The sequence below is a fragment of the Marinobacter shunpengi genome, assembly GCF_045449715.1.
Taxonomy (GTDB): domain Bacteria; phylum Pseudomonadota; class Gammaproteobacteria; order Pseudomonadales; family Oleiphilaceae; genus Marinobacter.
This window is the reverse complement of the sequence record NZ_JBJJLA010000015.1, coordinates 228289-458974: the sequence shown is the minus strand read 5'-3', so window position 1 is coordinate 458974 and position 230686 is coordinate 228289. Positions and strand designations below refer to the sequence as shown.

At 61.8% G+C, this 230686-nt stretch carries 203 protein-coding genes and 7 tRNA genes (2 of these 210 running past the window's edge); 149 read left to right on the top strand and 61 right to left on the bottom strand.

Annotated features, from left to right (window positions below; all coding sequences use genetic code 11):
• The 7 genes from ACJO3T_RS10120 to ACJO3T_RS10090 form a co-directional block, all read left to right on the top strand.
• On the top strand, positions 1-1800 hold the 3' portion of the coding sequence (locus ACJO3T_RS10120) for a polysaccharide biosynthesis protein (RefSeq protein ID WP_406978414.1). It extends 132 nt beyond the left edge of the window; only the last 1800 of its 1932 coding nucleotides appear in the window; its start codon lies off the left edge, out of view; the stop codon is at positions 1798-1800.
• Between the two features lie 113 nt (positions 1801-1913).
• On the top strand, positions 1914-2528 hold the full coding sequence (gene cysC / locus ACJO3T_RS10115) for an adenylyl-sulfate kinase (protein ID WP_406978413.1): 615 nt from the start codon (positions 1914-1916) through the stop codon (positions 2526-2528).
• A 177-nt stretch (positions 2529-2705) separates the two neighbouring features.
• Entirely contained in the window at positions 2706-4472 is a 1767-nt protein-coding gene (locus tag ACJO3T_RS10110) for an SLC13 family permease (protein ID WP_406978412.1), read from the top strand.
• A 225-nt stretch (positions 4473-4697) separates the two neighbouring features.
• On the top strand, positions 4698-5060 hold the full coding sequence (locus tag ACJO3T_RS10105) for a histone-like nucleoid-structuring protein, MvaT/MvaU family (protein WP_406978411.1): 363 nt from the start codon (positions 4698-4700) through the stop codon (positions 5058-5060).
• Between the two features lie 220 nt (positions 5061-5280).
• The gene (locus tag ACJO3T_RS10100) at positions 5281-6687 is read left to right on the top strand and encodes a mannose-1-phosphate guanylyltransferase/mannose-6-phosphate isomerase (protein ID WP_406978410.1); all 1407 of its coding nucleotides are present in this window, start codon (positions 5281-5283) and stop codon (positions 6685-6687) included.
• A gap of 273 nt (positions 6688-6960) precedes the next feature.
• Positions 6961-7950, top strand: coding sequence for a hypothetical protein (locus ACJO3T_RS10095; RefSeq protein WP_406964263.1), 990 nt, complete (start codon positions 6961-6963; stop codon positions 7948-7950).
• Positions 7922-8305 carry a hypothetical protein gene (locus ACJO3T_RS10090; protein ID WP_406964264.1) on the top strand — a complete coding sequence of 128 codons (384 nt, stop codon included), beginning with the start codon at positions 7922-7924 and terminating at the stop codon, positions 8303-8305. Before ACJO3T_RS10095 ends, ACJO3T_RS10090 begins: the two co-directional genes overlap by 29 nt.
• Before the next feature lie 15 nt (positions 8306-8320).
• Here ACJO3T_RS10090 and ACJO3T_RS10085 read toward each other — a convergent pair whose 3' ends face one another.
• Complete coding sequence (locus tag ACJO3T_RS10085) at positions 8321-8557, bottom strand: SlyX family protein (protein WP_406978409.1); 237 nt, start codon at positions 8555-8557, stop codon at positions 8321-8323.
• A 147-nt stretch (positions 8558-8704) separates the two neighbouring features.
• On the opposite strand from ACJO3T_RS10085, the gene ACJO3T_RS10080 reads away from it, so the two are divergent.
• Positions 8705-9256 (top strand): cold-shock protein, encoded by a 552-nt coding sequence (locus ACJO3T_RS10080; protein WP_406964268.1) that lies wholly within the window; start codon positions 8705-8707, stop codon positions 9254-9256.
• A gap of 69 nt (positions 9257-9325) precedes the next feature.
• Here ACJO3T_RS10080 and dapE read toward each other — a convergent pair whose 3' ends face one another.
• From dapE to map, 6 genes are read right to left on the bottom strand one after another with little or no spacing between them, the layout of a single operon-like run.
• Entirely contained in the window at positions 9326-10456 is a 1131-nt protein-coding gene (gene dapE, locus ACJO3T_RS10075; RefSeq protein ID WP_406978408.1) for a succinyl-diaminopimelate desuccinylase, read from the bottom strand.
• A gap of 1 nt (position 10457) precedes the next feature.
• A complete protein-coding gene (gene dapD, locus ACJO3T_RS10070; protein WP_406964272.1) occupies positions 10458-11486 on the bottom strand; it encodes a 2,3,4,5-tetrahydropyridine-2,6-dicarboxylate N-succinyltransferase in 1029 nt (342 codons plus the stop codon).
• Between the two features lie 17 nt (positions 11487-11503).
• Positions 11504-11848, bottom strand: coding sequence for an ArsC family reductase (locus tag ACJO3T_RS10065; protein WP_406964273.1), 345 nt, complete (start codon positions 11846-11848; stop codon positions 11504-11506).
• Between the two features lie 3 nt (positions 11849-11851).
• A complete protein-coding gene (gene dapC / locus ACJO3T_RS10060; RefSeq protein WP_406964274.1) occupies positions 11852-13051 on the bottom strand; it encodes a succinyldiaminopimelate transaminase in 1200 nt (399 codons plus the stop codon).
• Positions 13048-15696 (bottom strand): [protein-PII] uridylyltransferase, encoded by a 2649-nt coding sequence (locus ACJO3T_RS10055; RefSeq protein ID WP_406964276.1) that lies wholly within the window; start codon positions 15694-15696, stop codon positions 13048-13050. Before ACJO3T_RS10055 ends, dapC begins: the two co-directional genes overlap by 4 nt.
• On the bottom strand, positions 15697-16467 hold the full coding sequence (gene map, locus ACJO3T_RS10050) for a type I methionyl aminopeptidase (RefSeq protein ID WP_406964277.1): 771 nt from the start codon (positions 16465-16467) through the stop codon (positions 15697-15699). It abuts the gene before it with no gap.
• A 341-nt stretch (positions 16468-16808) separates the two neighbouring features.
• Here map and rpsB point away from each other — a divergent pair, with 341 nt between their 5' ends.
• The 18 genes from rpsB to ACJO3T_RS09960 all read left to right on the top strand — a co-directional run bounded on the left by rpsB (position 16809) and on the right by ACJO3T_RS09960 (position 33652).
• Positions 16809-17558, top strand: coding sequence for a 30S ribosomal protein S2 (gene rpsB, locus ACJO3T_RS10045; RefSeq protein WP_406964278.1), 750 nt, complete (start codon positions 16809-16811; stop codon positions 17556-17558).
• A gap of 133 nt (positions 17559-17691) precedes the next feature.
• Complete coding sequence (gene tsf, locus ACJO3T_RS10040; protein WP_406964279.1) at positions 17692-18561, top strand: translation elongation factor Ts; 870 nt, start codon at positions 17692-17694, stop codon at positions 18559-18561.
• Positions 18562-18852: 291 nt separating this feature from the next.
• On the top strand, positions 18853-19581 hold the full coding sequence (gene pyrH / locus ACJO3T_RS10035) for a UMP kinase (protein ID WP_328187735.1): 729 nt from the start codon (positions 18853-18855) through the stop codon (positions 19579-19581).
• 76 nt (positions 19582-19657) lie between these two features.
• A complete protein-coding gene (frr, locus tag ACJO3T_RS10030; protein ID WP_406964770.1) occupies positions 19658-20215 on the top strand; it encodes a ribosome recycling factor in 558 nt (185 codons plus the stop codon).
• Between the two features lie 38 nt (positions 20216-20253).
• Positions 20254-21027 carry a polyprenyl diphosphate synthase gene (gene uppS / locus ACJO3T_RS10025; protein ID WP_406964280.1) on the top strand — a complete coding sequence of 258 codons (774 nt, stop codon included), beginning with the start codon at positions 20254-20256 and terminating at the stop codon, positions 21025-21027.
• Between the two features lie 48 nt (positions 21028-21075).
• The gene (locus ACJO3T_RS10020) at positions 21076-21918 is read left to right on the top strand and encodes a phosphatidate cytidylyltransferase (RefSeq protein ID WP_406964281.1); all 843 of its coding nucleotides are present in this window, start codon (positions 21076-21078) and stop codon (positions 21916-21918) included.
• 5 nt (positions 21919-21923) lie between these two features.
• Entirely contained in the window at positions 21924-23126 is a 1203-nt protein-coding gene (ispC, locus tag ACJO3T_RS10015; protein WP_406964772.1) for a 1-deoxy-D-xylulose-5-phosphate reductoisomerase, read from the top strand.
• 43 nt (positions 23127-23169) lie between these two features.
• A complete protein-coding gene (gene rseP, locus ACJO3T_RS10010) occupies positions 23170-24519 on the top strand; it encodes an RIP metalloprotease RseP (RefSeq protein WP_406964282.1) in 1350 nt (449 codons plus the stop codon).
• Positions 24520-24563: 44 nt separating this feature from the next.
• Positions 24564-26885 carry an outer membrane protein assembly factor BamA gene (gene bamA, locus ACJO3T_RS10005; protein WP_406964284.1) on the top strand — a complete coding sequence of 774 codons (2322 nt, stop codon included), beginning with the start codon at positions 24564-24566 and terminating at the stop codon, positions 26883-26885.
• Positions 26886-26980: 95 nt separating this feature from the next.
• On the top strand, positions 26981-27508 hold the full coding sequence (locus ACJO3T_RS10000; RefSeq protein WP_406964286.1) for an OmpH/Skp family outer membrane protein: 528 nt from the start codon (positions 26981-26983) through the stop codon (positions 27506-27508).
• 1 nt (position 27509) lies between these two features.
• Positions 27510-28535 carry a UDP-3-O-(3-hydroxymyristoyl)glucosamine N-acyltransferase gene (gene lpxD, locus ACJO3T_RS09995; RefSeq protein ID WP_406964288.1) on the top strand — a complete coding sequence of 342 codons (1026 nt, stop codon included), beginning with the start codon at positions 27510-27512 and terminating at the stop codon, positions 28533-28535.
• Positions 28536-28547: 12 nt separating this feature from the next.
• Complete coding sequence (fabZ, locus tag ACJO3T_RS09990; protein ID WP_406964290.1) at positions 28548-28985, top strand: 3-hydroxyacyl-ACP dehydratase FabZ; 438 nt, start codon at positions 28548-28550, stop codon at positions 28983-28985.
• On the top strand, positions 28985-29776 hold the full coding sequence (lpxA, locus tag ACJO3T_RS09985; RefSeq protein ID WP_406964292.1) for an acyl-ACP--UDP-N-acetylglucosamine O-acyltransferase: 792 nt from the start codon (positions 28985-28987) through the stop codon (positions 29774-29776). Before fabZ ends, lpxA begins: the two co-directional genes overlap by 1 nt.
• A gap of 53 nt (positions 29777-29829) precedes the next feature.
• Positions 29830-30990 carry a lipid-A-disaccharide synthase gene (lpxB, locus tag ACJO3T_RS09980; protein ID WP_406964774.1) on the top strand — a complete coding sequence of 387 codons (1161 nt, stop codon included), beginning with the start codon at positions 29830-29832 and terminating at the stop codon, positions 30988-30990.
• Positions 30990-31682 (top strand): ribonuclease HII, encoded by a 693-nt coding sequence (rnhB, locus tag ACJO3T_RS09975; RefSeq protein WP_406964294.1) that lies wholly within the window; start codon positions 30990-30992, stop codon positions 31680-31682. The genes lpxB and rnhB overlap by 1 nt, the downstream gene beginning before the upstream one ends.
• 111 nt (positions 31683-31793) lie before the next feature.
• Positions 31794-31870 (top strand) — tRNA-Met (locus tag ACJO3T_RS09970).
• 175 nt (positions 31871-32045) lie between these two features.
• Positions 32046-32654 carry a nicotinamide riboside transporter PnuC gene (gene pnuC, locus ACJO3T_RS09965; protein WP_406978407.1) on the top strand — a complete coding sequence of 203 codons (609 nt, stop codon included), beginning with the start codon at positions 32046-32048 and terminating at the stop codon, positions 32652-32654.
• Positions 32609-33652, top strand: coding sequence for an AAA family ATPase (locus ACJO3T_RS09960; RefSeq protein WP_406978406.1), 1044 nt, complete (start codon positions 32609-32611; stop codon positions 33650-33652). The genes pnuC and ACJO3T_RS09960 overlap by 46 nt, the downstream gene beginning before the upstream one ends.
• A gap of 279 nt (positions 33653-33931) precedes the next feature.
• Here ACJO3T_RS09960 and ACJO3T_RS09955 read toward each other — a convergent pair whose 3' ends face one another.
• On the bottom strand, positions 33932-35410 hold the full coding sequence (locus ACJO3T_RS09955; RefSeq protein ID WP_406978405.1) for an amidase: 1479 nt from the start codon (positions 35408-35410) through the stop codon (positions 33932-33934).
• A 19-nt stretch (positions 35411-35429) separates the two neighbouring features.
• Complete coding sequence (locus tag ACJO3T_RS09950; protein ID WP_406978404.1) at positions 35430-36464, bottom strand: hypothetical protein; 1035 nt, start codon at positions 36462-36464, stop codon at positions 35430-35432.
• A 224-nt stretch (positions 36465-36688) separates the two neighbouring features.
• Between ACJO3T_RS09950 and ACJO3T_RS09945 the strand changes: the two genes are divergently transcribed.
• Positions 36689-38449 (top strand): autotransporter assembly complex protein TamA, encoded by a 1761-nt coding sequence (locus ACJO3T_RS09945; protein WP_406964301.1) that lies wholly within the window; start codon positions 36689-36691, stop codon positions 38447-38449.
• Positions 38446-42192 (top strand): translocation/assembly module TamB domain-containing protein, encoded by a 3747-nt coding sequence (locus ACJO3T_RS09940; protein WP_406978403.1) that lies wholly within the window; start codon positions 38446-38448, stop codon positions 42190-42192. The genes ACJO3T_RS09945 and ACJO3T_RS09940 overlap by 4 nt, the downstream gene beginning before the upstream one ends.
• Before the next feature lie 18 nt (positions 42193-42210).
• Here ACJO3T_RS09940 and ACJO3T_RS09935 read toward each other — a convergent pair whose 3' ends face one another.
• The 3 genes from ACJO3T_RS09935 to ACJO3T_RS09925 are packed head-to-tail and all read right to left on the bottom strand — an operon-like array spanning position 42211 to position 44676.
• Complete coding sequence (locus ACJO3T_RS09935) at positions 42211-42918, bottom strand: SIMPL domain-containing protein (protein WP_406964303.1); 708 nt, start codon at positions 42916-42918, stop codon at positions 42211-42213.
• A gap of 26 nt (positions 42919-42944) precedes the next feature.
• Positions 42945-43688, bottom strand: a complete 744-nt coding sequence (locus ACJO3T_RS09930; RefSeq protein ID WP_406978402.1) for a gamma-glutamyl-gamma-aminobutyrate hydrolase family protein — start codon at positions 43686-43688, stop codon at positions 42945-42947.
• A complete protein-coding gene (locus tag ACJO3T_RS09925) occupies positions 43681-44676 on the bottom strand; it encodes an amidoligase family protein (protein WP_406964305.1) in 996 nt (331 codons plus the stop codon). Before ACJO3T_RS09925 ends, ACJO3T_RS09930 begins: the two co-directional genes overlap by 8 nt.
• Positions 44677-44925: 249 nt before the next feature.
• Between ACJO3T_RS09925 and lexA the strand changes: the two genes are divergently transcribed.
• Both lexA and ACJO3T_RS09915 read left to right on the top strand, forming a co-directional pair.
• Complete coding sequence (lexA, locus tag ACJO3T_RS09920) at positions 44926-45534, top strand: transcriptional repressor LexA (protein WP_406978401.1); 609 nt, start codon at positions 44926-44928, stop codon at positions 45532-45534.
• Between the two features lie 52 nt (positions 45535-45586).
• Positions 45587-46108 (top strand): cell division inhibitor SulA, encoded by a 522-nt coding sequence (locus ACJO3T_RS09915; protein ID WP_406978400.1) that lies wholly within the window; start codon positions 45587-45589, stop codon positions 46106-46108.
• Positions 46109-46180: 72 nt separating this feature from the next.
• On the opposite strand, the gene ACJO3T_RS09910 is transcribed toward ACJO3T_RS09915, so the two are convergent.
• Both ACJO3T_RS09910 and ACJO3T_RS09905 read right to left on the bottom strand, forming a co-directional pair.
• Positions 46181-46441 carry a hypothetical protein gene (locus ACJO3T_RS09910; RefSeq protein ID WP_406964309.1) on the bottom strand — a complete coding sequence of 87 codons (261 nt, stop codon included), beginning with the start codon at positions 46439-46441 and terminating at the stop codon, positions 46181-46183.
• A 29-nt stretch (positions 46442-46470) separates the two neighbouring features.
• On the bottom strand, positions 46471-46944 hold the full coding sequence (locus ACJO3T_RS09905) for a DUF6586 family protein (RefSeq protein WP_406978399.1): 474 nt from the start codon (positions 46942-46944) through the stop codon (positions 46471-46473).
• Between the two features lie 185 nt (positions 46945-47129).
• On the opposite strand from ACJO3T_RS09905, the gene ACJO3T_RS09900 reads away from it, so the two are divergent.
• From ACJO3T_RS09900 to ACJO3T_RS09775, 26 genes are all read left to right on the top strand, one after another.
• A complete protein-coding gene (locus ACJO3T_RS09900) occupies positions 47130-47459 on the top strand; it encodes an SOS cell division inhibitor (protein WP_406964312.1) in 330 nt (109 codons plus the stop codon).
• A gap of 237 nt (positions 47460-47696) precedes the next feature.
• Positions 47697-49151, top strand: coding sequence for a sigma-54 dependent transcriptional regulator (locus ACJO3T_RS09895; RefSeq protein ID WP_406978398.1), 1455 nt, complete (start codon positions 47697-47699; stop codon positions 49149-49151).
• 142 nt (positions 49152-49293) lie between these two features.
• Positions 49294-50556: a sensor histidine kinase gene (locus ACJO3T_RS09890; protein WP_406964315.1), complete on the top strand. Its 1263-nt coding sequence runs from the start codon at positions 49294-49296 to the stop codon at positions 50554-50556.
• Between the two features lie 24 nt (positions 50557-50580).
• Complete coding sequence (locus ACJO3T_RS09885; RefSeq protein WP_406978397.1) at positions 50581-52050, top strand: sigma-54-dependent transcriptional regulator; 1470 nt, start codon at positions 50581-50583, stop codon at positions 52048-52050.
• Between the two features lie 307 nt (positions 52051-52357).
• Positions 52358-52726: a flagellar hook-basal body complex protein FliE gene (fliE, locus tag ACJO3T_RS09880; RefSeq protein ID WP_406964319.1), complete on the top strand. Its 369-nt coding sequence runs from the start codon at positions 52358-52360 to the stop codon at positions 52724-52726.
• Between the two features lie 35 nt (positions 52727-52761).
• Positions 52762-54483, top strand: a complete 1722-nt coding sequence (gene fliF, locus ACJO3T_RS09875) for a flagellar basal-body MS-ring/collar protein FliF (protein ID WP_406964320.1) — start codon at positions 52762-52764, stop codon at positions 54481-54483.
• Positions 54476-55513 carry a flagellar motor switch protein FliG gene (fliG, locus tag ACJO3T_RS09870; RefSeq protein WP_406964321.1) on the top strand — a complete coding sequence of 346 codons (1038 nt, stop codon included), beginning with the start codon at positions 54476-54478 and terminating at the stop codon, positions 55511-55513. The genes fliF and fliG overlap by 8 nt, the downstream gene beginning before the upstream one ends.
• Positions 55513-56361, top strand: a complete 849-nt coding sequence (locus ACJO3T_RS09865; RefSeq protein ID WP_406964323.1) for a flagellar assembly protein FliH — start codon at positions 55513-55515, stop codon at positions 56359-56361. The genes fliG and ACJO3T_RS09865 overlap by 1 nt, the downstream gene beginning before the upstream one ends.
• Positions 56342-57721 (top strand): flagellar protein export ATPase FliI, encoded by a 1380-nt coding sequence (gene fliI / locus ACJO3T_RS09860; protein WP_406964325.1) that lies wholly within the window; start codon positions 56342-56344, stop codon positions 57719-57721. Before ACJO3T_RS09865 ends, fliI begins: the two co-directional genes overlap by 20 nt.
• Positions 57718-58164 (top strand): flagellar export protein FliJ, encoded by a 447-nt coding sequence (gene fliJ, locus ACJO3T_RS09855; RefSeq protein WP_406964326.1) that lies wholly within the window; start codon positions 57718-57720, stop codon positions 58162-58164. Before fliI ends, fliJ begins: the two co-directional genes overlap by 4 nt.
• Before the next feature lie 119 nt (positions 58165-58283).
• A complete protein-coding gene (locus ACJO3T_RS09850; protein WP_406964327.1) occupies positions 58284-58589 on the top strand; it encodes an STAS domain-containing protein in 306 nt (101 codons plus the stop codon).
• Between the two features lie 41 nt (positions 58590-58630).
• Complete coding sequence (locus ACJO3T_RS09845; RefSeq protein WP_406978396.1) at positions 58631-60367, top strand: ATP-binding SpoIIE family protein phosphatase; 1737 nt, start codon at positions 58631-58633, stop codon at positions 60365-60367.
• A 135-nt stretch (positions 60368-60502) separates the two neighbouring features.
• Positions 60503-60850, top strand: coding sequence for an Hpt domain-containing protein (locus ACJO3T_RS09840; protein ID WP_406964331.1), 348 nt, complete (start codon positions 60503-60505; stop codon positions 60848-60850).
• Positions 60851-60948: 98 nt separating this feature from the next.
• Positions 60949-62259, top strand: a complete 1311-nt coding sequence (locus ACJO3T_RS09835) for a flagellar hook-length control protein FliK (protein WP_406978395.1) — start codon at positions 60949-60951, stop codon at positions 62257-62259.
• A 213-nt stretch (positions 62260-62472) separates the two neighbouring features.
• Positions 62473-62976 carry a flagellar basal body-associated FliL family protein gene (locus tag ACJO3T_RS09830; RefSeq protein WP_406978394.1) on the top strand — a complete coding sequence of 168 codons (504 nt, stop codon included), beginning with the start codon at positions 62473-62475 and terminating at the stop codon, positions 62974-62976.
• Positions 62977-63054: 78 nt separating this feature from the next.
• Positions 63055-64053: a flagellar motor switch protein FliM gene (fliM, locus tag ACJO3T_RS09825; RefSeq protein WP_406978393.1), complete on the top strand. Its 999-nt coding sequence runs from the start codon at positions 63055-63057 to the stop codon at positions 64051-64053.
• Positions 64046-64573 carry a flagellar motor switch protein FliN gene (gene fliN / locus ACJO3T_RS09820; protein WP_406964337.1) on the top strand — a complete coding sequence of 176 codons (528 nt, stop codon included), beginning with the start codon at positions 64046-64048 and terminating at the stop codon, positions 64571-64573. Before fliM ends, fliN begins: the two co-directional genes overlap by 8 nt.
• Positions 64574-64575: 2 nt before the next feature.
• Positions 64576-65052, top strand: coding sequence for a flagellar biosynthetic protein FliO (gene fliO / locus ACJO3T_RS09815; RefSeq protein WP_406964338.1), 477 nt, complete (start codon positions 64576-64578; stop codon positions 65050-65052).
• On the top strand, positions 65052-65798 hold the full coding sequence (gene fliP, locus ACJO3T_RS09810) for a flagellar type III secretion system pore protein FliP (protein WP_406964340.1): 747 nt from the start codon (positions 65052-65054) through the stop codon (positions 65796-65798). Before fliO ends, fliP begins: the two co-directional genes overlap by 1 nt.
• A 10-nt stretch (positions 65799-65808) precedes the next feature.
• Positions 65809-66078, top strand: a complete 270-nt coding sequence (fliQ, locus tag ACJO3T_RS09805; RefSeq protein WP_406964342.1) for a flagellar biosynthesis protein FliQ — start codon at positions 65809-65811, stop codon at positions 66076-66078.
• Positions 66079-66085: 7 nt separating this feature from the next.
• Positions 66086-66871: a flagellar biosynthetic protein FliR gene (gene fliR, locus ACJO3T_RS09800; RefSeq protein WP_328185054.1), complete on the top strand. Its 786-nt coding sequence runs from the start codon at positions 66086-66088 to the stop codon at positions 66869-66871.
• Positions 66872-66888: 17 nt separating this feature from the next.
• Positions 66889-68025, top strand: a complete 1137-nt coding sequence (gene flhB, locus ACJO3T_RS09795) for a flagellar biosynthesis protein FlhB (protein WP_406978392.1) — start codon at positions 66889-66891, stop codon at positions 68023-68025.
• Between the two features lie 160 nt (positions 68026-68185).
• Positions 68186-69295 carry a colicin D domain-containing protein gene (locus ACJO3T_RS09790; protein WP_406978391.1) on the top strand — a complete coding sequence of 370 codons (1110 nt, stop codon included), beginning with the start codon at positions 68186-68188 and terminating at the stop codon, positions 69293-69295.
• Positions 69292-69585, top strand: coding sequence for a colicin immunity domain-containing protein (locus ACJO3T_RS09785; protein ID WP_406978390.1), 294 nt, complete (start codon positions 69292-69294; stop codon positions 69583-69585). The genes ACJO3T_RS09790 and ACJO3T_RS09785 overlap by 4 nt, the downstream gene beginning before the upstream one ends.
• A 127-nt stretch (positions 69586-69712) precedes the next feature.
• Entirely contained in the window at positions 69713-70183 is a 471-nt protein-coding gene (locus tag ACJO3T_RS09780) for a hypothetical protein (RefSeq protein WP_406978389.1), read from the top strand.
• Between the two features lie 84 nt (positions 70184-70267).
• Complete coding sequence (locus tag ACJO3T_RS09775; protein WP_406978388.1) at positions 70268-71071, top strand: DUF8606 domain-containing protein; 804 nt, start codon at positions 70268-70270, stop codon at positions 71069-71071.
• 232 nt (positions 71072-71303) lie between these two features.
• On the opposite strand, the gene ACJO3T_RS09770 is transcribed toward ACJO3T_RS09775, so the two are convergent.
• Together ACJO3T_RS09770 and upp are read right to left on the bottom strand one after the other, a co-directional pair.
• On the bottom strand, positions 71304-72605 hold the full coding sequence (locus tag ACJO3T_RS09770) for a uracil-xanthine permease family protein (protein ID WP_406978387.1): 1302 nt from the start codon (positions 72603-72605) through the stop codon (positions 71304-71306).
• 1 nt (position 72606) lies between these two features.
• Entirely contained in the window at positions 72607-73245 is a 639-nt protein-coding gene (gene upp / locus ACJO3T_RS09765) for a uracil phosphoribosyltransferase (RefSeq protein WP_328185039.1), read from the bottom strand.
• A 192-nt stretch (positions 73246-73437) separates the two neighbouring features.
• Between upp and flhA the strand changes: the two genes are divergently transcribed.
• From flhA to ACJO3T_RS09695, 14 genes are all read left to right on the top strand, one after another.
• A complete protein-coding gene (gene flhA / locus ACJO3T_RS09760) occupies positions 73438-75612 on the top strand; it encodes a flagellar biosynthesis protein FlhA (RefSeq protein ID WP_406978386.1) in 2175 nt (724 codons plus the stop codon).
• Positions 75613-75637: 25 nt separating this feature from the next.
• The gene (gene flhF, locus ACJO3T_RS09755) at positions 75638-76978 is read left to right on the top strand and encodes a flagellar biosynthesis GTPase FlhF (RefSeq protein ID WP_406978385.1); all 1341 of its coding nucleotides are present in this window, start codon (positions 75638-75640) and stop codon (positions 76976-76978) included.
• 91 nt (positions 76979-77069) lie between these two features.
• Positions 77070-77888, top strand: coding sequence for a MinD/ParA family protein (locus ACJO3T_RS09750; protein WP_406964354.1), 819 nt, complete (start codon positions 77070-77072; stop codon positions 77886-77888).
• Positions 77889-77919: 31 nt separating this feature from the next.
• Complete coding sequence (locus tag ACJO3T_RS09745; protein WP_406964356.1) at positions 77920-78669, top strand: RNA polymerase sigma factor FliA; 750 nt, start codon at positions 77920-77922, stop codon at positions 78667-78669.
• Positions 78670-78884: 215 nt separating this feature from the next.
• Complete coding sequence (gene cheY / locus ACJO3T_RS09740) at positions 78885-79268, top strand: chemotaxis response regulator CheY (RefSeq protein ID WP_406964358.1); 384 nt, start codon at positions 78885-78887, stop codon at positions 79266-79268.
• 49 nt (positions 79269-79317) lie between these two features.
• Positions 79318-80100 carry a protein phosphatase CheZ gene (locus ACJO3T_RS09735; protein ID WP_406978384.1) on the top strand — a complete coding sequence of 261 codons (783 nt, stop codon included), beginning with the start codon at positions 79318-79320 and terminating at the stop codon, positions 80098-80100.
• 13 nt (positions 80101-80113) lie between these two features.
• The gene (locus ACJO3T_RS09730) at positions 80114-82321 is read left to right on the top strand and encodes a chemotaxis protein CheA (RefSeq protein WP_406978383.1); all 2208 of its coding nucleotides are present in this window, start codon (positions 80114-80116) and stop codon (positions 82319-82321) included.
• Between the two features lie 28 nt (positions 82322-82349).
• Positions 82350-83486 carry a protein-glutamate methylesterase/protein-glutamine glutaminase gene (locus ACJO3T_RS09725; RefSeq protein WP_406964362.1) on the top strand — a complete coding sequence of 379 codons (1137 nt, stop codon included), beginning with the start codon at positions 82350-82352 and terminating at the stop codon, positions 83484-83486.
• Complete coding sequence (locus ACJO3T_RS09720; protein ID WP_406964364.1) at positions 83486-84229, top strand: flagellar motor protein; 744 nt, start codon at positions 83486-83488, stop codon at positions 84227-84229. Before ACJO3T_RS09725 ends, ACJO3T_RS09720 begins: the two co-directional genes overlap by 1 nt.
• A gap of 29 nt (positions 84230-84258) precedes the next feature.
• The gene (gene motD / locus ACJO3T_RS09715; protein WP_406964365.1) at positions 84259-85056 is read left to right on the top strand and encodes a flagellar motor protein MotD; all 798 of its coding nucleotides are present in this window, start codon (positions 84259-84261) and stop codon (positions 85054-85056) included.
• Between the two features lie 174 nt (positions 85057-85230).
• The gene (locus ACJO3T_RS09710; protein WP_406978440.1) at positions 85231-86019 is read left to right on the top strand and encodes a ParA family protein; all 789 of its coding nucleotides are present in this window, start codon (positions 85231-85233) and stop codon (positions 86017-86019) included.
• A gap of 60 nt (positions 86020-86079) precedes the next feature.
• Positions 86080-86886: a chemotaxis protein CheW gene (locus ACJO3T_RS09705; RefSeq protein ID WP_406978382.1), complete on the top strand. Its 807-nt coding sequence runs from the start codon at positions 86080-86082 to the stop codon at positions 86884-86886.
• Between the two features lie 246 nt (positions 86887-87132).
• Positions 87133-87621, top strand: a complete 489-nt coding sequence (locus tag ACJO3T_RS09700) for a chemotaxis protein CheW (RefSeq protein WP_406964370.1) — start codon at positions 87133-87135, stop codon at positions 87619-87621.
• Between the two features lie 104 nt (positions 87622-87725).
• Positions 87726-88124: a DUF2802 domain-containing protein gene (locus tag ACJO3T_RS09695; RefSeq protein WP_406964775.1), complete on the top strand. Its 399-nt coding sequence runs from the start codon at positions 87726-87728 to the stop codon at positions 88122-88124.
• Between the two features lie 22 nt (positions 88125-88146).
• Here ACJO3T_RS09695 and ACJO3T_RS09690 read toward each other — a convergent pair whose 3' ends face one another.
• On the bottom strand, positions 88147-88452 hold the full coding sequence (locus tag ACJO3T_RS09690) for an EscU/YscU/HrcU family type III secretion system export apparatus switch protein (RefSeq protein ID WP_406964372.1): 306 nt from the start codon (positions 88450-88452) through the stop codon (positions 88147-88149).
• Between the two features lie 13 nt (positions 88453-88465).
• A complete protein-coding gene (gene fliK, locus ACJO3T_RS09685) occupies positions 88466-89857 on the bottom strand; it encodes a flagellar hook-length control protein FliK (RefSeq protein WP_406978381.1) in 1392 nt (463 codons plus the stop codon).
• Positions 89858-90024: 167 nt separating this feature from the next.
• Here fliK and ccmA point away from each other — a divergent pair, with 167 nt between their 5' ends.
• The 9 genes from ccmA (at position 90025) to ccmI (ending at position 97442) form a co-directional block, all read left to right on the top strand.
• Positions 90025-90723, top strand: coding sequence for a cytochrome c biogenesis heme-transporting ATPase CcmA (gene ccmA / locus ACJO3T_RS09680; protein ID WP_406964777.1), 699 nt, complete (start codon positions 90025-90027; stop codon positions 90721-90723).
• Positions 90724-90787: 64 nt separating this feature from the next.
• Complete coding sequence (ccmB, locus tag ACJO3T_RS09675) at positions 90788-91450, top strand: heme exporter protein CcmB (protein WP_406978439.1); 663 nt, start codon at positions 90788-90790, stop codon at positions 91448-91450.
• A 35-nt stretch (positions 91451-91485) separates the two neighbouring features.
• On the top strand, positions 91486-92253 hold the full coding sequence (gene ccmC, locus ACJO3T_RS09670) for a heme ABC transporter permease CcmC (RefSeq protein ID WP_406978380.1): 768 nt from the start codon (positions 91486-91488) through the stop codon (positions 92251-92253).
• Between the two features lie 4 nt (positions 92254-92257).
• Entirely contained in the window at positions 92258-92521 is a 264-nt protein-coding gene (gene ccmD / locus ACJO3T_RS09665) for a heme exporter protein CcmD (RefSeq protein WP_406964377.1), read from the top strand.
• Positions 92518-92982, top strand: coding sequence for a cytochrome c maturation protein CcmE (gene ccmE, locus ACJO3T_RS09660; RefSeq protein ID WP_406964379.1), 465 nt, complete (start codon positions 92518-92520; stop codon positions 92980-92982). Before ccmD ends, ccmE begins: the two co-directional genes overlap by 4 nt.
• Positions 92983-93023: 41 nt before the next feature.
• Positions 93024-95060, top strand: a complete 2037-nt coding sequence (locus ACJO3T_RS09655; protein ID WP_406978379.1) for a heme lyase CcmF/NrfE family subunit — start codon at positions 93024-93026, stop codon at positions 95058-95060.
• Positions 95057-95596 carry a DsbE family thiol:disulfide interchange protein gene (locus tag ACJO3T_RS09650; protein WP_406964381.1) on the top strand — a complete coding sequence of 180 codons (540 nt, stop codon included), beginning with the start codon at positions 95057-95059 and terminating at the stop codon, positions 95594-95596. The genes ACJO3T_RS09655 and ACJO3T_RS09650 overlap by 4 nt, the downstream gene beginning before the upstream one ends.
• Entirely contained in the window at positions 95593-96081 is a 489-nt protein-coding gene (locus tag ACJO3T_RS09645; protein WP_406964383.1) for a cytochrome c-type biogenesis protein, read from the top strand. The genes ACJO3T_RS09650 and ACJO3T_RS09645 overlap by 4 nt, the downstream gene beginning before the upstream one ends.
• 44 nt (positions 96082-96125) lie before the next feature.
• Entirely contained in the window at positions 96126-97442 is a 1317-nt protein-coding gene (gene ccmI, locus ACJO3T_RS09640; protein WP_406964385.1) for a c-type cytochrome biogenesis protein CcmI, read from the top strand.
• 13 nt (positions 97443-97455) lie between these two features.
• Here ccmI and ACJO3T_RS09635 read toward each other — a convergent pair whose 3' ends face one another.
• The 6 genes from ACJO3T_RS09635 to ACJO3T_RS09610 are packed head-to-tail and all read right to left on the bottom strand — an operon-like array spanning position 97456 to position 104074.
• Entirely contained in the window at positions 97456-98847 is a 1392-nt protein-coding gene (locus ACJO3T_RS09635) for a protein BatD (protein WP_406964387.1), read from the bottom strand.
• Entirely contained in the window at positions 98841-100667 is a 1827-nt protein-coding gene (locus ACJO3T_RS09630) for a VWA domain-containing protein (RefSeq protein ID WP_406964388.1), read from the bottom strand. The genes ACJO3T_RS09635 and ACJO3T_RS09630 overlap by 7 nt, the downstream gene beginning before the upstream one ends.
• Positions 100664-101698 (bottom strand): vWA domain-containing protein, encoded by a 1035-nt coding sequence (locus ACJO3T_RS09625; RefSeq protein ID WP_406964390.1) that lies wholly within the window; start codon positions 101696-101698, stop codon positions 100664-100666. The genes ACJO3T_RS09630 and ACJO3T_RS09625 overlap by 4 nt, the downstream gene beginning before the upstream one ends.
• Positions 101692-102150 (bottom strand): DUF4381 domain-containing protein, encoded by a 459-nt coding sequence (locus ACJO3T_RS09620; RefSeq protein ID WP_406964391.1) that lies wholly within the window; start codon positions 102148-102150, stop codon positions 101692-101694. Before ACJO3T_RS09620 ends, ACJO3T_RS09625 begins: the two co-directional genes overlap by 7 nt.
• Complete coding sequence (locus ACJO3T_RS09615; RefSeq protein WP_406964392.1) at positions 102147-103094, bottom strand: DUF58 domain-containing protein; 948 nt, start codon at positions 103092-103094, stop codon at positions 102147-102149. Before ACJO3T_RS09615 ends, ACJO3T_RS09620 begins: the two co-directional genes overlap by 4 nt.
• A 14-nt stretch (positions 103095-103108) precedes the next feature.
• Entirely contained in the window at positions 103109-104074 is a 966-nt protein-coding gene (locus ACJO3T_RS09610) for an AAA family ATPase (RefSeq protein ID WP_406964393.1), read from the bottom strand.
• Between the two features lie 159 nt (positions 104075-104233).
• Between ACJO3T_RS09610 and ACJO3T_RS09605 the strand changes: the two genes are divergently transcribed.
• The 4 genes from ACJO3T_RS09605 (at position 104234) to ACJO3T_RS09590 (ending at position 112146) form a co-directional block, all read left to right on the top strand.
• Positions 104234-109111, top strand: a complete 4878-nt coding sequence (locus ACJO3T_RS09605) for an NAD-glutamate dehydrogenase (protein WP_406978378.1) — start codon at positions 104234-104236, stop codon at positions 109109-109111.
• Positions 109112-109244: 133 nt separating this feature from the next.
• Entirely contained in the window at positions 109245-109925 is a 681-nt protein-coding gene (gene can, locus ACJO3T_RS09600) for a carbonate dehydratase (protein WP_406964395.1), read from the top strand.
• Positions 109922-110974: a class I SAM-dependent methyltransferase gene (locus ACJO3T_RS09595; protein WP_406964396.1), complete on the top strand. Its 1053-nt coding sequence runs from the start codon at positions 109922-109924 to the stop codon at positions 110972-110974. Before can ends, ACJO3T_RS09595 begins: the two co-directional genes overlap by 4 nt.
• Entirely contained in the window at positions 110971-112146 is a 1176-nt protein-coding gene (locus ACJO3T_RS09590; RefSeq protein WP_406964397.1) for a class I SAM-dependent methyltransferase, read from the top strand. Before ACJO3T_RS09595 ends, ACJO3T_RS09590 begins: the two co-directional genes overlap by 4 nt.
• A 22-nt stretch (positions 112147-112168) precedes the next feature.
• Here the strand turns inward: ACJO3T_RS09590 and ACJO3T_RS09585 are convergent, their stop codons facing one another.
• Positions 112169-112783 carry a riboflavin synthase subunit alpha gene (locus ACJO3T_RS09585; protein ID WP_406964399.1) on the bottom strand — a complete coding sequence of 205 codons (615 nt, stop codon included), beginning with the start codon at positions 112781-112783 and terminating at the stop codon, positions 112169-112171.
• 196 nt (positions 112784-112979) lie between these two features.
• Here ACJO3T_RS09585 and ACJO3T_RS09580 point away from each other — a divergent pair, with 196 nt between their 5' ends.
• The 5 genes from ACJO3T_RS09580 to ACJO3T_RS09560 all read left to right on the top strand — a co-directional run bounded on the left by ACJO3T_RS09580 (position 112980) and on the right by ACJO3T_RS09560 (position 117430).
• On the top strand, positions 112980-114005 hold the full coding sequence (locus ACJO3T_RS09580) for a hypothetical protein (protein ID WP_406978377.1): 1026 nt from the start codon (positions 112980-112982) through the stop codon (positions 114003-114005).
• Positions 114006-114060: 55 nt separating this feature from the next.
• The gene (locus tag ACJO3T_RS09575; protein ID WP_406964402.1) at positions 114061-114735 is read left to right on the top strand and encodes a TetR/AcrR family transcriptional regulator; all 675 of its coding nucleotides are present in this window, start codon (positions 114061-114063) and stop codon (positions 114733-114735) included.
• Positions 114736-114886: 151 nt separating this feature from the next.
• Positions 114887-115357: a L,D-transpeptidase family protein gene (locus tag ACJO3T_RS09570; RefSeq protein WP_406964779.1), complete on the top strand. Its 471-nt coding sequence runs from the start codon at positions 114887-114889 to the stop codon at positions 115355-115357.
• Between the two features lie 34 nt (positions 115358-115391).
• Positions 115392-116645, top strand: coding sequence for a mechanosensitive ion channel family protein (locus tag ACJO3T_RS09565; RefSeq protein WP_406978376.1), 1254 nt, complete (start codon positions 115392-115394; stop codon positions 116643-116645).
• The gene (locus ACJO3T_RS09560; protein WP_406978375.1) at positions 116642-117430 is read left to right on the top strand and encodes an S-methyl-5'-thioinosine phosphorylase; all 789 of its coding nucleotides are present in this window, start codon (positions 116642-116644) and stop codon (positions 117428-117430) included. Before ACJO3T_RS09565 ends, ACJO3T_RS09560 begins: the two co-directional genes overlap by 4 nt.
• Before the next feature lie 73 nt (positions 117431-117503).
• Here ACJO3T_RS09560 and ACJO3T_RS09555 read toward each other — a convergent pair whose 3' ends face one another.
• Together ACJO3T_RS09555 and mfd are read right to left on the bottom strand one after the other, a co-directional pair.
• Entirely contained in the window at positions 117504-118241 is a 738-nt protein-coding gene (locus ACJO3T_RS09555) for a CsiV family protein (protein WP_406978374.1), read from the bottom strand.
• A gap of 127 nt (positions 118242-118368) precedes the next feature.
• Positions 118369-121875, bottom strand: a complete 3507-nt coding sequence (mfd, locus tag ACJO3T_RS09550; RefSeq protein WP_406978373.1) for a transcription-repair coupling factor — start codon at positions 121873-121875, stop codon at positions 118369-118371.
• A gap of 274 nt (positions 121876-122149) precedes the next feature.
• On the opposite strand from mfd, the gene ACJO3T_RS09545 reads away from it, so the two are divergent.
• The 10 genes from ACJO3T_RS09545 to sthA all read left to right on the top strand — a co-directional run bounded on the left by ACJO3T_RS09545 (position 122150) and on the right by sthA (position 132722).
• Complete coding sequence (locus ACJO3T_RS09545) at positions 122150-123646, top strand: glyceraldehyde-3-phosphate dehydrogenase (protein ID WP_406964409.1); 1497 nt, start codon at positions 122150-122152, stop codon at positions 123644-123646.
• Between the two features lie 356 nt (positions 123647-124002).
• Positions 124003-125349: a Na(+)-translocating NADH-quinone reductase subunit A gene (locus tag ACJO3T_RS09540; protein ID WP_406964410.1), complete on the top strand. Its 1347-nt coding sequence runs from the start codon at positions 124003-124005 to the stop codon at positions 125347-125349.
• Positions 125350-125352: 3 nt separating this feature from the next.
• The gene (locus tag ACJO3T_RS09535; RefSeq protein ID WP_406964412.1) at positions 125353-126561 is read left to right on the top strand and encodes an NADH:ubiquinone reductase (Na(+)-transporting) subunit B; all 1209 of its coding nucleotides are present in this window, start codon (positions 125353-125355) and stop codon (positions 126559-126561) included.
• Complete coding sequence (locus ACJO3T_RS09530; RefSeq protein WP_406964414.1) at positions 126554-127357, top strand: Na(+)-translocating NADH-quinone reductase subunit C; 804 nt, start codon at positions 126554-126556, stop codon at positions 127355-127357. The genes ACJO3T_RS09535 and ACJO3T_RS09530 overlap by 8 nt, the downstream gene beginning before the upstream one ends.
• Before the next feature lie 2 nt (positions 127358-127359).
• Complete coding sequence (locus ACJO3T_RS09525) at positions 127360-128025, top strand: NADH:ubiquinone reductase (Na(+)-transporting) subunit D (protein ID WP_328184965.1); 666 nt, start codon at positions 127360-127362, stop codon at positions 128023-128025.
• Positions 128025-128633 carry an NADH:ubiquinone reductase (Na(+)-transporting) subunit E gene (nqrE, locus tag ACJO3T_RS09520; protein WP_328184964.1) on the top strand — a complete coding sequence of 203 codons (609 nt, stop codon included), beginning with the start codon at positions 128025-128027 and terminating at the stop codon, positions 128631-128633. Before ACJO3T_RS09525 ends, nqrE begins: the two co-directional genes overlap by 1 nt.
• A gap of 37 nt (positions 128634-128670) precedes the next feature.
• Positions 128671-129897 (top strand): NADH:ubiquinone reductase (Na(+)-transporting) subunit F, encoded by a 1227-nt coding sequence (gene nqrF / locus ACJO3T_RS09515; protein ID WP_406964416.1) that lies wholly within the window; start codon positions 128671-128673, stop codon positions 129895-129897.
• A gap of 22 nt (positions 129898-129919) precedes the next feature.
• The gene (locus ACJO3T_RS09510) at positions 129920-130957 is read left to right on the top strand and encodes an FAD:protein FMN transferase (protein WP_406964418.1); all 1038 of its coding nucleotides are present in this window, start codon (positions 129920-129922) and stop codon (positions 130955-130957) included.
• Between the two features lie 12 nt (positions 130958-130969).
• On the top strand, positions 130970-131224 hold the full coding sequence (nqrM, locus tag ACJO3T_RS09505) for a (Na+)-NQR maturation NqrM (protein WP_406964419.1): 255 nt from the start codon (positions 130970-130972) through the stop codon (positions 131222-131224).
• Positions 131225-131330: 106 nt separating this feature from the next.
• Complete coding sequence (sthA, locus tag ACJO3T_RS09500; RefSeq protein ID WP_406964421.1) at positions 131331-132722, top strand: Si-specific NAD(P)(+) transhydrogenase; 1392 nt, start codon at positions 131331-131333, stop codon at positions 132720-132722.
• A gap of 57 nt (positions 132723-132779) precedes the next feature.
• Here the strand turns inward: sthA and ACJO3T_RS09495 are convergent, their stop codons facing one another.
• From ACJO3T_RS09495 to dusA, 5 genes are all read right to left on the bottom strand, one after another.
• On the bottom strand, positions 132780-133571 hold the full coding sequence (locus ACJO3T_RS09495) for a glycerophosphodiester phosphodiesterase (RefSeq protein WP_406964422.1): 792 nt from the start codon (positions 133569-133571) through the stop codon (positions 132780-132782).
• Entirely contained in the window at positions 133568-134695 is a 1128-nt protein-coding gene (locus ACJO3T_RS09490) for a 3-deoxy-7-phosphoheptulonate synthase (protein WP_406978372.1), read from the bottom strand. Before ACJO3T_RS09490 ends, ACJO3T_RS09495 begins: the two co-directional genes overlap by 4 nt.
• Before the next feature lie 21 nt (positions 134696-134716).
• Positions 134717-135172: a tellurite resistance TerB family protein gene (locus ACJO3T_RS09485; protein WP_406964425.1), complete on the bottom strand. Its 456-nt coding sequence runs from the start codon at positions 135170-135172 to the stop codon at positions 134717-134719.
• 18 nt (positions 135173-135190) lie between these two features.
• A complete protein-coding gene (gene tal, locus ACJO3T_RS09480; protein WP_406978371.1) occupies positions 135191-136156 on the bottom strand; it encodes a transaldolase in 966 nt (321 codons plus the stop codon).
• Between the two features lie 112 nt (positions 136157-136268).
• Entirely contained in the window at positions 136269-137285 is a 1017-nt protein-coding gene (dusA, locus tag ACJO3T_RS09475; protein WP_406978370.1) for a tRNA dihydrouridine(20/20a) synthase DusA, read from the bottom strand.
• A gap of 174 nt (positions 137286-137459) precedes the next feature.
• On the opposite strand from dusA, the gene potA reads away from it, so the two are divergent.
• The 5 genes from potA to ACJO3T_RS09450 are packed head-to-tail and all read left to right on the top strand — an operon-like array spanning position 137460 to position 142221.
• Entirely contained in the window at positions 137460-138581 is a 1122-nt protein-coding gene (gene potA, locus ACJO3T_RS09470; RefSeq protein ID WP_406978369.1) for a spermidine/putrescine ABC transporter ATP-binding protein PotA, read from the top strand.
• Positions 138574-139434 carry a spermidine/putrescine ABC transporter permease PotB gene (gene potB, locus ACJO3T_RS09465; RefSeq protein ID WP_406964429.1) on the top strand — a complete coding sequence of 287 codons (861 nt, stop codon included), beginning with the start codon at positions 138574-138576 and terminating at the stop codon, positions 139432-139434. Before potA ends, potB begins: the two co-directional genes overlap by 8 nt.
• Positions 139431-140201, top strand: a complete 771-nt coding sequence (gene potC / locus ACJO3T_RS09460) for a spermidine/putrescine ABC transporter permease PotC (RefSeq protein WP_406964430.1) — start codon at positions 139431-139433, stop codon at positions 140199-140201. Before potB ends, potC begins: the two co-directional genes overlap by 4 nt.
• On the top strand, positions 140198-141241 hold the full coding sequence (locus tag ACJO3T_RS09455) for an ABC transporter substrate-binding protein (RefSeq protein WP_406964431.1): 1044 nt from the start codon (positions 140198-140200) through the stop codon (positions 141239-141241). Before potC ends, ACJO3T_RS09455 begins: the two co-directional genes overlap by 4 nt.
• Positions 141242-141297: 56 nt before the next feature.
• Entirely contained in the window at positions 141298-142221 is a 924-nt protein-coding gene (locus tag ACJO3T_RS09450; protein ID WP_406978368.1) for an AEC family transporter, read from the top strand.
• On the opposite strand, the gene ACJO3T_RS09445 is transcribed toward ACJO3T_RS09450, so the two are convergent.
• On the bottom strand, positions 142192-143196 hold the full coding sequence (locus tag ACJO3T_RS09445; RefSeq protein ID WP_406978367.1) for a zinc ABC transporter substrate-binding protein: 1005 nt from the start codon (positions 143194-143196) through the stop codon (positions 142192-142194). The genes ACJO3T_RS09450 and ACJO3T_RS09445 overlap by 30 nt on opposite strands.
• A 159-nt stretch (positions 143197-143355) precedes the next feature.
• Between ACJO3T_RS09445 and gltX the strand changes: the two genes are divergently transcribed.
• From gltX to ACJO3T_RS09430, 3 genes are all read left to right on the top strand, one after another.
• Complete coding sequence (gene gltX / locus ACJO3T_RS09440) at positions 143356-144840, top strand: glutamate--tRNA ligase (RefSeq protein WP_406964435.1); 1485 nt, start codon at positions 143356-143358, stop codon at positions 144838-144840.
• 112 nt (positions 144841-144952) lie between these two features.
• Positions 144953-145028 (top strand) — tRNA-Ala (locus ACJO3T_RS09435).
• 7 nt (positions 145029-145035) lie between these two features.
• Positions 145036-145111, top strand: a tRNA-Glu gene (locus tag ACJO3T_RS09430).
• A 414-nt stretch (positions 145112-145525) separates the two neighbouring features.
• Here the strand turns inward: ACJO3T_RS09430 and ACJO3T_RS09425 are convergent.
• The 3 genes from ACJO3T_RS09425 to ACJO3T_RS09415 all read right to left on the bottom strand — a co-directional run bounded on the left by ACJO3T_RS09425 (position 145526) and on the right by ACJO3T_RS09415 (position 148338).
• Positions 145526-146374, bottom strand: coding sequence for a 6-pyruvoyl trahydropterin synthase family protein (locus tag ACJO3T_RS09425; protein WP_406964780.1), 849 nt, complete (start codon positions 146372-146374; stop codon positions 145526-145528).
• Positions 146375-146512: 138 nt separating this feature from the next.
• A complete protein-coding gene (locus tag ACJO3T_RS09420; RefSeq protein ID WP_406964437.1) occupies positions 146513-147526 on the bottom strand; it encodes a response regulator in 1014 nt (337 codons plus the stop codon).
• A gap of 215 nt (positions 147527-147741) precedes the next feature.
• On the bottom strand, positions 147742-148338 hold the full coding sequence (locus ACJO3T_RS09415; protein WP_406978366.1) for a hypothetical protein: 597 nt from the start codon (positions 148336-148338) through the stop codon (positions 147742-147744).
• A gap of 192 nt (positions 148339-148530) precedes the next feature.
• Between ACJO3T_RS09415 and ACJO3T_RS09410 the strand changes: the two genes are divergently transcribed.
• Positions 148531-151455: an insulinase family protein gene (locus ACJO3T_RS09410; protein ID WP_406978365.1), complete on the top strand. Its 2925-nt coding sequence runs from the start codon at positions 148531-148533 to the stop codon at positions 151453-151455.
• 55 nt (positions 151456-151510) lie between these two features.
• On the opposite strand, the gene ppsR is transcribed toward ACJO3T_RS09410, so the two are convergent.
• Positions 151511-152326 carry a posphoenolpyruvate synthetase regulatory kinase/phosphorylase PpsR gene (gene ppsR, locus ACJO3T_RS09405; RefSeq protein WP_406964440.1) on the bottom strand — a complete coding sequence of 272 codons (816 nt, stop codon included), beginning with the start codon at positions 152324-152326 and terminating at the stop codon, positions 151511-151513.
• Between the two features lie 191 nt (positions 152327-152517).
• Between ppsR and ppsA the strand changes: the two genes are divergently transcribed.
• Together ppsA and rraA are read left to right on the top strand one after the other, a co-directional pair.
• On the top strand, positions 152518-154890 hold the full coding sequence (ppsA, locus tag ACJO3T_RS09400; protein WP_406964441.1) for a phosphoenolpyruvate synthase: 2373 nt from the start codon (positions 152518-152520) through the stop codon (positions 154888-154890).
• Positions 154891-154930: 40 nt separating this feature from the next.
• Positions 154931-155407: a ribonuclease E activity regulator RraA gene (gene rraA, locus ACJO3T_RS09395; RefSeq protein ID WP_406964442.1), complete on the top strand. Its 477-nt coding sequence runs from the start codon at positions 154931-154933 to the stop codon at positions 155405-155407.
• A gap of 58 nt (positions 155408-155465) precedes the next feature.
• Here the strand turns inward: rraA and ACJO3T_RS09390 are convergent, their stop codons facing one another.
• The 3 genes from ACJO3T_RS09390 to ACJO3T_RS09380 form a co-directional block, all read right to left on the bottom strand.
• Positions 155466-155768: a PilZ domain-containing protein gene (locus tag ACJO3T_RS09390; protein ID WP_406964443.1), complete on the bottom strand. Its 303-nt coding sequence runs from the start codon at positions 155766-155768 to the stop codon at positions 155466-155468.
• Between the two features lie 234 nt (positions 155769-156002).
• Positions 156003-156710: a TIGR04211 family SH3 domain-containing protein gene (locus ACJO3T_RS09385; RefSeq protein ID WP_406964444.1), complete on the bottom strand. Its 708-nt coding sequence runs from the start codon at positions 156708-156710 to the stop codon at positions 156003-156005.
• Between the two features lie 183 nt (positions 156711-156893).
• Complete coding sequence (locus tag ACJO3T_RS09380; RefSeq protein WP_406978364.1) at positions 156894-157193, bottom strand: YciI family protein; 300 nt, start codon at positions 157191-157193, stop codon at positions 156894-156896.
• A 62-nt stretch (positions 157194-157255) separates the two neighbouring features.
• Here ACJO3T_RS09380 and ACJO3T_RS09375 point away from each other — a divergent pair, with 62 nt between their 5' ends.
• Positions 157256-158128: a PHP domain-containing protein gene (locus ACJO3T_RS09375; RefSeq protein WP_406964446.1), complete on the top strand. Its 873-nt coding sequence runs from the start codon at positions 157256-157258 to the stop codon at positions 158126-158128.
• 48 nt (positions 158129-158176) lie between these two features.
• Here the strand turns inward: ACJO3T_RS09375 and ACJO3T_RS09370 are convergent, their stop codons facing one another.
• Positions 158177-158716 carry a YecA/YgfB family protein gene (locus ACJO3T_RS09370; protein WP_406964447.1) on the bottom strand — a complete coding sequence of 180 codons (540 nt, stop codon included), beginning with the start codon at positions 158714-158716 and terminating at the stop codon, positions 158177-158179.
• A 75-nt stretch (positions 158717-158791) separates the two neighbouring features.
• Positions 158792-162082: a ribonuclease E gene (gene rne / locus ACJO3T_RS09365; RefSeq protein ID WP_406978363.1), complete on the bottom strand. Its 3291-nt coding sequence runs from the start codon at positions 162080-162082 to the stop codon at positions 158792-158794.
• Positions 162083-162803: 721 nt separating this feature from the next.
• Here rne and rluC point away from each other — a divergent pair.
• Genes rluC through ACJO3T_RS09350 form a run of 3 tightly spaced genes read left to right on the top strand, consistent with a single transcriptional unit; the run spans position 162804 to position 165555 of the window.
• Positions 162804-163823 (top strand): 23S rRNA pseudouridine(955/2504/2580) synthase RluC, encoded by a 1020-nt coding sequence (gene rluC, locus ACJO3T_RS09360; RefSeq protein WP_406978362.1) that lies wholly within the window; start codon positions 162804-162806, stop codon positions 163821-163823.
• A gap of 26 nt (positions 163824-163849) precedes the next feature.
• The gene (locus tag ACJO3T_RS09355; RefSeq protein ID WP_406964451.1) at positions 163850-164500 is read left to right on the top strand and encodes an HAD family hydrolase; all 651 of its coding nucleotides are present in this window, start codon (positions 163850-163852) and stop codon (positions 164498-164500) included.
• 53 nt (positions 164501-164553) lie between these two features.
• Positions 164554-165555 (top strand): S49 family peptidase, encoded by a 1002-nt coding sequence (locus tag ACJO3T_RS09350; RefSeq protein ID WP_406978361.1) that lies wholly within the window; start codon positions 164554-164556, stop codon positions 165553-165555.
• 22 nt (positions 165556-165577) lie between these two features.
• On the opposite strand, the gene ACJO3T_RS09345 is transcribed toward ACJO3T_RS09350, so the two are convergent.
• Positions 165578-166183 (bottom strand): Maf family protein, encoded by a 606-nt coding sequence (locus tag ACJO3T_RS09345; protein WP_406978360.1) that lies wholly within the window; start codon positions 166181-166183, stop codon positions 165578-165580.
• Positions 166184-166361: 178 nt separating this feature from the next.
• On the opposite strand from ACJO3T_RS09345, the gene ACJO3T_RS09340 reads away from it, so the two are divergent.
• From ACJO3T_RS09340 to putP, 12 genes are all read left to right on the top strand, one after another.
• A complete protein-coding gene (locus ACJO3T_RS09340; RefSeq protein ID WP_406964455.1) occupies positions 166362-166874 on the top strand; it encodes a YceD family protein in 513 nt (170 codons plus the stop codon).
• Between the two features lie 50 nt (positions 166875-166924).
• Positions 166925-167104 carry a 50S ribosomal protein L32 gene (gene rpmF, locus ACJO3T_RS09335; RefSeq protein WP_328189092.1) on the top strand — a complete coding sequence of 60 codons (180 nt, stop codon included), beginning with the start codon at positions 166925-166927 and terminating at the stop codon, positions 167102-167104.
• A 68-nt stretch (positions 167105-167172) separates the two neighbouring features.
• Positions 167173-168174, top strand: a complete 1002-nt coding sequence (plsX, locus tag ACJO3T_RS09330; RefSeq protein WP_406964458.1) for a phosphate acyltransferase PlsX — start codon at positions 167173-167175, stop codon at positions 168172-168174.
• 122 nt (positions 168175-168296) lie between these two features.
• The gene (fabD, locus tag ACJO3T_RS09325; protein ID WP_406964459.1) at positions 168297-169235 is read left to right on the top strand and encodes an ACP S-malonyltransferase; all 939 of its coding nucleotides are present in this window, start codon (positions 168297-168299) and stop codon (positions 169233-169235) included.
• A 62-nt stretch (positions 169236-169297) separates the two neighbouring features.
• A complete protein-coding gene (gene fabG / locus ACJO3T_RS09320; RefSeq protein WP_406964461.1) occupies positions 169298-170041 on the top strand; it encodes a 3-oxoacyl-ACP reductase FabG in 744 nt (247 codons plus the stop codon).
• Positions 170042-170183: 142 nt separating this feature from the next.
• A complete protein-coding gene (gene acpP / locus ACJO3T_RS09315) occupies positions 170184-170417 on the top strand; it encodes an acyl carrier protein (RefSeq protein WP_091848505.1) in 234 nt (77 codons plus the stop codon).
• A gap of 73 nt (positions 170418-170490) precedes the next feature.
• Positions 170491-171321 carry an aminotransferase class IV gene (locus ACJO3T_RS09310; RefSeq protein ID WP_406978359.1) on the top strand — a complete coding sequence of 277 codons (831 nt, stop codon included), beginning with the start codon at positions 170491-170493 and terminating at the stop codon, positions 171319-171321.
• Positions 171322-171330: 9 nt separating this feature from the next.
• Positions 171331-172389, top strand: coding sequence for an endolytic transglycosylase MltG (mltG, locus tag ACJO3T_RS09305; RefSeq protein ID WP_406964463.1), 1059 nt, complete (start codon positions 171331-171333; stop codon positions 172387-172389).
• Positions 172386-173009, top strand: coding sequence for a dTMP kinase (gene tmk / locus ACJO3T_RS09300; RefSeq protein ID WP_406964464.1), 624 nt, complete (start codon positions 172386-172388; stop codon positions 173007-173009). Before mltG ends, tmk begins: the two co-directional genes overlap by 4 nt.
• Before the next feature lie 28 nt (positions 173010-173037).
• A complete protein-coding gene (locus ACJO3T_RS09295) occupies positions 173038-173811 on the top strand; it encodes a helix-turn-helix domain-containing protein (RefSeq protein ID WP_406964465.1) in 774 nt (257 codons plus the stop codon).
• Positions 173812-173937: 126 nt separating this feature from the next.
• On the top strand, positions 173938-177126 hold the full coding sequence (gene putA, locus ACJO3T_RS09290) for a bifunctional proline dehydrogenase/L-glutamate gamma-semialdehyde dehydrogenase PutA (protein WP_406978358.1): 3189 nt from the start codon (positions 173938-173940) through the stop codon (positions 177124-177126).
• A 226-nt stretch (positions 177127-177352) separates the two neighbouring features.
• Positions 177353-178843, top strand: a complete 1491-nt coding sequence (gene putP / locus ACJO3T_RS09285; RefSeq protein ID WP_406964468.1) for a sodium/proline symporter PutP — start codon at positions 177353-177355, stop codon at positions 178841-178843.
• Positions 178844-178960: 117 nt separating this feature from the next.
• Here the strand turns inward: putP and acnB are convergent, their stop codons facing one another.
• Entirely contained in the window at positions 178961-181555 is a 2595-nt protein-coding gene (gene acnB / locus ACJO3T_RS09280; RefSeq protein ID WP_406964470.1) for a bifunctional aconitate hydratase 2/2-methylisocitrate dehydratase, read from the bottom strand.
• Between the two features lie 193 nt (positions 181556-181748).
• Here acnB and ACJO3T_RS09275 point away from each other — a divergent pair, with 193 nt between their 5' ends.
• The gene (locus tag ACJO3T_RS09275) at positions 181749-182363 is read left to right on the top strand and encodes a MiaE family protein (protein ID WP_406964471.1); all 615 of its coding nucleotides are present in this window, start codon (positions 181749-181751) and stop codon (positions 182361-182363) included.
• Positions 182364-182769: 406 nt separating this feature from the next.
• Here ACJO3T_RS09275 and ACJO3T_RS09270 read toward each other — a convergent pair whose 3' ends face one another.
• A complete protein-coding gene (locus ACJO3T_RS09270) occupies positions 182770-183651 on the bottom strand; it encodes a LysR family transcriptional regulator (protein WP_406978357.1) in 882 nt (293 codons plus the stop codon).
• 129 nt (positions 183652-183780) lie between these two features.
• On the opposite strand from ACJO3T_RS09270, the gene ACJO3T_RS09265 reads away from it, so the two are divergent.
• The 3 genes from ACJO3T_RS09265 to ACJO3T_RS09255 all read left to right on the top strand — a co-directional run bounded on the left by ACJO3T_RS09265 (position 183781) and on the right by ACJO3T_RS09255 (position 186486).
• A complete protein-coding gene (locus ACJO3T_RS09265; protein WP_406964475.1) occupies positions 183781-184551 on the top strand; it encodes a ferredoxin--NADP reductase in 771 nt (256 codons plus the stop codon).
• A gap of 176 nt (positions 184552-184727) precedes the next feature.
• Positions 184728-185618 (top strand): sulfotransferase domain-containing protein, encoded by an 891-nt coding sequence (locus ACJO3T_RS09260; RefSeq protein ID WP_406978356.1) that lies wholly within the window; start codon positions 184728-184730, stop codon positions 185616-185618.
• Positions 185619-185658: 40 nt separating this feature from the next.
• Positions 185659-186486, top strand: a complete 828-nt coding sequence (locus tag ACJO3T_RS09255) for a hypothetical protein (RefSeq protein WP_406964478.1) — start codon at positions 185659-185661, stop codon at positions 186484-186486.
• Between the two features lie 25 nt (positions 186487-186511).
• Here ACJO3T_RS09255 and ACJO3T_RS09250 read toward each other — a convergent pair whose 3' ends face one another.
• From ACJO3T_RS09250 to ACJO3T_RS09235, 4 genes are read right to left on the bottom strand one after another with little or no spacing between them, the layout of a single operon-like run.
• Positions 186512-188308 carry a glycerophosphodiester phosphodiesterase gene (locus ACJO3T_RS09250; RefSeq protein WP_406978355.1) on the bottom strand — a complete coding sequence of 599 codons (1797 nt, stop codon included), beginning with the start codon at positions 188306-188308 and terminating at the stop codon, positions 186512-186514.
• Positions 188305-190155, bottom strand: a complete 1851-nt coding sequence (locus ACJO3T_RS09245; RefSeq protein ID WP_406978354.1) for an LTA synthase family protein — start codon at positions 190153-190155, stop codon at positions 188305-188307. The genes ACJO3T_RS09250 and ACJO3T_RS09245 overlap by 4 nt, the downstream gene beginning before the upstream one ends.
• A 38-nt stretch (positions 190156-190193) precedes the next feature.
• Entirely contained in the window at positions 190194-190919 is a 726-nt protein-coding gene (gene lpxH / locus ACJO3T_RS09240; RefSeq protein ID WP_406964482.1) for a UDP-2,3-diacylglucosamine diphosphatase, read from the bottom strand.
• On the bottom strand, positions 190916-191425 hold the full coding sequence (locus tag ACJO3T_RS09235) for a peptidylprolyl isomerase (RefSeq protein ID WP_406964484.1): 510 nt from the start codon (positions 191423-191425) through the stop codon (positions 190916-190918). Before ACJO3T_RS09235 ends, lpxH begins: the two co-directional genes overlap by 4 nt.
• Positions 191426-191562: 137 nt before the next feature.
• Between ACJO3T_RS09235 and ACJO3T_RS09230 the strand changes: the two genes are divergently transcribed.
• The 3 genes from ACJO3T_RS09230 to ACJO3T_RS09220 all read left to right on the top strand — a co-directional run bounded on the left by ACJO3T_RS09230 (position 191563) and on the right by ACJO3T_RS09220 (position 197065).
• The gene (locus ACJO3T_RS09230; protein WP_406964486.1) at positions 191563-193239 is read left to right on the top strand and encodes a glutamine--tRNA ligase/YqeY domain fusion protein; all 1677 of its coding nucleotides are present in this window, start codon (positions 191563-191565) and stop codon (positions 193237-193239) included.
• A 138-nt stretch (positions 193240-193377) separates the two neighbouring features.
• Complete coding sequence (cysS, locus tag ACJO3T_RS09225) at positions 193378-194760, top strand: cysteine--tRNA ligase (protein ID WP_406978353.1); 1383 nt, start codon at positions 193378-193380, stop codon at positions 194758-194760.
• 124 nt (positions 194761-194884) lie between these two features.
• Positions 194885-197065 carry a malate synthase G gene (locus ACJO3T_RS09220; RefSeq protein WP_406964489.1) on the top strand — a complete coding sequence of 727 codons (2181 nt, stop codon included), beginning with the start codon at positions 194885-194887 and terminating at the stop codon, positions 197063-197065.
• A 119-nt stretch (positions 197066-197184) separates the two neighbouring features.
• Here ACJO3T_RS09220 and folD read toward each other — a convergent pair whose 3' ends face one another.
• Entirely contained in the window at positions 197185-198045 is an 861-nt protein-coding gene (gene folD / locus ACJO3T_RS09215) for a bifunctional methylenetetrahydrofolate dehydrogenase/methenyltetrahydrofolate cyclohydrolase FolD (protein ID WP_406978352.1), read from the bottom strand.
• A 180-nt stretch (positions 198046-198225) separates the two neighbouring features.
• Here folD and ACJO3T_RS09210 point away from each other — a divergent pair.
• From ACJO3T_RS09210 to ACJO3T_RS09150, 13 genes are all read left to right on the top strand, one after another.
• A tRNA-Pro gene (locus ACJO3T_RS09210) sits at positions 198226-198302 on the top strand.
• A 36-nt stretch (positions 198303-198338) separates the two neighbouring features.
• A tRNA-Arg gene (locus ACJO3T_RS09205) sits at positions 198339-198415 on the top strand.
• Positions 198416-198502: 87 nt separating this feature from the next.
• Positions 198503-198578, top strand: a tRNA-His gene (locus ACJO3T_RS09200).
• Positions 198579-198681: 103 nt separating this feature from the next.
• Positions 198682-198766, top strand: a tRNA-Leu gene (locus tag ACJO3T_RS09195).
• Between the two features lie 192 nt (positions 198767-198958).
• Positions 198959-200266, top strand: coding sequence for a trigger factor (gene tig, locus ACJO3T_RS09190; protein ID WP_406964492.1), 1308 nt, complete (start codon positions 198959-198961; stop codon positions 200264-200266).
• A 96-nt stretch (positions 200267-200362) separates the two neighbouring features.
• A complete protein-coding gene (gene clpP / locus ACJO3T_RS09185) occupies positions 200363-200998 on the top strand; it encodes an ATP-dependent Clp endopeptidase proteolytic subunit ClpP (protein ID WP_406964494.1) in 636 nt (211 codons plus the stop codon).
• 115 nt (positions 200999-201113) lie between these two features.
• Entirely contained in the window at positions 201114-202397 is a 1284-nt protein-coding gene (gene clpX, locus ACJO3T_RS09180; RefSeq protein ID WP_328185674.1) for an ATP-dependent Clp protease ATP-binding subunit ClpX, read from the top strand.
• A gap of 200 nt (positions 202398-202597) precedes the next feature.
• Positions 202598-205012, top strand: coding sequence for an endopeptidase La (gene lon / locus ACJO3T_RS09175; RefSeq protein ID WP_406964495.1), 2415 nt, complete (start codon positions 202598-202600; stop codon positions 205010-205012).
• Positions 205013-205247: 235 nt separating this feature from the next.
• Positions 205248-205520: a non-specific DNA-binding protein Hbs gene (gene hbs / locus ACJO3T_RS09170; protein ID WP_189573490.1), complete on the top strand. Its 273-nt coding sequence runs from the start codon at positions 205248-205250 to the stop codon at positions 205518-205520.
• A gap of 235 nt (positions 205521-205755) precedes the next feature.
• A complete protein-coding gene (locus ACJO3T_RS09165; RefSeq protein WP_406978351.1) occupies positions 205756-207603 on the top strand; it encodes a SurA N-terminal domain-containing protein in 1848 nt (615 codons plus the stop codon).
• Positions 207604-207956: 353 nt separating this feature from the next.
• Positions 207957-209435 carry a glucose-6-phosphate dehydrogenase gene (gene zwf / locus ACJO3T_RS09160; protein ID WP_406978350.1) on the top strand — a complete coding sequence of 493 codons (1479 nt, stop codon included), beginning with the start codon at positions 207957-207959 and terminating at the stop codon, positions 209433-209435.
• The gene (gene pgl / locus ACJO3T_RS09155; protein WP_406978349.1) at positions 209422-210141 is read left to right on the top strand and encodes a 6-phosphogluconolactonase; all 720 of its coding nucleotides are present in this window, start codon (positions 209422-209424) and stop codon (positions 210139-210141) included. Before zwf ends, pgl begins: the two co-directional genes overlap by 14 nt.
• Before the next feature lie 20 nt (positions 210142-210161).
• Positions 210162-210818: a bifunctional 4-hydroxy-2-oxoglutarate aldolase/2-dehydro-3-deoxy-phosphogluconate aldolase gene (locus ACJO3T_RS09150; protein ID WP_406964503.1), complete on the top strand. Its 657-nt coding sequence runs from the start codon at positions 210162-210164 to the stop codon at positions 210816-210818.
• Here ACJO3T_RS09150 and pyk read toward each other — a convergent pair.
• On the bottom strand, positions 210815-212272 hold the full coding sequence (pyk, locus tag ACJO3T_RS09145) for a pyruvate kinase (protein WP_406964505.1): 1458 nt from the start codon (positions 212270-212272) through the stop codon (positions 210815-210817). The genes ACJO3T_RS09150 and pyk overlap by 4 nt on opposite strands.
• Before the next feature lie 100 nt (positions 212273-212372).
• Between pyk and edd the strand changes: the two genes are divergently transcribed.
• Positions 212373-214193, top strand: a complete 1821-nt coding sequence (gene edd, locus ACJO3T_RS09140; protein ID WP_406978348.1) for a phosphogluconate dehydratase — start codon at positions 212373-212375, stop codon at positions 214191-214193.
• Between the two features lie 30 nt (positions 214194-214223).
• Positions 214224-215705, top strand: coding sequence for a glycerol kinase GlpK (glpK, locus tag ACJO3T_RS09135; protein WP_406964508.1), 1482 nt, complete (start codon positions 214224-214226; stop codon positions 215703-215705).
• Between the two features lie 27 nt (positions 215706-215732).
• On the opposite strand, the gene ACJO3T_RS09130 is transcribed toward glpK, so the two are convergent.
• Entirely contained in the window at positions 215733-216983 is a 1251-nt protein-coding gene (locus ACJO3T_RS09130) for an ABC transporter substrate-binding protein (protein ID WP_406964510.1), read from the bottom strand.
• Between the two features lie 21 nt (positions 216984-217004).
• Entirely contained in the window at positions 217005-218261 is a 1257-nt protein-coding gene (locus tag ACJO3T_RS09125) for an ABC transporter substrate-binding protein (protein ID WP_406964511.1), read from the bottom strand.
• Positions 218262-218607: 346 nt separating this feature from the next.
• Here ACJO3T_RS09125 and ACJO3T_RS09120 point away from each other — a divergent pair, with 346 nt between their 5' ends.
• Positions 218608-218940 (top strand): TraR/DksA C4-type zinc finger protein, encoded by a 333-nt coding sequence (locus tag ACJO3T_RS09120; RefSeq protein ID WP_406964513.1) that lies wholly within the window; start codon positions 218608-218610, stop codon positions 218938-218940.
• A 2-nt stretch (positions 218941-218942) separates the two neighbouring features.
• On the opposite strand, the gene ACJO3T_RS09115 is transcribed toward ACJO3T_RS09120, so the two are convergent.
• Positions 218943-219965, bottom strand: coding sequence for a polysaccharide deacetylase family protein (locus tag ACJO3T_RS09115; protein ID WP_406964515.1), 1023 nt, complete (start codon positions 219963-219965; stop codon positions 218943-218945).
• On the bottom strand, positions 219959-220663 hold the full coding sequence (locus tag ACJO3T_RS09110; protein ID WP_406964516.1) for a DNA-J related domain-containing protein: 705 nt from the start codon (positions 220661-220663) through the stop codon (positions 219959-219961). Before ACJO3T_RS09110 ends, ACJO3T_RS09115 begins: the two co-directional genes overlap by 7 nt.
• Before the next feature lie 139 nt (positions 220664-220802).
• Here ACJO3T_RS09110 and ttcA point away from each other — a divergent pair, with 139 nt between their 5' ends.
• On the top strand, positions 220803-221708 hold the full coding sequence (gene ttcA, locus ACJO3T_RS09105; protein ID WP_406964781.1) for a tRNA 2-thiocytidine(32) synthetase TtcA: 906 nt from the start codon (positions 220803-220805) through the stop codon (positions 221706-221708).
• Between the two features lie 81 nt (positions 221709-221789).
• Here the strand turns inward: ttcA and ACJO3T_RS09100 are convergent, their stop codons facing one another.
• From ACJO3T_RS09100 to ACJO3T_RS09075, 6 genes are all read right to left on the bottom strand, one after another.
• Positions 221790-222539 (bottom strand): response regulator, encoded by a 750-nt coding sequence (locus ACJO3T_RS09100; RefSeq protein ID WP_406964517.1) that lies wholly within the window; start codon positions 222537-222539, stop codon positions 221790-221792.
• A 186-nt stretch (positions 222540-222725) separates the two neighbouring features.
• A complete protein-coding gene (locus tag ACJO3T_RS09095) occupies positions 222726-223448 on the bottom strand; it encodes a sensor histidine kinase (protein ID WP_406964519.1) in 723 nt (240 codons plus the stop codon).
• Positions 223441-225093 carry a tetratricopeptide repeat protein gene (locus ACJO3T_RS09090; RefSeq protein ID WP_406964520.1) on the bottom strand — a complete coding sequence of 551 codons (1653 nt, stop codon included), beginning with the start codon at positions 225091-225093 and terminating at the stop codon, positions 223441-223443. Before ACJO3T_RS09090 ends, ACJO3T_RS09095 begins: the two co-directional genes overlap by 8 nt.
• Entirely contained in the window at positions 225090-228605 is a 3516-nt protein-coding gene (locus ACJO3T_RS09085) for a PAS domain-containing hybrid sensor histidine kinase/response regulator (RefSeq protein ID WP_406978347.1), read from the bottom strand. The genes ACJO3T_RS09090 and ACJO3T_RS09085 overlap by 4 nt, the downstream gene beginning before the upstream one ends.
• Positions 228606-228631: 26 nt before the next feature.
• Positions 228632-229135, bottom strand: a complete 504-nt coding sequence (locus ACJO3T_RS09080) for a hypothetical protein (protein WP_406978346.1) — start codon at positions 229133-229135, stop codon at positions 228632-228634.
• 151 nt (positions 229136-229286) lie between these two features.
• Positions 229287-230686, bottom strand: partial view of a sodium:solute symporter family protein gene (locus ACJO3T_RS09075; RefSeq protein WP_406964524.1) — the 3' portion only. The gene runs 370 nt beyond the window's last position; only the last 1400 of its 1770 coding nucleotides appear in the window; its start codon lies off the right edge, out of view — the gene reads right to left on this strand; its stop codon occupies positions 229287-229289.

Here is a 230686-nt window from a genome sequence, read left to right as displayed (position 1 = left end):
AGTACGGACCAGTTGCTGGTGTGTGGTCTTACTGTGGGTGTGTCGTTGGTTATCTTTGTGAAGCTGGGGCTGTACCGGGCGATTATTCGGTACCTCAGTGACAAGGCGTTTGTCACCATCAGTATCGGGGTGGGGGGCTCTGCCCTTACATTGATTGCCCTGGCCTATCTGTTGAATGTGTTCGTGCCCCGTTCCGTTCCCATCATCTACGGGGCTTTGGCCTTTATCTTTGTTAGCAGTACGCGCATGGGCATACGTATGCTGGTGGGGCGGCCGAGGCAGCGCAACAAGGAGCCGGTGGCTATCGTGGGGGCTGGGGAGACTGGGATTCAGTTGGCAGAGGCCCTGCGGCAGGGGATGCAGTATCAGCCAATGATGTTCGTCACCTATCGCCGGGCCAATCACGACACCCTGATCCATGGGTTGCCGGTGTATGGCATAAAGCATATTGAGACAGGCATCCGCAAACATCGGGCAAAACGATTGCTGCTGGCGCTGGACCCGGATACACGCCTGGACCGCAGGCAGTTGCTCCGGGACTTGGAGTCGCTGTCGATTCCGGTGCAGACCGTGCCGAGTATGTCGGAACTGGTGTCTGGCCGCGCCCGCATCAACGACATCCGCGACCTGGAGCTGGAAGACCTGTTGGGCCGTGAGCCCGTGTCACCAGACAGCGCCCTGGTGGCCTCCAGTCTCTTTGAGAAGTCGGTGATGGTAACCGGTGCCGGCGGATCCATCGGTTCCGAACTGTGCCGTCAGATCCTGCGGCAGAGGCCGGCCCGTCTTATCCTGTTCGAGCAGACCGAGTACGCCCTCTATGCCATCGAGCGGGAGTTGCGTTCGATCAACGCCATTGAGGACCTTGGCGTGGAGCTTCACGCGGCCCTTGGCAGTGTGATTCACCGTCGCCGATGTGAGGCGATTATGCGTGCCTTCGGGGTGCACACGGTCTATCACGCCGCCGCCTACAAGCATGTGCCCCTGGTGGAGCACAACATCATCGAAGGGGTGCAGAACAACACCTTCGGCACCTGGCATGTGGCGGAAGCGGCCATTGAAACCGGCGTGGAGCGCTTTGTGCTGGTCTCCACCGACAAGGCCGTGCGCCCGACCAACGTCATGGGGGCCAGCAAGCGCCTGGCGGAGCTGGTGCTCCAGGGGCTGGCGGAACGCCAGTCAGATACCCGCTTCACTATGGTCCGGTTCGGCAATGTGCTGGGATCCTCGGGCTCGGTGGTGCCCCTGTTCCGGGACCAGATCCGTGATGGTGGCCCGGTAACGGTGACCCACCCGGATATCATTCGCTACTTCATGACCATCCCGGAGGCCAGCCAGTTGGTCCTGCAGGCCGGCAGTATGGGGCAGGGCGGTGAGGTGTTTGTGCTGGATATGGGCGAGCCGGTGAAGATTGTCGACCTGGCCCGCAAGATGATCCACCTGATGGGCTTGTCGGAGAAGACGGAGGAAACCCCGGATGGTGATATCGAGGTTCGCTTTACCGGCCTGCGCCCCGGTGAAAAGCTGTATGAGGAACTGCTCATCGGCGATGACCCGCAAGGCACCAGCCACCCCCGCATCATGATGGCCCGGGAGGCGTCTATGCCCTGGGTGGACGTGGAATCCCTCCTCAAGAAGCTTTCCCTTGCCAGCCAGAACTTCGACTGTGCCCGTATTGCGGAACTGATCCGCGAGGCCCCCACCGGTTATGCGCCCAATGGCGAGGTGGCGGACCTGGTGTGGTGCCATTCCGCCCTGCCGGAAGTAAAGCCGGAAGGTGATGTTCGTCGTTTGGGAGCATAAGAAAAAACAGGGCGGAGCCTGCCCATTCGTGATGATCTTCACCGCTATTTGCGGCCCATATGACAAATACCTATAATCTTATACCGTAATTCATTTCAGTTCAGGATCCCCCCTTGTCTTCCAATATCGTCTGGCACAACCATAAGATCACCCGCGCCGAGCGCGCCACAATCAAACACCAGAAGCCCTGCCTGCTGTGGTTTACCGGGCTCAGTGGTTCCGGCAAGTCCACCATTGCCAATGCCCTGGACGTGGCCCTGCATCATCGGGGCTATCATACGTTCCTGTTGGACGGTGATAATGTGCGCCATGGTCTGAACAAGGACCTGGGGTTCTCCGACAGTGACCGTGTGGAGAACATCCGTCGCATCGGTGAGGTAAGCAAGTTGTTTACCGATTCCGGGCTGATTGTGCTCAGTGCCTTTATTTCCCCCTTCACCAGCGATCGTCGCATGGTGCGTAACCTCTTTCCCGCCGGCGAGTTCATCGAGGTCTTCATGGACACGCCCCTTGCCACCTGTGAGGAGCGTGATCCCAAGGGCCTGTATCAGAAGGCCCGGGCAGGGCAGATCAAGCACTTCACGGGTATCGATTCCCCCTATGAAGCCCCGGAGCGGGCCGAGGTTTGCCTGGATACCTCCGAGATGACGGTTGATGACTGTGTCGACAGCCTGATCGACTACCTGCTGGAACGGGGGCTGATCTTCCAGAACGGCCAATCCGCCTGACGTTCATTACCTTATTCACATTCCGTATTTGGCATTCGGCGGGTTTAACGGTTTACTGTGTGCGCCCTGGTTATTAAAAGGGTGTTTGCTATTCCTTTTGGTGCACAGTCACGACTCTCGTCCGGATGAGGCAGGGAGTTTTTACGCACACGGATACGGTTCGGGAGTTTCATTTCCATGGCGTGGGAAGCCATCTTTACGCTGGTCCTGCTGGTGTCTGTCCTGGGGGCGCTGGTCGCCACCCGGGTGTCGGCGGACCTGATCCTGATGGGGGCGTTGATCCTCCTGGTAATCACGGGCGTGCTGACTCCCGCGTCGGCGCTGGCGGGGTTTGCCAACCCGGGCGTGATCACCATCGCGACGCTGTACGTGGTGGCGGCGGGCCTGAAGGAAACCGGGGCGGTGCAGTGGATCGCCCGGCGAATGCTGGGCCATCCCAAGAGCGCCTCCGGCGCCCAGGCACGTCTGATCGGGCCCACTGGGGTGCTTAGTGCCTTCATGAATAACACCGCTGTGGTGGCGATGTTTATTCCCGCCGTCCAGGACTGGGCCCAGCGCCTGAACCTGCCTGCCTCCAAGTTGCTCCTTCCCCTCAGTTATGCCGCCATACTCGGTGGCACCTGTACCCTGATCGGCACCAGCACCAACCTGGTGGTGGACGGGCTGTTGCAGAGCCGGTTGGATATTCACCTGGGACTCTTCGAGCTGGCCTGGGTGGGGATTCCGTTGCTGGTGGTTGGCGGCCTTTTCCTGGTGCTGTTTGCCACCCGCCTGCTGCCGGACAGGGGTGGCCTGAATGAGGAACTGGAGGCGGTCCGGGAATATGGCGTGGAAGTGGAGGTCGTCAGCCCAGGGCCGCTGGTGGGCCGCACTGTTGCCGAGGCGGGCCTGCGCTCACTGAATTATGGTTACCTGACCGAGATTGACCGCAAGGGGCGGCTGATTACCGCCGTGGAGCCGGACCGGATGCTCCAGCCCGGCGACAAGCTCTACTTTGTCGGCGCCCCGGAGTGTGCCAGCGAACTGAGGCGCATCCAGGGACTCAAGCCGGCTAACGGTGGCGTCCACAAGCTGGACCTGGCCAATCATCAGCGCTGCCTGGTGGAGGTGGTGCTGGGGCCGGAGTTTTCGGCCCTGGGGCAGACGGTCCGCGACAGTCGGTTCCGCTCCCGCTTCAATGCAGCCATCCTGTCGGTGTCCCGGGAGGGCAAGCGTGTGCCCGGCAAGCTGGGGGATATCCGCTTCAAGATGGGCGATACCCTGTTGCTGGAAGCCAGCCAGGAGTTTGCGGAGCAGTACCGGTTCCGCCGGGATTTCCTGCTGGTCAGTGCCCTGAACGATTCCACCCCCCCGGATTTCAGCAAGGCGCCCCTGGCACTGGGTATTCTGCTGGCCATGGTTGTGGTCAGTGCCTCCGGCCTGCTGAGTATCCTGGAAGCGGCGTTCCTGGCTGCGGGTGCCATGATTGCCTCCCGTTGCATTACCGCCAGCCGGGCCCGCCGGAGTGTGGATCTGCCGGTGCTGGTGGTGATCGCCTCGTCATTTGCCCTGGGTACGGCTATGTCGGAGACCGGCGCGGCCCAGTGGGTGGCCGGCAGCCTGCTGAATTTCGGAACGCTGACGCCCTGGCTGGCCCTCGCCCTTATTTATGTGCTGACCGCGGCCTTTACGGAGGTTATTACCAATAACGCGGCGGCTGTCCTTATGTTTCCAATCGCCCTGGCGGTGTCGGAACAGCTTGGCGTCAACTTCATCCCCTTTGCGGTCGCGGTCATGTTTGCGGCGTCCGCCAGTTTTATCACGCCCCTTGGTTACCAGACCAACCTTATGGTTTATGGTCCCGGTCGCTATCAGTTCACCGACTATATGCGGATTGGTGTTCCCCTGAGTCTGTTGGTGGGGACAACGGCCGTTCTGTTAATTCCCCTGGTGTGGGGATTCTGAACGCGGACGGTTTCAGTCGATACTGGCCGATCCTGATTAAAGGTTTCCGTTGGCCTATTTCCTTCCCGCTATTTGTGATCGCTGATTTTTGTTATTTTTTCTTCATTTTCGCCCTGTGACGAATATCTTTAATCCCTGAAAGTAATGATTTATGATTACTGATGTTTCAGGGATGGAAATGGAAAACCTGCAAAATATCTCCAGTTTAAAAAAGGTTGAATTTACATGGCGAATATCAACGATTACTACCAGAAGAAACAGCTTCTGGAAAAGCTGTCTGATGAACTGAACAAGATGGAACAGGACCAGGCGCTGAAAAGTGACCTGGAGTTCGAAAACAAGATCAAGGGACTGATGGACCAGTACAAGAAGTCCCCGAAGGATGTGCTGCAGATCCTCGGCGCCATTGATCCTTCCGTGGTGACCGGCAAGGCCGACGGCGGCACCCGTGCCAAGCGCCCCCTGAAGACCTACAAGAACCCGCACACCGGTGAAGTGGTCAAGACCCGTGGCGGCAACCACAAGACGCTGAACGAGTGGCGTCAGAAGTACGGTAAGGAAGCCGTACAGGGCTGGCAACAGAACTAAGCCGGCTGTCTGTTAGCCCGGGCGATAAATCCCCGGGCTGATCCTCCCTATTGTTCCTGGTGTTTCTCCCTCGCTATCCTGCCAGTGTGTCGGGTGTCTGGATGTATTGCTTGTTTCCTTTCCGTATTGTTATACAGGTTTCAGATTTTCGGCTTTGAGATGCCAGCGGAATTCAGGGACAATTATGAAAGATCCCCATTCGACCTGATAAGGACCTGTCATGCTAGCGATCATTCTCTCTGGTGGTTCCGGAACCCGCCTGTGGCCGCTTTCCCGTGAGGCCTACCCCAAGCAGTTTATTCCTGTTGTGTCAGACGAGTCCCTGTTGTCGGATACCATTTCCAGGGGGTTGAAGCTGGGCGCTGATGTACGCGTCATGGCCATTACCAATGAAGAGCACCGGTTTGTGGTGGCGGCGAACCTGCATCAACTGGCCTCTGACCGGACCGCCGGTATCATCCTGGAACCGGTCGGGCGCAATACCGCACCGGCCATTGCACTGGCGGCACTGGCCGTGGCCGAGGAGAACCCGGATGAACTCATGCTGGTGATGCCTTCGGACCAGGTGCTGAAGGACGAGCAGGCGTTCTCCCGGGCCGTAGCCGCCGGGGCCGATGCGGCCCGTGAAGGCAAGCTGGTCACCTTCGGCATTGTGCCGTCCTCACCCCATACCGGGTATGGCTATATTCGTGCTGGCGGTAGCCGGGGTACCTGGTCCAACGTGGATGCCTTTGTGGAGAAGCCGGACGAGGAAACCGCCCAACGGTATCTGGACGAAGGTGGCTATTACTGGAACAGCGGTATGTTTCTGTTCTCGGCGGGGCGCTACCTGGAAGAACTGGAGCGCTTTCAGCCGGCCATTCTGGAAGCCTGCCGAGCGGCCTATGGCGCCCGCAAGGGGGATATGGACTTTACCCGGGTGGATAAGGAGGCCTTCGCCGCCTGTCCTGATGATTCCATTGACTACGCGGTTATGGAGCACACCGGGGACGCTGTCGTGGTGCCCCTGGATGCGGGCTGGAGTGATGTGGGCTCCTGGTCGACCCTGTGGGAAATCCAGCCCCAGGACGAGAACGGCAACGCCTGTCATGGCGACGTTATCCTGGAGGACGTTTCCGGTTCCTATGTGCATTCCGAAGGCCGCCTGATTGCCGCCCTGGGAGTCAGCGACCATGTGATCGTGGAAACCGACGACGTGGTGCTGGTGGCGGACCGCAATCGCGTTCAGGATGTGAAGAAGCTGGTGAATCGCCTGAAAGAGCAGGGGCGCCCGGAATACAAGCTTCACAAGAAAGTGCACCGGCCATGGGGAACCTATGAGGGCGTGGCCCAGGGGGAGCGGTTCCAGGTCAAGCGGATTACCGTCAACCCCGGTGCCTCCCTGTCATTGCAGAAGCACCACCACCGCGCGGAACACTGGGTTGTGGTGACGGGTACGGCCAAGGTCCAGCGGGGGGAGGACGAGCTTCTTCTGACCGAGGATCAGTCCACCTACATCCCCCTCGGTGTCACCCACCGGCTGACCAATCCCGGTGTTATCCCCCTGGAGTTGATTGAGGTGCAGACCGGCAGTTATCTTGGCGAAGATGATATCGTTCGCTTTGAAGATACCTACAATCGCGTCTAGACTTCACTGACTTCTTTCCGGAATGTGCCTCTTAGTCCCGTCGTATTTTTCGGGAGGAAAATGTGACGGGGTTCCTGTTTTTGTAACCTGAGTTTCTATTTTTTCTGATATTTTGCCGGAAATGTGACGACGGCGAGCGACCCTGGCGATTACAAACGGTACTTTCGGGGTTTCACAGGGGCTCGGGCCGGGTTGGTGCCTGCAGTGGATTCTCTGCTTTAACGCAGGTGGATCCTGGCGTCCCCTCCGGAACTTGGAACGAGGGTGCTTTATATGCGACTGGGGCAGGTGCCTGCAACCGGGCGTACAGCTAATCCGGTGGTGATTACGGATGCCAACTGGTATCGGCTGGCCGATGACCTGGCGGTCGCCCTGGCTTCCTCGCCCCATGGCCTGATGTGGGTGACGGCGGAACGGGGAGCGGGCAAGACCGCCTGGCTGCATGCCCTGATGCCTGCTATGCGCACGGACTTCTACCTGGCGAACCTGCGCAACCCGCAGGAAACTCTGGAGATCATGGAGCAGCTCCAGGGCTACACGAACCATGTGCAGGGCACCTTGCCTACCCTCGTCCTGGACAACCTGTCCCCCGCCGACCTGATGGCCCTGATGGCGGAGCCCGATCACCCCGCCCGCCAACTGCTGTCCAACTATATCGGCCCCCTGCTGTTACTGAGCCCGGAGCGGGACGATGATGCGGTGGCTGCACGCCGTATGGAGCGCCTGATGGGGCGATCGCTGATCCGTCATGACCTGCCGGCCAGCAGCCATGCCCAGAATCACGCCATCCTGGTGGCGCATCGGCCGGTGATCGAGGCGCGCTGGCAGGTGCGGATCACCGATGCCGCCATGGGGCTGGCAACGTCGGGCCTGCATTACCGTGCAACGCCGGGCCAGGTGGTGGAGTGGATGGAGCGGGCCGCCGCCCGTGTGTCGGTCATCGCCGAGGAAGGGCCGGCGGAATGCCGCCGCCTGCTGGCGGAACTGGATACCCTGACCCAGCGTATTGAAGCCAACCATGAAACCGGTGAGCCGGTGGAAGAGCTTGAGCGGCAGTTGTCCCAGCTGTCCCTGGAACTGACGGCGGCGGAAGTGGACTGGCTGGAGCGCCAGGCCAGGGGCACCCTGCGGCAGGTTTTCCCGGACGATGTCCGTGCAGAGCTTGAATCCATAACCGGCACAAGCGATTATCCTGACTTGCATGTTCCAACCAACGTCCCCGGAGGCGCCCGCAGTGCAGGATCTGGAAATCTACGTTCGTGACCTTGACCCCGCCCGCCTGACCATCTGGCTGGAAGCCAACTTCGACCAGCTCCTTGTCCCCCTGACACCTTTCGGCAACAAGCCCGGCCTCTACAAGGGTGAGGGCCGCTACGCCGACCACCTGGTCCGCATCAGTGTCTATGCCGATGCCTTCGGCAAACGTTTCAGCTCAGTCGTGCTGGAAGGCGAAGACCTGCCCTGGACCACCGACCTGGACTGCGCCCGCAGCGCCTGGCGAACCCTGGAAACGGAAATTCGCTGCAGCCAGGGTGAATGGCAGGAGGGCGACCCGGTCCAGGAAGAGAAATGGTGGCGGCTGGATAGCCGGGGTGAGCAGTTGGTGGTGTGGAATTAAGTCAACTCTGCGGCATTAATAATGCGGCGGAGGAGTCTCCTCGTTTTCCCCTTTTATATTGGATGGCGACATCTCCGACAGTTGTTTTTTCAGGTGCTGTTTCGCCTCCCATAACTTGCGGATATCCAGTTCCTGCTGTGCGACCTGATCGGACAGGGTGTTGATCAGCTCATCCTGGAAAGCCAGCCGGGTTTCCAGCTCATCCATTCTTGCCATGAGTTTTTCTGTCGCGTTTGTGTCGGTGTTCGCCATAGGTGTGGAACGCTTTGGTCAGGTTTGTGGTGAATCTGCTATTATGCCCGCTTTATTCGCCGGGGTGTCGGGTTTTGGCACGTGTCCGACGGATAAAAGGTTATCTCAACAACTGTGATCCATGATCTTACGGAGTCTGTTTTATCCATGCGTAATCCAGCAAGAGCAATTCTTTCAGCGGTACTGGTTGCGATTCTCGCCCCGCTGGTTCTGGGGTTTATCCTTGTTAACACCACCCCGGAAGTCTTTTTTATCCTTTCACAATATGGCAGCAGTGAGCTGGCCGGCAGTCCTCAGTTTGTCCTGGGTAGTGCCCAGGGTATCGCCGCCTATGTCATCACGTTCGTGCTGTTTGCCATTGCCGGTGTGCTGACCGTGCTGGTCAGCGAGCGCAAATCCGGGTCCGCGTCCAGGCAACGCAGGAACAACCAGCCCCCTCGTCCCCAGCGTAACGACGACCAGGACGACGATGAGGACGATTTCGGTCCGGAAGGTGTCGAGGAAGGCACCGTGAAGTGGTTCAACGTCAAGAAGGGCTTTGGCTTTATTGTCCGCGAGAGCGGTGACGAAGTCTTTGTCCACTTCCGTGCCATTCGTGGCCGCGGTCGCCGTGTCCTGCGTCAGGGGCAGGCCGTGCGTTTTGATGTGGTTGAAGCCTCCAAGGGGTTGCAGGCGGATAACGTCTCTACCCTGGATTGACCGTAGTAGCCCCTCTCCCCTGGAGAGAGAGGGGCTGTTTACCGCAGTTTCTGTGCTGCCCGCCCCCTTCTATCCCAACAACTCCACCAGCACCTGTTCGTAGATCTCGGACAGGGTATCCAGGTCTTCCGCCTTCACGCATTCGTCCACCTTGTGGATGGTCGCATTCAGCGGCCCCAGTTCCACCACCTGCGCGCCCGTCGGGGCGATAAAGCGACCGTCGGAGGTGCCGCCGGAGGTGGACAGTTCCGTCTCGCGCCCGGTTACCCGGCGAATGGCGTTCTGGGTGGCGGTGACCAGGGCTCCCCGGTCCGTCAGGAAGGGGCGTCCGCTCAGGTGCCATTGCAGGTCGTATTTCAGGTTGTGCCGGTCGAGGATGGCGACCACCCGTTCTTCCAGGCTTTCCGCGGTGTTCTCCGTGCAGTAGCGGAAGTTGAAGTGCACCGTCAGTTCACCGGGGATGATGTTGCTGCCGGTGCCCGCCTCGATCTTCGTGATCTGGAAGGTGGTGGGCGGGAAGAAGTCGTTGCCGCTGTCCCAGAATTCGTTGGCCAGGGCATCCAGTGCCGGCGCGGCGGTGTGCACGGGGTTTTCCGCCATATGGGGGTAGGCCACATGTCCCTGCACGCCGTGTACCGTCAGGTAGCCGTGCAGGGAGCCGCGACGGCCATTCTTGATGATGTCCCCCACCTCATGGGTGCTGGACGGTTCTCCGATCAGGCACCAGTCGATCTTTTCGTTCCGGGCCTCCAGGGTCTCCACCACCTTGACGGTGCCGTCGTGGGCCGGGCCTTCTTCGTCGCTGGTGATCAGCAGGGCAATGGAGCCCCGGTGGTCCGGATTCTTCTCCACGAACCGCTCGCAGGCGGTGACAAAGGCGGCCAGGCTGCCTTTCATGTCCGCCGCGCCCCGTCCGTGGAGGTAGCCATCGTGGATGTCGGCCTCGAAGGGAGGGTGGGTCCAGTTCTTCTCGGGACCGGTGGGCACCACATCGGTATGTCCGGCGAAGGCCAACAGAGGACCGTCCGAGCCCTTACGGGCCCAGAGGTTGTCGGTCTCGCCAAAACGCAGGTTTTCGCCCGCGAAGCCCAGGGGCGCCAGGCGGGATATCATCAGTTCCTGACAGCCGGCGTCATCGGGAGTGACCGATTGACGGCGGATCAGGTCCATGGCGAGTTCAAGGGTGGGGGAGAGGGCCATATCAGTTGTTCGCGTGCAGCTGCTCGTTCAGTTCAATGGCGGTCTTGTTGGTTTTGCACTCCACCGCACCGGTCTGGCTGTTGCGGCGGAACAGCAGGTCGGTCTTGCCGGCCAGGTCCCGGGCTTTGACCACTTCCACCAGGTTGTTCTGGTCGTCCAGCAGGGCCACCTTGGTGCCGGCGGTGATGTACAGGCCCGCTTCCACGGTGCAGCGATCGCCCAGGGGGATGCCAATACCGGCGTTGGCGCCCAGCAGGCAATTCTCGCCCACGGAGATGATGATGTTGCCGCCACCGGACAGGGTGCCCATGGTGGAGCAACTGCCGCCCAGGTCGGAGCCCTTGCCGATCATCACGCCGGCGGATACACGGCCCTCGATCATGCTGGTGCCTTCGGTGCCAGCGTTGAAGTTGATGAAGCCTTCATGCATGACCGTGGTGCCTTCGCCCACGTAGGCGCCCAGACGTACCCGGGCGGTATCGGCAATGCGCACGCCACGGGGAACCGCGTAGTCGGTCATCTGCGGGAATTTGTCCACGGACTTCACTTCCAGGATGCGGCCTGCCAGGCGTGCCTGGAGCTGTCGCTCGGGCAGTTCGTCCAGGTCGATGGCGCCCTCGTTGGTCCATGCCAGGTTGGGCAGCAGCCCGAAGATGCCGTCCAGTTTGACACCGTGGGGCTTGACCAGCCGGTGGGAGAGCAGGTGCAGCTTCAGGTACACCTCTGGCGTGCTGGTAGCGGAGTCATCCGTCTGCAGGATGGTCACGGATACCGGCTTGCGGCTGTCAGCCGCCTTGCGGGCCAGGGCGGCCTGGTCCGTCTGGGAGGTGGAGCCCAGGGCTTCGGCAAAGGCCTTGAGCTGGTCGGCGGAGGCCTCGATGGCCTGGTTGCCGCCCTGGTAGCCCAGGGTGTTGGAGGCCACCTCGATCAGCTCGTTATCCGGCATCAGGACCGGCTGCTGGTAGTAGACTTCCAGCCACTCGCTCTTCTGGTTCTGGGTGCCGATGCCAATTCCGAATGCAAAACTCATCTGGTGCTCCTCTGAAGTCAGTTCTTGAATCTCTGTTCCCACTCGTCAGCTTTAAAGCCGACGCTTACCTCGTCACCGCTCTCCACCACCGGGCGTCTGATGATGGACGGGTTGTCCAGCATGATCTCGTGGGCGGTCTGGGCGCCAATGGTATCACGAAGCTCTTCCGGCAGCTTGCGCCAGGTGGTGCCCCGCCGGTTGATCAGGGCCTCCCAGCCGATGGCCTGTTCCCAGCGGGAGAGCAGGGTTTCGTCCAGGCCGTCTTTTTTGAAATCGTGGAATTCGTGGGCGACGTTGTTCTCGTCCAGCCATTTGCGGGCCTTCTTGACGGTGTCGCAGTTTTTGATGCCGTAGAGTTTCATGGTTCAATCCTGTTTTTGCAGAAACCGCACAATCCGTTCGGCCGCCTCCACACATTCCTCCAGCGGTGCCACCAGCGCCATCCTTACCCGGTTTTCTCCCGGGTTATAGCCGTCGACGGTGCGGGACAGGTAACGGCCCGGCAGCACATGCACGTTCTGCTGTGCGGAGAGATCTCGGGCGAACGCTTCGTCACTCATGGGCGTCTCGGGCCACAGGTAGAAACCGGCACCCGGGAAATCCACGTTCATGACCTGCTTCAGGATGGGCACCACGGCTTCGAACTTGGCGCGGTAGGCGGCGCGGTTCTCCTTCACATGGTCCTCGTCCTGCCAGGCAGCGATGCTGGCCAGCTGGTTGTGGATGGGCATGGCGCAGCCGTGGTAGGTGCGGTAGCGCAGGTACTCCTTGAGGATGCTTGCGTCACCGGCCACAAAGCCGGAGCGCAGGCCCGGCAGGTTGCTGCGCTTGGACAGGCTGTGGAACACCACGCAGCGGGCGTAGTCGTCCCGGCCCAGGGCGGCGCAGGTCTGCAGCAGGCCTTCCGGAGGGTTGGCCTCGTCCGGGTAGAGTTCGGAGTAGCACTCGTCCGACGCAATAACGAAATCGTGCCGGTCCGCCAGTTCGATCACCTGTTTTAGCGTCTCCCTCGGGATGACGGCGCCGCTGGGGTTTCCCGGTGAGCACAGGAACAGGATCTGGCAGTCTTTCCAGACCTCGTCCGGTACCGCCGCAAAATCCGGTATGAAGCCGTTACCGGCGTCGCAGGGCAGGTAGTGGGGGGTGGCGCCGGCCAGCAGGGCGGCCCCTTCGTAGATCTGGTAGAAGGGATTGGGGCTCACCACCGTTGCCGGTCGGGTGTTGTCCACGGCGGCCTGCACGAACGAGAAGATCCCCTCCCGGGTGCCGTTCACCGGCACCACGTTGCCATCCGCCTTCAGGGTGCCGGGGGTGAGGTGGAAGCGCCGGGTGGCCCAGTCCGCGATGGCCTGGCGCAGTTCCGGCATGCCCCCGGTGGTGGGGTAGTTGGCCAGGCGGTCCAGGTTGTCGGCGATGACCCGTTTGACGAACTCCGGCGACGGGTGCTTGGGCTCGCCGATGCCAAGGGAGATGGCGTCCAGGTGCTCCGGCGGCACCACATCGGCCTTGAGTCGGGCGAGCTTTTCAAACGGGTAGGGGTGTAGTCGGGACAGGTTGGGATTCATTGAGTGTTATCCAGCATGTTGCGCAGGTCGTCCTGGAGGGTCTGGCAGACCTCCGGGTCGCGGATTGGCCAGCCGTGCTCGTCGGTGACGAAGAAGGCGTCTTCCACCCTTTCACCGAGGGTGGCGATCTTGGCGTTGGTCAGGCGGACCCGGTGTTCCAGCAGCACCCGGCCAACCCGGGCCAGCAGCCCCGGCCGGTCGGGGGTGATTACCTCGATAACCGTGCGCTGGTTGAAGGTGTCGTTGGACAGGGTGACTTCCGTTGGAAACGAGAAGTGCTTCAGTTGCCGGGGCGTGCGGCGCTGGATGATGTCCGGGTAGTCGTCCGGGTCGTCCAGTTCCTCCACCAGCCGCTTGCGGACCCGCTCCTTGCGGGCCGGGTCCTTGCCCAGGGGCTGGCCCTGCTCGTCCAGCACCACGTAGGAACTGATGGACCAGGGGCCCTTGCTGGCCACGCTGATGCGGGCGTCGACGATGTTCAGATTGAGCTGCTCGAGCACCGCGGTGGTGGCGGCGAACAGGGCCACCCGGTCCTTCACGTAGATCACGATATGGGAGTAGCCATCGGTGGGGCCGCCCCGGGTGTCGCGGATCAGCACCAGCGGATCCGGATCGTCGCCGTGACGGATGATGGCGGCGGTCTGCCAGGCGATGTCGACGGTGGAGTCCTGGAGGAAGTACTCCTCGTCCAGGGTGTCCCAGATGGCATCGATCTGTTCGTCGGTCATGCCCTGGGCCTGGAGGATCTCCCGGGCTTCCGACTGGGTGGCCTTGACCCATTCCTCCCGGTTGAAGGGGGTTTCCGTGCCCCGGCGCAGGGCGCGCTTGGTTTCCACGTACAACTGGCGCAGCAGCGACGCCCGCCAGGTGTTCCACAGTTTGGGGTTGGTGGCGCTGATATCGCAGGCAGTCAGCACATACAGGTAGTCCAGGTGCACCTGGCTGGGTACGGCCCGGGCGAATTCGTTGATGATGTCCGGGTCGGAGATGTCCTTGCGCTGGGCGGTCATGGACATCAGCAGGTGGTTCTCCACCAGCCAGGCGATCAGTTGGGTATCGCGCTCGCCCAGGTGATGGCGCCGGCAGAAGGCTTCGGCGTCTTCCGCGCCCAGCTCCGAGTGGTCACCGCCGCGGCCCTTGGCCACGTCGTGGTAGAGACCGGCCAGGTAGAGCACTTCCGGTTTCGGGAGCTGGTGAACCAGGCGTGAGGCCAGTGGGAACTCCGTGCGGCTCTCCGGGTTGCCCAGCCGTACCATGTTGCGGATTACCCGCAGGGTATGGGTGTCCACGGTGTAGATGTGGAACAGGTCGTACTGCATCTGGCCGATAATCTGGCCGAATTCCGGCAGGTAGCGCCCCAGCACGCTGTATTTCTTCATGTGGGAAAGGGTTTCGTCCAGCGGGTGGGGGGTCTTCACCAGCTCCATGAACAGGGAGGTGACCGCCAGGTCGTTGCGGAACTGGTCGTCGATCAGGTGGCGGTGTGCCCGCAGGGCGCGGATGGTAGACGCCCGGATGCCCTTGATGGACGGGTGCTGGGCCATCAGCAGGAAGATTTCCATGATGGCGTAGGGGGCGTAGGCGAACACCTGGGTGTTGATGGCCTCGATATACTGGTCGCGGATCTGGAACCGGCGGTTCAGGGGCTGGATCTTCGCCTCCTGATCCCGTTGCAGGATGGCCTCGTCGTAGTACTGCAGGATCACATCGGTCAGCTCCGCCAGGGCCAGCACCGTGCGGTAGTAGGCCTGCATCATCTGCTCGACACCCAGTTTGCGGCCCTTGTCCCGGTAGCCGAGCATGTCGGCGAGGGCGCGCTGGTGGTCGAACAGCAGCCGGTTCTCGTTGCGGTCGGCGATCAGTTGCAGGCCATAGCGCAGACGCCAGAGGAAGTTTTCCCCCTCCAGCAGCACGTCGTGCTCTTCCTCGGTCAGAACGCTGAACCGGGTGAGGTCGGCAATGGTGTCGAGGCCGAAATGGCGCTTGGTGATCCAGCCGATGTTCTGGATGTCCCGCAGGCCGCCTGGCGAGGCCTTGATGTTGGGTTCCAGGTTGTACTCGGTGTCGCCGTACTTCTGGTGGCGTTTGAGCTGTTCCTCGCGCTTGGCACTAAAGTAGTTGCGGTCGCTGCTGACGTTGTCGGAATAGATCGCCCGGCTCAGTTCCGTCCTCAGCTCTTCGGGGCCGGCAATAGTGCGGGTTTCCAGCAGGTTGGTGAGGATGGTGACGTCGTCACGGGCGGCCTGTTTGGATTCCTCAAGGCTGCGCACGCTGTGACCAATATCCAGCCTCAGGTCCCACAGCAGGGTGATAAAGGCGCCCAGGTCTTCATGCCAGGCATCATCAATGCCATTGCGGGTGAGGATCAGCAGGTCGATATCCGAATGGGGATGGAGCTCGCCCCGGCCATAGCCGCCCACGGCCAGCAGGGCGATGTCACCGGAGCGGGAGAAGTCGTAGCGGCTCCAGATTTCCCGCAGTACCAGGTCGACCGTATCCGCCCGGGACTTCACCAGTTTCCGCACATCGGTGCCGTTGCGGAAAGCATCGGCGTCGGCCTCATAGGCCTCCCGCAGCAATTCCCTGGCCGCCCGCACCGGAGAGGGGGCGTTGGCGATCTGGTAGGCGAAGGCGGTCGTGTCCACTCAGAGCGACTCTTCTTGGCGTCTGGTCAGCACCTCATGGCCGTCGGCGGTCACCAGGATGGTGTGTTCCCACTGGGCGGACAGCTTGTGGTCCTTGGTGACGGCGGTCCAGCCATCGCCCAGCACCTTGGTGTGATACTTGCCCTGGTTGATCATGGGCTCGATGGTGAAGATCATGCCTTCCTTCAGTTCCATGCCGGTACCCGGACGGCCGTAGTGCATCACCTGAGGTTCCTCGTGGAAGACCTTGCCGATGCCGTGGCCGCAGAAGTCCCGGACCACCGAGTAGCGGTGCTTCTCGGCGTGCTCCTGGATGACGTGGCCGATATCCCCCAGGCGGGTGCCGGGCTTCACCAGTTCAATGCCCTTGTACATGCATTCCTGGGTGATGCGGATCAGGCGCTCGGAGCCGGGCTTGGGCTTGCCCACGATCCACATCTTGCTGGTGTCGCCGTGGTAGCCGTCCTTGATCACGGTGACGTCGATATTCATGATGTCGCCCTCCTTGAGCACCTTCTTCTCGGAGGGGATGCCATGGCACACCACATGGTTGATGGAGGTGCATATGGACTTGGGAAAACCCTTGTAGTTCAGAGGGGCAGGAATGGCCTTCTGCTCATTGACGATGTAGTTGTGGCAGATCCGGTCGAGTTCCTCGGTGGTGACGCCGGGCTTGATGTGGGCGTCGATCATTTCCAGCACTTCAGCCGCCAGGCGACCGGCCACGCGCATCTTCTCGATTTCTTCCGGGGTCTTGATGGTTACTGTCATTGGACTTCCTGGTAAATGAATGGCGTCGCCCCGGGCGTATACCGTCGTCTTGAATAAGGCTTGTGCCAGTCGGGCACCGGAAGGCGACTGCCGGGCGGATAGGCTATTTTAAGGGGCTGGCTGTACAGGTACAAGGAAGTGCGGAAAAGCTGGCGCCGGAGGTGGGTTTTATGGTATAAACGCGCCGCCGAAATGCGAACCTCGACCTGTGTCGGGGCGTCGGCATAAATCACACACGCGTCAGCACGTTGTTCCAGGGTGCCCGAACCATGGCCAGAGGCCGCTCGGGTTGGAGCAATCGGACGTGTGGAGGACTAACCCGAAGCTACAAGGTATTTATCATGGCTCAGGTAAACATGCGTGACCTGCTCAAGGCAGGTGCTCACTTCGGTCACCAGACCCGTTACTGGAACCCGAAAATGTCGAAGTTCATCTTCGGCGCCCGCAACAAGATCCATATCATCAACCTGGAACAGACTGTTCCGGCCATGAACGACGCGCTGCAGTTCATCGAGCAGCTGGCCGGTAACAAGAACAAGATCCTGTTCGTCGGCACCAAGCGCGCCGCCGCCAAGATCATCAAGGAAGAGGCCATCCGCGCCAACCAGCCGTACGTCAACCATCGCTGGCTCGGTGGCATGCTGACCAACTACAAGACCATCCGTCAGTCGATCCGCCGCTACCGTGATCTGGACACCCAGAGCCAGGACGGTACCTTCGACAAGCTGACCAAGAAAGAAGCCCTGGACCGCACCCGTGAAATGGAGCGCCTGGAGCGGTCCATCGGTGGTATCAAGGACATGGGCGGCCTGCCGGACGCCATGTTCGTGATCGACGTGGACCACGAGCGTATCGCCATCAAGGAAGCCAACAAGCTGGGCATTCCCGTTATTGGTGTGGTCGATACCAACAGTGATCCGGACGGCGTTGACTATGTGATTCCGGGTAACGATGACGCCATTCGCGCCATCCAGATCTACGTGAAGGCCGTTGCAGACACCTGCATCGAAGCTGCCCAGGCAGGCGGTGGTGCTGACGAGTTTGTTGAAGTCAGCGAAGAGCCCGCCGGCGAAGCACCCGCAGCCGAGTAACGCTGCCGGTCATACGCCTATCACGTTGACCCGTTGGAATGGGGGCGAGGACAACGTCGCCTCCTTTCGCTGGATTCAACCGCCGGGCCACCGATTCGGGCCCGGCCGGTTCTAACTGTTAAGAGGATTGAACATGGCTGCTATTACCGCTGCAATGGTCAAGGAGCTCCGTGAGCGCACCGGCCTTGGCATGATGGAGTGCAAGAAGGCACTGGTGGAAGCTGAAGGCAGTGTTGATGCCGCAATCGAAGAGCTGCGCAAGTCATCCGGCCTGAAGGCCGCCAAGAAAGCCGGCCGTACCGCCGCTGAAGGTGCCTCCCTGATTCGCATCTCCGACGACAACACCGTTGCCTACATCCTGGAAGTGAACTCCGAGACCGACTTCGTGGCTCGTGACGACAACTTCCTTGGGTTTGCCAACGACGTGCTGGATGTTGCCTTCGAGAAGGGCGAAACCGACGTGGCCAAGCTGATGGAAGGCGACCTGGAAGCCAAGCGCGAGGCGCTGGTCCAGAAGATCGGTGAGAACATCACCGTGCGTCGCATTGTCCGCGTTGAAGGCCCGGTTGTTGGTGGTTATGTCCACAGCAACAACAAGATTGCCTCTGTGGTTGCCATTACCGCCGGTGACGCGGAAGTGGCCCGTGACGTGGCTATGCACGCCGCTGCCGTTAACCCCCGCGTAGGCAAGCCGGAAGACATGCCCGCCGAGGAAGTCGAGAAAGAGAAGGACATCATCAAGGCCCAGCCGGATATGGAAGGCAAGCCCGCCGAAATCGTCGAGAAGATGATGGGTGGACGCATCAAGAAGTTCCTCAAGGAGAACAGCCTTGTGGAGCAGCCTTTCGTGAAGAACCCGGACCAGACCGTGGGCGAGCTGCTGAAGGCCAACGGTGCCGAGCTGGTCGGTTTCGTTCGTCTGGAAGTGGGCGAAGGTATCGAAAAGGAAGAAGTGGACTTCGCTGCCGAGGTGGCTGCCGCTGCCGGCACCGGCAAGGCCTGAGTCTGCTGATCCCCGGGGTGGTATTAGCCACTCCGGCGGGGTCTTCCGGGGCGTTATGCCAGCCCCGGGAAGGCTCCCTCAGTCTGCCACGCCAGTTCGGGTTCGCCCGGGCTGCCGTGGCGGGCTTGTATCTGAGATGCCCCTTTTTGAATGAGGAGCATGTCAGATACAAGTCCATCGGGAAACCACGGATATCCGACTGGTATGCGTAATCAGTAGGGTTGTTCAGGTATTTCCGTACAGGTGCCGCAACCGGTGCCTGGATCCAGGTTCACAGACGAGGGGAATAGCATGCCGACATCTTCCAAGACCCAGCCCAGATACAAGCGCGTCCTGCTCAAGCTCAGTGGCGAGGCCCTGATGGGCGAGCACGAGTTCGGCATTGATCCCAAGGTACTTGACCGCATGGCGCTGGAGATTGGCGCCCTGATTGGTATCGGCGTGCAGGTGGGGCTGGTCATTGGTGGTGGTAACCTGTTTCGGGGTGCGGCCCTGAACGAGGCAGGCATGGACCGGGTCACCGGCGACCACATGGGGATGCTGGCCACCGTCATGAACGGTCTGGCCATGCGGGATGCGCTGGAACGCTCCAACATCCGCACCCGGGTTATGTCGGCCATCCCCATGAGTGGTATCGTGGAGCATTATGACCGCCGCCGAGCGGTCCGCGACCTCAAGGACGGTGATGTGGTGATCTTCTGCGCCGGCACCGGTAACCCCTTCTTCACCACCGATTCTTCCGCCTGCCTGCGGGGCATCGAGATCGAGGCGGATGCGGTGCTGAAGGCCACCAAGGTGGATGGCGTCTATTCCGCGGACCCCATGACCGATCCCACGGCGGTGAAGTACGACCGGCTGACCTATGATGAAGTACTGGACAAGAAGCTGGGTGTCATGGACCTGACCGCCATCTGTCTGGCACGGGACCATGGCATGCCGCTGCGGGTATTCAACATGAACGAGCCCGGTGTGCTGACCCGGATCGTAACCGGCGAGCCCGAAGGCACCCTGGTGGAATAACCCGGCGGGCGACGAATTCACGTCCGTCCCGGAGCAGGGGGCGGGCAGAGACATGCAGACAAGCGAGGACGCTGAAGTGATTGACGACATCAAAGCCGATGCTGAGAAACGCATGAAAAAAAGCCTGGAGGCCCTGTCGGCTGCCTTCAACAAAATTCGTACCGGTCGGGCCCACCCGGCCATCCTGGACAGTGTGCACGTCAACTATTACGGCCAGGAGACGCCCCTGAAGCAGGTGGCCAGCGTCAATGTTGAAGACAACCGTACCCTGACCATCTCACCGTGGGAAAAGAGCCTGATTCCCACCATCGAGAAGGCCATCATGGCTTCCGACCTGGGCCTCAACCCCGCCACCAGTGGCGATCTCATTCGCGTGCCGATGCCGATGCTGACGGAGGAGACCCGCCGCGAGATGGTCAAGCAGGCCAAGGCCGACGCCGAGCATGCCCGCGTTTCCATCCGCAATGCGCGCCGTGATGCCAATAACGACCTCAAGGATCTTGAGAAGGAGAAGGAAATCACCGAAGACGACCAGCGTCGCGGTGAGGAAGAGGTCCAGAAGCTCACGGATCGTTATATCGCTGATGTCGACAAGGCGCTGAAAGGCAAGGAAGATGACCTGATGGCGATCTGATCGCCAGGCGGAACACCCTGCGGGTATTAGGGGATTGCATGACGGACAAAGTAACAGCGGATATTCCGGTGGAAGCCGGCAAGGTTCCGCGTCACGTCGCCATCATCATGGACGGCAACAACCGCTGGGCCAAGGCCCGGCGCCTGAATGGCGTTGCCGGCCACAAGGCGGGCGTGAATTCAGTCAGGTCGGTGGTGGAGACCTGTGCCAGGGAAGGGGTGGAAGTGCTCACGCTGTTTGCTTTTTCCAGTGAGAACTGGCGCCGTCCCGAAGAAGAGGTGTCTGCATTGATGAGGCTTTTCCTCTTTGCGCTGGAGCGGGAGGTGAAGAAGCTGCACAGGAACAATATCCGCCTGCGGATTATCGGTGACCGGAGTGCCTTCAGCCCCTCCTTGCAGGAGCACATGGCCAAAGCCGAGGAACTGACCCGGGACAACACCCTGATGACGCTGGTGATCGCCGCCAACTACGGTGGCCACTGGGATATCACCCAGGCCACCCGGCATGTGGCTGCCCAGGTGGCCGCTGGCGAACTGACGGCATCGGATATCACCGAGGACCTTATCCAGCAGCACCTCAGCATCGGTGACCTGCCGATGCCGGACCTGATGATCCGTACGGCCGGAGAGCAGCGCATCAGCAATTTCCTGCTGTGGCACCTGGCGTATACTGAGTTCTACTTCTCCGAGGTGTACTGGCCGGATTTCCGGGCCGATGAGATGCGTAAGGCCCTGGCGGCCTATTCGCGCCGAAAACGCCGGTTTGGCCAGACGGATGATCAGGTGGATCGACGGTTGGCCGCTCAGCACTAACAGCTCGCACCAGAACAACCCAGAGCTTACACAAGAGCGAAAAGCGACGTGCTCAAAACCCGAATTCTCACGGCGCTGATTCTGGCGCCCATTGCCATCATTGGCATCTTCTTCCTGCCTCCGCTGGGGTTTGCGATCTTCACCGGGGTGGCCATCACCCTGGGCGCCTGGGAGTGGGCGAATATGGCCGGTTACACCTCCAGCCACGCCCGCCTGGGCTATGCGGCACTGGTGGCCATGGTGCTGGTGGCGGTGTTTCAGCTACCCACCCTGAACCTGCTCTGGCTGGGGGTGGCGTGGTGGATGCTGGCGCTGCTGATGGTCCGCAGCTATCCCGGTGGAACCTCGGTCTGGGGCAGTCCGCCGGTCAGGGCAATCATGGGATTGCTGGTACTGGTGCCGGCCTGGGTCGGGCTCAACCACCTGCGCAACGGCAGCCTGCTGTTCGGTGAGTTGAACAGCGGCCTGGTGGCCATCCTCTACGTGTTCCTGGTGGTGTGGGTGGCCGATATCGGCGCCTATTTCGCCGGGCGTGCCTTCGGTCGCGCCAAGCTGGCGCCCAGGGTCAGCCCCGGCAAGTCCTGGGCCGGTGTCTGGGGTGGCCTGGCGGCAGTGGCGCTGCTGGCGGTAGCAGCGGGCCTGGTGGCCGGTGCCGCTGTGGCGGATACCCTGCTACTGCTCCTGGCGAGCATGCTGGTGGCGGGGATATCCGTGGTGGGTGACCTGCTGGAAAGCATGCTCAAGCGCTTTCGTGGTATCAAGGACAGCAGTCAGCTATTGCCGGGGCATGGCGGCATCATGGACAGGATCGACAGCCTGACCGCTGCCATTCCGGTGTTCGCCTTACTGATCACACTGACTGGCTGGCTGACTTCAGGGGCAATGTTGTAATGACCATGTCACAGAAACGTCACCTGACCGTTCTCGGTGCGACCGGATCCATCGGTTTGAGTACGCTGGATGTGGTCCGGCGCCATCCGGACCGTTTCGGTGTCCATGCGCTGACCGCCGCCACCAGTGTCGCGGACATGGAGCGGCTATGCCGGGAATTCCACCCCGCCGTGGCGGTCATGGCCGACGCCGACGCCGCAGCGCAACTGGCCAAGGCCCTGCGGGACCTGCCGGAAGTGGACGTGCGTGCCGGTGAGGCGGGGCTGGCGGAGGTGGCATCCAGCCCGGCTGCGGATACTGTCATGGCGGCCATTGTCGGTGCCGCCGGTCTGGCGCCCACCCTGGCTGCGGTGGAGGCTGGCAAGCGGGTGCTACTGGCCAACAAGGAGTCGCTGGTCATGTCCGGCCGGCTGTTCATGGATGCGGTGGCCCGTTCCGGGGCCGAGCTGTTGCCCATCGATTCGGAACATAACGCCATCTTCCAGTGCCTGCCTCCGGATCGGGTTCGGGACCTGCCGGGAGCAGGGGTGCGGCGTATCCTGCTGACCGCCTCAGGCGGTCCCTTCCGGACCCATTCCCCGGAAATGTTGCGAAATGTTACTCCGGCCCAGGCCTGCAAACACCCCAACTGGTCCATGGGACAGAAAATCTCTGTGGATTCCGCCACCCTGATGAACAAGGGGCTGGAGCTGATTGAAGCCTGCTGGCTGTTCAACACCACGCCGGAGCATATCGAGGTCCATGTGCATCCGGAAAGCATCATCCACTCCATGGTGGAATACGTGGATGGCTCGGTGCTGGCGCAGCTTGGCAGTCCCGATATGCGCACCCCCATCGCCAATGGCATGGCCTGGCCTGAGCGGGTGGAATCCGGGGCCGAGCCCCTGGACCTGTTTGCCCTGGGGCGCTTTCATTTCGAGCGTCCGGACACAGGGCGCTTTCCCTGCCTGCGGCTGGCGGCCGAGGCCTTTCGGGCGGGGGGCACGGCCCCGGCAATCCTGAATGCGGCCAATGAGCAGGCGGTCAGCGCTTTCCTTGCGGGAGAGCTTTGTTTTGCCGATATCCCGGTTATCATAGAGCAGACCCTGGCGTCGGTGACTGTCCAGCCGGCGGACAGTTTTGACGGCATCATGACGGCTGACGCCCGTGCCCGTGAATGGGCCAGGGGCGAGATTGACCGCCTCGCCCGACGATCACTGGCGACCTGATGTCAGTCCAGAAGCAACAACGGCCGGATGGGATCCTGATTGCATGCTAGATTTTCTCCAGACAGTACTGGCCCTGATTGTCACCCTGGGTATCCTGGTGACCATCCACGAGTACGGGCATTTCTGGGTGGCCCGCCGTTGCGGGGTCCGCGTGCTGAGGTTTTCGGTGGGGTTTGGTAATCCGATCTTTTCCCGCTACGACCGGCATGGTACCGAGTTTGCCGTGGCGGCCATTCCCCTGGGCGGTTACGTCAAGATGCTGGACGAGCGCGAAGGTCCGGTACCGGAAGACCAGCGCCACGAAGCCTTCACCTCCAAGCCGCCCGGCCAGCGGATTGCCATTGCCGCGGCCGGCCCCGCCGCCAACTTCATCTTCGCCATTGCGGCCTACTGGCTGCTCAGCGTGGTGGGTTTCACCACGGTGGCTCCCATCACCGGTGAAATCACCGAAGGCTCCATTGCCGACAACATGGGGCTTCGCTCGGGCATGGAGATCCTCCAGGTGGACGACCGCGATGTGACCTCCTGGCGTGACATTAATATGCGCCTGCTGGAGCGTGCGGGCGAGGATAGCATGGTGTCCATCACCGTCAGTGACGGCCAGGGGCGCCGTACCCTGAGTGCCGATCTTGATGGCTGGCAGTTGCCGGACGAGAATCCGGCCCCGCTCACTCAGTTCGGCCTGACACCGATGCGGCCTGATGTACCCGCGGTGATCGGTGAAGTGGTTGCGGGCGGTCGGGCGGAAGCCGGCGGATTGCAGGAAGGGGACCGGGTAGTTGCCGTGGATGGGGAGCCGGTGTCCGACTGGTATGCCCTGGTTGAGCGCATCCAGCAGTCTCCGGGGCAGACCCAGCAGTGGCTGGTGGAGCGCAACGGTGACCAGCGGTCGCTTGACGTGACGCCCGATATTCGCCAGGTGGATGGCGAGGAGCAGGGCTATGTGGGTGCCGGCGTGGCCCCCGTGGATTGGCCGGACCATATGCTGCGGGAGGTCCGTTATGGTCCCCTGGCGGCGATTCCCAATGCGGTCTCGGAAACCTGGTCCGATACCCGGTTGACCCTGGTGGCCATACAAAAGATGATTACCGGTCTGTTGTCGCCGACCAACCTCAGCGGGCCGATCACTATCGCCCGGGTAGCGGAGGCCAGCGTCAGCTCCGGATTCGAGGACTTTGTCCGCTTCCTGGCCTACCTGAGCGTGAGCCTGGGCATCCTCAATCTGTTGCCCATCCCCGTCCTGGACGGCGGGCACATCGTTTATTACACCATCGAGGCCATTCGCCGGCGCCCATTGTCTGAACAGGTTCAGGCGCTTGGATTACGTATCGGTATGGCCATGATTCTGACATTAATGGTGTTTGCTCTTTACAACGACCTGATGCGGTTGTGAGAATTGCGAGCTCCTTACGCGCATTAAACAGGCGATTTAACTTAATGAGACGTTCTTTACTGGGTGCAGCGATTGGCCTCGTACTGGCTGGTATTGCCAGTCAACCGGCCGCAGCAGAAGAGTTTACGGTAGCTGATATCGAGGTCGAGGGCCTGCAACGGGTATCGGCCGGCAATGTTTTCTCTGCTTTTCCGGTAGGCATCGGCGAGTCCCTCAGTGAGCAGGAGCTGGCCGAGGCCATCCGCGCCCTGTTCCGAACCGGCCTGTTTACCGATATCGAGGCATACCGGGACGAGGGCACCCTGATACTGGCGGTGCAGGAACGTCCGGCCATTGCCTCCATTGAGATTGAGGGCAACAAGAACATTGAAACCGAGATGTTGATGGACGCCCTCGCCGGTGCCGGTCTGCAGGAAGGTCAGGTATTCCGCCGGGCCACCCTGGAGCGGCTGGAGCTGGAGATCCTCCGGTCCTACGTCGGTCAGGGCCGCTATAATGCGCGGGTTACTGCCACGGCCGAGGAACTGCCCCGCAATCGCGTGGCGGTGCGACTGGATATCAATGAGGGCGATGTGGCGGCGATCCGCCATATCAATATTGTTGGCAACGAGGCCTTCGACGACGAGGAACTCCTGGAGCTGTTCGAATTGCGCGAGAGCAGCTGGTGGAATTCCCTGACCAGCAAGGACAAATACGCCCGTGAGCGGCTCAGTGGTGACCTTGAGTCACTGCGATCCCATTATCTGGATCAGGGCTACCTGGATTTCAACATTGAATCCAGTCAGGTGTCCATCTCCCCGGACAAGCAGGATGTCTTCGTGGCGGTGTCCGTCAACGAAGGCAACAAGTACACCATCTCCGATATTCAGCTACGGGGCGAGCTAATCGTACCGGAAGAGGAATTGCGGGAGCTGATCGAGCTTGAGCCGGGGGACACCCTGTCACAGTCGGCCCTTACCGCCACCTCCGAGCGCCTGTCCCGACGCCTTGGTCGTGAGGGCTATACCTTCGCCAACGTGAATGCCATTCCCGAATCCGATTCCGAGGATACGGCTACCGTGACCTTTTTCGTGGAGCCGGGCAACCGCACCTACGTGCGTCGCATCAACTTCGAGGGTAACGTCACCACCAAGGACGAGGTGTTGCGCCAGGAGATGACCCAGATGGAGGGTGGGGTAGCGTCCACCGACCGGATCGAGTTCTCCAAGGCCCAGCTTGAACGGCTGGGGTTCTTCCAGTCGGTGACCGTGGACACCACACCGGTGCCCGGTTCCGACGACCTGGTGGATGTGACCTACACGGTCGAGGAGCAGCCAACGGGCAGCCTGTCCGCATCCATTGGTTTCTCCCAGGTGTCCGGCGTGATCCTGGGGGCCAATATTTCCGAGAACAACTTCTTCGGGACCGGCAAGCGCGTGTCCATCGGCGCCAACTTCAGCGACTCCATCAAGAGCGCGAATTTCTCCTACGAGGATCCCTATTACACGGTGGATGGCGTCAGCCGTGGGTTCAGCCTGTTCGCCCGGGAAACCGACTTCGAGGAGCAGGACATTTCATCCTACCTGCTGGACGAATACGGCGGTCGTCTGACGTTCGGTTACCCGATCGACAGCTACACCCGCCTCAATTTCGGGGTTGGCTATACTCTCTCCAAGATCCAGCAGGGTTCCTATACGTCGGATGAAGTCATAGATTTTATCGAGGATGAGGGTGACAAGTTTGGTAACTACTTCCTGACGGGCTCCTGGCGTCGCAGCACCCTCAACCGGGGCGTGCTGCCCACGGATGGTTACAGTAACAGCCTGTCGGCGGATATTGCTGTGCCGGGCAGTGACCTGACGTTCTACAAGCTCCGTTACCGTGGCGACAGTTTCTGGCCGCTGAATGAGGAAGAGACCTGGATTATCCGCACCCGGGGAGAAGTGGGCTACGGTGATGGCTACGGGGATCGTTCCCAGATGCCGTTCTATGAGCATTTCTATGCCGGTGGCTATGGCTCTGTCCGTGGCTACCGGGCAAACTCCCTGGGTAACCGGGTGGATAACAACAACCCGAACGACAGTGATGATGACGATCCTTTCGGTGGTAACTTTCTGACGGAGGCGAGCCTGGAGTTGATCGTGCCCACGCCGTTCGCCGGGGATACCCGCAGTATGCGGACGTCGTTCTTTCTGGATGCCGGCCAGGTGTTCGACTCGACCCGCGGTTTTGATCCGGACATCGGTGAGATCCGGACGTCTGTTGGTATCGGGTTCCAGTGGGTGACCGTGGTTGGCCCGCTTGCCTTCAGTCTGGCCCAGCCCCTCACGGATCAGAGTGGCGACGAGACCCAGGTGTTCCAGTTCTCCCTGGGGCAGAGTTTCTGAGGGGTTGGTCGAGGTGGTGAAGAGCGTCACCTCAGGGCAGGGGAGGTTTCGGCACAATGGTGCCGGAACCCAGGTGTAATCAAGGAGATAGTACGATGGTTGGTTTGAAGGAAACTGTAAAACAGATAATCAGTCTACGCGCACTGGCCATGGTATCCGCCTTGCTGGTCGCCCTTCCCGTGGTGGCTGATACCCGTATTGGTGTCGTTGATCTGCGCAAGGCGCTGTTCTCGTCGGAAGATGCCCAGGCGTTCAGCGAGCAATTACAGCGGGACTTTGCCGGCACCGAAGAAGAGGTCCGCAAGGTTCAGCAGGAGGCGCGGAACCTGCAGGAACGCCTGCAGAAGGACGGCGCCATGATGAATGAGAGCGAGCGGGAGCAGCTTACGCAAGAGTTCCAGCGCAAAGCCCAGGAATTCGCCCAGAAAAAGCAGCAGCTGGACCAGACCCTCAACAGCCGCAAGCAGACGTTTCTGGACGAGGCCCGTCCAGAGGTGGATGCGGCGGTGAAAGAGCTGATGGAAGAACACGATCTGGACATCATCCTGCCATCGGAGACCGTGGTCACTGTGAAACCGGAGCTTAACCTGACCGATGAACTCCTGGAGAAGCTGAACCAGTAACATGGCCACCAAACGCATGACACTGGCGGAGATCGCCAGCGCCCTGGGAGCGGAGCTGCGGGGCGATCCCGACCTGGAAATCACCGGTCTGGCCCCCCTGGAGGCCGCCGGCCCGGACCAGTTGAGCTTCCTGGCGAACCCTGCCTACAGCCGGCACCTGGGGGAGAGCCGGGCCGGTGCCGTGCTGATCTCGCCGGCCATGGCGGAACCAACACAGACCAATGTCCTGTTACTGGACGACCCCTACCTTGGTTATGCTCGCATCAGCCGTTATTTCGATACCTCGCCAGCACCGGCAGCAGGGGTGCACGCCACGGCGGTGATTGACCCCTCGGTGGCGGTCCCGGATAGCGCCAGCGTAGGCCCCTATGTGGTGATTGAGGCTGGAGTCACCCTGGGCGAACGGGTGGTCATTGGCGCCCATTCGGTGATCGGTGCCGACTGCTCGCTCGGGGATGACTGTGTCCTGAGGCCGAGGGTTACCCTTGCCCATGGCGTCACCATGGGGCAGCGCTGCCATATTCTCAGCGGTGCCGTCATTGGCTCCGATGGCTTTGGTTTCGCGGTACACAAGGGCGAATGGCACCGTATTGCCCAGATAGGTGGCGTTACCCTGGGGGACGATGTGGAAGTGGGTGCCAACACCGCCATAGACCGGGGGGCGCTTGAGGATACCCGCCTGGGCAATGGCGTGAAGATTGATAACCTGGTGCAGGTGGCCCATAACGTGCAAATCGGCGACCACAGTGCGCTGGCGGGTAAGGTGGGTATTGCCGGCAGTACCCATATCGGCCGCCACTGCATGTTTGGGGGTGCTTCCGGTGTCAGTGGTCACCTGACCATTGCTGACGGTGTCCAGGTGACGGGCATGACCATGGTCACCGGTGATATCCGTGAGCCGGGCGTGTATTCTTCCGGCACCGGACACATGAATAACCGCGAATGGCGCAAGAACGCTGCTCGCTTCAGACAGCTGGATGCCATGGCGCGCCGGTTGAAGGAACTGGAAAAGAAAATTGAGGGCTGAGGCCAGAACCCGATGATGAAAATTGATGAAATTATGGACTTCCTGCCACACCAATACCCCTTCCTGCTGGTGGATCGGATTATTGAGGTGGAAAAAGGACAATCGATTGTCGGTTACAAGAACGTGACGATCAATGAACCCTTCTTTACCGGGCATTTTCCCGGTAAGCCGATCATGCCCGGGGTATTGATCATTGAGGCCATGGCCCAGGTCTCCGGTATTCTGGGGTATGTGACCGCGGGTCGCTCCGCCGCTGACGGCTCCATCCACCTGCTGGCTGGCTCCAACAAAGCCCGGTTCAAGCGCCCGGTGGTGCCGGGGGATCAGCTCCGACTTGAATCCCGGCTGCTTTCCAACAAACATGGTATATGGAAGTTCGACTGTCGCGCCCTGGTGGACGGCGAGGTGGTCTGCGTTGCTGAAGTCATGTCCGCTGAGAGAGACGCTTGATGACCGATAAGAACTGGACCGGTGTCCATCCCCAGGCAATCGTCGATCCGTCCGCAAAGCTGGCGGATGGCGTGACTGTGGGGCCATGGAGCTACATCGGACCTGAGGTCGAGATCGGTGAGGGCACCGAAGTGCTCTCCCATGTGGTGATCAAGGGCCCGACGGTTATTGGTCGCAATAACCGTATCTTCCAGTTCGCCAGTGTCGGCGAGGACTGTCAGGACAAGAAGTACGCGGGCGAACCCACCACCCTGGTGATCGGCGACAACAATATCATCCGCGAGAACTGCACCATTCACCGGGGCACCATCCAGGACCGGGGCGAGACCCGCATCGGCAACCACAACCTGTTGATGGCCTATGTCCACGTGGCCCACGATTGCGTGATCGGTGACAACACCATCCTGGCCAACTGTGCCACGTTGGCGGGGCACGTCTACATCGGTGACTGGGCCATCCTGGGCGGCGGCACCATGGTGCACCAGTTCTGCCATATCGGCCCCCACAGCATGAGTGGCGGGGGCAGTATCGTTCTCAAGGACATACCCGCCTACGTCATGGCCAGTGGCCAGTCCGCGAGCCCCCACGGCATCAACGTTGAGGGGCTGCGCCGCCGGGGGTTCAGCAAGGACGTGCTGACCGCGCTTCGCCGGGCCTATAAGGTCATCTACCGCCAGGGCCTGACCACAGCCCAGGCCCTTGAGGAGCTCCGGAAGCACTGGCCGGACCTGCCGGAAATGCAGCCGCTGATGGAGTCCCTCCGGATCGCGGAACGTGGCATTGTCCGCTAGGGCTGGTGGTGAGTTCCGTCGTCCCGTCACCCGTAGAGACAGATTCCTCCGGCGTGGTCAGCCATGATCGGCTGACCTTCGCCCTGGTGGCCGGAGAGGTCTCCGGTGACATCCTCGGTTCCGGTCTGATCCGTTCCCTTCGCAAACGTTATCCCAACGCCCGTTTTGTCGGCATTGGCGGTGAGGACATGATTGCCGAGGGCTTCCATTCCCTGGTACCCATGGAGCGACTGTCGGTGATGGGACTGGTGGAGGTCCTTGGGCGCCTACGGGAGCTGTTCTCCATTCGGGCCCGCCTGATGGACTACCTGCTGACCACACCGCCGGACGTGGTCATCGGAATCGATTCCCCGGATTTCACCCTGGGTGTTGAGGAGCGATGCCGCAAGGCCGGTATACCCACGGTTCACTACGTCAGCCCTTCGGTATGGGCCTGGCGCCAGAAGCGCATCGTGGGTATAGCCCGGTCCGTGGACCTGATGCTGACCCTGTTGCCCTTCGAGGCGCAGTTCTACGAAGACCACGGGGTGCCCGTCTCATTCGTGGGACACCCGCTGGCGGACCGGATTCCCATGGTGACGGACACAGGCGGCGCCCGGGATAACCTGGGGCTGGACCGGGACCGACCGGTCCTGGCCATCCTGCCCGGAAGCCGTGGCGGCGAGGTGGAAAAGCTGGGTACCCTGTTCCTGCAAACCGCCCAGAGGCTGCAGGCGGAACACCCGGACCTGCAGCTTGTGGTGCCTTGTGTGAATCGTGATCGGGAAGCACAGGTACGGACATTGGCGGAGGCTCTGGAGGTAAAGTTGCCACTTACCCTCGTCCGTGGCCGTTCACGGGAAGTCATGGCGTCTGCAGATGTGGTCCTGCTGGCTTCCGGTACCGCTACGCTTGAGGCAATGTTGCTCAAGAAGCCCATGGTTGTGAGCTATCGGTTGAACCGGCTGACCTTTGCCCTGGTGTCGAGGCTGGTGAAGGTATCCTGGGTGTCCCTGCCCAACCTGCTGGCCGGGAAGGCGCTGGTGCCTGAATTGCTGCAGGACGACGCCACGCCCGAACGTCTCGCCGGGGCCGTGCTGGAACAACTGGATAATCCGGAGGAGCGTGATCACCTGAAGCAGGCCTTCACGGAGCTCCATGAAACGCTTCGGCGCAATGCCGACGAACGGGCGGCCGAAGCGGTTAGTGAACTCGTGCAAAGGGCAGGGCGCTGATGGCCGGCAAGACGATTCTCCCCCCCTTTGAGTGCCGCTACCAGGGCTGGAAGCTGGCCGGTGTGGATGAGGTGGGGCGCGGCCCCCTGGCCGGGCCGGTGGTGACCGCTGCCGTGATCCTGGACCCGGACCGTCCCATCGATGGGCTGGCGGATTCCAAGCGCCTGACGGAGAAGCGCCGGGAGCGATTATACGACGAGATCATCGAAAAGGCTGCGGCCTGGAGCCTGGGCCGTTGTGAGGCGGATGAGATCGACCGGCTCAATATCTATCAGGCTACGTTGCTGGCCATGGAAAGGGCAGTGGCCGGGCTGACCATTGCACCGGAGTATGTGCTGGTGGACGGCAATCGCTGCCCGCGCTGGCACTGGCCTTCGGAGCCGGTTATCAAGGGTGATGGCCGGGTCGCGGCGATCAGTGCCGCCTCCGTACTGGCCAAGGTGACCCGTGACCGGGAGATGGTGGCCCTGGAGGACACCTATCCGGGCTACGGCCTTGGCAGCCACAAGGGATACCCGACACCGGTCCATGTGGAGGCACTCAACCGCCAGGGTGTCACCCCGATCCACCGGCGTTCGTTCCGCCCGGTGCAGGAGGCACTGACCCTGGTGGGTGAGTGGCAGGGAGCGGTTGCGGAAACCCCCTATGACGATTTGCACTGGCCGGAAGATCTTTTTGAAAATACCCGTTGACAGCCCAGCAACGAATCCTTAATATACGCACCACGTTGAGCGGCGAAGCAAAGCAAAAACGCTTCCAAAACAAAAGCTTACCAGTAGCTTTTGGCTTAACAACAAGTTTGATGCGGGGTGGAGCAGTCTGGTAGCTCGTCGGGCTCATAACCCGAAGGTCGTTGGTTCGAATCCAGCCCCCGCTACCAATATGAGAAAAGCCAGCTTATAGCTGGCTTTTTTCGTTTCGGAGGGAGCTTGAATCGCCATTGTCTTTCCGAATGGCAAGTCACCAGATATGGCGTCATGTTAGCTCCGCCACTACCATCCAGCGCTATAAATGAGTAAGTTACGGGTTTGCGTTTTTGGGGGCAGTAGAAAGGAATGCTTGATTTTATTACCCGGATGGTAGGCAGCAGCCCAATCGAAGTGGTAGCCGTGGCCTGTGGCTTGATCAATGTTGTCCTTATTGTGCGGCGTTCGATCTGGAACTACCCGTTTGGTTTTGTGATGGTGCTGTTGTATGCCCGTATCTTCTACGACTACAGGCTTTATAGTGACGCCCTGTTACAGATCTACTTCTTCTTTATCCAGTTCTACGGCCTGTACTGCTGGCTTAAAGGTCGTGGGCTTGATGGCAAGGTGGAAGTCGGGTCGATGGGGTGGCAGGGGCTGGCGCTCTGGCTGGCTGTGACGGCTGCTTGCTGGCTGGTATTGAGTGTGCTGATGGACCGGTTCACCGATGCTTCGTTGCCATACTGGGACGGAGCCATTGCTGCCCTGAGCATGCTGGCGCAGTTCCTGCTCTCCCGCCGATACATTGAAAGCTGGGTGTTCTGGATCACGGTTGATGTCCTCGCGATCGGGCTGTTCTCCGTTAAGGGGCTGTATCCCACCGCAGCGCTGTATGGCGTTTTCCTGGTCCTGGCCATAACCGGCTTGCTTCAGTGGCGGCAGCAGCAACGTCCGGCTCATGTGACGGCGGTGGCCTGACGGTGACAACGGACTCGGTATCCCGAGGGTTTCTCCTTGGCAAGTTCATGCCTTTCCATGAGGGGCATGCCTACCTGTGCGAAGTAGCCGCCGGGCTGGTTGACCAGCTCACGGTGCTGGTATGTACCCGGGACTGTGAGCCGATTCCCGGCCACCTGCGCTTCGAGTGGGTGCAAAACAGCGTCCCGTCGAATGTGCGGGTGATTCACCTACACCGGGATATCCCACAGGAGCCGAAAGACCATCCCCGGTTCTGGGATATCTGGCGCGATGCGATTCGTGAGTGCCACCCGGAGCCAATCCATCGGGTTTTTGGCTCTGAATCCTACGTGCACCGTCTGGCTGGCGAGCTTGGGGCATCTCCTTTTGTCCTGGATCAGCGGAGGGAGGCCATCCCGGTCTCCGCCACGAGTATCCGGGAGAATGCATCGGCAAACTGGCGCTATATTCCGGTGGTCGTCCGTCCCTATTACCAGAAACGGGTGTGCGTGCTTGGTGCGGAAAGTACTGGCAAGACAGAGCTGTGCAAAAGACTGTCCGCTCATTTCAATACCATGTGGGTGCCGGAATTCGGTCGGACGTTCGATGCCATGCGACGGGGGAATGCCGACTGGACGGAAGATGAGCTAATAGCTCTCGCCGGGGGCCATACCCGCAGCAGGGAGGCATTGGCCAAACGGGCAGGCCCGCTGTACTTTGAAGATACGGATCTGATCCAGACACTAGTGTGGGCGGAGTACCTTCTTGGCCGCCGCCCGACCAGACTGGAAACGCTGCTACAGGGCTGGCAACCCGCCAACCACTATCTGTTGATGGATCCTGGCGTACCATGGGTGGATGATGGCACCCGCTACGACGCTTCCGAGGAAACGCGGTGGTGGTTCCATCGAACCCTGAAGGCGAGGCTGGAGTCCTTGGCTCTGGGTTACACGGAGGTTCGTTCCCAGGGCTGGGACCCGCGTTTTCATGAAGCCCTGTCGATACTTGCGCTGCCCTGAGCCCTGGCCTATCCAGAATCTACAGCCCCGTGGGCTGGACCCGCCTTCGGCCCTTTGAGCGGGTATACCTCCGGTGGGAGCGGAATATGATCCATCAAAGGACGGATTCTATTGCTTCTATCAACTCAGCATCCATCAACCCGGAGACTAGAACTGCAATAACCAGATGTTGTCTGAGGTGGCTCATGATTCAGTCTCCGTTGACGCCGTTTCCTTGACTGTACGCCATTTGCCAAACCTTGGCTCAGCAGGCCCGGGACGGTGGTATTACATTGTCGGTCAGTACCCCGGCGGCACCCGAAACCCCGCCAGCTCTCCATCCTCCAGCAGTCGTGCAAAGGCCAGGGTGGTCAGGTCCCGCCCCGGGGCGCCGATGATCTGCAGGTTGTAAGGCAGGCCTTCACGGGTGACGCCGATGGGCACCGAGGTGGCTGGCAGGCCCAGCAGGGTGGCCAGGGCAATCCAGCAGAACTGGTCGTGGTAGGGCCGGGTTTCGCCGTTGACCCGGATCTGGCGGCGATACTGGGGGTCGCGCTGGTCATGGGGGATGGCAGTGACCGGGTTGACCGGTGCGAGGATCACGTCCACATCCCGGAAGACCTCTTCCACCTGTTCCCGCATCTTCTCCCGGGTTTCGTTCCACTGCATCCAGCGGCCATGGCCCTGGCTGGTGCCCCGGGCGAACTCCGCCATGCCGTGGGTCATGGGGCCCATCTTACGCAGGGGTTTCTCGGCCAGGGCAAACAGCTTCAGCCGGCGTTTCTGCTGGCTGGTCATATCGACGCTCAGCAGGCTGCCCAGCAGGTTGAAGTAGACTGGCATGATCCGCTTGAGGGAGAGCAGGGGATGGTGCAGCGGGGTGACGAGGGCGCCCCGTTCCGCCAGGTTGTCCGACAGTCGCCGGTAGCCATTGCTCAGTTCATGATCCACCGGGCATACCGGGTCTTCGAACCAGAGGCCGACCCGGGCCTGCTCCAGGGATTCCAGGGTGGCCGGCTCCATGGCCAGTTGCCAGCTCCGGGCCTGGTGGGGGCGTGGGCCGGCAATCACTGTCAGCAGGGTTTCCAGGTCCCGGGCCGACCGGGCCATGGGGCCACCTTCCGCCAGGTCGGGCTGGCTTACCGTGCCGGGAGGACCGGGGACATGGCCCCGGAAGGATACCAGCGTCCGGCTGGGCTTGTGGCCGAATACCCCGCAGAAGTGGGTTGGAGTGCGGATGGAGCCGGCCAGGTCACTGCCTACCTCCAGGGGTGTCATACCCGCCGCCAGGGCCGCTGCGGCGCCGCCGGAGGATCCCCCTGGCGTGCGTTCCCGGTTCCAGGGGTTGTTGGTGGTGCCGTATACCTCGTTGTAGGTCTGGATGTCGGAGGTGAAGAACGGCACGTTGGTCTTGCCGATTACGATGGCGCCTGCGTCCAGCAGCCGCTGTACGATATCCGCCGGGTGATCCGGGTAGTGGCCGGCCAGCACGGGGGCGCCGGAGGTGCAGGTCATGCCCGGTACCTGCCAGCTATCCTTGAGGGTCAGCGGCACGCCCAGCAGGGCACCGCCCGGGCTGCCGGACTGGCGCAGGCGGTCGGCTTCCCGGGCTTCGGCCAGGGCCTGCTCCTCGTTCAGGGCGACCACGGCGTTCAGGGATGGGTTATGGGTCTTGATGCGGTCCAGCAGCGCCCGGGTCAGGTCTTCGCTGGTCAGCTTGCCAGCGTCCATCATCCGTACCAGCTCCTGGGCAGTACAGTAGTGCAATGGGTGATCCATGAGCGTCCCTCAGCCGATCCTATAACTGCTCGCGCCAGCGCTTGTGGTGTACCTGCTCCTTTATAGCGTCAATGATCTCCAGCGTCAGGTTGATCAATACCTCATTCCCCTGGCGCTGGCCCAATTCTGTATCCACGGTACCTTGTTGTGTCGTCAGTTGGGATGGATCCGGCAGCAGGGCGTCCACCAGGTCGTTGATAAAGTCATGGTTGCGGCTACTGGAGAGGTCTTCCATCACCTGGTTGAGGACATGGGCGGTAATGTCACCGACCACTTCTTCCAGGGTGCCCCGCACCTGGTTGCCAAAAATCGGCAGCAGCTTCAGGCGGGCCATCTCCGGGTTCTGGCGAATGGCCTCGTTGATACAGCTCTCCAGATACTGGCGCAGAGCGTCGCGATTGGGGATATAACCCTGGGAGGCCAGGTCCGCCACCCGGTCGGAAATCCATCCGATCAGCACGTCCTTGCGTGGATAGATGATGTCGCTCTGAACCTTCTCCATTAGCGGAGAGCCCCGGCGCACTTCGTCCTGAACTCCGCTCAGTACCTTGAGCACGATGCGATCGGACAGCTCTTCCATGAACGCCTCGTAATAAAAGGCAAGAAACTGGAACAGGCGGGTACGGGTAAAATCAATAATGCCGTAGCGGTGCAAACGATAGACAATACTGATGATACGAAGCACCCTCAGGAACCTCATGCCACTGGTGGGTATGCAGCCGAGGAGGTCATACCAGTGGATGAATGGATAGAAGTACCATCGCTGGTAGATCCCGCGCCATACCGCATAGAGCCAGCGTACGAAAAACTCTGTCAGGAAAATGCTGACGAAAATAAGGTCATAGAAGATGAAATTGCGGTGAACCGGCTGATAGACGTTGTAGAATGCTGGCAGGGATTCCCGGAAGAAATCCTGAATGGCTTCAAAGTGGTAGATGGAATCAAAGATGATCACCGCCAGGTTGAGAACAAGCAGTCCGAGCATCAGGAAGTCGATGACAAACCAGATGGTCTGGTGGCTTTTCTTGAGATTCTCCCGATTGATGGTGAACATCCGCAGGTGGTAACTCCCGTAACGGCCTGGTCGTTTGACTGCAGTGTGCAGGTGTATTCAGAAAGCTTCTACATCACTGGGCCGGGGCCTTTGTATCCTGTTGTCAGAAGCTCCGCAACAGACTAGCGTATTTGGACGTTCACGACGAACCTGTAATACAGCCGAAGTTGTCCCCATACCGGACCCCATTCAACACCACAGGCCGTCGGCGACCGGAGTGGAATTTGCTAATCAGACAATTATCAGGAAGATACCGGACCGGTAAAGGCCTCCTCAAGTTACTTTTTCGGGTAGCCCTGGCGCTGATGCCGGTGGTTGGTTCCGCCAGCCAGGTGGATATTCGTATGGAGGGCGATTACCCGGATCTGCTGCAGAACGCCCGGGCGTTCGTCGGCGAGGTGGAGGGCCATGACCGGTCTTCCCTGCGTCGTTATGGGGACACCGTGGAGGAGCGCATCCAGCAGGCACTGCGTGCCCTCGGCTATTATGCCCCCGCCATTTCCCGGGAGCTCCAGGACGGCGACCCGCCGATGCTGGTGATGACCGTCACCCCCGGTGAACCGGTGCGGGTGATCTCCCGGGAGGTGACGATCACTGGTCCCGCCAGCGATGATCCCGAGTTCAGTGCCCCCTTTCCCCAGCAGCCTGCGGTGGGGGATGTGCTGAATCACGGTCAGTACGAATCACTTCGCCAGGCCATCAGCAGCCGTGCTTCCCGTCTGGGGTATTTCGATGGCCAGTTCGAGGAGCGCAGGCTGGCAGTGAACCCGCAAACCCGGGAGGCGGAGATCCGGCTGCGGTTTGCCAGTGGTGAGCGCTATCGCCTGGGGGAGGTCACCTTCAACGAGGACCACGTATTCGAACCCTCGTTCCTGCGGCGGTTTGTCCAGTTTGAACCCGGCACCCTGTACCATGCCGACAAGGTGGCTGACCTCAGCTCCAGCCTGTCCAACAGTGGTTATTTCTCCCAGTCCCTGGTGACGGCGCCGCCCAACGAGGCGGTTGACCGCGTGATTCCGGTATCCGCCAGGGTGAGTGAGCGGAAACCCCGCTCCCTTGGTGCCGGTGTGGGCTACTCCACGGACGTAGGCCCCCGTTTCCGGGGCAACTGGGAAGAACATTGGATCAATGCCCTGGGCCACCGGCGTGGTGCGGATATGGAACTGTCGGCGCCACGACAGAACCTCACCGGGTGGTATGAGATCCCCCTGGATCCGCCGATGACGGATTCCCTGCGGTTCGGCGTTGGGTACCAGCGTGAGGATATCGAGGATGTGGAATCCGACCGTTTCAGCATCGGCACCCAGTGGAAGCACGAGATGGAAAACGACTGGACGCGGGTGCTGTCCCTGCGTTGGGAGCGGGAGCGGTTCAACATCGGCAATTCCGAATCCGGCACCACCCGTCTGTTGCTGCCGGGCATTTCCCTGTCCAGACTGGAATCCGACTCACCCATCGACCCCTCCCGGGGGTACCGGTTGGGGGTTGATGTTACCGGGGGGCTGCGGGACTTGTTCTCTACGGTCGACGTGCTACAGGTCACCACCCAGGCCAAGGGGTTGATTACCCTGGCTGATAACCATCGTTTCCTTGGCCGGATTGACGTTGGCGCCGTTGCCACCAATGATTACTCCGCGATACCGCCGTCCCTGCGTTTCTTTACCGGTGGCGACCAGAGTGTCCGGGGGTACGGCTACGAGACCCTGACACCGGAGGATTCGGACGGCGCTGGCGTTGGTGGGCGCTACAAGCTGGTGGGCAGTGTGGAGTACCAGTACGAAGTGGCCGACAGGTGGCGGATCGCCACTTTCGTGGACAAGGGTAACGCTATCGATAATCTGGCCGATCCGTTGGCCACCGGTGTCGGTGTGGGCGTGCGCTGGATCAGTCCGGTGGGTCCCCTGCGGTTCGACATCGCCAGGGGGCTGGATGAAGAATTCGGCGGTGGCTGGCGATTCCACTTTTCCATGGGGCCGGAGCTATGAGCAGGGTGACATCGGTGCTGAAAACCGGGCTGAAATGGCTGCTGATCACCCTGTTGGTCATCCTGCTGCTGGTGGCACTGCTGATCGGAGCAATCCTGGTGGCATTGAGCTCCGATGCCGGCACCGCCTGGGTGCTCGAACAGGTTCCCGGGCTGGAGACCACGGACGCCCGTGGTTCCATCCTGGGGGAGTGGCAGGCTGGCCAACTCACCTGGCAGGGCTACGGCGTGCGGGTGGAGGCCGAATCTCCGCTGATCCGCTGGCGACCGGCCTGCCTGTTACGCCAGCGGGTCTGCCTGGAGCAATTGGAGGCGGACGCCCTCGACGTCACCCTGTCCGATACGGGGGCGGAGGAGGCGGACGGCGGTCTTATCGAATTGCCGGACATCGCCCTGCCGGTGAACCTCGATATTGGTTCTGTTGAACTGGGCCCCTTCCACCTGAACGATACCCTGGTCTGGGATCGCCTGAGCCTGGGTGCGGGGGGCGGTGGTTCCGACTTTCACGTCCGGGAACTCACCCTGGTGCGGGAAGACATCACAGTGGCGCTGGATGGCCGCATTGAAACCCGTGGTGACTGGCCCCTGGCGGTGAACCTGGACCTGCAACTGCCACCACCCTCCGGGGACCAGTGGCGAGTAACCGGCGAACTCCGGGGCAGTGTACGGGACCTGCGCACCAGCCTGGTCTCGTCCGGCTACCTGGATGGTCGCGTGAAGGGCGAGCTGTCCCCCCTTGACCCATCGCTGCCGGCCTCCCTGGAGTTCCGGTCGGATCGTTTCCATGCACTGGAGACCCTGCCGGAAACCCTCGTGCTCAAGGACTGGACCCTGACCGCCCGGGGGAACCTGGAGAACGGCTATCGTCTCAATACCCGGGCCAACCTGCCAGGCCAGCAGGGAGATATCGGTCTCGATATCTCCGGTCGGGTGACTCAGTCGGAGGCGGATCGGTTGCAGCTGACCCTGAGCGGCCCCTCGGTGACCGGGGAGGGCCAGGCCGAACTGTCGGTGGATGGGCAGGTGTCATGGCAGGACCAACTGACGGCGGAGGCCCGGGTGGCGATGGGGGCCTTCCCCTGGTATTCGCTGTTGCCCGGGGTGCAGCCGCCACCGGTCACCATCCAGTCCCTGGAGGTCAGTGCAGAGTATGCCAACGAGCAGTACCAGGCCACCCTGAACCTGGCCGCCGCGGGGCCCATGGGCGATTCCACCCTGGACACCCGGGTTGATGGTGATCTCCAGTCGGTGAAGTTGACCGAACTGGTCATGACCACCGGTGCCGGGCGCCTGGAGGGTGAGGTCGAGGTGGGTTTCGCCGACCGTCTGAACTGGCAGGCGGACCTGACCCTGCAGGGTTTCAACCCCGGGTTCTGGGTGCCCCAGGCCACCGCAAGCATCAGTGGTTCCGTCGCCTCCCGGGGACAGCTTGATGAGGAAGGCCGGCCGGATTTCACCGCCAACTGGGACCTGGACGGGCAGTGGCAGGAGGCACCTCTGGCCAGCCACGGGCAGGTGGAAGCCGCTGCCGGGCAGTGGCGGATTCCTGAGGTGCTGGCGAGCATCGGCGAGAACCGTGTCACCGCCTCGGGGCAGCTACAGGACCCGATGGAGCCGTCGGGGGAGTTGTCGGTTGAGGGCGCCGTGGAGCTGCCGGAGCCAGGCCTGATTGTGCCTGGCCTGGCAGGCACCCTGAACGGAACCGTCTCCCTGTCCGGGCCAATCCGGTTGCCCCAAGGCAATCTGGATCTCTCCGCCAGCCGTCTGGCCTGGCAGGATCAGGTCAGTATCGGGAGCCTGGACCTGCAGGCCCGGCTTGATGAGTCACAGTCACTGGATGCTGATTTGGCGGTGTCCTCCCTGCAGGCGGGCGGACAGACCGTGGAGCAGGCCGAGGCCGACCTTCAGGGTACCCTGGACGACCACCGCCTGACGCTGTCGGTACGGCATCCGGCGGCGGTGGTGGAAGCCGCCCTGTCCGGCGCCTGGCAGTCTGCGGGCGGCGGCCAGTGGCGGGGGCAACTGGCCAGCGGCGAAGTGGAGCTGAGCGGGCCTGATCAGACCTGGCGGCTGGAGGAGCCGGCCCCCATCGACTTTATCGACCAGACACTGACCCTGGGTGCCCACTGCTGGCGCTGGCAGGACAGCACCCTCTGTGCCGGCGAGCAAACGCTGTTTCCGGATACCGCACTGGCACTGGAGATCAATGATTTCCCCACGGCCACCCTGGCGCCACTGCTGCCGGAAACGGTGAGCTGGAACGCCATGATCAACGGTTCCCTGGATGTCGAACTGGAGGAGGATGGCCCCCGTGGAACCGTCCAGTTGGGGGCGGGCCCCGGCGAAGTCGTGGTGACCCTGGGGGGGGACCAGGAGACCCTGGCCTACCAGACCCTGGATGTGACTCTGGATATGGAGCCCCAGGTGGCCAGGGTGACACTGCGGTTCGATGGCGAGGATGTGGGCAGGCTGTCGGTGGACCTGTCGGTGGATCCCACCGCAGAGGAACTGCCGTCCACCGGCTCCTATGACATTGATGGGGTTGACCTGGAGATGCTGGGAACCTTTGTTGACCTGAAGGACATCGGCGGTCAGATCGCCGGCTCCGGTCGCCTGGAAGGTCCGCTGATGGCCCCCCAGGTATACGGGCAGGTTTCCCTCACCGGTGGCCGGGTGATCGACGAGAAGGTGCCCATCCCGGTGGAAGACCTTAATCTCCAGGCCAACTTCAACGGTAGCCAGGCGGACCTGGATGGTAGCTGGCAGAGCAATGGCACCGGGCGTGGCGAGATTGGCGGTAATGTGGACTGGTCCCGCGAGCTCCGGTTCACCATGACCCTGAAAGGCGAGAGGCTGCCCCTGCACTACGAGCCCTATGCGGACCTGGAGGTCTCCCCGGATCTGGAGATCCGTATGGCCGACGGCGGACTGAGTGTTGCCGGCAGGATTGCCATCCCCAAGGGGCGCATCGAAGTCCGGAAGTTGCCAGAGCAGGCGGTTGCAGTATCCGATGATGAGGTGATCCTGGGTGATGAGAAGGAATCCGAAGGCGGTCTGTCGCTGGATATGAACGTGACCGTGGTCGTGGGCGAGGAAAAGGTCAGCTTCGAGGGCTTCGGTGTTACCGGGGACCTGGAAGGGGAACTGAACATCGGTAACAACATGGACACCCGGGGCTCCCTGCAACTGGTGGGCGGGCAATACGAGGCCTTCGGCCAGGAGCTGGAGATACGGCGGGCGCGCCTGGTATTCCTGGGGCCGGTGAGCGAACCCTACCTGGATATCGAGGCCATTCGCGAGGTGGACGACGTGGTGGCCGGCATCCGCCTGTCCGGTCCGGCCAGGGAGCCGGAGACCGAGGTGTTCTCGGAACCGGCCATGTCCCAGAACGAGGCCCTGTCGTACCTGATCCTGGGGCGCCCCCTGCAGAGCCAGGGGGACCAGAACCAGGTCAGCCGCATGGCGCTGGCTCTGGGCCTGAACCGTGCCAGCGGGATTACCCGGGGTCTCGGTGAGGCGTTCGGCATCCAGGACCTGACCCTGGAGGCAGAAGGGTCAGGCGAGGATTCGGCGGTGGTAGCCAGTGGCTACCTGACCGAGGACCTCAGTATCCGCTACGGGGTGGGCCTGTTCGAGCCGGTGACTACCGTGGCCTTACGCTATGACCTCGGGCGCTATTTCTACATCGAGGCCGCCAGCGGACTGGCGGCCTCACTGGACATCTTCTACAACCGGGACTTCTGAGCCAGATATTATTCCGGCTCATTCCATGGTGAAGGTGGCCTGGACCGTGGCACTGATATCCCGGGGCCCGACTTCGCTGACCGTATCCGCCGTTGCCGAGGCCTCCTGCATGCGCATCATGATGGGACCACCGCCTGACGATTGCAGGTTCAGGGACTTGACCTCTCCGCAGTCCATGCCGAGCTGTTCCGCCGCAAACTGGCAGCGGTCCCGGGCGTTGCTGATCGCCTTGGCCAGGGCATCCTGCTGGAGTTGCTCCTCGGCGGAGTGGAAGAACTGGTGCTGGCCCAGGTTGTAGTTCATGCCCAGGTCCTGTGCCCTGGTGAGTACCGGGTTCAGCAGGGTCAGGTCATGGATTTCAAAGCTCACGGTCTGACTGGCGACGGCGATGATCTTCGGTTCCTCCGATTTGCCATTCCGGGGGTGATGCTGCCGCTGGTAGAGGTGGGCCGAGGCGTCGCTGTAGTCCACCAGCTGGTCGCGGATATCGGTAATGCTCTCACGCCAGCGTTCCATCACGGCCCGAACCTCGCTGATGGCCTTGTCGGAATCTTCGTGCTCCGCCGTGACGGTGAAACTCAGACGGGCGCTGTCGGGTACGTACCTTACCTTTCCCTCGCCGGTCAGGCTGACCTCGGCGGGAGCGGCCAGGGCCGGTGCTATCGGCAGGACAAACAGGGCGGCCAGGGCTGGGGTGCCAATCAGGCGGGCGATACTACGGGTCATCGGTTTCTCCTTAATGATGTCGACAATCAGTCCGTTGGTTCGGGCAAATCCTCCCGGACCAGGCGGGCAAGTTTGAGTTGTTCGGCGGTATGCACGAAATCCGCAAAAATGCGCCGATGGGGGCCATGGTAGAGCAGGTATTCCGGGTGCCATTGCACCCCCATCAGCCATTGCCCGTGGGTGTTCTCGAATGCCTGTACAAACAGGTCGTCGTCCAGGGCACTGACCCTGAGCCCACGGCCAAGCCACTGGATGGCCTGGCTGTGGATGCGGTTGGCGCCGATACTTCGCGTCCTTATGATCCCGCCAAGCCGGGTTGGTTCCACAACGCGGATCCTTTGTAAGGGTAGCAGCAGTGGTCGATGGCGGGTATGAACCCTGAGCGGGGTCACGTCCTGGCACAGGGAGCCGCCCCGGTATACGTTGATCAATTGTGCGCCACGGCAGATCCCCAGCACCGGCAGGTGCAGCCGCTCCGCTTCCCGCAGCAGCATCTGGTCGGTGCGGTCCCGCTTGCGGTCGTAACGGGCCTCCACCTGGGGCTGCTGGCCATACAGGTCAGGGTGGATATGCGTCCCGCCGGACAGCACGATGCCATCCAGCAGGGACACGTCGATGGGGCGTCCCGGACGGATGAAATGGGTATGGGCCCCGTACAGCCGCAGCCCCAGGCTGATCAGCCGATCCGAGGTACGCCGGCGGGCGGGGCCGCTGATACCGATGGTCAGCCCCGGAACCTCCCAGTCGTCGTCGGTATGAGGGTCAGACATAACCTCGGTTCTCCAGCCATTGCTGGCACCGGCTGCGCCAGGTACTGGTCAGGTTTCTGAAGGACAGGGTCCGGCCCTCACGGAACAGGTCGTTCAGTTCCTTCTGCTGTTTGGGGTGTGACACGATCTGCTCCAGCACCACCCAGTCGTTCCAGACCGTGGAGAAATGCCAGGCGGGGTTGTCGATATCACAGTCCGGCAGCCGGTAATGCAGCGTTGGCCTGGACTTGATCCGGGGGTCATCCACGTACTCCGCAAGCAGGTCCGCGTCCAGGTGGGCGAACAGCGGCAGCAGGTCCAGGGCCCGGTTGCGGGTGGGGTTGTCTTCCAGGTAGTCACGCATCAGGCCCTCGAGGTCCGGGGCGTAGTCCTCCGCAATCAGGCGGTCCACATAACTGCCGGCCCAGGGTTCGATATAGTTGGTGAGCTTGCGGCTGAAATCCAGTTGGTGGCGGCCCTTGAGCCAGTCGTAGAGGGCGGCGAATGTCTGCAGGTAGCGGCGCAGGGTATCCGCATCCAGGTTCGGCAGCTCGGGGTTGAGCTGGAGACCGAAGGCGTAGAGTATGGCCTCCCGGCTGCCGACAGCGCCGGCTTCCCGCAACCGGTCCGACAGCCTCTCAATGGTATCGAGCTGGTCAAAGGGCACCGGCGGCGAGACAATTTCCAGGGGTACCAGGCGCTCAGCCGCGTAGTCGATCATTTCCATGGCATGGCCGCCGAGCTCCCGCAGGGATTCCGGCACCCGCTCATCCCGCAGGTCCAGCTCCTTGATGGGGTCGGAATCCAGTTCAACGGTGAACTCCCCCAGGGGGGTGTCCACCTTGCTTACATACCGGCCACTGTTGCTGGCGGTTCCGTCCAGAATTTCCGCGGCCAGGGCTACCAGTTTCTCGTAGCCCAGGCCCGAGATTTCGATCTCCACTCCCACACTTCTTGGCTTTCCGTCCCGCGTGGTCATCACGTCGGGCATCCTGCAGCGACTGGCCATGGGCGTTGCTCCCCGGTTCGGGTTGACTGTGGTGTGCCTGTCCATCCCGGTGGCCGGGATGGACTGTTGCGTTGAAAGACGTCTCGCCGTGACGGACATGCCGACTTCGAGCATACAGGGGTTTACACTGGATAAAATACTGTATAAAGTCTGAGTTACTGTATATAACCCCAGCATCGGCGGACAGCAGTCCAGCCATTGTGCCGGAGGAAGGCCGGGGCAGGGAACTGCCACAGGAGAGAAAACGCCATGAAACTGACTGCAAGACAGAGCCAGGTACTGGACATCATTCGCCGCTACGTGGATGAGACCGGCTATCCGCCGACCCGGGCGGAAATTGCCCTGGAACTGGGTTTCCGTTCCGCCAACGCCGCCGAGGAACATTTGCGGGCGCTGGCCCGCAAGGGCGCGATCGAGATGGTGCCCGGCACCAGCCGTGGTATCCGCCTGCCCGAGGAGGAGGAAAACCCCGGCCTGCCGGTGGTCGGCCAGGTGGCGGCGGGTAATCCGATCCTTGCCCAGGAGAACATCGAGGACTACTGCACCCTGCAGCCGGAGTTCTTCCATCCGTCAGCGGACTACCTGCTGCGGGTCAGGGGCATGAGCATGAAGGATATCGGCATCCTGGACGGCGACCTGCTGGCGGTACATCGCACCCAGGATGTCCACAACGGCCAGGTGGTGGTCGCCCGGGTGGGGGAAGAGGTGACGGTCAAGCGTTTCCGCCGCGAAGGTGCCCAGGTGCTGCTCATCGCCGAAAACGATGAATTCGAACCGATAGTGGTGGACCTGCGTGAGCAGGAGTTGGTGATTGAAGGGCTCGGGGTCGGCGTCATCCGCCGTTCCGACCTGCACTAGAAGTTTATCAAGTGGTCCCGGGCAGGGGCTGCAACGAATCCGGGAGGATCTCATGGAACAGTTGGGTTTGAGCATGAATACGGCTGCTATACCTGTTACCGGCGCAGTAGCGCCGCAGGCGGCGGCGCGGCCCCGGCGGTTGCATGCCGGGGCATCACCGGTGCCCTCCGATCCGGTCCGGGCCGGAGGGGCCAGCGAGGTGCCGGAAACCGGTGCGTCCCGGGCGAATGTGACGGAGGTCATCCTGCCACCGGGGCAGGTGGAGAATTTCCAGTTGCTGCTGCCGATGTTGACGCAACTGAACCAGGAGCGCCGGTGGCTGGCCTGGATCGATCCGCCTCAGGAGCTGGTCAGCAAGTGGCAGACCATGCATGGCATTGTCGCCAGTGAGTTGCTGGTTCTGAGGTCCACCCGTGACTATTCAGCCTTTGAGCTGGCGGAGCGGGCTCTGGGCGCCGGCACCTGCCATGCCGTGGTGATGTGGACCAGCCGATTGTCCAGCCGTGATTTCGGCGCCCTGGAGCGAGCGTCAGCGCAGGGGCAGAGCCATGGAGTCATCCTCCGGACCCGGTAGCCGTTGCGTTGCGGGAAGCAGCTTGGCTCGGGGTGTCAGGGGTTAGCCCGACAGTGCCCGGGCGCCTGCCATTCAGTGAAGGGTGTGGTGAGCGTGAGGCTCGAAATCTTCCGGATCGGCATCCTCCCACTCGACGGCGTCGTTGATCTGCCCCACCGCCTGGATGCCGGCATCGATCATGGCTCGGGCCACAGTCATATCCCGGTTTTCCATCAACTCACGGGCCTCCTGGGAGAAGGATATCCTGACCAGGGGTGCTGAGTCGTCATCCACGCGCTTGAGGGCGTAGTCGCCGTTACTCAGTTGTACGATTTCAAAGAATGAAGGTGACATAGAATCCTTACTTCAGGCTTGGATGGCGGTTACCACTCGGCGTGCCGCTCACCCAGGTCGTTAACAAATGTTTTCATCGCCGCCAGGGTGTCCAGCAACCCATCTGCGGAACGATCCGGGCCGGGGGCCGCGGATACCGCGATGACGTTGTCCTCCGATACGTTCTTCTGCTGTTTTTGCGGCTGGCTCTGGGACAATTCCAGTTGATCCAGATGGTGCCACCAGCTATCGGGGGTGCGGGACAGTTCACCCAGAATCTCGGCGTCCGGCGTATCCGCGATCAGGGTGGACAGTTCTGCCAGGGAGGCCGGCATGGCATGCTTGTCCTGGTGATAGCGGGCTACCAGGGCAAGCAGCAACTGCCGTGCACGTAGGGACAGTTCGATCGCGCCCTGGATACAGGCTTCCCGCTCTGTGGTGGAAACCTGACTCCGGGCGGACCGGGCCAACTGGGTGGCCAGGTAGATTTTCTGGGATACCAGGGACTGCCACTGTGATGACATGGCGTACCAACCCTCGTGCAGATGCTGAATAAACGTCCAAGTTTACCAGAATGTGAAGGGGATTTCTTCAGGCAATACCGGGTTATCCGGTGTTATGTACTGTCGAAAGGTCAGGACTTTTGCGGACTCTGGCTTGTATACTCGCGGATATAACGGGATTCCAGAACCAGCAAGGGGAGAATGTCATGTCCGACCAAGCCAATCAGGCGCTGGCGCGCCTTGATCAGCATATTGCCGGCCTCAGGCAGGCGTTGGAGGCCAGCGACTGGGACCGGCTGGCGGATCTGAACCGCGATGTCCGCAACCTTGTTGACCCGGTGATGAAGGCCCTGGAGCAGCAACAGCTGCCGCTGGAAGCAGTTCAGAAACGGCTCTCCGAACTGGATGGCTTTGTCCGGGAAGCCGACGCGGCCGCCCGGGAGGCCCGGGACGAAGCCCGGGACGCGCTGGAGCAGGCGGGCCAGAACCGCAAGGCGGCCAACGCCTATGCCAGGGTGTCGAGTCGTAACCGGTGATCTGGGGCTATTGGAGAGGCCGGGTGCCCCGTCGGAATGATAACGCTGACAGATCCGTACCATTCCTCTGCGTCATAAAATTGACTCTCTCTCTTTTAACGTCTTAAATACCGCACAAATAATCAGGACTCCGGAGGCTCCCTGGGCGCCGGAAGGAGAGCGTGCGGAAACTGCCGTCCCCGACAGGTATATCCGCACGGAACCACAACGCTGCGCTGACCAAGAGATTTCATCTGCATGTCGATGACCGATACTGTGCTGGTATTGAGCAAGGACGCGTCACGAGCTAGAGATCTGAAGACCATTCTTGAATTCGTGGGAGAGGAAACCGTCCTGGATGACGGGCCTTCCCGCGAGATACTGACTACCGACGATGAGCAGGCCCGGGCCGACCTCGGGGTGGCAATTGTCGCCAGCGAGGGGCCAGTGGATGTCGTTGACGACATCAGTATGGTGTGCAGTGCGGAACCCGGCCTGCCGATACTGGTGGTGGGTAATCCGGACCTCGAAGCCCTGGATGACGATTGCCGGGAACGGGTCATTGCACGCCTCGAGTGGCCGCCGAACTACACTAAGTTCGTGGATTCCCTCTACCGGGCCCAGATCTTCCGTGATCAGTACCTGCGCAGCCGTGGGCGCGGTCCCGGGCAGCAACGGGGCATCATGTTGTTCCGCAGCCTGGTGGGGACCTCCCGGAGCGTCAAGGGCGTGCGGGAACTGATGGCCCAGGTCGCGGACAAGGATGTCAGTGTGCTGATCACCGGCGAATCCGGTACCGGCAAGGAGGTGGTGGCCCGTAACCTGCACTACCATTCCCCCCGTCGCGACAAGCCCTTTGTCCCGGTCAATTGCGGCGCGATACCGGCGGAACTGCTGGAAAGCGAGCTGTTTGGTCACGAGAAAGGGGCGTTCACCGGCGCCATCACCGCCCGGGTCGGCCGTTTCGAGCTGGCGGAAGGGGGAACCCTGTTCCTGGATGAAATCGGTGACATGCCCCTGAACATGCAGGTGAAGATCCTCCGCGTCCTGCAGGAGCGCACTTTCGAGAAGGTAGGCAGCAACCGTACCCAGAGTGCGGACGTGCGGATCGTCGCCGCTACCCACAAGAACCTTGAGGACATGATTGAGAAGGGGGATTTCCGGGAGGACCTCTACTACCGGCTCAATGTCTTTCCCATCGAGATGCCAGCGTTGCGGGAACGGGCGGAGGATATTCCGCTACTGATCAATGAACTGATCGCACGCATGGAAAAGGAAAAGCGGGGCTCCCTGCGGCTCAACTCCGCCGCCATCCTGAGCCTGTGTCGCCATGACTGGCCCGGCAATGTGCGGGAACTGGCCAACCTGGTGGAGCGACTTGCCATCATGCATCCCTTTGGCGTGATCGGTGTGCAGGAACTGCCGAAGAAGTTTCGTTACGTGGATGACTATGACGAGACGCTGGCCATGGAGGATAACACCATGCCATCGGGTGTGCCGGGCCTGGTGGGCCTGGATGCCCCGGCATTACTGCCGGTCAACGGCATTGACCTGAAGGACTACCTGTCGAACCTGGAAAAGCAGCTGATCCAGCAGGCCCTGGACGAGACCAACGGGGTTGTTGCCCGTGCCGCGGAGAAGCTGCGTATCCGCCGGACTACCCTGGTGGAAAAGGTTCGAAAATACGGTCTCCGGGAGGAGGAAGAGGGCTGACGGAATTTTGTCAGCTTCTTCCCCTTATCCGGCTACGCTTTTTTTCTGTTCTTCCTACCCCTTGTAAATAAAGAAGAAATCCTACCTGGCACGGCTCCTGCTATCCCGACCCTGAATCATTACATTATGGTCAGGGGGAAGCATGAGACAGTTCCAGACGGCAATACCTGCCTCCCGTTCCGGGGAGCCCGGCCCGGCGGCCGAAGCCAATGACAAGGTAACCGCGCTGTTTCCATCACAGGATGAGGACGCCGCCGTCGATACGGCACTGGACCTGTTCAACCAGATGTCACGGCAGATTACCGACTCCTACCGTACTCTGGAGTCCCGGGTGAACCAGCTTTCCGGTGAACTGACCGCAGAAACCCGCCAGCGCCAGCACGAACTGGAAGAGAAGGAGCGGCTGGCGGATCGCCTGTCGACCCTGCTTTCCGCGTTGCCCGCCGGTGTGATTGTGCTGGACAGCCAGGGCGCCGTGGCCCAGTGCAATCCAGCGGCGGTGGCCCTGTTGGGGGAGCCGCTGGAAGGCGAACGCTGGGTGAGCGTTATCCAGCGCTGCTTTGCTCCCCGGCGTGACGATGGTCATGAGGTTTCCCTCAAGGACGGTCGTCGCGTCAGCATTGAGATCCGGACCATGGAGAATGAGCCGGGCCAGTTGATCCTGCTTACTGACCTGACCGAGACCCGCCAGCTGCAGGCCCAGCTTGCCCATGCCCAGCGACTGTCAGCCATGGGCCGTATGGTGGCCTCCCTGGCCCACCAGATCCGCACTCCGCTGTCGGCGGCGATCCTCTACGGTGGGCACCTGTCCCAGCCGGATCTGGACGAGGAATTGCGCCAGCGTTGTGCCGACCGCCTGATGTCCCGACTCACCCACCTGGAGTCCCAGGTGCGGGATATGCTGACCTTTGCCCGGGGCGAGACCCGTCTCGCGGAGGCGTTGTCCTCCGGCCAGGTGGCGGAAGGCCTGCAGGCCGGGGTAGATGGACTGAAACTGGCCGATGATCAACAGGTCATGGTTAGCGCCGACGGTCCGGAGGTTCCCCTGATGTGCAATCGTGAAGCCCTGGTGGGGGCCTGCATGAACCTGGTGAACAACAGCCTTGAAGCTGGCGCGAAGCAGGTGGCACTGACCCTGGTGGGCACCCGGGACGAACTGGAGATTGCCGTGGTGGACGACGGTCCGGGCTTTCCCGGGGACAAGGCCAACGAACTGATGGAGGCCTTCTATACCACCAAGTCCCACGGCACTGGCCTGGGGCTGGCAGTGGTACAGGCGGTGGTCAAGGCCCACAACGGGCAGTTCAGCCTGGCCGCCATGCCCCGGGGAGGCGCCTGTGCGTCGATCCGGCTTCCGGCGGCCCGTACCACCACCGTGCCCCATAACCAGAACACACATTCCTGACAGGAAGGACAGTCGGAGGACGTCATGGCCCGACCCCAGATTCTTATCGTTGAAGACGACCACGACCTGCGTGAAGCGCTGGTCACCACCCTTGAACTGGCCCGTTTCCGGGTGCGGGAAGCCGCTACCGGTGAAAAGGCCCTGGAAGAGCTGGCCCGCGGACCAGTGGACATGGTGGTCAGCGACGTGAACATGCCGGGCATGTCCGGCCATGACCTGCTGGCGGAAGTGCTGCGACACTATCCCGGCCTGCCGATGATGCTGATCACCGCCTACGGTCAGATCAGCGATGCCGTTAACGCCATGCAGACCGGTGCCATTGATTACCTGGTAAAGCCGTTCGAACCCCAGGTGCTGGTGGACGCGGTGGAGAAAGTGATCGGCGCCGGTGCCCGGCGTAACCGGCGGAGCGATGAGCCGGTAGCGGAAGACCCTATCAGCAAGCGCCTGTTCCAGTTGGCGAAGAAGGTGGCCGCCAGCGATTCCACGGTAATGATCTCCGGGGAGAGCGGCACCGGCAAGGAGGTGCTGGCGCGGTTTATCCACCAGAATTCCAGCCGTGATGACCAACCGTTCGTGGCCATCAACTGTGCGGCCATTCCGGAGAACATGCTGGAGGCCATCCTGTTTGGTCACGAGAAGGGGGCCTTTACCGGTGCCCACGCCTCGTCACCGGGCAAGTTCGAACAGGCCAACGGTGGCACCATCCTGCTGGACGAGATTTCGGAAATGGATCTGGGCCTGCAGTCGAAACTGTTGCGGGTGCTGCAGGAGCGGGAAGTGGAGCGGGTCGGCGGACGCCGTACCATCAGCCTGGATGTCCGTGTCCTGGCTACTACCAACCGTGACCTGGCGGAGTATGTTCGCGAGGGCAAGTTCCGGGAGGACCTCTACTATCGGCTAAGCGTTCTGCCAATGCACTGGCACCCGCTGCGGGACCGCCCAAGGGATATCCTGCCCCTGGCGGAACACCTGCTGCGCCAGCACAGCCGCAAGATGAAGCTCACCGGCGTGAGTCTGGGAGCGGATGCGCGCCAGGCACTGCAGCAGCATTCCTGGCCCGGTAATGTGCGGGAACTGGATAACGCCATCCAGCGCGCCCTGGTACTGCACCAGGGCGCGGAGATCCAGGCGGAGGACCTGTGCCTGGAGATGGGCATTACCGGCCTTGGGGGCTCGCCCCGGCCTTCGGCGGCCATGTCGCCATCACAACCGGTCCATGCCGGAACCGGTGTTGCCAACACAGGCTCTGTGGTGCCGGCGGAGGCGGTCGCCGCAACACCGCCGGAACCGGAGGACGATGGTGGATCCCTGGGGGATGAAATCCGTCGCCGGGAGTTCCGAATTATCATCGACACCCTCAAGCGGGAACGGGGCCGCCGCAACCGGGCTGCCGAGCAGTTGGGGATCAGCCCCAGGACGCTGCGCTATAAGCTCGCCCAGATGCGGGACTTCGGTATCGATCTGGATGCCGAGCTGGCCATGGCCGGTTAATCAATGCCCGCCGGGCAAGTGTTTCTCCTTCCTTCGGCGCCTTCGGGCGCCGTTTATCTTTCTGGCGCCCACAGCGCTGCCCTTGCCTCAGGCTATGATTTGGTAGCCCCTTATTCTCCTCCAGGCCCCGTCAAAAACCCGGCATGGCCTTTATGGGTTTCCATGGATGTTTTCTTAATCTGCTGTAATTAAAGGATAAAAAGAACCTGGCCGGAAATTTGCAAATTCTGCCCCAGACAGACTTTCAGCCATGCCGCCCCCAGCGGCGGCAGGTACAGGAACCGTTTTCGGGAGCGGAGAGACAACCATGGTCCAGCGAGCCGATATCAACAACGTTCTCTCAGAGATGCGTAACCTGCGTGCCCAGATGCAGCAGAACCAGCGCATGGAAAACGACCTTGCCGTCAGGGGGCAGGTGGACAAGCCGGCAGGTCCGGAGAAGGTGCAGGAGACCTCGGGGTTTGGCGACATGCTAAACCAGGCGGTGGACAAGGTTAACGACCTTCAGTCGACAACGGGAGAACTGCGCACGGCCTACGAACAGGGTGACCCCAACGTCGATATCACCCGGGTGATGGTGGCCTCCCAGAAGTCATCGGTTGCCTTCGATGCCCTGAGCCAGGTGCGTAACAAGGTCGTGCAGGCCTACGAAGACATCATGAACATGCCGATCTGACGGCGGTTTAGACGAGTTATCAACGGAGCAACGTCATGGCCACTGCAGCCTCAGAAGCCACTTCCACCAATCTGGCCACCACCGGCACGGATGAGGAGAACGAAAGCAGCAGCCCTCTGCTGTTCGGTTTCAACCGCCTGAACCTGCTGCGCCAGATCGGCCTGATGGTTGGCCTGGCCGCCAGCGTGGCGCTGGGTGTGGCGGTGGTGTTGTGGGCCCAGGAACCCAACTACCAGCCGGTGCTGGGCGACCTGTCCAGTTACAACCCCCAGGACGTCTCCAGCATCCTCGACCAGAGTGGCATCCAGTACCGTATGGATCCGCGCAGCGGTGCGCTGCTTGTGGCTTCCGACGATGTCTACAATGCCCGCCTGAAACTCGCTGCCGAAGGCGTCACCGATAAGGAAACCATTGGATATGAGCTGTTGGACCAGGACCAGGGGCTGGGCACCTCCCAGTTCATGGAGACTGTCAGCTTCCGCCGTGGCCTGGAAGGGGAACTGGCCCGCACCATCAGCAGCATGCGAAGCGTCAAGTCGGCCCGGGTGCACCTGGCCATCCCGGAACGGTCGGTGTTTGTCCGTGATGCCCGGGAACCCAGCGCCTCGGTATTCCTGAATGTTTTCGCGGGCCGCCGTGTTGAGCAGGAACAGATCAACGCCATCGTCAACCTGGTGGCTGGCAGTGTGCCGGAAATGAACCGTGAGAGCGTGACCGTCGTTGACCAGAACGGCAACCTGCTGACCGGTCGTGATGAGGATGCCGAACGTCAGGACATGCAGGAGCAATACGAGTACACCGAGCGGGTGGAGGAGCGTCTGACCAAGCGGGTGGCGTCCATGATCAGCCCCATTGTCGGTGACAGCCGCTTCCGGGCGGAGGTCAGCGCCGACCTGGACTTCTCGTCGGTGGAACAGGCGGAGGAGCTGTTCAATCCCGAGCAACAGGCGGTACGCAGTGAACGGGAGATGTCGGAGCAGCGTGCCTCCGGTGCTCAGGGGGGCATCCCCGGTGCCCTGTCCAACCAACCGCCGGGTGAAGCCGCCGTGCCGGAACAGGCGGGTGCGGGCCAGGCTGAAGAAGGGGAAGACGGCGAGGAGCAGGCGCAACCGGTGGACATCCGCCGTGAGAGCACCCGCAACTACGAGATCGATCGTACGGTCAGCTATATCCGCCAGGCCCAGGGCGATGTCAAGCGCCTGACCGTGGCGGTGGCGGTGGACGACAAGCGCGTGGTCAACCCCGATACCGGTGAGGTCACCTACGAGCCCTGGCAGGAGCAGGAGCTGCAGCGCCTGAACATGCTGGTGCGGGACGCGGTGGGTTACTCCGCGGCCCGGGGTGACAGCGTCACGGTCATGAACACCGCCTTCGCGCCGGAAGAGGAGGTACAGTACGAGGCCCCGGGCTTCTGGGAACAGCCCTGGTTCTGGAACCTGATGAAACAGGTGCTGGCCGGTATCGTTATCCTGGCACTGGTGCTGGGCCTGTTGCGCCCGGTACTCAAGACCATCTCCGGCGGCGGCCGCCGCGAATCCGGTATGGATGAGGATGGCATCCGGGGCTCCTACGACGACCTTGGCGAGGTTGGCAGTGACCGGGCCCTGGCGGATGCCATGAGTGGCCAGGACGAGCTGCTTTTGCCCGGCGCCACTGACAGCTATGATAGACACCTGAACGCATTGAAAGGGCTGATTGCCGAAGACCCCGCCCGGGTTGCTCAGGTAATGCGCCAGTGGGTGAACGTCGATGAGTGAAGAAAACCGCCAGGAAGCTGACAGCAAACAGCTTCGCCGCAAGATTCCCCGGGTCGAGCAGGCCGCTATCCTGCTGATGTCACTGGGTGAGTCGGATGCGGCGGAAATCCTCAAGCACATGGGGCCGAAGGAAGTCCAGCGGGTGGGCGTGGCCATGGCCCAGATGAAGGACGTCAGCAAGGACGAGGTGTCCTACGTGATGAACGAGTTTGTCGACGCCGTGGGCGGCCAGACCGGCCTGGGCGTGGGCAACGACGATTATATCCGCACCATGCTGACCCAGGCCCTCGGGGACGACAAGGCGGCCAGCCTGATCGACCGTATCCTTATCGGCGGCAACACCACCGGCCTGGATACCCTCAAATGGATGGAACCGCGGGCGGTGGGGGACATCATCCGTTACGAACACCCCCAGATCCAGGCCATTGTCATCTCCTACCTGGACCCGGACCAGGCCGCCGAGATCCTGGCGACCCTGGATGACAAGGTTCGGCTCGATGTGATGATGCGGGTGGCGTCGCTGGAGAGCATCCAGCCCCAGGCCTTGCAGGAACTCAACGATATCCTCGAGAAGCAGTTCTCCGGCGGTTCCGCGGCCCAGACCAGTCGCATTGGCGGCATCAAGCGGGCGGCGGATATCATGAACTTCATGGACCGTTCCATCGAGGGTGGCCTGATGGATTCCATCAAGGATATGGATCCGGATCTCGCTTCCACCATTGAGGACCTGATGTTCGTCTTCGACAACCTGGCGGATATCGACGACCGGGGTATCCAGTCGCTGCTGCGGGAAGTGTCCTCGGAAGTCCTCGTGGTGGCCCTCAAGGGGGCCGACGACGGGGTCAAGGACAAGATCTTCCGCAACATGTCCAAGCGTGCGGCCGAGCTGCTGCAGGATGACCTGGAAGCCAAGGGGCCGGTCCGGGTGAGCGAAGTGGAATCCGCCCAGAAGGATATTATCACCATCGCCCGTCGCATGGCGGAAGCTGGTGAGATCACCCTGGGTGGTTCCGGCGAAGAAATGATGTGATGAGCGATTCCCGCCGACGCACACGCATTCCTCCCGAAGAACTCAGCGCCTGGGAGCGCTGGGAACTGCCCCTGCTGGACGAACGGGGCAACGAGGTGTCCCGGGACGAGGAAGTGGACGTCAAGCCGCTGACCGCAGCGGATATCGAGGCGATCCGCCAGTCCGCCTGGGAGGAAGGTCGGCAAGAGGGTCGGCAGGCGGGCCACGAGGAAGGTCTGTCCCAGGGGCTGGAAGAGGGGCGCGAACGGGGCTATCAGGAAGGTCGGGAGACCGGCGAACAGGAGGGCCGTGAGCAGGCGGCCGCCGATGCCCGCGCCGAGGTGGACGAGAAACTGGCGCGGCTGGAGTCCGTCATGGGCGAACTGCTGGCCCCCATCGAACGGCACCGGGATGAGCTGGAATCGGCACTGGTCAACCTGGCCACGGTACTGGCCAGATCGGTGATCCACCGTGAACTGTCCCTGGACTCCTCCCAGATTCGCCAGGTGGTGATGGACGCGGTGAGCAGTCTGCCGTCCACCCGGGAGAATGTCCGTATCCGCATCCATCCCACCGATATGGAATGGGTGCGGGAGGCCGCCGATCGTCTCGACGCGGAGGTGTCCATCAGTGGGGACGACAGTATCCTGCCAGGGGGCTGTACTGTGGAAACCCGTCATTCCCTGGTGGACTACACCGTTGAGAAGCGCTTCCAGAAGGCGGTGCAGGCGATGCTGGACCAGCAACTGGGAACCGCCTCCCAGGGCGAGAGTGACGAGCTCGAATCGGTGATGGGCGACCTGTCCGATTTCCACCGGGATGTGCTGGAAGAACCGGGAGAGTCCGACGATGACCAGCAGCCTGACTGAACGCCTCCAGCGACTGGCTTCCAACGTTCCCCAACGACCCCGCCCGGAATTGTCCGGCCGCCTGACCCGTATGGTGGGTCTGACACTGGAGTGCGTCGGCTGCCCGATGGTGGTGGGCGACCGCTGCATGATCCTCGGCCACGACACCAGCACCGTGGAAGCGGAGGTGGTCGGGTTCGAGGATGACCGCGTCTACCTTATGCCCCTGACCGCCATCGAAGGTCTGCGACCGGGGGCACGGGTTATTCCCCTGTCGGCGGCGAGCCGGGTGCCGGTGGGGCACGGCCTGCTGGGCCGGGTCGTCAACGGCAACGGCGAGCCCCTGGACGACCGGGGCCCGCTGGAGGTGGAAGCCCGTGTGCCCCTGGCCGGGGAGATCATCAATCCCCTCAACCGGGCGCCGGTGCGGACTTCCATGGACGTGGGCATTCGCGCCATCAACGCCCTGCTGACCGTGGGCCAGGGCCAACGCCTGGGCCTTTTTGCCGGCAGTGGTGTGGGCAAGAGCATGCTGCTGGGCATGATGACCCGCTTTACCGATGCGGATATCACTGTGGTGGGCCTGATTGGCGAGCGGGGTCGGGAGGTGAAGGAGTTCATCGACGATATCCTGGGGGAAGAGGGCCTGTCCCGTTCCGTAGTGGTTGCCTCCCCGGCGGACGACTCTCCGCTGATGCGCCTGCGGGCCGCCATGCTCACCACCCGCATCGCCGAGTACTATCGCGACCAGGGCAAAAGGGTGCTGCTGCTGATGGATTCCCTGACCCGCTATGCCCAGGCCCAGCGGGAAATTGCCCTGGCGGTGGGCGAGCCGCCCGCCACCAAGGGGTATCCGCCGTCGGTGTTCGCCAAGCTGCCGCAACTGGTGGAACGCACCGGTAATGGCAAGCCCGGGGGCGGTTCCATCACCGCGTTCTACACGGTACTGACCGAAGGTGACGACCAGCAGGATCCGGTGGCGGATTCCGCCCGCGCCATCCTGGATGGCCATATCGTACTGTCCCGACGACTGGCGGAGGAGGGCCATTACCCGGCCATCGACGTGGAGGCCTCGGTCAGTCGGGTCATGCCCCATGTTACCGAACAGGATCATTTTGCCCGGGCGCAGCGGTTCAAGCAGGTCTATTCCCGCTACCAGCAGGCCCGCGACCTGATCAGTGTTGGTGCCTATGTGAAGGGCTCGGACCAGGAAACCGATTTCGCCATTCGCTATATCGACCGTATGGGGGATTTCCTGCAGCAGGGGCTGAATGAGGCCGCCCCCTTCGGCGAGTCCGTGGACCAGTTGCTGTCGCTGTTGCCGGAAAAACCGGCCAGATCGCAGACGGCGGATAGTGGCCAGCCCGGGGGTGGTGAATGACCACTCGCTCGCAACGCCTGCAGGTGGTGCTGACGCTGGAGGAACGCAAGGAACAGGAAGCCCTGGATCGCATGAACGGAGTTCGCAACCAGTGGCAGGTGGAGAAAGACCGCCTGGACGAACTGGGCCGCTACCAGCGGGAATACCACCAGCAGATGCGTGCCCAGCAACAGGGGACCGTGCCGGTAAGCCGGCTCCAGGGCTGGCAGAACTTCATCGCCCGCCTGGACCTGCTTATTGGCGATCAGCAGAAGCGTGTGGCACAGGCCGCCGAACGCCTGGAGCAGGCCCGGCAGAACTGGCAACAGGCCTGGGAACGCCGCCGGGGCATGGAAAAGTACATCGACACCTGCCGCGCCCAGGAACAGCGTGCCCGGGACCTGACGGAACAGAAACAGGCCGACGAAGCCGCCGCCCGGCAGTTCTCCCGGCGCCGCCAGTAGGCCCTTCCTCCTTCCGCTGCGTTGCGATGGCGATGTCTTTCTACTGCAATACAAATCCCTTTCCATTGTCTATCCTGAAGGGGCACAGAATGTGCCTGGGCCTTGAATGGAGGAAACCTATGCCGGTTAACACCCGACGCAGTGAGGATGGTGAAACGCGGATCATCGCCATCGAAGGTCGTTTTGACTTCAGTACCCACCAGGCTTTCCGTGATGCCTATGAGAAGGATTCCGAGGGCGTACTGCATTGGGTCGTGGACATGTCCGACACCAGCTACCTGGACAGCTCAGCCCTGGGCATGCTGCTGTTACTGCGGGACTTTGCCGGAGGCGACAAGGCCAGTATCCGGATAGAGAACTGCAACAGCGACGTGCGCCGTATACTGACCATCTCCAATTTTGAGCAGCTGTTTTCCATACGCTGACTATTTGCAACAGCGGCCAACCGTGGTGAGAGGATGCGCCCGTGACGGATTCCGCACACCCCCGACCCCTGCGTCTGCTGATCGCTGATGACAGCAATACCGATCGCCTGATTCTGGAGGCCATCCTGTCCCGTCAGGGCCACGACGTGCGGGCCGCGAAGGATGGTCAGGCGGCCCTGGAGCTCTACGAATCCTGGTCCCCGGACATGGTGCTGCTGGATGTGATGATGCCGCGGCTGGATGGCACCGAGGCGGCCCGTCGCATCAAGGCGCTGGCGGGGGAGCGGCTGGTGCCGGTGATCTTCCTCACCTCCCTGTCGGACGCCGGCTCCCTGGCCCAGTGTCTGGATTCCGGCGGTGACGATTTCCTGCCCAAACCCTATAACCCCGTCATCATCCAGGCCAAGCTGGGGGCCTTTGACCGCATGCGGCGCATGCATGAGACCCTGACCCGCCAGCGGGACCTGATCCGGGAGCGCAACGATCAGTTGCTGGAAGAGCAGGTGACGGCCCGCCGGGTGTTTGACAATATCGCCCATACCGGGTGCCTGGACGTGTCCACTATCCGCTATCACGCCTCGCCGTTGTCCGTCTTCAATGGTGACATCCTGTTTGCCTGTCCCAGGCCTGCCGGGGGCATGCACCTGCTGGTGGGTGATTTTACCGGCCACGGCCTGCCGGCGGCGATCGGCGCCCTGCCGGTGGCGGAGATCTTCTACGGCATGACCAGCAAGGGTTTCGCCGGAGATGATGTGCTCAGGGAACTCAACCAGAAGCTGGTACGCATCCTGCCCACGGGGATGTTCTGTTGTGCCTTCTTTGCCGAGGTAGACTTCCGCGACCGCTACCTCCGGGTCTGGAACGGCGGACTACCCGACGGATTTATCCTGCGCGGGGATGGCTCCCGGGAATCCCTGGTCTCAACCAGCCTTCCCCTGGGGGTGCTGGCGCCGGAACGGTTTGCTGCGCCCATGTCCGAGTATACCGTCTGCCCCGGTGACCAACTGCTGCTGATGACGGACGGCGTGCTGGAGACTACCAACCCCGATGGTGACTGGTTCGGGGATGAGGGGCTGGCCCGGGTGCTGGATGACCGGTCACGGGAGCAGTCACCGGTGGACCTCCTGCTGGAGGACATCAGGCGGTTCAGTGGCCGGAGCGAGGATACCGATGACCTGACCATCCTGGCCCTGCGGATCACTGAGCATGATCCGGTGGCCAGCCAGACACTGGCGGCCACCCAGTCGGCGCTGACCGGCCCCGCCGCCTGGAGCTGCAGTTACCAGGTGGATGGCGAAACCCTGGCCCGGTTCAGTCCGTTGCCGCTGCTGCTGCATGTGTGTATGTCGGTAGCGGGGCTGCGCCAGCATAGCGGGTCGATCTATACCATACTGTCGGAACTCTACAACAATGCCCTGGAGCATGGCGTGCTGGAGCTACCATCGTCGTGGAAGGATGGCCCGGAAGGCTTCAGTCGATATTATGCTGAGCGGGAGAAGCGTCTGGGCGACGTGGGGGAGGGGCACTACATACGTTTCGAGCTTGAACACCGGCTGGGTTCGTCCGGTGGTCGCCTGGTGATCCGCTGCCAGGACTCCGGCGAGGGTTTTGACCGGGGACAGGCTCTGGCAGGGGGCGACGGTCCGGGGTATGCTGGTCGAGGCATTCCTTTGATAAAGAGGTTGTCCAGTGATCTGACATACAATACGCAAGGAAATTGTGCCGAAGTAGTATATGATTGGGAGTTGGCTGATGTCGGGAGGTCGCAGGATCAGTAGCGATGCTGGTACCTTTGTGATGGCGTCCCGTGCAGGTTTCCTCAGTGTCGGGTTGTATTTTGTCGATACGCCCAGACTATAGGTATGCAAACACATCAAGAGCCTGATGTACCTTTGGCTCCCAAGAGGTTGGTTATGAACGATAAGCCACACCTTGATGAAGAGGCTCTGGCCGAACTGCGGGACGTGATGGAGGATGAGTTCGACATCCTTATCCAGACCTACATCAACGATTCCAGCGAACGTATTGAAGCGCTTCATCAGGCCCTGTCAGGCGACGACCAGGCGTCGTTCGCCAAAACCGCCCACAGTTTCAAGGGCAGCAGCATCAATATCGGCGCCTCCCGCCTTGGAGACCTTTGCCTGAGCGCCGAAAAAGCCGGACGTGAAGGGCGCATGGATGACGCCAGGCAACTGTTACCGGAACTGGAAGCCGAGTTCGTCACGGTTCGTCAACTCATGGAAGAATCCCTCCACGTCTGATCCTCGTCTAGTGTGCCGGACTGGCACCGGTTTTGCACAATAGCTGATAAACCAGCCCCTCTGGGGCGCCCCCAGTGAATCAGCGGCAAGAGGTTGCCATGTCCGGAATGGTTCTGAACCAGTTACTCACTCCTGAATCGGGTACCGACCGCCCCGGTGCCGACAAGGCCCTGGACGGGGCTGTCCAGGGTCGGCCCGAGAGCGGGCCCAGTCGTTACGACGAGGTGGTCCGGCAACAGGAAAAACGCCTGGAACAACGGCGTGCCGAAGAGCGCTCTGCGCAGCGCAAGCGGGACCAGGAAGACCTGCGGCAGAAGCAGGACGCTGCCAAGGCAGACACCGCAAAGGCAGAGAACGCAAAGGAGGAGCGCGCCAACCGGTCAGCGGAAGAGAACACCCAGGCGGCAAGGGACAGCCGCCCGGAGTCTGACCGGGACAGCCGGACCAGCAGGGAATCCCGTTCCGACGGGGACGGCCCCGACACCGCCAATGCGAATGCCTCAGAGGCTAAACCGGACAAGGTTGTCGATGACGTCGAGTCGGCAGGTATCGGGCTGCTGCAATACCTCCGGGATGGCGATGAAACCGGCATGACCGGCCTGATGATGCAGGGGCAGGCAGTTGAGGGAGCCGGTGTCTCCCAGGGCAAGTCGGCCCGTACCACCGCCCAGATGATCGCGTCATTGACCGGTACCGGACAGCAGCCGGGCGGCCTGCCGAAGGCCGGCGCCCTGTTTGCCGCCATGCTCGAGGCAGGTCAGGACAAGGGCGGCAAGCAGGGGCGTGAGCTTCTTGCCGGGCTCCAGGCCGGCGGTGTCCAGGCCCTGACGGACAGCGCCACCAGGTCCCCCGATACGTTGACGGCCCAGGTTGCCTCACGACTGACCGCACCGGAACTGACGCAGTCACTGAACCAGCCCGCCACCCTGCGGGGGCAGGAGGCCCAGGCCCTGATGCGAAACTACAGCACCAGTGTCGATGTGCCGGTGGGGGCCGATGAGTGGGGCGAGAAGGTGATGGGCAAGCTGGCCTGGCTTACCGCCAGCCAGATGTCGGTAGCGGAGATCCATGTGACGCCGCCGGACCTGGGACCCCTTGAGGTCCGGGTCCAGGTACAGAATGACCAGGCCACGGTGACCGTTCACACCTCCACGCCGGCGGTACGGGAGCAACTGGAACTCCACGGCCATCGCCTTCGGGATATGCTGAATGAACAGGGGCTGAGCCTGGACGGATTTGACGTGTCCGATTCCGCCGACCGTGACCGTTCGGAACAGAACGACGACGGTGATGAGTCCGCTAACAGCGGACCCGGGCAGGGGCTGGCCTCCGGTGATGCCGACACCGATGCCACCGAAATGACGGAGCTGGACCTGTCCTGGAAGGGAGAGCTCGACGTATACGCCTGACGGGTGGATTAGCCAGAGCTTGATCGAGCAGTTACACTTTTGTCAGCAATCGGAGGCCAGCCTCAGGGCTGGCCTTTTTGATGATGCGAATCCACCGTCAGGTGATTCCGGGGCGCGATCCAGGGGCACAACGACAGGTTGGCTCGGCCTTTGCTTCTATCCTGTTAAGGTGAATCCCTGGCGAATATCGGCAAAATATTGACGGATTTCTGAATGGCGCAGAACAATGAGGTGGCGGCACCACCGAAGAAAGGCCGGTTGAAGACGATGCTGCTCCTGGTCATCGTACTGGGGCTGGCCATTGGTCTCTCCATTGCCGGAACCCTCTGGTTCCTGGGCAAAGGCGACAGCAACACCGCCGACGTGGAGGAAAGGGGCAGCGTGGCGGAAGAGGCCTTCGTGCCATCCGGTTACCTGGTGATGGACAAACCGCTGGTTGCCACGGTTCAGCACCCGGGCCGGCCCCGCTACATCCAGGTGCACCTGGCCCTGGAGTCCAGCCAGGAGGCAGCGTTACAGGCCGCCGAGAAGCACATGCCGCTGTTGCGGAACACCCTGATTTCGGAGCTTGGGGGCCTGGAATTCATGGCACTGCAGACCAGTGAAGGGCGAGCGGCCCTGCCGGAGCAGTTGCTGGTGGCGGTCAACGAGACCCTGGAAGCGGAGGGGGAGCCCGCCGTCGACCGGGTCCTGTTAAGGAACTTCGTGATTCAGTGAAATCCGTTCAGGGGCAGGCAACGACCACATGACCATGGTGCCGTCCCGCTGAACTGCAGGCAGTCAGAGGCTGAAACTATGCAGGACCTACTCTCACAGGATGAAATCGATGCGCTGCTCCACGGGGTGGACGACGGCGATATCGATACCTATGACGAGACCGACGAAGAAGGCGTCAAGCAGTACGACCTGGCCAGTCAGGACCGGATCGTCCGTGGCCGGATGCCGACCCTCGAGATGATCAACGAGCGTTTTGCACGCTATACCCGCATCAGTCTGTTCAATCTCCTGCGTCGCAACGCCGATGTTTCCACCGGCGGCATCCAGATCATGAAATTTGGTGAGTACATCCACACCCTGTATGTGCCCACCAGTCTCAACCTGGTCAAGGTGCGCCCATTGCGGGGCACCGGCCTGTTCATCATGGACGCGAAGCTGGTGTTCAAGCTGGTGGACAATTTCTTCGGGGGAGAGGGGCGCCACGCCAAGATCGAGGGGCGGGAATTTACCCCCACCGAAACCCGCATCGTGCAGATGGTGCTGGATCAGGTCTTCGTAGACATGCGGGAGGCCTGGCAGGCGGTTCTCAAGGTGGACTTCGAGTACCTCAGTTCCGAGGTCAATCCGGCCATGGCGAACATCGTCAGCCCCAGTGAGGTGGTGGTGATCAGCACCTTCCATGTGGAACTGGACGGTGGCGGTGGGGAACTGCACCTGGCACTGCCTTATTCCATGATCGAGCCCATCCGGGAAGTACTGGACGCCGGTGTCCAGAGTGACATTGATGATGTGGACGAACGCTGGGTCAACGCCCTGCAGGAAGACATCCAGGATGTCCTGGTGCCGGTGAACGCGATGGTCTGCCGACGACGCATTTCCCTGCGGGAAGTGGCCAAGTTCAAGGCCGGCGACGTGATCCCGGTGGAGATGCCCGATAGCCTGGAGATGACGGCCAATGGTATTCCCATCTACAAGGCCACCATGGGCACACGGGACGGCAAGCTGGCACTCAGGATCAAGGAGCGCACCAAGCTTCCGGTGGTGAAAAAACAACTGAAGGTAGGTAAACATGGCTGACGAAGACAACAAAGACGACCGCGAGCTCAGCGAGGATGAAAAGCTGGCTGCCGAGTGGGAAGCAGCCATGGATGAATCCGGCGACAGTGAGGGCGAGCCTGAGCCCGCTGGCGGCGACCACGAAGACGAGTGGGCGGCGGCCATGGCCGAGGCCGAAGGGGCCGAACAGGCTGAAGAAACGAAAGGCAAGCAGGTAAAGGCCGCTCCCATGGAGGATTTTGGCGACCAGCCGGAACCTGGCGGAGTGGCCGGTACAGAACCTGACCTGGACGTGATCCTGGACATACCGGTGACCATTTCCATGGAGGTGGGTAACACCCAGATTCCCATCCGCAACCTGCTACAACTCAACCAGGGGTCAGTGATCGAGCTGGACCGGCTCGCCGGTGAACCCCTGGACGTGCTGGTGAACGGCACCCTGATCGCCCACGGGGAAGTGGTGATGGTGAACGAGAAGTTCGGTATCCGCCTGACCGACGTGATCAGCCCGGGCGAGCGCATCAAGCGCCTGCAGAAGTGACCATGGCCCGGCCCGTTTCCGTGCCCGCGGCGGCACTCGTCACCCTGTTGCCCGTACTGGCCCTGGCCCAGGATGCCGCTGTACCCGCAGCCCCGGAGCAGTCCGGTTCCGGGCAGGGGGATGCCCTGACCTCCCTGGCCACCCTGGGCATCGGCCTGCTGGTGGTGGTGGGGCTGATCTTCGGCTGTGCCTGGCTGGTCCGCCGCATGAGCGGCCTCACGGGTATGAACACCGGTGCCATGAAGGTGATTTCGGTGATGGCCCTGGGGGCCCGGGAACGGATTGCCCTGATCGATGTGGCCGGCACCCAGATTCTGGTCGGAATAACGCCCACTGCCATCCGCACCCTGCATGTGTTCGAGGAGCCCGTGGTGGCGCCGGGACAGGATGTAGGCGGTGATTTTGCGAAAAAACTCCAGGGCCTCATCGGTCGTAAATGGAAGCCGGACAGCACCGACCGGCAGGGAGGCGCGGACTGATGCGCTGGTGGTTGATCCTGGCGGGGTTGCTGCTGGCCCCGGATGTACTGGCCCAGGACGGTGGCAGCGGCATTCCCGGCATACCGGCGGTGACGGTTACCCCGGGGGAGCAGGGCGAGGAATACTCGGTAACCCTGCAGATCCTCGCCTTCATGACCGCGCTCACCTTCCTGCCGGCCATGCTGATGATGATGACGTCCTTTACCCGCATCATCGTGGTGTTCGCCATACTGCGCCAGGCCCTGGGGCTGCAATCCACACCATCGAACCAGATCCTGCTGGGGCTGGCCCTGTTTCTGAGCATCTTCATCATGAAACCGGTGTTCGAGGAAGCCAACCAGGTCGGCCTGCAGCCCTACCTGGCGGAGGAAATGACCTCCATGGAAGCGGTGGAGGCCGCCAGCGTGCCGTTCCGGGAGTTCATGCTGGCCCAGACCCGCGAAAGCGACCTGGGCCTGTTCATGCGTATCGCCGACGAACAGTACGACACCCCGGAGGATGTCTCCTTCTGGGTACTGATGCCGGCCTTCGTGACCAGCGAACTGAAGACCGCGTTCCAGATCGGCTTCATCCTGTTCATACCTTTCCTGATCATCGACATGGTGGTGGCCAGTGTATTGATGGCCATGGGGATGATGATGCTGTCGCCGATCATTATTTCGCTGCCGTTCAAGATCATGCTGTTCGTGCTGGTGGACGGCTGGGCGCTGATCATGGGTACACTGGCCGCCAGCTACGGCATATAGGGGGATCGCCATGACACCGGAAACCGTGATCGACATCATGCGCGAGGCACTGTGGATGATCGTGCTCCTGGCCAGCATGATCATCGTCCCCGGGCTGATGATCGGGTTGGTGGTCAGCACCTTCCAGGCGGCCACCCAGATCAACGAGCAGACCCTGAGCTTCCTGCCGCGCCTGCTGGTCACGCTGCTGGTGATTATCTTTGCCGGCCCCTGGATGCTGACGCAGCTGATTGATCATGCCGAAGGGCTGATCGGCAGCATTCCCTACCTGATCGGATGAGGCGGGCATGATCCCCGCCGATCTGAGCGCGGACCTTATCAGCCAGTGGGTAGGGCAGCACCTCTGGCCGCTGTTCCGGATCGCCAGCTTTTTCATGGTGATTCCGTTCATCGGAACGCAACTGGTACCCGCCCGGATCCGGCTTGGGCTGGCACTGCTGACCACCATCCTGATCGTTCCCATGCTGCCGCCGGTGCCACAGGTAGAGGCCCTCAGCGGTGAGGCGGTGATCATTACCCTGCAGCAGATCCTCATCGGCGTGGGGATGGGCTTCGCGTTGACGGCCCTGTTTCAGCTGTTTGTGATTGCCGGGCAGATGATCGCCATGCAGATGGGGCTTGGTTTCGCCTCCATGAACGACCCCTCCCACGGGGTTAACGTGACCATCCTGTCGCAGATCTACACCATCACCATTACCCTGCTGTACCTGGCCATGAACGGGCACCTGGTGGCAATCGAGGTGTTCCTGGAAAGCTTCCGGACCATTCCCATCGGCATGGAGGGATTGGGCCAGGAGGGCGTCTGGCAACTGGCTCACCGTATAAGCTGGATGTTCGTGTCCGCCATGTTACTGGCATTGCCGGCGGTAACCGCGGTGCTGATCGTCAACATTTCCTTCGGTGTCATGACCCGGGCGGCGCCGCAGATGAACATTTTCGCCCTGGGTTTCCCGATTGGCCTGGTTTTTGGATTGTTCTCCATATGGGTGCTGCACGCCAATTTTCTGCCACATTTCGAGCAGTACTCCCGCGAGACATTCCAATTCATGCGACAGCTCCAGGGGCAACCCTGACGTAGTAGCGACAGGTCATGGCTGAAGAGAACGACAACAGTCAGGAAAAAACGGAAGAGCCGACGCCCCGACGCCTCGAAAAGGCCCGGGAGGACGGTCAGACCGCCCGTTCCAAGGAACTGGCCACCATGGCCGTGTTGCTGGCGGGTGCCGGCGGTCTGCTGGTCTTCGGCAGTACCCTGGCCATGGCGCTCGAGGACATCATGCGTGGCGCGTTTGCCCTGGAGCGTAGTGAGATCTTCGACACGCGGTTCATGAGCACGCAACTGATCGCGTCCGCCTGGAAAGTGACGGTCGCCGTCAGCCCGATATTGCTGTTGCTTCTGGTTGCTGCCATCGCCGGCCCCATCGGTATCGGGGGGCTGCTGTTCAGCGGCAAGGCCATTGCCCCCAAGCTTAATCGCATGGACCCGATCAAGGGCCTGAAGCGGATGTTCTCCCTGCGTTCGCTGATTGAGCTGGTGAAGGCGGTGCTGAAGGTGGGGCTGGTTCTCGTGGTGGCGATCCTGATCCTGAATTTCCGGACCGATGACCTGCTGAGCATTTCCGAGGAACCTGCGGTGCCGGCCATGGCCCATGTGGTCTGGACGCTGGCCTGGAGCTTTTTCTTCCTGTCCTGCGCCACCATCATCATTGCGGTGATCGATGTACCGTTCCAGCTCTACGACCACCAGAAGAAACTGCGGATGACCAAGCAGGAGGTGAAGGACGAGTACAAGGACACGGAAGGCAAGCCCGAGGTGAAGGGCAAGATCCGTCAGCTACAGCGGGAGATGGCCCAGCGGCGGATGATGCAGGACGTGCCCACCGCCGATGTGGTCATTACCAACCCGACCCACTATGCGGTGGCGCTGAAGTACGACCAGAAGCGGATGGGCGCACCGGTGGTGGTCGCCAAGGGCAACGACGAGGTGGCCTTCAAGATCATGGAAATCGCCCGGGAGCACAAGGTGGAGCTGCTGCGAACACCGCCGCTGACCCGGGCGGTCTACCACAACACCAAAGTGGGGGAGGAGATTCCCGACGGCCTGTACATGGCCGTGGCCCAGGTGCTGGCCTACATCTTCCAGCTCAGGCAGTTCCGCAAGGGGCATGCGACCAAACCGACCATGCCCGACTTCCCGATTCCCAGGGATATGCGGCGGGATGTGTAATCGTTTGTCGTGGGGGCTTCAGGTGTTGCCTATGAGTTTCCGGTTGGAGAATGGATCAGGTCCCGGTCTTGACTAAGCTCCGGGAACAAGGTTTTATACCCACACTGGCGATTCAGGATGTCCGTCGGTAAAAGGATCTAATCTCACAAGGACGACAGGGATGTTTCATCGGGACCCCATTCTGGTCAAGGCCCCCATGGGCCGTATCTATGCCTTCACTCGGTACTACCGGGGAAACAACATTTTCGACGGCCCCCACCTGGCCTTTCCCCACGACCGTGGCTTCGCCCGGGAACGCCTTCTCGACCTGACCCGGCATATCGGTGATGATCCGTTCAATGACCGGCTGCACGATGTCTGGCAGATGGTATTCCAGAAACCCTGGACCCGCCCGAAAAGTCTCCATGAACTGGTCATGGACCTGACCGACAAGATCACCCGCGGCGAACTGTTTGTCTATGAGGAACGAGACCCGGACCGGTCCCATCGAATCCCGGTGCCGGATGGGCCGCCGTTTGTTGATATCGGCGTTCCGGAAACCCGGTCACCCGCTGATACGCCCCGGACAAAGGGCCCTGCTGTTATTTCCAGCAATGATCAGGAGTCTCGCGATGCTCCCTTGCAAACGACGATTCCCGAGAATGAGCCTGAACCGGTCGAGAGTATGTTGGACCGAGGCCGCCTGTACCACACCGTAGGCCTTGATACCGTTACAGCCAGGGGAGCTGGTGGCGATACGATCGGCGGAATGTATGACAAGGTGTACGATGGCGATGGCAACCAACGACCGGGTATCGACAACGATACTGCCAACGCATTCGACGAGGCCTACCTTCAGGCTCAGGATATCAGTGATATGCGGGCTGAAGGTTATCGGATGGTGGCTGAGGATACCGCAATATCGGCGGTAACAGGTCCAACCGGGTTAGCGTTTTCCAGACTACGGAGAGCTGCCCCCGCGTTCAGCCGAGTAGTGCTTGCGACACCAAAACAACTCCAGAAGAAGTACCTCAAACATGCTGGTGATTTTGGGGTGCATGGGCCATACAATAGAGTCAATTCTCAAAGCTTCAACGAAGCAATTCAACGACATGTAAACCACCGTGAAACTCTTGAGTTCCCAGGAAGTTATCGTGGCAATAACGTTATATTTCACACCAACCCGAATACAGGCTTAACCGTCATAGAGAAACGTGAGGGCGGGTTTTTAAGTGGCTGGAAATTAAATGAAAAACAGTTGAAACATGTTCTTGAGGACCAAAAGCTGTGAACCATACTCCCGAAATCGCAATGTACCAGCGTCTGATCGAAGAGTTCGTGTCTGGCCAGATAAAGGCGGACGAATTCGAAAGTCAGTACCTTACGCTTTTTAAGCAGCAGACCGGAGAACTCCCAGAACCAGAATTCGAAACCCTGAATCAGTTGTTTACTGACGTCGATGCTTACTGCGCTGATCCCGAGCTGAGGGATGAAGATGATATCTCGGAAGAGGAGCTAGTCGCCAGTGCTAAATCAGCCCTCCAGCAACTGCGAGCTTATGCCCCAGATCGCCATATATAGTCGGTCGATTGCAACCTGATTGATAATGTACTGTAGGGCCTTCCTTGCATAGCTTAAGATGATATTTCAGACGCGATGGGTCTCCAACGGAATGGCCTCTACGGCTTATATATAAAAGATAAATGCTATGAGTATTGCATTCAGACATTCAGCCGGATTTGGAAAGCGCATCGAATATTGGGTGGCGGGATTGATGCTGAAGGAAGGCATCGATGTATACATGCCCCTGATTGATGACAACGGTATTGATGCAGTCATTCGTCGACCGGATGGCACCTTCGTAGAGGTGCAGATCAAGGCGAGATCGAAGGATGTCAAAATGGGCGATGCAGCCCTGTTTGCGGCGCTGACCCACGAAGTCCGAGACAATTACTGGTTCGTTTTTTATTCTGAGCGGATGGAGACTTTCTGGATAATGACGTCGGAGGAGTTTGTCCAGGAGTCAGTCCAGAATCGTACTGGCAAGAACCAGGGGAAGCGCTCTATATGGTTCAATGGCAAGCGCAAGAACAAGGAAACGGGGGAGTACACGGAGCACTGCCATGAGCGTTTCAGGAAGTATATCGAAATTGATTTTTCCAGACTGGTTACGATTTGACCCTATGCCCCACCCGGATTTTCGTGTTTCAGCTTTGCTTCAGGAATTCCCACCGGCGCCCTCTGCGCCATCCCTTGAGGTGTCATGAACGATTACTATGTCTACGTATACATTGATCCCCGGAATTTCGAGGAGTTTTACTATGGGAAAGGTAAAGGCTCCAGAAAGCATGCCCACCTGAACGACGATTCGGATAGCGAGAAGTCCAGGCGGATTAAAGCTATTAAACGGGAAGGGCTGGAACCGATTATCCGGGTGATCGCCCGGAATCTGTCGGAGCATGACGCGCTGCTGGTCGAGAAGACTCTGCTCTGGAAGCTGGGCAGGCAGTTGACGAATATTTCCTCGGGCCACTACGCGGATAACTTTCGCCCACACGACTCCCTGCACAAGTATCTTTCGGGGTTCGATTTCCAGAACGGGCTCTACTATTACAACGTTGGCGAAGGACCGCACCGCAACTGGGACGACTACGTTGCTCACGGATTCATCTCCGCCGGTCAGGGCCCAAGGTTCCGGGATGCGATCCTGGGCTTGCAAGCGGGAGATTTTGTTGCCGCCTATCTGAAAGGGCACGGATTTGTCGGGATCGGGCGAGTTACTCAAAGTGCCAGGTCGGTTCGAAAGGTATTGATCGACAATATCCCGCTACTGCAAAAGGAACTGGTGTGCCCAAACATTGCCGAGCATTCCAATGATCCCGATAACTCGGAGTATGTAGCCCTTGTTGACTGGATCAGGACTGTCCCAAGAAACCGGGCGCAGTGGAAGCCAAAAAGTGGACTGTTCACGTCACAACTGGTTCGGGCTTCGCTGGACGGCCAGCCTGAAACCGTAAAGTACCTGGAACAGGCGTTTTCCGTTGATTTCCGTGAGTTATTGACGTAACGCCCCTCCCATCTCTCGGGAGTTATAGAACAGGCGATATCGAAAAGGCCACTGGCGGTAATCAGGGGGGAGGCTTTTGGAGCAGCGACAGGGATGTCGCGGAAGCATTGGGGTGGCAGGACGCCCCTCCAATGCGGCGGAAAAAGCCTCCCCCCTGATTGCCGCCTCCCCCACACTGGCAGTCTACTGAGATCAGTGCAGTCTGTGAGGAGGCTAGCAGCCCGGAAAAGGGTCAGTGCTCGTGATGAGCCCGTTCACCCCAGGCTGAATCCGATCCCGGCAGTACCAGGTTCAGCAGGATGGCCACAATGCCACACAGGGCGATGCCCTCCATTCCGAAGATCTTCATGCCGCCAATACCGAACACCAGGGTAACCCCCACAATCACCAGGTTGCGGGCCTGGGACAGGTCCACCTGGTTGCGGATCAGGCTGTTCAGGCCCACCACCGCAATGGAGCCGAATAGCAGGCACAGGATGCCACCCATCACCGGTACCGGAATGGTCTGCAGGGCCGCGCCGAACTTGCCGACAAAGGCCAGCACAATGGCTACGCCTGCCGCCCACAGCATTACTCTCGGGTTGAAGTTCCTGGTCAGCATCACCGCCCCGGTTACCTCGGAGTAGGTGGTATTGGGCGGGCCGCCCAGGAAGGCGGCGGAGCTGGTGGCAAGGCCGTCGCCCAGCAGGGTGCGGTGCAGCCCCGGCTTCTTCAGGAAGTTCTTGCCGGTGACACTGCTGATGGCCAGCACATCGCCGATGTGCTCGATGGCCGGGGCGATGGCCACCGGAATCATGAACAGGATTGCGCCCCAGCTGAAGGACGGGGCCTGGAAGGCTGGCATGGAGAACCAGGCGGCCTCGCTGATCGGCGTGAAATCCACGATAACCGGCGTAATGCCGATCTTGCCGGCGATAAAGGAAAGCAGGTAACCCACGACAATGCCGAACATGATCGGAATCAGCCGGAAGATACCCTTCGCCCAGACCGACACCACAATGGTGACCAGCAGGGAAATCATCGCAATGACGATGGCCGGGGTGTAGGGCACCAGCTCGGCGGAACCGTCGCCGGTGTGGCCGGTGGCCATGTTCACCGCCACCGGTGCCAGGCCCAGGCCGATCACCATGATCACCGGACCGATCACCACCGGCGGTAGCAGGCGATTGATAAACCCGGTGCCCCGCAGGCGCACCGCACCGCTGAGCAGGATATAGAGGATGCCGGCAGCCACCAGCCCGCCTAGGATCTCCGGAATGGAGAACTGGTTCTTCGCCGCCATGATCGGGGCAATAAAGGCAAAGGAAGACGCCAGGAAAACCGGCACCTTGCCCCCCGTCACGATATGGAAAATCAGCGTGCCCAGGCCGGCGGTGAACAGCGCCACGCTGGGATCCAGCCCGGTGAGAAGCGGCATCAACACCAGGGCACCAAATGCCACCAGCAGCATCTGGGAGCCGGCAAGTGCCTGGCGCCAGACGGGTTCGCCGGCGTAGTCCTCCCGCAGGGAGGTGGTGTTATCCGTATCCTGCATGTCAGACATCCTTTTGCTTGGTGCCAAAGATCTTGTCGCCGGCGTCGCCGAGCCCGGGCAGGATATACCCCTTCTCATTCAGCCGCTCGTCGATGGAAGCCGTGTAGATGGACACGTCCGGGTGTGCCTCCAGGACTTTTTCGATACCTTCCGGGGCCGCCACCAGTACCAGCGCGCGAATTTCCGTGCTGCCCGCCTTCTTCAGCAGGTCGATGGTGGAAATCAGCGAGCCGCCGGTGGCCAGCATCGGGTCCACGATCAGGGCCATGCGCTGATCCAGCTCGCCCACCAGTTTTTCCAGGTAAGTGGACGCCTCCAGGGTTTCCTCGTTGCGGATCTGGCCCACCACGCTGACGCGGGCGACGGGGATGAGGCTGAGTACGCCATCGAGCATGCCCAGACCGGCACGCAGGATCGGCACGATGGTCACTTTCTTGCCGCCGATCTGCTCGACTTCCACGGGACCCGCCCAGCCTTCGATAGTTTCCTTGCTCAGGGTGAAATCCTGGGTGGCTTCGTAGGTCAGCAGGGAGGCCACTTCCTGTGCCAGTTCCCGGAAATTCTTGGTGCTGATATCGGCCCGGCGCATGATGCCGAGCTTGTGCTGGATCAGCGGGTGTTTGACTTCGTGAATGGGCATGGTTCACCTGTCATCTGGTCGGGTGGGATTTGCGCAAGGATACCGTATCCCGGTAGTCCAGTCAGGGGGAATCTGACCATTCTGTAAGAAATGGTACGGATATTGCCGCTACTCCTGTTAAGCAGGCCCGGGTGTCAAAAAACCGACCCGGGCGAAAGCAGAACAACCTCAGCCGTGGAGAGTTCCCTCAAGATGGACCGGGCCCTTGTCCTGAATAACGTCAAATCCCTGACACGGGGGAACCTGGGTATTCCCGTGATGCTCATGGCCCTGCTGGGCATGATGATCCTGCCCATGCCGGCGTTCATGCTGGACGTGTTGTTCACCTTCAACATCGCGCTCTCCATTACCATCCTGCTGGTGTGCGTGTATGCCCTGCGGCCCATGGAATTTGCCGCCTTTCCCACGGTACTGCTGGTGGCGACCCTGCTGCGCCTGGCCCTGAACGTGGCCTCTACCCGCATCGTGTTGCTCAACGGCCACGAGGGTGGCGATGCCGCCGGTAAGGTGATCGAATCCTTTGGCGCGGTGCTGATCGGCGGCAACTACGCGGTTGGCCTGGTGGTATTCGCCATCCTCATGATCATCAACTTCCTGGTGGTCACCAAGGGCGCGGGCCGGGTGTCCGAGGTGAGCGCCCGCTTTACCCTGGACGCCATGCCCGGCAAGCAGATGGCCATCGACGCCGACCTCAACGCGGGCCTGATCAACCAGGAAGAGGCCAAGCACCGCCGGGAAGAGATCGCCCAGGAGGCGGATTTCTATGGTTCCATGGACGGTGCCAGCAAATTCGTGAAAGGCGATGCCGTTGCCGGTCTGCTGATCCTCTTTATCAACCTGATCGGCGGGATTGGCATCGGCATGATCCAGCATGGCCTGGCGTTCCAGACCGCGACCCAGAACTACGCCCTGCTGACCATTGGTGATGGTCTGGTGGCGCAGATTCCGTCACTGCTGCTGTCCAGCTCCGCTGCCATCATGGTGACGCGGGTCACTACCAGCCAGAACATGGGCGGGCAGATCCTGCAGCAGATGTTCGATGCCCCCAGGGCCCTGGCCATTGCCGCCACCATCCTGATCATCCTGGGCCTGATTCCCGGCATGCCCCACGTGGCCTTTCTCGGACTCGGTCTGCTGGCGGCGGGTGCCGCGTACTGGATATGGAAGCAGCGGCATCAGACCGTGGAAGAGGAGGGCGGTGGCTGGCCGGCCACGACCCGTGACAGCGGTGGCCGACCGGCTCCGGTTGGTGGGGCGGGTGGTGCTGCCGAGCAAGCCGACCAGGGTTTGCCGGCGCCACCGGAAACCCGGGAGCTGGGCTGGGACGATGTGGCCACGGTGGATATTGTTGGCCTGGAGGTGGGCTACCGGCTGATTCCGCTGGTGGACAAATCCCAGGGCGGTCAGTTGCTCAGCCGCATCAAGGGGGTCCGCAAGAAGCTGTCCCAGGACCTCGGCTTCCTGATGCCGTCGGTGCATATCCGCGACAACCTGGACCTGATGCCCAATGTCTATCGCATCACCCTGATGGGAGTGACCATCGCCGAGGCGGAGATCCATCCGGAGCGGGAGCTGGCCATCGACCCCGGCCAGGTGTTCGGCAAGGTGGAAGGGATCGCCGGCAAGGATCCGGCCTTCGGCCTGGATGCCATCTGGATCGAGTCGGACCAGAAGGACAACGCCCAGACCCTCGGTTATACCGTGGTGGACGCCAGCACCGTGGTGGCCACCCACCTCAACCAGATCCTGCAGAGCCATGCCCATGAGTTGCTGGGCCATGAGGAAGTGCAGAAGTGGCTGGACCAGCTGGAGAAGATCTCGCCCAAGCTGTCCGAGGAGCTGGTGCCCACCACCGTCTCCATCTCCATCCTGCTGAAGGTCCTGCAGAGCCTGTTGCAGGAGGAAGTGCCGATCCGCGATATGCGCTCCATTGCCGAGGCCATTGTCAACGTCCATCCCAAGAGCCAGGACCCGAAGGTGCTGACCACGGCGGCCCGACAGGCCCTGCGTCGGATGATCGTGCAAAGCATCTGCGGGAACGAGAAAGAGATACCGGTGATCACCCTGGACCCGGAACTGGAACAGTTATTGCTGAAGAGTCAGCAACAGAGTCAACAATCCGGCGGTGGTGACGACATCGGCCTGGTGCTGGAACCGGGCATGGTGGAGAAGCTGCAGCGGTCGTTGCAGGAAAGCGCCCAGCGGCAGGAAATGATGGGCAAGCCCGCGATCCTGCTGGTGTCGGCGCCGCTGAGGCCGGTGCTGGCGAAGTTTGCCAGCTACGGGGTGGATCGCCTGCACGTACTGTCGTACCAGGAAGTGCCGGACAACAAGCAGATTACCATTGTGGCGTCGGTCGGCCAGTAACGGCCCACTTGGGAGGTAGAGTCAGATGAAAGTCAAACGGTTCTTTGCGGCAACCATGTCCACGGCCCTGAAACAGGTTCGTGAATCCATGGGCGACGACGCGGTGATCCTGTCCAGCCGCCGGATTGATGGCGGCGTGGAGATTGTCACCGCCCTGGACTATGACGAAAACATGGCGCGCCAGAAACTGGGTGAGGTGGCCGCCGAGGCCACCAGTGGTGGCCGGCTGGCGGAGCTGCAGGCGGAACAGCATCGCCGTCTGCAGGAAGAACTTGACCGCTCCCGCAGCCGTATTCGTGAGCTTCGCAATCATCGTAGCGGCCATGATCCTCAGCAGCGGTTCCACAGGGAAGAGCCCCGACTGGATATGGATGATCTGCCGCCGGTGCCGGAAACCCGTCAGGAATCCGACGCCGGTCCGGCGGCGGCTGTTACGGCGGACGCGACCGATGAGCTTGCCGGCATGCGCCGTGAGCTGGATTCCCTGCGGGCAATGATCAGTGACAAAGTGCCTGCCGGTGGTCAGCATGGCCCAGCGCCGGAGAAGCCGGCCGAAGAGGTTATGGATGCTGTACGCAGACGTCTGGGCGAACGCCTGGAAGAGTTTGGTGTCAGTGCCCAGCTGGCGACCAGCCTGGCGCGGCAGAGTGGTCGCGGCAAGCTTGAAGACAACTGGAAGCGCTCCCTGAGAACCCTGGCCGCAGGCCTGAAAACCGGTGGTGGCGACTGGGCTTCCCGGGGAGGTATCTACGCCCTGGTGGGTCCCACCGGCTCCGGCAAGACCACCACCATCGGCAAGATTGCGGCACAGTACGTACTGGAGCATGGTGCCGATTCCCTGGCGCTGGTCACCACCGACCGCTACCGGGTAGCCGCCCACGAGCAACTGTTTGTGTTCGGCCGCATCCTTAATGTGCCGGTACGGGTCGTCGACGACACCCACAGCCTGGACGCGGTGCTGGATGAGCTGGAGGGGCGCCACCTGGTGCTGATCGACACCGCCGGCCTGTCCGGCGCCGACCCCGGCTGCCAGGAGCAGTTGCAGGAACTGGCGCAAAGCCGCCACCCGGTACGCTCACACCTGGTGGTTCCCGCCACCAGCCAGCCCCGGATCATGAAATCCATGTGGCATTGCTATAAGATGGCGAATCTTGCAGGTTGTATCATGACCAAGCTGGATGAGGCCCTGACCCTGGGCGAAGTGCTTGGGTTCGCCCTGGAGACGGCATTGCCGGTGGCCTGGGTGACGGATGGCCAGAAGATACCCCAGGACCTGCACCCGGCCAACGCCGCATCGCTGGTTCGCCTGGGTGTTGAACGCTTGCGTGATGCCCGTAAACAGCAGACCATGGCGGCAGGTGCCTGACCGCCTTCACCCGGCGCTGGCCGGTGTGGTTTCAGGCACGGCATGACAGAATACTGAACGACAAGAACCTTGGCGGGACACTAGAACCTCTATGAGCAGACCACATCCGGTTCAGGTTATTGCAGTCACCGGTGGCAAGGGTGGCGTGGGTAAGAGCAACGTCTCCGTAAACCTTGGCATTGCCCTCTCGCAGATGGGCCGGCGTGTCGTCCTGCTGGATGCAGACCTGGGACTCGCCAACATTGACGTCCTGCTGGGGATTACCGCCAGTCGAAACCTTTCCGACGTACTGGCCGGCGAGTGTGATCTCCGGGATGTGCTGGTTAATGGCCCCGGGGGTATCAAGATCGTTCCCGCGTCCTCCGGCACCCAGCGCATGACCCAGCTTTCCCCCATGGAGCACGCTGGCCTGATTAACGCCTTCAGTGAACTGGGCGATCAGGTGGACGTGCTCATTGTCGATACCGCGGCCGGTATCTCCGAGAGCGTGGTCAGCTTCCTGCGTGCGTCCCAGGAACTGCTGCTGGTGGTCTGCGACGAACCCACCTCGATCACCGATGCCTATGCCCTGATCAAATTGATGAACCGGGATTACGGCGTTAACCGCTTCCGCATCCTGGCCAACCAGGTCCGTAACGAGCAGGAAGGCAAACACCTGTTCGGCAAACTGACCCGGGTCACCGAGCGCTTCCTGGATGTTGCACTACAATATGTAGGCATGGTTCCTTACGATGAGGCGGTACGCAAGGCAGTCCAGAGGCAGCGGGCGGTGCTCGATGCCTACCCCAGGGCGAAGGCCTCACTGGCCATCAAGGCCCTGGCCGAGAAGGTGGACAGCTGGCCGCTACCATCGTCCCCCCGGGGGCATCTGGAATTCTTCGTGGAGCGCCTGGTAAGCACCAACGCCTGATCCAATCCTGATGTATGGGTTAACCGGATACATGACATTGGCCAGAAGTCTCGGAATCTACCATCAGACCGGCCGGCGTGATGCCCACCACCTGGTGGAGCAGCATGCGCCGCTGGTCAAGAAAATCGCCCTGCATCTCATGGCCCGACTGCCGGATTCCGTGCAACTCGAGGACCTGATGCAGGCCGGTATGGTGGGGTTGCTGGAAGCTGCCGCAAAATACCAGTCGGACCGTGGTGCTTCCTTTGAAACCTACGCCGGCATCCGTATCCGTGGCGCCATCGTTGACGAGATCCGCAAGGGGGACTGGGTGCCACGCTCAGTTCACCGCAATGCCCGCCGCGTGTCCGCCGCCATCAAGGCCGTGGAGGATCGTGAAGGGCGGGAAGCCCAGGATCACGAAGTGGCGGAAGAACTCGGCATGACCCTGCCGGAGTACCACGCCTGCCTCAGTGACACTAATTCCGGTCGACTTTTTTCCCTGGATGAACTCAATGAATCCGGGGAGCTGCCGATACAGGAACAGGAGGCTTCGGACAATCCCCTGGATGATGTGTCGGGCGCCGCCTTCCGCCAGAACCTGGCGGCGGCCATTGAGGATCTGCCGGAGCGTGAGAAGCTGGTACTCAGTCTCTACTACCAGGAAGAACTGAACCTGAAGGAAATCGGCGCCGTGCTCGGGGTAAGTGAGAGCCGGGTCAGCCAGATCCATAGCCAGGCCGCTCTGAGGTTGCGGGGGCGACTGTCCGAATGGCAGGCGTCTGATGCCGGCACGTCCTGATTCCGGGAGCGGGTGCAGAGCGCGTCGAGGCGACAGGAATCCAGCACGCCCTGCTGGGCGATAACACATTGAAACGGTAAGCAACGCCAGGGCTGCTAGAATAACGCCAACCGCCCGGAAACAGGCGGAAGCGGAACAGCCTGATCAAACGTTGCCCGGGCCCATAACTGCCAGGCCCAGGTCATTATTCCGGCGACGACCAACTGGAGGTCCCATTGGACAAGAACATGAAGATTCTCATTGTGGACGACTTCTCCACAATGCGACGGATTATCAAGAACCTGCTGCGTGATCTCGGGTTTACCAATACCGATGAGGCAGACGACGGCAACACCGCGCTGCCCATGCTTCGTTCCGGCAAGTATGACTTTCTGGTCACCGACTGGAACATGCCGGGCATGTCCGGTTTCGACCTGCTCAAGGAAGTTCGCGCCGATGAGCAGATCAAGGACCTGCCTGTCCTGATGGTCACCGCGGAAGCCAAGCGTGACCAGATCGTGGCGGCCGCCCAGGCCGGCGTTAACGGCTACGTCGTCAAACCGTTCACGGCCGCCGTACTCAAGGAGAAGATCGAGAAGATCTTCGAGCGTATTGAGTAAAGCGTCGGGTACGCTTTGAAACCAGAACCGACAGTCCGGATGTGCTCCCATGAGCGAAGATAAAAACAGTGGCCCCAACCTTGACCCGGAGATCACCAGCCAGCTCAAGGAGCAGGCCAACGAGTTGGTGAAACAGGTCAATGCCGGTGACTACGCCAAGGCCATGACCCTGATCAATGAGCTGAGTGAAGTAAGGGACCAGAGCCTTTACCGGGAAGTCGGTCGCCTGACCCGCAGCCTTCACGAGGCCATCCGCAATTTCCAGATCCAGCCACAGAACGCCGAACAGCAGGAAGCCCTGTCGAAGATGACCGACGCGTCGGACCGGCTCCAGTACGTGGTGGAAATGACCAGCAACGCGGCCAACCGGACCATGGACCTGGTGGAAGTGGCCATGCCGCGGGCCAGTACCATGTGCGAGGAGGCCAAGTCCCTGCGTGATGACTGGCAGCGCCTGCGCCGACGGGAGATGGCACCGGCCGAGTTCCGCGAGCTCTACGGTCGTATAGACCGCTTCTTCGAGAGTCTGTCGGACGATGCCGAAAAAATGTACACGGACCTCTCGGAGATCCTGCTGGCCCAGGATTTCCAGGACCTGACCGGGCAGGTTATCCAGAAGGTGACCTCGCTGGTGAAGGAAGTGGAAGAGAACCTGCTGAGCCTGGTGGTCATGGCAAGTCATGTGGACCAGCTCACCGGAACCGTCCATGAATTGAAGGAAAAGGAAGCCTCCATCAAGGGGGAAGGCCCCCAGATGCGCGCCGCAGAGCGGTCTGACGTGGTGTCCGGACAGGACGACGTTGACGACCTGCTGTCCAGTCTCGGCTTTTAATTGAGGTGAATGCATGGCATTAGATGCAGATGAAGAGATTCTCCAGGATTTCCTGATCGAGGCTGGCGAGATACTCGAGCAGCTCTCGGAGCAATTGGTGGACCTGGAGCAGCACCCGGATGACAGTGATCTGCTCAATGCCATCTTCCGTGGCTTCCATACTGTCAAGGGCGGCGCGGGCTTTCTGCAACTGGACGCACTGGTCAGTTGTTGCCACTCCGCCGAAAACGTGTTTGACACCCTGCGGAACCACAAACGTACGGTGACCTCGGATCTGATGGATGTGGTGCTGGAAACCCTGGACCACGTCAATTCCATGTTTGACCAGGTCCGGAATCGTGACGAGCCTACCCCCGCGCCCCAGTCGCTGATCGATACCCTGGATGAGTACGCGTTGCCCGAGGGGCAGGCACCGGCAAGGGCGTCCGGGAAGAAAGCAGACGAAAAGCCTGCGATGTCAGGTTCGGACCAGGGCGCGCCGGACAGTGGCGACCCGGGGGATATTACCGACGAGGAGTTCGAGCAGCTTCTCGATGCCCTCGACGACGGCAAGCAGGCCGACAGCAAGTCCTCGTCGGACAAGGGCGCCGCCGACACCGGCAGCCAGGACAGCGACGACATCAGCGATGATGAGTTCGAGGCACTGCTGGACCAGCTCCATGGCAAGGGGCGGTTCTCCGGCGAGGTGGCCTCGTCGGAGGTTGAGGACCCGGATCAGGATGAGGAAGACACCGCCAAGGCGGATGACAGGCCTGCCGGTGATGACGGCAAGTCCTCCGGCGACAGTGACCTGATCACCGATGACGAGTTCGAGCGTCTGCTGGACGACCTGCATGGCAAGGGCAAGAGCCCGGCAGCCACCGCAAAGGAAGCCGGGGGCGACAAGCCGGCGTCGACATCCGGGGCCGGAAAGGCGGAACCGAAACCACCGGAATCCGGGAAATCCGACTCGAAAGGCTCCGAACCCGCACCGAAGAAACCGGAACAGCCGGCCAAGGCACCGGCGGCCGGAGGCAAGGCCGACGACGGCAAATCACCGGCGCGGGAAAACCAGGCCCCCGCCGAAACCTCGGTAAGGGTGGATACCAAACGCCTGGACGACATCATGAACATGGTGGGCGAGCTGGTGCTGGTGCGTAATCGTCTGCAGCGCCTCGGCAACGAGAGCGAAGACAGTGAGATGCACAAGGCCGTGTCCAACCTCGATGTGGTCACCACCGACCTGCAGTCCGCGGTCATGGCCACCCGGATGCAGCCCATCAAGAAGGTGTTCGGGCGCTTCCCCCGCGTGGTACGGGACCTGGCCCGGAGCCTGAAAAAGGAAATCCGCCTGGTCATGCACGGCGAGGACACGGACCTGGACAAGAACCTGGTGGAGGCCCTGGCCGATCCGCTGGTGCACCTGGTGCGTAACTCCGTGGACCATGGCATTGAAGCGCCGGATGTGCGGGAGAAGGCGGGCAAGCCCCGTCAGGGCACTGTCAACCTGTCGGCGGAGCAGGAGGGCGACCATATCCTGCTGTCCATCGAGGACGATGGCGGCGGCATGGACCCGGACAAGTTACGGCAGAAGGCCGTGGACAAGGGCATCTACGACCAGGATGCCGCCGACCGCCTGACCGAGAGCGAGTGCTACAACCTGATCTTCGCCGCCGGTTTCTCCACCAAGGACCAGATTTCCGATGTGTCCGGCCGGGGCGTGGGCATGGACGTGGTCAAGACCAAGATCAGCCAGCTCAACGGCCAGATTGAGGTGCGCTCGAAACTGGGCGAGGGCACCGCGATCCGTATCAAGGTGCCGCTGACCCTGGCGATCATGCCAACGCTGATGATCATGCTGGGCGAGCAGTCCTTCGCGCTGCCGCTGGTGAACGTGGTGGAGATCTTCCATCTGGATCTCAGCAAGAAGAACATTGTCGACGGTCGCGAGTGCATCGTGGTCCGGGACAAGGTGTTCCCGCTGTTCCATATCAAGCGCTGGCTGGTACCGTCCGATACCGGCTCCGCCGAGCCCGACAATGCCCATGTGGTGATTGTCGCCATGGGCACCAAGCAGGTGGGCTTCGTGGTGGACCAGTTGATTGGTCAGGAGGAAGTGGTCATCAAGCCTCTCGGACGTGCCCTGCAGGGTACACCGGGCATGGCGGGTGCCACCATTACCGGCGATGGTCGTATCGCCTTGATAATTGACGTGCCCAGCCTGTTGCAACATTACGGCTGATGGCGGGTTTTACCGATAGGGGGAATGGATGACGGTTTCTGTCCTGGTCGTTGATGATTCGGGTTTCTTCCGCAAGCGACTGACGGAAATCCTCAACGCATCCGGCAACATCCGTGTTGTGGGTGCCGCCAGCAATGGCAAAGAAGGGGTGGAACTGGCGGAAAAGCTGCGCCCCGATGTCATCACCATGGATTACGAAATGCCGGTGATGAACGGCATTGCCGCGGTGAAGGAGATCATGCAGCGCTGCCCGGCGCCGGTACTGATGTTCTCCTCTCTCACCTACGAAGGGGCCCGGGTCACCCTGGACGCCCTGGAAGCCGGGGCGGTGGACTTCCTGCCGAAGAACTTCGAGGACATCGCCCGGGATGGTTCCGAGCTCCAGCGCATCCTGCGGGAGCGCATCCTCGATGTGGCACGGAGCCAGCCCCGGGCGGAGCGTGGTGCGGCGGCGCCCACTGTTGGCCGAAAGCCGTCCCCGGGTACTACCGACCGACCGGTCCCGGCCCGGGACACCCGCCCGTCACAGCCTGACAGTCGTTCGCCCCGGCCCGAGCCGCCGGCCAGGCCCGCCCGTCGTCGCACCCCCAGCCGGCATTACAATGTGGTGGGCATCGGCACCTCCACCGGCGGCCCCATCGCCCTGCAGAAGGTGCTGGTGGACTTGCCCGCCAATTTCCCGGCACCCCTGGTGCTGGTCCAGCACATGCCGGGCAGCTTTACCCCGGCGTTTGCCGAGCGCCTCAACAAGCTGTGCCGCATCCAGGTCCGGCAGGCGGAGGATGGCGATATGCTGCGCCCCGGCGTGGCCCTGCTGGCCCCCGGCGGCAAGCAGATGATGATTGAGAACCGGGGCGGCCAGGGGCGGGTGCGCATCCTTCCCGGGGATGAACGGCTGAACTACAAGCCCAGCGTTGACGTCACCTTTGGCTCCCTGGCGCGCAGTTTTCCCGGCAAGACCCTGGGTATCATCCTCACCGGCATGGGCGCCGACGGCAAGGAAGGCTGCCGCATGATGAAACAGTCCGGCTCCGTGATCTGGTCACAGGATGAAAAAACCTCGGTAATCTACGGCATGCCCATGGCCGTGGCCAAGGCCGGCCTGAGTGACGAAGTGCTCCCCCTGGATGAAATCGGACCGCGCCTGGTTGAAGGGGTGAGTTAATGGATATCCTCAGCCTGCTGGGTATCATCCTGGCGTTTGCGGCCCTGTTGGGCGGCAACATGCTGGAGGGCGGTACCCTGGCATCGCTGTTCAACCTGCCGGCGGCCCTGATCGTGGTAGGCGGCACTCTGGCTGCGACCATCCTGCAGACCTCCGCCGGCCTGCTCAGGCGGGCCTTCAGCCAGTCCCGCTGGGTTTTCTTCCCGCCCTATATCGGACTGGATGAAGGCATTGGCAAGATCATGGACTGGAGCGTCAAGGCCCGCAAGCAGGGGCTGCTGGGCCTGGAAGCAGTGGCGGAGAAAGAGCCGGAGAATTTCGCCCGCAAGGGCCTGCAACTGCTGGTGGACGGTGCCGAAACTGAAACCATCCGCGGTGTGCTGGAGGTGGACCTGGAATCCCGGGAACAGCGGGACCTGGAAGCGGCCCAGGTCTTCGAGGCGATGGGGGGCTACTCGCCGACCATCGGTATTATCGGCGCGGTGATGGGGCTGATCCAGGTGATGACCAACCTGACCGATCCGTCCACCCTGGGAACCGGCATCGCCACCGCCTTTGTGGCCACCATCTACGGAGTGGCGCTGGCGAACCTGCTGTTTTTCCCCATGGCCAACAAGATGCGGGAGATCGTCCGCCGTCGCAGCCGTTACGAGGACATGATGATTGATGGCATCATCGCGATTGCGGAAGGAGAAAATCCACGGTCCATCGAGATGCGTCTGCGGGGCTTCGTACAGTCCTGAGCAGGCCACCATCCGGACAGGGGATCACTATGAGGCGTCGATCAAGACGGGCTGAAGCCGCCAATAACCAGGAACGCTGGCTGATCTCCTACGCGGATTTCATCACCCTTCTGTTCGGCTTCTTCGTGGTGATGTACTCCGTATCGTCAGTGAACGAGGGCAAGTACAAGGTGCTCTCGGAGACCCTGACCGGTGTGTTCAATGCCCCCCAGCGATCCATCCAGCCAGTGCCAGTGGGCGAGGAGCCCGGCGCCGCATTGCCGTCGGAAGAGTCGGTGATTCCTCCCCCGGTTGCCCCCGCTCCCGAGCCGGAGCCGTCCACCACGGTCCGGGAGCAGGCGCAGCGTAGCGAGGCACTGCGCAGCATGGCCAACCAGTTTGCCACGGAATTCGACAGTCTGATGAACCAGGGGGTGGTGAACCTCCAGGTCAGCGACCAGTGGATCGAGCTGAGCATGCGGGACAGCCTGTTGTTCGGCAGTGGCGACGCGGAACCCCATTATGACGCCTTCCCGGTAATGGAAAGCATCGCTGACATTATCCGGGATACCGACAACGCCATCCGGGTCGAAGGATTTACCGATGACCGGCCCATCCGGACCGGCCGCTTCCCCTCCAACTGGGAGCTGTCGGCGGCCCGGGCTTCCGCCGTGGTGCGGATGCTGGCGGCGGAGAAGGTGAACCCGTCCCGCATGGCTGCGGTGGGTTACGGCGCCTATCAGCCGGTGGCCCGCAATGACACGGAAGAAGGACGGCGTCGTAACCGCCGGGTGGTGTTGCTGATTTCCCGGGACGCGGCCATCCGGGGGGCCGTCCGGGACCGCTGACGCAGGCTGGCACGATATCTGAATAACCCTGATGCAGAAGATGACCAGGGGACCATGGTGGCAATCGTTTGCCGGCTCCGGCGCTGGCAGCGTGTTCCTCAAGTTCCGGTCAGGGCCGCCGATATGCAGGGCGGCAAGTACGGCCCCATAGGGGCATTCACGGGAGAGTTGTTTGTGCGGATCTGGGCAGTAGCGAATCAGAAAGGCGGGGTGGGCAAGACCACCTCCGTGGTTACCCTTGGTGGCCTGCTGGCTGAGCAGGGTTACCGTGTACTCCTGGTGGACCTGGACCCCCACGGGTCCCTCACCAGCTGGTTTGGCCATGACCCGGACACCATCCCCCACAGCGTTTTCGACCTGTTCCAGCACCAGGGCAAGGTACCTGACGGCCTGCCGGCGCAACTGGTGACGGACACCGGCTGTGAGGGGCTGTCCCTGTTGCCGGCCAGTACCGCCCTGGCCACCCTGGAACGCAAGATGGTGGGTGTCGAGGGCATGGGACTGATCGTCTCCCGGGCCCTGGCCCAGCTCTGGGATGATTTCGACTATGTCCTGCTGGACAACACGCCGTCCCTGGGGGTGCTGATGGTCAATGCCCTGGCCGCCACACAGCACCTGATTGTCCCGGTGCAGACAGAATTCCTGGCACTGAAGGGGCTGGAGCGCATGCTTCACACCCTGCAGATGATCATGCGTTCCCAGAAGAACCGGCTGGATTACACCATTGTGCCCACACTGTATGACAAGCGTACCCAGGCCTCGGTCAGCAGCCTTAACCAGCTTCGCAAGACCTACCCGGATGAGCTCTGGCGCTTCATGATCCCGGTGGACACCCGGTTCAGGGACGCCAGCCAGGCGGGCCGGGTACCGTCGAAGCTGGACGCGGACACCCATGGCGTGCGGGCCTACCGGCGTCTGTTGCAGGACCTGATGGAGGGGACCACCTCATGGGCTTCCAACTGACCGACCTGGTTGCCGCTGACGGATTTCTGACAGGCGACGGAAAACGGTCGCGGAGGTCCTATGGCGCCTGACCGGAAATCCTCCACCGATCTGGCGGACCCGTCCGCGGCACTGGTCAGCTACCTGGACGACCTGCTGCACACGGCTACGGCCACCGCGACGGAAACCGTTGAGGAACAGGAGACGGTGACACCAGCGCCGGAGGAACCCGAAACCCGGGCCGACACCCTGGTTGACGAGGCCGTGGCGCCGGATCTGCCGGTTGAGGATGAGCCGGAGACAGCGTTGGTCACACCGGAGCCTGATATTGCCCCGGCCCCCGTTGCGGAAGCCGTGCCCGTCGAGATAGCGGTGGCGGTGCCCGCCGAGGAGCCACCCGCACCCGCGGAACCCGAGGCCAATCCCGACTGGGCCGATCGGCCGTTCGAATGCCTGATCTTCAAGGTGGCTGGCCTGCAACTGGCGGTGCCGCTGGTGATGCTGGGGGCGATCCATCGCATAGAGGACCGCATCAAGCCGATTCCGGGGCGCCCTCCCTGGTACATGGGGATGCTGCTGGACCGGGACCAGAAGCTCAAGGTGGTGGACTCGGCGCAGTGGATCATGGCCGGGCGGGTACCGGAAGGCGCCCGGGAGGGCTATCGCTTCGTGATCCGGCTGGATGACAGCGACTGGGCCCTGGCCTGTGACGAAGTGGCGGAATCCTTCACCCTCGACCCGGACCAGGTGCGCTGGCGCACCTCCCGCAGCAAGCGGCCCTGGCTGTCGGGCACCGTGGTCAAGCACATGTGTGCCCTGATCGACGTGGGCGCCATGGCCGGATTGCTGGCACGGGCGGAGCGGGAGCACCACCTGGAGCTAGACTGACGGGTGTTTTGAAAGCTGTCGCATAACTATACATACTTAACGGGCGGGTATTCTTCCCTCAAGTTCACCCCCGGTCTGGCCGATACCTTCTGGGAGGCCGGCGGAAGCGCGGACCGGCGGTTACCAAATTAAACCGATCCACTCTGGCACGGTTTGTGCCCCTGACTATAGTATGGGGCACTGACGATGATTTTTTGACATCAGGCTGTCCCGTTAGACGGATGGCCTGCGAGGAGACAAGGCATTATGGCATCCGATAACGGACAACAGGGTCAGGCCCAAAACGACAAGGTCCTTCAGTACGTCACCTTCCGTCTGGATGACGAGACCTACGGTATCGATGTGATGCAGATCCAGGAAGTGCTGCGTCACACCGAGATTGCTCCGGTACCCGGTGCGCCAGATTATGTCCTGGGCATCATCAACCTGCGGGGCAACGTGGTCACGGTGATCGACACCCGCCGCCGGTTCGGTCTGGCGGATGCGGAGATCACGGACGCCACCCGTATCGTGGTGATGGAGTCCGAAAGCCAGGTGATGGGTATCCTGGTGGATTCCGTGGCAGAGGTGGTGTACCTGAAGGCCAGTGAAATCGAAACCGCACCCAACGTGGGGAACGAGGAAAGCGCCAAGTTCATCCAGGGGGTGTGCAACAAGAATGGCGAACTGATCATTCTTGTGGAGTTCGACAAGATGCTGTCTGATCACGAGTGGGCGGAGATTGCCGCGCTCTGACCTGACCACCTGCAGGGCCTGACCACTCGTCGCCCTGGCAAGTGGCAGGTCCGGGGTCCATCGCCACCCGGTCGTGATCACCACCAACCGAGGACCGAGTGATGATGACCACCGACTGGACCCAACTGGCCCCCTGGGCCCTTACCCTTGTTGCCTTTGTCCTGCTGGCCGTTCAGGGGCTGGTTAACAGCCGCCGGATCGATCGCGTACGCCGGCAGTTGCGGGACAACACCGAAAACCTGGTGCGTGAACTACACGCCACCAGCAGTGGCAGTGCCGGTGTCGGTAACCGGGTGATCGCCTGCGAGCGCCAGCTCCACGAGCTGCGCTCGCTGTTCGATGAAATGCGCCAGAACGACCCGCTGCGGGTTTCCTACGATGAAGCCTCCCGCCTGGTGGACCTGGGGGCCGATGTGGATGACCTGATGAATACCTGTGGTATCTCCCGTCCCGAGGCGGAACTGGTTTCCGCGCTGCGCCGTCGTCAGCAGCGGGTGGCCTGAACCGGTTGTCGGGCATTCCGCCTCACGGGGATTCCGGTTTGTCCTGGCCGGCATCCTGCGGCGTCCGGCCCTGCAGATGGAAGGCAAAGGCCAGTATCTCCGCGATGACCCGGTAGAGGGTTTCGGGAATCTCCTCGTCTAGATCCAGTCGCGCCAGTATGCCCGCCAGTTCGGCATTCTCGTAGAGGGGCACCTCGTGTTCCCGGGCAATACGGATGATCTCCTCCGCCACCTCGTCCATTCCGCTGGCGGCGACGGTGGGAGCCCTCTGGCCGTCATACTTGAGGGCGACAGCGGTGTCACGACTGCTGCTCCGTTGTTCCGTCATCGTTGTTCCTCCTTCATGCCCGGGTGTCCAGCAGCCGGTGTTCCAGGCGGGTGGCCGCCGCGGGTGGCTGCCCTCTGCGGCATTCCAGTTCCGTCACCTCCAGCCCCAGGTCCGTCAGCCGGGTGCGCAGATCCCCCAGTTCCTGGTTGACCTGGCGGGCAGTGGCCTGGCGTTCTGCCCAGACCCGGGCGGACAGGGCCTGCTGTCGCAGGGCGATATCGAAGAACACCTTGCCGGCCTCGTCCAGGTCCATGGCCAGGTTCAGCCGCCATTCGGCAACGCCGGCGCGCCGGCTTCCCTGTTTTTCCTGCTGCTCCGGCTGGTTATAGTCGATCCGTAACTGGGCGGTCTTCACCTCTCCACCGGGAGCCATCCAGGGAAGGTCGGTGACCAGTGTATTGATCTGTGGGGCGCCCTCGGCGCCACTGCGGGTGGTCAGCAACTGGCTGTGGAGCTGGTTGACCGTGATCCGGTTCAGCATGCCCGCCAGCAGGCGTAGCATCTGACCGGGGGAGGCCGGTTCCCGGCTGTCGCCAGTAGCCAGGGTCGTCGTGGTCGGTGCCGGAAACTGGAGTGGCGAGGTCACCAGCTCATGGCTTGGCAGCGGCGTGAAACGGGTGAACTGGTCGCTGCCCAGGTTCTGGTGTTGCAGCAGGGTCAGGGCCAGCCGCCCCAGGGCCAGCTTCAGGTCTGTGGGAGCAGCATCCAGGGTGCCCCGGGCCAGGCGGGCTTCGGTCATCACGCCGCTGTTGATCAGCCATTGTTTTACCCCTTCGGCGTCCAGTCCCGGCGTGCCTGGGGATGCCAGGCTCGTGAGGGGGGCAAGGGGTGCCTGGGAGATCGACGATGTCGCCGGCAGTGGCCGGAACGTCAGTCCCGTGGTTTCTGTGGAGGCCCGGGGCAGTAGCCTGGCGATGGCCTGCAGGGCCTCCCGGACGGTGGTGGGTACGGGTTGGCTGGCGCCGGGTTGGGTGCTGGTGCCCGGGGCTGCCCTGAGACCTGCGGACAGGGTGGCCAGTAGCTGGCTCAGGCCGCTGTCCAGGTGTTGCTGCCAGGGCAGGTGGCGGATCAGGGCCTGCCCCAGGCGGGTTTCCGCTGTGGCAGGCAGCTTGTCCAGCAGGGTTAGCGATGAACCTTCCCGCATCAGCCGCAGGAGATCCCCCACCTTCAGTTCCGGCCGGTCCCCGGGCAGGTTGACCGTCAGTTTCTGGCCGCGTACTTCCAGTATGGCCTGATCCATGCCCCGCTGGGACAGGAGTTCGGCCACCCTTGCGACCACCGCCTGGCGGTTTTCCAGTTGCAGGCTCTGCAGTTGACGCAGGGGATCGGGCTGCCCCGTCCCGGCGTTGCCGGCGGGCGGTTTGGGGGGCTGGGTATTGATCGGGTTACCGTCGGGTAATTTCATGGGTTTTGTGCAACACGACTCGTCGTTTTGATGTCAGGCAAGAGTAATCAACGGCCCGTTTCGTTATAATAGCGCCCGCTTCGGGAATTCTCCCGGAAGTACCGGTGATACCGGTTTATGTATTTCCCGGGGTGGCCGATGCCGCCCCCTGGCAACCCGGGGCCCTGATGACTGAGCCGCTGCCACAGGCTGATCATTTGCTCAAGGCTGAGCGTCTGGAATGTGAACGGGACGGTCGTACGCTGTTCCGTGACCTGAGTTTTTCCATAGTGCCGGGTACGCTCACCCGTGTCGAGGGTCCTAACGGTTCGGGCAAGACCACGCTGCTGCGCATACTGGCCGGTCTGAATGACAACTGGAGCGGGCAGATCCTCTGGTGCGGGCAGCCACGGCACCGGCATTGGGACGCGGTGCGCCGCAATGTTCTCTACCTGGGGCACCGGCCCGGCATCAAGGGAGTGCTGACGCCAATGGAAAACCTGCAGGCGCTGGTGGCGGGGCGGCAGGCCGTGAGCCGGGATACCCTGGCCCAGGCGCTGGCCCAGGTCGGGCTCGGTCCCTGGACCCATGTGCCCTGTGAGCACCTGTCCGCCGGCCAGAAACGGCGGGTCGCGCTGGCGCGCCTGCTGTTCGCGGATGAACCGGTGTGGTTGCTGGACGAGACCTTTACGGCCCTGGATGTGGATGCCGTGGCCGCCGTGGAGCGGCTGCTGGCCGACCGGGTACGGGATGGTGGCGCGGTGGTCATAACCACCCACCATCAGCCGGCCCTGGAAGACATGGCCCGGATCCGTCTGGGGCAGGCCGCGGAGGGCGACCGGGCCGGGGCGCCGGCCAATGACCGTACGGAGGTGCCAGGTGGGTAGTCGGCAGCCACTGGGGGCCCTGGTACAGGACCCGGTGACGTCATCGCCGGGGGTGGGGCAGGCCATGGCGGCCCTGATCCGTCGTGACCTGCGGCTCAGCATCCGTCAGAAGCAGGATCTGCTGAATCCGCTGCTGTTCTTTATCATGGTGGTGGCCCTGTTTCCCCTGGGGGTGAGCCCCGAGGCGTCGTTCCTCAGTGAGGCCGGCGCCGGCATCCTCTGGGTGGGTGCGCTGCTGGCCACCATGCTGTCACTGGACCACCTGTTCCGCTTCGATTTCGAGGACGGAACCCTGGAGCAGATTGCCCTGCAGCCGCAGCCGCTGTTCCTGCTGGTACTGGCGAAGACCCTGGCCCACTGGCTGGTGACCGGGCTGCCGCTGGTGCTGCTGACACCGCTTTTGGGGATGATGTTGTTCCTGGACGGGAACTCTGTTGCGGTTTTGTGTCTAACGCTGCTGATCGGCACACCCGTACTGAGTCTGATCGGCTCGGTGGGGGCGGCTTTGACCGTTGGTTTGCGGGCCGGGGGCGTGCTCTTGTCCCTGCTGGTGATCCCTCTGTATATTCCGGTGCTCATCTTCGGTACCGGTACGGTAATGGCGGCAAGCAGCGGGGCCGACGTGTCCGGGCACCTCGCATTGATGGCGGCAATGCTGGTGCTGGCGGCCATGCTGGCACCACTGGCCGCGGCAGCGGCCCTGAAGATCAGTTTATCGACGTCCTAGGGCGTCAACAGGTTTCGAGTCAGGGGATACACCCGATGTGGCAATTCTTTCACAAACTGGGCTCGCCGAAGTGGTTCTACGGCATTGCCGGCCGGTTCATGCCCTGGCTGCTGGCCTTCGGGCTGCTCCTGACCCTGGCCGGCATCATCTGGGGGCTGGGGTTCGCTCCTGCGGAGCGTTACCAGGAAAACAGCTATCGCATCATCTATATCCATGTGCCCACGGCGTTCCTTGCCCAGTCTGTCTACATGATGATCGCGGTTGCCGGCGTGGTTACCCTGGTCTGGAAGATGAAGCTGGCGGATGTGTTCGTGCGTGCGGCGGCCCCGGTGGGCGTGGTGCTGACGCTGCTGGCGCTGTTTACCGGCGCGGTCTGGGGCAAACCGACCTGGGGTGCCTACTGGGTCTGGGATGCGCGGCTGACCTCCATGCTGATCCTGCTGTTCCTGTACATCGGCATTATCGGTCTCGGTTTTGCCTACGCGGACGAGAAGGCGGCCGCGAAGGCGGTGGCGGTGTTATCCATCGTCGGTGTGGTGAACATTCCCATCATCAAGTATTCGGTGGAGTGGTGGAACACGCTGCACCAGCCCGCCACCTTCAAACTGACGGAAAAGCCCGCCATGGTGCCCGAGATGTGGGTGCCGCTGCTGATGGTGGTGCTGGGCACTTATCTGCTGTTTGGCTGGATAGCCTTCTATCGCATGCAGACGGAAATCCTGCGGCGGGAGTACCGCACCCGCTGGGTGCGTGACCTGGTTCAGGCCGGTGGCCAGTCGCAACTGAAATCGGGAGGAGCCTGACGCCATGGCATTCGAATCCTTCAGTGACTTTATTGCCATGGGTGACCATGGGCTCTATGTCTGGACATGCTACGGTGTGTTTTTTCTGCTATGCGGATTGCTGGCATGGCTGTCTGTGTTCGAACGCCGTCAGGTGGTCCGCGCCCAGCGTTTCCAGCAGCAGTTCCAGTCCTCGCCGCAGGGTGCGGCAGGCTCCGGAAACCCGGCAGGCGAAGCCAGCTTCCAGCGAATCCAAACGTCCCACAATGAGCCAGCCAGCAAGCCATGAATCCTGCACGTAAACGAAAGCTCAGCATCATCCTGTTCCTGTTGGCCGGCGTATCGGTGGCCGTTGGCCTGACCACCTACGCCTTCCGCCAGAACATCAACCTGTTCTATGACCCGACCCAGATTTCCGAGGGCGAAGCCCCGGTGGATGTGAGGATTCGCGCCGGTGGCATGGTGGAGGAGGGCTCGGTGGTCCGTGACCCCGACAGCCTTAAGGTGGAGTTCCGGGTGACCGACTACAGCTCCACGGTGACGGTGAGGTATGAAGGCATCCTGCCGGACCTGTTCCGTGAGGGGCAGGGCGTGGTGGCCACCGGGCAACTGAATCAGGACCGGATCTTTGTGGCGGAGCAGGTCCTTGCCAAGCACGATGAACAGTACATGCCGCCCGAGGTCAGCAAGGCCCTGGAGCGATCTTCCGCCCGGGCCGAAAAAGAGGGTCGGGAGATGCCCGAGTACTGATCCGCTGCAACACCCATAAGAACGCCTGAAGAGAGACCGACATGTTTCCGGAACTTGGACAAGTCACCCTGATCATCGCGCTGTTGCTTTCAGTCCTGCTGGCGGTGATTCCCCTGTATGGCTCGCTGACCGCCCGGGACAGCTTGCAGGCTTTTGCCAGACCCCTGGCGGCGGGGCAGTTCGTATTCATCGCCATTGCCTTCGGCATTCTCACCCGTGCGTTCATGCAGGACGATTTTTCGGTGGCCTACGTGGCCAACCACAGCAACAGCCTGATGCCCTGGTACTACAAGTTCAGTGCGGTCTGGGGTGGCCACGAGGGTTCGCTGCTGCTATGGATCCTGATGCTCAGTGGCTGGACCCTGGCGGTGGCCACCTTCAGCCGCCGGCTGCCTTCGGTGATGGTGTCCCAGGTGCTGTCGGTGATGGGCATGGTGGCCATCGGTTTCCTGCTGTTCATCCTGATGACCTCCAACCCGTTTGACCGGATCCTGCCGAATGTGCCGGCGGACGGCGCGGATCTGAACCCGCTGCTGCAGGACTTCGGCCTGATCGTCCATCCGCCCATGCTGTACATGGGCTACGTGGGCTTCTCGGTAGCCTTTGCCTTCGCCATCGCGGCGCTGATCAACGGTCGCCTGGATGCTGCCTGGGCCCGCTGGTCCCGGCCCTGGACCTCCGTCGCCTGGGGATTCCTGACCATTGGTATTGCTCTGGGCAGCTGGTGGGCCTACTACGAACTGGGCTGGGGCGGCTGGTGGTTCTGGGACCCGGTGGAGAACGCCTCCCTGCTGCCCTGGATTTCCGGTACCGCGCTGATGCATTCCCTGGCGGTGACCGAGAAACGCGGGGTGTTCAAGAGCTGGACTGTGCTGCTGGCCATCCTCACCTTCGCCCTGAGCCTGCTGGGGGCCTTCCTGGTGCGGTCCGGGGTGATTACCTCGGTGCACTCATTTGCGTCGGACCCGACCCGGGGGGCATTCCTGCTGGGTCTGCTGGCAGTCACCGTGATTGCCAGCCTGACTCTCTATGCGTTCCGGGCGCCGGTGGTGCACACCCGGGCGAAGTTCGGTCCCCTGTCACGGGAAGTATTCCTGCTGATGAACAACGTGCTGCTGATGGCCGCCATGCTGCTGGTGCTGGTGGGCACCATCTTCCCGCTGATTGCCGACTACTTCGAGCTGGGTAATATTTCCATCGGCGAGCCTTTCTTCAACCTGACCTTCAGTCCCATTGCCGTGGCGGTGGGCATCCTGCTGGGTATCGGCATCTTCTCCCGCTGGAAGAAGACCGACGACCAGTACCTGGCCCGCAAGCTGATCCTGCCCTCAATGGGCGGGCTGGCCATTGCGGTGGCGGTGGTGCTGTCCATGGGGACCTACGATTCCCCCGGCATCACCGGGTTCTGGGGCGATCTCAGTTTATGGGCTTTCTTTGGCATCTTCTCCGCCGCCTGGTGTGCCGTGGCCACGGTGCAGGACCTGTGGACCAAGTCGTCGTCCCGGCACGGTCGCCTGCACGGGCTGCGCCGCCAGTCCCGCAGCTTCTATGGCATGGTGTTCGGCCACCTGGGCCTGGCCATGGTGATTGCCGGTGCCACCGTGGTGAACAATTTCGGCATTGAGCGCAATGTCCGCATGAGTCCCGGCGATATCGCCGAGGTCAGCGACTACCAGTTCAGGTTCGCATCCGTTGGCGAACGGGAAGGGGCCAACTTTACGGCCCTGGTGTCGCGATTCGATATCAGCCGCAATGGCGAGCCGGTGGCCACCCTATATCCGGAACGGCGCCGCTACGTGGTCCAGCGCAACGTGATGACTGAGGCGGGAATCGACGGCGGCTTCCTGAGGGACATCTTTGTGGCTCTGGCGGAGCCCGTGTCCAGCAATGCCTGGGCGATTCGGTTGCAGTACAAGCCGCTGGTCCGCTGGACCTGGCTGGGGGCCCTGGTGATGGCCATTGGTGGCTTCCTGGCGATTTCCGATAAGCGTTACCGCATCAAGGATACCGCCACCGAGCGCAGGAAGGCGTCCACGGGGCAGGAGCCCCAGGGCAAGCCAGCGGAGGCCGGCGCATGAAACGGGCGTTGATGTTCCTGCCGGTACTGGTGGCGGTGGCGTTTGGTCTTTTCCTCTATTCGGGGCTGGGCAAGGACCCCCAGGAGCTGGACTCCGCGCTGATTGGCAAGCCGGTACCGGCGTTTGAGTTGCAGGACCTGGAGAACCCGGACCGTACCCTGACGCCATCGGTGTTCCAGGGACAGGTGTCGTTGCTGAATGTCTGGGGCACCTGGTGTCCCGCCTGCCGCGATGAACACGAGGACCTTGTGTGGCTGGCGGAGGACAAGGGCATTCCCATCATCGGTCTGAACTACAAGGATAACCGCGATGCTGCCGTGCGCTGGCTGCGGGACCTGGGCAATCCCTATCAGCTCACGCTGTTCGATCCCCAGGGCCGTTTCGGTTTTGACCTCGGGGTATACGGTGCTCCGGAAACCTACATCATCGACAAGCAGGGTATTGTCCGGTATCGCCATGTGGGGGTGGTTAATCCCCAGGTGTGGGAAGAGGAACTGGAACCCGTTGTCCGCCGGTACCAGGAGGAGGGATCATGAAACCGCTGCTGGCGTGGCTGTTGCTGGCGCTGATGGCGCCGATGGCCCTGGCTCAGTCCGATGGTGAGTCGGCTGGCGGGCAGGACATGTACCCGCTGGAGACGTCGGATCAGCAGGAGCAGTTCCAGCAGTTGCTGAATGAGCTCCGCTGCCCCAAGTGCCAGAACCAGAACATTGCTGACTCCGATGCGCCCATCGCCGAGGACATGCGCAACGAGGTCTATCGCATGGTGAAGGAGGGCGCGGATGAACAGACGGTCGTGGATGCCATGATCGAACGCTTCGGCGAGTTCGTCCACTACAAGCCCGCCTTCGATGCCCGCACCGCGTTACTGTGGCTGTTGCCGGCCATCGTGGTGGCCGTAGGCCTGATCGTGATCGTACTGATCGTGCGACGTTCCGGCCGTCAGGGTGCTAACAATGGGCCCGGGCTCACCGACGAGGAACGCCGGCAGGCGGATGACCTGCTGCGGCGGGATTCATGACCATACACGCACGCCATTCCGCACCCAACTGAACGACTGTTTCTATGACCCAAACCTTCTGGATTACCACGGCGGTACTTGTCGGCCTGGCCTTCCTGTTTATCCTTTATCCACTGGTGTTCGGCCGCCCCGGGCGCCGTATTAACGCCGACATCCGTAATCAGAACCTGCTGGCCTACCGGACCCGGCTGACGGAGCTGGAGGAGGAGTACCAGCAGGGCATCATCGATGAGGAAAATTTCCGCATGCTCCGGGACGAGCTGGCCGGGGCCATGCTGGATGACGTTGGCGACGGCCAGTCTCCGAAGGACGTCAGCGCCCCGAAGGAAGTCCGGGCAGAAGACCTGCGCATGGATTATCGCCGTCGCAGCACCTGGGCGGTGGTGGTGCTGGCGGTGGTGCTGTTGCCGGCCGGTGTCGTGCTGCTCTACGGGGAATGGGGCGCCCTGGGCAAGGTGGAACAGTACCAGGCCATGAAAGAGCTCCAGGAAACTACCGGGGGCGACCGCATGGCCCAGATGGACCAGCTCACAAGGCAGCTTTCCGAACGCCTGGAGCAGGAACCGGATAATCCCGATGGCTGGGCCATGCTGGGCCGCAGCTACATGCGCATGGAACGCTACCCGGAGGCCGCCCGGGCGTTCGAACGCCTGGCGGAAGTGGTGCCGGACGACAACGCCAGGGCAACGGCCTGGGGCCTGTCGGCCCAGGCCTGGTTCTTTGACAGCCAGGGGGCGCTCACCGATGAGGTGAACCGCGCCATGGACCGGGCCCGGGAATTCAACCCCAATGAGGTGAACACCCTGGGCCTGCTGGGTATCCATTCCTTTGAGCGGGAAGACTACGAGGCGGCTATCGAACACTGGGAGACAATCATTGACGTGGCCCCCGACCACCCGCAGATTGCCTCCATCCGCGAGGGCGTGAGTCGCGCCTACCAGCGGCTCGGTATGGATGTGCCGGACCGTGTGCAGGCGGAGCAGCCAGCCAGTGACGGGCTATCCGACCGGGGAGTGAACGTCAGGGTGGAACTGGACGAGGCGTTTGCCGGTGAGATATCACCGGACACCACGCTGTTTGTCTACGCCCGCACGCCGGACATGCGCTCCGCGCCCCTGGCGGTTGCCCGGCTGCGGGCCGGTGAACTGCCCCTTAACCTGCGCCTGGACGACCGGCTGGCCATGGCGCCCCAGTTCCGGATCTCGGGAGCCGATGAGGTGGTGGTCGCGGCCCGTATCAGCCCATCGGGTGCCGCCAAGCCCCAGCCCGGTGACTACCAGGGTATCCGCGAGGAACCGGTACCCGTGGTCAGCGGCGACAGCGAGCCGGTGCTGCTGACCATCGACGAACAGCTTCACTGACGTTCGTCCCCGGTCAGGGATTCAGCCCATCCGGGTAGAGGTCCGGCAGTACCTGCCGGGTGCCATGGCTTCTGCTGGACGGTCTGTTCTGCCAGTTTGTGCGCGCCGCCTTCAGGGCGCTGACCAGTGCCTGGCCGTCAGGCATTTCGCCGCCACCGTCGCGGAACAGTGACTCCCGCCACCGGTTCACCAAGGCCGACAGTTGAGGGTCGGACAGGATGGCCAGGGCGGCGTCGCTGGTGTGGCAGTCCCGGCCCGCCAGGGCACTTACCCACGCCGGAAGTCCGTTAAAGAACCGTGAATCCTGCTCTCGGGCCTGATCACAGAGCTCTCGGAAGCGCTCCTTCTCCCCCTGTTCCACGACCGGAGTGACCACCGGGGCGGCCTGCCGGCGGCGATGGTGCAGCCACCACGCGGCCACGGTAGTGGCCCACCCCAATGCCAGCAGGGCGACCAGTAGCGGCCAGAACCAGTGGCCGGTCAGCGGTGCGGACTCCGGCGCCGACTGCGGCGGAGTCGCCTCCTCCGACACCGGCTCGGCAGGGCCATCTCGGGTTTCCTGGCCGAATCCCGGCGTCGCCGCCAGCTCGATGGTACGGGCAGGCAATACCGCAACCCTCTCCCGGTCCTCGTTGACATCCCACCAGGGAATACGGACTTCCGGCAGGGTGATGTCACCGCCTTCAGCGGATACGGGAACCAGAGCCACCGTCTGTTGCAGTTCACCGAGAACGCCATCGGCGGTGGCGGAGGATTCCCGCTGCTCGGGCTCCGGGTAACTTCTCAATGCATCGGGATACCGGATATCCAGTGACGGCAGGGTGGTGGCGGGCAGCCCCCGGGCTGTCAGGGTCAGGGTGCGTGTCAGGTTATCGCCGGGCGTCACCGGCCCCGTTCGTTCGAGCCCCCTGTCGCTGATGGACAGATCGGTGGCCGGCAGCCAGGTGCCGCCACTGAACTCCGCCGGCACATCCTTGACGTTCACGGGGAACAGTACGGCGGAATCCGATATCCGGTAGTGGTGTCCCCGGGAATGGCGGGCGGTGCCCTGGAAATCCAGCGGCGGTAGCTGCAGGCGCCCCGGTTTCTGGGGGAAGATGACATAGTTCCGTTCCACCACCCGGTAACTTTCGCCGTCCACCCGTTCCCGGTACTGCTTCTGTTCTCCCAGCTTTTCAATCACCGCATCCGGGTGTTCCGGGTCGGTCAGTTGCCCCTGGATCACCTGGTTGGTGTAGTAGAGCTTGACGGTGAGGCGCAGCTCCTGCTGGGCATAGACTTCATCCGCACTGGCGGACAGCTCTATATAGGCTTCTTCCCGGGGCTGCTGGGCCAGCGCCTGCAAGGGCAGCAGCGCCAGCAGGACCAGCAGGAATCTCCATGACCGGTGGGATGCAATTACCATGGTGTGTCGTTCTCGTCCGGTTGAATGTTGCGGCTACGGGACTGTTGCATGAATTTACGGCGCAGCAGGCCACCCGGGTTGTCTGGAATCCGGCGCAGCCATTGCTGCTGGGACTGGGTCAGCGTATCGGCGTCACCCTGTTCCGCCGGCTCTGTCTGGCCCTCGGCCATCCCGGCCTGTTCGCGGCGACCGTTTTCGGCCTCTCCCGGCTGTTGACCGGCCTCGGAGGCCTCCTCCCGATCCTGCTGCGGGTCGGAACGGCCGTCCATGGGCTCCTGACCGGCCTGCTGTCCCTGCTGGCTTCCGGAGCCCTGTCCGCCAGGCTGATCCTGTGAGCCGTCCTGCTGACCAGCCTGCTCACCGGGCGGTGGCTGGTCCTGGTTGCCGGGTTGGGAATCCTGGCCCTGTTGCTGCCGATCGGACTGGTCGGATTGTTGTTGTCCCTGTTGCTGCTGCTCCTGCTGTTTCAGGTACTGGCGAACGACGTCCCGGTTGTGTCGGGCGGCGTCATGGTCCGGGTTCCGGGCCAGGGCCTCCTCCCAGGCCGAGAGGGCGGCTTCCGGCTTGCCGGCCCGGGCCAGGGCGTTGCCCCGGTTGTAGTGGGCATCGGCGGATTGGCCGTTGGCGAAGGCATCGGCCGCACTCTCATACTGACGGTCCCGGTACAGGGCGGTACCACGCCACTGGGGATCGTCCAGCCGCAGGGCAGCGCTGGCGGGATCTTCCTCGATAAGCTGGGGCGCTCGCTGTTCCGGCGTCTGCCAGAGATCGTTCCACTCCAGTGCCCGGGCCGGTCCGGACGGTACCCAGGTCAGGCCCAGGGCGACCATCACCAGCGCCCCGCGTCGCCAGCCCACCAGGGCCAGGGGCAGGGCCAGCCACAGCAGCCAGTAACCGTCGTCCTGGCGGCGGGTGGTGCTGCGCTCTTCCCGCGCCTCCTGCCATTCGTCGTGGTCCTGAGCCCGCAACCGCAGCCGGGAGATGTCCCGGTCCGAGGTGGTCATGTGCAGTGCCCCACCACCGCTGGCCCGGGCCGTGGATGCCAGTTCCGGCAGGGTGGCCCTGGCGATCACCACCTGTTCGCCGTCACGGAGGAACCCCCGCTCCGGCACGGGAACGGGGGCGCCGCTTTCCGTGCCCACCAGCAGTCCGTCCAGTTCCCAGCCGGTGGTGTTCAAACGGTCCCGAATGGCCGCGCCATAGCGGGGGTTGAGACCGTCGGTAATCAGCAGGATGCGGCCCCGCCCGGGTGCCCCCTGATCCAGCAGTTCTATTGCCCGGGCCACCCCCAGGTCGGCCCGGTTCCCCGGGGCCGGCATGATGATCGGGTCCACGGCGGACAGCAGGCCCTCCACGGTACGGCGATCGTCGGTCAGGGGGGTGACCACATGGCCGTCGGCGGCGTAGACCACCAGGCCTGTGTAGGCGCCTTCCCGGGCCGCCAGCAGGTCACGGATCTTGCGTTTGGCCCGGGTCAGCCGGTCCGGTTTGACGTCGGTGGCCAGCATGGACAGTGACAGGTCCAGCACCACCACCAGGGAGTCATCCTGTTGTTGCAGGGGCGACGGGGCGGTACGAAAGGAAGGCCCCGCCAGTGCGATGGCCGCCACGGCGAGCAGCAGTGGCGCCAGCAGCCGTTGCCCCCTGCCGGGCCCTGTGGCGCCGCTTCCGCCGGGTAACAACGGTTTCAGCAGGGCAGGGGGGATGACCTGGTGCCAGCGGGTATGGCCCTGTCCCAGTGAGCGAAGCAGGTAGTACAGCAGGGGCACCGCCAGCAACAGCAGGAGCCACAGGGGGCGAAGGAACTGGAAATCGATCATACCGTGCGCCCTCCGCCCCGGTTGAACAGTGACAGCAAGGCGCGTCCCCTGGCCAGGCCCAGCCCGCCCAGCCAAAGGGCCAGGGCGGCACTCGCCGGCCAGGCATAGAGTTCGGTGACCGGCCGCCAGGATTTGCCTTCCAGTTCCAGGGGCTCCAGCCGGTCGATTTCCTGGTAGATGCCCTGCAATTCCTCGAGGTTACGCGCCCGGAAGTAGTGGCCGCCGGTGCGCCCGGCAATGTCCCGCAACAGTTCCTCGTCCAGGTTGCTGGAGGGGTTGACCCGGCGGCTGCCGAAAAGCCCTCGCTGGATGGTTGATTCCGAACCGATACCGATGGTGTGGATGCGGACGTCACTGTCGGCGGCAATCTCGGTGGCTTTTTCCGGCGTCAGGTTGCCGGCGGTGTTGGCGCCGTCGGTCAGCAGGACCAGCACCCGGTGTTCCTGGGGACGGTCCCGCAGCCGTTTTACCGCCAGCCCGATGGCATCACCGATGGCGGTGGCCCGTCCGGCCATGCCGAGGCCGGCTTCGGACAGCAGGGTGAGCAGGGTGCCATGGTCAAAGGTGAGCGGGGCCTGGATATAGGGTTCCGATCCGAACAGCAGCAGACCCAGCCGGTCGCCCTCCCGCTGGCGGATAAAGTCGTCCAGCACCAGCTTCAGCGCCTCCAGCCGGTTCAGGGGGCGGCCCTGGAGGATCATGTCACGTTCCTCCATGCTGGGTGAGATATCCACCGCCAGCATCAGGTCGCGCCCGGTCATGGGCACATGGGTGGCCTCGCCCACATGCTGGGGGCGGGCCAGGGCAATGACCAGCAGCGCCCAGGCCAGGGCCAGTACCACCGTGAGCCAGGGGCGCCGGCCGGCACCCTGTGGGCTGACGCCGGGCAGGCCCCGCAGCCGGGACTGGATGGGCAGGATCGGGGCCGCCACCGTGTCTGTGGTGGTGGTCCGGGAACTCCACGCCAGCCGCTTCAGCAGCCAGGGAAGTGGCAGAAGTGCCAGTAGCCAGGGCCAGACCAGGTTCACCATGACTGCCTCCGGATCCAGTATTCCGCCAGTTGTCGGGCGTCGCCGGGCACAAGGTCGCTGGCGGGCCGGTAGCTGGCCACCACCAGTTGTTGCCAGGGCCGCTCCGGGTCACCGGAGGTCAGTGCCAGGAAACGGCTCCAGTCATCGCCGCTGAGGCTGGCGGGATTGTCATGGGGGTAACGGGCCAGGGCGGTTTCCTTGAGCAGGCGGTTGAGGCCGGCATACCAGTCGGGGCCCGGCTGCTCCGGGGTGCTGTAGTTCGCCAGCCGGGCCAGGGCGGCCCGTTTCGGGGCCTGGCGGCGGTGACGTCGCCAGGCCAGGAAGGCTACCACCGCGATGCTTGCCAGCAGCAGGGCTGCCAGCATCCACCAGCCCGGCGCCGGTGGCCAGAAGCCGGCGGGAGGGGGCGTGTGGATATCCTTGAGCTGTTCCAGGACATTGTCGGGTATCACAACAGGCGTCCTCCTGATGAGGTCAGCCCGTGCATCAGGGTCACCGGATCCTCCTCGGTGGCCAGGGTCAGCAGATTGGTGCCGGTCTGCCGGAACAGGCTCTCCAGGGCGCTGCGCCGGGACTGCGAGTCTTCCCGCCAGGCCCGTTGCAGGGCCCGGTCGTCACCGTCGAACCAGAGTGTGCCGTCAGCGCCTCCCACGGCGTAGTCGCCATGGCCTGGCAGGTGATCGTCCAGGGGGTCGGTTACCAGTACCGCGGTGACCTGGTTGTGCATGGCCAGTCCCGCCAGCAGGGAGCGGGTGTCGCCGTCCGCTCCCTGGAAATCGCTGATCACGAACAGCCGGCTGCCGGTATGGGCGATGCGGCGGGCCTCGGTCAGTGCGTCGTTAAGGCCATCGCTGCCGGGCTCCGCCATGGTGGCCGGCTGGTGTCGCTGGTGGGCGGACAGGGCATTGAGCAGTTGCATGACCGAGCGCCGGCGCCGGGAGGGCCGGACAATCTCGGTGCTCTCGCCACCGAACACGATGCCCCCGGCCTGGTCGCCGGAACCGTGGGCGACCCAGGCCAGCAGGGCCGACAGTTCGGCGGCACGTACCTGCTTGTAGGAACCTTCACTGGCAAAGAACAGCCCGGGGCCAAGGTCGCACAGGATCAGCACGGGGCGTTCCCGTTCCTCCTCGTAGACCCGGGTGTGGGGTTCCTGCCGGCGGGCCGTGACACGCCAGTCGATGCGGCGCACGTCATCGCCGGGCTGGTAGGGGCGGACCTCGGCCAGGGACATGCCCCGGCCCCGCATCACCGAATGGTGGCCCCCGCGCCTCTGCCGCAGGGCCCGTCGGGCCGAGGGCATCTGCAGGGTGCGGGCCTGGGCCTGCAACAGCAACAGGTGCCGGAGGTCGGCGGTGACCCGGTGCTGGTGATGGGTGGCGGCGTTGCTGAACATGCTGACTCCCGGTTTCAGGCGGTGACCGGCACCCGCTCCAGCAGGCGGTTGACCACGTCGTCAGGGGTGATGCCGCCGGCCTCGGCGTCGAAGGTGAGTATCAGGCGGTGCCGCAATACATCCGGGGCGATGGCGCGTACGTCGTCCGGGGTCACGTAGTCGCGGCCATCCAGCCAGGCCAGGGCGCGGCTGCAGCGATCCAGGGCAATGGTGCCCCGGGGGCTGACGCCAAAGGCCAGCCAGCGGGCCAGGTCATCGTCCAGGGCCAGGGGATCCCGGGTCGCCAGCACCAGTGCCAGCAGGTAGTCCTCCACGGCATCGGCCATGAAAACCTCGCTCACCGACTGGCGGGCCTGATGGACCTGCTCCGCAGTTACCGGCTCACCCGCGCTGGTGGCACCCTCCCTGGCTTCCTGTCGGGCCAGGTGGAGGATCTCCCGTTCCGCTGAGGTCTCCGGGTAGCCGATCATCACATGCATCAGGAAACGGTCGAGCTGGGCTTCCGGCAGTGGATAGGTGCCCTCCTGCTCGATTGGATTCTGGGTGGCCATGACCATGAACGGTGCCGGTAGCGGGAAGGTGCGCATGCCCACACTGACCTGGCGTTCGCCCATGGCTTCCAACAGGGCCGACTGGACCTTGGCCGGCGCCCGGTTGATCTCATCCGCCAGTACCAGGTTGTGGAACACCGGCCCCCGCTGGAATTCGAACTGGCCGGTTTCCGGACGGTAGATTTCACTGCCGGTGACATCCGACGGCAACAGGTCCGGTGTGAACTGTATGCGATGGAAGTCGCCACTGAGGTTGTCCGCCAGCGCCTTGATGGCCGTGGTCTTGGCCAGGCCGGGGGCTCCTTCCACCAGCAGGTGGCCGTCTGCCAGGAGAGCGATCAGCAGGCGTTCCACCAGGGCATGCTGGCCGATAATGCGCTGGGAAAGGCGGTCCTTGAGATCGCCAAAGGTCTGTTGCAGGGAGGACATCGGGCTGACTACTCCGAAGGTTGTATTGTCTCGGTTATAACTTACGAATTTTTTGCGAATTTACAGCAAATTATCAAGGGTTTGACTATGCTGGAGTTACCATTCGTTCACATCCGTGCCTGCGTGCCGCGGCAGGCACCCGGACTGCAGAGGTGATTGATGAATACCCTGACCGTCACCAGCAAGGATCAGTTCCTTGAGCAACTGGACACGGAGTTTTTCCGCAAGCTGTCGAAGAAGGAAGCGGAACGGATCAGTCGCTTTTCCCGCCATTACCTCCTGCACCTGCCCCTGGAAGAACTGCTTGAAAGGGAGTTCCATGATACCTACGGGGCAGTGATGGCGGCCTGGCAGTTCCTGCAGAAGCGGGCGGCAGACCAGACACCGGTATCGGTCTTCAATCCGGACCTCGAGAGTGACGGCTGGCAGTCGACCCATACAGTCATCTTTATCCTGCACCCGGATATCCCATTCCTGATCGATTCGGTGCGCATTGCCATCAACAGCCGGAATATCGGCACCCACACCATCCATCACTCCATCATGACCGTGGAGCGTGACGACAAGGGCGTGCTCAAATCCCTGGACGGACCCGAAGCGTCGGAGGACGGCAGCAATATCGAAGCCTTTATTGTGCTGGAAATCGACCGCCATAGCGACCAGGAGGACCTGGCATCCCTGGAAAACCTGCTGCAGGACGTCCTCCACGAGGTGCGTATTGTGGTGTCGGACTTCGGCGCCATGAAACAGAAGGCCGAGGAAATCGCCGGGGAGCTGGACAGTTCCCCCGCCGACATCACCCCGGACGATGTAGAGGAAGCGCGGGCCTTCGTGGACTGGCTGATGGACGACCATTTCACGTTCCTGGGGTACGACGAGTACGATTTTGTCACCGACAAGAAGGGCACCAATGTCTGTCGGGTGCCGGATTCAGAACTGGGTATTCTGCGGGTCAACAATGAACGGCGGGAGAAAGTGGCCCTGCGGCAGTTGCCCCGTCGCACCCGGCGCCAGATGACCCGCACCGACGAGCTGTTCATCTTTGCCAAGTCGGCCCAGCGTTCCCGGGTGCACCGGCCTGCCTACCCCGACTATATCGCCGTCAAGAAGTTCAACAGCAAGGGCGAAGTGGTGGGTGAGCGCCGCTTCCTGGGCCTGTATACCTCCCGTGCCTACAGCGATCGCCCGGAAAGTATCCCGTTGCTGCGCCGCAAGGTCCGTGAGGTGCTGGAACGCTCCGGGTTCATGCAGGACGATTACGCCGGCAAGGAGCTGGAGCAGATCCTCACCGTCTACCCCCGGGACGAACTGTTCCAGGTGGAGCTGGACGAGCTGTACCAGACCGCTCTGGATATCCTCTATATCCAGGAGCGGCGCCAGATCCGCCTGTTCATGCGGGAGGATGTGTACGGCCAGTTCGTGACCTGCCTGGCGTTCTTCCCCCGGGATATCTACAACACCGAGCTCCGTCTAAAGGTGGAGAGGGTCCTCTGCGACCGGCTGGAGGCTGAGGACATCAGCTTCATCACCCATTTCTCGGAGTCGGTGCTGGCCCGGGTCCAGTTCACCATCCGGGTACCCCAGCAGGGCAGCCGCCGGCTGCCGGTGAAGGAGCTCCAGGAGCGGGTCGTCGAACTGGCCCAGTCCTGGCGGGACGGCCTGGCGGAGGCCCTGCACGAAACCTGTGGCGAGGAGCGGGGCAACGAGCTGCTACAGAGCTACGCCTCGGCCTTCCCGGCCAGCTACCAGGACATGTTCTCGCCCCGGCGTGCCGCCATTGACCTGGAGCACATCAGCTCCGTGATCGACGGTCGTCCCCTGGCCATGAGCTTCTATCGGGCTCTGGAGGAAGAGGAGAGCACCGTTCATTTCAAGCTGTTCAATCCCACCGAACAGCTCCCCCTGTCCGATGTCATGCCCATCTTCGAGAACCTGGGATTCCGGGTGATCGGCGAACATCCGTTCGAGATTGTGGACCATGACGGTCGCGTGGTCTGGATCCATGATTTCTCGCTCCAGGCCCGGTCCGGGGCGGTGGTGGATCTCCACCGTATCCGGCCCATATTCGAAGAACTGTTCCAGCGGGTCTGGTTCGGCGAGGCGGAAAACGACGCCTTCAACAAGCTGCTGCTGTCCGCCTACCTGGGCTGGCGGGATATCGCCATCCTGCGCACGTACGCCCGCTACATGCGCCAGATACGCTTCAGTAACAGCCAGACCTTCATTGCCAACACGCTGGTCAGCCATGTGGACCTGACCGGGCTGTTGCTGCAGACCTTCGACACCCGCTTCAATCCGTCCCGGCAGCAGAGTGAGGCCAAGAGTCAGGCGGCCCAGCAGCGACTGGAACTGGAATTCAACGCCGGCCTCGACGAGGTGGATAACCTCAGTGAAGACCGTGTCCTGCGGCTGTTCCTGGAACTGATCCACGCCACCCTGCGCACCAACTACTACCAGGTGGACAACGAGGGCAGGTCCAAGTCCTATATCAGCGTGAAACTGGACCCGACCGCCATTCCGGATATGCCGCTGCCGCTGCCCATGTTCGAGATTTTCGTGTATTCGCCCCGGGTCGAGGGTGTGCACCTGCGCGGCGGCAAGGTGGCCCGTGGAGGCCTGCGCTGGTCGGACCGTTTCGAGGACTACCGCACCGAGATCCTGGGTCTGGTCAAGGCGCAGCAGGTCAAGAATGCGGTGATCGTACCGGTGGGGGCCAAAGGCGGCTTTGTGGCCAAGCGGCTGCCGGATCCGTCCGATCGGGAGGCGTTCCAGGCGGAGGGCATCGAGGCGTACAAAACCTTCATCCGCGGGTTGCTGGACATCACCGACAACCTGATTGACGCCAGCATCGAGCCACCCGTGAACGTTGTCCGCCACGATGGCGATGACCATTACCTGGTTGTCGCTGCGGACAAGGGCACCGCCACCTTCTCCGATATTGCCAACGGGCTGGCCGAGGAGTACCGCTTCTGGATGGGCGATGCCTTTGCCTCCGGCGGCAGCCACGGTTATGACCACAAGAAGATGGGCATCACCGCCCGTGGCGCCTGGGTATCGGTGGAACGTCACTTCCGCGAGATGGGGATCAACCCGGCCGAGGACACCTTCTCGGTGATCGGCATTGGTGATATGGGCGGCGATGTCTTTGGCAACGGCCTGCTGCAGTCGGACAAGGCCCGGCTGGTGGCAGCCTTTAACCACATGCACATTTTCGTGGACCCGGATCCGGATCCCGGGAAGAGTTACGCCGAGCGCAAGCGCCTGTTCGAGATGCCCCGGTCGGCCTGGTCGGATTACGATGAGTCCCTGATCTCCGAGGGTGGCGGGGTGTTCAGTCGTAGCGCCAAGTCGATTCCGGTGAGCCCGCAGATGAAGAAGCTGCTGGGTATCAAGTCGGACCGGGTGCCGCCGAACATGCTCGTCTCCCACATCCTCAAAGCGCAGGCGGACCTGTTGTGGATCGGTGGCATCGGCACCTACGTCAAGTCCACACGGGAATCCAACAGCGAAGTGGGTGACAAGGCCAACGACAACCTGCGTATCGACGGCAAGGAGTTGCGCTGTCGGATCGTGGGCGAGGGCGGTAACCTCGGCATGACCCAGCTCGGGCGTATCGAGTTCGCGCTGAATGGCGGTCGCCTGAATACCGATTTCATCGATAACTCCGGTGGGGTGGATTGTTCCGACCATGAAGTGAACATGAAGATCCTCCTCAACCGCATTGTGGCTGCCGGCGATCTCACCCAGAAGCAGCGCAACCGCATGCTTGAGGACATGACCGAGGAAGTGGCGGCCCTGGTGCTGAAGAACAACTACCGCCAGACCCAGGCCCTGACCGTGGCCAACGAGGGAGCCGTCACCCGGATCGAGGAATATCGCCGGCTGATGAATGCCTTCGAGGCGGCCGGCAAGCTCAACCGGGAGCTGGAATTCCTGCCGGATGAGGAAGCGCTGGAAGAACGCAAGATGGATGGCAAGGCCCTGACCCGGCCCGAGCTGTCGGTGTTGATTGCCTATGTCAAAGGGGATCTGAAGCAGGTCCTGATCGACAGCGACCTGCCGGACGACCCGTTACTGGTCTCCGAGATGCACAAGGTCTTTCCCGAACCGATGGTGGAGAAGTTCCCCCGGGAGCTGGAGGACCACCAGTTACGCCGGGAGATCATTGCGACCCAGATCGCCAATGACATGATCAACCATATGGGCATCACTTTCGTGGAGCGGCTGAACCAGTCCACTGGTGCTGATGCCCCGGCCATCGCCCTGGCCTGGATCATCGCCCGGGATGTGTTCCGGCTGGATACCTGGTGGGGCCGGATCGAGGAACTGGACTACAAGGTGCCGGCCTCGCTACAGATCAGTCTGATGAACGACCTGATGCGGCTGATCCGCCGCGCCGTGCGCTGGTTGTTGCGCAACCGCCGCAGCGAACTCAATATCCAGGGCCACCTGGACCGGTTTACCGACAGCATCAGCCGCATCTCCGCCAACCTGGCCGACTACCTGGGAGCCGGTGTCGAGAAGGAGTGGCGAAGCCAGAATGAGAAGTTGCAGAAGCAGGGCGTTCCCGAGGACCTGGCGGCGGTGGTGTCCGGCAGCTCGTACCTCTATTCCGCCCTGGGCATCATCGAGGTTCACGAGTCCGCCGGTGTCCCCCTCAAGACCGTGGCCAACCTCTACTACACCCTGGGTGAGCGCCTGGACCTGAACTGGTTTGCCGGGGCCATTGCCAACCTCAAGCCCACGTCGCACTGGCAGGCCCTGGCCCGTGAGAGCTTCCGGGAGGACCTGGACTGGCAGCAGCGGGCCCTGACCACCGGGGTACTGAGGATGGCAGAGGACTACAAACAGGTGGACGCCTGTGTGGAAACCTGGATGAGTCAGCACGAGGTGATGGTCCGGCGCTGGAAGGGCATGCTCGCGGAACTGAAAAGCTCCCGGCAGCCGGAATACGCGATGTTCTCGGTCGCCCTGCGGGAGTTGCTGGACCTGGCCCAGAGCAGTATCCACGCGCCCCTGTCGGAAACCATGGAATGATTGCCGACCCTGGATCGGGCCGTCGTGGGGGAAGTCCGGGACTGCTCTCTGGGACCAAGGGGGTATTGCGATTCACCGGCAAATGCCGTTCAATCTTGTCCGCGACCATTGAGGCTGAACGGAGACCGAAGGCATGAAAACACTGGAAAATCTGCTGAAAAGCAACCAGGCATGGGCGGATAGCATCAAGCAGGAAGACCCGGACTTTTTTCATCGCCTGTCCAACCAGCAGGCACCGGAATACCTATGGATAGGCTGCGCTGATAGCCGGGTACCCGCCAACCAGATTGTGGATCTGATGCCGGGTGAACTGTTTGTCCACCGTAACGTGGCCAACGTGGTGGTCCATACCGATTTCAACTGCCTGTCGGTGCTTCAGTTCGCCATTGAGGTGCTCAAGGTCAAGCATGTACTGGTGGTGGGGCACTATAACTGTGGCGGTGTCCGGGCTGCCCTCAAGGACGAGGGGTTTGGCCTGATCGGCAACTGGCTGCGTCATGTACAGGATGTGCGCGACAAGTACCAGGAAGTGCTGGACCAGCAGCCGTCGGAACAGGACCAGGTGGACCGCCTGTGCGAACTGAACGTGGTGGAGCAGGTGGAGCACGTGTGCCAGAACAGCATCGTGCAGGACGCCTGGAAACGGGGGCAGCCGCTCACCGTGCACGGTTTTATCTACGATGTGGCCGACGGCCTGCTGCGGGACCTGGGGCTCAGCATCAGCAGCGAGGCGGACCAGGCGTCTATCAAGGAGCGTAGCATCGGGGAACTGATCGGCCAGCCGGTACGTTCTGCCCGCCGTGCCGATCCATGAGCGAACCCTCCAGCGGCCTCAACGCCATTGCGGCGCTTGAGCGCAATGCCGACCTGATGAGCGGGCGGGTGGGGCTGATTGGCCTGCCCGTACCGCACCTTCCCGCCGGGCTGGAAACTGGTGACGCACCGGCGCTGGTGGTCACCGAGCACGCCGGTCTGGCGGATGCCCTGACAGGCTCTGACCGCTGCCGGGTCAGTTTCGGTTATGATCTGCCCGATGAGTGGGACCGCCCCCTGGATACCCTGGTGCTGTTTGTTCCCAAGGCCCGCCAGGCACTGGAGATGCAACTGGCCATGGCCCGGGCGCTGCTGGTTGATGGCGGCCGACTGGTACTGGTGGGCGAGAAGCGCGAGGGCATTGCCGGCGCCGCCCGGCAGTTACAGGCCCTGGCGCCGGACGCCCGCAAGGTGGACAGTGCCCGGCATTGCCAGGTCTGGGTTGCGAGCCTGGCCGGCGCGGCAGGAGCGTTTGATCCGCTTGCCTGGCTCCAGTGGCACGAACTCGATGCGGCAGGCATCCAACTGGCGGTGGCGAACATGCCCGGCATCTTCAGTGATGGCCGCCTGGACGAGGGCACCGCACGATTGCTGGAAAGCCTGTCGGACGTGCCGGTTGCCGGGCCGGTGCTGGATTTTGCCTGTGGTTCCGGGGTGATCGGCGCCTGGCTACAGGCCCGCAACCCCGACCTGGGGCCGGTGGATGGCGTGGACGTCCAGGCTCAGGCGGTAATGTGCGCCAGGCAGACCTACCAGCGTAACGGTGCCCGGGGTGAGATTATTGCCAGTGATGGCTTGCCCGCTGACCTGGGCCGTTACCGGACCATCGTGACGAACCCGCCGTTCCACTCCGGCGTGCGCACTGATACCTCCATGACCGAACGCTTCCTGCGGGAGGCCCGCCGTCACCTCCAGCCAGGTGGCGAGATGCGGCTGGTGGCCAACCGTTTCCTGCCTTACCAGCCTCTGCTGGAACAGTGTATCGGACCCTGTCAGACACTGTTCGAAGACCGGCGGTTCGCGGTCTACCAGGCCCGGGTGTTGTCTTGACCCAGGCTGATTGCAACACAGGTTTTACCGTTGGCGACCGGGTCCTCAACCTGCGGCGCCCCCATGGCGGCGGTCGGGACCTGAGGGCTTGGGACGCGGCCGATGAACAACTGGTGGCCGAAGCCCGTCAGAGGCTTACACCCGGTGACCGGGTGGCGGTGGTGGATGATGGTTTTGGTGCCCTGGCCCTGGGGCTTGCGGACTTCGTGCCCACGGTTATCGCGGACAGTGCTTCCCTGGTGGATGCCCTTGATCACAATGCGACCGCCAATAACCTGGCTGTGCCCCCAGTCCGGAGCTGGCTGGACGAACCGGGCCTTGGCGAAGCTCCAATGGACGAGGGTGGGCCTTTTGATGCGGTGGTTCTGAAGGTACCACGCCAGCTCGACTACCTGGAATTCCTGCTGAGATGGGTCAACCGGGCCCTGCGTCCGGACGGCTGGTTGCTGACCGGTGGGATGATCAAGCACCTGCCGGAACAGGCTGCGGGACTTTACCAGGAACGGGTTACCACCGAGACGGTGTTCCCGGCCCGGAAAAAGGCCCGCATGGTGCTGTGCCGTCCCGGCACCGACGGGTTGGATGGCTGGGGCGGACTCTGGAAGGGATACGCCACGCCGGGGTCCGGTCTGTCGATCCGGGCGTTGCCGGCGGTATTCGCCCGGGAACGTCTGGATATCGGCACCCGGGAGTTGTTGCCGTTGATTCCGGACGCCGTCAGCCCACTGCCGGCGGGGGGCAGGGTGCTGGACCTGGCCTGTGGCAACGGCGTGCTGGGCCTGGAGGCCCTGTCCGCCAGGCCGGACCTGTCGGTGACCTTTGCGGATATTTCCTCCCAGGCCGTCCTCAGTGCCAGCGCCAACGCCCGGGCACTGGGGGTGGCCGGGGAACAATGTCGCCTGGTCCATTCCGATGGCGTGCCGGCGGATGCCGGTCGGTTCCAGCGTATCCTGCTGAATCCGCCATTCCATGAGGGGGGTGTGGTGGGCGACCATATCGCCCTGCGCCTGTTCGCCGAGGCAGCGCAATGCCTGGACGAGGGGGGCGAGCTGCTGATGGTGGGTAACCGACACCTGGGCTACCACCGAAGCCTTCGTTCGGTCTTCGGCGATGTCCGGCAGTTGCGGGCATCGCCGAAGTTTGTCGTTTTCCGGGCGTCCAGGCCCCGTTAGCTGCCCCCTTCAATCAAACCCGTTAGCGCGGCGGCTTGTCGTATCCCATCCGGGCCAGCGTATCGACAATCGTCTGGGTCTGGCTGTCCACCTCGATATTCACCTCGTCTCCCACCTGCACATCGGCAAAGGTGGTGGCGCGCAGGGTTTCCGGTATCAGGTGCACGTTGAAGCGCCCGTCCTCCACATCGCCGATGGTCAGGCTGGCGCCGTTGACCGCGATGTAACCCTTGGCAAAGAGGTACTTGTGCCAGGCTTCCGGCACCTCGAAGGTGAGGGTGCAGTTGTTTTCCGGTTGCTCCCGGCCCACAACGCGGGCGGTGGTATGGACATGCCCGGACAGCAAGTGGCCACCGATCTCGTCGCCAATGCGGGCCGCCCGCTCGAAATTGACCCGGCTGCCCGGGGTGAGCCGGCCCAGGGTGGTGAGTCGCAGCGTTTCCTGCATGGCATCGAACCAGAGCCGGTTGCCTTGCTGGGCGGTGACCGTCATGCAGGTGCCGTCGATGGAAACGGAGGCGCCAATGGTTACGCCATCCACGGATCCGGGGGGAAAGGCGATCACAAAGGTGGTAAGGCCGGGGCGGGAGTCGACGGAATCCACGGTGGCGACGCCCTGAACAATGCCGGTAAACATGGTTGCACCTCGTAACAATTCAAAGGCAGCAAGTGTATCCCTACCGATGTAACCTATCAAAGATAATGAGTCATCGGACAGGGCGCCAGGATTGTGCCTTCCGGTAGTCTCCTAAAGTAACCGGTACACCGGGCGATAACCGAGGGTAGGAGAACGGTACAGGTCTGGCCGTTCCAGGCACACACCGGCGGCAGCTATGGCAGAAACCCGAGCGAGAAACAGCGACACCACCACGGCCCAGGGCGGGCCGGTACTGCGGCCCGGACGTCCGGCGGACCCCGGGCAGGTGTCGTCCGGTGTGCCGGTGGATCGGGCCGACAGCGTCCCGGATGAACGTGACGCCGGGGAAGCGGGCGATCATCCGCCGGCGAACACCGGTGAAGCGACCGGCGGTGAATCAGTGGCCGAATCGGGCGATGACACCTCCACAGAAGCATCCTCCGGGGCCGATGAAGCGGAACGGCGGTTTGCGGAATCTCGCCAGCGTCGGTTGCGCCGGTTATTGCGGCAGTGCGAACGCATCAACCTGATGGACTTCAATATCCTGTCCCTGGCGGGCTGGCCCGACAATTACACCCTTAATGCCGCCCGGCGCCGTCGTGACAGCTGGTTGCTCAGCGCCACCATTGCCGCCCTGGTCTTCCTGAGCGGTATGACAGGCTTTGTGCCGGCCTGGATTGCCGGCGGTGGTTTCGGCGCCTTCGTGGTAATCCTCTTGATGGGCGTGCCCTTCGTACGACGGCTGTACAGCTCGAAATCTTCCTACCTGGACCTGATCCTCTATCGCCAGCAGCTCCTGCGGGACGCCCGCAAGCACATTGCCCACCTGGAAGGGGAGCTGGGACTGATCTGGCAGTGCAACGAACTGTCCGAGTTCAATCCGACCCTGTCTTCGCCACGGTTCAGTACCCTCAAACACCTGTCCGAACAGCGACGCCTGGCGGGATCCCTGTCCAGGCGGGAGCATATCCGCCTGTACCTGATCTTCATGCTGGAAGCCGAGAAGGCCTACGAGCGGATGCAGAATGTCTATTTCGAGGAGCACCAGAAAGCCATTGACCGGGGCTGGCAGTCCGTGGCCCGTGCAGTGACCGAGCCGGAAGGCCGGCAGGGGGTGCGGGAGGAGATTGCCGAAGGAGAGGCGGATGGTGCCGGGAAAGCCCGGAAACCGGATCATGAATCCGACCGCGGAAAGGGTCCTGACAAGGCTGCCAGTGCTTGACAGATTTCTGTTTTAAACGTATGTTTAAAACAATCGTTTTTCAGGGGAAGGTGTTGTGGCCCAGTCAGATACAGTGGACCGGATTCTCGATGCGGCGGAAGAGCTGTTCGCCGAGCGGGGGTTTGCCGAAACGTCACTCAGGATGATTACCAGCAAGGCCGGGGTCAACCTGGCGGCGGTAAACTATCATTTTGGCTCCAAGAATTCCCTGATACAGTCCGTCTTTGCGCGTTTTCTCACTCCGTTCTCGGCCACCCTGGAAGCGGAGTTCGACGAGCTGGAGGCACGTCCCGGAGATCGCTCACCTTCGGTGGAGGAGATCCTCGGTGCCCTGACCGGCAGCGCGGTGCGGATGCCCCAGCGCAATGACCGCGGCATATCCATCTTCATGCGTCTGCTGGGGCTGGCCTATACCCAGTCCCAGGGGCACCTGCGCGCCTTCCTGGAGGATGAGTACAGGGGCGTGTTTACCCGCTTCATGGGGCTGCTCAAACAGGCAACCCCGGAACTCAGCTCCGTGGACCGGTACTGGCGGATCCAGTTCATGCTGGGTGCCACCGCGTTTACCATGTCGTCCAGTGACGCCCTCCGGGATATTCTCCAGGCCAAGAAGGGGGTTGAAACCCCGATCCAGGAAATCGCCGCCCGCCTGATTCCGTTCCTGGCGGCGGGCATGCAGGCGAAGGACCTGATGCTGGTGCCCCGCGCCGAGGCCAGTGTAACTTCCTAGCACATGCTTCAGGGCACGACCTGGTCAACATCATGTTCCGGCGGTTGCCTCTGTCCGCAGGGTTCGCTACCTTTGCTGCTCCCATACCTGACGCAGGAGCACAGGATTGTCGGACGATTCCCATTCCACAGGCCCCGGGCCTGCCATTGTCATTGATCTGCGGCAGCAGACCCTGGACTGGTATGGTGCCGGTGGCGAACACCGGCGCTGGCCGGTGTCCACGGCCCTCAATGGTCCCGGTGAAGCCGAACATTCCGGGTGCACGCCCCGGGGGCGGCACTATGTGCGGGCGATGATCGGGCAGGGACAGCCTGAAGCCACGGTATTCGTGGCCCGTCGTCCCACCGGCGAAACCTGGTCGGCGGAACTCTCCCGCCTGCAGCCTGAGAGGGACTGGATCCTCAGTCGCATCATCTGGCTGTGTGGGCTGGAATCCGGCTTCAATCGCGGCCCCGGTGTCGATACCTTCCGTCGTTACATCTACATTCACGGCACCCCGGATTCCGAGCCCATGGGAGAAGCGCGCTCCCATGGCTGTATCCGCATGCGAAACCGGGATGTCATCGACCTGTTCGACCGGCTGAGCCCCGGTGTGCCGGTGACCATCCGGCCCTGCCCGTAACCCTGATTCAACCGTTGTAAAGGAGATTGAGCCCGTGGATGAAACGCCAGAGGTGATAAGCAGCTGGGTCAACAACTGGAACCTGCTGTCCCAGAGCTGGCGGGTGGCCATTGTGGTGTTCGGGCTGGTCTTCGCCACGGCGGCGGTGGCTTTCCTGATCAGCCGGATCATCGTGATGCTGGAGCGGCGGTTCGAGAAGACCGACAACCTCTGGGACGACGCCGTGCTCCATGCCCTACGGAGGCCCGCTATTGGCTTTGTCTGGCTGCAGGGCGTGTTCTGGGCCGCCGAGGTGGCCCGTGTCTATTCCGATGCTGATATTTTCTCGGCCAACAGCAAGCTGCTGGAACTGGGCTTTATCTGGATACTGGTCTGGACCCTCTTCGGCGTGATCAAGAAGGCGGAGGAGATCCTGATCTCGCCCATGAAAATGAAACAGCCGATGGATTACACCACGGTGAACGCCATCAGCAAGCTGTTGCGGGCGGTGGTGGCCATTACGGCGGTGTTGACCATCATGCAGTCCCTGGGCTACAGCATTTCGGGGGTACTGGCGTTCGGGGGTGTGGGTGGCATCGCGGTGGGTTTTGCCGCCAAGGACCTGCTGGCTAATTTCTTCGGCGGCTTTATCATCCACCTGGACCGGCCCTTCAAGGTGGGGGACTGGGTGCGTTCCCCGGACCGGGAAATCGAGGGGACTGTTGAGAAAATCGGCTGGCGGCTCACCACCATCCGCACCTTTGACCAGCGTCCACTCTACGTGCCCAACGCGGCCTTCACCCAGATTGCGGTGGAGAATCCGTCACGTATGCACAACCGCCGGATTTTCGAAACCATTGGTATCCGCTATGCGGATGTCCGCGAGATGAGCGATATCGTAAATGATATCCGCTCAATGCTGGAGAACCATGAGGAAATTGATACCCGGCGGACGCTGATTGTCAACTTCCTGGCGTTCAACAGCTCGTCCCTGGATATCATGGTTTACACCTTTACCAAGACCACCCAGTGGGTGAAGTTCCATGAGATCAAGCAGGATGTGCTGCTGAAGATCAGTGATATCATCGAATCCTATGGCGCCGAGGTGGCCTTCCCCACGCGCACCCTGCATGTGGCGGACAGCTTGCGCCTGGAGCGCGATCAGTCCGAGACTGAAGGCGAGCAGTCTGAAAGCGAAGAGAGCAGCGGCGGCGCCCGTTCAGGCGGCAGGGCTGCGGACCGGGGCGCGGTAAGGCAGCCCAGGGGATCGGGCCAGACCACCACCCAGGGTGACGAGGCTGAAGAATGAGCGGATTAACGGACTCCACGGCCATGGGCCATGACATCGCCATTATTGGTGGTACCGGTCTGACGGAGCTGGACGGTCTCACAGTGACCGGCGAATATCGGGTGGAAACCCCCTGGGGGGCTCCGTCAGGGCCGGTGCTGAAGGGAATGTTCAGGGGGCAACCGGTGCTGTTCCTGGCTCGCCATGGGCATCCCCACCGCATACCACCCCACCAGGTGAACTACCGGGCCAACCTCTGGGCGCTGCGGGACGCCGGCGCCGCCCGGGTGATTGGTGTCAATGCGGTGGGCGGCATCACCCCGGCCATGGGGCCTGCCCGGATTGCCGTTCCCCACCAGTTGATCGACTACACCTGGGGGAGAGGGCACACCTTCTTCGAGCAGGTGGAGGGCGCGCCGTTGGAGGGCGTCACTCATATCGACTTTACCTATCCCTACAACGAACCCCTGCGGCAGGCCCTGCTGACGGCCGCAGCCCGTCGACAGGTCATGGTGGTTGATCATGGGGTCTACGGCGCCACCCAGGGGCCCCGGCTGGAAACCCCGGCGGAGATTGCCAGGCTGGAACGGGACGGCTGTGACCTGGTGGGAATGACCGGAATGCCTGAGGCGGCGCTGGCTGCGGAGCTGGGGCTGCCTTATGCCTGCCTGGCACTGTCGGTAAACTGGGCTGCCGGCAAGTCCGATCACATCATCACCATGGAGGAGATCGGTCAGGCGCTGGAAGAAGGGATGTCCGGCGTGAAGGCCATCCTGGAAGAGGTGATTCCCGACCTCCGGGGCTAGTAATCTGTCAGAACACTGGTGTTCCGACAGGGCACCGGGAACGCCAGGCGCGCTCCCGGTCCGCTACCGGCGGTCAGTCCAGCGGGCGGAAATACACCAGCACGCCGATGGTGGGGGAGTCCAGAAAGTGGATTTCCTTACTTCGCATGCGGCGAACCTCATGGATCCAGGTGATAAGCTCCCGGCCCTGGTTGCCATCCATAACGGGCATTATAGTGGCCGGTGACGTGCCCACGCCCTGGGGCTCCGCTTCGGTATCGCCCTGGTCGCTGTTGCCCTCGCTGCTGTCGCCCGTCTCGCCACCCATGGTGTCTTCCATGGCGGCGCCGTCGGCTGCCCGCCAGTGGTTGAGCTGAACGTCCACCAGCAGATAGCGGCGCCGGTTGACCTCAATGGTACCTTCAACCGCCCGGTGGCCGGCGCTTTCCAGCATCTCGCCCACTTCGATCCGCATGGGGTCGCCGTTGTAGTTGGGCGGGAAACGCTGGATCCAGCCGGTTTTCATCAGTACCCGGTATTTGCCACTGTTCTCCAGGCGGCTGGCGGCGGTGTTCAGGGTCAGATTGTTGGTGGTGCGGATGTCGGAACTGACGTTTCCGAGGTCATCCACCACCCAGAGGCGCTTGCTGGCGTCCTGACGCTCCGGGTGCTTGTCTGCCATCTGTTCCGGCAGCACTGGGTCCGCCAGCCGCTCCAGTATCACGATTTCGGCGCGATAGGTGTTGTCCGCCTGGGCGGGGGCCGCCAGGGCCATGAGCAGTGCCAGGGCCGCGAGCAGACGCCGGGCGTTGGTGAAGGCCGGTTTGTACAAAGGTGTTCTCCTGATCCGTTTGTCGAAACCAACAGCGGCCCCGTCCGGGGATGCCATTTTCCTGGTGTGTCCCGGTTGCCGAAGGCTAGCCGGCGACACCCTGTTTTCCCGGGGCAGACTGGGCCCGTCAGGCGGCCAGCTCTTTCAGCACCGATGAAATGGCGTCGAGTTTACCATCGGTTGTGTCGTCTTTCAGCCGTACGCTGAAGGTATTCGCACCTTCCAGTCGATAGGCGTCCGGAGCCTGCTGTACCTTCTGCACCAGTTTCAGTGGATCCACGGTGGTGCTGTTACCGAATTCCAGCTTCAGCCACTCGCGACCGGCGTCCACCTTGACCACGCCCAGGCCCTCGGCCCCGATGCGCAGGCTGGTCTGGCGCACCAGGTTCTTCGCCGGGTCCGGCAGCAGGCCGAAGCGGTCGATCATCTCCACCTGCAACTCCTTCAGCTCGTCTTCGCTCTTTACACTGGCAAGTCGCTTGTAGAGCATCAGCCGGTTGTGGACATCCGGCAGGTAATCGTCGGGAATCAGCGCCGGGATGCGCAGGTTCATTTCTGTACCATGGCTCAGGGGCAGGTCGGCATTGGGGGTGCGGCCCTCGCGGATGGCCTGTACCGCCTCATCCAGCAACTGCATGTAGAGAGTGAAGCCGATGGTCTCGATCTGCCCGCTCTGTTCGTCCCCCAGGAGTTCGCCGGCGCCCCGGATCTCCAGGTCGTGGGTGGCCAGCATGAAGCCGGCGCCCAGATCCTGGGCTTCGGATATGGCGTCCAGGCGTTTGCGGGCATCAGCGGTCATGGCCTTTGGGGGCGGTGTCAGCAGGTAGGCGTAGGCCTGGTGGTGGGAGCGCCCGACCCGACCACGAAGCTGGTGCAACTGGGCCAGGCCGAACTTGTCCGCCCGCTCTATCACAATGGTGTTGGCGCTGGGAATGTCGATGCCGGTCTCGATGATGGTGGTGCACACCAGCACGTTGAAGCGCTTGTGGTAGAAGTCCGACATGATCTGTTCCAGCTCGCGCTCACGCATCTGGCCATGGGCCACGCCGATACGGGCTTCGGGGATCAGGTTACGCAGGTCCTCAGCGGTCTTCTGGATGGTGGCCACGTCATTGTGCAGGAAGTACACCTGGCCGCCCCGGAGGATTTCCCGCAGGATGGCCTCCTTCACCATGGCGGTGTCCTTCTGGCGGACAAAGGTCTTCACCGACAAGCGGCGCGCCGGTGGTGTGGCGATAATGGACAGATCCCGCAGGTGGCCCATAGCCATGTTCAGGGTGCGGGGAATGGGCGTGGCGGTGAGTGTCAGCATGTCCACTTCAGCCCGCAGCGCCTTGAATTTCTCCTTCTGGCCGACGCCGAAGCGGTGTTCCTCGTCGATGATCACCAGGCCCAGGTTCTTGAAGCGGATGTCGCCCTGTAACAGCTTGTGGGTGCCGATGACGATATCCGCCTTGCCTTCCTCGATCCTTTCGATGGCCTTGGCGGACTGGCCGGCACTGCGAAAGCGGGAGAGAAGCTCCACGGTGACCGGGGTATCCGAGAACCGGTCCCGGAAGGACTCGTAGTGCTGCTGGGCCAGCAGGGTGGTGGGCACCAGCACCGCCACCTGCTTGCCGGACCAGGTGGCGATAAAGGCCGCCCGCATAGCCACCTCCGTCTTGCCGAAGCCCACGTCGCCGCACACCAGCCGGTCCATGGGGCGCTCCCCGGTCATATCCTCGATCACCCGTTCGATGGCGGCCTGCTGGTCCGGGGTCTCCTCGAAGGGGAAGCCGGCGGCAAAATGGCGGTAGGCTTCCTTCGGGTCGTCAAACTGGAAGCCTTTACGGGCCTCGCGGCGGGCGTAGACATCAAGCAGTTCCGCGGCGGTGTCGCGGATCTTCTCCATGGCCTTCTGCTTGGCGTTGCTCCAGCGATCGGTACCGAGCTTGTGCAGGGGGGCGTGCTCGGTGTCGGAGCCGGTGTAGCGGCTGATCAGGTGCAGGCTGGCCACCGGCACGTAGAGCTTCGAGCCGCCAGCGTACTCCAGGGTCAGGAATTCGGTGGCGTCCCCATCCACGGTGATGGTTTCCAGGCCCTGGTAGCGGCCGACGCCGTGGTCGATGTGCACCACCGGGGCACCCACCCGCAATTCCGACAGGTCCCGGTAACCCGAGTCGTCCACTTCGGTGGGCTTCTCCCGGCGACGGCGCTGGAGTACCCGTTCGCCGAACAGCAGGGTTTCGGTGATCAGGGCCACGCCTTCCCGGCGCAGGAGCAGGCCCGGCTCCAGGGGGGCGACAGTGATCGCCAGGTCCACGTCAGAGTCGAGGAAAGCGCGCCAGTCATCAACCGGCTTCACCTTGAGGCGGTTCTCCGCCAGGTTGTCCTTCAGGGCCTCCCGGCGCCCGGAGGATTCGGCGCAGATCAGCACCCGGCCATCGAAATCGCCGATGAACTGTCGCAGCCGCGAGGCCGGGTCACTGGACCGTCCGTCCATGGCCACATTGGGTAGCGGTTCCGTCCCCAGCGAGGTGATGCCCTGACCGGAGCGGGTGGTTTCCCCCGCCACCAGGGTGACCCGTGGGCGCTGGCGTATCAGGCCAAACAGTTCATCGGTCTTCAGGAACAGCTCGCCCGGCGGCAGGATCGGCCGCATCCGGTCGTGCCGTCGTTCCTCGTATCGGCTGGCGGTGTCCTGCTGGAACAGATCCACTGCCTCGTTCAGGCCATCGGCGGTAAATACCAGCGTCTCCCCGGGCAGGTAGTCGAACAGGGTGGCGGTGTGATCGAAGAACAGCGGCAGGTAATACTCGATGCCCGTCGGGGTGATGCCCTGGGTTACGTCCTGGTAGACCGGTGCATTGCGGTCGGCGTGGGGGAAAAACTCGAACCAGCGGTTGCGGAAACCGGAGCGGGCGTCCTTGCTCCAGGGGAATTCGTAGGCCGGCAGCAGCTCGATCCGGTCGATGCGATCCAGGGAGCGCTGGGTCTCCGGGTCGAACGTGCGAAGGGTTTCGATTTCGTTATCGAACAGGTCGATCCGGTAGGGCTGGGTAGCGCCCATGGGGAAGATGTCGACAATGGCGCCACGGACCGCGTACTCACCGTGCTCGTAGACATTCTCGGTGTGGCGGTAGCCGGCGGCCTCCAGTTGCAGGCGCCACTGCTCCGGTTGCAGCCCCTGGCCGGTTTCCAGCAACAGGGTGTTGCCCTGCAGGTAGTCCACCGGGGGCAGCCGGTGCATCAGGGTGCGGGCCGGTACGATCAGGATGCCGCGACGGGTCCGGGGCAGCCGGTGCAGGGTGCGGATACGCCGGGAGATGATGTCCTGGTGCGGAGAGAACAGGTCGTAGGGCAGGGTTTCCCAGTCCGGCAGCGACAGCAGTTCGAGGCCATCATCGGTAATGGCCTCCGCCTCTTCCTCCGGGGGCAGGCCCAGGTAGAAGCGTACCGCCTGCTCCTGACGGATGGCCTCATCGGTGCTACGGGTGATCACCAGGGTCAGGCCGTCCGTTCGCCGTGCCGTCTCGCTGATTGCCAGGGCATCAGCGCTACCGTGCAACTGGTCCCAGATGCGATGGTCCGACGCCTGGCTGGGAGGCGCGGGGATGAAGTCTGACATGGCGGTATGCTCGGTACCCGGTTTCATCGGGGTGATCAGCTCCTGCGGTTGTGCTGGTCGGCGACGGTCGTATCATGAACGGAACGTAAGTTCTGAAGCCCATCGTGGGGTGGCGACCATTCTGAAAAGGAGGGTATTCTATCGGTGACAGCCTGAACTGTCATGACAGTATGGTGAACAGGGCCTGGCAGGGTCGGGCGAGGGATTGCCGTCGCGTTTTTCGAGTAGGAGTTGTCCACAGGCTCCTTAAATTGGATAATACGCACCCATTTTTTCGAGTGCCAACTGCAGAGGTTCAAGCGTGAGTCACGAACAGATCAACCAGCACCTGTCCAACTGGACCGAGCGGGAGTCTACCGCCGAGGCCATGATTCCCCTGATCGGCCGGCTTTACCGCAAGAATAACGTGGTGACATCCGTCTACGGTCGTTCAATCATTAACCAGTCGGTTATTGGTATCATCCGGGCGCATCGCTTTGTCCGGCAGGTGGAAGACAGCGAGCTGTCCGTGCACGACACCCTGCCGCTTCTGGAGGTCATGGACAGGCTGGAGCTGGGCCAGGCTCACGTGGATATCGGCAAGCTGGCCGTGAAGTTCAAGGCCGAGGGCAATGGCCGCTCCCTGGAAGATTTCGTGCGTGACGAGATCGGTCCGGTGGTTGGCCAGTACCGCGCCGAGTCCGAGAAGAATGCGGTTGAGGAAACCAAGGACGTGGTGCTCTATGGTTTTGGTCGTATCGGTCGCCTGCTGGCCCGCATCCTGATTGAGAAGGCCGGTGGCGGTAACAACCTGCGCCTGCGTGCCATCGTGGTTCGCCAGGGTGGCGCCGACAATGACCTGGAGAAGCGCGCCAGCCTGCTGCGCCGGGATTCCGTCCATGGACCGTTCAACGGCACCATTACCGTGGACGAGGAAAACTCTGCACTGATCGCCAATGGTAACTTCATCAAGGTGATCTACTCTGATGGCCCCGACAAGGTGGATTACACGGAATACGGTATCAACAATGCCGTGATCATCGACAACACCGGTAAGTGGCGGGACGAGGAAGGCCTGGGGCTGCATCTCAAATCGAAGGGGGCCAGCCGGGTGATCCTGACCGCCCCGGGCAAGGGCGATATCAAGAACATCGTCTATGGCATCAACAACGACAGCATCACCGATGATGACCGGATCCTGTCCGCGGCCTCCTGTACCACCAATGCCATCACGCCAGTGCTGAAGGCCGTCCATGATGAGTTCACTATCCTGGATGGGCACGTTGAGACCGTTCACTCGTACACCAACGACCAGAACCTGATCGACAACTACCACAAAGGCAGTCGCCGTGGTCGCAGTGCACCGTTGAATATGGTTCTGACCGAGACCGGGGCTGCCAAGGCGGTGGCCAAGGCCCTGCCGGAGCTCAAGGGCAAGCTGAGTGGTAACGCCATCCGGGTACCCACTCCCAACGTCTCCATGGCCATCCTTCACCTGAACCTGGAGAAGGACGTCACCGTCGAGAGCGCCAACGAGTACCTGCGGGAGATGGCCCTGCACTCCGAACTGCAGAAGCAGATCGACTTCGTCAACTCACCGGAAGTGGTGTCCTCCGACTTTGTCGGCTCCCGCCATGCCGGAGTGGTGGATGCCCAGGCCACTATTGCCAGCGGCAAACGCCTGATCCTCTATGTCTGGTATGACAACGAGTTTGGCTACAGCGCCCAGGTGATTCGCTGCGTCAACCAGATGGCGGGCGTGACCTACCCGATCTTCCCGAAGCGTTCCCGGGAATGGGCCCAGGCCCTCGCTGACTGATTCCGGTCAGTAAGCTCCAGAACCCCGGCGGCCCCTGGCCTCCGGGGTTTTTTATTACCTATCAGATACTTTTCGCCGGTTTCCATGTCCGTTCGTTACGACCAAGGTCAGGTTCCCCTGCTAAGGTTACCGGTGGAAATAGGTTCTCTTAATCTCTATAATTGGCGCGATTTTGGGTACGTCTGGCACCCGCTTCTCATCGCTTTCCTGAAAACTGACCGCTACCGCGTGCAATGGGGCACGGTCATCAGCCTTTATCCGGGCTGCACAAGCTTCGCTTGAAATGTCGGGGAACTGGGCCGCTGGGGTCGGGCGTGATCAATCCTTTAACAGTTCCTGATGAACGGACGAGGCTAATGATCAATATCAAAAAAGGCCTGGATCTTCCCATCAGCGGCGCTCCTGAACAGACCATCTCAGAAGGAAAGCCGGTACGCCATGTCGCGCTGATCGGCTTTGATTACAACGGCATGAAGCCGACGATGGAAGTGAAAGAGGGGGACCGCGTCAAGCGCGGGTCGCTGCTGTTTACGGACAAGAAGACCCAGGGCGTTCGCTATACCTCACCGGCCGCCGGTGTTGTCAAAGAAATCAACCGTGGTGAGCGGCGGGTATTCCAGTCACTGGTGATCGAAATCGACGGTGACGAGGCGGAAACCTTCGCCCGTTACAGCGACGCCGACCTGGCCTCCCTCGAGCGCCAGCAGGTGGTGGACAACCTGGTGGAATCCGGTCTGTGGACCGCCTTCCGTACCCGGCCCTTCAGTAAGGTGCCGGCCATCGACTCTTCCCCCAACTCCATTTTTGTCTCGGTGATGGACACCAATCCGCTGGCGGCGGATCCTGTGGTGATCATCAGGGAGCAGGGCGAGGCCTTCAGCAAGGGCCTGCAGATCCTGAGCAAACTGACCAACGGCAAGGTGTTCGTGACCGGCCGGCCCGGTTCCGACGTGCCGGTGCCCCAGTCCGATGCCATCCAGGTGGAGCAGTTCGACGGCGTCCATCCGGCAGGCAACGTGGGCACCCATATTCATTACCTGGATCCCGTTTCCCTGGGCAAGACGGTCTGGAGCATCGGCTACCAGGACGTGATCGACATTGCCCGGCTGTTCGAAACCGGTGAGCTTCCCGTGGAGCGTGTGGTGGCCATTGGTGGCCCGAAAGCTTCCAGTCCCCGTCTGGTCCGCACCCGCATTGGTGCCAGTCTGGACGAGCTGTTGAAGGACGAAGTGGCCTCCGACTGTGAGGTGCGTGCCATCTCCGGATCCGTGTTCGGCGGTCGCCGTGGCACCGGTCCCTGCGCCTACCTGGGGCGTTACGCGAACCAGATATCCGTGCTGGAGGAAGGCAACAAGCGCCAGTTCATGGGCTGGCTGTCCCCCGGTGCCAACAAGTTCTCGGTCATGAATATCTACCTGTCAAAGCTGGTCGGTGGCAAGAAGTTTGACTTTACCACCACCACCAACGGCAGCGAGCGGGCGATGGTCCCGGTGGGTGTCTACGAGAAGGTCATGCCCCTGGATATCCTGCCGACGCAGCTGCTGCGCACGCTGATCGTGGGCGACACCGAAATGGCACAGAAGCTGGGTGCGCTGGAGCTGGACGAAGAGGATCTGGCGCTGTGCACCTTCGTGTGTCCGGGTAAATACGAGTACGGTCCGATTCTCCGTGAGAACCTGACCCGAATCGAGATCGAGGGCTAACCGATGGCAATCCGACAGTTTCTCGATAACATCGAGCATCATTTCGAAAAGGGCGGCAAGTACGAGCGCTGGTATGCCCTGTACGAGGCGGTAGACACCATTTTCTATTCGCCGGCCAGCGTGACTTCCACCACCTCCCATGTGCGTGACGGCATCGACCTCAAGCGCATCATGATCACGGTATGGCTGTGTACGTTCCCGGCCATGTTCTTCGGCATGTGGAACATTGGCTTCCAGGCCAACAACTTCCTGGCGGCCAATCCGGATGCCATGGTGGCCGACGGTGGTCTGCGGGCGGCCTTCATCCAGGCGCTGGCAGTGACTGGCTCCGGTGCCGGTATCTGGGACAACTTTGTCTATGGCATGGCGTACTTCATTCCCATCTACTTCGTCACCTTCGCGGTTGGCGGTTTCTGGGAAGTGCTGTTCGCCACCGTCCGTCGTCACGAGGTGAACGAGGGTTTCTTCGTGACCTCCGTGCTGTTCGCGCTGATCTGTCCGCCCACCATCCCGCTCTGGCAGGTGGCCCTGGGCATCACCTTCGGTGTGGTGATCGGCAAGGAAGTGTTCGGCGGTACCGGCAAGAACTTCCTGAACCCGGCCCTGACCGGTCGTGCGTTCCTGTACTTTGCCTACCCGGCGCAGATTTCCGGTGACACCGTATGGACCGCTATTGATGGCTTCAGTGGTGCCACGGCCCTGAGCTGGGCGGCGTCCGGTGGCCTGGAGGCGCTGGAGCAGAACATCGGCTGGATGAACGCCTTCATGGGAACCATCCAGGGTTCCATGGGGGAAACCTCCACCCTGGCGATCCTGATCGGCGGCCTGATCCTGCTGGGTATGAAGATCGCCTCCTGGCGCATTGTCGGCGGGGTGATGATCGGTATGATCGCCACGGCATTGCTGTTCAATGTGATCGGTTCCGACACCAACCCGTTCTTTGGCGTTGGCCCGGAATGGCACCTGGTAATGGGCGGTTTTGCCTTCGGCATGATGTTCATGGCCACGGATCCGGTATCCGCCGCCATGACCGACACCGGTCGCTGGTGCTTTGGCATCCTGGTGGGGGTGATGACCGTACTCATCCGTGTGGTTAACCCGGCGTTCCCGGAAGGCATTATGCTGGCCATCCTGTTCGCCAACCTGTTTGCACCGCTGATGGATCACTACGTGGTTCAGGCCAACATCAAACGGAGGCTTGCCCGTGGCTAAACCCAAAGATACTGTCGCCAGAACCCTTCTGGTGGCGCTGGTACTGAGCATCGCGTTCTCGGTTGTCGTGTCCACCGCTGCCGTAATGCTGCGCCCGGCGCAGATCCAGAACCAGAACCTGGACATCAAGACCAACATCCTGGCCGCAGCTGGTATGCTGGAGCCGGGTACCAGCGTGGACGAGATCGAACAGCAGTTTGCCCGTTTTGAGGTACGACTGGTCGACCTGGATACCGGTGAGTATGTGGAGCCGTCCGCCGTGGGTGTCGAAGACCCCATGAAGTACGATATGTACAAGGCCGCTTCAGACCCCGAGATGTCCACCAACATCCCGTCCAGTGAAGACAAGGCCGGCATCAAGCGCCGTCCCAATGTCGCCAAGATCTATACCCTCAGTGAAAATGGCGAACTCACCCGTGTGGTGCTGCCCATCCACGGCTACGGTCTGTGGTCCACGCTCTATGGTTTTGTGTCACTGGAAGGTGACCTGAACACCATCGAAGGCCTGGGTTTCTATGCTCACGCGGAAACCCCCGGCCTGGGTGGCGAAGTGGATAACCCCCGCTGGAAACAGCAGTGGGTCGGCAAGGAACTGTACGGTAACGATATGTCCGAGCCGCAGATCCAGCTCGTCAAGGGTGGGGTCAGTTCCGATGCCCGAGACCGGGAGCACAAGGTCGATGCACTGTCCGGGGCAACCCTGACCAGCCGTGGTGTCCAGCAACTGGTGAACTACTGGATGGGTGACCGCGGATTCGCGCCGTTCCTGCAAAAACTTCGTGAAGGGGAGGTCTGATCATGGCAGACGCTTCAGCCAAACAGGTTCTCTTCGAACCGATCTTCAGTAACAACCCCATCGCGCTGCAGATCCTCGGTATCTGCTCCGCGCTGGCGGTGACGACCAGCCTGAGCGTGACCATCGTCATGTGCCTGGCGGTTATTGCGGTTACCGGCTTTTCCAACCTGGCGGTATCGCTGGTTCGCACGCAGATTCCGGGCAGTATCCGGATCATCGTGCAGATGACCATCATCGCCTCCCTGGTTATCGTGGTGGACCAGATCCTCAAGGCCTACGCCTATGAGATTTCCAAGCAGCTGTCGGTGTTTGTTGGTCTGATTATCACCAACTGCATCGTGATGGGCCGTGCGGAAGGCTTCGCCATGAACAACCCGCCGCTGCTGAGTTTCCTGGACGGTATTGGTAACGGTCTCGGCTACTCGGTGATGCTGCTTTTCGTGGCCTTCTTCCGGGAGTTGATCGGCGCCGGCTCACTGTTCGGCTTCACCCTGCTGCCGACGGTCAACGAAGGCGGCTGGTATGTGCCCAACGGCCTGTTGCTGCTGCCGCCGAGTGCCTTCTTCATCATTGGTCTGGCAATCTGGGGCCTGCGCGCCTGGAAACCGGAGCAGGTTGAGGAGCCGGAATACAAGATGTCCCGCCACACCGCCAAGGAGGCCTTCTGATGGAGCACTATATCAGTCTGATCCTGAAGGCCATCTTTGTTGAGAACATGGCGCTGGCCTTCTTCCTGGGGATGTGTACCTTCCTGGCCATTTCCAAGAAGATCGAGGCCGCCGTTGGCCTGGGTATCGCCGTGGTTGTGGTGCTGACTGTCACCGTGCCGGTGAACAACCTGCTGTACAACACCATCCTGCGGGAGGGGGCCCTGGAGTGGGCCGGTCTGCCCAACGTGGACCTGAGCTTCCTGGGCCTGCTGACGTACATCGGGGTAATCGCCGCCATCGTACAGATTATGGAAATGGTGCTGGACAAGTACATTCCGGCCCTCTACGCCGCGCTGGGTGTGTTCCTGCCGCTGATTACGGTGAACTGTGCCATCCTGGGTGCGTCACTGTTCATGGTGGAGCGGGACTATACCTTTGGCGAGAGCCTGGTGTACGGCTTCGGTGCCGGTGTGGGCTGGGCCCTGGCCATTGTCGCCCTGGCCGGCATCCGTGAGAAGCTGAAGTACAGCGACGTTCCCGAGGGCCTGCGTGGCCTGGGCATCACCTTCATTACCGTGGGTCTGATGTCCCTGGGCTTCATGTCCTTCTCCGGCATTTCCCTGTAAACAACCCGGTGATTCGGTTTAACGAAAAGGCGAGACCATGAATACAGAAATCATTCTCGGCGTGGTCATGTTCACCGTTATCGTTCTGGCGCTGGTGGCGATCATCCTCGCCGCCCGCTCCAAGCTGGTAAGCACCGGTGATGTGACCATTGAGATCAACGATGACCCCGAGCACACCCTGAAGACCAGTGCCGGTGGCAAGCTGCTGGGCACCCTGGCCAACAGCGGTATCTTCCTGTCCTCCGCCTGTGGCGGCGGCGGTACCTGCGCCCAGTGCAAGTGCAAGGTATTTGACGGCGGCGGCGCCATGCTGCCCACCGAGAAGACCCACTTCACGCCCCGGGAAGAGAAGGAAGGCTGGCGCCTGTCCTGCCAGGTGCCGGTGAAGCAGGACATGAAGATCGAGGTGCCGGAAGAGTTCTTCGGCGTGAAGAAGTGGGAGTGTGAGGTGGTGTCCAATCACAACGTGGCCACCTTCATCAAGGAACTGGTACTGAAACTGCCGGAAGGCGAGGAAGTGGACTTCCGCGCCGGTGGTTACGTCCAGCTGGAGTGTCCTCCCTACGAAATCCCGTTCAAGGACTTCGTGATCGAGGAGGAATTCCACGAGGACTGGGACAAGCACGATATCTGGCGCTACAAGGCCATCAACAAGGAAGAGACCATCCGCGCCTATTCCATGGCCAACTATCCGGAAGAGAAGGGCGTTCTCAAGTTCAACATCCGGATTGCCACGCCGCCTCCCGGCACTGATCATCCGCCGGGCATCATGTCGTCCTACGTGTTCAACCTGAAGCCGGGTGACAAGGTGACGGTGATGGGGCCGTTCGGGGAGTTCTTCGCCAAGAAGACCGACGCCGAAATGGTGTTCATTGGTGGTGGTGCCGGCATGGCGCCCATGCGCTCCCATATCTTCGACCAGCTCAAGCGTCTCAAGAGCGATCGCAAGATCAGCTTCTGGTACGGCGCCCGGAGTGTCCGCGAGATGTTCTACGTGGAAGACTTCGACATGCTGCAGCGGGAGAACGATAACTTCGAGTGGCACGTAGCCCTGTCGGACGCGCTGCCCGAGGACAACTGGGAAGGCCCCACCGGGTTTATCCACAACGTCCTGTACGAAAACTACCTGAAGGACCACCCGGCTCCGGAAGATTGTGAGTACTACATGTGCGGCCCCCCCATCATGAACGCGTCCTGCATCAAGATGCTCAAGGATCTTGGTGTGGAAGACGAGAACATCATGCTGGACGACTTCGGGGGTTAAAGGCGCTCTGATGACATCCGGCATGTCCCGACCCGTCAGGGTGACCCTGGCCAGCATCCTCTGGGTGCTGGCCGTGGCCGCTCTGGCGGGTTGTTCGTTTGAGCCCGAGGAAAAGGTCTGGGAAATCTCCGGCCCTATCTTTGGCACCCAATACCATATTAACGTCGTATTGACCGACGACAGGGAAACCCTTGAAGATCTGTCGCAAGGTATAGAGGCAACCCTGGAATCGGTGGATGCGGCCATGTCCACCTGGCGGGATGATTCGGAACTGAGCCGCATCAACCAGCTGGAAGACCAGAGTGGCTGGACACCGGTATCCGGCGAACTGTTCGAGGTGCTGGAAGCGGCCCACAAGGTGGCGGATGAGTCCGGTGGTGCCTTCGATATCACCATCGGGCCGGTGGTGAATCTGTGGGGGTTCGGCCCCGAGGGACGTCCCGAGGAGGTGCCGGACGACGCCGAGTTACAGCAGCGCCTGTCACGGACCGGTTTCCGCTTTCTGGAACTGGACCCGGTGAAACAGGCCATCCGTGCGGAACAGCCGCAGTACCTGGACCTGTCCGGTATCGCCAAGGGCTATGGCGTTGACGCCGTTGCCCGTTACCTGGAAGGGCAGGGTATTGACCGGTATCTGGTGGAAATCGGCGGTGAGGTCAGGGTCAGCGGTCGCAAGCCGGACGGTTCCGCTTGGCGGCTGGCGGTGGAGCAACCGGTGGAGGATGCCCGGCAGATCAACCGGGTGATCGCCATGGACCGGAATGGCATGGCCACCTCCGGTGACTATCGTAACTATTACGAATCGGATGGCCAGCGCTATTCCCATACCATAGACCCGGCTACCGGGCGCCCGGTCGGGCATCGGCTGGCCTCGGTCACGGTAATTGCGGAATCGTCGATGATGGCCGATGCCTGGGCTACGGCCTTTACCGTGATAGGCTATGACGAGGGTTACCGTCTGGCCCTGCAGAAAAACCTGGCGGTGTATTTTATCGTGCGCGAGGGGGAGGGCTTCGAGACCTACCATACCCCCGCCTTCGCCACCTATCTGATTGAGTGACAGGAGGTAGTCATGGGCACCTTTCTACTGGCACTGCTGATTGTTGGTCTGCTGGTGGCGGCCATGTCCGTCGGCGTGATCTTCGGACGCAAGCCTATTTCCGGCACCTGCGGCGGCCTTGGTGCGGCAGGCATAACCGGGCCCTGTGAAATCTGTGGAGGTGACACCAGCAAGTGCGAGGAAAACACCGGGTCTGCCGATGCGGATGCCAGTGACCTTGCCTATGATGCCACGCAGGCCGCCCGGGGTGGCCGCAGCCCGTCCTGAACGCGAGTCGTCGAAAACAGACAGCAACTTCATGCCCCGATCGCGAAGCGCGAGCCTTGCTGCCGGGGCTTCCCTCTTGACCACGCGATAAGGAGCGACAGTCCTGATGGCAGAACATCATTATGACGTTGTGGTGATCGGTGCCGGCCCTTCGGGCGAAGGCGCCGCCATGAATGCCACCAAACACGGCAAGCGCGTCGCAATCATCGAAGACAAGCCCAACGTCGGCGGCAACTGCACCCACTGGGGAACCATACCGTCAAAAGCCCTCAGGCACTCTGTCAAACAGATTATCACCTTCAACACCAACCAGATGTTCCGGGATATCGGCGAGCCTCGCTGGTTCTCGTTCCCCCGGGTGTTGCAGAATGCCCAGACGGTGATCGACAAGCAGGTCAAACTGCGCACCCAGTTCTATGCCCGTAACCGCGTGGACCTGATCAATGGCCGTGCCTTTTTCCTGGACGGGAACCGGCTGGAAGTGCGTGGGAACAAGACGGCGGAAGTGCTCAACTTCAAGCAGGCGGTGATTGCCACCGGCTCACGGCCTTACATGCCGCCCGACGTGAATTTCCGCCACCGTCGCATCTACAACAGCGATACCATCCTCAACCTGTCCCACACACCCCGTACGCTGATTATCTATGGCGCCGGTGTTATCGGGTCGGAATACGCCTCCATCTTTGCCGGACTGGGGGTGAAGGTGGACCTGATCAATCCGGGCAATCGCCTGCTGTCGTTCCTGGATGACGAGATTTCCGACGCACTCAGCTACCACCTGCGTAACAACGGCGTGCTGGTGCGCCACAATGAGGAGTACGAGTCCGTGGACGGCGATGACCATGGCGTGGTGCTGTCCCTCAAGTCCGGGAAGAAGATCCGTGCCGATGCCTTCCTGTGGTGTAATGGCCGGGCGGGCAACACCGACAGCCTCGGGCTGGAGAACCTGGAACTGGAGCCCAACGGTCGTGGCCAGCTACAGGTGGATGAACACTACCGGACGGCGGTTCCCAATATCTATGCCGCCGGGGATGTGATCGGCTGGCCGAGTCTGGCCAGTGCCGCCTATGACCAGGGACGCTCGGTATCCTCGGATATCGTGCAGGATGAGTATTTCCGCTTCGTCTCCGATGTGCCCACGGGGATCTACACCATCCCGGAAATCAGTTCGGTGGGCCCCACCGAGCGGGAACTGACGGAAAGGAAGGTACCCTACGACGTGGGACAGGCGTTCTTCAAGGACCTGGCACGGGCCCAGATCACTGGCGAGAAGGTGGGCATGCTGAAGATCCTGTTCCACCGGGAAACCCGGGAAATCCTGGGTATCCACTGTTTTGGTGACCAGGCGGCGGAAATCGTGCACATCGGCCAGGCCATCATGAATCAGGAAGGGGAAGCCAACTCCCTGAACTATTTCATCAATACCACCTTCAATTACCCCACCATGGCGGAAGCCTACCGGGTGGCGGCCCTCAACGGTCTGAATCGTATTTTCTAGCGTTCCGGAGAGGCGTACGATCACCCTTTTCAGGGGTGATCGTTGCCAGGGCCAGCCCTAAATAGTTGCACCCTGGCCCCGGGACGGGTTGTGTTCCGGCTCGGAGGATGATGACGGTAACCGCACCCTGCGGTTATCGAAGTAGATCCGGGTACTGGTGGGGAAGTCGGTGATGATGCTGTTTACCCCCATGTCTTCCATCAGCAGCATGTCGTGGATGCGGTTAACGGTCCATACCGACACTTGCATATCGAGGCGCTGGGCCTGCCTGACCATGTCCCGGGAACAGATCCGCCAACTGGGCACCAGGTAGCTGCAGCCCAGGCGCTTGGCGGTGGCTACGGGCCTGGGGAAACGACGACCGGCGACGTAGCCGGTGTGGATCTTCCGGTTGCGACGCTTGATCTCCTGCAGGAACCAGGCATCGGAGGAGGTGACCACTACCCCGTCGAACAGTTGGCGTTTCTGGATCAGCTCGGTGAGCCGGTTGCACAGGACGTTGAGACGGCTGCGGGCATCGGGTTTGACCTCAAGCTGGTAGTGGTGGACATCCGGGCAGGCATCCAGTACCTGTTCCAGCGAAGGAATACCCGCCGGCTCGGGCCAGGGGGTGGTCTGGTGGCGGGCGTCCATCCTGGCCAGTTCAGAGGCGGTGTGGCTGGCGACCTTGCCTGCCTGACCGGTGGTCCGGTCAAGGGTGATGTCATGGATAACCACCGGCACCCCGTCCGCGGATAGCTGGACGTCCAGTTCAAAGTGCCGAATGCCGTGGCGATAGGCGGTCTCGAAACCCGGCAGGGTATTTTCCGGCGCTTCCCCCCGCGCTCCGCGATGACCATAGATGATCATGGTGTTGCTGATTCTCCCGTCCTGCGATAGAGCTGCTGGCGTTTCTTCCAGAGCTGGTGGCACTGGCTGACATCTTCAAGGTAGGCCGGCAGCTCCTCCATCAACAGTGCCTGGGGGCCATCCACCAGGGCTTTTTCCGGCCTCGGGTGAAAGTCCACCAGCACCATGTTGGCGCCGGCCACCACGCCCTGGGCGGTGGCGTGCATGACATCGGGGATGCCGTCTGGTGCCGCGTCACGGCTGCCCACGGAGTGGGAAGGGTCGATACACACCGGCATGCGGGTCAGGCGCTTCACCGTGGGTACATGGGCGAAATCCACCATGTTCCGGTGGGGATTCCCGGCTTCGGTTTTCATGCCCCGCAGGCAGAAGACCACATTGGCGTTGCCCTCGCTGGCCAGATACTCGGCGGCGTTGAGGGACTCGTTCAGGGTGATGCCGAAGCCCCGCTTGAGCAGCACCGGGTAGGTCTTCTGGCGGCCGATGGCCTTGAGTAGCTCGAAGTTCTGGGTATTGCGGGTGCCCACCTGGAGCATGACGCCGGTTGGCCGCCCGAGCTTTTCCAGGCACTCGTCGATTTCCTCGATGTGGCTCTCATGGGTGATTTCCATGGCGACCACCCGGATATCGTGCTTGCCCGCGGTCTCGAACACCCAGGGCAGGCAGCTCTTGCCGTGGCCCTGGAAAGAATAGGGATTGGTGCGGGGCTTGTAGGCGCCCATGCGGGTACAGTGCTGACCCTGTTCACTCAGGGTCCGCATCATGATCTCCACATGTTCCTGGGTATCCACGGCGCACAGGCCGGCAAACACGTTCAGGTTGTCCTGGCTGAAGTCCACGCCGTTATAGCTGAAACCGGACTGGCGTCGGTCATCCCGGTGCCGGCCAAGGATGCGGTAGTCGTCGGAGATGCGGATCACCCGTTCCACGGCGGGCAGGGCTTCGATCTCGTCCTTGTCCAGGCTCTTGGTATCCCCCAGCAGGTAGATCTCGGTCAATCGCTGGGTGGCCCCCTCCACTTCGTGAACCTTCACGGCCACACCGGGCAGGTTCTGCAGGAAATGCAGGGTCTGGCGATAGCTGTCGCTGTCCAGGGGCGTATCCGGATGGAGAATGGCGAGCATGACGTCCCTCCTGGGATCGTGTCAGTGGGATTGTTCGGCCCGGTGCCGTGCCTGCATGTATTCCCGATGGTTGAGGTGCAGCAGGTCCGCCATGCGACGGATCAGGTGTTCCTCATACTTGTCGATGCGGTCATCGGCCAGTGCCACCCGCCAGATGCTCTCCAGCACGGCCTGCTTGGATTCCTGGCTGAGCTGCTCGTTGAGCACGCCGGTGAACTCGTACAGGGAGGTGGAGTCATCGGCATGGTTGAGGGCATCGTCCAGTATCGACCGGGCTTCCTCCCGGGTGATCTGGTGTACGCGAATGGCACAGTCCACTATGGCGGCCAGCTCCCGCTGGTCCTCATCGTTATCGACCCGGGACAGCTGGACCATCAACGCGGTGGCGGCAACGGCCAGTTGATGGCTGTCCGGGTTGGGGGAGCCGCCAGTCTTTCCGGTATCCGGAAACAGCATCTGGCGAAGGCGGTCTATCATCGTTGTAATTCCTTCTGGTCAGGCCACGCTGGCCAATCGGCTGACCCGTTGCTCCAGTTCAATCTGGTCGGCGGCAAACCGGCGGATGCCCTCGGCCAGCTTCTCGGTGGCCATGGCGTCTTCATTGGACTCCCAGCGGAACAGGCGCTCGTCCATGGTGACAGGGCGGTCCTGGCTGGCGGCGTTGTCCGGGGACAGCTTGCGCGGCAGTTCGCCGGAATCTTCCTTCAGCGCCTGCAGCAGGGCAGGGCTGATGGTCAGCCGGTCGCAGCCGGCCAGTTGCTCGATTTCCCCAATGTTACGGAAACTGGCGCCCATCACCACCGTGTCGTAACTATGGGCCTTATAGTAATGGTAGATCCGGGATACCGACTGCACGCCGGGGTCTTCTTCCGGTGCAAAGGCGTCCCGGTCGCTGTGGGCCAGGTGCCAGTCGAGGATGCGACCGACGAACGGAGAGATCAGGAAGGCGCCGGCGTCGGCGCAGGCGGCTGCCTGTACAAACGAGAACAGCAGGGTCAGGTTACAGTGGATACCTTCCTTCTCCAGTTGCTCGGCGGCGCGGATCCCTTCCCAGGTGGAGGCGATCTTGATCAGCACACGGCTGGTATCCACTCCCGCTTGCTCGTACAGCCCGATGAGCCGCCGGGCCTTGTCCACGGTGGCGGCGGTATCAAAGGACAGTCGGGCGTCCACTTCCGTGGAGACCACGCCGGGAATCAGGTCCAGGATCTTCCGACCGGCCTGTACCGCCAGGTGATCTGTAGCCCAGGCCAGTTGTTCCTGGTCACTGCCGCCCTGGCGGCTGGCGTAATCCACGGCCTCGTCCAGCATCGGACGGTAGGCATCCGAGGCGGCAGCCTTCAGCAGCAGGGAAGGGTTGGTGGTGGCATCTTCCGGGCGCCATTCGGCAATGGCTTCCAGGTCACCGGTATCGGCCACCACGGTGGTCATGGATTTCAGTTGTTCAAGCTTGCTGGTCATGGGTCCTGTTCCTTGTGTGGTTATATAGGCGTCCTGGCGCAGGTGAGGTGACATACCGATACGATAACCGCCCGCCAGGACGGGAACAAGACAGCAGAGGCTTACGGGGCTGTCAGGTGGTGGCTTCGGGAATCGGTTCGCGGACGGGTTCACGGACCTTGGCCAGGGCATCCAGGACCACCTCGATACCGCTGCCGGGCCGGTGGGCATTCTCGCTGATATGACGCCGGAACTGCCGTCCGCCGGGCTGGCCATGGAACAGGCCCATGATATGCCGGGTGATGTGGGTCAGGTATACGCCCCGATCCAGTTCCTCCTGGATGAACGGTAACATGGTCCGCAGGGCATCATGGCGGGAAGCGACCGGGTCTGTGTCACCAAAGAACTCGCTGTCCACGCCGGCCAGCAGCCACGGGTTATGGTAGGCCTCACGGCCCAGCATCACGCCGTCGGTGTGGTTGAGGTGCTCATGGCATTCCCCGAACGTTTTGATGCCACCGTTGATGATGATCTCCAGCTCCGGGTAGCGGGCCTTGAGATCATACACCCAGGGGTACTTGAGCGGCGGCACATCACGGTTTTCCTTCGGACTCAGGCCTTCCAGGATGGCAATGCGGGCATGGACGATAAAGGTCCGGCAGCCAGCCTCCGCAACTGTTTCAATAAAGTGGCACAGGTCGTCCCAGGATTCACGTCCGTCGATGCCGATACGGTGCTTGACGGTCACCGGCAGGGATGTGGCGGCGATCATTGCCCGCACACCTTCAGCCACTTTCCCGGGGTGGCCCATCAGGCAGGCGCCGATCATATTGTTCTGCACCCGGTCGCTGGGACAGCCCACATTCAGGTTCACTTCGTCAAAGCCAAACTGCTCCGCCAGGCGGGCACAATGGGCCAGTTCGTCCGGGTTGCTGCCACCCAGTTGCAGTGCCAGGGGATACTCCTCGGCATTGTGACGCAGGAACCGTTCGGTATCCCCATAGATCAGCGCCCCGGTGGTGACCATTTCCGTATACAGCAGTGCCCGACGGCTGAGTAGCCGCGCCAGGTAGCGAAAATGGGGGGTGGTCCAGTCCATCATGGGGGCCACACTGAAGCGGCGGGATAGGGGAATGCTGTTGTGTACCATGAACCCGAAACGAATAGCCGTTGAATGGGCGGGTATTGTACCCCATAGACCCGTTCCGTCTGTAGCAGAGTTCCGAGGGCAACATTGGCCGGTATCTGCCTGGAAGGTGCTTCACCCTTTGCTCATACCCCCATTTTCTGAAAAAATAGCCACCTCACCTTTCGGGCGCCGCTGATGACACAGAAGACGCTGCTTTCATTAAGAAATCTTGGCAAGAGCTTTTCGGGCAAGACGGTACTGGATTCGCTGGATCTGGACATTGCCGACGGGGAGTTTATTACCCTGCTGGGGCCTTCCGGCTGTGGCAAAACCACGCTATTGCGGCTGCTGGCCGGCTTCGAGGTGCCGGATACCGGGCGGATTGAGCTGGCAGGGGCGGACATTACCGATCTGCCGCCGGAGCAGCGCCCCCTGAACACCGTGTTCCAGAACTATGCGCTGTTTCCCCATATGTCGGTATTCGACAATGTGGCCTATGGCCTGAAGATGGAGAAACGTCCGAAGGACGAAATCCGCCAGCGGGTGCAGGACGCCCTGGACATGGTCCAGCTCGGGGAATACGCCCACCGCAAGCCGCATCAGTTGTCCGGTGGCCAGCAGCAGCGGGTGGCCATTGCCCGGGCCGTGGTCAAGCGCCCGAAACTGCTGTTGCTGGATGAACCCCTGTCGGCCCTGGACTACAAGCTGCGGCGGACCATGCAGATTGAGCTCAAGCGTCTGCAGCGGGAGTTGGGCATTACTTTCGTGTTCGTGACCCACGACCAGGAAGAGGCCCTGTCCATGTCGGATCGAGTGGTTGTGCTGATGGACGGGGTGGTGCAGCAGAAAGGGACACCCCGGGAAATCTACGAACGCCCCGCCAACCTGTTCACGGCGCGGTTCGTCGGGGAAACCAATCTCTTCCCCGGCACCCTGGAGCAGGCGGACGGGGACCAGATCATGGTCAATGTTGCCGGTTACCGTCGCAGCATGCCCCGCCCCCGGTTTTCCCTGGAGACGGGGCAGGCCGTCCATGTCCTGCTGCGTCCGGAGGACATCCGGGTGCTGGAACCCGATGCCGATCACGGCTTTCCCGGCAAGGTGGTGGAGCGCAACTACAAGGGCAGTACCCTGGATTCGGTCATCCACCTGGAGGACGGCACCGAAGTGCTGGCCAGCGAGTTCTTCGATGAGGACGACCCCGCCTTCGACTACCGTCTCGGCGAGCCGGTACGTGTGAGCTGGGTAGAGGGCTGGGAATGGCTGCTGCCCATGGAAACGGCTGCCGTTGACGGGGACCACGCGGCGGATGCTTAGGGGGCTGCGGCAACCCTTCCGTACCGGGGTGCTGGTGTTGGTCTGGGGCTGGCTGCTGGCCCTGGTGCTGGCGCCGAACCTGCTGGTGATTGCGACCAGTTTCCTGACCCGGGATCCGGCGACCTTCCTCTCCCTGCCGGTGACGCTGGAGAACTATCGTGCCCTGGTGGACCCGCTGTACCTGGAAGTTTTCCTGCATTCCCTGTACATGGCCGCGGTGTCCACGCTGTGCTGTCTGCTGATCGGTTATCCCTTCGCCTGGGCACTGTCGCGGGTGGGCAGGGAGCGGCAGCTGCTGTTAATCTTCCTGCTGATTGTCCCTTTCTGGACCAATTCGCTCGTACGCACCTACGCTCTGAAACTGCTGATGGCCACCAACGGCCTGATCAATAACGGGCTGATGTCCATGGGGCTGATTGATGAACCCCTGAGGATGCTGTACACCGAAGGCGCCGTGATCGTCGGACTGGTCTACCTGCTGCTGCCGTTCATGATCCTGCCCCTGTACTCGGTGTTCGAGGACTTGCGCCGGGAACTGCTGATGGCATCCCACGACCTGGGGGCGGGACGCTTCAGTACCTTTATCCACGTGGTGGTGCCGCTGACCCTGCCGGGGGTGCTGGCCGGGGTCATGCTGGTGCTGTTGCCGGCCATGGGGCTGTTCTTCGTGCCGGACATCCTCGGCGGTTCCCGCAACCTGCTGGTGGGTAATGTCATCAAGAACCAGTTCCTGGACGCCCGGGACTGGCCCTTCGGCGCGGCGGCCGCCATCCTGCTGACCCTGGCCATGGCACTGTTGCTGTTCACCCACCGGCTGAGTCAGCGGCGGCTGGGTGAGGAGAGTGACGTATGACTCGCTGGCTGCCCAGAGCCTACCTCACGCTGGTCTACCTGGCGCTCTACATCCCCATCGCGGTGCTGGTGGTGTTCTCGTTCAACGACGGTCGCACCGGGTACCGCTGGGGCGGCTTTAGCCTGCGCTGGTATGAGGCGCTGTTCAACAATAGCGCCATGATGCAGGCGCTGTGGAATTCCCTGTGGCTGGCGGTCTCCGCCGCCACCCTGTCCACACTGATCGGCGCGCTGACGGCGCTGGCTCTGCACCGGTACCGTTTCCGGGGCAAGAAGGCCCTAAAGGGTATGCTGTTCGTGGTGATGATGTCGCCGGAGATCGTACTGGCCATCTCGCTGCTGGCCCTGTTCCTGCTGGTGGGTATGGAGTTGGGCTATGTCTCGCTGTTGCTGGCACACGTCACCTTCTGCCTGCCGTTCGTGGTGATTACCGTCATGGCGCGCCTGGCGGGCTTTGATGAGCGACTGCCCGAGGCCGCCCGGGATCTGGGGGCTTCGGACTTCACCATGACGCGGACCGTGCTGCTGCCAGTGATCATGCCGGCCCTGCTGGCGGGCTGGTTACTGGGCTTTACCCTGAGCCTGGACGACGTGGTGGTGAGCACTTTCGTCAGCGGGCCGGGATATGAAATCCTGCCGTTGCGAATCTACTCTATGGTTCGTGTCGGCCTGAAACCGGAAGTGAACGCACTGGGTACCCTGCTGCTGGTGTTTTCACTGCTGATGCTTGTGATGTCCCAATGGATTCTTGTGAGGAGCAAACGATGAAGAAACTGGTATTGGCTGGACTGACGACAGTCGCCCTGACCGGGTGCAGCGGTCAGGAAGAGGAGCAGGTGCTGAACCTGTACAACTGGTCCGAGTACATGCCCCAGGAAGTGCTTGATCGTTTTGAGGAAGAGACTGGCATCCAGGTGGTCTACACCACCTACGACAGCAACGAGGCCATGTATGCCCGTCTGAAGTTGCTGGACGACAGCAGCCAGTACGACCTGGCGGTACCGTCCACCTACTACGTCAACAAGATGCGCAAGGAAGATCTGCTGATGGAGATCGACCACAGCCAGATCGAGGGCTTTGACAAGCTGGATCCGGAGCTGGTGGATCAGAGCTTCGACGAGGGCAACGCCTATTCCGTACCCTACCTGTGGGGCACCACTGGTCTGGCCGTCGACAGCGACGCAGTGGATCCGGCGGAGGTCAGTGGCTGGGCCGACCTGTGGAATGAGAAATATGATGGCCAGGTGATGCTGACCAACGATATGCGGGAGGTGTTCCATGTCGGGTTGAGCGTGCTGGGGTACTCCGGCAACACCCGGGATCCGCAGAAGATCGAGGAAGCCTACGAGAAGCTCAGGGAACTCATGCCGGCTGTGCGTACCTTCAACTCCGACGCTCCGCGCATGCCCTACCTGGAAGGGGAAACCGATATCGGCATGATCTGGAACGGCGAGGCAGTGATGGGCAAGGATGACATGCCGTCACTGGAGTATATCTATCCGGAGGAGGGTGTCATTGTCTGGCTGGACAGTTTCGTCATTCCCAAGACTGCGGCCAACCCGGAAGCGGCCCACAAGTTCATCAGTTTCGTGCTGCAGCCGGAGATCTCCGCGCTGATCAGCGAGGAGATCGGCTACGCGACCCCCAACCTGGCGGCCCGTGATCTGTTGCCGGAAGAGGTGGCCGGCAATCGCGCCAGCTACCCCACCAGTGAGGACATGGAAAACGCCGAGTTCCAGGAAGATGTGGGCGACGACGCCATGCAGGTATACAACCGTTACTGGGAGCAACTGAAGACCGGCGGGTAAAGACCCGGTCCGAAAAATGGTAGCATCCTCAGCTTCCATCTTTTGAGGAGCCAGAAATGTCAGTCGTGGTCCAGGCCCTGATACCGGTATTCGTGCTGATTGTTTTGGGGCACCTGTTCCGCCGCTGGCATTTTCCCGCCGACGGCTTCTGGATTCACGCCGAACGCTTTACCTACTACGCCCTGTTCCCGGCCATGCTCATCTATAAGCTGGGACAGGCGCGTCTTCCCGCCTCAGCCTATGGCGAGATCCTGCTGCTGATTGCCGCCATGCTGGTGGCCATGACCCTGGTGATGGTGGTTATCCAGCTCATCTGGCGCTGGCCGGGGCCGGTGTTCTCATCGGTGTTCCAGGGTGGCATCCGTTTCAACTCCTACGTGGGGCTGGCGGCGGCCGGAATGTTGCTGGGGGACGACGGACTGTCGCTGATTGCCGTGGCCGTAGCGGTCAAGGTGCCGCTGCTGAACCTGCTGTGCATCCTGATGTTCTCGGTGACCTGTCGCCAGGGCCGGTTGCGACTGGCGCCGGTACTCAGGGCCATTGTCACTAATCCGTTGATCATCGGGTCGGTAGCCGGCGTGATCTGGAGCTTCTTCCGGGTCGGTTTCCATCCGATTCTGGCGGGCATCCTGGAACCGCTCAGTAATCTGGCGTTGCCGCTGGGGCTGATGTGCGTGGGGGCGGGGCTGGAGTTAAAGGCACTGCGTCATGCTTCGGCGCCTTTCCTGGTGTCGTCCGTGGCCAAGCTGGTGGTGTTCCCGGTGCTGACCCTGGGCCTTGCCCTGCTATTGGGGATGGACGGCACCATGGTGCAGGCGGCCATCCTGCTGGCGGCCCTGCCCACGGCAACCTCTTCCTATATCCTGGCCCGGCAACTGGGGGGCGATGCCCCCCTGATGGCGGCTATTATCAGTGGCCAGACTCTGCTGGGCATGGTAACCCTGCCTCTGTTACTCGGTTTTCTCTGGCAGGCAGTTTAGGACGGCGGCGGCCATGCTCTGCTGGAAGTCGAGATAGCCCTGGGGTGTGGCCGGAATATCGCTGGCCAGTGGATCCCAAACGCTGATGGGCAGTTCCACATCCCCCATCAGTGACTGCCACCACTGGCGGTCAAACTGGGGTTCTATCATCAGGCAGGCCTGCTCCGCCCTGTTCAGGCGATTCTGGACTTCCGCCAGGTGTCGGGCGCCGGGAGTGCGTTCGGGGCTCAGTGTCAGCACGCCAGCAATGGCCAGGCCGTAGTGTTCCGCAAACCGTCCGAAGGCATCGTGATAGGTGAACAGGTCCAGCTCCCGGGCGGGCGCCAGTTGCTCCCGGATGGATGCCTCGCGGGCTTGCAGGTCGTGGGTGAAGCTGGCGAGGTTGCGGTCGATGGCACCGGCGTCCACGCCATCCAGTTCCTTCAGGTGACCGGCGATGGTTTCTGCCATGGTGAGGGCCAGGGCTGGGTCGAGCCAGATATGGGGGTCCTCACCTTCGCCGTGACTGTGGCCATGATGGTCATGGGCCTGTTCATGGCCATGGCTCTCATGGTGTTCCGACTCGGCATCACCGTGCCCGTGCTCTTCGTCATGGTGCTCGTGCTCATCGTGAATCTGTCCCTGGGTGTTCTGTTCCTCCGGCGCCAGGGCCACGCTACGGTCCTGGAGATCCGGCCCTGTGAGCAGGCGGGTCAGGAAGGTTTCCATACCCGGACCGACCCAGAAGACCCGATCAGCTGCTGCCAGTTGACGGCGCTCGGAGGGGCGCAACTGGTAGGTGTGGGGGCTGGAGCCGGCTGGAACCAGGGTGGTGACTTCCACCTGGTCATGGGCCACAGCGCGGACCAGTAATTCCACGGGCTTGAGGGAGGTGACAACCTGGGGAGTATCCGCGGACGCGGAAGCCAGGCAGCTCCACAGGAGCAGGACGATAATGGCCGGTACGGCGCTGCGTAGTGACGGTAATGCAAGCATAGTGAGGGTGTGTCCAGGATGGATTAATAAAACGTTATAATATAACAGATGAATCTGTCTTGGAAGTCGTGCCATGCCGCTGCGGTCCATGGGAATTCAGTGCAGGCTCGGTATAATGGCGCCTTTCCATTCATCCACTGCGTCAGGCAGGATCCATTAATGACTGTACGTACCCGAATTGCCCCTTCGCCCACCGGTGATCCCCATGTGGGCACGGCCTTTGTCGCCCTGTTCAACCTGTGCTTCGCCCGCCAGCACGGCGGTCAGTTTATCCTCCGTATTGAGGACACGGACCAGGCCCGCAGCACGGCGGAATCGGAGCAGGATATCCTGCGTGCCCTGCGCTGGCTGGGGCTGGAATGGGATGAAGGGCCGGACGTTGGTGGTCCCCACGGTCCCTATCGCCAGTCCGAACGCAAGGACTCCTACGCCAGCTATGCCATGGAGCTGGTGGAGAAGGGCCATGCCTTCTACTGCTTCCGTACTCCGGAAGAGCTGGATGCTATCCGGGAGGAGCGCAAGGCACGGGGCGAAAATCCGGGCATCAAGGGTGACCTGGAACTGCCGGAAGAGGAAGTGAAGCGTCGCCTGGAAGCCGGCGAGCCCTATGTCATCCGCATGAAGGTGCCGGATGAGGGCGTCTGTGAGATAGGCGATATGCTTCGCGGCACCATCGAGATCGACTGGGCCCAGGTGGATTGCCAGATCCTGCTGAAGTCCGATGGCATGCCCACCTATCACCTGGCCAACGTGGTGGATGACCACCAGATGGCGATCACCCATGTTCTGCGGGGTGAGGAGTGGATCAACTCGGCACCCAAGCACAAACTGCTGTACCAGTACTTCGGCTGGGACATGCCGGTACTGTGCCACCTGCCGCTGTTGCGTAACCCGGACAAGAGCAAACTGTCCAAGCGCAAGAACCCCACCTCCATCAACTTCTATGAGCGGATGGGCTTCCTGCCGGAGGCGGTGACCAACTACCTGGGCCGCATGGGCTGGTCCATGCCCGACGAGCGGGAGAAGTTCACCCTGGATGAGATGGTGGAGCATTTCGACATCAGCCGCGTGTCCCTGGGCGGCCCGGTATTCGATGTGGAAAAGCTGCGCTGGCTGAACGGTCTGTGGCTGCGGGAAGATGTTTCCGACGATCAGTTTGTGGAGCGTTTGCGCCAGTGGTGGTTCAACGAGGATGCCCTGCGGGCCCTGGTGCCCCATGTGAAGGGCAGGGCGGAGGTGTTCTCGGATGTGGCGCCCATGGCCTCATTCATGTTTTCGGGCATGCTGGAACTGTCCCCCGAGGACTTCGCCCACAACAAGCTGGAAGAGGCCCAGGTCAAGCGGGTGCTGCAGTTCGCCCTGTGGAAGCTGGAGGCTCAGCGCCATTGGAGCAAGGAAAACATCTTTGCCGACATCAAGGGCCTGGCCAAGGCCATGGAGCTGAAGATGGGCGACTTCATGTTCGCCATCTTTGTGGCCATTGCCGGCACACCCAATTCCTGGTCGGTTATGGATTCCATGGCCCTGCTGGGCCCCGACATGACCCGGGCACGCCTGCGTCATGCCCTGAATGTGCTGGGTGGTTTTTCCAAGAAGGAAACCAAGCGGGTGGAGAAAGAGTACGCCGCGCTGGTTGCAGAATGAACGATCTGGTGGCGTTTTGAACGTTCTGGACAGGGATGTTCAGAAAACTGAAAAAAATGTGTTCCAAGTGTTGACGCCCCCCGGGCGGATCCTTAATATACGCAGCCGTTGAGGGGCCATAGCTCAGCTGGGAGAGCGCAACACTGGCAGTGTTGAGGTCAGCGGTTCGATCCCGCTTGGCTCCACCAATTTCTAGTCCCCTTCGTCTAGTGGCCTAGGACTCCGCCCTTTCACGGCGGCAACAGGGGTTCGAACCCCCTAGGGGACGCCAATTTGGCAACACGGTTTAGTCCACCGGGTTGCCAGCATCAAAACCGCCTTCGGGCGGTTTTTTTGTGTCTGGACGGTTCTCGGAGTTTATTTCAGTTGGAAGACTGCGATCGTGGGGCTGGAGGCCTGTCGGTAAGATTTTTGAAAACACGCCCCGCAAGTACGTCCCTGTAGGGCTCGGGTCGCGCCATCCCTGGCGCTCCACGGTTTTCAATAACCTTCCCCACATGCCTCTTTCGGGCGTGGGAGTTAACTCAACAGTTTAATAGAGCTGGGGTGGGAAGGCTTTTCTGGACCGTCGAGCGCCAGGGACGGCGCTCGTCGAGCCCTACATGGACGTACTTGCCGGGCGTGTCCGGAAAAGCCTTACCGCCCCGGCTCCAGCCCCCATAAAGTGAGGTCTGGGGCCCAAAGTCTAGCGAACAGCAATGGCACCCTTGCCAACACCTTCAAAGGCCTTCACCCGCACCTCATCAGCCGGATAGTCCTTCTTGATCTCGTCGGCCAGGTAGGCGGCAATCAGCTCCACCGTCGTGTCCGTCTCCAGCAGCCACACCCGCTGACGGGGAAGGGTCAGCCGGAATTCCCCCTGCTCGGCATCGTACTGAAAGCTCACGTACTCAGTGCCGTCCGCATCCGACCAACTCTGACTCAGATCCTCACGGGTACCGATATAGATATCCTGCCACTGCTGCGCCCAGTGCTTCTCCAGCTCCGGACTGTGGCGGCCATTGATATCGATACGGATCGGGGATCGGTGCCCATGGGCAATACGCTGGCAGTTGCCCAGGTGCTTCTTCAGCCCATGGACATAGTGATAGTAGGGCCCTTCGATCAGCTCTTCACGCAGTGTGACTTCCACGGCGGTCACATTGGCGGGCAGTACCGCCTTCAGTTCCTGCTCCAGCAGGCGGGCCACGGCGGACGGTACCACTTCATGATGGTCCAGGAGCACCACCGACTGCTCGGGGCCTTCATGACGGAGATGGCTACCACCATCCAGTTGCCAGGTCAGCTTGCCGGGGCTGTCGCCACGGTGCAGGCAGGGCGCATTGGCGGGCACCACCAGACGATGGTCCACCCGCTCGTCGATGACCCGCTTGATGGTGCGCTTCACATTGCCGAAATCGAACACCATGCCCTGCTCATCCAGCTCGCCACCGAGCACAATGTCGGCAATCCAGCTCTCTCCCACCAGGCCACGCCGGCGATCGAGATAGGCGAAATCGATGACAGTAAGGTTGTCGATAAACAGGTGGTTCATGGATTCATCCGGCAGGAAGACAGCGATCATTGGCTCAGTAGGTCCGCAAATTAACCAAACGGGACACCAGTCGCATTCTATCAAACTTCGCTGCCGCCGGGATAACCCGTCGTGTCAGGAACCTCCGAAACGGGGGCTTCAGAGGGGGATCAGTCCGGTCATCCAGGCAACGCTGAGGCCCACCACGCCCAGGCTCAGGGTCAGCACCGTCAGGTAGGCTTTGCGGGAGGATGTGCGGCGGCGGTTGGCCGTCAGGTCATCCAGATGCCGGGCCACCTGTTCGGCCTGCTGCTTCGAGGCCTCGGATGCCTGGTGCAGGGTGTCCGCCTGGAGAGACTTCCAGAAAGCCTGGTCCTGGTCCCGCTGGCGGTCCAGCTCTTCTTTCAGGTGATCGTTCCGGTCCCGGATCATCCGGTCCATGGTCTTCAGCAGGTCCTTCTGGAAACTTTCCAGGGTTTTGTCCAGCAGGGTGTTTACGTCGGCGGTTACCGCCCTGGCGATGGCCTTCTGCTGGGCATCGAGGATGGCCTCCAGGGCATCCAGTTTTTCGTTGACCAGGGTGGTGTGCTGGTCGTTGTGTTCGTCCATGCCCTGGCGCAGGTAGCCCACCTGGTCATCGAACAGTTGCGTCAGGCGCTCGTGCAGTTGTTCGCTGATCTGGGTCTTGACCTCGGCCCGGGCGGCCATGGCCACCTGGTCCGCGCTGAGCAGGGGGATATCGGGATCGTTGGCCGGTGGCACCTGGCTTTCCTCGCTGACCGTTACCGGCTCGGCCTCCGGCATGCTGCGCAGTTTCTCCAGGACCCTTGAGACGCCGTCCGGGGCCGGCGGCTTGGGAAGGATTTCGTCCACTCCCATCTCGCGGGCGGTTTGCTCGAATTCGGCGGACTTGCCGGAGGTGCACATCACAATGGGGATATGGGCGGTGCCGGGGTTGTTGCGGATGGCCCTGGCGGCCTCCACGCCGTTCATGCCGGGCATCAGGTGGTCAATAAAGATAACGTCCGGGCGCTGGGAGTTGCTGAGCAGGTCCAGCGCCTCCTCGGCGGAACCGGCCATGCTGACTTCCATGTTGCTGCCTTTCAGGAGCTTGCTCAGGGTAAATCGTGCAACCTTTGAGTCGTCCACCAGCAGCGCGTTCTTGATGTCCATGGGGCTATCTCCTGGATTGGCCACCGGATGCCCCTGAGACCCGGCGACAAGGGGAGGGCGCCGGGCCCCCGGGGCATCAAATACCTAAGGGGCGATGGTTCGCCAGGCGACCGGCATTCCTGTCCGGTGGCTGGCCATCGCCCGATCAGTTTACCCCGATATTGATACAAAATGTTACAAAGTGATGGGCGGAATCTTGCCGATTGCAACCTGGATCACATTTCGTCCGGTGGCACCAGGCCCTGGCTCTGGGACCAGGCCCGCATGTGGATATCGGCTTCCCGCTGGAAGGGAGACTTGAAGGGATTGATGATCACGTCGAACAGGAAAAAGAACAGACCCACGGACAGCCAGCCGGATAACAGCATGCTGATGGTGCGTGCCTGCACCTCCGGATTGGAGAGGACAAAGCTTTCCAGGTGGGGCAGCAGTGACTGAACCATCACCACCGGATTGAACTCAGCGAGCACCAGCGGTACCCAGAAGGCCAGGACAACGGGGAAGAAGCCGAACGACCAGGCACCCCGAAGCAGCAGGTAGGCCAGCAGGTTGCGGATATAGCGCTGGCGCAAGCCAGGGGAGCGTCTGGCCCGGGCCAGGTATCGGCGGCGTTCATTGTGGTAGTCGGTGGAATCGGGAACCCGTGGACGGTCTCCGCTCCGGGCGGGCCTGTCGGCCTTCCTGCGGGAAGGCGCCGTCGCTGCGACGCCGCTGTTCGCCGCCTGGGGCCGCGACGGCGTGTCCATCCGTGGGGTGCTGTCAGCCCGGGCCTGCGGGGAATAGTCCGTCAACTGGCTGGATGTTTCCGACATGGTCTCGGTTTCCTCAATCTGGGACGTCGCCGGGCGGGGCTTTTCAATCAGCCTCCCCGCCTCCATCATAGGGGAAATCTCACGGCGGTGATCCGCGACCGGTCACATCCGGCGTCATGGTTACCCTCCGTGATACCGAGGATACCGTGATAATCTACATAAGACTATTCTGCCAGACGGGACAACGACTGAATGACTGATCGCAATGAGTCCAATGTACACCCTGCCTTCGAAAAGGTACGCAGCCATCCCATCGCGGCCCTGAACCTGACCATGGAAGAGTATGTCCACCGCAAGACCGGTGCCCGGCACCTGCACATGGCGGCGGACAATGACGAGAACGTCTTCTTTGTGGCCCTGCGGACCTTTCCCATGGACTCCACCGGCGTGGCCCATATCCTGGAACACACGGCCCTGTGCGGCAGCGAGCGCTATCCGGTACGGGACCCGTTCTTCATGATGATCCGCCGGTCCCTGAACACCTTCATGAACGCCTTTACCAGCAGCGACTGGACCGCCTACCCCTTTGCCAGCAAGAACCGCAAGGACTTCGACAACCTGCTGTCCGTCTACCTGGACTCGGTGTTCTTCTCCAAGCTGGATCCGCTGGATTTTGCCCAGGAAGGTCACCGGCTGGAATTCGAGACGCCGGACGATCCCAGCAGCCCGCTGGTATACCGGGGTGTGGTGTACAACGAAATGAAGGGGGCCATGAGCGCCCCCACTTCCCAACTCTGGCAGAACCTGTCCAGCCACCTGTTCCAGACCACCACCTACCACTACAACAGTGGTGGCGAACCCGATCATATCGTGGACCTTCGGTACGACGACCTGCTGGCGTTCTACCGGCACCATTACCACCCCAGCAACGCCATCTTCTGTACCTATGGCGATATCCCGGCCCGGGAGCATCATGACCGCTTTGAAGAGCTGGCCCTGTCCCGCTTTGACGCCCTGGAAGTGGACCTGCCGGTGCGGGACGAGAAACGCCTGTTCTCGCCGCTGCGGGTGGAGCAGGGCTATGCCGTCAGCGCCGGCGAGCCCACCGAACGCAAGACCCATATGGTGATGGGCTGGCTGCTGGGCCACAGCTTTGAGCTGCAGCAGAACCTGGAGGCGCAGCTGGTGGCCAGCGTACTCCTGGAAAACAGTGCCTCCCCGCTGATGCATGCCCTGGAGACCACGGATATCGCTGCGGCACCCTCGCCGATGTGCGGACTGGAAGATTCCAACCGGGAGATGACCTTTGTCTGTGGTATCGAGGGCACCGAGCCGGAACGCCGGGATGATCTGGAAAGTCTGATCGACGGCGTACTCAACAAGGTGGTGGAGGAAGGCATTGCCCAGGAACGCCTGGAAGCCATCCTGCACCAGTTGGAACTGCACCAGCGGGAGATAGCCGGTGACAGCTTCCCCTATGGTCTGCAACTGATCATGTCCGCCATTTCCCCCATGGTGCATGGCGGTGATCCGGTGGAGCTGCTGGATCTGGAGCCGGTGCTGGAAACCATGCGGGAGAAGATTCGCGATCCCGGCTATGTGCCCGGCCTGATCCGCCGCCTGCTGATCGACAACCCCCACCGGGTCACGCTGACCCTGCGGCCCGACGACCAGCTTGAGAACCGTCGCCAGGAAGCCATCCGTGAGGCCCTGGCCCGTCGCAAGGCGGAACTCAGTGAGGAGGACAGGCAGCAGATCGTCGAACGCGCCCGGGCCCTGGAGGAGCGTCAGCATCGCAAGGACGACGACTCCATCCTGCCGAAGGTGGACCTGAGCGACGTACCGTTGAAGACTCACATGCCAGAGGGGCGTGAGCTGGACGCCTTCCCCGCCGCCCTCTATGCCCAGGGCACCAACGGGCTGGTCTACGAACAGGCGATCTTCCGGTTGCCGACCCTGTCCCGGGAAGAATTGCTGATGCTGCCGTTGTACACCACCATCCTCACCGAGGTGGGCTGTGGAAGCCTGGACTACCTGCAGATGCAGGACCGGATCTCCGCCTGCAGTGGCGGGATTGGGGCCAGTGTTTCTGCCCGTGGCAGTATCGACGACGTGCAGACCCTGGATGGTTATATGATCCTCAGCGGCAAGGCCCTGGCCAGGAACCGCAAGGCGCTGTCGGAGCTGTTGCGGGATGTGTACGACAATGCCCGCTTCGACGAGAAGGGCCGTATCCGTGAACTGGTGGCGCAGATCCGCGCCCGCCGGGAGCAGGCGGTGACCGGCAGTGGTCATGGTCTGGCCATGAGTGCCGCTTCCCAGGGCCATAGCCCCGGCGCCTGGCTGTCCTTCCGACTGGCTGGCCTGGCGGGCATCAAGGGCACCAAGGAACTGGACGATACCCTCAACGACGAGGCCGCGCTGGACAAACTGTGCCAGGATCTGGCCAGCCTGCACCAGCGTTTCCGCCAGCAGCAGCGCCAGTTCCTGCTGGTGGCCGAGGAGGAGCACCTGGAGGCCATGGCCGAGGGTGTCAGCGGTCTCTGGCCGGAAGCGCCGGAGACCCGGGGTGAGCAGTGGCAGATAGAGCCGGTCAGCTATGACACCAGGGAAGCCTGGCTCACCTCAACCCAGGTGAACTTCTGTGCCCGGGCTTACCCCACGGTGGCGCCGGATCATCCCGATGCCGCCGCGCTGACGGTGCTGGGTGGCTTCCTGCGCAATGGCTTCCTGCACCGGGCGATCCGGGAGCAGGGCGGTGCCTATGGTGGCGGCGCCGGGCAGGACAACGTCAACGGCACCTTCCGCTTCTTCTCCTACCGGGATCCGCGCCTGGGCGAGACCCTGGACGACTTTGACGCCTCGCTGGCGTGGCTGCAGGAGACCGACCACGGTCAACAGGAGCTTGAAGAGGCGGTGCTGGGGGTGATCAGCCAGCTCGACAAGCCGCGCTCGCCGGCGGGCGAAGCCCGTCACGCCTTCCACAGCCGTCTGTTTGGTCGTTCCCCGGAACAGCAGGAGCGTTTCCGCAAGCGGGTGCTGGCGGTTACTGTGGATGATCTCAGGCGGGTGGCTGGCGACTGGCTGCGTCCTGAGAAGGCCAGTACGGCGGTGATCACCAGCCATGACAACCGGGATGGCGTCACCCGTCTCGGGTTGGATATCCGCGAACTCTGATGCCTACCGCCCGTCCCCGCGCCTGTAGCAGTGCGCGGGGACGGGCAGCCTTCCTCTAACGCAGACGCTTGAGCCCGGTGGTCACCATGATGCGGGTGGAGATTTCCTCCACCGAGTAGGCCGTGGTGTTCAGGTAGGGAATGCGTTCTCGCCGGTACATGGTCTCGATCTCCTCCACTTCGTGCATGCACTGCTTGATGGACGAATAGCGGGAGTTCGGGCGCCGTTCGTTACGGATCACCGCGAGCCGTTCCGGGTCGATGGTAAGGCCGAAGATCTTGGTGCGGTGCGGGCGCAGCACCTCCGGCAACTGCTGGCCGTCCAGGTCTTCCTCGGTAATCGGGTAGTTGGCCGCCTTCACGCCGTATTGCAGGGCCAGGTACAGGCAGGTGGGTGTCTTGCCGGAGCGGGAGGCGCCTACCAGGATCAGGTCCGCCTCGTCGTAGTAGCGGGTGCGGGCACCGTCGTCATTGTCCAGGGCGAAATTGACGGCATGGATCCGCTTCTCGTAGGTGCTTTCGTTACCAATGGAGTGGGATTTTCCCACGGTGTAGGAGGACGATGACTGGAGTTCCTGCTCCAGGGGATTCAGGAAGGTGCCGAAGATATCCACCATGAAGCCGTCGGCCTTGCTGATGATCTCCCGGATGTCCGCCTGCACAATGGTGTCGAACACCAGTGGGCGCACACCGTCGACCCGGGCGGCCTCGTTGATGCGCTCCACCATGGCTTCCGCTGTCTCGTTGTTGTCGATGTAGGGCACGGTGACCCGTTCGAACTCGATTTTCTCGAACTGGGCCAGCAGGCTGTTGCCCAGTGCTTCGGCCGTAAGGCCGGTGCCATCGGAGATAAAGAAGGCGGTGCGTTTCATGAGCAGAGGTTCCCTAGGTAATCGTCGCAGGTTACAGTATGATACACGCCAAATTCGAAAGTCAGGAGCAACCTTATCATTCCCGGGGCCTTGCCGTGCAGCCTTTTCAGACAGTACGGGCATGGATTTACAGGGGATGAGCGCTCCTCTATTCTTTGCTGTTTGCTCGACTGAACCAAGGGAGACGCGCTTTGGAAGATTACATTATCTGGTTTGAGAACCTGGGGATGTCAGATGTTGAGCGGGTAGGGGGCAAGAATGCCTCGCTCGGCGAAATGATCAGCAATCTGGCCAACGCCGGGGTATCCGTACCAGGTGGATTCGCAACCACGGCTCACGCCTACCGGGAGTTCCTGGCCAAGGACGGGTTGCGTGATCGCATTGACGAAGCGCTGGATGCCCTTGATATCAATGACGTCAACGAACTGGCCCGGGTGGGCGCGGATATCCGCCAGTGGGTGCTGGAGCAGCCGTTCCCCGCGGATCTGGAAAAGCACCTGGAGCAGGCCTTTATCAAGCTTCAGGATGGCAACCGTAACCTGGCGGTTGCCGTGCGCTCCTCGGCAACTGCGGAAGACCTGCCGGACGCCTCCTTTGCCGGGCAGCAGGAAACCTTCCTGAACGTGGTGGGTTTTGACCAGGTCAAGAAATCCGTCAAGGAAGTATTCGCCTCCCTCTTTAATGACCGCGCCATTTCTTACCGGGTACACCACGGGTTTGACCACAAGCTGGTAGCCCTGTCGGCTGGTATCCAGAAGATGGTGCGCAGTGAGACCGCTGCCAGTGGCGTCATGTTCACTCTGGACACTGAATCCGGTTTCCGGGATGTGGTCTTCGTCACTGCTTCATACGGCCTGGGCGAGACGGTGGTTCAGGGCGCCGTTAACCCGGATGAGTTCTATGTCCACAAGCCCACGGTGGAGGCCGGCCGCCCGGCGGTGCTGCGTCGCAACCTGGGCAGCAAGGCCATCAAGATGGTCTACTCGAAAGACAAGGACGCCGAGCACTTCGTCGATACCGTGAAAGTGGAGCAGGACGATCGGAATCGCTTCTGCATTGACGATGCGGAAGTCACCGAACTGGCCAAGCAGGCCATGATTATCGAGAAGCACTATGACCGGCCCATGGATATCGAGTGGGCCAAGGACGGCGACGACGGTCGCATCTACATCGTCCAGGCCCGCCCGGAAACCGTGAAGAGCCGGGCCGCCGCCAACGTCATGGAGCGTTACCTGCTGAATGAGCAGGGCAAGGTGATCGTCGAGGGCCGCAGTATCGGCCACAAGATCGGCAGTGGTGCTGTTCGCGTGGTGGACAGCATCAAGGATATGGACAAGGTACAGGCCGGCGACGTGCTGGTCACCGACATGACTGACCCGGACTGGGAGCCGGTGATGAAGCGCGCCTCCGCCATTGTTACCGACCGTGGTGGCCGTACCTGTCACGCGGCGATTATCGCCCGGGAGTTGGGCATTCCCGCCGTCGTCGGTTGTGGTGACGCCACCGAAGTGCTGAAGGACGGGCAGGAAGTAACCGTTTCCTGTGCAGAAGGGGATACCGGCCTGATCTATGAGGGCAGCCTGGACTTCGAGCTGCGGGAGAACACCGTGGAGTCCATGCCCGCCATCCCGTTCAAGATCATGATGAACGTGGGTAACCCGGACCGGGCCTTTGACTTCCAGGCGTTGCCCAACGAGGGCGTTGGTCTGGCCCGCCTGGAGTTCATTATCAACCGGATGATCGGTGTCCATCCCAAGGCCCTGCTGAACTACGACAGCCTGCCCCGGGACATCCGCCAGACCGTCGAGAAACGTTTCTCCGGTTACCCGTCACCGGTGGATTTCTACGTGGACAAGCTGGTGGAGGGTATCTCAACCCTGGCGGCGGCTTTCCATCCGAAGAAAGTCATCGTGCGCCTGTCGGACTTCAAGTCCAACGAATACGCCAACCTGATCGGCGGCACCCTGTACGAGCCGGACGAGGAAAACCCCATGCTGGGCTTCCGCGGCGCGTCCCGCTACATCTCCGACACCTTCCGCGACTGCTTCGAGCTGGAATGCCGGGCACTGCGCAAGGTTCGTGACGAAATGGGCTTCACCAACGTGGAAATCATGGTGCCCTTCGTCCGTACCGTCGGCGAGGCCAGCCAGGTGGTCGACCTGCTGGCGGAGAACGGCCTCAAGCGGGGTGAGAACGGGCTGCGGGTCATCATGATGTGTGAGCTGCCGGCCAATGCGCTGCTGGCGGACCAGTTCCTGGAGCACTTCGACGGTTTCTCCATCGGCTCCAATGACCTGACCCAGCTTACCCTGGGGCTGGATCGGGACTCCGGCATCATCGCGCACCTGTTCGATGAGCGGAACGATGCGGTCAAGGCCTTGCTGTCCAACGCGATCCAGGCCTGCAAGCGCGCCGACAAGTATATCGGTATCTGTGGTCAGGGGCCGTCGGATCATCCGGACCTGGCCAAGTGGCTGATGGACGAGGGCATCGACACGGTGTCCCTGAATCCGGATTCGGTGCTGGATACCTGGTTCTTCCTGGCGGACGAAAAACTCGATTGATCACGGTTCTGACAATACTGGATAGAAGGAGACTGACAACGTGGACATCGTAACCCCGGATATCTGTGACGATTATCCTGAGGTCCAGGTGGTGGAGCCTGGTTTCCAGAACTTTGGTGGCATTGATGCCTTCGGTGGCGAAGTGGTCACCGTAAAGTGCTTCGAAGACAACTCCGTGGTCAAGGAGCAGGTGGGGAAGCCCGGTAACGGCTGTGTGATGGTCGTCGACGGCGGCGGCTCAAAGCGCGCCGCGCTGCTGGGGGATATGCTGGCGGAAAAGGCGGCGGCCAACGGCTGGGCTGGCCTGATCATCTACGGCTGCATCCGTGATGTGGATGTGATCCGCAAGACCGAACTGGGTGTGCAGGCCCTGGGAACGCACCCCCGCAAGACCGACAAGAAAGGCATCGGCGACCTGAACGTACCGGTCACCTTTGGTGGCGTCACCTTCAAGCCGGGACAGTACGTCTACGCCGATAACAACGGTATCGTTGTATCGGAGAAAAAGCTGGGCTGAAATCAGTTGCCCGGCTTAACGAAGAAGGCCCCGGCAGATGCTGTCGGGGCCTTCTTCGTTAATGTCTGACCTTTTCGATCGCCACCCCCAGCAGGTGGCCATCGCCCTCAGGCTCGGTGCGCAGTACCCGTACCTCGGTCTCGAACGGCGGGAACTGGTCACTGGTTGAGGGGAGCAGGGTGTGTAGCGTCGCCCCCTCCGGAATATAGCCCTCCACGTAAAGCTGCATTCCGGTACCGCTGAGGTCGCGGCAGATGCCACTGAATGAGCGGCCTTCACCATCGGTTATCTCGATCGCTGAGTTAACCTGCATGCGATGAAAGTCGCGCTTTTCCGAGTAATCCCTCATGGTCATCGACATGACTACCCCTTCCTGATCTGGTTTGGGAGGCTCCGGTATCCCGAAGCCCCTATAAGTCCTTTTAGCGGTTATGTGCCGATTGGTCAAAGAACCTGACGTCATAACAACGGTATATGACCATAGATTTGGTGTTAGGGGAGTGATCCAGTGCCCATATCTGGTGTCTGGAGTCCCTTTAAGGGGGTGGCTGGTGACATGACTGGATGCTGGTCACGACAAAAGGCCTGACAGGTATCAGGCCCAGGTGTCGTGTTTCTTGGTGGGTTTGAGCCAGGGCAGAACGACTGCGATGAACATGCCCAGGATCAGCAGGCCGGCACCCAGCAGCATGAAGTCGGACTCCCTCTTGGCCTCAAGGCGTTCCACCTCGGCGGTGAGTACTTCCACCTCGTTCTTGAGCTTCTGGTTGCTTTCCTGCAGTTCCCGGTTGCGGCGATCCAGGTTCAGGGCGTTGGCGGAGACCGAGCGGATTTCCTCCAGTTCAGCCGTCAGTTCCTCCACCCGTTGTTCCAGTGCCTGTTCCCGGGAGGAAAGCTGGTCCCGCTCTCCGGATACCTCGCTCATCTGCGACTGCAGTTCCTCAAGCCGGGCGCGGGTCTGTTCCAGTTCCCGGTTGGCCGCTTCCAGCCGGTCCTCGGCGATGGGCTGGTTGGTCAGGTAACGGGTTGGAAGCCAGCCCTCAAGGCCCTGACTGGTGCGTACCCGGCTGTAGCCGGATTCCTCGTTCTGTTCCAGCAGGGTGACGGCGGTACCACTGCGGAGGCCGCTGTGGAGCACACGAAACTGGTTACCCTGGCCACTCCTTACCGGGGCATACAGGGTGTCGTCGATATAGACGGTTCGTGCCTGGGCAACGCCGGTGACCACCATCAACAGGGCCAGGGGCAGGATCAGGTAGCGAATACGGGAAAGGGCACGGGTGGTTACAGCTCGGGCTATCACAGCATGAATCCTGGCAGTTGGAATCCGGGTTATTGGAACATCGGGAGCCCGTCATCCTGACGCACGGGGCGAGAGGGTTTCCGGGGCTCCCAAACCGGCAATTTTGTCACATACATCCCCCTGATCAAGTAGCCGGCTATTACAAAACGCTCATTCTCCGGCAGGCGGGAACGGGTTCCCGGATTAAGGCAGCACGGCCTTGAACGGCTTGACAGTGACCCGCCGGTACACACCGGCCTCTACGTAGGGATCGGCGTCCGCCCAATGGCGGGCTGCTTCCAGTGATTCGAACTCGGCAATTACCAGACTGCCGGTAAAGCCGGCGTCACCGGGTTCCGTGGTATCCAGGGCCGGATGGGGGCCGGCGACCAGTAGCCGGCCCTGGTCCCGCAGGGCCTCCAGGCGACCGATGTGGGCTGGTCGTGCCGGTTTCCGCAGGGGCAGGCTGTTTTCGACATCTTCGCTGATGATGGCGTAGTACATGGCAGGTCTCCGTTGATGAACATGGTAGACTGTCGGTTTAAACCGGATGTTCAGGAAAGCCAGTGACTATAACCCAGCACGCCAGCCATTGCATTGACCTCCATTGCCACAGTACCGCATCGGACGGCGCCCTGAGCCCGTCAGCACTGGTGGCGCGTGCAGCGGAGAAGGGGGTGACCCATCTGGCGCTAACGGACCACGATACCGTCGACGGTATTGCCGAGGCACGTGGTGCGGCCCGTAAGGCGAATATCCAGCTGATCAATGGTATCGAACTTTCCTGTGTGTGGCGCAAGCATACGATTCATATCGTGGGTCTGGACATGGATCTGGACAATGCTGAATTCCTGGAGCGGGTGGCGGGCCAGCAGGCCAACCGCTGGAAACGGGGCCGGCGAATCGCGGAAAAGCTGGCCAGGCACGTCAATGGTTGTGATGAGGGTATCCTGGACAGCGCCACCGGGCTGGCCCAGGGGGATGTGCCCGGTCGCCCCCATTTTGCCCGGGCGTTGGTGGAAGCCGGTCTGGTGAAGGATTCCGCCCAGGCCTTCAGGAAGTACCTCGGCAGCGGCAAGCCGGGCGACGTGAAGGCCTTCTGGCCGGAGCTGTCCGAGGTGGTCCGCTGGATCACCGACGCCGGTGGCATTGCCGTTGTGGCCCACCCCCGCAAATACAAACTGACCGCCACCCGGCTCAGGGAGCTGGTCGCTGACTTCATGGCTGCGGGCGGGGAGGGCATTGAAGTGATTACCTCCGGTCAGTCCAGCGGGGATCTGGGGTTCCTGACGGAGTTGTGCCGACGTGAGTCACTGCTGGCATCCCGTGGCAGCGACTTTCACTTTCCGGGTGCAAGCTGGTGTGAGTTGGGACGGATCCCGGGGTTGCCGGAGGGGCTGACACCGGTGTGGGACCGGTTTCGGAACGCCCCGGCCTGAGGCGTTCAGCGAAACAGGTGGGTGCCCCGTGAGACACCCGGCCCCGGTTCAATCCGGGGCGTGGAACTGCAGATACAGGTCGGTGAGGGTGTCGGGAATGGCATCCGCCATCTGCTGGGCGACCTTGTCGTCCTCCCGGGCCTTGCGGAAGTCCTCGTCGTCGAACAGGCCCGACAGGGTCAGCATGGGAACCATCAGCTCGGCGGTTTCCGCCTCGTCTTCCTCCAGCCAGGCTTCCTCATGTTCCAGGAACGTATCGACAAACCCCGCGCACCAGTTTTCCAGTGCATTCATGGGGTCGCCGTCCTCCGGTTCCGGTAATTCCAGCGATTGTCCCATGTCCAGGGAGTGCGCCAGCCCCTGGGCCAACTGGTCGGTAAGGCGGGCGAACACCTCCGGCACATCGTCCGGTGCCACCGACTCCTGACCGGTTGCCAGCCGGAAGATCTCGGCGGCGTCCAGGGTTTGGGGACCTACCACGCTGGCGCATACGACGCCATGAAGGCCAAAGAAATCCAGTGATTCCTCTCCCCAGGGATCTGCGAAGAGAATGTCTTCCAGCGCTTCGATCTCGTCGTTATTCAGCATGCAACTGCTCCTGGCGCACGGCCATGGTGGGGTCTCACGGATACCTTAGATGGGTATCCGTGAATTTTTCAACGCTTATTGGCCAGAGCTGCTGGTCCCGTCACCGTCTTTGCCCGAATCCGCGCTCTCCGTGGCCTGTGCCTTGCGGGCGGCTTCTGCCGCGCGCTGGCGCTTGCGCACTTCGCGCGGATCGTTGTAGGCGCGACCGGGGGTGACAGGCGCTTCCGGAGCCTTGGGCTCAGACTTCGCGGCCTCTTCCGCCAGCTTGTTATCGCCCTGTTCGGCGGTCGGTGCCGGCTCCGGCTTTCTGGCCGGTTTCTCTTCCTGGCTGGCGCCTGAGTCGGTCAACGGTTTGGTGTCCCTGTCTTCCTCGGCCGGAGCAGTGGCTTCGGATGCCTTCGGGTCAGCCGTCGGCTGGCCCCCGTCATCCTCTGCCCGGGCTGCCCGTTTGTTCTCGGGCCTGGGCTTGCGTGCCGGCTTGCCCGAATCCTTGCCGGGCTCCGACGGAGCCTCCTGGTCGGCATCAGACTTGCCTTCAGACTGTACGTCCGGCTGTTTGCGTTCCGCTTCAGCAGGCTCCGCGTCCGCCTGCCCGGGCGCCTCATCGGTGACCGGTGTGGTCGGTTTGTCATCCGATGCAGCGGTCTTGTCCTGGGCCTTGCCGTCCGGCGCCTTCCCCGCGGGGGCGGCAGTCGGTTTTTCGGCGTCAGCCTTCTTGCCGTCGGCGCTTGCGGCAGTGGCGGCAGTACTCTCGGCCTTCGCCTCAGCGCCTGGGCCGGACTTGTCGTCTTCCGTCTGCGGTGCCTTCGCTTTAGCTTCGGTATCCGCCGATTTCTTGTCGGTGTCCCCGTCCCCGGCGCCCTGGGCGGGCTGTTCAGTCTTGCCTGCCTCGGCCTTCCGGTCGGAAGCGTCCCTGCTGTCCGTGGTTCGGGTATCCGCCGCTGCCGGCTGTTTCTGTTCCGGAACGCTCTGGCTACGGGGCTCCCCGCTATCAGGCTTGTCCCCGGGCTTCACCGGTGCAGCGGAAGCCCGGCCGGTTTCCCGGTCCGCCGGCTCGCCCTGATGTTTTTCAGTACGCTCGGCCTTGCGGCTGGCTGGCGTGGTGGCCGGGGTCTCTGCCGGTGAGCCGTCGCGGTTGCGGCTGCGGCGATTGCGCTTGGGCCTGTCGCTCTTCTCGGGCTTGCCCTGAGCCTTGTCCGGTCCCTTGTCGGGTCCTATGTCCTGGCCGCTGTCCTTCTCGGACTTGGGCTGGTCCTGGCGACCCTGGGGTTTCTTACCCTGGCTGTCATCCTTGCCCTTACCGCCTTTGGGGCCTTGTCCGCCGCGGCGATCATCCGGTTTGCCACCGTCTTTCTGGGGCGCGCCTTTCCGGCTGCTGTCCCGGGACTGGGTATCCCGACCACCCTGCTGGTCCTGGCGGTTGTCACCGGAGCGACGGTTGCGGTTACGGTTACGATTCCGGTTGCGGCCGCCCCGGCTATCGTCATCCCGGTTCTGGGGCCCCTGGCTGCGACGATCACCGCCCTGGCGCTTGTCGCCTTCGCTACGGTCATCCCGGGCGACACGGGATTTGCGACGGTCCTGACGGCCCTGCTGGTTGCGGTTTCCGCCAGTACCCTGGGATCGCTCCTGGTCCTGTTCGACGCTTTCACCGCCAAAGAAGTTGGCGATCTTGCGGGAGAGCTTGCGGAACATGCCCTCGTCACCGGCGTCTTCGGTCTGGGTTTCCGGGGCCGCGGCAGGTTTGGGTGCCGGGGCCGCCGGGCGGATGGACTTCACTGCGGCTTCCTCGCGGGGAGGTGCTTCGCGGGACACCTGGGCGTCCACCTGCTCTTCCTCGCGGGCGCTGTATTCATCAGCTACATGATAGCTGGAGACCTTTTCTCCGGTTTCATCGTCGCGCAACCGGATAATCTCGAAGTGGGGTGTTTCCATGTGGGGGGTGGGAACCACAAGGATTTCCACCTTCTGCCTGGCTTCGATATCCGCCAGCTGCTTGCGCTTCTCGTTGAGCAGGAAGGTGGCCACGGACACCGGTACCACGGCGCGAACCTCGCCGGTCTTGTCCTTGGAGGCCTCCTCGAAGATCAGGCGCATGATGCTCAGCGCCAGGGATTCGATACCCCGGATGGTGCCCTGGCCGCTACAGCGGGGGCAGACTTCGCTGCGGGTCTCGCCCAGGGAGGGACGCAGCCGCTGGCGTGACATTTCCAGCAGGCCAAAGCGGGATATCTTGCCCACCTGGACCCGGGCGCGGTCCAGCTCAAGGGCCTGGCGCACGCGCTGTTCCACTTCCCGCTGGTTACGGGCCGGGGTCATGTCGATGAAGTCGATGACAATCAGCCCGCCCATGTCCCGCAGCCGGAGCTGGCGGGCGATTTCGTCCGCCGCTTCCAGGTTGGTCTGCAGGGCGGTTTCCTCAATATCCTGGCCCTTGGTGGCCCGGGAAGAGTTAATGTCGATGGAGACCAGGGCCTCGGTGGGATCGATCACGATGGAGCCACCGGAGGGCAGTTTCACCTCTCGCTGGAAGGCGGTCTCGATCTGGGCCTCGATCTGGTAGCGGCTGAACAAGGGAATCTCGTCCTCGTACAGCTTGATCTTGTTCTCGAAGGACGGCATCACCTGGCGCACGAAGCCGAGCACGTTCTCGTAGACGCCTGGGGAGTCAATCAGCACCTCGCCGATGTCCTGGCGGAGGTAGTCGCGCACGGCGCGGATGATAACGTTGCTTTCCTGGTGCAGCAGGCGGGGGGCTTTCTGGTCCTTGGCGGCGCCGGTAATGGCGTCCCAGGTGGCGATCAGGTAGTTCAGGTCCCACTGCAGTTCCTCGGCGCTGCGGCCAATGCCGGCGGTACGCACGATGATGCCCATGGACTTGGGCACTTCCACTTCGTTCAGGGCGTCCTTGAGCTGGGCGCGCTCTTCCCCTTCGATACGACGGGAGATGCCGCCGGCGCGGGGGTTGTTGGGCATCAGCACCAGGTAGCGGCCGGCCAGGGATATAAAGGTGGTGAGGGCTGCACCCTTGTTGCCGCGCTCTTCCTTGTCCACCTGGACAATGATTTCCTGTCCCTCGGAGACCACATCCTTGATGTTGATCTTGCCTTCGATCTGGCCGGGGGGCTTGCGGAAGTAATCCCGGGAGATTTCCTTGAGGGGAAGGAAGCCGTGGCGTTCGGCGCCGAAGTCCACGAAGGCGGCTTCCAGGCTGGGTTCGACTCGGGTGATGCGACCCTTGTAGATGTTGGCTTTTTTCTGCTCGCGGGTGGAGGATTCGATGTCCAGGTCAAACAGCTTCTGGCCATCGACCAGTGCTACGCGCAACTCTTCGGGGTGAGTTGCATTAATGAGCATTCTTTTCATGGAAAAGATGATTCCTGTCAATTAGTTAGACAGGAAACCGCGGGTATTCACGAAGCGCAACCGCGTATGGACGGGCAAGCCCCGGCCATCAGAATGGTCAGGCGGGAACGGTGAGCCGTTCGCCCTGTTCCGGTCCGAACCATACGCCGCCCGTGCCTGCTGGCAGGGAAGGGGTGTATGGAGTCAGTTTCTGTCGACGCATGCTACGTATCTTTCGGTTCACGCTGGTGCCTGGGTCTCATGTCATATTCGTCATCTGGACGGCCCGGCCCGGCGTGCTGGTGTAAATCTTCGCGTTTCCCGCAGGGTTCCCTGCGTGGTTACTGTCATGCCCGGTCTTCCATTGGCACCGTCGCTTATGGTGCTGGAACGGGTGGTCCGCCGATTTCCGGCTGACGCTCCCGGGCCTGGTATTACCAAGTTGCCCGCCCGGCTGATCATACAGGGCCGGTCGGGTTGCGGGTGTTCATGGCAGGTCGCCTGGTTAGCGGGCCTGCTGGCACCCGGATTTCTCTGTCTGCTTCTGCCGTGTTGGTTGCCCTGGCGAGTACCCGGTTGTCAGGGTATCGGGCATTCAAACTCCCGGTCAGTCTCTGTATACTTCAACCGCTCCGGCGGTCGGCATGTTGGCCGGGCCGTAGACAAACGGAAAAGCATGCCGGAATATAGCAGCAAAGCCCCGACTCATCAATCCCGCACCCTTCAGGAATCCATTCCCGATATGGCATCTCCCCAGCGCAGTCAATCCGCGAGGCCCCGGCGGCGCACCGGGTCTGCCAGCGAATCCCGTAACGACACGGGCAAGCAGCCCACCGGCGTCCAGTGGATTACCGTGGAGCCGGACATGGCCGGCCAGCGACTGGACAACTTCCTGATGGCCCGCCTAAGGGGCATTCCCAGGGGGAAGATCTACCGGATCGTGCGCAAGGGTGAAGTACGGGTCAACAAGGGCCGGGTGAAGCCGGATACCCGCCTGCAGGCCGGCGATCAGGTGCGGATCCCGCCGGTGGTGAAGCCGCAGCGGCCGACCAGTTCCATCCCCGGGGACCGGGTGCAGGCGGTCATGGAAAACGCGGTGGTCTTCGAGAACGACGAATTGCTGGTGGTGAACAAGCCGTCCGGCATCGCTGTCCATGGTGGTAGCGGCCTCAGCTTTGGCCTGATCGAGGTGCTGCGGGCGGCACGCCCCGAAGCGCACTTCCTGGAGCTGGTGCATCGGCTTGATCGGGATACTTCCGGTCTGGTGATGGTGGCAAAGAAGCGATCGTCCCTGAAGTTCCTGCAGGATGAGCTCCGCCGCCGTGAAGTGCGCAAGCATTATCATGCCCTGGTCAGCGGGCACTGGCCGGAGGGGGTTACGGAGGTATCCGAGCCCCTGCTGCGCTATGAAATGCCCAATGGGGAGCGGCGCGTGCGTGTGGACGTGGAGGGCAAGCCCTCCCTGACCCGCTACCGGACACTGGAGGTATGGCAGGGTTATAGCCTGGTGGAGGCATCGCCGGTGACCGGGCGGACCCACCAGATACGGGTCCACTGTGCCAGTGCGGGTCATCCGATTGCCGGTGACGACAAGTATATGGATGCGGCCAGCCAGCGTGCCTTCCGGCGTGTCGGCGGGAACCGGCTGATGCTCCATGCCCGCGCGCTGGAATTCCGGCTGCCGGGCAGCGAGCAGTGGCATCGCCTGGAGGCACCTTACGACGAGTCATTCGCCGCGGTTCTCGGCGGGCTGGATCGATAATGCAGTAACCCTGGGACGGAACAGGTATGACGTATAAGGTAGTGATTTTTGACTGGGACGGCACCCTGGTGGATTCCGTGGAGCACATTGCGGGCAGCCTCCACCAGGCCGCCGTTGAGTTGGGCTTCCCGGCCCGGGAGCGGGAGGCCTACCGGGATATTATTGGCCTCGGCATGACGGAGGCCCTGGAAGCACTGTACCCCGGTATTTCCCGGGACGAGATGCTGTCCATCCGGGAAGGCTATGCCCGGTATTTCTTCGCCCGGAAGACCCTGCCGCAGAACGTCTTCGATGGCATGGCCGATGTGGTTGCGGACCTGAAGCTGGACGGGCGCCAGGTGGCGGTGGCCACGGGCAAAAGCCGGCGGGGGCTGGACTCGGCACTGGTTTCCAGTGGTCTGGGACCGCATTTCGATATCACCCGCTGTGCCGATGAGACCCGCTCCAAGCCGGATCCGAAAATGCTGGTGGAGATCCTGGAGTATTTCGATATTGAGCCCGACGACGCGGTGATGATCGGCGATACCCGATATGATCTGGATATGGCGCGCCGTATCAGCATGCCGTCGATTGGTGTGGAGTGGGGTGTTCACAAGCGCGATGAACTGGGCCGGTATGATCCGGTGTTCGTGGCGGGCAATGTACGCGAACTGCGCGAGGCGCTGAAGCTGGTCTGAGTCTGGATGGCGCCGGTTTACCCGGTACCTCAACAAAAACGGAGAGGTAGTGCATGTCAGAATGGAATTCATCCGAGGGCTGGGGTGACGATCCGGTCCGCAAGGCGCCACGGTCGTCCGGGGTGACGGATTCGCAGGCCCTGGAAAAGCTTGTGGGCGCGCTGACGGCTGAGCAGCGCAGGAGCCGCCGCTGGGGTATCTTCTTCAAGATCCTGACGTTCCTCTATCTCTTCGCGTTGCTCTTCATGTTCCGGGCGCCGCTGACGGGCGGACTGGATACTGCGGGGGTGGAGGCCCACACCGCGGTGGTAGAGGTGAATGGCACCATCGCCTCGGATACCCATGCCAGTGCCGACAACCTGGTGGGGGCGCTGCGGCGGGCGTTTGAGGCGGAAAATGCCCGGGCCGTGGTGCTGCGCATCAACAGCCCTGGCGGCAGCCCGGTACAGGCGGGCTATGTCTATGATGAGATCGTCCGTCTGCGGGAAGAGCATCCGGACAGGAAGGTATACGCGGTTATCAGCGACATGGGCGCCTCCGGTGCCTATTACATCGCGGCGGCGGCGGACGAGATCTACGCCAACCGGGCCAGCCTGGTGGGTTCCATTGGCGTGGTGTCCGGTGGTTTCGGGTTTACCGGCCTGATGGACAAGGCCGGGGTTGAGAGGCGGCTCTATACCGCCGGGGAGAACAAGGCGTTCCTGGATCCGTTCTCACCGGAGGAGCCTGGTGAAGTGGCCTTCTGGCAGGATGTGCTGAAGAATACCCATGAGCAGTTCATCGAGTATGTCCGCAAGGGGCGTGGTGAACGCCTGGCGGATGACGAGCGGTTGTTCAGTGGCCTGGTCTGGACCGGGGAGCAGGCCCTGGAGCTGGGGCTGGTGGATGGGCTCGGCAGCACCTCCTGGGTGGCCCGTGAGCTGGTGGGCGAGGAAGAGCTGGTGGACTACACCGTCCAGCCGTCTCCATTCAAGCAGTTCACCGATGCGCTGGGTGTCTCCATTGTCAGTGCATTGCGCACCGAGCTGGCGGGCTCCCGCTTCGACCTTCGCTAGGTTTTGCTCGCCAGTGAGGGTTCTATGCAGGGCTTGCGCTCCCCAGGATATCCACGCCCCGCCGTTGCAACATGTCCGTCAGGGCAATCAGCGGCAGTCCGATCAGGGTGTTGGGATCCCGGCCTTCCAGGCGGCTGAACAGGACAATACCCAGGCCCTCCATGCGGAAGCTGCCGGCACACTGGTAGGGCTGCTCGATCCGCAGGTAGCGTTCGATGGTGTCCCCGGGCAGCGACCGGAAATGGACCCGGAAGGTTTCCTCCAGGGTATCGGTGATGCCGGTGGCTGAATCGTGAAGCGCCAGACCGGTATGGAAGGTGACGGTCCGGCCGCTGCACAGGGCCAGTTGCTGGCAGGCCTTTTCATGGCTGCCGGGTTTGCCGAGGATGGCGCCGTCCAGGGTGGCCACCTGGTCGGAACCGATGATCAGATGCCTCGGGTACCGGTCACGGAGGGCTTCCGCCTTGCCGCGGGCCAGGCGTTCAACCAGGGTCGGAGCGGACTCCCCCGGCGCGGGTGTTTCGTCGATATCCGGGGAGGCGCACTCAAACGGTAACCCCAGCCTTGCCAGCAGATCCCGGCGCCAGGGTGAGGATGAGGCCAGCACCAGTGGCGGAGTGGTCGGCATGGTCGGACTCCTCTATAGTCGAGGTAGGCAACCATAGCGGGTTGTGACCGACGTCGTCCATATATATACGAAGTTGCCGCGGTCAGGGGAGGAAGTCTTTGACAGGGCGGCATCTCGCCCCTAAAATTGCGCGCCTATGTCAAACGCCGAATTGCCAAGGTCTGTTGACCCACACCGCATGGCGGAAACAGGTGCCGAGCTGGAGGGAACTATCCCCCTGGTGGAGCTGACCCGTTTCCGGGGTGCGGTTCTGGCCATTCCCGAGGGCGGTCATTGCCGGGTTCGGCTGGTATTCAGCGCTGACAGTGAGCGCCGGCGAGTTGTCCGGGGGGAACTGGAAGCGGATGTTGAGCTGGAGTGCCAGCGTTGCATGACGGGGATAAGCGCCCCGTTGCGCTCATCCTTCGAGCTGGGCCTGGTGACCAGCGATGAACAGGCCCGGCAGTTGCCGACGGAGCTGGAGCCCTTTGTCACCGATGGTGATGCGGCCGATCTCTGGACAATGGTGGAGGACGAGCTGTTGCTGGCGCTGCCGGCCTTTCCCCTGCACGAACGGGGAGACTGTCCGGCAACCTCGGAACTGGAGGCCCTGGAGCCCGGTTCCGAAGGTGACGAGGCCACCTCGGACTCCGGTGAACAGCGTGACAACCCTTTCAGTGTGCTGAAAGGGTTGAAGACAACCAAGCATTAGCAATATTCACGTGCTTACGGGCACATAGTAAACAGGTCAGGAGTACAGTCATGGCTGTCCAGCAAAATCGTAAAACCCGCTCCAAGCGCGGCATGCGTCGTTCCCACGATGCCCTGAGCAAACCGACCCTGTCGACCGACGCAACCACCGGTGAGGTTCATCGTCGTCACCACGTGTCTCCGGACGGCTTCTACCGCGGCAAGCAGGTCGTGGAAGCGTACGACGAGTAATTCCGTCGCGCCGACCCCGTTATGCTTCCGGGGCCGGACCCATACGCAGGCACAGGTGAGATAGTACGGTGACCTCGGTAACCCTTGCCATTGATGCCATGAGCGGTGATCGTGGTCCGGAAGTTGCTGTGGCGGCAGCCCTGGAAGCGGTCGACGACAATGAGGCCTTGACGCTGATCCTGGTGGGTAACCAGGGGCAGCTCAAGGCCTTGTTGCATCCAGGGCACCCAAGAATCCGTATCGAGCCCGCCACGGACGTGGTGCGTATGAATGAACGCCCGTCCCATGCCCTGCGACACAAGCAGAACGCCTCCATGGCGGTGGCCCTCAGGCTGGTCCGTGACGGCGAGGCAGAAGGATGTGTCAGCGCCGGTAACACCGGTGCACTGATGGCCTTTGGCCGCTCCATCCTAAAGATGTATCCCGGTATTGAAAGACCCGCCATCACCAAGCTGATTCCCTCTCTGCGGGGGCAGTGCCAGGTGCTGGACCTGGGTGCCAATGTCGATGTCTCGGCTGAAAACCTCTACCAGTTTGCCCTGATGGGGTCGCTGATGGCGTCGGCGGTCAGCGCCATTCCCGAGCCCAGGGTTGCCCTGCTGAATGTGGGGGAAGAGGAGATCAAGGGCAACGAACAGGTCCGGCTTGCCTCCCATATGCTGGCGCAGTGTGAAACCCTGAACTATATCGGCTACGTTGAAGGTAGTGACCTGTTTCGGGATGTCGCGGATGTGGTTGTCTGTGACGGTTTTGTCGGCAATGTCGCCCTGAAGACCGGTGAGGGGGTTGCCGGCCTACTCATCGAGTTGCTTGAGCAGGCGTTCACCCGCAACCTCTATGGTCGGGTGGTGGGGTTTATGGCACGACCGATCATGGGGCGCCTGCTTCGCGATATGGACCCGACGCGGCATAATGGTGCCAGCATGCTCGGTTTGCAGGGTGTGGTGATCAAGAGCCACGGCAATGCCAATGAGCGGGCGATGAAAGCGGCTATCCGTCAGGCCGTCCGGGAGGTGGAGCTGGAAGTTCCCCGGCGCATCAACGAACGTCTGGACGATCTTGTCCTGTGATCTGGCGGTCACCGAAACAGGACGGGCTGTCCTGTACGGGGAGCTCTTCGTGGTCCTCACAGCGGTTTGCTTGTACTATTGGCTAATCCTACTGAACCACCAACCACGGTAAAATTTTCGTCATGAAAACAGCCTTTATATTTCCGGGACAAGGGTCTCAGTCAGTTGGTATGCTCAAGGCCGCTTCCGAAGCCTGGCCTGTGGTCGAGCAGACATTCTCCGAAGCGTCCAATGTGCTGGGCTATGATCTGTGGGAACTCTGCCAGAACGGACCGGCAGAGGAACTCAACCAGACCATGGTGACACAGCCGGCGCTACTGACTGCCAGTATTGCCCTCTGGCGGCAGTGGTTTATTGCCGGGGGCACCGAACCGCAGTACCTGGCCGGGCACAGTCTTGGTGAATACAGCGCCCTGGTGGCGGCCGAGAGCCTGGACTTTGCGGACGCCGTCCGTCTGGTGCAACTGCGGGGTGAGCTCATGCAGAGTGCGGTGCCGGCGGGCGAAGGCAGCATGGCCGCCATCCTCGGCCTGGAGGATGATCAGGTCATCTCCGCCTGTGAGGAAGCCGCCGGCAAAGAGGTGGTTTCGGCCGTTAACTTCAACGCGCCGGGCCAGGTCGTCATCGCCGGCAACAGCGCGGCGGTTGAGCGGGCCATTGAAATCTGCAAGGACAAGGGGGCCCGCAAGGCCATGCCGTTGCCCGTCAGTGTGCCGTCCCATTGTGCCCTGATGAAGGGGGCCGCTGACGAGCTGGCCAAGGCCCTGAACAATGTCAGTTTCGGTAATGCGTTGACCCCGGTGATACAGAATGTTTCCGCGGAGCATGTCCAGGACGCCGATCAGCTCAAGGCCAACCTGGTCCAACAGCTCTATTCACCGGTGCGGTGGACCGATTCCATGAAGCTGCTGGTGGAAGAGGGTGTCGGTGTGATGGCCGAATGCGGTGCCGGCAAGGTCCTGGCGGGTCTGGGCAAGCGCATTGATCGCAGCCTGAAGGTGTTCAGCATTGAAACGCCGGAAGGCCTGGACGGTGCCCTTGAGGCATTCCGCAACGATTAAACCATACACAGGCGCCGTCTCCCTGGCGGCGTTTTCTACATTGATGGAAGGGAGCATTCCTCATGTCTCTTGATGGCAAGATTGCACTGGTTACCGGTGCCACGCGGGGCATTGGCCGGGCCATTGCTGACAGCCTCGGTAAACAGGGTGCCACGGTGGTGGGCACCGCGACATCCCAGGGTGGTGCGGACACGATTTCCGCCAACCTGAAGGAAGCCGGCATTGAAGGCTTTGGCATGGTGATGGATGTGTCTGACCCCGAGAGCATCGACGCCGGTCTGAAGAAAATGACGGCAGAGGTTGGCGCCCCTGTGATACTCGTCAATAACGCTGGTATCACCCGTGATAACCTTTTGCTGCGTCTGAAGGATGACGACTGGTCGGCGGTGATCGAAACCAACCTGTCCAGCGTCTATCGCCTGAGCAAGGCGGTGCTGCGGGGAATGGCAAAAGCCCGCTGGGGGCGGATCATCAATATCAGTTCGGTGGTCGCCGGCATGGGTAACCCCGGCCAGGGTAACTATTGCGCTGCCAAGGCTGGTGTTGAAGGTTTCACCCGCAGCCTGGCCAAGGAAATGTCCAACCGGGGCATTACCGCCAACTGTGTGGCACCCGGGTTTATCGATACCGATATGACCAAGGCCCTGGACGAAGGGCAGCGCAGTGCCATGCTGGAGAATATTCCGGCCGGTCGCCTGGGGCAGCCGGAGGAAGTGGCCGCCGTGGTGGCGTTCCTGGCATCCGATGCGGCCGGCTACGTGACCGGCGACACCATTAATGTCAACGGCGGCATGTACATGGGGTAGGGCCCTGGCCGGGAAAGCCGCTTTGGTTCTGGCCAAGCCCTTTATCTGAATAGGTTTTATCTTCGTCCCTGCTTGTCTGCAGGTGGGGTTTACCATAAACTGGCAATCTTTCATTGCCTGGTTGACAAAAAGTGAGGAAATTATGAGTACAGTTGAAGAGCGCGTTAAGAAGATTGTTTGTGAACAGCTGGGCGTCAAGGAGTCCGAAGTTCAGAACAGTTCTTCTTTTGTAGAGGACCTGGGCGCTGACTCACTGGACACTGTGGAGCTGGTCATGGCTCTCGAAGAGGAATTCGAGACCGAGATTCCCGATGAGGAAGCTGAAAAGCTGACCAGCGTTCAGGATGCGATTGACTACATCAACGCACACAGCTGATCGTCTGTAAGCCAGGCAAAAGCCGTCCTGTTGTCGCAGACAGGGCGGCTTTTTTGTGTCTCCGGGGGCACCTATGGTCAATATTCTCGTTTCCGGGAGCGGTGAACACGGGCCGGCCACCGTACCTGGTGATGACCGGGGGCTGGCCTACGGAGATGGCCTGTTTGAAACCATCCTGGTCCGTCATGGTCGCCCGGAGCTGGTGCAGGCGCACTGCCAGCGGCTGCTGGGCGGCGCCTGTCGTCTGGGCATTCCCCTGGTCCAGGCAGACCTGGATCTGGCGCTGCAACAAGGGCAGACACTGATTGAGCGGACCAGGAAAACGGACCGCCAGGTCCTCAAGTTGCTGCTGACCCGGGGCAGTGGTGGTCGTGGTTATCGCCCGCCGGAGGCCGCTGAGCCCCGGCTTCTGATTTCCCTCCATGCCGCGCCGCCAGAGCCTCCCGGCGAGGGTGTGGCGGCATCCATATCCGACGTGCCACTGACCGTTAACCCGTTGCTGGCCGGACTCAAGACCCTCAACCGCCTGGAGCAGGTCCTGGCCAGTCGCGCCATGCCGGAAGGCTGTTACGAGGCGCTGATGAGGGGAGACCGGGGTGACCTGCGGGAAGGTACGCGGACGTCGCTGCTTTATCGCTGGCGGGGCGAATGGTGCACACCGCCCCGTGACCAGGTGGCGGTCAACAGCGTCATGCTGGCGCATGTTGCACAGGGGCTGGCGGTAAGCGGGCAGATCGTACGGGAAGGGTTCCTGCAACCGGAGCAGTGTCACCAGGACGATTTCGGCGGTCTGCTGCTGCTGAACAGTGTGATCGGCGCGGTGCCGGTGCACACTCTGGCGGGCCGGCAGTTGCCTCTCCCGGACCACCTTGCGACAATCGTCAGCCTTGCCAGAAAACGTTGAGGAGTTACGTTGATCAAGTCGTTTGTTATTGCGGTTGTTGCGTCGGTACTAGTGACCGTGGCCGGTGCTGCCCTGTGGAGCTGGCAGGGTCTCAAAACCCTTGAGGTGGAAGCCAACCTGCAGGAATCCATGCTGTACCTGGTGCCCCGGGGCACGTCCTACAATGCGGTGGCCCACGACCTGGAGCAGAAGGGACTGGTGGACAAGGCCATCTGGCTGAAGCTGCTGGCACGGGTCGAGCCGGAAATGACCGCCATCCGGGCTGGTGAGTACGAGTTCCACCCCGGTATGACCCCCAGGAACATGATCGCCCTGATGGTTCGCGGAGATACCAAGGTGCGCACGGTCCAGTTTATCGAGGGCAAGCGCTTCCGGGACGCGAGGGCGGCCCTGGCCCGGGCGGAGCACCTGGAGCAGCTCACCGCCGACTGGTCAGCGGACAGGATCATGGCGGAACTGGGGGACGAGGGTGCGCACCCGGAAGGCCGGCTGTTCCCTGATACCTATGCCTACAGTCGCGGTGACAGTGATCTGGAGATTCTCCGCCGTGCCTATGAAAAAATGAACAACGTACTGGCCGAGGAGTGGGCCGGTCGGGCGGATGACCTGCCCTACGAAACACCCTATGAGGCGCTGATCATGGCCTCCATCATCGAGCGGGAAACCGGTGTGCCAGGGGAGCGGCGAGACATTGCCGGTGTCTTTGTCCGGCGCCTGGAGAGGGGCATGCGCCTGCAGACTGATCCCACCGTTATCTATGGTATGGGCGATGCCTACGAAGGACGTATCACCCGTCGGGACCTGCGTACCCACACCCCCTATAACACCTACCGTATCTCCGGCCTGCCACCGACCCCCATCGCCTTGCCAGGCCGGGCGGCGATCCATGCCGCCGTCCACCCCGCCGAGGGGGATACCTACTATTTCGTGGCCCGGGGGGATGGCAGTCACAAGTTCTCCCGTACCCTGGAGGATCACCGCCGGGCGGTTCGGGAATACCAGCTCAACCGTCGCGAGGACTACCGTTCCTGGCCGGCCCCGGACAATGGGGACGAGGGCACTGAATGAGCCGCGGGCAGTTCATCACGTTTGAGGGCACCGAGGGCGTCGGCAAGTCGACCCAGCTCGCCACGGCCAGGGAAGCCCTGGAAGCCGCCGGGAAGCCGGTGCTGGTCACCCGTGAGCCCGGCGGTACTCCCATGGCCGAGGCCATCCGGGAACTGCTGCTGACGCCCCGGGACGAAGCGGTCAACGACCTGACCGAACTGCTGCTGATGTTTGCCGCCCGGGCCCAGCATCTCCACAGTCTGATCATGCCCGCCCTTGAGCGGGGAACCTGGGTGCTGTGTGATCGGTTTACCGACGCCACCTACGCCTACCAGGGTGGTGGCCGAGGCGTGCCCCGTGAACAGATTGCCATCCTGGAACAACTGGTCCAGGGGGAACTGAGGCCGGATCATGTCGTGTTGCTGGATGCGCCGGTGGAAGTGGGAATGGCCCGCGCCCGCAGCCGTAGTGCGCCTGATCGTTTTGAACAGGAGAAAGCGGCCTTTTTCCAGCGGATCCGGGATTGTTACCTGGATCGGGCGGAACAACAGCCCCTGCGGTATCATGTGGTGAATGCCGCACAGCCCCTGGAAGAGGTCAGTCGACAGGTATCGACCCTGATATCCCGCCTGGTTGACTGATCCGCGCGGCCAACAATAGGGAGTGACGATGCTGTCCGCCCGACTCCAGACCCTGCCCGAGTTCACTCACCAGCACCGCCACGATCATCATCAGGCCGTGATCGGCGTGTACGGCGGCGCCGAGGTGAGCGTGGACGGTCGCGAAGGGCGGCTGGACACCTGGCGGGCCTGCCTGGTGCCGGCGGGGGTGCGCCACGAATTTTCCGGCGGACGTGAAAACCAGGTGCTGGTTATTAATGTGGACGCCTGGCATCCGCAACCCGAGGAACCCCACTACCAGGACTTCCTGGTGATCAGTCGGCTGTTCCAGAGGCCGGTGGTGGTGGGGCTGGATGTCCACCTGCAACAACTGGTGCAACTCTCGGCGGGGGAGATCCGTCGCTCAGCCGTAGAGCATGGTATCCGCGACCACCTGGCAACGGCGATCCTGCTGGCGCTGTCGGACCGGCTGGGCGAGGAGCGCAACAGGGTACCGCTGAGGCGCGCCGGTCTCGATCCGGAAACCCTGCGCCGCTATGTCCTGGAAAACCTGGGGCAGCGTATCACCGTCGAAGAACTAGCGGCACAGGCCTGCCTCAGCCCCAGCCGGTTCCATGAACTGTTCCGGGAGGCCATGGCCACCAGCCCCTACCGTTTCCTGCTCAATACCCGCCTGGACCAGGCCTGCCAGATGCTGAGAACCACCTCGCTGTCGGTAGCCGATATCAGTGCCCGCACCGGTTTTTCCAGTCAGTCGGCCTTTACCACAGCCTTGCGAAAACATCGCGGGCTTACCCCAACACAATTTCGTGAACGGCTCTGACGTCCGCTCAAATCCCTAAAGATCGTAATAATTTATAAACAGTCCGCAGGAATTTGAAAGTGGTCGGTCCTTACACGAGCTAGATTACAGGCGTGTTAATTTCACCTGTATTCGGAATGGGCTGATATGTTCCCTGCTTCCAATGTTCTGGGTCCCGCTTTCCAGGAACAGCCCCGTGGCTGGTTCTGGCAATCCATTGTGGACAACTACGCAGTGGATGAGTCCGGGTACCTGCGTGAGCTGATGAAGCTGGCGCGCAGTGATGCCGCGGAGAAAAAGGCTGTCACTCACCTGGCGACCGACCTGATCCGGGACGTGCGGGAGCAGGATGACACGGTCCATATGGTGGACGCCCTGCTGCAGGAGTACAGCCTGGATACTGAGGAAGGCATATTGCTCATGTGCCTGGCCGAGGCCCTCATGCGTATCCCGGATAAGCACACCGCCGACGCCCTGATCCATGACAAGATCTCCACCGCCGACTGGCAGAAGCATGTTGGTCGCAGTGAATCCACCCTGGTGAATGCGTCCACCTGGGGGTTGTTGCTCACCGGTCGCGTGGTGAAGATGGACAGGCGCATTGACGGCTCACCCTCGAATATCTGGAAGCGGCTGGTAAAACGCAGCGGCGAGCCGGTTATCCGTAGTGCCATGTACCGGGCCATGGCCATCATGGGCAGGCAGTTCGTCCTGGGGCGTGATATTGACGAGGCCATGAAGAACGCCCGGGAGTGCCGGGACAAAGGCTACACCTATTCCTTCGACATGCTGGGCGAAGCGGCCATGACCCGGGAGGACGCGGCCGGCTACCTGGCGTCCTATCGGAATGCCATCGAAAGCGTTGGCAGCGACACCTATACCACCAATGGGGTTCCCCGCCCGTCCATTTCCATCAAGTTGTCTGCCCTCCATCCCCGGTATGAGGAATCCCAGGAAGCGCGGGTCATGACGGAACTCCACGACACGCTGGTGGACCTGCTGTCGCTGGCCAGGGAGCGGGATGTCGCCATTACCATCGACGCGGAGGAAATGGACCGGCTGGAACTGTCCCTCAAGCTCTTCGAGAAGGTATTCAGTGATCCGGTTGTCCGGGGCTGGGGCGGCTTCGGTATGGTGGTGCAGGCGTATTCCAAGCGGGCCCTGCCAGTGCTGTGCTGGCTCAACCGGCTGGCCAGGGACCTGGGGGATGAAATTCCCATCCGCCTGGTGAAAGGGGCCTACTGGGATACCGAGATCAAGCTCAGCCAGCAGATGGGTGCCGCAGGTTATCCGGTGTTTACCCGCAAGGAGGCCACGGATACCTCCTACCTGGCCTGCCTGAGGTTCCTGCTCAGTGACTACACCGACGGCCGCCTGTATCCACAACTGGCGTCCCACAATGCCCATACCGTGGCCTCGGCGCTCGCGATGGCCCGGAGGAAGGGCCGACGTTTCGAATTCCAGCGCCTCCACGGTATGGGCGATGCGCTCTACGGCACCCTCCTGTCGAATGAGAAGATTCCGGTACGGATTTATGCGCCGGTGGGGCCCCACAAGGACCTGCTCCCTTACCTGGTGCGGCGGCTACTGGAGAATGGTGCCAACTCCTCCTTTGTCCATCGCCTGGTGGATGCCCGTACCCCTATTGAAGACCTGGTGACCAATCCGGTGGATGAACTGGAGCGATACCAAAGCCTGTCCAATGACCGCATCGACCTGCCTGAAAAGCTCTATGGTATGGAGCGCCGCAATTCTCGCGGTTTGAACATCCAGGTGGCAATGGACCGTGAGCCTTTGCTGGCCACGCTGGCGCGCTGGTCGGACCATCAATGGCAGGCCGGCCCCGTAATTGCCGGTCGCCGTCGGGACGACGGCGAGAAAAACCCGGTCCATGCCCCCCATGACCACGGCAAGATGGTTGGTGAGGTGGTCTGGGCCAGCGATACCCATGCCCGCGAGGCGCTGGAGGCTGCCTGTGGCGGTTTCCCGGCCTGGAACGAGCGCCCGGTGGGGGAGCGGGCTGCGTGCCTGGAGCGCTTTGCCGACCTGCTGGAAAGGCACATGGAAGAGTTGATCGCACTCTGCTGCCGGGAGGCCGGCAAGACCCTGCAGGATGGCATTGACGAAGTGCGGGAAGCAGTGGATTTCTGCCGCTATTACGCGGTTCAGGGGCGTTACCGTTTCGAGCGGCCGATCGCACTGCCTGGGCCCACCGGCGAAAGCAATGAGCTGTACCTGGAGGGGCGGGGCGTTTTCCTGTGTATCAGCCCCTGGAATTTTCCGCTGGCCATCTACACTGGTCAGATGATGGCTGCCCTGGTGGCCGGCAATGCGGTGATCTCCAAACCGGCGGAGCAGACCAGCCTGATCGCTGCCAGGGCGTTCGAATTGATGTTGGAGGCTGGTTTCCCGGAAGGCGTGGTTCAGTTCCTCCCTGGTGACGGCGCCGGACTGGGACGGGTACTGGTACCCGACGAACGCATTGCCGGCGTGGCCTTCACCGGCTCCACGGACGTGGCCCATCTCCTGAACCGGCAATTGGCGGAACGCCCGGGGGCGATTGTGCCGCTGATTGCCGAAACCGGCGGCCAGAACGCCATGATCGTGGACTCCAGCGCCCTGCCGGAGCAGGTGGTGGCGGATGTGATCCAGTCTGCTTTCGCCAGCGCCGGCCAGCGCTGTTCGGCGTTGCGGGTGCTCTACCTGCAACGGGATGTGGCGGACCGGATGGAAGAACTGCTGGCGGGGGCCATGCAGGAACTGTCAGTGGGAGATCCGGCGTTGTATCGCACAGATATTGGTCCGGTGATCGACGGGGAGGCCCGTTCCGCTCTGGAGTCGCACCTGGAGGCACTGCGGACGTCCGGCGCACGTCACATTGCGCAGACGCCCCTGCCGGATCAATGCGCCAACGGCAGTTTTGTCGCGCCTACCGTGGTCGGGATCCGGGGCATCCATGAGCTGGACCGGGAGCATTTTGGCCCGATCCTTCACGTGGTCCGCTATGAGGCCGAACAGCTCGATGAGGTGATCGACGGCATCAACGCTTCCGGTTACGGCCTGACACTCGGCATCCACAGTCGCAGCGAGGCAACCGCCGCCTATATCGAGCGTCGGGTGAAGGTGGGTAACACCTACATTAACCGCAACCAGATTGGTGCGGTGGTGGGTGTGCAGCCGTTTGGCGGGCGCGGGTTGTCCGGAACCGGACCCAAGGCCGGTGGACCGCATTATGTCCTGCGCTTTGCCACGGAGCGGGTCAGGACCATCAACACCACCGCCGTGGGCGGCAACGCGTCGTTGTTGTCCCTGGGGGTGGAGAGGGTTGAACACTGAAAGGCCCGGTTGGCCAATCAACGGATAAACAGGGAGGGAAAAACAATGCGATAGCAGGCGGGATAAAAATAGCACGCTATCATTGATATACGGGAAAGCAATAAAACCGCAACGGGGATACCCGACGAGATAAAAAAATAAAGGGTGTGACTGCCGGTCCGCAGGACGGACAGGTGGGCGCCAAACGGTCGGACACGGTTCCGGCCCAATAAACTGGAGGATTTTCATGGCCATTGGCGTTTGGATAAGTCTATTTCTCTATTTCGGGCTGATGATTGCCATCGGCTTGTATGCGATGCGTACGTCCACGTCTTCCTCGGAAGACTACATGCTGGGCGGGCGGGCTCTCAGTCCCAAGGTCGCGGCCCTGTCCGCGGGCGCTTCCGATATGAGTGGGTGGTTGCTGCTGGGGCTGCCGGGGGCGCTGTATGTGTCCGGTCTGGCCAGCGCCTGGATTGGTATCGGCCTCTTCGTGGGAGCGTTCGTCAACTGGGTGGTGGTTGCTCCCAGGCTGCGCGAACAGACCGTTCACTATGGCAACAGCCTGACCATTCCCGCCTTCCTTTCCAACCGTTTTCCGACTATGGCGCTGCCACTGCGTACCATATCGGCGATCGTCATCGTGCTCTTCTTCGCGGTGTATACCGCTTCCGGCCTGGTTGCTGGCGGCAAGCTGTTTGAAAGTGCGTTTGCCGAAATCCTTAACGTGCCCGGGATGAGCGACTATGCGGTGGGTATCCTGATCACACTCGGTGTGGTTCTGGTCTACACCGTGGTGGGTGGCTTCCTGGCGGTGAGCATGACGGACTTTGTCCAGGGCTGCATCATGATGCTGGCGCTGATCATCATGCCGGCGGTGGTGCTCTTCGGCGAGGGCGGCGGTGGTTTCGCCCAGGCATCCCAAACCCTGAATGAGGTGGACCCGTCCCTGTTGTCGTGGACCGAGGGGCTGACGATCATCGGCTTCCTGTCCGCGGTTACCTGGGGGCTGGGCTATTTCGGCCAGCCACACATCATTGTCCGCTTCATGGCGGTACGCAGTGTGGAAGAGGTTCCAGTGGCCCGGAACATCGGCATGACCTGGATGGGCATTTCCCTGATCGGTGCCATTTCCCTGGGTATCTTCGGTCGCGCCTATGCCGTCCGTAATGGCCTGGATGTGGCGGATCCGGAGACGATCTTCATCATCCTGTCCGAGCTGCTGTTCCATCCGCTGATCACCGGTTTCCTCTACGCTGCGCTGCTGGCAGCGGTGATGAGTACCATTTCCAGTCAGCTGCTGGTGTCTTCGTCCTCCCTGACAGAGGACTTTTATCGCCTGTTCCTGCGCAAGGACGCAACCGACCGCGAATGCGTCAACGTTGGCCGGGTCTGCGTGGTACTGGTGGGTATCGTGGCTGCCTTCATTGCTTCCGATCCGGACTCGCAGGTGCTGGGGCTGGTCAGTAACGCCTGGGCAGGCTTCGGTTCCGCCTTCGGTCCGCTGATCATTCTGTCGCTGATGTGGAACCGGATGAACGGTGCCGGCGCAGTCGCCGGTCTGGTGGTCGGTGCGGCCACGGTGATCATCTGGATTTCCCTGGGCTGGAACGCCAGCTTCATGGGTGGTCCGGGCGTCTACGAGATCATCCCCGGCTTCATCGCCTCCTGGATTGCCATCGTGGTGGTCAGCCTGGCGACAGGTGACAAGGGCGAATTCCAGGCCATCAACCGATAACGAATCGAGTCACGTCAGTCCTTGGGGCCCTGCGGGGCCCCTTTTTTGTGCGGCGCACAAAAAACGCCAGCCCGGAGGCTGGCGTTTTTTCTTGACCCCGCGAGGCGGGGATCAGGCTCAGGCCACGTCTGCGGACTTCGCCTTCTCGGAGTACTCTTCCATCTGATCGAAATTCATGTAGCGGTAGATCTCCGACGACATGCTGTTCAGATCCTTGGCATACTCCATGTACTCGGCCGGTGACGGCAGCTTGCCCAGTACCGCGCCAACCGCTGCCAGTTCCGCGGAGGTCAGGTACACGTTGGCACCATCGCCCAGGCGGTTGGGGAAGTTACGGGTGGAGGTGGACAGGACGGTGGACTTGGCTTCCACCCGTGCCTGGTTACCCATGCACAGGGAGCAACCCGGCATCTCGGTGCGTACACCGGCGGTGCCGTAGGTGTTGAAGTAGCCTTCGTCCATCAGCTGCTGCTGGTCCATCTTGGTGGGCGGAGACATCCACAGGCGGGTCTTCAGCGGCTCCTTGTTCTGCTCCAGCAGCTTGCCGGCGGCGCGGAAGTGACCGATGTTGGTCATGCAGGAACCGATGAACACCTCGTCCACCTTGTCGCCAGCCACTTCGGACAGCACCTTGGCATCGTCCGGGTCGTTCGGGCAGCAGACGATGGGCTCCTTGATGTCGGCCAGGTCGATCTCGACCACATGGGCGTACTCCGCGTCCTTGTCGGCACGCATCAGGCTCGGGTTGTCCAGCCACTCTTCCATCTGCTTGGCGCGACGCTCCAGGGTACGCGGGTCGCCATAGCCTTCGGCAATCATCCAGCGCAGCATGGTGATGTTGGAGCGCAGGTACTCGGCCACGGACTCCTCGGACAGGTTGATGGTACAACCTGCGGCAGAGCGCTCGGCGGAAGCGTCAGACAGTTCGAACGCCTGCTCAACGGTCAGGTGTTCCAGGCCTTCGATTTCCAGGATGCGACCGGAGAATTCGTTGATCTTGCCCTTCTTCTCAACGGTCAGCAGGCCTTCCTTGATGCCATACAGCGGGATGGCGTGTACCAGGTCACGCAGGGTGATGCCCGGCTGCATCTCGCCCTTGAAGCGAACCAGAACGGATTCCGGCATGTCCAGGGGCATAACGCCGGTGGCGGCGGCGAAGGCTACCAGACCGGAACCGGCCGGGAAGGAGATGCCCATGGGGAAGCGGGTGTGAGAGTCACCACCGGTACCCACGGTGTCCGGCAGCAGCATGCGGTTCAGCCAGGAGTGGATGATACCGTCACCCGGACGCAGGGAAACACCGCCACGGTTGCGGATAAAGTCTGGCAGGGTGTGCTGCATTTCCACGTCAATCGGCTTCGGATAGGCGGCGGTGTGACAGAAGGACTGCATCACCAGGTCGGCCTGGAAGCCCAGACACGCCAGGTCTTTCAGTTCGTCCCGTGTCATCGGGCCGGTAGTATCCTGGGAGCCGACGGTAGTCATGTGGGGCTCGCAGTAGGTGCCCGGGCGAACGCCTTGGCCTTCTTCCAGACCACAGGCCTTGCCGACCATTTTCTGGCCAAGCGTGAAGCCCTTGGTGCCTTCTTCCGGATCACTGGGCAGACGGAAGATGTCGGTGGGGCCCAGGCCCAGGGCCGCGCGAGCCTTGGTGGTCAGGCCACGGCCAATGATCAGCGGGATACGGCCGCCGGCCTGAACTTCGTCCAGGATCACGTCGGACTTGAAACCGAACTCGGAGATGGTCTCGCCAGCTTCGTTCAGGATCTTGCCGTCATAGGGGCGGATCTCGATCACGTCGCCCATGTTCAGGTCGTCAACCGGTGCCTCGAATACCAGGGCACCAGCGTCTTCCATGGTGTTGAAGAAGATCGGGGCAACCTTGTTGCCAATACAGACACCACCGGCGCGCTTGTTGGGTACACCGGGAATGTCGTCACCGAAGAACCACAGCACGGAGTTGGTGGCGGACTTGCGGGAGGAACCGGTACCGACCACGTCCCCCACGAAGGCAACCGGCAGGCCCTTGCTCTTGATATCGTCGATCTGCTGCATGGGACCGGTGACACCGGGCTCGTCCGGCTTCAGGCCATCGCGCTCCATCTTGTAGGCGGCGCGGGCGTGCAGGGGGATGTCCGGGCGGGACCAGGCATCCGGGGCCGGGGACAGGTCATCGGTGTTGGTCTCACCGGTCACCTTGAAAACGACCATCTTGGTGCTCTCGGGCACCTTCTTCTTGCTGGTGAACCACTCGGCGTTGGCCCAGGATTCGATCACCTCTTTGGCGACGGCATTGCCGGCGTCCATCTTGTCCTTCACATCGTTGAAGGCATCGAACATCAGCAGGGTTTTCTTGAGCTTCTCGCCAGCCAGCTTGGCCAGCTCGTCGTTGTCCAGCAGCTCGACCAGGGTGGCGATGTTATAGCCGCCCTGCATCATGCCCAGCAGCTCCACGGCCTTTTCCTTGTTCAGCAGCGGGCTGGTGGCTTCACCCTTGGCAATGGCGGACAGGAAACCGGCCTTCACGTAGGCCGCTTCATCAACACCCGGCGGGATACGGTTTTCCAGCAGGTAAACCAGGAACTCTTCCTCGCCCTTGGGCGGGTTCTTCAGGAGTTCCACCAGTTCAGCGGTCTGTTCCGCGTTCAGCGGCTTTGGGGGAATGCCCAGAGCTTCGCGCTCTGCAACGTGTTCACGGTATGCTTCTAACACGATATCGACCCTCATCAGTTGGGGAACCCGCGCGGGCCTTGTGAGCTGGCGGGCGTTGTGTTGTGTGGAAAAGGCCACGAATCGGCGCTGCATTCTATAGGAATCGGGCGTCAAAGTTAAGGTGCCGTTGGTCGTAACTGCCTGTCGCGGTGTATACTCCGCCCGCTTAACCCACCTCGAATGACCGGTATCCATGACTGATCTGACCGCCGCCATTGAAGAGATCCATGGCTTTCTACCATGCGCCACGCCCCGCCAGTGGATCGATAACGCCCTGGCCAATCCGGACCTGATGCTGATTGATCATGCCCACTGTGAGAAGAAGGCGGCGTCTACGGCGCTGAGCCTGATGTATCGGTATGTGGATAACACCGATCTGCTCAACAAGATGTCCCGTCTGGCGCGGGAGGAGTTGCGGCATTTCGAGCAGGTGCTGGCGATCATGAAGAAGCGGGGCATCCATTATGGCCATTTGTCCCCGGCCCGTTATGCCGCCGGTCTGCGGGAGCTGGTGCGGTCGGAGGACCCCGGACGCCTGGTGGATGTGCTGATCGTCGGAGCCATTATCGAGGCCCGCTCCTGCGAGCGCTTTGCGGCCTTGGCGCCGCACCTGGACGATACCCTGGCGGATTTCTACAACGGTCTGCTGAAGTCGGAGGCCCGCCATTACCGGGATTACCTGAAGCTGGCGGAACAGGCCAATGGCGGGTCGGTGGATGAGCGGGTAGGGGAGTTCCTGGCGATCGAGAAACGATTGATTGAGGAGCCGGACAGTGAGTTCCGGTTTCATAGTGGGCCGATTTTCTAGCAAGCGTCCTGCACAGGGCTCGAGCTCGCAGGGTGAGGTTATTTTCCGGGACCGTCGAGCGCCAGGGACGGCGCTCGTCGAGCTCTATGACCGCCAGGGATGGCGGGAATGCCGATTTTGCAGGAGCAAAAAATCGGCCAGGGATGTACTTGCCGGGCGTGTCCCGGAAAATGGCATCGCCCTGCGGGCCTTGCACTTAGCTGTAAGTCCTGGGTGCATTTTTTACTCGGTAGCCTGCAGATCCGGTGCAAGCAGAGCCAGGTCGGTGAAATTTTTCCAGACACGCCCCGCAAGTACGTCCATGTAGGGCTCCGTCGCGCCATCCCTGGCGCTCCAGGGTCTGGAAAAATCTCCCCAACCTGTCTCTGGTCTGGCAGGGGAATTAACGCCTGGAGTGCGGAACTTCTTATAACTCCCGACAAAGCTCCATCCACCGATCAATTCCCGCACTGCGATACTTCTGCCGGTGGAGGATGAAATAGAACTGCCGGTCAAAACGCCGGTGCGCCGCCGCCCTTAAAGGCACCAGGGAACCCCGGTTGAACGCGTCCTGCAGACAGACCCGGGACAGGCAGCCGATGCCCAGATTGGCCTCCACCGCCCGCTTGATCGCCTCCGTGTGCTCCAGCTCCAGCAGGATATTCAGATCTGGCAGCAAACCATGCATGCCCCGCTCAAACGTCTGACGGGTGCCAGAGCCGGGTTCCCGGGCAATCCAGGTGGCGGATTTCAGGTCCTCGTCGTTGAGCCCCTGCTTGCTGGCAAGCGGATGCTGCGGTGAACAGAAAATCACCAGTTCATCGTTGCGCCAGGGGATCACCTCCAGCTCCGGGGCCTGCAATTCCCCCTCGATCAGACCGATATCCAGTTCGAAGTCCATGACCCGCCTGGCGATGGAACTGGTATTGGCCACCTCCAGCGACACCCGGGGTTTAGTGGGTGTGTCCATGTAGCGGGCCATCACGCCGACCGCGAGATAGTTGCCGATGGTCAGGGTAGCCCCCACCTTGAGGGCACCCACCTCCGTATGTTTGCTGAAGGCCTGCTCCAGCTCGTTGGCCTGGGCCAGCACGCTTTCAACCTTGGGGCGGTACAAGCGGCCCAGCTCGTTGAGTTGCAGTCGCTTGCCGACCCGGTCGAACAGTTTGATGTCGAACTGGTTCTCCAGCTCCTTCAGTGCACTGCTGGCAGCGGACTGGGACATGGCCAGCGACTCCGCCGCCCGGGTGATGTTCTGGTAGTGGGAGGCGGCCAGGAAAACCTCAAGTTGACGGAACGTGTACTTCATAATCGGTTTTCTCGAATAACGTTATGAAAATATCCCATTTCATCGATAGGTTACCTTTGACGTAAGATACACTCAATCGCATTTACCCAGTTTCGCAAGAAACCCAGAGATTCAGGTGGACTATCCATTATGAGCAAGATGAACGTAGAGACCGTAACCAGTGTCCGGCACTGGAACGATACCCTGTTCAGCTTTACCACCAGCCGCGATCCGGGCTTCCGGTTCAAGAACGGCCACTTCACCATGATTGGCCTGGAAACCGATGGCAAGCCGCTGATGCGCGCCTACAGCATCGCCAGTGCCAATTATGAGGAAGAGCTGGAATTCTTCTCCATCAAGGTACAGGACGGCCCGTTGACCTCCCGCCTGCAGAAGATCCAGGTGGGCGACGAGATCCTGGTGAGCCGCAAGCCCACCGGCACTCTGATTCTGGACAACCTGCTGCCGGGCAAGAACCTGTGGCTGATCAGCACCGGCACCGGTCTGGCGCCGTTCATGAGCATCATCAAGGACCCGGAAGTCTATGAGGCGTTCGACAAGGTGATCCTCACCCACGGTGTTCGCTATGCGTCCGAACTGGCGTACCAGGAAGAGATCGAAGGCCTGCCCAATAACGAGTACTTTGGTGAGATGGTGGACGGTAAGCTGCTGTACTATCCCACTGTTACCCGTGAGGATTTCCGCAACCAGGGCCGCCTGACCGATGCCATGCAGACCGGCAAGCTCACCAGTGACCTTGGCCTGCAGGACTTTGACCTTGAGAACGACCGTTTCATGGTCTGTGGCAGCCCGAGCATGCTCAAGGATACCTGCCGCATTCTGGATGATATGGGCTTCAAGGAGGCCCGCCAGGGCGACCTGGGTCACTACGTCATCGAGCGTGCGTTTGTAGAGCAGTAGGACTTTCAAAACCCCTCGCCTTGGACCCCGGCCCTGCCGGGGTTTTTTGTGGGCGTTCGGTCCGGCCAGACCTGTACAGATATTACGCTCTTGTGATGACCGGTGGCTTTGCTTAGTTTTACGACTGAATGGAGACAGGAAGTGCCATACGCCATTGTCCAGACAGGGAGTCAACCATGCCTGAAGCCATCCCACCCGATCGTTACCTGCTGATTATCGGCGCCATGAAGTGTGGTACTTCCTCCCTGTATGACTACCTCGCCGGTCATCCCCAGTTATGCCCGGCGCTGACCAAGGAACCCGAGTATTTTTCGTCCGGTCAACGCCATGGACTGGATGTCGATGACTACGAAAGCCTGTGGGATTTCGACAGCCGTGTTCACCGGTATGCCATGGAAGCGTCGACCGGATACACCAAGTTTCCGCAGGAGAGTGGGGTGCCGCAACGCATCCATGAATACGGGATCAGGCCGAAATTTGTCTATATCGTCCGTAATCCCCTGGACCGGATTGTCTCCCACTACAACTACATGCTCCGGGATGCGGATTTTGACCAACGGATCGTGGATGATCACCTGGTCAATACCTCCAGTTACTTCCTCCAGCTCAGCCAGTATCAGCGATGGTTTCCCGACAGGGATCTCCTGGTACTGGATTTCGACCGGCTCAAATCCGATCCGGGGGCAGTGATCGCCCAGGTGTGCCGGTTCCTGAGTGTGGATGACCGCTATCGTCCTGCCTCCTACCAGGTGGCCAATCGAACCGAGGTCCAGAGCACCCTGGAACGCTGGGTGAAGCACTCTCCGCTGGGCAGCCTGTCACACCATATTCCTGCACCGGTGCGGCGTTGCGGGCAACGTATCCTGGGTTCCGTCTCTCCCCGTCGCCTGCGCACGCTGTCGTCGTCGGAGCGGGCCTATGTCATCGAGAGGCTGACTCCCGACATGCAACAGTTCCAGCGGGCGTTCGGGTTTGATATAACCCGGTGGGGATTCCCCTCAATGTCGGTCACCGGTTCGGCTGGGGCCGCACCAGGGGTTGACCAGGCCGGTTCGGTGCCGCCCTGACATCCCCCGCGGTTCACCAGTCACTGACAGGAGTTGGCTTTTGCGCGCATTACTTCCATTGGTCCTGACGGCGTTGGTGACCGGTCTGACTTCCGTCACTGTCAGGGCGCAGTCCGACCTCAACCTGTCGCTGTCCGACCAGGCGTTCGAGTGGATTGCCGGCCAGATCTTCCTTAACGAATGCAATGCCCGTGAGGACTGCCTGGTGCACTGGAACCGGGGGGAAGCCTTCCCGTCCCTTGGCATCGGACATTTCATCTGGTATCCGATGGGGGTGGAGGGGCCGTTCCAGGAAAGCTTCCCCTCGCTGGTCGCCTTTGGCGTGCAGCAGGGCGTTGACGTGCCCGCCTGGCTGGTTTCCCAGGCCCCGTTGGGGGCACCATGGCCTGATCGTGATACCTTCCTGAAGGCGGTGGATTACGATCCGCGTGTCCGGGAGCTGCGGGAGTGGTTGGCTGGCCACCAGTCTTTTCAGGCCGCCTTCCTCGTATCCCGGGCCCGGGAAGCTCTGGAACAGGTGATTTCCGCTTCCGGCGATCCGGCCAGTACCCGCCGTAAACTCGATACCCTGGTCACCACGCCGGGGGGCGTCTATGCCCTGGTGGACTATGTCAATTTCAAGGGTGAGGGCCTCTCCAAATCGGAGCGGTACCAGGGGGTTGGCTGGGGGCTGCTGCAGGTGCTGGAAGCCATGCCCGATAACCTGGCAGACCGGGAAACCATGCTGGCGGAATTCAGGCAGGCGGCGGCCCGTGTCCTGACCCGGCGGGCCGGGTTGTCTGAGCGGGCCATCGAACGACAGCAATGGTTGCCCGGCTGGCTGAACCGGGTGGATACCTACCGGGAGCCGGGCAGCTCCGACCCTTGATTGATCGCTGACGGCAGATGCTCTGTCACCGCAGCCAACTGCGCAGCTTGACCGCCAGGCGCTCGGCGTCGGACAGTTGTCTGCGTTCAGCCAGTAGCCGGGCCAGTACATCCGGCCGGTCGGTGATGATGGCGTCTACCCCCATGTCGATCAGTCTCGCCATTTCTGACGGCTGGTTGACGGTCCAGGCATGCAGTTCGTAGTCCAGTTGCCTGGCCCGGGCCACGGCCGCGGCGGATATCCGGTTGTGGCGCAGACCCAGGATATCGAACTGCTCCTCGTGCAGGGGGCCGATGACGAACTGGGCCAGCAGTGCGGTTTGCAGGGACGGCTCCATCGCCCTGGCGTCGTTCAGTATGTGGCGCTCAGCGGCGGCGATAACGGTACCCTCAAGGGCATCCTCCCGGCGAAGTACCTGCACCACCTGTCGGGCCAGGTCGCGGCTGTTGTGGTCTGGCTTCAGGTCGAGGAACAGGTTGGCCCGGCCACGGGCCAGTTCGATCAGCTCTGTCAGCGTCAGCACCCGCTCACCGGCGTAGTCGGGTGAGAACCAGGCCCCCGCGTCCAGCGCGCGTATATCCTCCCACTGCAGTTCCGAAATGCGTTCAGGCCGCCCGTACAGGCGCTCCAGGTCGGCGTCATGCCAGAGGATCAGTTTGCCATCCGCAGTCATGCGGACGTCCACTTCCAACAGGTCGGCGCCGTCGGCAATGGCCCGTTCCAGGGCGCTGGCGGTGTTCTCGGGGGCGACAAACGCGTTACCCCGGTGGGCGGTGATGGTAACGTCATCGTGCTCGCCAAAGGCCCCCACGACGAGTACCGCCTGAACAATGACGACAGCCACCAGTACCGCTTCCAGCAGCCAGGCCCTGGCGTTGGTGTTCCGTGGCGGGGTGGGCACGTGGTGCTGGTGGGAGTGACCACTGGTGGACAGGTAGACCCGGTAGATCAGCAGACTGTATCCGGCGTACAGGACAAAGGCCACCGTAATCATCAGCAGGAGGTACAGGGCAACATAAGCTGCAATGGCGGGAATCAGGGCCCGAGGACTGGCGGGCATGAGGGCCAGGTAGGGAGCCCCCATAACCTGGAACAGGTACGTAAACAGCAACGGCAGTACGAGTAGCACGCCGCCGCCCATGGCCAGCGGCACCATCAACTGGCGTTTGCTGCCGTGGATGCGTCGGCTGCTGCTCAACAGGGCATCCAGGGCGGTGACCCGTTCCAGCGTGGCGATGGGAACCGCCAGACTCCAGCGCAGGAACAACCAGCCATTGCCGCACACCATGCCTATCAGCGCGGCCACGGCAACACCAAGGAACCACCAGAGCTCCACCGGCCGGGTGATGTTGATGAAATAGGCCTCGTACCCGGACAGCAGGGTCCACCATGCGACGGCGATGACCAGCAGGAACGGCAGGGCGACCACCAGGTGCCCCATGACCTGGAGCAGGGTCAGCCAGAGCAGGCGACCGGATCGTCGGGCTACCAGCCAGAGGGCGGCGAGGGTCAGGCGATACTCGCCGGCCCTGTCCACCGAGGAGGCAATCACGGTCATGCCCGCCTGTTCCAGGGTCAGGGTGGTCATAACGGCGGTCAGGGTGACCACTATCCACACCAGGCCTCCGGCAGATAACAGGAAAGCCGCAATGTCGCCGGTGCTGATGGCACCCTGGCCGGTTACCGGCTCCAGGACGGAGAGCAGGGTGCCGATCGCCGGTGCTAGCACGGCCAGGGTGAAGCCGGTGAAGAACAGATGGTTCATCAACAGGCTGCGCCGGTGCCGTCGCAGGATGCCGAGTGCGTCAGAGATCAGTCTCATGGCCGGGTATCGTCGGGCGGATCAGTGGGAAGTTTGGCGGCCTCGTCGAACAGCCGGAGCCGTTGTTCCAGGGTCAGGAAGGGGGGCTGGTCCGAGGGTGACAGGGAGCCGAACAGGCGCCCTGGCGTGAACCGCCAGGTTTCGCAGCGCACCAGGCTTTCGGTACAGGCAAGCAACTGGCCGGATTCCCGCAGGAAGAACTTCATGCCGGTGTAGGTATCCGCCAGCATCAGCTCCCGTTCCTCCAGCTTGTCCTGGCTCAGCAGGCTGCGGCCGGTCATGGGGGTGGTCGGTTCACCGGTGCCGGTCGCGTCCAGGATGGTCAGGGGGATATCCAGTTGTGCCACGATACGATCACGGTCGGCATAGTCCTGCAGTCGGTCGGGGTGGGGTGGTCGGATTGCCAGTACCCCGGTATTGCCGTCCAGGGGGAAGGCGGTTCGGTCCTGACGCACGAATCCGCCGGATTCGTCAGAGGTGAGCACGACCAGGGTGTTGTCCAGCACCCCGGACTGTTCCATGTCGTCCAGGAATCCGATCAGTACCCGCTCCATCACCGACATGGCATTGCGGCGGGCTTCCTGGGGGGTGGTTGGCAGTGGTGTGCTGTCCCCGTTATCGGCTGCGATTTCACCACCGGTGTCAAACGGGTGGTGCGTGCCCACGTTCAGCAGGGTGACCAGCCACCGGGATTCGTTCTCGTCAAGTTTCCGGAGACGCCTTGCGATATCGGCAAAATAGACCGGGTCCGGTGGTCCCCAGCCTTCCTGTTCCCCGTCCCCGGTGGCGAAGACATCGGCACCGGTGACCCGGCTAAAGCCAGCGCGGGGCATGAAACGGTCCTTGCTCATGTATTCCAGTGGGGCGGCCTGCCAATAGGCGGTGATGTATCCCCGGGAGCGCAACATCTCGGGCATACAGACGGGAAAGGCTTTGGCGTCGGCCACGTCTGCCATTTTCGTGGACAGACGCTGGAAATCCGGATACCGGCCGCACAGGATGGCGAAGGTGCCCCGGTCCGTCTGCCGTTCCATACTGAGTGCGTTGCGGTACAGGCGGAAGCCCTTGTTGTTGAGGGCGTACTCCAGCTTTTCCAGTGAAATGGCCGGCGTCAGGCCGTGGTACTCGCTGATGGACGGGAAATAGCCGGCCGACAGGCCTTCCACCATGATCAGCAGGACATTGGGAGGGTTGTCGACGTCCGGTTGCGCCATGTCGGCCTGGAAGTAGTCGTCGTCCTCGTCGATCGTGGCTTCCTTCGCCACCTCCTTGCCCACCTGTGAGCCGGCCGGTGCCAGGATGGCGCCCGGGATCTGGGCCAGCAGGCTGGCGACCGGATTGTTCCTTGCCGTGGTCAGGCTGTGGGAAGCAGCCAGGTAGATCAGGGTAGTGATGACGACCAGTAAGGCGGCAGAAGTGGCCTGGGGTGGCGGACTCGGCACCAGCCACCGGTAGGTCCGGACCAGCAGCCAGGCAAGACCGATGTAGACCGGTAACAACAGTAGCTGCGGGTTGAGCACCGAGGACACCAGGAAGACCGGATCGGCGCTTTTGCTGATCATGGCGAGGCGAGGGTAAGTGCCATGGGCTGCCAGGTGCATGGCCGATGCCATCAGCAGACAGCCGAGGCCGACCACCAGAACACACCTGAGCAGGGCGGTGCGGGCGAGCATCAGCAGCCCCGTGAGTATGGCCGCCCCGGCCATATCGCTCAGCAGCATGCGGCCTGCCTCGGGCAGCACACCACTATGGAGAAGAAGGCAGGCCCGAACCAGCAGCAGCCAGGTGAATGCCATCAGCAGTGTCATACCCAGGCGCTGATCCTGAAGGGCCCGGTAAACCGACATATCATACTCCCGCACGGGACACTAGGGGAGCCGCGAGGTCAGAGCGGCTGCTTCCTCAGGGCCGGCTCGTGGTCAGGGCTTACGTCCAGCCACCAGACGTTCTCCGCCCAATCGCCGAGTACGATCCGGGTTGCAGGCGCACCGTTGGCTTCGAGCTGGTGACTGGCCGGGCGGTGGGTATGGCCATGGATCATCCGCTGGACGCCGTGTTCCTCCATCTCCCGGACCACCTCCTCGGGTGTCACATCCATGATGTGCTCTGCCTTGCCCTGGTTCTTGGCCATGCTGATCTCACGGAGCTGGCGGGCCACCATCTGGCGGTCGGCCAGCGGTCGCTGCAGGAACATCTGTTGCCACTGGTCGTTACGCATGCTGGTGCGGAACTTCTGGTATTCCTCGTCGGCGGTACACAGGCTGTCCCCGTGCATCAGCAGGGTTGGGGTGCCGTACAGGTCCACCACGGTGGGGTCCGGCAGCAAGGTGGCGCCGCAACGCCGGCTGTAGTCCTCGCCGATCAGGAAGTCCCGGTTGCCATGCATCAGGTACAGGGCGGTGCCGCTATCGCTGACCTCATGCAGCGCTTGCGCTACCTGGTTCTGCAGGGGCGTCTTTTCGTCATCGCCAATCCAGGCTTCGAAGAAATCCCCGAGGATATAGAGCGCGTCGATGCCCATGGCCTTATCCTTCAGGAAGGCCAGGAAGGCATCCGTGATATCGGGGCGGGCTTCCTCCAGGTGCAGGTCCGAGATAAAGCGGGTGATCACGCCTCGCCCCCGTCTTCGATGACCTCCGCCTTTTCGATGACCACATTCTCGCTGGGGACATCGTCATGGAACCCCTGGCTTTCAGTGCGCACGGCACGGATCCGGTTAACCGTGTCCATGCCATCCACCACTTTGCCGAAGACACAGTAGCCCCAGCCGTCGGCATTCTTGGCGGTGTGATCAAGGAAACCGTTGTTCTCCACATTGATAAAGAACTGTGCGGTGGCAGAATGCGGGTCCATGGTGCGGGCCATGGCTACGGTGCCCTGCATGTTGCTCAGGCCGTTGTCGGCCTCGTTCTGGATGGGGTCGCGGGTCTTGCGGGGTTGCATGTCCGGGGTGAATCCGCCGCCCTGGATCATGAAGTTGCTGATCACACGGTGGAAAATCAGTCCGTCATAGAAACCGTCGCGCACATACTGCTCGAAGTTTTTCGCGGTTTCCGGGGCTTTGTCGTGGTTGAGTTCCAGCGTGATGTCGCCGTGTGAGGTTTTCAGCAGAATCATCGGGGGTTTCCTGTCGTGAATGTTCAGTGTTCAATTCACGATATTGTACGCAAGAGTTGGCGGCCATGCATGAGTCCGGCCCGGTTTTATGCGTATAATAGGCGGTTTCAGATCCACTTCTTTTATTCCAGGACACTATGAGCGCCGAGTCAAAGAAAGCCCATAACTTTATTCAGAGCCTGATCGAAGACGCCGTTGCCAGCGGTGAGCACGCCGGCAAGGTGGTGACCCGGTTCCCGCCGGAGCCCAACGGCTACCTGCATATTGGTCATGCCAAGTCCATCTGCCTGAATTTCGGTATCGCCGAGACGTTCGGTGGTGAGTGCAACCTGCGATTCGACGATACCAACCCGGAGAAAGAAGAGCAGGAGTATATTGACTCCATCAAGCGGGACGTCCACTGGCTGGGCTACGAGTGGGCCGGGGATGTGCACTTTGCCTCCGACTACTTCGATGCCCTCTACGACTTCGCGGTGGAGCTGATCGAGAAGGGCAAGGCCTATGTCTGCGCTCTGACCGCCGAGGAAATGACCGAGTACCGTGGCACCCTGAAAGAACCGGGGCGCAACAGTCCCTATCGCGACCGGTCCGTGGAGGAGAACCTCAAGCTGTTCCGTGACATGCGGGACGGCAAGTTCGCCAATGGCGAGGTGGTACTGCGGGCGAAGATCGATATGGCCTCCCCCAATATCAATATGCGGGACCCGATCCTCTACCGGGTGCGGTATGCCGAGCACCACCAGACTGGCAACAAGTGGTGCATCTACCCGATGTACGACTTTACCCATCCGATTTCCGATGCCATGGAAGGGGTCACCCACTCCCTGTGCACCCTGGAGTTCGAGGACCATCGCCCGCTGTACGACTGGGTGATCGAGAACATCACGGCGCCGTGCCAGCCCCGGCAGATCGAATTTGCCCGGCTGAACCTCAACTACACGGTGACCAGCAAGCGCAAGCTCAAGCGGCTGGTGGACGAGGGGCACGTGGACGGCTGGGACGATCCCCGTATGCCCACCATTTCCGGCATGCGCCGTCGGGGGTTCACGCCGGCTTCCATCCGCAACTTCTGCGACATGATCGGCGTGAACAAGGCCGGTGGCACCGTCGACGTGGGCATGCTGGAGCATGCCATACGAGAGGACCTGAACACCCATGCGCCCCGGGCCATGTGTGTGATGCGGCCACTGAAGGTTACCCTGACCAACTATCCGGAAGACCGGGCCGAAACCCTGGAGCTGCCGGTGCACCCGCAGAATCCGGATATGGGCACCCGCCAGGTGCCCTGGACCCGGGAGCTGTATATTGACCGGGAGGACTTCGCGGAGGAGCCTCCCCGCAAGTGGAAGCGCCTGGCACCGGATCAGGCGGTACGGCTTCGTGGCGGCTATGTGATGACCTGTCGCGAGATCATCCGTAACGACAGTGGCGAGATCGTCGAACTCAGGTGCGAGTATGACCCCGGTACCCTGGGCGTGAATCCGGAGGGCTACAAGCCCAACGGCGTGATCCACTGGGTCTCCGCCACTGACAGTGTGGAAGCGGATATCAATGTCTATGACCGATTGTTCAACCATGAGAACCCGGACAGTGACAAGGCAACGGATTTTACCGATCATCTGAACCCGGAGTCCCTGGTGCGCCTGGAGAAGGTGAGGGCGGAGAAGAGCCTGGGCCAGCCCCGGGGCGATCTGCCTTACCAGTTCGAGCGGGAGGGGTACTTTTTCTTCGATGAAGAGGCCTCGGAATCTGGTCGGCTGGTGTTTAACCGTACTGTTACTCTCCGGGATTCCTGGGGGAAGGGTAAGGCGTAAAGCACAGAGGCTGGAGGAAGCCGGCGGGAAGGACCTTCCCGCCGGCTTCCTTTCCCCCATGCCCGAATGGCATGAGCCGCTTTTTTGTTAGGTCCTGCAGCCCCTATTCATTAATTGCATGATTCGGATGCCCAAAGCGTGATTAGAATCTACAACACCCTCAGCCAGCAAAAGGAAGACTTCCAGCCCATTCAGCCGGGCAAGGTGCGCATGTATGTGTGCGGCATGACGGTGTACGACTACTGTCACCTGGGGCACGCTCGGGTGCTGGTGGCCTTTGATGTGATTACCCGTTACCTGCGTCATCGGGGCTACGATGTGCACTATGTTCGCAACATCACCGATATTGACGACAAGATCCTGCGCCGGGCCGATGAGAACGGTGAGACCTTTACCGATCTGACCGAGCGCATGATCAGCGCCATGCATGAGGACGAGCGTCGGCTGGGCGTGCAGGCCCCGGACGAGGAGCCCAAGGCCACAGAGTTTATTGATGAGATCATTGCCATGATCCATCAGCTCATCCACAAAGGGCATGCGTACGCCGCGGATAATGGCGATGTCTATTTCTCCGTCGACAGTTTTGACGGCTACGGCAAGCTCAGCAAGAAGAAGCTGGAGGACCTGCTGGCCGGTGCCCGGGTGGATGTGGAGCAGGCCAAGAAGAGCCCGGCGGACTTCGCGCTGTGGAAGGCTGCCAAGCCGGGCGAAGTCAGTTGGCCTTCACCCTGGGGAGATGGTCGCCCCGGTTGGCATATCGAATGCTCCGCCATGTCCACCAAATGCCTGGGGGATACCTTCGATATCCACGGCGGCGGGCCGGACCTGCTGTTTCCGCACCATGAGAACGAGATTGCCCAGTCCGAGTGTGCCACCGGGCATCATTTCGTGAATACCTGGATGCATGCCGGTGCTATCCGCGTGAACAAGGAGAAGATGTCCAAGTCCCTGGGTAACTTCTTCACTATCCGCGAGATTCTGGACAGCTATCCACCGGAAGTAGTGCGTTATTTCCTGGTATCCAGTCATTACCGGAGCCAGGTGGATTACTCCGAGGATAATCTGATCGAGGCTGGCCAGACGCTGGAGCGGCTATACCACGCCCTGCGGGGCGTAATTCCGGGCAAGGATGTGCCGGAGAGCCACTTTGACCGCCAGTTCCATGAGGTGATGGACGACGACTTCAATACCGCTGGCGCTATCAGCGTGCTTCACGGTGTTGCGGGAGCACTGAATCAGGCGCGGCGGGATGGCGATGAAGGCCGTATCCGTGAGCTGGCGGCGGTGCTGGTCCGTCTTGGCAGTGTCCTGGGGCTGCTCCAGCAGGACCCGGAAGCCTTCTTCCAGGCGGGAGTGCCCGACGACCTGTCGGCGGAGCAGATTGAGGCGATGATCGAAGCCCGGGCCAATGCCCGAAAGGAGAAGAACTTCGCCGAAGCGGACCGTATCCGCGACGAGCTGCAGGACAAGGGCATTATTCTCGACGACAGCCGGGAAGGAACCACCTGGCGCCGGGGCTAAGGTGTGAAAGTGTGCCGGATATGGCGTAAACTATCGCGCCCCGAGGTATGAGCAAGAGGCAATACGTGGATGACGCAATCCGATTGTCTCTTAGGGAATACAGACAACACTGAGGCAGACAACGATGACAGAACGCGTGCAAGTCGGCGGCCTGCAGGTCGCGAAGAACCTGTTCGATTTCGTGAATAACGAAGCGATCCCGGGAACCGGCGTCGACGCTGACAAATTCTGGGCCGAATTTGACAAGATCGTCCACGAGCTGGCGCCCCGTAACAGGGAGCTGCTTGCCAAGCGCGACGATATCCAGGAAAAAATGGATGGCTGGTACCGTAACCACAAGGGGCAGCCCTTCAACATGGACGAGTACAAGTCTTTCCTGAAGGACATCGGCTACCTGGCGGACGAACCGGGCGAGTTCAGGATCTCCACCTCCAACGTGGACCCGGAAATCGCCACCATGGCCGGCCCGCAGCTCGTGGTGCCGGTAATGAACGGCCGCTTCGCCCTGAACGCCGCCAACGCCCGCTGGGGTAGTCTGTACGACGCCCTGTACGGTACCGACGTGATCTCCGAGGAAGGCGGTGCCCAGAAGGGCCCCGGCTACAACTCGGTGCGTGGTGCCAAGGTTATCGAGTTTGCCCGCAACCTGCTGGACGAATCCGCGCCGCTGGCTTCCGGCAGCCACAAGGATGCCGCGAAGTATCTGGTGGAAGGCGGCAAGCTGGTGGTCAAGCTGCAGAGCGGTGAGTCCACCGGTCTGAAAGATGAGTCCGCCTTCGTCGGCTACACCGGTGCCGAGGGCGAGCCCACCGGCATCCTGCTGGTGAAGAATGGCATGCATTTCGAAATCCAGATCGATGCCAGCCACCCCATCGGCCAGGACGATGGCGCTCACGTCAAGGACGTGCTGATGGAGTCCGCCCTGACCACCATCATGGACTGCGAAGACTCGGTTGCCGCCGTTGATGCCGACGACAAGACCCTGGCCTACCGCAACTGGCTGGGCCTGATGAAGGGTGACCTGGAGGAAAGCTTCCAGAAGGGCGGCGAGATGATGACCCGTCGCATGCACGCGGACCGCACCTACACCGGCGCCGATGGCAGCGAGCTGAGCCTGAAGGGGCGCAGCCTGATGTTCGTGCGTAATGTGGGTCACCTGATGACCAACCCGGCCATCCTTCTGAAGGACGGCAACGAGGTGCCGGAAGGCCTGATGGACGGCCTGATCACATCACTGGTCGCCATCCATGACCTGAAGGGCAATGGCCCGCACCAGAACAGCACTACCGGCTCTGTCTACATTGTTAAGCCGAAGATGCACGGTCCCGAGGAAGTGGCCTTCACCAACGAGTTCTTCGGCAAGGTGGAAGATGCACTGGGTCTGGCTCGCTTTACCCTGAAGGTGGGCATCATGGACGAGGAGCGCCGCACCACGGTGAACCTGAAGTCCTGTATCCACGCTGCGAAAGAGCGCGCCGTGTTCATCAACACCGGCTTCCTGGACCGTACCGGTGACGAGATTCACACTTCCATGGAGAAGGGGCCGTTTATCCGCAAGGGGCCGATGAAGCAGGCCACCTGGATCCAGGCCTACGAGCAGTGGAACGTGGACATCGGTCTGGAAACCGGCTTCCGTGGTGTTGCCCAGATCGGCAAGGGCATGTGGGCCATGCCGGATCTGATGGCGGGCATGCTGGAGGCCAAGATCGGCCATCCCAAGGCCGGTGCCAATACGGCGTGGGTTCCGTCCCCGACCGCGGCCACCCTGCATGCCATCCATTACCATCAGGTGAATGTGGCTGACGTGCAGAAGCAGCTTGAGAGCCGTCAGCGTGCGGCCCTGGAAGACATTCTCACCGTACCGGTGATGGATGATCCCAAGTCCCTGTCCGAGGCGGAAATCCAGGAGGAGCTGGACAACAACGCCCAGGGTATCCTCGGCTATGTGGTGCGCTGGATCGATCAGGGTGTGGGCTGTTCCAAGGTGCCGGACATCAACGATGTGGGGCTGATGGAAGACCGGGCCACCCTGCGGATCGCCTCCCAGTTGCTGTGTAACTGGCTTTACCACGGCATCTGCAGCGAAGAGCAGATCGTCAGGACGCTTGAGCGTATGGCGGCGGTGGTGGATCGCCAGAACGAGGGTGATCCGGCCTACCGCAACATGGCGCCGAACTTTGACGACAGCATTGCCTTCCAGGCCGCCAAGGACCTGATCCTCAAGGGGCGCGAGCAGCCGAACGGCTACACAGAGCCGCTTCTGCACGCTTACCGCCTGAAGGCCAAGGAGAAGTTCGGGCAATAATCGCCTGAACGGATTCGAAAACCCCGCCCGGTTATGCCGCGCGGGGTTTTTCTGTTTCTGGGGGGTGAATCTTGGTGGTAAGGGTGGGATGGTCCGCCGTTTTTGCCGGCCCGGACTATTCACTCGTCCTTGTGAAGGACATCCGCTGCATAAAGCGTGTTCTGGAGCAGCGTGGCAATGGTCATGGGACCGACGCCACCCGGAACCGGGGTAATGTAAGCGGCGCGTTCTGACGCAGCCTCAAAGTCCACGTCGCCGCGAAGTTTGCCATCTTCCATCCGGTTGATGCCCACATCGATCACCGTGGCGCCCGGCTTGATCCAATCCCCCTTGATCAGCCCTGGTTTGCCAGCGGCGGCAATCAGGATGTCGGCTTCACCGACAAATTTTTCCAGGTCTTTGGTAAACCGGTGGGTCACCGTGGTGGTGGCGCCCTTGAGCAGCAGTTCCATGGACATGGGGCGACCGACGATATTGGAGGCGCCCACGATCACTGCGTGCTGGCCCTTGTACGGGGTGTCGATAGAATCCAGCAGGGTGATGATGCCCCGGGGGGTGCAGGGGCGCATCGCAGGCTGTCGCTGGACCAGGCGGCCGATGTTGTAGGGGTGGAAGCCGTCCACGTCCTTGTCCGGGCGGATTCGCACCAGGATCGGGTCATCGTCCAGGTGATCCGGCAGGGGCAGTTGTACCAGGATGCCGTCCACATCCGGGTTCTCGTTGAGTTCGTCAACCAGTGCTTCCAGCGCTTCCTGCGATGTGTCGGCGGGCAGGTCGTAGGACAGGGAGTGGATGCCGGCCGCTTCGCAGGCCTTGCGCTTGTTGCCGACATAAACCTGGGAGGCGGGGTCGCTGCCGACCAGTACCACGGCCAGGCCCGGTGCCCGCAGGCCTTTCTGGCGTCGCGCCTCCACGCCGGCGGCTACCTGCTGGCGGATGCCCGCGGCGATCTCTTTTCCGTTAATGAGTTCTGCGGTCATGAAGTCGTCTTTCTGGTGGAGATTGGAAGCTGTGCATTCTCGCACGTAAGGGGGCTATCGCCAATTCCTCTTGCGTCCCGCGGGTAAAGGGGGAAAAATTGACGGGATGCAGGTTGACGCCCCCGGGTTCCGCCGGTAATATGCGCGCCAACTTTGCTGAGGCATCTGTTGTTCAGGTTTCGGGGTATAGCGCAGTCTGGTAGCGCGCCTGCTTTGGGAGCAGGATGTCGGGAGTTCGAATCTCTCTACCCCGACCAACCCCATACTGGATGTTCAGGTGGGCAGACGGTCAAGCGCCCGTAGCTCAGCTGGATAGAGCATCGGCCTTCTAAGCCGGTGGTCGCAGGTTCGAGTCCTGCCGGGCGCGCCATTCGCCGTTCAGGCAGACTCAGGCGGCAGCCAGAAGCAAGGTTACCGTTTTCCGGCCGGGCCGGTAAGCGATGTTAGAAATGATATGGTGGACGTAGCTCAGTTGGTAGAGCTCAGGATTGTGACTCCTGCGGTCGAGGGTTCGAACCCCTTCGTCCACCCCATTTCCCTCTTTTCCGATCCATCCCCCGGTTCAGTTCCTGACGACTGGTTCGCATGATCCTTTTCGTGGGCCCCGAGGCTGTTATAGGATGGATTTCAAAATATGCGAGAGTGGCGGAACTGGTAGACGCGCTGGATTTAGGTTCCAGTGGGGCAACCCGTGAGAGTTCGAGTCTCTCCTCTCGCACCACTTCTGTGAGCGACCGGCGAAGGCGGTTTGTCGGTTATCTTCGGAAATCGGGTCACAAAACGGCTTTTCTTCCCTTTCTATGCCTGTATTCCTGCTTTTCAGGTGATTCTCTCCCCCGTCGGTTCCGTGATAGACTAGTCGTTTAACCAAACCCAAATCCACTTAACTGATTCGGTAATTTGAGGAACGTCCATGCAAGTGTCTGTTGAAACGACGTCTAACATCGAGCGTCGGATGACGATCGGTGTGCCCGCCCAGGAAATCGACCAGGCGGTTCAGAAGCGTCTTCAGGAAACCGCGCGCACCGTGCGCATGAACGGCTTCCGTCCGGGCAAGGTGCCCTTCAAGGTGGTCAAACGTCGTTTCGGTGACAGTGTTCGCCAGGAAGTGGTTGGCGAAGTCATGCGCGACAGCTATGTGAAGGCACTGGAAGAGAAGGACGTATCCCCGGCAGGCTGGCCCCGTTTCGAGCCCAAGACCGTGGAAGAAGGCAAGGACCTGGAGTTCGTGGCCATCTTCGAGGTTCTGCCGGAAATCGAGCTGGGCGACCTGAGCAAGATCAGCGTTGAGAAGATGGTGGCAGAAGTCACCGACAAGGATATCGACAAGATGATCGATAACCTGCGTCGTCAGCAGGCCACCATGAAGGAAGTCAAGCGCAAGTCCAAGAACAAGGACACTGTGACCATTGATTTCAAGGGCTATGTCGACGGCGAGGCCTTCGAAGGCGGCGAAGCCCAGGATCACCGCCTGGAGCTGGGCTCCGGCCAGATGATCCCCGGTTTCGAGAAGGGCATTGTGGGGGCCAAGACCGGTGAGGACATCGAGATCGAGGTGACCTTCCCGGAGGACTACCACAACGAAGACCTGAAGGGAAAGCCCGCCAAGTTCGAGATCAGCGTCAAGAAAGTGGAAGAGGCGCAGCTTCCGGAGCTGAATGAGGAGTTCTTCAAGCGCTTTGGTATTGAGGCCGACAGCGAAGAAACCTTCCGCGAGGAAGTGAAAAAGAACATGGAGCGGGAACTCAAGCAGGCGATGTCTGCCAAAGTGAAGAACGACGTGGTTGATGGCCTCCTGGAAAACACCGAGGTTGAGATTCCCGAGGCGCTGATTGATCAGGAAATTGATCGCCTGCGTAATGACGCCGTACAGCGTTTCGGTGGCCAGATGGATCCACAGCAGCTGCCCAAGGAAATCTTCCAGGATCAGGCCAGTCGTCGGGTGAAGACCGGTCTGCTGTTCCAGGAGATCGTCAAGGCCAACGATCTGAAGGCTGATGACGAGAAGGTGGACGAAAAGATCCGTGAGATCGCCTCCACCTACGAGCAGCCGGAAGAGGTGATTACCCACTTCAGCAGCAACCCGGACCAGAAGGCCCAGATCGAATCCGTGGTGCTGGAAGAGGCGGTGGTTGACTTTGTGCTTGATCAGGCCAAAGTTAAGGAAAAGAAAGCGAAATACGACGACGTCATCCAGGCGGCGCAGCAACAACAGGGGTAAGTGCCTGGCTGACCGCCCTGAGAAACAGCCGGTTTTACCGGCTGTTTCCTTGTTAACCGTTATTCAGTCCGAATCCGATAAGGAGTGCAGGCACACATGACCCAGAAACCTTTTGACGGTTCTTCCGTGGACACCAATGCCGCCTTGATCCCCATGGTGATCGAGCAGACCTCTCGCGGTGAGCGGTCTTTCGACATTTATTCACGGCTCCTGAAGGAGCGGGTCATCTTCATGGTCGGGCCGGTGGAAGATCACATGGCCAACCTGATCGTGGCGCAGATGCTGTTCCTCGAATCGGAGAACCCGGACAAGGACATTCACCTGTACATCAACAGCCCGGGCGGGTCCGTCACGGCGGGCATGTCCATCTATGACACCATGCAGTTTGTCAAGCCGGATGTGGCTACCCTGTGTGTCGGCCAGGCCGCCAGTATGGGAGCGTTCCTGCTGGCCGGTGGTGCCGAGGGCAAGCGAGCCTGTCTGCCCAATTCCCGGGTCATGATCCATCAGCCACTGGGGGGCTATCAGGGCCAGGCTACCGATATTGAGATCCATACCAAGGAAATTCTCAAGATTCGGGATACCCTGAACCGTATCCTCGCTGAACATACCGGGCAGGACCTGGAAACCATCGCCAAGGATACGGACCGTGACAACTTCATGGATCCGCAGCAGGCGAAGGAGTACGGGCTTATCGATACCGTACTTGATAAGCGCGTATCGAATAAATAATACTGACGGTAATCGACAGGATGTGTGGCCGCGTACTCTTCATTGAGGTGTCAGGGCGGTAGCGGTGCATGCCAGGCCACACATTGGCACCGGAAACCAGACCAGAGGTAATTCAATGGCAGATGAAAGAAACGGCAGGGGCGACGACAACGGTAAGTTGCTGTACTGCTCGTTTTGCGGAAAAAGCCAGCATGAAGTCCGTAAGCTCATTGCAGGGCCGTCGGTGTTCATCTGCGACGAGTGTGTCGACCTGTGCAACGATATTATCCGGGAGGAAATCCAGGAAAATGCACAGGAAGAGGCCAGCGACCGCCTGCCGACACCAAACGAGATTCGCAATACCCTGAACGAGTATGTGATTGGGCAGGACCGCGCCAAGGTGGTACTGGCGGTTGCGGTTTACAATCACTACAAGCGTCTGCGCTACGGCGAAGGCAAGGGTGATGTGGAACTGGGCAAGAGCAACATCCTGCTCATCGGTCCCACTGGTAGCGGTAAGACCCTGCTGGCTGAGACCCTGGCGCGGATGTTGAACGTGCCGTTCACCATCGCCGACGCCACCACGCTGACCGAGGCGGGTTATGTCGGTGAGGATGTCGAGAACATCATCCAGAAGCTGCTGCAGAAGTGCGACTACGATGTGGACAAGGCCCAGCGGGGCATTGTCTATATCGACGAGATCGACAAGATTTCCCGTAAGTCCGATAACCCCTCCATCACCCGTGACGTGTCCGGTGAGGGTGTGCAGCAGGCACTGCTCAAGCTGATCGAGGGCACGGTTGCCTCGGTGCCGCCCCAGGGTGGTCGCAAGCATCCCCAGCAGGAGTTCCTGCAGGTGGATACCGGCAACATGCTGTTTATCTGTGGCGGCGCCTTTGCGGGGCTGGACAAGGTGATCCGTGAGCGTACCGAGAAGAACAGCATCGGCTTTGCCGCCTCGGTGGCCAGCCAGGATGACACCAAGAAGACCGGTGACATTATCCGCAACGTTGAGACCGAGGACTTGGTCAAGTATGGCCTGATCCCGGAATTCGTTGGTCGTCTGCCGGTGGTGGCGACACTGACCGAGCTGGACGAGGAAGCCCTGGTACAGATCCTCACCGAGCCCAAGAACGCGCTGACCAAGCAGTACCAGAAGCTGTTCGATATGGAAGGCGTGGAGCTGGACTTCCGTGAGGACGCTCTGCGTGCCGTGGCCCGCAGGGCCATGGAACGCAAGACTGGTGCCCGTGGCCTACGTTCCATCATGGAAGCCACACTGCTGGATACCATGTACCAGATCCCGTCAGAGCCGGACGTGACCAAGGTGGTGATCGACGAGAGCGTGATTGACGGGGACTCCGAGCCCTTCAAGATCTACGCCAGCAGCGATCACGCCAAGGCGGTTCCGGAAGACTGAGGGAACGACCACCGGCGCCAGCCGGACAACCAAAAAAAGGGCGGCAACGCCCTTTTTTTGTGCCTGTTCCAGCGACAATGTGATGTGACGCCCTGTTACAGCCGGTAGCGGCTGGAAAGCGTCTGTAAAAACATTGCAATTGGGCAAACAACCCCAATGTTCGGTGGTATGCTGAAAGAAACATCGTCAGAGGATGCTTTATGACCCCGACTCCCGAAACCCGTACCGAATACCCGATGCTTCCCCTTCGGGACGTGGTTGTCTTCCCCCACATGGTCGTGCCGCTGTTTGTGGGGCGTGAAAAGTCCATCCAGGCCCTGGAAGTGGCCATGGAGGGCAGCAAGGAGATTCTGCTGGTGTCACAGCGGGATGCGGGTACGGATGATCCGGGCCCGTCCGACGTCTTCAACGTCGGTACGCTGGCCACTGTCCTGCAGATGCTCCGTCTGCCGGACGGCACCGTCAAGGTACTGGTGGAAGGTAACGCCCGCGCCAGCCTGGATGCGGTTGCCGAAGGTGACTACCTGACCGCCACCGCCGAGCTGCTGGAGCCGGATTCCCTCCCGGAACGGGAAGAGGAGGTTCTGGTCCGCACTCTGACGGAAGAATTCGAGAAGTACGTCAAGATGTCCCGCAAGGTGCCTTCCGAGGTCTCCAGCGCCCTGCAGGGCATCAACGAGGTGGAGCGCCTGGCGGATACCATGGCGGCACACCTCGAACTCAAGGTGCCGGAGAAACAGGAGTTGCTGGAGGCCCTGGATATCCGCAACCGCGTTGAGCTGTTGCTCGGCCGCCTGGACAGCGAGATCGATCTGATCGAGGTGGAGAAGCGCATTCGTGGCCGTGTCAAGAAACAGATGGAGAAGAGCCAGCGGGAGTATTACCTCAACGAGCAGATGAAGGCCATCCAGAAGGAGATGGGCTCCCTGGGCGAAGGCGGCGGCGATTTCGAAGAGCTGGAACAGAAGCTTGAAGAAGCCGGTCTGCCGGAAGAGGCACGCAAGAAGACCGAGGCCGAACTGAACAAGCTCAAGATGATGTCGCCCATGTCAGCCGAGGCGACCGTGGTGCGCGGTTACATCGACTGGATGCTGGCGCTGCCCTGGAAGAAGCGCAGCCGTGTCCGCCACGACATCGACAAGGCCCGCAAGATCCTCGACGAGGACCATTATGGCCTCGACGAGGTCAAGACCCGCATCCTGGAGTACCTGGCGGTACAGAGCCGGGTGAAGAAGGTGAAAGGGCCGGTGCTGTGCCTGGTGGGGCCGCCCGGGGTGGGCAAGACGTCCCTGGGGCAGTCCATCGCCCGGGCCACCAATCGCAAGTACACCCGCATGGCGCTGGGTGGCGTTCGGGACGAAGCCGAGATCCGTGGCCACCGCAAAACCTATATCGGCGCACTGCCGGGCAAACTGGTCCAGAAGCTCTCCAAGGTGGGTGTGAAGAACCCGCTGTTCCTGTTCGACGAGATCGACAAGATGGGCATGGACCACCGGGGCGACCCTGCGTCGGCACTGCTGGAGGTGTTGGATCCGGAGCAGAATCACACCTTCAACGACCACTACCTCGAAGTGGATTACGACCTGTCGGATGTGATGTTCGTGTGCACTTCCAACTCCATGAACATCCCGCCGGCGCTGCTGGACCGCATGGAGATCATCCGCATCCCCGGTTATACCGAGGATGAGAAGGTCAACATCGCGCTCAAGTACCTGCTGCCCAAGCAGCTCAAGGCCAATGGTCTGCGCAAGCAGGAACTGGTCATGCCCGAGCAGACCCTGCGGGATGTTATCCGCTATTACACCCGCGAGGCGGGCGTGAGGGGCCTTGAGCGGGAGATCGCCAAAATCTGCCGCAAAGTGGTCCGCGAGCATGTGGAAAAGGGCGAGAAGGCGGCCCTGGAGCTGTCTCCAGAGCTGCTGGAAGACTACTCCGGCGTTCGCAAGTTCAAGTACGGCCTGGCGGAAGAGAAGAACCAGGTGGGCTCCGTAACCGGCCTGGCCTGGACATCGGTGGGTGGCGAACTGCTGACCATCGAGACCGCGGTGACCTCCGGCAAGGGCCGGGTGGTGAAAACCGGTTCCCTGGGTGACGTAATGCAGGAGTCCATCCAGGCGGCCCTGACCGTGGTCCGCAGCCGCGCCCCCGGGCTTGGAATTCGTGACGACTTTCACGAAAAACAGGACCTGCATGTGCACGTACCTGAGGGTGCCACACCAAAAGATGGTCCCAGCGCCGGCATTGGCATGTGCACCGCATTGGTCTCTTCCCTGACCGGAATTCCGGTTCGCGCCGATGTCGCCATGACCGGTGAGATTACCCTCAGGGGCCGTGTGCTGGCCATCGGCGGGCTCAAGGAAAAGCTCCTTGCGGCGCACCGCGGGGGTATCAAGACGGTTATTATCCCTGATGAAAATGTAAGGGATCTCAAGGAGATACCGGATAATATCAAGGAGTCCCTCGAGATTCGTCCGGTGAAATGGATCGATGAGGTTCTGGACGTTGCCCTGGAATATACCCCGGAGCCGCTGACCAGTACGTCAACCTCTCAGACACAGGGAGCCGGCAGCCGTGACGACGACGGCGACGCGGGCGAAAGAATCAACACACATTAAAAGCTGCGTGCTTTGTTGACATGCCTGAGAGCCCGTTGGTATAACTGTTTCGCCGTGAAGCAGCCAATACCAAGGGCTCCCGCGCGATCAAAACCTATTCCGTGGACCGGTTAACAGCCGCAGGGAATAAAAAAAGTGAAGAATGGCATTCTCCGACCGCTTATGCGATAGTCGGGAACGTCTCAGAAAAATAAACAGACCGAGAACTTCCAACCTGAAATCGAAGGGGTTTAGTGTGAACAAGTCCGAACTTATCGATGCAATTGCAGAGTCCGCCGATATCTCCAAGGCCGCCGCTGGCCGTGCTCTGGACGCCATGACCGGCTCCATCACCGGCGCGCTGCAAAAAGGCGACCAGGTGACCCTGATCGGCTTTGGTACTTTCTCTGTAAAAGAGCGTGCCGCTCGCACTGGTCGTAACCCGCAGACTGGCGCCGAGATCAAGATCCCGGCCTCCAAGGTGCCCGGGTTCAAGGCAGGCAAGGCTCTGAAGGACGCCGTCAAGTAACGGACTCCTTCGGCAGGTGGTACTGGCATTTCCTGACCAGTGCCGCCCTGCTCGGATTCAAGGCGCATTCCATCAAGGGTGCGCCTTTTTACGTTCAGTCGGCCAGCAAAGTACCAGCCCCGCAGTGCCGGGCGTCCCGCTGACTGTTTTTCCAGAAGAACACTGAAAAGAGGCCTGACGCTGAACCTGATACCAGCAGGATGGTAGGGAAAGGTGCGAGCGATCCGGGAGGAACATGCTTCAAGATATTCGGGAAAATGCCCAGGGCACCATTGCCAAGATCATCATCGCCGTATTGATTGTGTCCCTGTCTATCTGGGGGATGGATGCCATTGTCGGCGGTTTCCGGGGGGAACCGGAGGTGGCGACGGTGAACGGCGAGGACATCACCGAACGTGAATACCAGCGGATGGTGCAGATTGCCAGCCAGCAGCAACTCAGGCAGATGGAGAATCCGGATCCGACGCTGCTGGACGAAGACCAGATCCGCAGGGACACACTGGACAGCATGATCCGGGCTGAAGTGCTGGCACAGGACGCCAGCGAACAGGGGCTGGCACTGAACAACGTCAGTGTCGACCAGCTTATTGTCGGCATGTCCCAGTTCCAGGTGGATGGCGAATTCAGTCAGGAGCGTTTTACATCATTCGTCCGCAACCTGGGAATGACGCCTACCGAATTCCGTGAAGTGCTGAAGCGTGACTATATCAGCAACCAGATCCGCACCGCAGTCGTTCGTGGCGGTATCTCGCCCGACGAATCGGCTCGCCGGTTGCTGGCACTCCAGAACCAGAGCCGTGACTTCAGACTGCTGCGCCTGTCAGGTGATTCCGTGGCCGATCAGGTGGAGGTCACCGAGGAAGACGTGGCCCAGTGGTACCAGGATAACCAGTCCCGCTTCATGCAGCCGGAATCCGTCGATGTGGAGTACCTGGTGCTCTCCATTGACGATGTACGGGACGGTATTGAAGTGTCCGAGGAGGAAGTCCGTCAGCGCTATGATCAGATGGCCGACCAGCTTACCCAGGAAGAGCGCCGCAGTGCCCATATCCTGATCGAGGACGGGGAAGACGCCCAGAAAACGATCGACACCATCCAGCAGCGCCTGGAAGAGGGCGCGGACTTCGCCGAGCTGGCCAGGGAGTTCTCCGATGATCCGCTGTCGGCGGAGCAGGACGGTGACCTGGGGTACCTGATGGAGGGTGACCTTGGCGGTGCCTACGACGAGGCCCTGTTTTCTCTGGATGAGGGCGAGATCGCCGGCCCGGTGGAAGGCGAATATGGCACTCATTTCATCAAATTGCTGGATATCCGAAAGGGTGACGCACCGAGTTTCGAGGAGCAGGCGCCAGAGATCCGCTTGCAACTGGCCCAGCGCCAGGCCGGGGAGGAATTCTCACGTCAGCGTACGGAGCTGGCTGATATGGCCTTTTCCGGCGACGGCCTGGATTACCCGGCGGAGCAGTTCGACCTGGAGGTGCAGACCCGCTCCGGTGTTACCCGGGAGAGCAACGAGCCGCCCTTTGATCACGCCGGTCTGGTACGGCAACTGTTCTCCGGTGATGTACTGGAAGACGGCTTCAACACCGAGCTGATTGATGTCAGCCAGACTTCCGCTGTGGTGGCCCGGGTCACTGAGCATCATCCGGAAGAACCCAGGCCGCTGGCCGAGGTGTCCGACCAGATCCGTGAACGCCTCGAGCGGGAGCGTACCCTGGAGCTGCTCCGTGAGAAGGCTGATGAGCTTCTTGCCCAGTTGCGTGAGGGAGAGGTTTCCCCGGAAGGTGACGAATGGACCCGTCATGAGGGCGTCACCCGGGGGCAGAGCGACCTTGCCGGGCCGGTACAGGCTACCGTCTTCTCCCTGACCGCACCGGATGAGGACAGTTTCAGCTTTGGTACCGCTGAAACCGGGTCCGACCTGGCGGTGATCGCCCTGTCCGGCGTCACCGATGGTGAGGTGGACGAAGGCAGCGAGGAAGTCAGGAACATGAGCCTGTTCCTGGCCCAGCTCAATGGCCAGAGCGAATACCGGGCCTACGTGCAGACCCTGCGAGATAGGGCGGAAATTGAACGTCCCTGACGTTACAGGCCCGGCCCGGGTCGCCTGAGAAAAACAGCCCGCCCCCGGCATTACCCGGCGGCGGGTTTTTTTCTGCCCTGGTGTCATGTACGGGACACTAAACAAACCTGGAAATCCGGCACGAGGGTTGTCATGATTTTTGTATGATAATGACAAAACCATCGCCAGGAGTCTGTGCGGTAGAAATCGCGCGAGGCGAGATTGTCCCACTTTGAGGCCATTTTGACGGTCATTTTGGGCGCATAGTGGCTCTATGTAGCGAAAATGAGCGCTCAAAAGGGGCCAAAGTGGGGCGGTCGCAACGGTGCGACTTTCTACCGCGCAGACTCCCAGGGACCTGAGGAGGCACCAATATGGTTAGCCCGGACACTGCCTGTGACCTGATTCTGTTCGGGGCCATGGGAGATCTTGCCTCGAAGAAACTGTTCCCGGCCCTGTACCATCTCCACCGGGCCGAGTTGCTGGCACCCGGCACCCGGATACTGGCGCTGGCACGCCGGGGCTATTCCACTGCCGAGGCAAGACAGGTGATCCGGGAAAGACTGTCCCGGACACTGGGGTCTGACGAGCTGTCCCCTCCGACGATGGAAGCCTTCCTGGAGCGGGTGGAGTACGAGGACCTGGATTTCTCCAGTCGTGAGGGCTACCTGACGCTGGAACAGTGGCACGGCAGGGGGCCATCGGAGAACACCCTGATCCTGTACTACGCCACACCACCGGACCTTTATGCGACCATTACCGGGCACCTGGCCAGTGTCGGCTGCTGCGACGAGACAACCCGGGTAGTGGTGGAAAAGCCCATCGGCCACGATCTGGTTTCCTCCCGGGAACTCAACGACCAGCTGGCCGGTGTGTTCCGGGAAGAGAACATCTATCGGATCGACCATTACCTGGGCAAGGAAACGGTCCAGAACCTGATTGCCCTGCGGTTTGCCAATAACCTGTTTGCCTCCCAGTGGGACCAGAACCACATTTCCCATGTGGAGATCACGGTGGCGGAGAGTGTTGGCATTGAAGGTCGCTGGTCCTACTTTGACAGTGCCGGGCAATTGCGGGATATGGTGCAGAGTCACCTGCTGCAACTGCTTTGCCTGCTGGCCATGGACCCACCGTCGGACCTGTCGTCGGACAGCATCCGGGATGAGAAGGTGAAGGTGCTCAAGGCCCTGGCGCCCCTGACCCAGGAGCGCATTCCTACCCACCTGGTGCGGGGGCAGTACACGGCGGGAACGGCGGACGGCAAACCGGTGCCTGGTTACCTGGAAGAGGAGGGATCCGTGGGGCACAGCCGTACCGAGACCTTCGTTGCCCTCAAGGTGGAGATCGAGAACTGGCGCTGGGCGGGTGTGCCATTCTATATCCGGACCGGCAAGCGGCTGCCGGAGAAACGTTCCGAGGTGATCGTGCACTTCAAGCCGGCGCCCCATTACATCTTCGACCCGGACCAGAAACACCTGGCCAATAACAAGCTGATTATCCGGCTGCAGCCGGACGAGGGCATGTCGCTGCAAATCCTCACCAAGGACCAGGGGCTCAGTCGTGGCATGCGACTGCGTCAGGGCCCCCTGGAGCTGACCTTTGCCGAGGCTTTCAATACCGACCGTATCCCGGATGCCTACGAACGTCTGCTGCTGGAAGCCATGAAAGGCAACCAGTATCTGTTCGTACGCAGGGACGAGGTGGAGTATGCCTGGCACTGGGTTGACCAGTTACTGGCCAACTGCGAGGAATGCGGCGCCCATCCAAAGCGCTACGCCGCCGGCACCTGGGGGCCGGTGGCCTCCATCGCGATGATCACCCGCGATGGCAGGAGCTGGTATGAAGACGTCTGAACAGCCGTTGTTAGCCGGTGTCTCCCTCCGGCCCTTCGCTGATCCGGAGGCCCTGGCCGGCGAACTGGCGGAACAGGTGGCCAGTCGCCTGCGAGAGTCCATCAGGGAGCGTGGTGATGCGTTACTGGTGGTGTCCGGCGGGCGCACGCCGGCAGGGTTCCTGCAGGCGCTCTCAGGGCTGTTACTGCCCTGGGAACAGGTGACCATCGTGCCCTCAGATGAACGCTGGGTGGCCGTGGATAGCGATCAGCGCAACAGCCGTATGATACGGCAACACCTGCTCCAGGAATCCGCCGCCAGTGCCCGCCTGATGGAACTGGTGGAGGACGGCGACGAGACGCCCGGCCAGTCGGCCAGGCAGGCCTCCGAACGGCTTGCCGGACTACACTGGCCCGCCGATGTGGTGGTGCTGGGCATGGGGGAGGACGGCCACACCGCCTCACTGTTTCCCGATGCCCCGGAACTGTCCGCGGCCATGGCGGCGGATGCGCCACCGGTAGTGGCAATCACACCAGACTCCCAGTCCACGGTACGCTTGACCCTCAGCGCCCGGACACTGTCAGGAGCACTGATGACAGTGCTGCTGCTCCGGGGGGATGGCAAGAGGGCCGCCCTGGATGAGGCCATCGCCGAACCGTTCGCCATCGGGCCCATGCCCGTCCGTTATTTTTTCCATCAGCCTTTGTCCATTTTCTGGAGTCCCTGACTCTGGCAAGGAGGACCGTCATGCCCGGACTTTCGAAGGATCAGCAACAGCGCATACAGGCGGTGCTGGCAGCGGGACCGCTGGTGCCCGTGATCACCCTGCACCGGGAGGAGGACGCCATGCCCCTGGCGGAGGCGCTGGTGGAAGGGGGCATCCGGGTGCTGGAGATCACCCTGCGCACCCCCCAGGCCCTGCCAGCGATCGAGACCCTGAGCAAACAGCTGCCCGGGGACGTCCTGGTGGGGGCGGGTACCGTCACCGATCCCGCTGCCTATCGCCAGGCGGAGAGTGCCGGTGCCCGTTTCGTAGTCAGCCCCGGCATTACGCCGCGGCTACTGGACTACGGGCTGACCGCCAATGCCCCCCTGTTACCGGGCGTGGCCACGGTGTCGGAACTGATGCTGGGGTATGAGCTGGGATACCGTGCCTTCAAGTTCTTCCCGGCGGCGGTCGCCGGCGGGCTGGAGGGCCTGAAAGCGATGGCCGGGCCGTTCCCCGATGTTGTGTTCTGTCCCACCGGGGGGATTCGCCGGGACACCGCCCGGGACTATCTGGCGCTGGGCAACGTGGTGGCGGTGGGGGGCACCTGGCTGACGCCGGAGAAGCGGGTCAGCCAGGGTGACTGGCCGGGAATCACCCGGCTGGCCCGGGAGAGTCTGGCAAGCTGCCAGGGTTAACGGATATCGTCGCCCACCCGCAGGATCTTCATGGTGTTGGTGCCGCCCTGGGCATTGACGTAGTCGCCCTTGGTGACCACCACCAGATCCCCCGGCTTGACGATGCCCCGGTTCTGCAGCTCCCCGACCGCCAGGGCATTGGTCTGCTCCGGCGGGATTTCGGCGGAATCGAAGGGCACGGTCTGCACCCCCCGGTACAGGGCTACCCGGTGCTGGGTGGTGAAATGCCGGGAAAAGGCGAAGATGGGCAGTCCCGACTTGATACGGGACATCAGCAGCGGCGTGGCGCCGGTTTCCGTCAGGCAGATGATGGCGGTAACGCCCTGCAGGTGGTTGGCCGCGTACATGGCGGACAGGGCAATGGCCTCGTCCACCCGCTCCATGCTCTCGTGCATGCGGTGGCCGGACTGGTGCATGGACGGGTGACGTTCCGCGCCCTTGCAGATGCGGTCCATGGCTTCCACCGCCTGCACCGGGTAGTCGCCCACGGCAGTCTCGGCGGACAGCATGACGGCATCGGTGTAGTCCATCACCGCATTGGCCACGTCGGAGACTTCGGCCCGGGTCGGCATGGGGTTGTCGATCATCGACTCCATCATCTGGGTGGCGGTGATCACCACCCGGTCCAGCGCGCGGGCACGGGCAATGATGTGCTTCTGCACGGCCACCAGTTCGGCGTCGCCGATTTCCACGGCCAGGTCGCCACGGGCCACCATGACCGCGTCCGAGGCCAGGATGACGTCGTCCAGGGCCTGTGTGTCGTGGGCCAGCTCGGCACGTTCGATCTTGGCCACCAGGGCCGCGGACGAGCCGGCGTCCCGCAACAGTTGCCGGGCCGTGTGCATGTCATCGGCGGTGCGGACGAAGGACACCGCCACATAGTCCGCACCCAGTTCGGCGGCAGTGGTGATGTCCTCCCGGTCCTTGGTGGTCAGTGCGTCTGCGGACAGGCCGCCGCCGCGCTTGTTGAGGCCCTTGTTGTTGGACAGCGGGCCGCCGATCAGCACGGTGGAAGTGATACTGTGGTCGTCCACGGCGGTCACTTCCATCTCGATACGGCCATCGTCCAGCACCAGGATATCGCCGGGGCTGACATCCTGGATCAGTTGCTCGTAGTCGATGCCGACGCGCTGGCCGTCGCCGGCTTCCTTGTCCATGGCGGCGTCCAGGACGAAGGTCTCGCCGGCCCGCAGCGTCACCTTGTTGTCCCGGAACCGGGCGATCCGAAGCTTGGGCCCCTGCAGGTCCGCCAAGATGGCCACGAAGCGGCCGCAGTTGGCGGCGGCGTCCCGCACCCGGCGGGCACGCTCGCAGTGCTCACTGGCGCTGCCGTGGGAAAAGTTGAGCCGGGTGACATCCAGCCCGGCGCGGATAATGCGTTCAAGGGTTTCGGGGGCGTCGGTGGCGGGGCCGAGGGTGGCGACGATTTTGGTGCGCCTTAGCTGCTCTGGCATAGCGTATCGATTCCTTGTCTGGAGGCCTGCCTGACGGGGCGACCTGATGGCCCCGTCATGGTAGTGTCAAATTGTAACAGAATGGTGAAGGAGGGCGGCGATGCACCCCACCGTAAAGCAGGTAACGGACCGTATTGTCCGGCGTAGCCGTGACAGCCGGCAAGACTACCTTGGGCGTATGCAGGAACTGGGTCGGCAGTCGCCCCACCGGGCCACCCTGTCCTGCGGTAACCTGGCCCACGGTTTTGCCGCCTGCCAGCCCGGCGACAAGCAGACCCTGAAACTGATGAATCAGGCCAATGTGGCCATGGTGTCGGCCTACAACGACATGCTCTCGGCCCACCAGCCTTACGCCGGCTTCCCGGACGTGATTCGCGAGGCGGCCCATGGCATGGGCTCGGTGGCCCAGTTCGCCGGTGGCACCCCGGCCATGTGCGATGGCGTTACCCAGGGCCAGCCGGGCATGGAGCTGAGCCTGGTGTCCCGGGACGTGATCGCCATGAGTACCGCCGTGGCCCTCAGCCACAACATGTTCGACGCCACCCTGCTGCTGGGGATCTGCGACAAGATCGTGCCGGGGCTACTGATCGGGGCGCTGAGCTTTGGTTACCTGCCCACGGTGCTGGTGCCGGCCGGTCCCATGCCGTCCGGCCTGCCCAACAAGGAAAAGCAACGGGTCAGGCAACTGTACGCCGAGGGCAAGGTGGGGAAGGACGAGCTGCTGGAAGCCGAAAGCGAGTCCTACCACAGCCCCGGTACCTGCACCTTCTACGGCACCGCCAACAGCAACCAGCTGCTGGTGGAGGTGATGGGGCTGCACCTGCCCGGGGCAGCCTTCATCAACCCGGGCACGCCCTTGCGGGAGGCCCTCACCCGGGCCGCCACAGAGCAGGTGATCCGGCTGTCCCGACCCCATGGCGGTGAACTCGGCCTGGCCCATATGGTGTCCGAGAAGACCATCGTTAACGCCCTGGTCGCGCTGTTGGCCACTGGTGGCTCCACCAACCATACCCTGCACTGGGTGGCTATTGCCCGGGCCGCGGGCATCATTATCGACTGGGACGACTATGCCGAGCTGTCGGCGGTGACGCCCCTGCTCACACGCATCTACCCCAATGGCCAGGCGGACGTGAACCATTTCCACCAGGCCGGGGGCACGGCATTCCTGATCCGGGAGCTGCTGGACGCCGGTCTTCTGCACGAAGACGTGGACACGGTGGTGGGGCATGGCCTGAGGGCCTATACCGATATACCCACCCTGGAGGGCGGAAAACTGGTCTGGCACCCCGCGCCGGCGGCAACCCGCGACGCGGGCGTGCTGCGGTCGGTGTCGGAGCCCTTTGACGGGGAGGGCGGTCTCAAGATCATGCAGGGCAACCTGGGCCGGGGGATTCTCAAGACCTCGGCGGTGGCCATCGAGCATCGGGTGGTGGAAGCCCCGGCCCTCGTGTTTGATGACCAGTCCGACGTGGCCGCCGCCTTTGACCGGGGGGAACTGGACCGGGATTTCGTGGCGGTGGTTCGCTGGCAGGGACCGGCCGCCAACGGCATGCCGGAGCTGCATAAACTGACACCCTACCTGGGCAGCCTGCAGGACCGGGGATTCAAGGTCGCCCTGGTGACCGACGGGCGCATGTCGGGTGCCAGTGGCAAGGTGCCGGCGGCCATTCACGTCTATCCGGAGGCGGCCAGGGGAGGCGCCCTGGCGAAGGTGCGGGATGGTGATATGATTCGTGTAGACGCCGTCCGGGGGGAATTGTCGGTGCAGGTATCCGGTGGCAATCTGGAAGACCGGGAACCGGCCAGTGCGGACCTTTCCGGCAATCAGTACGGGCTGGGCCGGGAACTGTTTGCCTGGTTCCGCCAGGGGGCGTCGGAGCCGGAGCAGGGGGCTACACTGTTCTTCCAGTCCCACGATTGATTCGAACAATAAAAAGGAGCACAACGGCCTATGAGCCAGTATCTGTTGGCGATCGACCAGGGAACCACCAGTTCCCGGGCCATCCTCTTCACCCGGGAAGGCCGGATCCACGCCGTGGAGCAGCAGGAATTTGAACAGATCTATCCCGACAGTGGCTGGGTAGAGCATGATCCCGAAGCCATCTGGGACACAGTCAGGTCCACCTGCCAGGCGGTACTGGACAATAACGGTGTGGAGGCCAGCCAGATCCTGGGGGTGGGCATCACCAACCAGCGGGAAACCACCATCATCTGGGATCGGCAGACCGGCAAGCCGGTGTACAACGCCATAGTCTGGCAGGACCGGCGCACCGCCGGGCTGTGCCAGCAACTCAAGGATGATGGCCATGAGCCGGGGGTGACCGAGCGTTCCGGGCTGCTCATCGATCCCTATTTCTCCGCCACCAAGATCCGCTGGATACTGGACAATGTGGAGGGGACCCGGGAGCGGGCGGAGAAGGGGGAACTGGCCTTTGGCACCATCGACACCTTCCTGCTATGGCGGCTCACCGAAGGGCGCTCCTTCCTGACCGATGCTACCAATGCCTCCCGCACCATGCTGTTCAATATCCACGAACAGCGTTGGGACCCGGACCTGCTGGAGCTGTTTGGTATCCCGGAATCCCTGCTGCCGGAAGTGCGTGACTGTGCTTCGGATTTCGGGACCATCGCCAACGGTCTGCCGGCAGCGGGTGTCACTGTCGGTGGTGTGGCCGGGGACCAGCAGGCGGCTCTGTTCGGCCAGACCTGCTTCGCCGAGGGCACGGCCAAGAGTACCTATGGCACCGGATGTTTCCTGATTCTCAACACCGGGGAGCAGGCCCTGAAATCCGAACACCAGTTATTGACCACGGTGGGGTACCGTCTCAACGGCAAGACCACCTACGCCCTGGAGGGCAGTATCTTTATCGCCGGTGCCGCCATCCAGTGGCTGCGGGACGGTCTGAGCCTGATTCGCATGGCGGACGAGTGCGAGATGCTGGCGGAGCAGACACCAGTGGACCATGGCGTGTACCTGGTGCCCGCGTTTACCGGCCTGGGCGCGCCTCATTGGGATCCCAAGGCACGGGGAGCCATGTTTGGCCTGACCCGGGACACCGGTATCAAGGAGATTGTCACTGCTGGCCTGCAGTCCGTGTGTTATCAGACCAAGGATTTGCAGAAGGCCATGGAAGATGACGGCGTACGTCCGGTGGCCCTGAGGGTGGATGGTGGCATGGTGGTGAACAACTGGGTGCTGCAGTTTCTGGCGGACATCCTGGGGGCAACTGTGGACCGGCCGGAGGTGATAGAAACAACGGCTCTTGGCGCGGCCTTCCTGGCGGGGCTCCAGGTCGGGGTCTACGAGAGCCTGGAGGAGATCGAGAAGCTCTGGCGCTGTGAACGCCGGTTTGAACCGGCCATGTCCAAGGCGGACCGTGACCGGCTCTATGACGGATGGCTGGGAGCTGTGCGGCGGTTGCAGGCTGGCTGACAACCGCCGGTCTCGCTCCGTCAGCGGCTACTGCAGGGTCAGCGGAACGCCGGCTTCCCGGCGAACCGCCTGCCATTCCTCCAGGGTCCGGGCCGCCTCGGGGCCGGGCACCGTACCGAGGATTTCGTAGAAACCACTGTTGTATTCATCCGCAAGCACTTTCTCCCGGGACTGCATTCGCACCAGGTAGACGGACTGCACGTTCTGATGGTCGAAGGCCCGCCATTCCTGTTCATCCTTGAGCAGCGAGTACTTGTGCCCCTCCAGGGCCCGGATCACATCGGCGGTATTGGTGGTACCGGCCCGCTCCACTGCATCCTTGTACTGGTACACGATGCTGTAGGCGGAGGCCGCCGCGGACGATGGCCGCATGTTGTGCTGGCTGGAGAACGCCTCGACAAACTCGATGCCCCGCTCGTAACCCTTCTCATAAGGCAGGTTCCAGAACCAGGGGGCGGCACCGATAATACCTTCCATCAGCGAGGGTCCCAGTTGCAGTGCCGTACCCAGGCTGGTGTTGGGCCACACGATCTGCATTTTCTCTTTCAGGCCCATATCGTGGGAGATGTTCACCGCACGGACCATGTCGCCACCGCCGAGGATCAGCACCAGGACATCGGCACCACTGGCTTCCGCCTGTTCCAGGGCGGACTGGAAATCCCGTGAGGTGGCGTTGGGGAAGGGGGTACGGGTGACCGGATGACGTTCGGTATCCTCGGTGCCGGATGCCGCGCGCACTGAGTCCTCAACCGAGTAGCCCCAGGAATAGTCAGCGGTAATGAAGAAGTATTTCTTGTCCCGGAACTCTTCGGCCAGATACTTACCTATCGCGCTCGCTGTCATCCAGGCGTTGTAGGATTCGCGGAACATGTGGGTGTGGCCAGCAGTCCCGGTGGTGGCATTGGCGTAGGTCAGGGTGCCGAAGTAGATCCGGTCCTTTTCCTTGGCGGCACGGCCCGAGGCGATGGCAACCGCCGAGGACACCCCGCCGAACAGCATCTGGACATTCTCCTCGTCCACCATTTCACGGACGTTGGCGGCGCCCCGCTTGGGGTCCAGTTGGGTATTGCGGACCACCAGCTCCACCGGGCGACCAAGGATGCCGCCGGCCTCATTGATTTCGTCCACAGCCAGGAAGGCCCCCATCCGCTGCTGGAGGCCGAGATACTCATAGCGGCCACTGGCGGGGTAGTTGAGTCCGATTTTCAGTACCTCCTGTGCGCTGGTCAACGGACTGGTGAGCAGCAGCGCGAGTGCCATTACTACGTTTTTCTTCATGAACGATTCCATTTTCTGGGTTTATTGTAGGGTCAGGGGCATTCCCGCCTTGCGACGGTCTGCCTCCCACTCTTCCCGGGTGCGGACCGCCTCATTCCCCGGCAGGGTATGGACGATCTCGAAATAGTCACTGGAGTGCTCATCGGCCAGTACCTCCTCCCGGGGGCGAATCCGGACGACGTAGACGGACTGGACGTTCTGGTGATCAAAGGCCCGCCACTCCTGTTCATCCTTCAGGAAGGTGTAGCGGTGCCCCTCCAGCGCGCGGATGACATCGGCGGTATTGGTGGTACCGGCCCGCTCCACCGCATCCCTGTACTGGTAGACGATGCTGTAGGCAGAGGCAGCGGCGGAGGACGGACGCATCTCGTAGCGTTCGGAAAAGTCCTGTACGAACTTCTGGCCGCGCTCATAGCCGGCTTCCCTGGGCAGGTTCCATATCCAGGGTGCGGCGCCGATGACACCTTCCATGATGCTGGGGCCGACCTGGTTGGCCATGCTTAGGGTAATGTTGGGAACCACGATCTGCATCTTGTCGTGCAGGCCCATGGAATAGGCAATATTCACCGCCCTCACCATGTCATCACCGAACAGTACCATGGCGAGCACATCCGCATCGCTGGCGGCTGCCTGTTCCAGCGCCGCCTGGAAATCGCTGGTCAGGGCGTTGGGAAACGGTGTCCTGGTGCCGGGGTGTTCGCTGGTATCGCCGGTGTCGGTGAACTGCCGCAGGGATTCCTCCACCGACCAGCCCCAGGTGTAGTCAGCGGTGATATAGAAGAATTTTTTGTCCGAGTAGTTCTCGCTCAGGAAGCTGCCCAGGGCCTTGGCGGACATCCAGGCATTGAAGGGTTCCCGGAACATGTGGGTATGTCCAGCACTGCCGGTGGTGGCGTTGGAATAGGTGAGGGTGCCGAAGTAGATCCGGTCCCGTTCCTTTGCCGCCTTGCCGGAGGCTATGGCAACGGCGGAGGAGGAGCCGCCGAACAGCATCTCCACACCGTGATTATCGATCAGGTCGGCGGTGTTGGCGGCGCCACGCTCCGGATCCCCCCGGGTGTTACGGATTACCAGCTCCACCGGGCGACCAAGGATGCCGCCGGCCTCATTGATTTCCTCCACTGCCAGGAAGGCCCCCATACGCTGTTGCAGGCCCTGGTCCTGATAACGACCGGTCTGCGGGTAGTTGAATCCCAGTTTCAGGGGCTCCGCCAGTATGGGCGCGGACAGGACAATGAGCGATGAAAGGATGGCGAGGGAACAAATCCACCTGGGCATTCAAACATCTCCTGCGGGTAACCGCCGGGGCACCCTTATCTATCTGTTGTATTTGTGAAATATTGAAAAATGCATTGGCAAGGCCAAGTGTTGTCGCTGTTGCCTGAATTCGCAATGTGACCTTGGTGGAAAAATGTGGCAACCGGTAACAGGGTGTGACGATGCGTAACTGAGGGGCCGGCGCGTCGAACCGTGATCCGCCGATGGCCACCGCCGTAGTATAACGCACTGATTGTTTTTGGCTTCCCGGTTCTGAGCACGTCTAATTTTGACGGCTATCAATTGCTCAGCCATTCTTTGGGATACCCTGGCAGGATTCAATGTTCGAGCAGGAGGTGGCAAGCTGATGGCCAAGACCCGTAAAGAAGAACTCGAACGGCTCAAGCAGGAATTGACCCGTCGGCTGGAGCGGTACGAGGCTCACCAGCACCGCGACGAAGGCAAGCTGGAAGCGGATTTTTCCGAGCAGGCGGTACAGCGCCAGAACGATGAGGTGGTGGATCACCTGGAGCTGGAGGTACGGGAAGAACTCCGTCAGGTCATTCATGCCCTTGGCCGGCTGGAAGAGGGCGAAGGTGAACGGTGCGAACGTTGCGGTGACACGATCAACCCGGAACGCCTGAAAATCCTGCCGTGGGCGTCACTGTGTATCCGTTGCGCCGAAGACGAGGAGGAGTAGCGTCAGTCCTCCGGCCGCTCCAGGTCCACCCACTGTTGGGACAGCCAGTAGAAGCGCCCCTCGCCCGCCGGATAGGTACAGTTGTAGCGGAAGCGCCGGCTGTTGAAGGCCTCCGCCGCCTGTACCGTGACCTCCTGTCCCCGGGGCTCCAGTGCTAGCCGCCCGCGTCCTGAAGCGAAGCACGTAAGGGCCTCCGGATTCAACCGGTCCGGCAAGCGGAGGGTCAGGCGGGGCGGGTTGTCCGACACGATACCGTCCGGCAGCTCGGAGGCGTCCACCGGCAACGCCCGGCTGCGCAGCTTGTCATCGAGGCTGTCCATCTGCCCGTAAGCGGTTGCCATGGGAAACCGGGGCAGGCGGCTCGGGTCCGACGTGGGGCCGATGGCACCGGATTGCTGGCCGTAGCCGTACCAATCCCGTTCGTCCAGGAGTTGTTCCAGGCCAGCGTCGTATTCGCCGTAGGGGTAGGCGAACAGCGGCTCGTCCATACCCAGTCGCTCGTCCAGTAGCGTCTGGGCGTGGTCCAGGCTGGCGGTTACCTGCTGGTGCCAGGCATTGCGGGGCTCGTCGGGCTTTCGTGGCAGATGGGCATGGTCATGGCTGTGGTTGGCGATGGTTACATGGGAGAGTCCGGCGGCCTGTTCCAACTGTTGCCAGGTCATATGACCCGGGCTGCCCACGGCCTGGGTATTGACGAAAATGGTATACGGATAGCCGTACTCGTCCAGGATGGGGGCCGCCGTGGTCCAGACCGATTCGTAGGCGTCATCGAAGGTGATGGCCGCCTGCTGTTGTCCTTCCAGCCTGCCTGCGAGGGCCTCTTCGGTGCCGGACTTGAGGGGGACCACCTCAAGCCCCAGCTCCTGGATACGATGCAGTTGTTCACGGAAAAGGTCTACCTCGGTGCTGGTGCTGGCGGGCGTCCGGTCACTGATATGGTGGTACTGGAGCACCACCAGGTCCGCCCTCGCGGGCACGGCCGCAGTGGTGATCAACACAGCCAGGGTCAGGTATCGGTTCAGCATGGGGTGTCTCCGTGTCGGAAGTAGTGGCGCAGGATGGCGAAGGCCTCGTTGAGCTTCTGGACCTGTTCGGTCTCGCCACCCCGGTCCGGGTGGGCCTGCATCACGGCGCGGCGGAAGCGTTGCTTGACGGCGGTGAAATCCGCTGGCAGTGCCTCGAAGCCCAGTACCTCGGCGGCCCTGGCGGCGTCTCCCCGGCCCGGCGTGCCGTGGGATCGCCCTGCCCAGAAATCGTCCACCAGGCGCAGGATATCGTCCTCCGACATCTCGTACTGGTCCAGGTCCAGGTAGAAGGCCCTCAATGGGTCTGCCTGATCCGGCAGGCCGGTTCCGGCCACCACGTCGGCCTGCGTCAGGGAGATGGACAGGGGAGAAATGGTCACGGTTTCGCCCCGGGTCGCCAGTTCATCCCGCAGGCGGTAGAGCACATGGAATACCAGGAAGTGGACAGGATAGAGCGCCGCCGGGTTGGCGTAATCCACCGGCCCGATCAGTTCCCAGGGCGGCGACTGGAGCTGGCGGATGAGTTCCAGCTCCGACAGCCCGCCACGGGCCTGGCGCAGGCAGGCCTCCACCGCCGCGCCAAGCATCCGGACATGGCGTTCCAGCGCCTGTCGGGCCTGGGTGTGGGAGTCTGTGGGAACAGAGTGTAATTGGCTTTCCTGTGACTGGTTCATGGCATTATGGTAGGTCAGTAGCAACGCAATCCCAAGGGAACCGGACTATCGTGGCATTTACGGGGGGTGGATACCTGACGGGAGCAGCCCGCCTCCGGTATAATCGCCGCCTGTTTATTCACCATCTTTCCACCATGGCCACAGGTTGATTATGTCTGATGTGATGACGCCGGAAGCGGTATCCGATACACCGGCCAGCGAAGCCGAACGCAAGCGCAAGCTGGAGACGAACAAGCTCCAGAAGCGGTTGCGGCGGGAAACCGGGCAGGCCATCCAGGATTTCCGGATGATCGAATCCGGTGACCGGGTCATGGTGTGCCTGTCCGGGGGCAAGGATTCCTACACCATGCTGGATATCCTGATGAACCTGCAGAAGAGTGCCCCGGTGCCCTTCGAGCTGATTGCCGTCAACCTGGACCAGAAGCAGCCGGGCTTTCCCGAGCACGTGTTGCCTGAGTACCTGTCCGCCCTGGGGATCGAGTACCACATCATTGAGAAGGACACCTACAGCATCGTCAAGGAGAAGGTGCCTGAGGGTAAGACCACCTGCGGCCTGTGCTCGCGCCTGCGACGGGGTATCCTCTATAACTTCGCCGAGGAACAGGGCATCACCAAGATTGCCCTGGGCCACCACCGGGACGACCTGCTGGAAACCCTGTTCCTGAACATGTTCTACGGTGGCAAGATGAAGTCCATGCCGCCCAAGCTGTTCAGCGATGATGGCCGCAACACGGTGATTCGCCCTCTGGCCTACAGCCGGGAGAAGGACATCGCCCGCTATGCGGCATTGCGGGAATACCCGATCATTCCCTGCAACCTGTGCGGCTCCCAGGAGAACCTCCAGCGCCAGGTGGTCAAGGACATGCTCCAGCAGTGGGACAAACAGCATCCCGGTCGCATTGAGACCATGTTCCGCGCCATGTGCAATGTGGAGCCGTCGCACCTGGCGGACAACACCCTGTACGACTTCGAGAACGGACGCTCAATCGTCGGCGGGAAAGCCGAGCCGGTGCAGCAGGCCGCCGAGCCGGAGCGTGACTACGGTCGTCTGGATGTGCTGAACCTCTGACGTCGGGCCGGTCCTGCAGACCAGAAAGGGCGATCATCTGATCGCCCTTTTCGTATCCGGATGGTGGCCGGCGGCCCCGGGTCAGTTATTACCCCCGCCCCCGATCAGTTCCATCAGCCCGCCAATCATCTGGCTGATCAGGCCCAACTGGGTATTCAGCCCGTCCACGGTTTCCGACACGCTGTTGATCTGCAGGCCCAGGAACAGGGCCACCAGCACGAATACCACGGTGGTGAGCATCCACAACCGGCGGACCTTGCCCACCCGGTTCTCCAGTTCCTCCTGGAACTGGGCGTCCACCCGGGCCATGTGCTGCTTCATCGCGCGGATGTCCTCGTTGGCCTCCTCGTAGGCAATTTCAAGGGTGGACAGGCGCCCGGTCAGGCGGCGAAGGTAGGACTGGTCGGCTACGGTCTGGTAGGGGCTCAGCACCGGTGCCGCGAACTCGGGTTCATCGTCACTTTCCGCCAGGATGGTATCGATCATCTGGACCAGCTGTTCCCGCTCCACCTGCTTGCCGATGACACCGGCCGCGCCGTGGGCCTTGGCGTCCTGTATGTAGCGGTCGGCATTCTGGGAAGTGTACATGAACACCGGAATGTCCTTGCTCTCCGGGCGGCTCTTGAACTTCTCCAGGGCCTCGAAGCCGTTCATGCCCGGTAGCAGGTGATCCAGGAAGATCAGATCAAACTGCTCATGCTGAACCATGCTCAGGGCCTCTTCGGCCGAGCTGGCGCCCTTGCTGGTGAGGTCGGCTTTTTCCAGCAGCCGGGCGAGGATGATCCTGGCGGTGGAGGAATCATCAACAATGAGTGCGTTGCCACGGGGCATGGTGTTCTCCCTGTCTGTACGAGGGCCCTCGTATTGCCGCAGTGGGCGGCCTTGGCGGATCCTTGAGGGCTTGCCACACGTTAATTCCCGGTGACGGGCAATTCAAGTAGCCCGTCGCCAAATTGTGGCACAGGTCGGTGAATATGGCCCCGGTCCGATGGAGTCTCTTAAGACAGACGACGGGGCTCAGGGCAGCCAGATCTCGAATATCCCGCCGCCGAGCTCGCCGCCGTTGCGGAGTCTGATCTCGCCCCGCCGGTCACCGTTCTGGTGCAGGTGGGCGATGGCCGAGGCGAAATAGAGGCCCAGGCTGGTGGAGCCGGTGCTGAAGTCCGGCGCACGCCGCAGCGCGTCCGTGGCCCCCCGCATGTGGTCCGGGTAGCCGTTGCCGTCGTCCTCCACGCTGATTACCAACCAGCCGTCCTGCTCCCGGGCCGCCAGGCGGAGGCGGGAACGTGTGTAGCGAATGGCGTTGTTGAGTGTGCTGGTGATAATTCCGGCAACCAGTTCATCGTCGAAGAAGCCCACCGTATCGTCGTCTGCCAGGATCTCATGGCCGATGCCGTATCCGTCCAGCAGGGTTTCGTGGCGGGCGATCTGTTCGTGCAGGAAATCGGCTACATGCTGTTCGTCGCTGTGAGCGGACAGTTTGTGTTCGCCCAGGCGGTAGATGCCCAGCAACTGCACCAGGTCACTGTGGACCCGCTCGGCTTCGTACTGGAGGGTGTTCAGCCTGGGGTTCTCACCCTGAACCGCCTGCTGCTCCCCGCGGAGGTCTTCCAGGGTGCTGAGCAGCATGCCCAGGGAGTTCTTCATGTCATGCACCGCCGAGGCGATGACCATGGAGAAATCCGGCACCTTGATCTGACGCCGGTTGTCGTCGGTGGCTGAACGTGACGGGTCAGTCATTCAGGGTCTCCAGTTTCTTGCGCATCGCCTGGTAGCGGCGGTACTGACGATGTTGCGGGGGCAGGTTGTCCAGGGCATCCAGACATCTCCGGCACTGGGCCAGGGCATGATCACGGACAACCGTCGGGTCGCCGCTTTCCACCTGTTTCATTCGGATCTGGGTCAGGTTCAGGTTGAGGGCGGCGTGGCTGGGAACCACGTCCAGTGCCTGTTCGAAATGGCGTGCGGCGGCACCGAGCTCGCCCTTTTCATAGGCCTGTATGCCGTCCCGGTTGAGGGTGCGGGCCTGGAGACGCTGCTGCAGGCCCACCGGTTCGTCCATCAGGTTCTCGATCTGTTCGATAATGTCGCCCTGGCCCTCGAACCGCTGGGCCAGGGCGGCCAGTAGCTGTTCCGCCTCGCGATTCTGGCCGATGCGGTACATGGTCTTGGCCAGGTCGAGACCGGCGTCGGCGGACAGGGTGTCCTCCGGCAGGACGCTTCGGGCTTGCTCAAGGAATGACCGCGCCTTGTCGAGGTTGCCCCGTGCCGCCACGATACGGGCACGGACCAGCATGGTGCGGGGGCCGATGTCCGGCGCCTCCGGGAATTTGCGTTCCAGGTGCTTGAGAACCCGTATTGCTTCTTCCGCATACTCCTTGCCTTCGCCTGTGGGGTCGCCTTCACTCAGGTCGGTCAGTGATCGCCCCAGGGCCAGGTGATGGTCCGGGTGATCATGCACCGACCAGGTGCCGAGGCCAACGGTGCGGCGCCAGGCGTCGGTGGCCGTGTCCAGGTCCTGGTTCCGGGTGGCAAGCGCCGCCAGGTCCCGCTGCCGCAACAGGGCATTGGGGGACATTTCCGCAGCCCGCTGCAGGATTTTCTGGGCCTGGCCGGGCTTGCCGGTGCGTTTCAGGCTTTCCGCGAGCAGGTCATAGGCTTCCAGGTGATCCGGGTGATCGTCGATCAGCGATTTCAGGGCGGCTCCCGCCTCGTCGTGGAACCCCTCCGCCAGCAGTACGCGGGCCTTGCCCAGACGTGCCCAGGACAGGGCCCGTTGTCCCAGGATCTCGTCGTAGATCCTGCGGGCCTGGCCATAATCCCCCACCCGCACGTAGAGCTCCGCCAGGGTTTTGTAGATCCAGGAGCGGTGGCGCTGGTGGTGGGGCAGCAGTGCCAGGCATTGCTGGATGGCTTCCGGGTAGTCCTCCAGGTCCATCGCCCGGGTGATAGGCAGCAGGGCCTGTCGCCGTTCCACCAGGGCGCCCAGACGTTTGGCAAGCATGGCCTGGTTGATGGGCTTGGTCAGGTAGGCGTCGGGGTGGTACTCCCGGGCGCCCATGACCATCTCCCGGGACGTTTCCGCGGTGACCATCAGGAACAGCGAGGAGTGTTTCAGCAACCCGCGGTGCCGCAGTTCCTCCAGCACATGCTGGCCACTCTTGCCCTCGCCAAGGTTGTAGTTGCACAGGAGTACGTCGAACTGCTCGTAGGCACAGCGCTGGATGGCAACAGAGCCGTTATGCACTGGCTCGATCTTGTCCGCCCCCAGGGAACGCAACATCTGCCGCATGGAATTGCGGAAGTTCTCGAAGTCGTCGACGACCAGGAAGCGGAGTTTGCCGAAGTTGACTGGAGCGCCTGTTTCGCCGGATGAATTCATCATGAACGTTTCTTGATCAGTTTGTTGACCAGTGCCCGGAGTGCCGCCGGCTTCACTGGCTTATAGAGTACATGGTAGCCGCGATGGGCCGCATCTTCCCGGGCTTCCTCTCCAAGATAGCCGGTAATCAGTATGCCCGGAACCGGCTGGTCGAAGTCCTCCCTCAGGCTGTCCATGGCATCCAGGCCATTGCGGTCATCGTCAAGCTGGTAGTCCCCCAGCATGATGTCCGGGATTTCACCATTCAATGCCGTGCGAGCCTCTTCCAGGCTCAGGGCGGTGGTGGTACGGCAGTGCCAGTTGTCCAGCAGCGCCTGCATGCCTTCCAGGATGTGGGCATCGTTGTCGATACACAGTACGTGGAGCCCCTTGAGGGCCGACAGCCCCCGGCTGCCACTGCGGGGCGCCGCGGGTCTGGCCTGGCGCTTTTCCGGAGGCGCCAGGGGTACGGTGATGGTGAAGGTGCTGCCGCGACCCACCTGGGAATGCACGTTCACCGGGTGCCCCAGCATGCCGCTGATCCGGTCGACAATGGCCAGCCCCAGCCCGAGGCCTTTCTTGTCCCGGCCCTGGCGCAGGCGGCGGAACTCCTCAAAGATATGGGCCAGCTGGTCGTCGGGGATGCCGGGGCCGGTATCCCACACTTCAATTCGGATATAGCCCTTGAGCCGCCGACAGCCCAGCAGGATTCGCCCGCCATTTTCCGAATACCGGATGGCGTTGGACAGGAAGTTCTGCACTACCCGGCGCAGTAGCTTGGCGTCGGAGGTAACCCAGGTGGAGCTGGGAACCACAGTCAGTGTCAGCTCCTGGTCGGCCGCAATGGCGCTGAACTCGGTGGCCAGGTGCCGCAACATGTCATTGACCGGGAAGCTGGTGATATCCGGCTCCAGGGCGCCCGCATCCAGTTTGGAGATGTCCAGCAGGGTGCTGATGATTTCCTCGGCAGCGCCCAGGGAGCTGTCCAGGTGGCTGGCCAGTTCCCGGGTTTCGTCGGTGATCACCTTGTTCTGCAGGGCTGAGGCGAACAGACGGGCAGCGTTGAGCGGTTGCAGCAGGTCGTGGCTGGCGGAGGCCAGGAAACGGGTCTTGCTCTGGTTGGCCTGTTCCGCCACCGACTTGGCCTTGAGCATCTGTTCGTTGATCACCTGCAGCTCCTGGGTACGCTCCTTGACCCGCTGCTCCAGGTAGATATTGGTCTCCTTGAGGGCCTGTTCGGTGCGGCGTATGGAGGTGATGTCCTGGAAGGTGGTGACATAGCCCCCGCCGGGAATCGGGCTGCCCTCGATCTTCAGCACCGTGCCGTCCGGGCGGTGTCGCTCGTAGGACATGGGCCGACCCTGTTTCATGGCGCTGCAGCGGTCGTCGATAATCTCGTCGATGCGACGGGCCGGCAGGTTGGCGCTGGTCAGGTTATAGCGCATCAGGTCCTGTATGGGGCGTCCGGTGCGCACGTAGCCCTTGGGGTAGGAGAACAGTTCCAGGTAGCGGCGGTTCCAGACCACCAGCTGTTGCTGGTGATTGACCACGGACACCCCCAGACTGAGGTTCTCGATGGCGGATTGCAACAGCTCCCGGCTGAAGGTCATGGCCTGGGAAGCCTCATCGACAATGCTGACCACATCCTCGATCTGCATGTCGCGGCCGGTGAGGGTGGACTCCAGCACCACCCGGGCCGTAGAAGCGCCGATCACCGACGCCAACTGGCGCTCGATATAGCGCATCAGATGGCTGCTGGCGGGGCGCTGGGGTGCCAGGCGCATGGCGTTGCGCCGTTCGTAGTTGGTGAACAGGGCTTCCGCCCGTTCTTCCCCCATGAACCGTTCCGCCAGGGCCTGCAGGTCGGCGGTGAGCACCTCACCCTGCCAGACCTGTTGCTGGGAGGTTTCCGCCCGAGGGTGGGGTTCGTGGAAGAAGGAGGCGATCTGGATCTTTTCCCGCACCCTCTGGCGGGTGGTCATGGACAACAGTACATAGACCAGGGTGTTGAGTCCCAGGGACCAGATGATGCCATGGCTGATCATGTCCAGTTCCAGGCCCAGCAGGGCGGTGGGGCGGGTCCAGCCCAGCCCCCACAGACCCTGGTCGATCAGGGTGTCGCCGACCCAGCCGGTGGACGCGAGGGCGGGAATCAGCAGGGTATAGCACCAGGTGGCAAACCCCAGGGCGAGGCCCCAGATGGCGCCGTTGTAGTTACCCCGACGCCAGATGATGCCACCGATCAGTGACGGCCCGAACTGGGCTGCAGCGGCGAATGACAGCAGACCGAAGGCCGTGAGGCTGTAGTCCGCCCCCGCCAGTCGGTAGAAGCCGTAGGCGGTCATCAGCACCAGGAAGATGGTGACCCGGCGGATGCTCAGCAGCAGTCGACTGAGGTCGGTCTGGCGGTTCATCCGCGGGCGGAAGAACTTGAGCAGCCCCGGCATCACGATCTCGTTACTGACCATGGTGGCAATGGCCACTGAACACACGATCACCATGGCGGCTGCCGCCGACCCGCCGCCCAGGAAGGCCAGGATGGCGAGCCAGGTCTGTTCCTCCAGGATGGGCAGGCTGAGGATCAGCATGTCCGGATTCACGTTGGCGGTGTCGCTGTGCAACAGGCCGGCAGCGGCAATCGGCAGTACAAAGGCACTGGCAATCAGCAGATAGGCGGGCATCGCCCAGCGGGCGGTATTGAAATCCCGGTAGTCGGCGTTTTCCACGACCATCACATGAAACTGTCGTGGCAGGCACAGGATGGCCAGCATGGCGACAATGGTCTGGGTAATGAAGGCCGGCGCTTCCACGCCTTCCCAGGTAAGCTGGCCCACCAGATCCGCCTGCCGGACGTTGGCCAGCAGGTCACCAAAGCCTCCATACAGGCCGAAGCCGACGAACAGCCCCACCGCCACGAAGGCCACCAGTTTGATCACCGACTCGAAGGCCACGGCCTGGATCATGCCCCGGTGATGTTCGGTGGATTCCAGGTGACGGGTACCAAACAGAACCGTGAACACCGCCAGCACCAGGGTGATATACCAGGCGGAATCACTCCAGGCGGCCTGGTTGACGGCCTCACTGGCGCCATTCTCCGACAGCACGCTGAAGCCCAGGGAGATGGCCTTAAGCTGCAACGCGATGTAGGGCACACTGCCAATCAGCGCGAAGACGGCGATCAGTGCCGCCAGGGACTGGGACTTGCCATAGCGGGAGGCGATAAAGTCGGCAATGGAAGTGCTGTTACTGCGCTTGCTGATGTAGATGATCCGGCGCAACAGCGGGGTGCCGAACAGGAAGACCAGCAGCGGTCCCAGGTAGATGGGCAGGAATGCCAATCCTTCCTGGGTGGCCCGGCCCACGGCCCCATAGAAGGTCCACGACGTGAAGTACACCGCCAGCGACAGGGCATAGACGTGTTGGCGGGCCAGTCTGTTGCGGTACAGGCCCGGGTGACGGTCGCCGGCCCAGGCAATGGCAAACAGCAGGGAGATGTAGGCAATGGAAATGACTACCAGTAGCCAGACACTGATCATCTCCGGTTACTCCCTGTTCAGCGGATTCAGTCGCATACTTCCTGCAGCAGGGTGTTGTCCGTGGCCAGCTTGCGCATCTGGTCGGTATCCGGGGAGCCGTCTTCGGCCATGGCGACCAGTTCGCGGCTGGGGCAGTTCAGCAGCCAGGTGCCCTTGGAGACCCGCCCGCCGTAGGTCTGGCGGAAATGGTAAAGCTGGAAACGGGCCGTGTCGGTGTTGGCCGGATTGCGGCTGACGCTGCTTTCGTCCAGCACGGTAATGCGGTTGATCTGGGGGAAGAAAAAGCTCCACGGACGCCAGAACTCCGCCTGTGATTCGGTGGCGACCACTATGGATTCCGCCGGCATACGGGCGGTCATCTGGTCGTACCAGTGGTATTCCATGTAGATCTGATAGCCCATCATGCCCAGGCCCGCAAACACCGGTATCAGCCAACGGGGTGCTTTCCTGGCGGTGGCGGTGCGGATGCCCATGGCGATGCCCGCGGCGGCAAAGCCACAGACGATGGTTGCAACTAGATTCCAGAACATAGTGTTTCCTCTGGGAGGCATCGACGCCCCCGGACCCGGGGTCCTGTGTTGGGGGATTGTCGGGGCCTGAAAAAAACGGGCCTCCTGAAAAGGAGGCCCGTCCTGGATCAACCCGTTCAGATTCGAGTCTGAATGCGGGACGTATTATGTCTTAGTGATCCAGTGCCTTGCCAGCACCGCGCGGATAGCGAACGCTTTCCACCAGTTCCTGGATTTCCACCGGCGGCTCCTCGGTGGCGTTGGACACCACGAAGGCCACGATGAAGTTCACCAGGGCACCCACGGCGCCGATGGACAGCGGGGAAATACCCAGTACCCAGGCGTCGGCGGTATCCGGCAGGTTATTGGTGCCGGGGATGAACAGCCAGCCCTTGTACACGAAGATGTACACCAGGGTGAAGCCCAGGCCGCACAGCATGCCGGCAACGGCCCCCTTGTTGTTCACCCGCTTGGAGAAGATACCCATCATCAGGGCGGGGAACAGGGATGCGGCGGCGATACCGAAGGCCAGTGCCACCACCTGTGCCGCGAACCCGGGTGGGTTGGCGCCAAGATAGGTGGCCACCACGATGGCTACCGCCATGGCGATACGGGCCGCCAGCAGTTCGCCTTTCTCCGTGATGTTGGGGTTAATGGCCCCCTTGATCAGGTCATGACTGATGGCGGACGAGATCGCCAGCAACAGACCCGCCGCCGTCGACAGGGCCGCTGCCAGACCGCCGGCGGCGATCAGGCCGATCACCCAGCCGGGCAGGTTGGCAATCTCCGGGTTCGCCAGTACCAGGATATCCCGGTTGTAGGAGAACTCGTTGCCTTCCCAGCCACGGGCCTGGGCCTCGTCGGCAAAGTCTGCGTTGGCGTCGTTGTAGTACTGGATGCGTCCGTCGCCGTTCTTGTCCTCATAGGTGATCAGACCGGTGACTTCCCACTCCTGGATCCACTGCGGACGCTCATCGTATTCGATGGGCTGTGCCGCCGGACCTTCCGGATAGATGGTGGTCATCAGGTTCAGGCGCGCCATGGAGGCAACCGCCGGGGCGGTCAGGTACAGCAGCGCGATGAACACCAGGGCCCAGCCGGCGGACCAGCGGGCGTCAGCCACCTTGGGTACGGTGAAGAAGCGGATGATAACGTGGGGCAGACCGGCGGTACCGATCATCAGCGACAGGGTGAACAGCACCATGTTGAGCTTGTTGTCCACGTCGGCGGTATAGGACGCAAAACCAAGGTCGGTGACGACCTGGTTCAGTTTGTCCAGGACCGGCATGCCGGACTGGGTGTGCTCGGAGAACATGGCCAGTGCCGGAATCGGGTTACCGGTCAGTTCAATGGCAATGAAGATCGCCGGAATGGTGTAGGCGATGATCAGCACACAGTACTGGGCCACCTGGGTGTAGGTGATGCCCTTCATACCACCGAGTACGGCGTAGATGAAGACCACCACGGCGGCAATCATCAGACCGGTGGTGGCGTCCACCTCCAGGAACCGGGAGAAGGCCACACCGGCACCGGCCATCTGACCGATAACGTAGGTGACCGAGGCCACGATCA

Bases quoted from the DNA above. Each gene is read 5' to 3' on its own strand.
- ACJO3T_RS10110 (WP_406978412.1), top strand. From the start codon at position 2,706: ATGGCGTGGGAAGCCATCTTTACGCTGGTCCTGCTGGTGTCTGTCCTG.
- ACJO3T_RS10105 (WP_406978411.1), top strand. From the start codon at position 4,698: ATGGCGAATATCAACGATTACTACCAGAAGAAACAGCTTCTGGAAAAG.
- ACJO3T_RS10100 (WP_406978410.1), top strand. From the start codon at position 5,281: ATGCTAGCGATCATTCTCTCTGGTGGTTCCGGAACCCGCCTGTGGCCG.
- ACJO3T_RS10095 (WP_406964263.1), top strand. From the start codon at position 6,961: ATGCGACTGGGGCAGGTGCCTGCAACCGGGCGTACAGCTAATCCGGTG.
- ACJO3T_RS10085 (WP_406978409.1), bottom strand. From the start codon at position 8,557: ATGGCGAACACCGACACAAACGCGACAGAAAAACTCATGGCAAGAATG.
- ACJO3T_RS10080 (WP_406964268.1), top strand. From the start codon at position 8,705: ATGCGTAATCCAGCAAGAGCAATTCTTTCAGCGGTACTGGTTGCGATT.
- dapE (WP_406978408.1), bottom strand. From the start codon at position 10,456: ATGGCCCTCTCCCCCACCCTTGAACTCGCCATGGACCTGATCCGCCGT.
- dapD (WP_406964272.1), bottom strand. From the start codon at position 11,486: ATGAGTTTTGCATTCGGAATTGGCATCGGCACCCAGAACCAGAAGAGC.
- ACJO3T_RS10065 (WP_406964273.1), bottom strand. From the start codon at position 11,848: ATGAAACTCTACGGCATCAAAAACTGCGACACCGTCAAGAAGGCCCGC.
- dapC (WP_406964274.1), bottom strand. From the start codon at position 13,051: ATGAATCCCAACCTGTCCCGACTACACCCCTACCCGTTTGAAAAGCTC.
- map (WP_406964277.1), bottom strand. From the start codon at position 16,467: ATGACAGTAACCATCAAGACCCCGGAAGAAATCGAGAAGATGCGCGTG.
- rpsB (WP_406964278.1), top strand. From the start codon at position 16,809: ATGGCTCAGGTAAACATGCGTGACCTGCTCAAGGCAGGTGCTCACTTC.
- tsf (WP_406964279.1), top strand. From the start codon at position 17,692: ATGGCTGCTATTACCGCTGCAATGGTCAAGGAGCTCCGTGAGCGCACC.
- pyrH (WP_328187735.1), top strand. From the start codon at position 18,853: ATGCCGACATCTTCCAAGACCCAGCCCAGATACAAGCGCGTCCTGCTC.
- uppS (WP_406964280.1), top strand. From the start codon at position 20,254: ATGACGGACAAAGTAACAGCGGATATTCCGGTGGAAGCCGGCAAGGTT.
- ispC (WP_406964772.1), top strand. From the start codon at position 21,924: ATGTCACAGAAACGTCACCTGACCGTTCTCGGTGCGACCGGATCCATC.
- rseP (WP_406964282.1), top strand. From the start codon at position 23,170: ATGCTAGATTTTCTCCAGACAGTACTGGCCCTGATTGTCACCCTGGGT.
- bamA (WP_406964284.1), top strand. From the start codon at position 24,564: ATGAGACGTTCTTTACTGGGTGCAGCGATTGGCCTCGTACTGGCTGGT.
- ACJO3T_RS10000 (WP_406964286.1), top strand. From the start codon at position 26,981: ATGGTTGGTTTGAAGGAAACTGTAAAACAGATAATCAGTCTACGCGCA.
- lpxD (WP_406964288.1), top strand. From the start codon at position 27,510: ATGGCCACCAAACGCATGACACTGGCGGAGATCGCCAGCGCCCTGGGA.
- fabZ (WP_406964290.1), top strand. From the start codon at position 28,548: ATGATGAAAATTGATGAAATTATGGACTTCCTGCCACACCAATACCCC.
- lpxA (WP_406964292.1), top strand. From the start codon at position 28,985: ATGACCGATAAGAACTGGACCGGTGTCCATCCCCAGGCAATCGTCGAT.
- rnhB (WP_406964294.1), top strand. From the start codon at position 30,990: ATGGCCGGCAAGACGATTCTCCCCCCCTTTGAGTGCCGCTACCAGGGC.
- pnuC (WP_406978407.1), top strand. From the start codon at position 32,046: ATGCTTGATTTTATTACCCGGATGGTAGGCAGCAGCCCAATCGAAGTG.
- ACJO3T_RS09955 (WP_406978405.1), bottom strand. From the start codon at position 35,410: ATGGATCACCCATTGCACTACTGTACTGCCCAGGAGCTGGTACGGATG.
- ACJO3T_RS09950 (WP_406978404.1), bottom strand. From the start codon at position 36,464: ATGTTCACCATCAATCGGGAGAATCTCAAGAAAAGCCACCAGACCATC.
- ACJO3T_RS09940 (WP_406978403.1), top strand. From the start codon at position 38,446: ATGAGCAGGGTGACATCGGTGCTGAAAACCGGGCTGAAATGGCTGCTG.
- ACJO3T_RS09935 (WP_406964303.1), bottom strand. From the start codon at position 42,918: ATGACCCGTAGTATCGCCCGCCTGATTGGCACCCCAGCCCTGGCCGCC.
- ACJO3T_RS09930 (WP_406978402.1), bottom strand. From the start codon at position 43,688: ATGTCTGACCCTCATACCGACGACGACTGGGAGGTTCCGGGGCTGACC.
- ACJO3T_RS09925 (WP_406964305.1), bottom strand. From the start codon at position 44,676: ATGGCCAGTCGCTGCAGGATGCCCGACGTGATGACCACGCGGGACGGA.
- lexA (WP_406978401.1), top strand. From the start codon at position 44,926: ATGAAACTGACTGCAAGACAGAGCCAGGTACTGGACATCATTCGCCGC.
- ACJO3T_RS09915 (WP_406978400.1), top strand. From the start codon at position 45,587: ATGGAACAGTTGGGTTTGAGCATGAATACGGCTGCTATACCTGTTACC.
- ACJO3T_RS09910 (WP_406964309.1), bottom strand. From the start codon at position 46,441: ATGTCACCTTCATTCTTTGAAATCGTACAACTGAGTAACGGCGACTAC.
- ACJO3T_RS09905 (WP_406978399.1), bottom strand. From the start codon at position 46,944: ATGTCATCACAGTGGCAGTCCCTGGTATCCCAGAAAATCTACCTGGCC.
- ACJO3T_RS09900 (WP_406964312.1), top strand. From the start codon at position 47,130: ATGTCCGACCAAGCCAATCAGGCGCTGGCGCGCCTTGATCAGCATATT.
- ACJO3T_RS09895 (WP_406978398.1), top strand. From the start codon at position 47,697: ATGTCGATGACCGATACTGTGCTGGTATTGAGCAAGGACGCGTCACGA.
- ACJO3T_RS09890 (WP_406964315.1), top strand. From the start codon at position 49,294: ATGAGACAGTTCCAGACGGCAATACCTGCCTCCCGTTCCGGGGAGCCC.
- ACJO3T_RS09885 (WP_406978397.1), top strand. From the start codon at position 50,581: ATGGCCCGACCCCAGATTCTTATCGTTGAAGACGACCACGACCTGCGT.
- fliE (WP_406964319.1), top strand. From the start codon at position 52,358: ATGGTCCAGCGAGCCGATATCAACAACGTTCTCTCAGAGATGCGTAAC.
- fliF (WP_406964320.1), top strand. From the start codon at position 52,762: ATGGCCACTGCAGCCTCAGAAGCCACTTCCACCAATCTGGCCACCACC.
- fliG (WP_406964321.1), top strand. From the start codon at position 54,476: ATGAGTGAAGAAAACCGCCAGGAAGCTGACAGCAAACAGCTTCGCCGC.
- ACJO3T_RS09865 (WP_406964323.1), top strand. From the start codon at position 55,513: ATGAGCGATTCCCGCCGACGCACACGCATTCCTCCCGAAGAACTCAGC.
- fliI (WP_406964325.1), top strand. From the start codon at position 56,342: ATGACCAGCAGCCTGACTGAACGCCTCCAGCGACTGGCTTCCAACGTT.
- fliJ (WP_406964326.1), top strand. From the start codon at position 57,718: ATGACCACTCGCTCGCAACGCCTGCAGGTGGTGCTGACGCTGGAGGAA.
- ACJO3T_RS09850 (WP_406964327.1), top strand. From the start codon at position 58,284: ATGCCGGTTAACACCCGACGCAGTGAGGATGGTGAAACGCGGATCATC.
- ACJO3T_RS09840 (WP_406964331.1), top strand. From the start codon at position 60,503: ATGAACGATAAGCCACACCTTGATGAAGAGGCTCTGGCCGAACTGCGG.
- ACJO3T_RS09835 (WP_406978395.1), top strand. From the start codon at position 60,949: ATGTCCGGAATGGTTCTGAACCAGTTACTCACTCCTGAATCGGGTACC.
- ACJO3T_RS09830 (WP_406978394.1), top strand. From the start codon at position 62,473: ATGGCGCAGAACAATGAGGTGGCGGCACCACCGAAGAAAGGCCGGTTG.
- fliM (WP_406978393.1), top strand. From the start codon at position 63,055: ATGCAGGACCTACTCTCACAGGATGAAATCGATGCGCTGCTCCACGGG.
- fliN (WP_406964337.1), top strand. From the start codon at position 64,046: ATGGCTGACGAAGACAACAAAGACGACCGCGAGCTCAGCGAGGATGAA.
- fliO (WP_406964338.1), top strand. From the start codon at position 64,576: ATGGCCCGGCCCGTTTCCGTGCCCGCGGCGGCACTCGTCACCCTGTTG.
- fliP (WP_406964340.1), top strand. From the start codon at position 65,052: ATGCGCTGGTGGTTGATCCTGGCGGGGTTGCTGCTGGCCCCGGATGTA.
- fliQ (WP_406964342.1), top strand. From the start codon at position 65,809: ATGACACCGGAAACCGTGATCGACATCATGCGCGAGGCACTGTGGATG.
- fliR (WP_328185054.1), top strand. From the start codon at position 66,086: ATGATCCCCGCCGATCTGAGCGCGGACCTTATCAGCCAGTGGGTAGGG.
- flhB (WP_406978392.1), top strand. From the start codon at position 66,889: ATGGCTGAAGAGAACGACAACAGTCAGGAAAAAACGGAAGAGCCGACG.
- ACJO3T_RS09790 (WP_406978391.1), top strand. From the start codon at position 68,186: ATGTTTCATCGGGACCCCATTCTGGTCAAGGCCCCCATGGGCCGTATC.
- ACJO3T_RS09780 (WP_406978389.1), top strand. From the start codon at position 69,713: ATGAGTATTGCATTCAGACATTCAGCCGGATTTGGAAAGCGCATCGAA.
- ACJO3T_RS09775 (WP_406978388.1), top strand. From the start codon at position 70,268: ATGAACGATTACTATGTCTACGTATACATTGATCCCCGGAATTTCGAG.
- ACJO3T_RS09770 (WP_406978387.1), bottom strand. From the start codon at position 72,605: ATGCAGGATACGGATAACACCACCTCCCTGCGGGAGGACTACGCCGGC.
- upp (WP_328185039.1), bottom strand. From the start codon at position 73,245: ATGCCCATTCACGAAGTCAAACACCCGCTGATCCAGCACAAGCTCGGC.
- flhA (WP_406978386.1), top strand. From the start codon at position 73,438: ATGGACCGGGCCCTTGTCCTGAATAACGTCAAATCCCTGACACGGGGG.
- flhF (WP_406978385.1), top strand. From the start codon at position 75,638: ATGAAAGTCAAACGGTTCTTTGCGGCAACCATGTCCACGGCCCTGAAA.
- ACJO3T_RS09750 (WP_406964354.1), top strand. From the start codon at position 77,070: ATGAGCAGACCACATCCGGTTCAGGTTATTGCAGTCACCGGTGGCAAG.
- ACJO3T_RS09745 (WP_406964356.1), top strand. From the start codon at position 77,920: ATGACATTGGCCAGAAGTCTCGGAATCTACCATCAGACCGGCCGGCGT.
- ACJO3T_RS09735 (WP_406978384.1), top strand. From the start codon at position 79,318: ATGAGCGAAGATAAAAACAGTGGCCCCAACCTTGACCCGGAGATCACC.
- ACJO3T_RS09730 (WP_406978383.1), top strand. From the start codon at position 80,114: ATGGCATTAGATGCAGATGAAGAGATTCTCCAGGATTTCCTGATCGAG.
- ACJO3T_RS09725 (WP_406964362.1), top strand. From the start codon at position 82,350: ATGACGGTTTCTGTCCTGGTCGTTGATGATTCGGGTTTCTTCCGCAAG.
- ACJO3T_RS09720 (WP_406964364.1), top strand. From the start codon at position 83,486: ATGGATATCCTCAGCCTGCTGGGTATCATCCTGGCGTTTGCGGCCCTG.
- motD (WP_406964365.1), top strand. From the start codon at position 84,259: ATGAGGCGTCGATCAAGACGGGCTGAAGCCGCCAATAACCAGGAACGC.
- ACJO3T_RS09705 (WP_406978382.1), top strand. From the start codon at position 86,080: ATGGCGCCTGACCGGAAATCCTCCACCGATCTGGCGGACCCGTCCGCG.
- ACJO3T_RS09700 (WP_406964370.1), top strand. From the start codon at position 87,133: ATGGCATCCGATAACGGACAACAGGGTCAGGCCCAAAACGACAAGGTC.
- ACJO3T_RS09695 (WP_406964775.1), top strand. From the start codon at position 87,726: ATGACCACCGACTGGACCCAACTGGCCCCCTGGGCCCTTACCCTTGTT.
- ACJO3T_RS09690 (WP_406964372.1), bottom strand. From the start codon at position 88,452: ATGACGGAACAACGGAGCAGCAGTCGTGACACCGCTGTCGCCCTCAAG.
- fliK (WP_406978381.1), bottom strand. From the start codon at position 89,857: ATGAAATTACCCGACGGTAACCCGATCAATACCCAGCCCCCCAAACCG.
- ccmA (WP_406964777.1), top strand. From the start codon at position 90,025: ATGACTGAGCCGCTGCCACAGGCTGATCATTTGCTCAAGGCTGAGCGT.
- ccmB (WP_406978439.1), top strand. From the start codon at position 90,788: ATGGCGGCCCTGATCCGTCGTGACCTGCGGCTCAGCATCCGTCAGAAG.
- ccmC (WP_406978380.1), top strand. From the start codon at position 91,486: ATGTGGCAATTCTTTCACAAACTGGGCTCGCCGAAGTGGTTCTACGGC.
- ccmD (WP_406964377.1), top strand. From the start codon at position 92,258: ATGGCATTCGAATCCTTCAGTGACTTTATTGCCATGGGTGACCATGGG.
- ccmE (WP_406964379.1), top strand. From the start codon at position 92,518: ATGAATCCTGCACGTAAACGAAAGCTCAGCATCATCCTGTTCCTGTTG.
- ACJO3T_RS09655 (WP_406978379.1), top strand. From the start codon at position 93,024: ATGTTTCCGGAACTTGGACAAGTCACCCTGATCATCGCGCTGTTGCTT.
- ACJO3T_RS09650 (WP_406964381.1), top strand. From the start codon at position 95,057: ATGAAACGGGCGTTGATGTTCCTGCCGGTACTGGTGGCGGTGGCGTTT.
- ACJO3T_RS09645 (WP_406964383.1), top strand. From the start codon at position 95,593: ATGAAACCGCTGCTGGCGTGGCTGTTGCTGGCGCTGATGGCGCCGATG.
- ccmI (WP_406964385.1), top strand. From the start codon at position 96,126: ATGACCCAAACCTTCTGGATTACCACGGCGGTACTTGTCGGCCTGGCC.
- ACJO3T_RS09635 (WP_406964387.1), bottom strand. From the start codon at position 98,847: ATGGTAATTGCATCCCACCGGTCATGGAGATTCCTGCTGGTCCTGCTG.
- ACJO3T_RS09630 (WP_406964388.1), bottom strand. From the start codon at position 100,667: ATGATCGATTTCCAGTTCCTTCGCCCCCTGTGGCTCCTGCTGTTGCTG.
- ACJO3T_RS09625 (WP_406964390.1), bottom strand. From the start codon at position 101,698: ATGGTGAACCTGGTCTGGCCCTGGCTACTGGCACTTCTGCCACTTCCC.
- ACJO3T_RS09615 (WP_406964392.1), bottom strand. From the start codon at position 103,094: ATGTTCAGCAACGCCGCCACCCATCACCAGCACCGGGTCACCGCCGAC.
- ACJO3T_RS09610 (WP_406964393.1), bottom strand. From the start codon at position 104,074: ATGTCCTCCCTGCAACAGACCTTTGGCGATCTCAAGGACCGCCTTTCC.
- ACJO3T_RS09605 (WP_406978378.1), top strand. From the start codon at position 104,234: ATGAATACCCTGACCGTCACCAGCAAGGATCAGTTCCTTGAGCAACTG.
- can (WP_406964395.1), top strand. From the start codon at position 109,245: ATGAAAACACTGGAAAATCTGCTGAAAAGCAACCAGGCATGGGCGGAT.
- ACJO3T_RS09595 (WP_406964396.1), top strand. From the start codon at position 109,922: ATGAGCGAACCCTCCAGCGGCCTCAACGCCATTGCGGCGCTTGAGCGC.
- ACJO3T_RS09585 (WP_406964399.1), bottom strand. From the start codon at position 112,783: ATGTTTACCGGCATTGTTCAGGGCGTCGCCACCGTGGATTCCGTCGAC.
- ACJO3T_RS09580 (WP_406978377.1), top strand. From the start codon at position 112,980: ATGGCAGAAACCCGAGCGAGAAACAGCGACACCACCACGGCCCAGGGC.
- ACJO3T_RS09560 (WP_406978375.1), top strand. From the start codon at position 116,642: ATGAGCGGATTAACGGACTCCACGGCCATGGGCCATGACATCGCCATT.
- mfd (WP_406978373.1), bottom strand. From the start codon at position 121,875: ATGAAACCGGGTACCGAGCATACCGCCATGTCAGACTTCATCCCCGCG.
- ACJO3T_RS09540 (WP_406964410.1), top strand. From the start codon at position 124,003: ATGATCAATATCAAAAAAGGCCTGGATCTTCCCATCAGCGGCGCTCCT.
- ACJO3T_RS09535 (WP_406964412.1), top strand. From the start codon at position 125,353: ATGGCAATCCGACAGTTTCTCGATAACATCGAGCATCATTTCGAAAAG.
- ACJO3T_RS09525 (WP_328184965.1), top strand. From the start codon at position 127,360: ATGGCAGACGCTTCAGCCAAACAGGTTCTCTTCGAACCGATCTTCAGT.
- nqrE (WP_328184964.1), top strand. From the start codon at position 128,025: ATGGAGCACTATATCAGTCTGATCCTGAAGGCCATCTTTGTTGAGAAC.
- nqrF (WP_406964416.1), top strand. From the start codon at position 128,671: ATGAATACAGAAATCATTCTCGGCGTGGTCATGTTCACCGTTATCGTT.
- ACJO3T_RS09510 (WP_406964418.1), top strand. From the start codon at position 129,920: ATGTCCCGACCCGTCAGGGTGACCCTGGCCAGCATCCTCTGGGTGCTG.
- nqrM (WP_406964419.1), top strand. From the start codon at position 130,970: ATGGGCACCTTTCTACTGGCACTGCTGATTGTTGGTCTGCTGGTGGCG.
- sthA (WP_406964421.1), top strand. From the start codon at position 131,331: ATGGCAGAACATCATTATGACGTTGTGGTGATCGGTGCCGGCCCTTCG.
- ACJO3T_RS09495 (WP_406964422.1), bottom strand. From the start codon at position 133,571: ATGATCATCTATGGTCATCGCGGAGCGCGGGGGGAAGCGCCGGAAAAT.
- ACJO3T_RS09490 (WP_406978372.1), bottom strand. From the start codon at position 134,695: ATGCTCGCCATTCTCCATCCGGATACGCCCCTGGACAGCGACAGCTAT.
- ACJO3T_RS09485 (WP_406964425.1), bottom strand. From the start codon at position 135,172: ATGATAGACCGCCTTCGCCAGATGCTGTTTCCGGATACCGGAAAGACT.
- tal (WP_406978371.1), bottom strand. From the start codon at position 136,156: ATGACCAGCAAGCTTGAACAACTGAAATCCATGACCACCGTGGTGGCC.
- dusA (WP_406978370.1), bottom strand. From the start codon at position 137,285: ATGGTACACAACAGCATTCCCCTATCCCGCCGCTTCAGTGTGGCCCCC.
- potA (WP_406978369.1), top strand. From the start codon at position 137,460: ATGACACAGAAGACGCTGCTTTCATTAAGAAATCTTGGCAAGAGCTTT.
- potB (WP_406964429.1), top strand. From the start codon at position 138,574: ATGCTTAGGGGGCTGCGGCAACCCTTCCGTACCGGGGTGCTGGTGTTG.
- potC (WP_406964430.1), top strand. From the start codon at position 139,431: ATGACTCGCTGGCTGCCCAGAGCCTACCTCACGCTGGTCTACCTGGCG.
- ACJO3T_RS09455 (WP_406964431.1), top strand. From the start codon at position 140,198: ATGAAGAAACTGGTATTGGCTGGACTGACGACAGTCGCCCTGACCGGG.
- ACJO3T_RS09450 (WP_406978368.1), top strand. From the start codon at position 141,298: ATGTCAGTCGTGGTCCAGGCCCTGATACCGGTATTCGTGCTGATTGTT.
- ACJO3T_RS09445 (WP_406978367.1), bottom strand. From the start codon at position 143,196: ATGCTTGCATTACCGTCACTACGCAGCGCCGTACCGGCCATTATCGTC.
- gltX (WP_406964435.1), top strand. From the start codon at position 143,356: ATGACTGTACGTACCCGAATTGCCCCTTCGCCCACCGGTGATCCCCAT.
- ACJO3T_RS09425 (WP_406964780.1), bottom strand. From the start codon at position 146,374: ATGAACCACCTGTTTATCGACAACCTTACTGTCATCGATTTCGCCTAT.
- ACJO3T_RS09420 (WP_406964437.1), bottom strand. From the start codon at position 147,526: ATGGACATCAAGAACGCGCTGCTGGTGGACGACTCAAAGGTTGCACGA.
- ACJO3T_RS09415 (WP_406978366.1), bottom strand. From the start codon at position 148,338: ATGTCGGAAACATCCAGCCAGTTGACGGACTATTCCCCGCAGGCCCGG.
- ACJO3T_RS09410 (WP_406978365.1), top strand. From the start codon at position 148,531: ATGACTGATCGCAATGAGTCCAATGTACACCCTGCCTTCGAAAAGGTA.
- ppsR (WP_406964440.1), bottom strand. From the start codon at position 152,326: ATGAAACGCACCGCCTTCTTTATCTCCGATGGCACCGGCCTTACGGCC.
- ACJO3T_RS09390 (WP_406964443.1), bottom strand. From the start codon at position 155,768: ATGTCGATGACCATGAGGGATTACTCGGAAAAGCGCGACTTTCATCGC.
- ACJO3T_RS09380 (WP_406978364.1), bottom strand. From the start codon at position 157,193: ATGTACTACGCCATCATCAGCGAAGATGTCGAAAACAGCCTGCCCCTG.
- ACJO3T_RS09370 (WP_406964447.1), bottom strand. From the start codon at position 158,716: ATGCTGAATAACGACGAGATCGAAGCGCTGGAAGACATTCTCTTCGCA.
- rne (WP_406978363.1), bottom strand. From the start codon at position 162,082: ATGAAAAGAATGCTCATTAATGCAACTCACCCCGAAGAGTTGCGCGTA.
- rluC (WP_406978362.1), top strand. From the start codon at position 162,804: ATGGCATCTCCCCAGCGCAGTCAATCCGCGAGGCCCCGGCGGCGCACC.
- ACJO3T_RS09355 (WP_406964451.1), top strand. From the start codon at position 163,850: ATGACGTATAAGGTAGTGATTTTTGACTGGGACGGCACCCTGGTGGAT.
- ACJO3T_RS09350 (WP_406978361.1), top strand. From the start codon at position 164,554: ATGTCAGAATGGAATTCATCCGAGGGCTGGGGTGACGATCCGGTCCGC.
- ACJO3T_RS09345 (WP_406978360.1), bottom strand. From the start codon at position 166,183: ATGCCGACCACTCCGCCACTGGTGCTGGCCTCATCCTCACCCTGGCGC.
- ACJO3T_RS09340 (WP_406964455.1), top strand. From the start codon at position 166,362: ATGGCGGAAACAGGTGCCGAGCTGGAGGGAACTATCCCCCTGGTGGAG.
- rpmF (WP_328189092.1), top strand. From the start codon at position 166,925: ATGGCTGTCCAGCAAAATCGTAAAACCCGCTCCAAGCGCGGCATGCGT.
- fabD (WP_406964459.1), top strand. From the start codon at position 168,297: ATGAAAACAGCCTTTATATTTCCGGGACAAGGGTCTCAGTCAGTTGGT.
- fabG (WP_406964461.1), top strand. From the start codon at position 169,298: ATGTCTCTTGATGGCAAGATTGCACTGGTTACCGGTGCCACGCGGGGC.
- acpP (WP_091848505.1), top strand. From the start codon at position 170,184: ATGAGTACAGTTGAAGAGCGCGTTAAGAAGATTGTTTGTGAACAGCTG.
- ACJO3T_RS09310 (WP_406978359.1), top strand. From the start codon at position 170,491: ATGGTCAATATTCTCGTTTCCGGGAGCGGTGAACACGGGCCGGCCACC.
- tmk (WP_406964464.1), top strand. From the start codon at position 172,386: ATGAGCCGCGGGCAGTTCATCACGTTTGAGGGCACCGAGGGCGTCGGC.
- ACJO3T_RS09295 (WP_406964465.1), top strand. From the start codon at position 173,038: ATGCTGTCCGCCCGACTCCAGACCCTGCCCGAGTTCACTCACCAGCAC.
- putA (WP_406978358.1), top strand. From the start codon at position 173,938: ATGTTCCCTGCTTCCAATGTTCTGGGTCCCGCTTTCCAGGAACAGCCC.
- putP (WP_406964468.1), top strand. From the start codon at position 177,353: ATGGCCATTGGCGTTTGGATAAGTCTATTTCTCTATTTCGGGCTGATG.
- ACJO3T_RS09275 (WP_406964471.1), top strand. From the start codon at position 181,749: ATGACTGATCTGACCGCCGCCATTGAAGAGATCCATGGCTTTCTACCA.
- ACJO3T_RS09270 (WP_406978357.1), bottom strand. From the start codon at position 183,651: ATGAAGTACACGTTCCGTCAACTTGAGGTTTTCCTGGCCGCCTCCCAC.
- ACJO3T_RS09265 (WP_406964475.1), top strand. From the start codon at position 183,781: ATGAGCAAGATGAACGTAGAGACCGTAACCAGTGTCCGGCACTGGAAC.
- ACJO3T_RS09260 (WP_406978356.1), top strand. From the start codon at position 184,728: ATGCCTGAAGCCATCCCACCCGATCGTTACCTGCTGATTATCGGCGCC.
- ACJO3T_RS09250 (WP_406978355.1), bottom strand. From the start codon at position 188,308: ATGAGACTGATCTCTGACGCACTCGGCATCCTGCGACGGCACCGGCGC.
- ACJO3T_RS09245 (WP_406978354.1), bottom strand. From the start codon at position 190,155: ATGTCGGTTTACCGGGCCCTTCAGGATCAGCGCCTGGGTATGACACTG.
- ACJO3T_RS09235 (WP_406964484.1), bottom strand. From the start codon at position 191,425: ATGATTCTGCTGAAAACCTCACACGGCGACATCACGCTGGAACTCAAC.
- ACJO3T_RS09230 (WP_406964486.1), top strand. From the start codon at position 191,563: ATGAGCGCCGAGTCAAAGAAAGCCCATAACTTTATTCAGAGCCTGATC.
- ACJO3T_RS09220 (WP_406964489.1), top strand. From the start codon at position 194,885: ATGACAGAACGCGTGCAAGTCGGCGGCCTGCAGGTCGCGAAGAACCTG.
- folD (WP_406978352.1), bottom strand. From the start codon at position 198,045: ATGACCGCAGAACTCATTAACGGAAAAGAGATCGCCGCGGGCATCCGC.
- tig (WP_406964492.1), top strand. From the start codon at position 198,959: ATGCAAGTGTCTGTTGAAACGACGTCTAACATCGAGCGTCGGATGACG.
- clpP (WP_406964494.1), top strand. From the start codon at position 200,363: ATGACCCAGAAACCTTTTGACGGTTCTTCCGTGGACACCAATGCCGCC.
- clpX (WP_328185674.1), top strand. From the start codon at position 201,114: ATGGCAGATGAAAGAAACGGCAGGGGCGACGACAACGGTAAGTTGCTG.
- lon (WP_406964495.1), top strand. From the start codon at position 202,598: ATGACCCCGACTCCCGAAACCCGTACCGAATACCCGATGCTTCCCCTT.
- ACJO3T_RS09165 (WP_406978351.1), top strand. From the start codon at position 205,756: ATGCTTCAAGATATTCGGGAAAATGCCCAGGGCACCATTGCCAAGATC.
- zwf (WP_406978350.1), top strand. From the start codon at position 207,957: ATGGTTAGCCCGGACACTGCCTGTGACCTGATTCTGTTCGGGGCCATG.
- pgl (WP_406978349.1), top strand. From the start codon at position 209,422: ATGAAGACGTCTGAACAGCCGTTGTTAGCCGGTGTCTCCCTCCGGCCC.
- ACJO3T_RS09150 (WP_406964503.1), top strand. From the start codon at position 210,162: ATGCCCGGACTTTCGAAGGATCAGCAACAGCGCATACAGGCGGTGCTG.
- pyk (WP_406964505.1), bottom strand. From the start codon at position 212,272: ATGCCAGAGCAGCTAAGGCGCACCAAAATCGTCGCCACCCTCGGCCCC.
- edd (WP_406978348.1), top strand. From the start codon at position 212,373: ATGCACCCCACCGTAAAGCAGGTAACGGACCGTATTGTCCGGCGTAGC.
- glpK (WP_406964508.1), top strand. From the start codon at position 214,224: ATGAGCCAGTATCTGTTGGCGATCGACCAGGGAACCACCAGTTCCCGG.
- ACJO3T_RS09130 (WP_406964510.1), bottom strand. From the start codon at position 216,983: ATGAAGAAAAACGTAGTAATGGCACTCGCGCTGCTGCTCACCAGTCCG.
- ACJO3T_RS09125 (WP_406964511.1), bottom strand. From the start codon at position 218,261: ATGCCCAGGTGGATTTGTTCCCTCGCCATCCTTTCATCGCTCATTGTC.
- ACJO3T_RS09120 (WP_406964513.1), top strand. From the start codon at position 218,608: ATGGCCAAGACCCGTAAAGAAGAACTCGAACGGCTCAAGCAGGAATTG.
- ACJO3T_RS09115 (WP_406964515.1), bottom strand. From the start codon at position 219,965: ATGCTGAACCGATACCTGACCCTGGCTGTGTTGATCACCACTGCGGCC.
- ttcA (WP_406964781.1), top strand. From the start codon at position 220,803: ATGACGCCGGAAGCGGTATCCGATACACCGGCCAGCGAAGCCGAACGC.
- ACJO3T_RS09100 (WP_406964517.1), bottom strand. From the start codon at position 222,539: ATGCCCCGTGGCAACGCACTCATTGTTGATGATTCCTCCACCGCCAGG.
- ACJO3T_RS09095 (WP_406964519.1), bottom strand. From the start codon at position 223,448: ATGACTGACCCGTCACGTTCAGCCACCGACGACAACCGGCGTCAGATC.
- ACJO3T_RS09090 (WP_406964520.1), bottom strand. From the start codon at position 225,093: ATGATGAATTCATCCGGCGAAACAGGCGCTCCAGTCAACTTCGGCAAA.
- ACJO3T_RS09085 (WP_406978347.1), bottom strand. From the start codon at position 228,605: ATGATCAGTGTCTGGCTACTGGTAGTCATTTCCATTGCCTACATCTCC.
- ACJO3T_RS09080 (WP_406978346.1), bottom strand. From the start codon at position 229,135: ATGTTCTGGAATCTAGTTGCAACCATCGTCTGTGGCTTTGCCGCCGCG.